Origin of the sequence: Anaerocolumna sp. (genome assembly GCF_032079385.1) — a bacterium.
GTDB lineage: Bacteria > Bacillota > Clostridia > Lachnospirales > Lachnospiraceae > Anaerocolumna.
Genome location: NZ_DAMAUC010000002.1, coordinates 193170 through 358140 on the forward strand (window position 1 = coordinate 193170; position 164971 = coordinate 358140).

Here is a 164971-nt window from a genome sequence, read left to right on the forward strand (position 1 = left end):
CTAATAATACTTTCCTTATAATTGTGAAGGTTCCGGCACCCATACTTTCTGCTGCCTCAATAACTCCCTTATCCACTTCTTGTATAGAGGATTCCACTAATCTTGCTATAAATGGAGCTGCCGCAATAACCAGAGGTACAATAGTTGCTGTGGAACCATAACTTTTTCCTACTAGAAATTTGGTAAATGGAATTAAAACAATTAATAAAATTAAAAATGGTACACTTCTTATAACGTTGGCGACAAAATCCAAAAGTTTATATACGAATTTATTTGGCTTTATACCCTGCTTATCGGTTACAGCTAATACAATTCCCATAGGAAGGCCAATTACATAACCCATAAAGGTAGATACCAAGGTCATATACAAAGTATCAGCAATACCTTCTAAAAGCATATTTATTATTTCTTTAGTCCACATAATCTGATACCTCCTCTACTGCAAGACCTCTGCCCTTTAAATACGCAATCATTCTGCTTGCTGTATCTTCATCCTCCGGAAGTCCTAATATCATCTCTCCTCTGGCAATTCCGCCTATGTTCTTTGTGTCTGCCTTTAAAATATTAACCGGGGCTTTATGTTCCAAAACCATATTGGCAATCACTGGTTCAAAGGAAGAATTCTCGCTAAATACGATTCTGACACAACGCTTGGTTTTCATCAGTTTAATCGTTGTATCTTTATAAGGATTCGCCAGTTCATTGGAAATATTCTCATCACCATGAAGAATCAGGTCTTTTGCCGCTTTCGTCTTGGGACTTGTAAATATATCAATCACTTTACCTGTTTCAGCCAGAGTTCCATTACTAATAATCGCAACATGACTGCAAATTTCCCGAACTACGGCCATTTCATGGGTAATAATTACGATAGTTATTCCATAAGTCTCATTAATGTTCTTTAATAACTCCAGTATGGATTTTGTGGTCTGAGGATCTAATGCACTGGTAGCTTCATCACAAAGTAATATCTTGGGATTATTCGCCAATGCCCTTGCTATAGCAACCCTTTGCTTTTGTCCTCCTGATAGCTGGGATGGATAAGCACTTGCTTTTTCCTCCATTCCTACTATCTTAAGTAACTCCAGAGCTCTGTCTCTTGCTTCTTTTTTATTAACACCTGCAATGAATAACGGAAAGCAAATATTATCCAGTACACTTTTTTGCATAAGTAAATTAAAATGTTGAAATATCATTGATATTTCCATACGCTTATTTCTAAGTTCTTTTGCTTTTAATTTGGATAAATCTTTTCCATCCACCGATACGGTACCGCCGGTTGGTTTTTCCAAAAAGTTTAAACATCTTACCAGTGTACTTTTTCCGGCTCCCGACATTCCGATAATTCCAAATATTTCTCCCCTATGAATGGATAAATTAATGTCTTTTAGTGCTTCTACTTTGTTGTTCTTATCTTGAAAAGTCTTTGTCAAATTTCTGACTTCAATGATTCCTTCCATTTCACACCTTCTCTTATCTAATAATTATTGTGAATCTCATTTCCAATTCAACTACGTTGAATATCCTCTCTGGCTTCCCGGAAACATTACAAACAACTTCCTGGGTTTCTAATATGTTCTCAGCGTGCTCACCTTGTTACAAATAAATTCACGCAAGAATTGCTTTGCCTTTGCACAAATAAAAAGACAGATACTGTTATGCACCTGTCTTTTATATTTACTAAATATAATTAACAATATAATCAGGTATCATAACAAGCACAGCAAGAAACCATATACATGCTTCCGCACATATGGCCACAGCACATCATCATATTCATATTACTGGATTTGCTAATTTCGTATCTCATGCTTGCTTTCTCCTTACTTTATTCCGATAATGAAATCTGCCATACATATTAAGGCAGAATTACCTATCTGTTTCATTTTTAAAAGCGAATATTTTATATTAAATAATAATTTCGCTTACCAGTTAATTGAATTTAGTATATATCAATTCTATTTATAAGTAAAATATGAAAAAAGTATGGTTTGATATAGTTTAAAGCTATACCAAACCATCATTTTTAATATTTTCTCTTAATCTGCTTACAAAGATTTCTCCAAGTCTGCTGCGAACTGTATTCTTGTGAGTAATCATTCCTACCCGTATTGTTTCATCCACATCAAGAGGCAAAGATATAATATCCTTACCGTTTAATTCCTCACTGATAACACCTGTAGATATAGTATAACCATTTAAACCAATAAGCAGGTTAAATAAGGTTGCTCTGTCATTTACCATGATGGACTTTTTGTGCTCCAATGTACTTAATATCTCCTCGGTAAAATAAAAGGAATTATTTACTCCCTGGTCATAACGAAGAACCGGCAGATCTTCTAACTCTTCCAACTTAATGCCTTTTCCACCATTATACTCTGGATTCCCATTATATTTTTTTACCAGAGGATTTTTGGAACTTACAAATATATGTGGTTGAACAGAAAAAAGCAATTCAAAGTCCAACTCATTCTCTTTTAATAATTTAGTAATTACTTTTTCATTAAAATTACTTAGATATAGAATACCTATTTCGCTTTTTAACATCTTCACATCTTCAATGATTTCATAAGTTCTGGTTTCTCGAATAGCAAAGTCATACTCTTCCATTCCGAAATGCATGATTAAATCTACAAAAGCTTTTACCGCAAACGAATAATGCTGGGTAGATATACTGAATTTTTGCCTATGATGTTTACCAGCCACATATTTTTGTTCCAGTAATTCCATTTGTTCTATTACTTGTCGGGCATATCCAAGGAATTCTGTCCCTTCCACGGATAATTGAATTCCCCTGTTTGTTCTGATAAATATAAGTATTCCAAGCTCTTTTTCCAGTTCCATAATAGAATTAGAGAGACTTGGTTGAGAAATAAATAACCGCTTGGCTGCTTCACTCATAGAACCCATTTCCGAAACTTCTATTACATATCGTAATTGTTGTAATGTCATTTCTTCACCTCCCTTCATTTGTCCTGTTGACATTATAACAGAACATAATAGAAATAAAAATATAAACATATGCATAGCACAAAATTTGTAATAGATTAGCCTTCAGCTAAAGTATATCCATTGCCTTCTTAATATTTTCTTAATCCTTAATTAAGAATTAGTGAAGTACATTGACAAAATATAAGGGAGGTTATAAGATACATGTACTTCAAGGAAGATATAAAGCAAGTTTGCGAAAGAAAAGGAAGATATAAATGGACGATAAATATAGTAAGGAACGAAAGAAAAAGAGAAATCAGCGAAAACATAACAGAAAAATACTAACCCTATTGCTTGGATTTTTAATAATAATTATTAGTTCTTTATTCATTCATGATTTATTTCTTGAAAAGAAATCCGGCTTGAGTTATGCATCCCAATCTCCTACAAACTGGCAGCTGATTCTTGCAAATCCATGGAATACATTGCCTGAAAATTTTACTGTAGAAACAAAATCCTTTACGAATGGTCATTCTGTTGATAAACGAATTTTTAATGATTTGGAGAGGATGCTGGAGGATGCTGAAAAAGAAGGATTATCTCCTATTATCTGTTCTTCTTATCGATCACTGGAAAAGCAAAAAACGCTGTTTGAAAACAAAATTGGTAAATATTTAAACAATGGCCTTTCTAATGAAGATGCAGCAGTAGAAGCTGCTAAATGGATTGCTGTACCCGGAACCAGTGAACATCAAACAGGATTAGCCGTTGATATTGTTGCCAAAAGTTATCAAATGCTGGATAAAGAACAGGAAAATACACCTGAGCAAAAATGGCTGATGGAAAATTCCTATAAATATGGCTTTATATTGCGTTATCCTGAAAATAAAAGTGATATTACAGGAATAAGTTATGAACCTTGGCATTACCGTTATGTTGGCAAAGAAGCGGCAAAAGAAATATATGAGAATGGAATTTGCCTTGAAGAGTATTTAGAATAAATCTTATGATTTATAGAAAATTTGTGTTCTATAAAAATACGGAAACATGCATTTAACATAAGTAATTCATTTACATATTGAAGCTTTTATCTACAAAATATAATAATAAGGTGAATCTCATTAAAATCTAAAACTTAGCTAAGGAAATATCAAGGGTTATATATTATGATGGATATAATCACAATATGTAACCCTAATAAAAGCCTCACATAAATACAAAACTTATTATATGAAACACAAGGTAAAGTAATATTTTATTTAAACATTTAAATTCTCAGTCAACTCACCATAGGTTGTCTAATTTAAAGTATATATCACCATCGTATGTTAGAACAAAATATAAATATTTGATTTGATTTCTACAATGAAGTTTCCTCCCTATTACTTTACAATAATGTTAGCATTTCATTTCTAATTTCCTCAAGGGAAATTCAAAATATAAATCTTTAATCTCTATCTTATAGTGGAAAAAGATATTCTAATGTGTCATACTTTATAGCATTTTCAAGGAGTACCGTAAAATCCTCAGAATCTAGTAATAAATAATCCAGTAGCAGGGCATTTGAAAAAGAACCATGTTTCACTATCTGTTTTGTTATCATTTGAATGGCACTATTAATACTTTCTCTGGATTTCAGATTAAAAAAAGACTTTATAATTTCCAAATCATCTGCCTCAATTTTCAGCATTCCTATTGGTTTTTCAACTATCACACATGCAATTGCATTTCTTAAAACCTGGCTGCATACATTGTCAAAAAATAATTCCTCGTAATCAGGCATCATTCGATGAAGCAATGCCATAATTGCTTCATCTGGAAAGGCATTTAAAAATTGCCATTCTAATTTTATGCTATACAAATATTGATATATTGCATCTACCCCACATAGATTACCTAATGGTTTTATAGTAGGATAATCTAAGGTTAAGATATGATCTTGAGGCTTAAATACAGGGTCATACCATAGAAAGAAATTTGGTATACCATTAATTATGGTATCATAGTAATTTCTGCAATTGTAAGAGTGAAACTCTTTAATTATTTCTTCATAAAGTTCCTTACTTTTCATCACCTTTTTATAAACATGTCGCAAGCCTTGCTCATATAATTTTTTTGTATTTACAGTTTCATCTGTATATTCCCTATCTTCTTCCGGAATCTTATTATATTCCTCCAAACAGTAAATAACTGAATCCATTAACATTCTAGCATTTTCATAAGTAATAGAGCTGCTTTCCATACTTGTATATTTTTTTGCTAAATCCGAAACAATTGAAAGCAGATCTCCCATTTCATAATTTTTTATATCCGTTAAATTATTCCTCATATCCATACCTAATTTTCCTTGCTAATTTTTCAAGACAGGTTTCTTCCAAATACTCAATAGATCCTTGACAGTCTCCGTCAAAATGCTCTTTCATAAATTCCATTAATTCATCATCTGTTAACACATCCAGCGTATCATTTTTGTATTCATAAAATATTTCCTGCAAGGCCTCCAGTGTAGGTACATAATTATCCTGATAAATATAAGGAGAATCACAAAAAGTAACAATTAATTTTGGCAATATTCCTTCACCAAATTCTACACGTTCCTGTTCTCTTAAATTGCTGATTCTGCTTTTAAGAAGTTGTAATGCATCCTGTTCTGTAAGTCTAACTCCGAACTTTTCTGTTGAAGAATTACATAACATTACTTTATCCAGTTCTTCTTTTTGTTTTTGTATAACAATCATTTCAAAGAAATCCTTCTCCATTAAAATCATTCCTTTCAAATAAGATTAAATGATTATACAAAAAAACTAATTTTATTACAAGTATTGAAATTTTCCCCATTTTGTGGTAATATATAAGTGTAAATTAAAAAACTTTACGCAATAATATTTTTGCATAAAGTTTTTTTAATTAACTTAAATAAAAAATAAAAAGATGGTTGAAACCTTTATTTAAGGTTTTCAACCATCTTAACTTTCTTATTTAATGTCACTTTGCATAATCTGTTACACGAGATTCTCTGATTACATTTACTTTAATTTGACCTGGATATTCTAATTCGGCCTCAATCTGTTTTGATACATCACGTGCAAGTAAAACCATGTCTGCATCAGTAACCTGTTCCGGTACAACCATGATACGAACTTCTCTACCTGCCTGTATTGCGAATGACTTATCTACCCCTTTAAAGCTATTCGTAATATCTTCTAACTGTTTCAGTCTGTTAGTATATGTTTCTAATGTTTCTCTTCTAGCGCCAGGTCTTGCTGCTGAAATAGTATCTGCAGCTTGTACTATGCATGAAATCAATGAGGTAGGTTCCACATCGCCATGATGTGACTCTACTGCATTAATAACAATAGGAGTTTCCTTGTACTTCCTGCATAGCTCAACACCTATCTGAATATGTGAGCCTTCCATTTCGTGGTCAACAGACTTTCCAATATCATGCAATAAACCGGCTCTCTTAGCCATTCTAACATCGACACCAATTTCTGCGGCTAGTAAGCCGGATAATTGTGCCACTTCAATAGAGTGTTTTAATGCATTTTGTCCGTAACTTGTTCTGAATTTCATCTTACCAAGTAAGCGAACAAGTTCTGGATGAATTCCGTGAACACCTACTTCAAGGGTTGCTGCTTCACCTTCTTCACGAATCATGACTTCAACTTCTTTTTGCGCTTTTTCAACCATTTCTTCAATTCTTGCAGGATGGATTCTACCATCTACAATTAATTTTTCAAGTGCAATTCTTGCAACTTCTCTTCTGATTGGATCAAAACCTGATAAGATAACAGCTTCCGGAGTGTCATCGATAATCAAATCTACACCGGTTAGAGTTTCTAAAGTACGTATATTACGTCCTTCTCTACCAATAATTCTGCCTTTCATCTCATCGTTAGGAAGTTGAACAACGGATATGGTTGTCTCTGCCACATGATCTGCTGCGCATCTCTGAATTGCAGTAACAACATATTCCTTTGCTTTTTTGTCAGCTTCTTCTTTCGCTTTGTTTTCAAGTTCTTTTACTAACATCGCCGTTTCATGTTTCACTTCGTCTTCAACAGTTTTCAAAAGATATTCTTTTGCTTGATCGGAGGTAAGTCCAGAAATTTTTTCTAACTCCTGCAATTGCCTGCTGTGCATTTCTTCTGCTTCTGCTCTTACTTTATCGAGCTCAGTTTCTTTTGCAGTGAGCTTAGCCTCTTTCTTTTCCAGTGCTTCCGTCTTCTTATCTAAGGTTTCTTCTTTTGTAAGAACACGTTTTTCGTAACGCTGTAATTCTGCTCGTCTTTCCTTAGTTTCCTTCTCAAGCTCATTCTTAGTCTTTAAAGACTCTTCCTTTGCTTCAAGTAAGGCTTCTCTCTTCTTAGTTTCAGCTGTTTTTAAAGCTTCATCTATGATTTCCCTTGCTTTTTCTTCTGCGGAACCTACCTTAGCCTCTACGACTTTTACACGATAGGATATTGCAATTTTCCAAACAAGAGGAGCAATTATTACCAAGGTAACTAAAATAGCTATCACTATTTTGAGTTCTTCTGGCACAGGAGCACCTCCTTATTTAATTTTCATTGTACGAATATACAACATATAAATTTTATACTTTTTTTAGTAATATGTCAAGTATAGTAACTAATATTTTATGCATTATGTCACTATTTCACGAATATTAATGTGCTTTTTAATAAATTTTTTAAAATTATACTTCACATTGTTATCTTATTACAAATACATTGAAAGTAAATTGGCAATATTGTATCTTTAATCCACTAATTCTCCTAAATAATAAAAACCTTTACATTCTGTTAATTTCACATCGACCAATTTTCCAATCAATTCTTTACATCCTGGAAAATGAACCAATACATTGTTGCTTAATCTTCCTGTTAATAAAGATGAATCTTGGTTGTTTATTTCTTCCACTAATGCAGTTTGCACAGATCCTTCGTGCCTCTTTGTTAAATCTGCTGAAATATCCTGTACTTCTTTTAATAAGCGATTAAATCTTTCCTTTGCAACTTCTTCCTCAACTTGTGTTTCCATAACAGCTGCCGGTGTTCCCGTACGTTTTGAATAAAGGAAAGTATAGGCACTGTCGTATCTCACTTTTCTAATCACATCTAAAGTATCTAAGAAATCTTCTTCTGTTTCTCCAGGGAATCCAATAATTATATCTGTAGTTAAAGATATGTTTGGCATAGCAGTTTTTATTCTATCTACCAAATCTAAATATTGTTCTTTTGTATATTTTCGGTTCATTGCCTTTAATAATTTGGTACTTCCTGACTGTACAGGCAAATGCAGATGGTTACAGATTTTCTTCGAATTCTTCATTACTTCAATTAAGGAGTCTGACAGATCCTTTGGATGGGAAGTCATAAAACGAATCCTTTCCAAACCATCTATTTTTTCTATTTCTAATAATAACTCTGCAAATGTCATCGGTTTTTCTAAAGTTTTTCCATAAGAGTTAACATTTTGGCCTAGTAACATAATTTCAACTACGCCATCTGCCACCATATCTTTAATTTCTTTGATGATATCCTCTGGATTACGGCTTCTCTCTCTACCTCTAACATAAGGCACAATACAGTAGCTGCAGAAATTGTTGCAGCCATACATAATATTTACGCCGGCTTTGAATTTGTATTTTCTCTCACTTGGAAGGTCTTCCACTATTTGATCGGTTCCCTGCCATATATCAATAATCATTCGCTTAGACTGTAGTCTGTTATATAGGAGTTCTGCCAATTTGAAGATATTATGGGTACCAAATATGATATCTACAAATCGGTAGCTTTTTCTTATCTTTTCAACTACCACATCTTCCTGCATCATGCATCCGCACAATGCAATGAGCATGTTCGGGTTTTTCTTCTTAAGGCTGTTTAAAAACCCAAGCCTTCCATATACTCTGGTATTGGCATTCTCACGAACCGTGCAGGTGTTATAGATTACAAAATCTGCTTCTTCCGTATCTGTTTCCACATAACCGATTTCCTCTAATATACCAGCTAGTTTTTCAGAGTCCTTTGCGTTCATCTGACAGCCAAAAGTTTGGGTAATAAAGGTAAGGGGTCTGCCTAATTCTTCGGATTTTTGCTTTACCCATTCCTTTAGTTTCTCCATAAAATAATATTGTCTTTCAGGTTCATTAATTGGTGCTTCTCCCGTTGTACTTATTTTATTTAAATCATTGCTAATTGTATTCATAATATAATCTCAACTTTCGTTAAACTAAATTTCTTAAATATCATATAAATTATATAGTATTAATAATAATATTTCAATATTAATGTAAATGGCCAGTGACAAAGAAGTATCATATATTGTTTATTATAAATTTTTATTATTTGCAATTCCAATTGTGATTATAGAAAAAACTGTAAGTTTCAACAAAAACATACACCAAATTCAACAACTTGAGGCACTAGTGATATTTTATGGTATGATTGATATAACACATATTGGAAATTAAATAAACTTTACTAACAGAAATAGAGCTATGAAAGGATGTGATACCAATGATAATTTAAAAGGTTGCGACTGTTCTCGTAATTGGAATGTTATATGTCGACAAATACACTCAAGGCGTTTGTGTAAAATCCATTTACTCCGCAAAAAAGTAACCAACTTAATATGCTTATAAAATTAACATTCTAGGAGGGAAACAATTATGAAGCGAATTATCAGTGTTTTTTTAACTATGGCGATGTTCTTATCAATTTTTGCGGCAACTCCAGTGATGGCTGCAGAAAAAACAATTGATTATGGTGATCCAATTGAAGTGTTTTATTATGATGATGAGGATGGAAATCATGTAACAGAAAGAATTTATTTTAAGCCGGATACTGGAAGCGAAGGCATTACACCTCTAGCAAGTTCAGGCTCAGGTTGGGTTAAGAATGAAAAAGAGTTAACATGGGACAATGGTTTAAGCAGATCAACATTTTATTATGCAGAAGGATATTTTACATGGGGTAATGGAGATGTCAGTGTTAGTAGCCCAAGAGGTGGATGGGATTATATACCGTCAAATGCAACTACTTCTAATGTCAGCACAACTTCTGATGTAGGCCGATATGGAGGAATATTTAATAAATATGCTTATGTTACATTTTCTTTTACCGTTACTAATGTTATTGGTTTAAGCAGAGATTGCTCAGTAACAATTCGTATTAGTGAAAGCGGTAATCAAATTTAATCTGTAGGATTATTGTAATTAGCTAAAGATAGAATTATACAATAAGTGATATGTTAGGCTTTCTATGATAGTATACTATCATAGAAAGCCTACTATTATAATTTCTAAAAAAGTTAAATCCATATGGAATAACATATGCTAGAATTATAACAAGATAAATTGTATAAAAGAAAGGTACTACACATGATAACAATTCAAAAGCTTACAAAAATATATAAAATTGGTGATTCCACCGTAACAGCGTTAGATAATGTTAATCTTGAAATAAAAAAGGGCGAATTTCTTGCAATAATGGGACCATCAGGTTCTGGAAAATCAACATTGCTTCATATGATGGCAGGAGTAGACATTCCCACTTCGGGAAATGTATTTATTGAAGGAAAAAACATTAATAAGTTACAGCCATCAGAACAAGCAATATTTAGACGCAGACATATTGGTATGATTTATCAATCATTTAATTTGATACCCACTTTGACTGTTGAGGAAAATATAATTTTGCCTTTAATGCTTGATGGTAAAAAAATAGATAGAGCAATGCTTATTTCCTTGCTAGAATTGCTTGGCCTATCAGACCGTAGAAAACATCTTCCAAATCAATTATCCGGCGGACAGCAACAGCGTGTGGCCGTAGGACGTGGGCTAATGTCAAAACCTTCCTTAATATTAGCGGATGAGCCAACAGGAAATTTGGATAGTGAAAATACTGAGGAAGTTTTAGCCTTATTAAAAGCAGCAAATGAAAATTATGATCAAACAATTATTATGGTATCCCATGATGAAAATGTCAGCAGTATCGCAAAGCGCCGAATATTTATGAAGGATGGACGTATAACGTTAGATAAGGTGATGCAACTATGAAGATTTTATTTAAATCTACTATCCGCCATATTAAGAAACATTTTATTCAGACTTTACTGACATTTTTTATGACTATTTTAATGATTGCAGTATTATCAGCAATATTCAATTTTGCCGCCAGCTTTCAAGATGTATTGCGACGTTGGTCCATTGACACATATGGAACGTATCACTATAAATTTGCTGCTGAAGATTCAAATAAACTTAAAGATATAGAAGAAGGTTTCAAAAAGGACTCTTGGTTTTCAGAAGTTTTTCTTGACACAGTGGATAATAAAGCAGTACTTTTTGTAACTGTAGATAAACCCGGATTATTTACCACAAAAATTATGAAAGAAAAATTAAGTGCATATTCCCTTGATTCTATCCATCAGGATCATAACTGGGAGCTTTTAGTATCATACGGAGATTTATATAAACAAAATGGTATGTATTCATTTTTGCTGATATTTATGATTCTTATGACAATTATAACGCTGGCATCTGTTTTAACCTTGGGAGCAGTATTAAAAATATCTGCACAACAAAGGGAACGGGATTTTGCACTCCTCTCAAGTATTGGAGCAAGTGGTACTCAAATAAGCGGAATGATTTTATTTGAAAGTATGCTATATATTTTTATAGCCATGCCTTTCGGCTTATTATTTGGTATTTATCTGTTGAATCTATCCAGGAGTAAATTAGATGATATGCTGAAAGGATTGGAAAAGTTTCCTCCAGTAGAGATAGTGATATCCATTCCATTTATGATTGCTATAATAATTGTTTCTATTGCAATTATTTTGATATCCGCTTATTCACCAGCTAAAAAAGCGGCCAAGATTAGGCCAATAGAGGCAATACGGCAAAATCAGCAAATATATATATCCAAAAAGGAACAGGAACATGAGACTGGTGGAGATTCTGTCCTTTCTAATTTTGCACCAAAAATTATATCAAAATTTTTTCATATAGAAGGACAGCTGGCCTATAAAACCCATAGACGCTTTAAACGCCAATATTATCCGGTCCTGGTGGCATTATCTGTGAATATTGCTTTATCCATGGTACTGTCCAGCTTCAGTCATTATACAAATGATGTGATATCTATGACTTATAGCGGAATGGACTACAATATTGATATTCAGCTTTCCTGTGACGATAATAAACTTCTTGGACAAACAGTAGATGAGCTTATGCAGATTTCAGATAATCAGCTGCGTTTAATCCGCCAAACTGCATTTGAACTGAGAAATCCCCTGCCATTATCCGAAACAGGATATCGTTCCGGATTATTTCAGGGATCTGGAAGACAACCGGATGTTGTTCTTTTAAGCGTTGATGACGATACCCTTTATTCAATATGTCATAACGAAGGTATCGATATTCGAACCTTAAAGGGAAATACAGGTATTTTTATTAATGACCAGCGTACATGGAGATATGATGGAATGCAGGAAAAAGGAAAACTGTTTCATCTGGAAGCAGGTGACATACTTCCTGTCTATTCTACTCATGTTTCTGGCTCAGAATTAAGCTACTCCGATGATGATGCTATGGAAATAAAGATAGCTGCTGCTATAGATTATTCTCCGGAATATACTAAGGTGGACGCACCAACCAGTCTTGCTATCTTAGTGTCTGAAGATACTTTTTTATCATTAGAGCCGTACCGTCCATTTGCGGAAAGAGTTCCAGGAACCCATAATATTATTTTACGGGGAATGGTTGATGAAGCAGGTGAATTGGAAAGATCGATATCCACTTACCTGGATAATCATACACAGGTGTACGGAAAGATTTATAATTATGATGAACAAATCAGAGAGGAACAGGCAAGCATCGCAGGTATCCGGTATTTATTGGCCGGATTAGTTATAATTCTATCATTTATTTGTTTGTTTAGCAATTTTATCGTCACATGGACCATAAATCGTGCACGTATTAAAGAATTTGCAATTTTCTCCTCAGTAGGTATGACACCGGAATCCATTAGGAAAATGAAAGGGGTAGAAAGTTTGTTGAATTCAATCAGAGCATTGATTCTCGGAACTTTAATGGGTATCATCTGCTCCCTATTAATTCAAAAAGTATATTTAACCGAATATAGTGTTTCCTGGGCATTTCCCTGGTCTGGGCTATTTATAGGGATATTGATTCTTATTTTTGTTTCAGTATTGTCAGAATGTATTATCAATATATTAATGAAGAAAGTAAGTATTGTTGAAAGTATTCGTATAAATGAGATGTAAATAAGGTGTTATTAATGTATAATAATGGTATGTAAGAACAATATCTAGCAAAAATGATACCCCAATGTAGAAAACAAGCTAAATATAAATTATGTACATACGAATTTAATGCTCATTTGTATTTAAAACTAAAAGTAAGTGAGGAAGGTTAATCATGAAGAAAACATTCTTACTCATAGCTTTAACACTAGCTTTAAGTATCTTATGCTCATCCTGTTATTATAAGACTAAGGATTCTTCCAAATTATCTGGGGAATCTGATATAAATTTGGATGAAAGCAATTCAATTCAAAAAGCAAGAGAATTCATGTTAGATTGGCAAATTAAAAAAATATACCAGGAACACAGTTTATCATACGATGAAAAAGAGCTTACTTTACCAATCTCAACCTCACAAGCTGAAACTTATATATCTCAAAAAGGACTTTTATTAAGTAATAATGATATTTATAAAGAAAAATGGGGATTTGACTTTTCTATTCCTGAGTCTAAAGAAGAAACCGCACTATTAGATGATTTACACGAATATCTCTCCTATTGGATGTTAATGAGGGAAAATATGAGAGTTTTGCATACGGAAAAAGATAATGATGATTACTACAGTATGGTTTTAACCCTTGGTTACGACTTTGGTGATGGTATATACTTAGTACGGTATACTATGCTAAATGAAAAAATACAAATTCTTAATGCTTCCGATGCTCCTCAAATTCTTTCATTACAAAATGTATATTTGGGAGTAGTAGAAAAAAATAGCCCTATTTGTTTTGGATTTGTAAAAAAGTTAAAATACGATCTTATAGAAGATAAATGGATGAATTCAGATATTTGTAAAATTAAGCTTCTCACAACAGCAGAGGACTATGATATTCAAGTTGAAAGTCCAAACCCTTTTATTGCTTTTTTATCAAAGGGACCTCAAGTTATAGGATACAAAGCCGTGAATTCTCAAGGTGATGTTGTTGAGGAAAAAGAACTAACGGAATTAGATTTTTCAAATCCTTTAGAAAAGTAAATGTGTTTACTACTAATAGAAGCTGAGGCTGTTGCAAAATAGAATGGACTACCAGATATTGGGGTCAAACTGATTTTACAATTCATATCTGATATGAAACATCCATTTTTACAATTGAATTTTTGCCCGAATGGCTTTCTTATTAGAAAAAGTCCGAGACTTACATCTTGGACTTTTTCTACTATATTGTAGCAGTATTTTTAACTATTCTCTTGGTATGGAATGACATATAAAGAGATGCCTTAAAGTATATATTGTTCAAATTACCGTATATAACGTTGTTTTAACCCAACCGCTATTCCCGTATTTGTCCATTTCCAAATATAATGTATTTTGTAGTGGTAAGTGCTAAAAGCCCCATTGGGCCTCTGGCATGAAGTTTTTGTGTACTGATCCCGATTTCTGCTCCAAAGCCAAACTCTCCACCATCCGTAAAACGAGTGGAAGCATTAACATAAACAGCTGCCGCATCTATTTCATTATGGAATTTCATTGCATGATTATAGTCGTTGGTAATAATGGATTCGGAATGCTTTGTATTATAGTAATTAATATGTTCAATTGCTTCTTCTATGGAATCTACGACTTTTAAAGAAATAATTTTATCCAGGTATTCCATGCCGTAATCTTCTTCTGTTGCCGGCTCTATTTTATCACAGATTGCTTTTGCTCTTTCATCCCCGCGAATAACAACTTGTTTGGCATTCAGCCGTTCATACAATAATGGAATGAATTTATCCGCGATTTTACTGTGAACAACTAAGGATTCACAAGCGTTACATACCCCAAGTCTTTGTGTTTTAGCATTATCAATAATGTTTAAAGCCATATCAAACTCTGCGTATTCATCTACATAAACATGACAATTACCAGTTCCGGTTTCAATCACAGGCACGGTACTATTTTCAACCACACTACGGATTAACCCCGCACCACCCCTTGGTATTAAAACATCAATATATTTATTTAAACGCATCATTTCCGTTGCTACTTCTCTATCCGTATTCTCAATCAGCTGAATAGCATCTTCTGAAATACCTGCTTCTCCCAGAGCTTTACGGATAATAGTTACAATAGCTATATTAGTATGAATAGCATCGCTTCCGCCTCTTAATATAACCGCATTGCCGGTCTTAAAACACAATCCAAAGGCATCCGCGGTTACATTTGGCCTTGACTCATAAATAATCCCTACAACACCCAGAGGAACTCTTTTTTCTCCGATCATAAGCCCATTTGGCCTTTGTTTCATGGAAATTACTTCACCCACCGGATCAGCTAAACCAATGATATCCAGAAGCCCCTTAGACATGGCTTCTATCCTTTCGGTATTTAATGACAAACGATCGATTAAAGATTCTTTCATACCATTTTCTTTTGCATTTCTAATATCTGTTTCATTTTCTCTCAAAATATAATCTTTGTTTTTCGTAAGAGCTTCTGCCACTAATTTTAGACCTTCGTTTTTTCTGATCTGGCCTAATACATTTAATGCGGTAGCTGCCTTTCTTGCTCTGATTCCAATGTCCTCTAAATACTTCATCATGTACATCCTCCTCTCTAAAAATGCCTTCCTGAATAATTTTAATAATTTCCATATGTGAAAGTAACCAATCCAATATAACAGTCAACTGTTCTAAACTAATAAATATTCTATTCTAAGCAGTAAGAATTCTATTTTAGTAACTATTAAATTATTCTATTATAGTTGTTGGTGTAATGATACGATCCACCTTTTTATCATATTCCTCCGCCGGAAGATTCTCATATATCTGAAAATCAAAAGCCAACGCTATTTTTCTAATTGGTTTATCCGTATACTTTGTAAAAAACTTATCGTAATAGCCTTTTCCATATCCTATGCGATTTCTATGCCTGTCAAAAGCCAATCCAGGAACTATGCAAAGACTTTCTTCCGTACCAGATGGAATTGCTTCCTCTCCTGAAAAAGGCTCTAGTATTCCAAGTGTACCAGGTTCTAATTCTCCTAAGGATTTGATATAGAAAAACTTCATTTCCTGATCTACAATCTTTGGTACAGCCACTTTCTTACTTTGTTCTAATGCGGTAAGAATAATATGTGTAGTAATTATTTCCTGATTAAAGGAAACATAGCAGAACAACTGACTGCAATCTTTAAACCAGGAACTATCCAATAATATACTTGTTATTTTGTTACTGTCCTCTTGAATCGTAGCTCTTGATAATGTAATTTTTGCTTCTTTTATATGGGCTCTTAATTCTTTTTTATTCATTTTAACCTTAATTCCGGCATTCAGCCTTTTAATATTAATAGCAGCGCTTCTATTGTTTATTTTTCTTTGATAATTCCGTTACAGAACCATCCGGATTTAATAAGGATATATTATTCAATGTACCTCTTAAATTCTTTCTAACGGCTTGAATATATTCACTTCTTAAATTAGCCTGTTCTTTCTTTTCTTCTGCTGTCAGGCCTTCATTTTGAGACTTTTTATACAGTTCATTAATTCTTGCTAATTTTGAATCTTCCATTTATATAACTATACTCCTTTCAATTTTTGGAGCCCTGTGCTCTTTTATTCTTTATTGTATTGTTTTGTTTTGATGTAATCCATTAAAACAAAATCTTTATTCTTATGTGCCTTAAATAAAGTCCCCACATTATTTCCTTCCATAACATCATTAATGATTGAAACATCTTCTCCATTGGCAATAACCATATCCGCTCCGGAATCAGTGGCAATTTTGGCAGCTGCTATTTTTGTTGCCATTCCTCCGGTTCCCACAGATGTAGCAGTATCTTTTGCCATTTCATTTAAACCATTATCAATTACTTCAACAAAATCAATGAATTCTGCATCTTTATTCTTATGAGGATCGTCAGTATATAACCCATCTATGTCAGATAGTAAAATCAGCAAATCACCATGAACCAATGCGGTAACAATTGCGGAAAGGGTGTCATTATCGCCAAATTCAATTTCATCCGTTGAAACAGTATCATTCTCATTTACGATAGGTATTACCCCTAGTTTTAATAGTTCTTCAAAGGTGTTGCGTGCATTCTTTCTGCTAATGTTATTAATCATAGTATCCTTAGTCATAAGAATCTGAGCAGGTACCTGATTATATTCTGCAAATAACTTCTGATACACCATCATAAGACGTGCCTGGCCTACTGCTGCACAGGCCTGTTTTACAGCTTTTGCTTTTGGTTTTTCCTTTAATCCTATGGTTTCCCTGCCAACTGCTATGGCACCGGAGGATACCAGGATTACTTCTTTTCCCTGGTTTCTTAAATCCGTTAATACTCTGACCAGTTTTTCAATCTTCATCAGATTAATACTTCCTGTAGCCGGATGGGTTAATGAAGAAGAACCAATCTTTACTACAATCCTTTTCTTGTCTTTTAGAGCTAATCGGCTGTTTATCATTCTTTATACCTATTGTATATCACAACTGGTTACAGATGTGATACTGCCACAAATAAATAGATTGAAAGAAACACTTTGCGGCAGCCTTTCCATATCTTTATTTTCTTTCAATCTTCCAAACCTGATTCCCGTTACGTCATCTAAATAATGGACGAAAAGTTTCAGTATGAAATTTCAATGGATTCATTTTAGTTATCTATATCGCGAAGCAATTGCCTCATATACCTTTATGCCATCTATAGCTGCGGAAGTAATTCCACCTGCATAACCTGCCCCCTCTCCACAGGGATAAATTCCTGATATATTGGATTCAAATTGATCATTTCGAACAATTCGAATAGGTGAAGAAGTTCTGGACTCCACACCTGCAAGTATTGCTTCTTCGTCAGCAAATCCTGGTATCTTTTTATCAAATGCCTGAACACCTTCAATCAGGGTATCCGTAATATAATCCGGAAGGCATTCTCTTAGATTTGCAAATGTATACCGGCCCTTTATAATCGGCTTAATATGGCCTATTGTAACACTCTCTTGATTTCGGCACAAGTCTCCAAATAATTGAACCGGTATTACTCCCTTACCTATTTTATATGCTGCCCTCTCTAATATTCTTTGATATTCTACGCCGGATAGAGCTTCCGGAATATCATTGACTTTCGGAAAATCCTCTGGAGTAACGGTAACAATCAATGCACTATTTGCATTTTCTTCATCCCTGGCGTGATTGCTCATACCATTTACAACAAGACCTCCTTGTTCGGAGGAGGAATTAACAACAAAACCTCCCGGACACATACAAAAAGAATAGACACCTCTGCCAGAGCCTGCCTGATGACTTAATTTATAATCTGCCGCAGGTAATTTTTCGTATAAATCGCCATATTGATTGTGACTGATTAATTTTTGAGGATGCTGAATACGCACACCTACTGCAAATGATTTTTGTATCATGTCCAATCCCTTTTTGTATATTAATTCAAAAGTATCTCTTGCACTATGGCCAATGGCTAATACTAAAGTTTTGCAATGTAACACTTCTTTATGATTGAGTTCAACACCAGTTACCTGTCCCTTTTCTATAAATATATCAGTCAGACAGGTTCGAAATCTCACTTCTCCCCCTAATGCAATGATTTCCTTTCGAATACCTTGAACAACATCTTGTAATTTATCTGTTCCTATATGTGGTTTATTCAGATACAAAATTTCTTCCGGAGCCCCATGCTCTGCAAATATCTCAAGAACCTTACGGCCCCTTCCAAACTGGTCTTTGACTAAAGTATTTAATTTACCGTCGGAAAAAGTGCCTGCTCCCCCTTCTCCAAACTGAACATTAGAATTCTTATCTAACTCATTGGTTTTCCAAAAATCCTCCACAGCCTTCACACGGCATGATATTTCGTCTCCCCGCTCTATGATAATCGGAGCATAACCTTCTCTTGCTAACATCAATCCGCAGAACAATCCAGCGGGCCCAAAACCTGCAATTACAGGTCTGTATTTCAATTTTTCATTGCCGGTAGGTTTATAATTATACTTTTGTCTTTCACCTATTGTTATATTATTATTATGAAGTTTTTTAACTATTCTAACTTCATCCTTTACTTCCACTTCCACACTATATACATAATTGGTATTATGGATGGAGGATTCATTTTTCTTTCTGGCATCAATGGATTTCTTTACAATTGAAAAATGAATAATATCTGCTTCCTGTACTTTCAATTGTTTCACTATCTGTTTCTTTAAATCTTCCATTGTATGATCTATCTTTAATTTTAACTGGGTTATTTGGATCATAAATAAACCACGCTCCTTTCAAAGTCTAGTGATACATCCCCCCTATACTATAAGCTCATTCCTGCAACTGCTCCGGTAGACCAAGCCCATTGAAGATTATAGCCTCCACAGGTACCGTCCACATCAACAAGTTCACCGGTAAGGTAAAGTCCTTTCACTAGTTTCGATTCCATAGTAGTTGGTGTAATCTCTGCAGTATTCACCCCGCCTGCACTTACCTGTGCCTGCTCAAAAGAATTCGTCTCAGAAATAGGAATCTTCCATTCTTTTATCTGATTCACTAAATCTGTGATGTATTTCTTATTTACTTTTTCGCAAAATAAATCAGGTTCTATTCCAGCTTCCTTTAACATGACAAAAACTAATTTATTATTAAATAATCCTACCATAGATTCTTCTGCTGTTCTCTTGGGATTGATTTTCATTCTTTCCGTAATTAGATCAAATGTTTCTTTCCAATTAAGGGATGGTAAGAAATCTATCTTTAAAGTAACTTTCTTACTTTCATTTATTGCTTTTGCTGCAAATCTGCTTAATTGAAAGATAGGTATGCCGGATACCCCATAATTAGCTATGAGCAGTTCCCCCTTCTCTTCTGCCGCAAATCTATCATTTACAAATAACTGAATATAAACTTCTGTTCTGACACCTGCTAAAGTTTTAAAATACTTTTCTTTTGACTTTAACTGCACCAAAGCCGGCAGTGGTTTTACAAGCTTATGTCCCAATTCTTTTGCTAACAGATACCCGCTTCCGTCAGAACCATGATTAGGTGACGCACAGCCTCCTGCTGCCAGAATCACCTTATCCGCTGTAAAATCACCCTTATTGGTATTAAGTTTAAATGTATTATTAACCTTTTGGATGTGCTCTACATGTACATCCAAAGAAATATTTACTTTTAATCTCTTTAATTCCATCTCCAAAACCTGAACTACAGAAGCCGCCTGTTCAGAATTAGGATAGACATACCCGTCTCTTTCTTTTGGATATATACCTAATTGACGGAAAAAATCTATAGTTTCATGAACACCAAAAACAGATAGAACTTTCATAGGAAAGGTACTGTCATTACTCCTATAACACTCCGGTAACTGAACTAAGTTGGTATAATTACACTTTCCATTACCGGTGGCTAATATCTTTTTACCAATTTTATCTTTATGCTCTATAATAGTGACCTTATGCCCTCCTCTTGCAGCAAAAATCCCTGCCGCCAAGCCTGATGCACCGCCGCCAACAATTAACACATTACTCATAGAGGAACTCCTCTCAAACAAGCTATTTTTTCATTACTCTATATTTTAACCGCACCCACTTATTATTTCAAGTATAATTATAAAGTGATTATTTATCCTGTCATATACGATTCTGTAGCAAATACATATTAAACTTGCCAAGAAATGAAAAACCATGCTGATTATCTTTAAATATTTTGATAAGGAATGCATTTTAGAGAAAAATATATTTAATACGGATAATAAATCTATTTGCAGTTTCCAAGTTTTGTATTATAATAAAATTAACTATTGTTCTAATAATAGACCAGGAGGTGAATTCATGATAACGGATCCGGTTAAGATTAAATCAGCTTTAAGTAATATAGATGCTGAACTTATTATTAATTTGCTCCACAATAATAATATTACCTGTTTTAAAAAGAGCAGAGGTTCAGGCGGATATATGAATATTTATATGGGATATTCCGTATATGGAGAAGATATTTATGTAGATAAAAGCGATTATGAAAAAGCAAACCAATTATTAAATGAAATAGCCGATGCTAAAGAACTTATACCGGAAGAGCAGGATAATGACATTGCTCCCGTGCCCTTCTACAAAAACCCAAAAATAATTGCAAGAATTTTATTAATTACAATGCTTGGAGGAATGCTATTAACGGTTATATTGAATATTATATATTAAACGCTACTATGATGCATAGAGTAAAAGGAGGAAAATATGATCAATGTTAGCATCGGACTAATCTGTTTAGGAATGTCTATCTTTATTTTGTTTTTTTCACCTAAAGAAAGTTATAAAAATAATGCATTAGGATATAAATCCCCACAATTAAACACTCACAAAAACATCTGGTTCTGGACAAATAAATGCTTTGGTCTTCTAGCTTTACCTGGCTCCATTCTGTATTTATTAATCTCCATAATTTTAGTATTAACCGGGCATGTAGAATTCTCAACAGCAATGAACAGATATTTATTAATATACATTGGATCATCTATAATCATAACAGAGATATATGGGCTCACCAAAAAGATAAATGATAAAAAGAATGTTCACCGTTAAATGAACAAAAATTAGGAATGTTACAATTACTAAATAAATTGTAACATTCCTTTAAATTTCATCAGCAAACCCTACTTTTTTATTTCAGCTGGAGTAATTCTCCAATATGGAATACAACTCTTCTTCATCTTTTACAAATATACCTTCTTCCAGTTTTAATTGCTCATATTGAGTTAAATGATCAACTGTAACTTCTGTATATTCATATATTGTTTTTTGATCACCATAATAAACAACAATTTTGCCGTTTTGAGATTTTAGAAAGAACTGATTCTCCACCAAATCTTTATTATATGTTTTTCGTAATGTGACCTTTTTTCCGGAGAAAGTTAATAGTTCAAAGGATGTTAATCCATTTCTAAACTCATCAAAATTTAAGTCGTTCATATAATTATGAAGATATTCAATAACTTGCATACGAGTTAATCCAACTAAGTAACTTGGTACTTTTAATTCTTCTTCCGCCATATCACCGGTAGTAATATCATAGGTTTGTAATACATATTGGGTGCTTGGTAATATAATGGCTTCATCAACCGTATCAACGGTCATTGTACTTTCTTCCGGCTCCTGACTGTTTGTAGTGTTTGCAGCATTAGAATTGTTCATATTCACAGTACTGTTATTGGTTTGTCCATTATTAACATTTTGTGCTGTATTTGTAGAAGTACCTTCTTTATCAATTTGCAGAAACCCGTTTTGTTCTAAAGATAGTATTAAGTCTTTATTTCGTTCTACTGCATTTTCATTAAATTTCCTCAGGGCATTCTGATAACTTAAAAAATAACACACCGAGAACATGACTGCCAAAGAAAAAAAACTAATGAAATACACAAATGCCTTCTTGATTTTCACAAAAATCACTCCTTTGCATTAAGTATTCACTAGTTTTCCCATAATATACAAAACTGATATGAAATAATTACAGCAAATGAAATTTATTTGCATACCGGATAATGGTTCTTCCCATAGGCATTTCATAAAGTTCCTCTTCTGTAACTGTTTTTGTAACTAATATAAGTATACCATAACTTAATATAGCAATTAAAATTGCAGCTATCGTACTAATAAAATTGCTCTTTAATAAACTATGTAAACCGAAATAACTAAAGTAAGCAATAGCTCCCATAATAACTGCACAAACTCCTGGCATAACAAAAGTTTTTATAACTTCTTGCTTATAGTTTAAATATCGTTTTACTGCAAACCAGTTTAATATGCAAACCATTAGTCCAAAAACAACAGTTCCAATTACAAGACTATATATGCCCAAATTAAATACCTGTAATAAGACATATACCAAAATTGCATGGAGCACTAAAGATATCCCGGAATGAATGACCGGAATATTCATTTTGTTGATTCCTTGTAATACTGCACTGGAGATAGTAGACAAAGACAGAAAGACCACTGCTATAGCTCCTATATATAATAAATTAGCAGGCAGACTGCGGCTGTCATGAAATAGTAATTGCAGAATTGGAGATGCCAATACTCCTAAGCCAACTGCGGAAGGCATGGCAATAAGCATGTTGATTTTAATAACCGAATGAACCTTGTCCTTTATTTCCAAGTTATTTCCCATTACTTTTGCAGATGCAATTCCGGGTACTATAGTAGCCGCTAAAGCAGATGCAATAGAAACCGGCACATTAATTAACATATTATATTTACGTCCATATATTCCAAGCAATGCACTTCTTTCCTCCCCAATCAGCCCCTTGCTTGCCATTACATGTCCAAATATAGCATTGTCTATGACAGAACTTAAATGATATACTGTTTGACTTAAAATAACAGGTATTAACGTAATAAATAGAACTGAAAATATATCAGAATACCCCTCTGTATATCCAACTTTATCTTTCCTTAATTGTTTATCAAGAATAGGTTTATATAAAGCAAAAACCAAAGCTAAAAACACTAAGGCTATGCATGCGCCAAAAAAGGTTCCTAAAGTTCCCCCTGCTGCGCCATATGCTGCAATATCATCAGATGCACTATGGGATTTCATTAAATAGTAAGCAGCAATTAAACTTACTATGGCATTAACGATTTGTTCAAGTATCTGTGAAATTGCAGTTGGTATCATGGTATTCTTTCCCTGAAAAAAGCCCCTTAAAACACCCATTATCGCAAATACAAATATAGTAGGTGCCAATACCCTAAGGGGCATAGCACTCCTTATTTCATCATATATAACAGTAGCCAGAAAACCAGAGCCAAAATATATAACTAGAGAAGTAATGGTTCCCACTACAAATGCAAAACCCATCGCGCACAAGAATACCCGATAGGAATTGCGATATTCCTTTTTGCCACTTCGCTGTGAAACCAGTTTTGATACTGCTAATGGTAAACTATAAGAGGATATAATTAATGCAATATTATAGATATCGAAGGCATTTTTATAGTACCCCATCCCCTCGTCTCCTATCATATTGGTTAAAGGTATACCATATAGCAGACCAATTAACCGGACTAATATAGAGGAGACCGCTAAAATACTCCCTTGTACCAAAAAACTATTCTTCTTACCCATGATTCCTCCAATAGTAAATTACATTTCTTTTGTATATTTCTAAGTATTTTATCAAAATGTACAATAATTGATGTTTCATTAATTATTGAAAGCTTGTCTTGAAATCCTATAATAGACTTCCTGTATCATCCTAATTCATTATTTCTTTAATGTATTATATTCCAACTATATTATTCCATCACCACTTCACCGGTTTTACTGGTTCTGTCATTGGGGAACACAGCGATATAAGTTTTACCGGGATTTATAGTTAATTTTTTACCGGAAGCATCTAAATACTGTAATGACCGATCTGCTTCCTTCATAGTCCAAGTAATTTCTACCGCTTTTCCATTGGTAATATAATACCCCTTGCCACTGGAATTCTCAATGTCCATGGTTTGATAGTCATTCTTATCAATATCCCATTCCTTTACAAACTGAACAATGATATTTTTAAAAGTTAATTGTTTACCTGTATTATAGTCTGTATGTTCCTTGTCAAATTGAAAACGTTTATATACTTTATCTTTACTGTCGTAAGTAAAATAAGGAGAGTTATAATTAGAAAATGGTATGGTTATTTTCTCTGCATTCATACTGCTGCTTAAATCCGTATCTTTTTCAAAGAACTGAAAATTACCTTCAAACCCATTTTTATAATTTCTTTCATATCCTTTTATTTCAACACCTTTTAAAATTTTATCCTTACTGGTAAATGCATTGTGAGGTGCTTTAATAGATTTATCACGGTAATATACTGTATTACCAACGCCAGTCAGCCCATCCAAATCATTGATTCCTAATTTATTCATTTTCTTCTTGGCATAAGTTGTTTCACCAAAGTGAAGATATATAGCATCAAAAGCATCCGCAAAATTTACATAATAATGTCTTGCACTACGCACGGAGCCGATTCTTTCTTCATTCAGATTCTGTTCTTCAAATATTCCCATAAGTCTGGTGATACCGCCTTCTACAATTGCTTCGTATAAAACAGAAGCCTCTGATATACCACTTTGAGGAGAAGCCAATTTCAAATTGTTAAACATAAGGGCATAAGGCCTTTTATCACCATATTCCTTGGGAATCCATAAACCTGTTAATTTACTTTTCACTTCATTATCATGATTTTCCGGTTCTTCAGTTGGAGTAGGCGTTAAAGTTGCTGTAGGAGTAGGTGTCACTTGATTTAAATCTTCTGCGGGCCCTTTCTTCTTACAAGCAATTAAAAAACAAGCTGTTATAGTTAATAATAATAGTAAAATTCTCTTTTTCATATAATGTAAATTCCTTTCAAATACGTTTATTCTGATGTTCATTTATTATAAAATATCTTTCTCTTTTTATTATTACCTATAAATCTTAAGTTCTTCCAGTACTTGTCTTTGTTTTTCTTCCATTACGTTTCTTTCCACTTCTTCCATATGATCATACCCAAATAAATGCAGCATGCTGTGTGCTGTTAAGAATGCAAGTTCTCTTTCTTCAGAATGCCCGTATTCCGAAGCCTGCTCCATTACCTTTTCAACAGAAATGATAATGTCTCCAAGTAATAATTCTCCTGTTTCGGGATTAAACGAATCATTATCTTCGTCCTCTAGTATAGAAAAATCACCTGGGGTTTCATATTCTATCATAGGAAAAGACAGCACATCCGTAGGAGCATCTATATTCCGGTATTCTTTATTAATATCACAAATTTCTTTATTATCCGTCAGTATTACGTTTAATTCAATATCATATGGACACTCTTCTAAATCAAGTGCCTTATCCACTACTTTGGGTATAATGGATTCATAATCAAGTTGTAATTTGATTTCTGTTTCGTATTCTAAATTTAAGGTCATGGTGCCATCCTTCCATTCTTATTACTCTCTAGTAAAATTATTTTCACATAATATGTTTCTATACGTATATCATTTGTTTTCTTAAAATGATATCATAGCAAATTAAATTTGTTCTTACAAAAGTGATTCGTACGCATTAGATTATCTCTTAATAAATGCTTCATACGAATTTACAATTACCCCTCATTAAGTGATTCATACGAATTTACAATTATCTCTTATAAGGCTATTCCATATGTAAATAAAAATTCTTTAACACATTATATTCTTTAACAGAAAGACCTGATTGGTCCAGGCTTCCTTTGGCTAAACGCATCTGAAATACGTTATTCACAATTTTCCCATAAGAAATTGTCTCGCCTTGTTGTGACTGTTCCGCTATTTTCTTATTCATTTGTATTATGTACTCTTTCATTGACATAATGCTTATGGTAAGCATTACTATAGCCGCCTCCGGAGATTGAGGCTTTTCATAATTCATATTATGCTGGCGGATAATATCTGAAATAGCTTGTGGAAGGTGATAGGCTTCTGCAAGTTTTATTCCCTCTTCAACATACTGCTTTCCTTCTAATCTTCCTATTTGATGATAATAACCTCCAGCTTTTGCAATAGCCTCATTAGCATGAATGGTCTTTGCTGCAACGGCAGATATTTCGCCAATCTGAATTGATTGGTTATATATTTTATCAGAATAGTCCTTTAATTTATCTAACAAGGGAAAATCTAACTGCAAGACTTCCTCCAATGTATGATTTCCATCCTCGTCTGTTAATTGAACCGCTTTATTCAATAAACCCTCGTCCAGTAAATCTATATTAGGGATCTCCAATGTAGCAGCAATTTCATCCAAATTTCCTTTATCTTTCTCCTCTGTCCATTTCTCATAAATATAATGAACTCCATAAGTAATTCCGATTACTCCTGCGCTTGACAATAAGGATAAGACTGCATCTATATTCATAGTATCCCATAACATAAAATTATTCATAATTAACAGCAAAGTAACCTGAATGGAAAGAACGATTATCATGGTAATGCTCAGGGTATTCACTTTTTTCATAGAATCCGACAAAAGGCACATTAAAGTTCCCACAATTAATAAATACACTAAAATTTCAATGCTTATTTGACCTATAAAGCCTGCAAAGAAGGTTACATTATACGTAAATATCAATCCTAAATGCATATCAAATAAAGCAGCGATAATAATCCCGCCAACCATCCAAAGATGTATTTCGTCGTTATTTCTAGTTAACATGGCAATGAGAAAGGAAATAAAATAACAGGCTATAATAAAGTTTCTAAAATAAGGAAGTCCATCTAATTTCAGATTGAAACTATGAACATAAAAAGCCGTTATGGATAGTAGTACTAAGATCAGGATGCATAGCTTTAGAATATCAATAGGGGTTGTCCCTTCCAAATATCCCAAAGCAACCATCATAATAGCCGACAAAAGTCCCAAAATAACCCACATGGTTTTCATGGATAGTCCAATTTTTGATAATATATTTCTCACATTCGTTCCTCCGTGCTTATCAATGGTACCTTACAATTTTCTTCCTTTGTTTTTTTTATCCCTTGGTTTTGGACTTCTGATTTTATAATTTTTAAAAGACTTTCCTTCTACCTTGCCGTTATCCGGATTTTTTGCCATTCCTCTGCTCAGCCTTGTTTCATAATTTTCATATGCCATTACAATTTTTTGTACCAGAGGATGTCTTACAACGTCCTGACCGGTTAAGAAAGAGAAGCCAATATCGTCAATTTTACTTAATACCTTTATAGCTACGTCAAGACCCGATTGTGCTCCAGAAGGTAAGTCCTTCTGTGATAAATCGCCGGTAACCACCACTTTAGAACCAAATCCGATACGTGTTAAAAACATCTTCATCTGGGCAGGTGTGGTATTTTGAGCTTCATCTAATATAATAAATGCATTGTCTAAAGTTCTGCCTCGCATGTATGCAAGAGGAGCCACTTCAATCAGGCCCTTTTCCGTATTTTTTAAATATCCTTCCGCTCCCATAATCTGATATAGTGCATCATATAACGGCCTTAAATAGGGATCTACCTTACTTTGTAAATCCCCAGGTAAAAACCCTAATTTCTCACCTGCTTCAATAGCAGGTCTGGTTAAGATAATCTTACTTACTTCGTCGTTCTTAAATGCGGTTATGGCCATTGCCATAGCAAGATAAGTCTTACCTGTTCCGGCGGGACCAACACCAAAAGTAATCATCTTCTTACGAATTTGATCTACATAAGATTTTTGTCCTAATGTTTTTGGTTTAATTGGTTTTCCGGATATGGTATGGCAGATTAAATCCTGATCTATTTCTACAATGGCCGCTTCTTTATCTTCAACGCTTAACGCCAATGCATAGTTTACATTTTGTTCTGTTATGGCATTACCTCTTCTTGAGAGTTCCACCAGCTGACTGAATATATTTTTGGCTTTGTTTGCATTATCTCCTTCGCCAATTACTTTTACTTCACCATTTCTTGCAATTACAGTTACATTTAGTGCTTTCTCTATTATTTTTACATATTCATCGAATTGACCGAATATATTTTTCTCGTGTTCTGCAGGTATGTCAATTTTGATTTCCAGTAGACTCATCGCTTTCTATACTCCTCCACTCACTGTCGTCGATTGTTTTGTAATCTTTGATTGATTCTTCTACAATAATTTTGCCCTTTGCAGTACAATAATTATTCTTAACAGATAGTTCAACTTTGTTTTCAAGTATAACAACACCCTGTTTCATTAAATCTCCAAGATATCTTTCTAATCTGTTTTTCCCAAGTTCCAATGCTTCTTCTTTTGTATATATTTTAGATACTTCAACATATTCTCTGTAATTCATTTTTAAATAGCTTAAGGGAAGATAAAAATTGTCTGACAAATGCAACGTAGATTCGTTTACAATTATATCATACTTACCATACATAATTCTAGGATTATATAAATTAAATTTCTTAAGAAAAAATGATAGTCCATATCCGGATTTTATTTTACCAGTATACTGTTTTTGTGTGTATTTTAGTGAAAAGGTATCTTCATAATCATAATATGATTTTCCTTCCATATCAGCATCTGCAATAACCGCTCTTTTCGTTAGTAGTATGTCATTATCACCGATAATATTTACCACACCGGATACTAATATATCACCTTTTTTTACAACTGAACCAACCTCCACCATAGGAGTTCCAGTTCTCGTAACAATTTTGGTAATGATAGCATCCTTTGAAGCAACAATATGGCAAGGTTCTGTGGCCGTTACAGCCGGAGCCGGCATATTGGTTTCCGTTATTTTTATTATTAACCTGGTTCCTTTAATTTCTGCAGATACCCAGCCAATATCACGATAGGTACCCCGAATCAGCTCCTCAATTTCCTGACAATCCACATTCTTTTTCTGTATTCCCATATACACTTCATTCTTTTTCAAAAATTTGATCATAGCTTCTTCGGTGTAAGAATGCCCACCTAATATACTGATGTCCCAAATAAATAAAGAAAGCACATAAAGAATAAAACAAAAAAGAAGGATTCCCAATAAAAATCCCTTTCTGTTTTTATATTGTTGGACTAGAAAAGGTAATCCTTGTCTTCTTTTTATTAAGGGTATCGTACCTGTTTTTCGAGCGACGGGCTTTAATTTTTTATAATCTTTGATCATAATATAGCATTCATAATCTCCATCAACATTTTGCAGGTTCCATAGAAATATGCCCCGGTTACTGCAAAGATTAATAAAACGTTCAGGAGATTGCCCTTTTAGTCTTATAAGCAGGTAACCTCGAATCCAGCGAAATAGCTTAACAAGCATGCTTAAGCCTCCATTTTTCTGAGTATTATGGCCGTTGCAAATCTTTTCCTGTAACAAAATCAATACTGAATATCATACCTATAATTTTCATTTCATCGTTGGTAAAATACTCTATATTTAGATTTTTACCTTCAATATTTATTCTTCCGATTTTTGTTAATATACGGATTGATTTGCTGTTATATTCCAAAATGCCTTTATAATTTTCTATATATAATTCATTTCTTCCGATTGCCGTAACAATCGGTGCTCCTGCTAACATATCCGAAGGCAGACGCAGCTGATTGGAAAGGCTTTCAAGATAGGTAATTCTCTCCGCCTTTTCTTGTTTTTTGGCTTTATTTATAGAATCATATAATTCTTTATGATTTTTTTCCTTATTTTTTTTATGACTAGACTTGAACTTTTTCATCCATACCTCTTTGCACAAATCCTGTACTATTATAGAATATATGGTGTTATGGCATGTCATATTCGTAATTTTTATAAGGACACCAAAAACAAAGGAGAATCCCTTTTGCAGTCCTCCAATAAGGATGTTTACGAAAATCATAATTGTTTCGCGTACAGCCGAACGATACCGATGAATTGTAAATAATCTTTATTGGAGGATTTGCTTTATGGCAAAGTTTGAATTTGAATATACAGAGATTAACGGGCTATTGTATCCCAACTTCGAAATTGGCGGCAAAGCCGAGCTTGATAATTTAGGGAAGTATGGACGACTCCGCTTAAATTACCTTCACGAACAAAAGCCAGGAATGTACAGGGAAATGCTTCTGACTGGCAAACTGGCAGAGCATTGTACTACCATTGATAAGGCTGCGTTCGAATTGGCAGAACGGATCAGAGCCGACTTTCTGAAAGTTCATCCTATGCCGGAGGAGAATACACTGGAGCGTATCCAAATTTCTACACAATCTCAAATGATAGCGGATGAGATGGTTATTGCTGAGTTGATATGTGTATAAGATCATTAAGCGCTCACAGGTTTGACCCTGTGGGCGCTTGGTCGTTACGCTTACAACTTTTCTTCTTTGATGGCAATTTTGCAGAAAGTTCAAACCCCTTAAAAATGTACACGCTTGAATTTTTCGATATCTCGAAATATAATAGAATAAAAAACTATTTAAGGTGGTGTTAAAGTGGAGTATTTAACAGTTAAAGAAGCCGGGGAAAAATGGGGTATTACTGCTCACATGGTAAGTTACTATTGTTCTGCGGGGCGAATACCCAGAGCGATAAAGAAAGGAAATCTATGGCTTATCCCTTTGGATGCAGATAAGCCAGAAGATGGGCGCATAAAGCGAAAGGAGGAGGATTGCATTGAATAATAAAATTTTGGTAATTGATGATGACAAAGAACTTTGTACCTTGATACAAAAATATGCAGGACAGGAAAACCTACATACTGATGTTGCTTATACAGGCACAGACGGATTAAAAAAGGCTGGTGAAAATACCTATCAGCTAATCGTTATAGACGTTATGCTGCCTGAATTGGATGGCTTTAGTTTGCTCTCTGAAATTCGTAAAGCAAGCATGGTTCCTATCTTAATGCTTACCGCTAAAAGTGGAGAACAGGACAAAGTGAAAGGCTTGCGTATTGGTGCAGATGATTATTTGACTAAGCCTTTCAGTATCAATGAATTAACTGCCAGAATAATTTCTCTTGTGCGCCGTTATACGACCTTGAACCCGTCCATAGTTTCACCACTACCGACAATTACCCTTAAAAATATGACGATAGATACGGAAAACCGAATTGTATCTATCAATGAGATACCTGTTGAACTGACCGGAAAAGAGTTTGATTTGCTTTTCTTTTTTGCATCTAACCCCGGACGGATATTTACAAAGAGGCAGGTTTATACGAATGTTTGGGAAGATGATTATGCTTTTGATGATAACAATATCATGTCTTTTATAAGCAAGTTGCGGAAAAAGATTGAGCCAAATGCAAATAACCCTTTTTATATACAAACGGTTCGGGGCGTTGGATATCGTTTTAATAAGGAGGCTTCCCTATGAACATAGTGCATTTGCTGATTGGAGTGATTGCGGCACTTGTTTTTATTGTCTGTTTGCTCATTGCTAAGATTTTCTATGAAAAAAAGAAATTAGACGATATTGTTTCAGTCTTAGAGGATATAGAACAAGGGAACCTGAATCGGCGGGTTCTCACTTTTGATAATGATATGACTTCAAATATCTGTTATAAAATCAACTCTATTGTATCAAATTGCAAAGAGCAGTTAATGCAAAATACCAATATCGAACAAGCCAACAGACAGATTATGACCAGCTTATCCCATGATGTAAAAACACCTCTTACCTCTTTAATCGGATATTTGGATGCTATCCAAAGTGGTGTAGTCTTAGGGGAAGAAAAGGAAAGTTACGTTGGGATTGCTTGGCGTAAGGCGTATGATCTGAAAGAATATGTGGATACGCTGTTTGAGTGGTTCAAACTAAATTCTAATGAACGGCAATTTGATTTTAAGCTCGTTGATATAAACGAACTGACAAGGAATATTGTCATTGAATGGATACCTCAATTTGAAAAAAGCGGTATTGCCTACGAAATCTCTATTGATGATGAAGAATTATATTTATCACTTGATATCAGTGCCTATACCCGGATTATAAGCAATTTGATACATAATGCCATTCTGCATAGCGGTGGAACTGTAATTGAAATTCGCATTGTAAAGGATAAAAATGAGGCAATTATATCTATTATTGATAATGGAAAAGGCATCCCCACAAGTAGTCTCCCTTATATTTTTGACAGGCTTTATAAATATGACGAAGCACGCAATACGAAAGGCAGCGGCTTAGGACTATCAATCGTACAAGAGCTTGTAAAAGCCCATAAGGGAAAGATAGCTGTTGAAAGTGTTCCATTGATTAACACTGCTTTTCATGTGTATCTCCCTTTTAATGATTAAAACAAGAAAAACGCAAGGTTGCAGTAAGGTTTTGGCAAGGTTCGTGCTTTAGAATAATAGGAAAAGGAGGTTAGCAAATGAGTGGTTATGCAATTCAGACAAAGCAGCTCACAAAACGATATGACAAGCAAATAGCAGTCAACAAAGTCAATCTACATGTGAGTGCAGGAAAAATTTACGGCTTATTGGGTAGAAACGGTGCGGGAAAAACAACAATTATGAAAATGCTTATGGGGCTTACAGAGAAAACATCTGGAGAAATAGTTATTTTCGATAAAATGTTCCGTAAGGGCGAAAGGGATATCTATTCCCGGATTGGATGTATGATTGAAGCCCCTGCCTTTTACCCCAATCTTACCGGAACTGAGAATTTACGAGTCATGGCGAAATTACGAGGTGTTACAAGGAAAGACGCAATAAAAAAGGCATTAGGGACTACGGGACTTCCCTTTAATGATAATAAAACCTTTTCACAGTATTCCCTTGGAATGAAACAACGTCTTGCCATTGCCAATGCTATTATGCATGAACCGGAATTGCTGTTCCTTGATGAACCTACCAATGGACTTGATGCAATCGGCATTGCTGAAATGCGGAAACTGATAAAAGAAATGAGCACAATACAAGGAAAAACCATTCTGATTTCCAGTCATATTTTGTCTGAAATTGCACTGCTTGCAGATGATATTGGAGTTATTCATCATGGTACTCTTTTAGAAGAATCCAGCTTTTCAGACTTAGAAAAGAAAAATCGAAAATACCTTCTGTTTCAGGTATCACAAATAGCGAAAGCAAGCAACATATTGGAACAAAAATTTGGATTAACCAATTATTCAGTTGAAGATAATCAGTATATCCGCATTTATTCCTTTGATGTGGATATAGCTGAAATAAATAGGGTCTTTGCGCTCAACGACATTGCAGTATCAGGTATCCAAACCAGAACCGATAGTTTAGAAGATTATTTCAAGAAAATAACAGGGGGTGCGGGCATTGCATAATTTGTTTATTGCAGAAATCATCAAGCTGAAACGGAAAAAAATTCTTGCGCTCATTGTTGCCGCTTTTGTAATTGATGTGGTTATTATCTTGACGACAATAAATGACGGTATGCCCCAACCACAATTTTTGGGGTTGTACCGCAGGGCGTTCACAACGATATCTTCTGTTCTTCATCCGCTAATCATAAGCCTTATTGGTATTTATATTGTAAGTGATGAGTACAAGAATGATACCATTAACCACATTGTTACCGCACCTGTCCCACCAGCAAAATTTGTATTTGCAAAAATAATGATTTTGCAAGCTTTAACATTATTATTAACTATTGCAGTAGCAATTATATTTGGCATTTGCTTCATTCTATTTGGTGAGGGCAATTCAATAAAATTGTTAGAAAACGTAATCCTCCATCTGTTTGTGAACAGCATTACTTTTACTCTTGCCTTTTTGCCAATCTTATTGATTGTCATAATATTTAGAAGTAACATAATTATTCCCATTGTTTCGCTTCTCGTATTTTCGGGAGTTATTATTCTAAAAAATTCAGGAACGATTAGCGTTACATCAAACTCTATAAGCGAATGGGTTTTGAATTATCTTCACCCTTTAGGAAATGCATCCATGATAGATAGCGCATTAACATACCGTTTCGTCCCAAATCCGGAAGTGTATGGGATTATTTCGCCGGATATTAACTGGGCTGTATCATTGGCTTGCTTTCTTGGTGTCCTATTACTAAGCGTTGGTTTCAGTATTGTGATATTAAATAGACAAAATCATTAGTGTTTATTATGGTACAAAAAACATTTCAAGATTGGAGAGATAGAGTGAGAAGATATAGAACAATAACAAATCTTCTTCTATGTACAGGTTGCTTGCTTGTGATTGGAGCTATCGGGTTTATATTCTATGCTTTGGGGCATCCAGAAGGTTCATTTCCTTGGGGATTAGAACTTACTTATCTGTTATACATGGCATATATAGTGGTTACTGTTCTTACTTTTTTATTCGCTCGTTTTTTATGGAAGAAGCGTGAAAAGAAATAGGTTTTTTTAATACTATAACATTCATATGGATATTACCCGCCAATAAATATATTTTGTGGGCAGAATTTGTATGCACAAGAAATATACCAATTCAGCAGACCACATTTAAGGTTTTGACATTCACGCCCCAGCTTGACAAACCTCACCGGACCTGTTACCATAAATTTACGGCAGAGAAGGCCGTACCAAAAGAAGAATAACGAATAGAAGCAAAGCCTGATAAAATCGACGCCTGCCGTGTCGGTTCTGTCAGGCTTTATATTTTCCCCCGAAAGGAGGTGCAAAATGAAACCCTATACCACCGTTCAACTCAATGTGAAGGTAACCGATACCACCGCTGATTCAATAAAGCGGCTGGCCGCCTTCAACCAGATCACCGTTGCCGAGCAGCTCCGCCGCTTTATCGAGGAGGGGCTGTCCGTCAACAGCAACGCCCAGCATATCGACCTGATTGCCAGCATCATCCGTCAGGAACTGATGGCGATTTACCACCCGGCTGACATTCAGCGTTTGGTGGCCAGGCAACTGGAGGAAACATTGAAAAGATTCGAGAACACCCAGCGTAAAAGCGGCAAGGCATCCGCTGCCGGATACTTCCTGCTGCTCAAGGTGCTGATGTACCTGACAGGACAACTCAGCGTGGAAGACTTTACCCGTATGGCGGAGCAGGCAGGACAAATGGGCGTGGAATTTATGAAGCAGAGCAACCAGACCATCAACGATATTTTGCGGGACGGCAACTATGCCTGCGGCACGGCAAGCAGTAACCTGTAAACCATGAAATCGAAAGAAGCGCCCATAGGGACTTAAAATATACCAAACAATTTAATCCTGTTTTGAAGGGAGGGGGCACATGAAAAGCCTTGGACAATCGAACATCACGATTACCGAAGGCGACAAAGAGAAGCGTAAATTTGAAATCGGCGGGGCGATTTACCTTGTGACTGCACACTACAAGGAGCAGAGCGAAATGACCGCTGCGGACAAGGTAGCCCGTTTAATTGAAAAAGAGATAGAAACGGCATAGAGAGTCAATTTTGTCTGGACGCGCAGAGCGATTCCGGGTAAAATGGATTCATACAATTTATTCGGAATCGTTTTGGCTGTAAGGAAGAAAGGAGTAAAAACATTGTTACAGCAAAACGAGAAAGTCACGGCTCTCTACTGCCGTTTAAGTCAGGAGGATGAGCTTGCGGGCGAGTCCGGCAGTATCCAGCACCAAAAGCAGATATTGAGGGAATACGCAGAAAAGAACGGCTTTCCCAACCCAAAGGTATGGGCGGACGATGGATATTCAGGTGTTAGCTTTGACCGCCCCGGCTACAGTGAAATGATGGCGGAGGTGGAAGCCGGGAACGTATCCACCATCATCGTCAAGGATCATTCAAGGCTTGGCAGAAACCGCCTTGTCATGGGCTATCTCATCGAGGAAAAGTTCCCTGACTACGGAGTGCGGTATATTGCCATCAATGATTCTGTGGACACGGACAAGGGGGTGGACGAAAGTCTTGCCATCCGTGACCTGTTCAACGAGTGGCACGCCAGAGATACCAGCAAGAAAATCAAGGCGGTGAAGATGGCGGCGGCAAAGCGTGGGGTGGTACACCGATATTCAGAAGGTGACACCTGAAATCGTGCGGGAGTTTATTGAGAAGATCGTGGTGCATGAACGTTCCGAACGCTGGAAGAAGAAAAACTATACCCAACAGGTTGATGTCTATTTCAACTTTGTGGGCAAGGTTTAAGACAAGAGAAAAGCCGTAGGACTTGATATCCTACGGCAAATCTTAAAAACTGAAAACATCCTTATTGACACGGGGCTTTAACGATTCTCCTTTTATGCACTGTATTTATATTTCTTAAAATTCTATTCCAAAACGAAATCAAACCCCTAAACCATTCTCTTGAATGACCTAAGGGTTTAAAAGTTTACTTTTGTAGACTTTATTCTTATTTGAATTTACGTTTACGAGCAGCCTCAGACTTTTTCTTACGTCTTACGCTTGGCTTTTCATAATGCTCTCTTTTACGGATTTCTTGCTGAATGCCTGCCTTTGCACAGTTTCTCTTGAATCGACGTAGAGCACTATCTAAAGTCTCATTATCTTTTACAATAACATTTGACATAGTCTCACACCTAACCTCCCTCCAGTTGTGTATTGTGCCTATACAACTGTTTGGGTATAATTTGAATAGCACTATTAAGATTATATTATTGGTTATCCTTTTTGTCAATAGCTTTTTCCATTTTTGTATATTATGAATGTATTACATTTGCAACGATTGTTACTATATATTATTATGATAAGAAATAAAGCCAAAAATTATACTTATATTTAAATAATTTTTCAAAAAGGTATTGACTTCAACCTTTATTTAATTTGTCCTTCTAATATGGAACTAGCCTTTGCTATTAATTCATCAACACCGTTAGGATTTTTTCCGCCTGCCTGTGCCATGTTCGGACGGCCACCACCACCGCCACCAACTAATACAGCAAGTTCTTTAATTAAATTTCCAGCATGAGCGCCTTTCTTCATTGCTTCGTCGGTAGCCATAGTAATTAAATTTACTTTACCCTCCATAACAGAAACAAGTACAATAACGCCTTCACCCATCTTATCCTTGAGTTGATCCCCCAGATTACGTAATCCGTTCATGTCTACATCAGGAACTTTAGCTGCTAATAATTTCACGCCTTTCACTTCCATTACCTGATCCATAACATCGCCTAAAGCATCTTTTGCTAATTTATTCTTTAGCTTCTCATTCTCTGCTTGAAGAGCTTTAATTTCTTCATGTAAAGTCTCGATTTTTTTAGAAAGCATAGCAGGTTCTGCTTTGGCAACTTTTGCAGCTTGATTTAGTTCTTCTTCAATCTCTTTATAATAAGCGAATACACCTTTTCCGGTTAAAGCTTCAATTCTTCTAACGCCTGCTGCCACACCAGTTTCGGAAAGTATCTTAAATACAGTAATACTTGAAGTGTTGCTTACATGTGTCCCACCGCAAAGTTCCTTACTAAAATCACCCATGGTTACTACACGGACATTATCGCTGTATTTCTCACCAAATAAAGCCATAGCACCTGTTTTCTTAGCTTCCTCCATGGACATAATCTCAGTACGAACCGTTAAACCGGCCGCAATCTCTTCATTAACGACTGTTTCTACTTTCTCAATCTCCTCTTTGGTTAATGCCGAGAAATGTGTAAAGTCAAAACGCAGTCTATCACCGGATACATAAGATCCAGCCTGTTCTACATGAGAACCTAATACAACTCTAAGGGCTTTTTGTAAAAGATGAGTAGCGCTGTGGTTCTTTCCAGTTGATAATCTGTTATCCATATCAATTGCTAAATCAACGGGTTCCGCAACTTTAAATATTCCTTTTGTTACTTTACCCACATGTCCAATTTTACCGCCTTGTAATTTAATAACATCTTCTACTTCAAATTCTGCATCAGCGGTTGTAATAGCCCCAATATCTGCAACCTGTCCACCGCTGGTTGCATAGAAAGGAGTCTCCTCAACTATTATTGTGCCACTTTGACCTGCAATCAACTCATTAACAATATCATTTTCTGTAGTTAAAGCAGTAATTTTAGATGTATGTTTGAACTTATCATATCCAACAAAAGCACTGGTTAAACTTGGATCTAACTGCTGGTAAACCGTTTCATCAGCACCCATATAATTAGTTACGGCACGTGCACTTCTTGCAGTTTCTCTCTGTACGTTCATGGCTTCTTTAAAGCCTTCTTCATCAATGGCAAAGCCCTTCTCTTCCAGAATTTCTTTGGTCAGGTCAATTGGGAAGCCATAAGTGTCGTATAATTTAAACGCATCTTCACCGGATAAAGTTTTTTGACCTGTTTTCACCAGGTTTTCTTCTAATTCTGAAAGTATACTTAAGCCCTGATCGATTGTTTTATAGAAATTGTCTTCCTCTATAGTTAATAGTTTAAGAATATAATCTTTCTTCTCTTCTAATTCCGGATATCCATCTTTAGAGTTTTCAATAACCGTTGTACTTAAGGTAGCTAAGAAACGGTCTTTAATTCCAAGAAGACGTCCATGACGAGCCGCTCTTCTAAGTAATCTGCGAAGAACATAACCTCTTCCTTCATTGGAAGGAATAATTCCGTCTGAAATCATAAATGTAACCGAACGTATATGGTCAGTTATTAAACGTATGGATACATCAACTTTAGGATCTTGCTTGTAAGTAACTCCTGCAACCTGGCATACTCTTTCACGAAGGGCTTTAATGGTATCTACATCAAATATTGAATCAACATCCTGAACTATAACAGCAAGTCTTTCCAGCCCCATACCGGTATCAATATTTTTCTGAGATAATTCTGTATAGTTACCATTTCCATCATTCTCAAACTGTGTAAATACATTATTCCAAACTTCTATATAACGATCACATTCGCAGCCCACGGTACAATCTGGTTTTCCACAACCATATTTTTCACCGCGGTCATAATAGATTTCTGAACATGGTCCGCAAGGTCCTGCACCATGTTCCCAGAAGTTATCAGCCTTACCAAAACGGAAGATTTTTTCTGCCGGAACACCAATTTCTTTATTCCATATATCAAATGCCTCATCATCATCTACGTATATAGAAGGATATATTCTATCAACTTCTAATCCAACTACTTCCGTTAAAAACTCCCATGACCAAGCAATTGCTTCATGCTTAAAATAATCACCAAAGGAAAAATTACCAAGCATTTCAAAAAAAGTACCGTGTCTCGCCGTCTTACCAACATTCTCTATATCACCGGTACGTATACATTTTTGACAAGTAGTAACTCTTTTTCTTGGGGGAATTTCTTGTCCTGTAAAGTATGGTTTTAAGGGTGCCATACCGGAATTAATTAATAATAAACTCTTGTCATTTTGTGGAACAAGAGAAAAACTGTTTAATTTTAAATGCTCTTTACTTTCAAAGAAATCTAAGAACATTTTCCTAAGTTCATTTACTCCATATAATTTCACTATGTTTGCCTCCTACGCACATCAATGTTTTCTCTCTTGTTTCTTCTATAATAAGAGAGTTCACTAGTAACTCATTATAAATATTATTTAAATATTTGTCAATAAAATTGCAATAGGCATAGAATAAAGTAATGTTAATCTCATATATTTAATAACAAGTATTAAAATGGGGGGAGTAACTTGGATTTAGAATGTAGAGAAAGAATATATAGTGAAGACTATTTTGATTTACTAATAGAATATGGAAGATATATAGGTGAACTACAGGCTAATCCAAATTTATGTTACACCATAATTAATATCACCCATGCCGCTGTATATTACCCGATTGCCGAATTACCAAGTAATTTTCTTCAAATATATGGTTATGGCGCTATTCCTTCTTGTTTTGGACTTTTAGACATGCCAAGCTTAGAAGCCTCCGGTGTTAGAAGAGTACGTAATATTCCTACATTAGATTTAAGAGGCCAGGGTGTTTTAGTCGGCATTATCGATACCGGAATCGATTATACTCATAGTGCTTTTGTAAATGCTGATGGAACCTCAAAGATTATCTCTATCTGGGACCAAACTATCATCACTGATAATACACCGGAAGGTTTTTTTTATGGGACAGAATATACCCGAGAGCAAATTAATGAAGCTTTAGCCAGTGAAAATCCCTTATCTATTGTTCCAAGTGTTGATGAAGATGGTCACGGAACCTTCCTGTCAGGTATTGTGGTAGGTAATCCGGATGAGGCCAATAATTTCAGTGGAGTTGTTCCTGAATCGGAGTTAGTTGTTGTTAAATTAAAGCCTGCAAAAAACAATCTGAAAGAATTCTTTTCAATTCCTCCGGAAGCCCATTGTTATCAAGAAACGGATATTTTACTTGGATTGAAATATTTAAGTGGAATCGCAGAAAGCTTGCGCAGACCAATGTCTATTGTAATTGGACTTGGAACTTCTCAGGGAGCACACGACGAACGAGGTGCTTTAAGCAGTTCTGTATCAAGGGTAGCCGATCACGGAGGGATATCAGTAAGTATTGCCGCTGGAAATGAAGGAACCTCCAGATTACACTACTTAGGTACTATACCCGACAACGAGGACTATGATACCGTAGAGCTGCGGGTCGGAGCAAACGAATACGGATTTTCAATGGAGCTTTGGGGTGATGCTCCAAATACTTATTCTTTAGATATTTTATCACCTTCCGGAGAATATATCCCCCGAATTCCTGCCAGATTCGGTGAATCAAGAGAAATTCGTTTCATTTTTGAAGAAACAGTTATTTTGATAGATTACCAACTGGTAGAAGCCCAAACAGGTGATGAACTTATTTTATTAAGATTTAGGAGACCTGCCGAAGGAATTTGGCGATTTCGAGTCTATGCCTCAGGTCCGCTGGAAAAACGTTTTCATATATGGATGCCTTTGCACGATTTTTTAACCAGTGATACCTATTTTCCAGAAGCAAATCCTGAATACACACTGACTTCTCCGGGTAATTCTGTAGTACCTATCGTAGTTACGGCATATAATATTGTCAATCAGAGCTTGTTCTTACAGGCGAGCAGAGGTTATACAAGAACCAACGTCATAAATCCCAATTTTGCATCACCGGGAGTTAATTTAATTGGTCCTGCACTAAACAATCAATATACGACCTTTTCGGGAACCAGCGTTGCCGCTGCTCATACAGCCGGTATCGCTGCTATGCTGTTGGAATGGGGCGTAGTACGCAGAAACCATATACTTATGGATAGCGTAGATATCAAAAATCTATTGATACGCGGTGCAAGGAGAGACCCTAATATTGTCTATCCCAATCGTGAATGGGGTTATGGAATATTGGACATTTATAATACTTTCCTTAATCTAAGAGGGGATGTTTAGGTAACCATAATTATATTTTCAAATGTGAATATGTATTTTTATTTTTCAGTTTTTAATTATATTTCAATATTTTATTTTGATTAATTTTATCCGAATTTTATTATTTTACGATAATTATATCGCTTCCTTGACTTTTTTCTAATAACATATATAATTATAGTTAAGTTTTTATTTTTTACTAGGAAAGTGCCAATAAATTTTCTGTTTTATATGGCCTTTAATAGTAAAAATTATTTACAATTAAGGAGGTTAATAATTATGCAAGAAACACCGATAATGGAAGTAGAAACAAGATCTGAAATTAAGAAAGGTAAGAATAAACAGTTAAGAAATAGCGGGTTTATCCCTGGTATTATATCCGGTAAAGGTATGGAGTCCATACCGGTTGCCGTTAAAAAAGATGAATTTAGACAATGTTTAAACAAATTCGGAAGAAACGCCATTATAAAACTGAATAGTTCAGATGGTAAAGAATATAATGTTATGGTAAAGGGATTTCAAACTTCCCCGTTGTATTACGAGATTATTCATATAGATTTTCAGCAAGTTTCTCTTTCCGAAGAAATAAAAGCTCAAGTACCTATTAAAATTACGGGTCAGGAATTAATAGAAGCAAAAAGATTGATATTAAACAGACAATTAGACGTTGTTTTAGTAACTGGATTACCTCAGGATATTCCTGACGATATAGAAGTTGACGTATCTAATCTTGCTTCAGGCAGTACAATCAAATTAAGTGATCTTACGTTACCTAAAGGATTAACCATAGCCAGCGGAACTGATCAACTGCTGCTCTCAATTAATGATGCCCGAGTACAGGAACCGGAAGAAACTGAAGAAGAGGAAGCTTAAGTTCTATAAGTATAAATTAGTTTGGATGTATCCTTTCATCCCTATACTGCAATAAGTTGAATAATGAAAACAATAAAAGGCTGTTACAAATCAATTTGTCATTGAATAAACATCATTCTCCAGGTAATTCGAGATTGTTAAAATCAAAATGACAATATGGTAACAGCCTTTTTTATTATTTATAATATAATTTTATGCGTATCAAATTAATATTTTGCACTATTTCTATGGAATAATCGTGAATTTTTTAGTAAAACAAATTTTAATTTTTATCTAGTAAAACATTTCATTTTAACATATAATTGTACTTGAGTAGATTGATGTACTACCAAATAGTATGAAAGGGTTGAATAAAATTTGAATATAAAGGAATTAGCCAAAATTGCTGGTGTTTCCCCTGCTACAGTCTCTCTTGTATTAAACAACAAAAAAGGTGTTGGCGAAGAAACTCGAAGACATGTGAATGCGGTTCTTGAGGAATATAATTATGCCATCCCTAAAAGGACCAAAAGTACACCTAAGAATATATTATTTATAAAATATATAGAACAGGATTTAATGAATGAAGAAAATTTCGAATTTACTGCAACTGTTTTGGATTCCATCGAAAACGATTGCCGAAACTTTGGATATAGCCTGAGTATTTTAACTTCAGAAAATTGTCTGGAAGAAACATTACAAAGTATTGATTTTACTTTATACCAGGGATTGATTCTTTTAGGTACAGAACTGGATTTTCATACATATCCGTTGCTAGATAAAATCCCCATCCCTTATATAGTAATTGATAATAAAATGCCCCATATGGAATGTAATTGTATCGCACTAAATAATAACGAAATGGTTTATAAAGCTCTATATCATCTTGCCAATTTAGGTCATAAAACAATTGCATATTTTAGAAGTAATAAAATTACTCCAAATTCCGAAGAGCGTAAGAATTGTTTTTTAGCAGCATGCGAAAAATGTAATTTAACTTATGAACCGGTGAATGAATTATTATTAACCCCTACTTTACTGGGAGCGTATCAAAGTATGAAAGAATATTTAGAGCACTCTACTTCACTACCAAGTTGTGCCTTTGCAGACAGTGATGCTATTGCTATTGGAGCAATGAAAGCCTTAAAAGAATATAATTATAAAATACCCGAAGATATTTCTATAATTGGATTCGATGATATACCCTTTTCTGCAATAAACTCTCCTACTCTCACTACTATTGCTGTTCCTAAAAAATTAATTGGTTCTATGGCTTTGAGACAACTTCATACTACCATTGAAGATCCAACTTTTCAAAACATTAAAATTTTTGTAGGCGGAACAATTGTTGTTCGTGAAAGTACGAAAGAATGGACAGGAATAAATAATTATGAAAAAATAGATTAAATTCCCCGCATTCAGTGGTATGAAGCGGGGAATTATTTATATAGGTTTAAATATTGGGCCAAGTAAGATAAACAGTTTTCTACATGAGGGAGTTTATTAACATTTAGTTAAGTAATTCACTTAATTTTATTAAAATACCGCTGTAATATAAGTAATTAAATTGTTTTTTAATGTTTCAGAAATGAATTCTTTGTGATTATTTCTTATAATGTTTAGCTAACATTTAGTTATTTTTTAGGCTGTTTTTAATTCTTATTTATTAAACTATCATCATTATACTACTAACAAATTGTATATGTCAACTATTTTCTACCTTTTTTCATGATTTTCTTTTAAAAAATAAATATTTCTTAGAATTAGTTTTAAATTTGACAACATTTTTGAAAAACGTTTAGTTTTTATTCTTAAAATCATTTATTAATCATTTACTAAACTTATTATAAGAATATTATCTCTCTATTTTTTTCTTGAAATTTGATGTCTCTGGGGTTGTAATGTTATTTCAGATATAACCGCCCCTTCTCTTTGATTTAATATCATATCAACAGTTTCAGCCACCTCGTTTGCCAAAAGATAAGTATCTTCCTTCTCACCTTGATAAAAATCAGCATTCCGGTAAAAATTCGATTTAGTCATATCTGGATGAATCACTACTACTTTTACTCCATATTTTCTAACTTCATCAAATAAGCTTTGAGAAAAACTAGTAAGCCCCGCTTTCGTCGCACCATAAGCGCATCCATGGGCATTAGACTTTTTAGCAGTAATAGAAGAAATATTTATAATGAAACCCGAATTCTTTTTTAAATCTCGTAGTAATATCTGGGACAGAATCATAGGTACTTCCAGATTAACAACAACCATCTCCTGAATCTTTTTTGTGCTTTGTTCTTCATGAGGCCCAAAATAACCAACACCAGCATTATTCACTAAAATATGAACTTCCTCTTCCTTACGAATTTGTTGAATTATATTGCACAAATCAGAGATATTTCTCACATCACAATTAATCGGAATAAAATGTTCTGCCTGATAATTTGTTCCTGAAAAATCTCTACCAAGACCGAAAACTTTATATTCATTTTTGACCAGAACCTTACTGATTTCCAAACCTATTCCGGAGGAGGCTCCGGTAATAATAGCTGCTTTCATTTTATAATATGCTCCTTTCAAAGTCTGTAAGCTTGATGCATAGTACAAATTGCTGGCAAAATTCTTTTAACCTTCCAGACATAATGCCGTTTTAAGGCGCTTAAATAGTATATGAAACTATCTTTCCTTCACGCTTCCCATAGGAATATTTTATCTTCCGGAATAAACCTGCTTATCTTCTCATAAGCAAAAACTATCATTTCTTTTGATAGTTTTTTACCATACTGGAAAACTCCATTCTCATTTTCAAAAGGATATTGGATAATCTGAGAATCCGGCCTTTGTTTCCTCATTTGCTTCATATAATCATGAGAAACACGAAAAGCTCCAATACTAGCATCTTTTATTTTATCTCCAGAAATTGCAGAGAATGTCGTTTCTATCATGTCAGAATATAAATTTCTCCAATCTTCTATATATAACATAGGATCAAAACACAACCTTACAGGAAACCCTTTTTGTATTGCTTCCTGAATGCAGCTTAACCGTTGGTTTAAAGATGGTGTATTATGTTCAAAGCGTTCTGCTATCCCTTGGGGAGATAGTGTCCATGCAAATATTATGTTTTCATTGGGAACCAGTCTGTTAAGTGGAGAATGATTAGCACTTTTGGTTCTTATTTCAATCGTTAGGCCGGAATGTTTTAAAGCAAATTCCGACCATTCTTTCACATATCCCAAAATATTTTCCATTGCCAATAAATCTGTATCATAAGAAACACATAAATAAACCGGATGTTTTTTCAATAACAGCTCCACTTCTTTAAAAATATCTTCCAGGTTCACAAATATAACCTGATTGGCTGATGGATACATTCCCTGCAGATAACAGTACTCACAATCGTATACACAGTTCATTACCGAGGAGGAGTAATAAAAGTGCTTATTTCCAAAGTCCTGACATACTGGTGCTCCCTCATATAAAAGCTTCTTCTGTTTTTGAGCCAAAATCAGACTTGGACTTTGTTTTTGCAGCATATAATTTTGATGACTCCTACAAAAAACATCTTTATAATGGTTAATTTCTACCAATGTGGAATTAGGAAAATGAGAAAGTACTCTTTGTGTAATCGGATGATTATAAGCCGTTTTCTCTATATAAATGTGGGAATAATGCGAATTATATAAGTTTTGACTTAAGTTCTTCAAAATATATCTTCCCTTCTGTTTTCGTTTTACAGGGCATATCAGAATTATCCATATATTGATTTATTCTGTCACACAAGCTTCCATGAATAAGCTTATGGTAACGTAATATTTGCCGCAGCTGATATTCCATAGATACGGAACATTGTAAATTGGTAACAACTTTGCTTATGCACTCCTCTTCTTCCGGCAAAAAAGAAACCGGATTAACCAAATAATTTCTATGGATCTGATCTACCCAGGATGTTATCTTCTCTATATTCCCTTCCATTAATCCCGTGACTTTTTCAGGTGTTATCTTCTCTCCTGTACCATAATCAGATACAACTTTTAAGAAAATCAGCTGATGGGGTTGAAAAAAGATACTTGCTCCTTGATAAACCCCTGCTGCTTCCATATCTATGAGAAACTCATTATCCCCACCTGCTTTTTCCTCTACATTTTCTTTTTTATCATTTATAATGTTAGGGCTGCTGACAATACCACTTTCTAAAAAAGAATGAGCAAAAAGCATATCCGGATAATAACTTCTTCCAGTTACCTGTTCTATAATTTTATTACATAGAAATAAATTTCCCAAGGAAATATCCTTTTTCTTCGCCGCACAAATTCCTATGTTAATAAAAACATCAGATGGCTCAGGAATATGTTTCGAACATAGATAGGTCACTCCAATTGCTGCATTAATACTTCCTGTTTTAGTAATGATTAATATGATCGTGTCATTTCGAAATATTTGAAATTTACTTTCTGTCATATCCTTTTTTAAATTATAGTGCTGTATAAAGGGTTGTGCCTCACAATATAATGCAGTTGAAATATATATCATATCTTTAGCCTTCTTTATTGTTATAATGATATATATTATGGTTTAAATCAATTAGGATGTCAATGGGCTTATCTATAAAGGCTTTAATATGCAATAATAAATAATAAGATATTGCCATCGCGTTTTATATAAGATAAAATAGACTAAATAAACAAATTAAGAGTTAACAAATACTTAAAAAGGTGGTTAAATTATGAGCGATGAATTGTTTTTAACAGAACTAATGACTAAGATACACTTTCCCCAAGAAGCCCAAGAAGTATATCTGGCACTGCAACAACGAATATTACATAATCCCCAGCACAATAATAGCATGAAGTCTGCTGTTCAATTGTTTATGCATACTTCTTCCGAAAAAGCATTTGAAGAAATTGATAAGCTTTCTGCTGAACTAAAAGAACATTCCTATACAGTGTCTATGTTACTTTTACTATTATGTGCCAAACCTTTAAAAGAGAAATACATAGAAAATGAATTACCTGAGGATATTTATTGGGATTCCATAAAAGATCTTGGATATAAATTAAAGGAATGCTACCATATATACGGTATATGGGGCACCTTTGTTCGTGACTGGTTTCCAGGTTTTTACCAAATGTCACGTTTTGCATTAGGCCGTTTGCAATATGAATATGCTTCCTTTTCCTTTGATACAGTTACCATAAACGGTACAACCATAAAATCCGGTGATAAAGTTCTTATGATACATATTCCCTCCAGTGGATCCTTTACAAAAGAGGAACGGTTAGAATCTTATCATATGGCTAAAAAATTTTATGGCAAGGAATTTGACAATCAACCAATACCAGTAGTTTGCGATTCCTGGCTTCTTTATCCTTCATATAAAGAGGTTTTTCCCAAACACTCCAACATCCGCAGTTTCATAGATGATTTTTCTTATATATATGAAAAATCGGAAGAAGAATTCCATGATGCATGGAGAATATTTGGCACTGATTATAAAAAGCCACCAAAAGACTGGCCCCAGACCACCTCTTTACAGAAAGCATTTGCAGAATACATTATAAATGGCGGTAAGGCCGGAACCGGTTATGGTATATTTATTTTATAATCTCTACTAAAGGAGATAAATAATGGAATAGTTATATACTCAGGAGAGCAAAAATGGAAGATGCTAAAAAATGCAAATATTGTCAAAATGAAATTGATAAAAAGGCAAAGGTATGCCCAAGCTGCAATCGCAAACAAGAAGGTAAGACAAAATTCATTATTATTGGTATTATTCTGATACTCTTGGTCCTGATAGGTGTATTAGGTAAAAAGAAGGCTAAAGACAGCACAGATCTTGCAAATCAAATAACTAACAAACAAAGCAGCGGTGATAATAAAGAATCGGATTCTGCTAAAAATACAGGCAGCGAAAAAGGCGAAGCCAAAACTTCCTCAGATCCTACTGTCGAACCAGCAAAAGAATCTAAGTCAGAGCCTGGAGAAGAATCAGTAAAAATATATAATGACGGTATCTATAGAGTTGGTACAAAGATTCCTGCTGGAGAATATGTAGTTTTTGCTGCTGATGATGTTCTAAATGGTTACATGGAAATAGCATCTTCCAGCAGAGGAACCTTAGAAGATGCAATTGCAAATTCAGCTTTTACCTATAATACAATTGTAACTGTTAATGATGGAAATTACTTAATCCTTGACGGAGCGTATGCTATATCCATTGACGAAGCCAAAGAATTAGATCTCACCAGAGAAGGTATGTTTAAAGTAGGAGTACATCTAAAAGCCGGGGAATATAAATTTGAATGCACAAATGAATCTACTGCTTATGTTCAGGTAAGAAGCGACAGTTCACATGATTTTGATTCTATTCTAACAATTGAAAGTTTTGAAGATGAAAAGTATATTACGGTAGAAGATGGACAATATTTGGATGTCTTCGGTTGCCATATAGTCCAATAAATCAACTTAATAATCCCCTGCACATATTTAATAGTGTGCAGGGGATTATTAAGTTTCCAAGTTATTATGTAGCTAAAATTAAAGAGAAAAAGGTGGTATAACCCTTATAATAGATAAAAGTTAAAACGTTGAAAAACTTATAACTTCTCTAACAAAAACCACGTTTGCAGAATTTTAAATACGCAATAACTTCTGTAATAACTCCCAGTAAAATTAGCACTACAAAATAAATAAAAGCAAATAAGACGGAATCTTCTTTTGTAAAAATATCATACAATTGAAAACCAGCAACCAAAGAACCCTTTTGAAAAATAGCTTTTGAAATAAAGCTGAAAATAAAAGGAACTGTTAAGACAATCATTCCGCATAAAATTGTCAGCGTCTGCTTTTTAAGTATTTGAGACAGGAGATTCATAATACTTGTCATTACAAAAGCCGTAAGTAGCTGAAGCGTAAGAAGAATTATGATAAACTGGGTCATATTTAAATTAATATTAAATCCACCATACTGCTGAATACTCTGGATTGGTGCTTTCCAATCTGTAAGTTTATATCTATATATTAACGTAATATAAAAAGGAAGATACAAAATGACCATTAGGAGAAAGGAAGTTGCATAAGCTATCATACTTTTAAAGAAAAACAGACGTCCTCTGCCGTTTCTTGTACTTCTGATAATATTTATCATACCTTTGTTATATTCACAGCAGAAAATATTTCCCAGGCTTAAAATCAATAAAACCGAATAGATTAATCCTGTCAGTAGATCTCTCGCTGAATTATTAAACAAGTAGTCCGAAGAAATAGTACTTATAAAATGACCCCGAATTCCTTGTTCCTCTTCCAGCTTTACCAGATATTCGTATTGCTTTTTAGCCGGCTGGAACCCTATAATCTGCTGCGCAAATTCGGACAGTTTCATGGATTCTACCTCATAATCATCTTTACTGATTTGATGATTTTTCATTTGCTCAGCTAATTTTTGCGCTTGGTTTGGTATATTATCAAATCGCTGCTGTTCGTTTTCCATCCATGTATTTTTTTCATCCGTAATCTCTCCTTCCAGTTGCATTGCATAGTAATGATAGAGTATCTGTTTAGAGTCAAAATACATCTCTTTTAAATTCAGATTGCTAAATCCAATGATCAAAGCCAGTATAAACAGAAAAAGGATTTTGTTGGATAAAAGGTTTTTATATATTTCTTGAGTTAAAAGATTCGCAGAACCTTTTTTTAATTCAATTTTCTTTTTTTTCTTAAAAAAACTTAGGTCTAAGTACATGTATTGATTTAAATTCTTTGTAAAGCTGAGCAAATAGAGAATTAAACATATTACCCCGGCAATTATCATTGTAGCAATTGTTGTTACTCCCCTTGAAACGGGATATCCAAAGATGTTAAGGTTGGTGTAATTGGCAATAAGATTGTAGCTGTCCAAAAAAGCAAATATATTCAGATATTTTAATACATTAATATAGGAAGAAGGATAAATAAATTGGTAAAACAGGAAACTGAATGTTAGTACAATACCAATACATACATAAGTTGTTTTGGTATTGGAAATGGTGATGAAAAACAAACCTGAAATAACAGCAAAAAGTATCAGGCTCAATAGTTTGAGAATAAAAAAGAAGGTAAAATACTCGTATAAAGTCATTGGCGTTTGAGCATCCCGAAAAATGCCCATAGACTGAATCAATCTCCCTGGGTCCCCAAATCCAAACATGTTTTCTGCTACACAAAAATTAACGCTATAGAATAAAATTGCACATACTAAAGTTACAGATATCAGGGTCACAATTTTGGATAAAGCCAGTGCAAGTCTTCCTTCTTTTGTTGATCTAACCAAATTTAACATTCCGCTTTCCCTTTCCTCCGAAAAGAGAAAAACACCGCTTAAAATAATAAGTGTTATAAGAAAATAATCTGTTAGCTTAAAAGTGGAAACAGCAAGCACACCTTCTGCCTGACCTAAAGACAGCGATATCCCTTTTAAGTCCTTAAAATCAGATATGGTTTTTATAATATTTCTGTAAGCAAAGGTATTATCCTTATTGAAGACGGATATACTTTGCATACTCTCGGCTTTTTCTTCCATGGAATTAATAAATTCCGGATAGGAAATTATATATTGAAGCTGTTTTATTAAAAAGTGGTTTGCTACATTTATTGATTGAAGCATATCTGCGTTATTAAGATACCCTTCATAACGTGTTATCAGCTCATCATAAGAAATAGGCTTAGGCAGGGCATCTAAACCATATTGAACATCGTTTCTGATGATTGCCTCATCAATTCCCTTTTCTCTTTGTCCCGCTATTATACTAACCAGAGAAAGGTGACTGCTTTGAATCATAAGTTCATTAAGAGCCTGCTGTGGGTCCATCTTGGAATATTTAGACTGAAGTTCTGCGTATTCCTTGGTATTTTTATATAATACATCTGTTTGTTCGTTATAAAACAAAAACCAGTTAAGAGCAAATAAAATTATGGCTATAAATAGTAATACTTTTTTCTGGTATAGCTTATAGAATTCATACTTAATCAGTTTCATGTCATTCACCTTTGTTTTCGTGAAATAAATAGAGGTATATATCTTCAAGTGTGGTAGGAGCACTAACCCCTCTAAATTCGGCTGGGCAGATATCAGAAACCACCTTTACACAGATTTCGCCGCTTTTTTCGCCTACAATATTACTTACCAGATAGTTTTGTTGTATTTCTGATAAGCTTTCCGGCTTAACATGGAGCTGCCAGACCTTATCACTATATTGCTCCATAACTTCAGCGGGAGTTCCCTGCAAAAGTAACCTGCCTTCCTTGATAAATATTAATTCTTTAGCAATATATTCAACGTCCGAAACAACATGAGTAGCCAGAATCACGACTTTATCAAGAGAAATCTCACTTATAAAATTACGAATCCGGACACGTTCCTTAGGATCAAGCCCTGCCGTCGGCTCATCAAGGATTAAGACTTTGGGATCGTTAAGTAATGCCTGAGCAATTAAAATACGCTGCTTCATACCTCCAGAAAAGCTTCCCAGCTTTTTATTCCCATCATCTTTTAAGTTTACAAGGTCTAAAACATATTCGATTCGTTCCTTCGCTCTTTCTTTGGGCAGCCCTCTTAGTGCCGCAAAATACCATAAAAAGCGCTTTGCTGTAAAGTCTTCATATAAACCCTGTTGTTGGGGCATATAACCTAAAATATCCCTAAAATTCTTGCCCATTGTCAATATATCTGTTCCATTTAAAGTAATGCTTCCCCCGTCAGCCTTAAGGTTATCTGTAATGATATTCATTAATGTACTTTTCCCAGCCCCATTTGGCCCTAACAAACCATAAACTCCGGGAGTAAGGTTAAGAGAAAAGGAGTCAAGTGCTTTCCTTCCACCTTTTTTATAGGTTTTTGAAACATTATTTATTGTTAATTCCATTTTTCCCCTCGCTTTAGTGCTTAATAATTATTCCAGGAGTCATTTTCTCCTTATCAATTTCAAAAAATAATTTAAAATTTATTAATCCACTTTCAAAATCTTTTTTCTCTGCATAATATATTTGATACATGGTATCCGTTGTATTTTCAAGGAAAAGATGTTCTTTGCTTCCAGGAATAAGCTGGGAAAGTTTTGAATAATTACCGGTTTTTGCAGAAGCCAGAACTTTGCCGTTTTTATCGGTTACATTAAGACACTGCTCCTCTTTAGGCTTAGAAAAATCCGACCACTTTAAATCATCTAAATATATGTATTTTCCATCCGTATATATCTTGTCATAAGGCTCTGTCTCAAAGCTTTCTTTCCCATCCGTTCCATCAAGTGCAAACTGCAAGTCCTCTGTGTTAAGAACTTCCCCTGTTTCCTTATCTAGTGTCGTATAAGAAAAAAGAATTCTATCATTTAGGAAAGCAAAGTTACCTGGAAATGTATCTCCCTTTTCTTTAAACATACAGGAAGTTTTTCTTGTTTCAATATCATATCGCATTATCCTCGTTGTTACTATCTTGGTATTATGGGCGTATTCCATAAAGTATAGATTCTGACCATAGCAGATAATATCCTGAATATTTCCACCTGGAAGTTCTCCTTCGTATATTGTGACAGGTTTTTGGGAGGAGGATTTATTTAAATCATATACATTAATTCCATAGACCGGCGTTCCGTCACTTTTATACACTGTAGATGTCACATAGACTTTGCCCCGATGAATTGCCATTGATCTGGGAGGATATTTAAATTTAACAACCGTTTTTCTCTTTGTCCCATCCTTTGAAAGTTTATTAAGTATAGCAGTACGGGCACCTAGTCCTTCTAGTATTTCATCTAATACATAGACATTACCATCAAAATAAGTTACGCCACCATCACCGTAAAAGAATGCATTACAATAAATCATTTTTTCCGGGTCCGTTTCATTCTCATGTAGACAATTGGGTTTATTGCAGAGAATTACTGGTTTCATTGTTGATTTATCTGCATAATAGAGGTAAAATCCACTTAAGAAGTAGTATCCCTCTTTGCTTTCCGCTATGGTTTGAAAAGAAGCATCTTTCATGTATGTATATTGAAAATCCTGTTCTTTAATATATGTGTTAGCAGAATTATAGGACCTTGAGCATGCCGTTAAAGTTAATGCAGCCAAAAGTATCATAAAATACACGGCTATTTTTTTTTGCATCGTAATACCCCCCTGAACTTTAATATTCAGCAGTATTCCCCTGAACAGACGAATAGGTTGTTGCTGTTGCTGAGCTGTTGTTCATGGAAAAGCTTCCATATTTATCCTATCACGGTATGTGTTAAAATGCAATAGTATTACAGCTAATGATTAAGTCCTGTATTTGAATTATTAATAGATTTAGAGGATTTATCAGACTTAAAAGTTGAATTACAAGTTAGCGAAACTTATTCAAGTATTGTATATAGTTCACTGAATAAATCATAACACTCTTTTGAAATATTCAAAATTAAAAATGTAAGGCAAAAATCAAAGATAGTATAATGAATTATAATATAAAATCATAGAAACTTAGAAAAAACTTAGAAAAATTCATATTCTCAAAAAAACAAGCCACTTCAGAGGATTTTCTAATCACTCTAAAGTGGCTTATGTATAAGATTTCATAACTATATTAATATTAGCAGCTCGTACGAGAATTGAACTCGTGATTCCGCCTTGAGAGGGCGGCGTCTTAACCACTTGACCAACGAGCCTTGTGACAACGAATATTCTACTACATTAAAGCTAAGATTGCAAGCATTATTTGATGAATTTTTTAAACTTTTTTAAATAATTCATCAAATATGTGCAATAAACCTTTTCCGATTTGCTATTACTTGCAATCAAGCTCTCTAATGTTATTACTATTTCAAAAAGTCCATCAAAGATATCTGATTGGATATTGGTAAATCTCCCATCAATCCCAAGTCCGCCATCAAATCTACAACTGTAGAACTTACTTTACATCTGCTCCTAAAATCATCTCTGGATAGAAAAGGTCCATCATTCACAGCCTCAACTACTGCGTCTGCAGCCTTATCTCCCAATCCATCAATGGTACTTAAAGAAGGCATCAGCCTCTTCTCATCGACGATTTGAAAATGGTGTGCTTTGGCTGTATATATGTCAATTGGCATGAAGTCAAATCCTCTCGCATACATTTCCTGAACAACTCTCATGTCCTTTAATACATCTTGTTCTTTCTTCGTCAGCTCATTGCTTCGTCTCTTATAATCTGCCATGTAGTATTCTAACCGCTCCCTTCCCAAGCACATTAGTTCATAGTTAAAAGCAGAGGCACGAATACTAAAATACGCCGCATAATATGCCAATGGATAATATACCTTAAAGTAGGCGATACGAAAGGCCATCATAACATAAGCAGCCGCATGTGCTTTCGGGAACATGTATTTAATGCGTTTACAGGACCAAATGTACCAATCAGGGACATCATTAGCTAACATTTCCTCTTCCATTTCAGGAGTCAGACCTTTACCTTTACGAACACTTTCCATTATTTTAAAGGAATGTCCACTGTCCACACCTTTATTGATTAAATAGGTCATAATATCATCACGGGTACAGATAGCCGTTGAAAGAGTACATTTTCCCTCTGATATTAACGTTTGAGCGTTGTTTAACCATACGTCGGTACCATGGGACAGACCAGATATTCTAACCAAATCTGAGAAAGTTTTCGGTTTTGTATCCCGAAGCATCTGCATAACGAAGTCAGTTCCAAATTCCGGTACACCAAGGCAGCCCAGGTCACATCCACCAATGTCTTCCGGTCTAATTCCCAAAGCACTTAGGTTATCAAATAAAGATAATACTTTTTTTTCATCCAATCGGATTGTTTTAGCATCCACTCCTGTTAAGTCCTCTAACATACGAATCATGGTAGGATCATCATGCCCAAGAATATCAAGCTTTAATAAATTATGATCAATAGAGTGGTAATCAAAATGAGTGGTTATGGTTTTAGTGGTCATATCATTAGCAGGCCTTTGAACCGGTGTAAAAGAATATATTTTTTCACCATGAGGTAAAACAATAATTCCACCGGGATGCTGTCCTGTAGTTCTACGAATACCAACACAGCCGGAGGCAATTCTATCTATCTCCGCTCTTCTTTTATGAGTTCCCCGCTCTTCATTATACTTAAGTACATATCCGTAAGCCGTTTTATCCGCCAAAGTACCAATGGTTCCGGCTCTAAAAGTATGTCCTTCCCCAAAAATAACTTCGGTATAATCATGAGCTTTACTCTGATATTCACCAGAGAAATTAAGGTCGATATCTGGTTCTTTATCTCCATTAAATCCAAGGAAAGTTTCAAATGGTATATCATGTCCATCTTTACTTAAAGATTGTCCGCAGACTGGGCAGCTTTTATCTGGCATATCACATCCGGAACTTCCCGCATATTCTCTTACTTCCTCTGATTCAAAATCAGAATAAAAGCAATTAGTGCAATAATAATGGGCTGCCAGAGGATTTACCTCAGTGATTCCAGCCATGGTTGCAACAAAAGAGGATCCAACGGAACCTCTGGAACCTACCAGATAACCATCTTCATTGGACTTCCATACGAGTTTTTGTGCAATAATGTACATTACGGCAAATCCATTACTTATAATGGACTGCAATTCATGCTCCAGACGTTGTTCTACTTGTTTCGGCAGGTTAGGTCCATACATTGAATGCGCTTTGTTATAACAGATTTCACGTAATGATTTATCCGAATCTTCAATTACCGGTGGACATTTATCTGGACGTACCGGAGAAATTTTTTCAATCATATCGGCAATTGTATTGGTATTGGTAATTACTACTTCAAGTGCCTTTTCCTTGCCCAAATAAGTAAATTCCTCCAACATCTCCTCCGTTGTTCTAAAATATAAAGGAGCTTGATTATCGGCGTCCTTAAATCCCTTTCCAGCTAATATAATACGACGATACACTTCGTCTTCCGGATCCATAAAATGAACGTCACAAGTTGCAACTACAGGCTTGTTGAATTCTTCACCAAGACTTACAATCTTACGATTTATATCCATTAGTTCTTCTCTGGAATTAATATTGATTTTATCACTATGAAGCATAAATTCATTATTACCCAGTGGCTGTATCTCCAAGTAATCATAGAAATTTACCAGCCTTGTAATTTCTTCCGGTGGCTGTTCTCTAAGCAGCGCCTGATACAATTCACCGGCTTCACAGGCAGTACCAATCAGTAAACCCTCTCTGTTTTCTAAAAATAAACTTTTTGGAATACGGGGTCTTTTACTGTAATATTCAATATGTGACTGTGAAATTAATTTGTATAAGTTAACTCTTCCTATGTCATTTTGCGCTAAGATTATTGCATGATATGTAGGCATTTTCTTTATAGCATCCGCTGATAATTTTCCAAGCTTATTAATTTCATTGATATACTGCACACCTTGTTCTCTTAACTTAGCGACAAACTTTACAAATATTTCTGCAGTTGCTCCCGCATCATCCACTGCACGGTGATGGTTTTCCAAAGAAATGTCCAAAGCCTTTGCAACTACATTTAACTTGTATCTATTCAATTCTGGCAATAAAATTCTGGCGAGTCCAACGGTATCAATAACCGTATAGTCAGTTTTGATTCCCAGTTCTTCTGATTTCTTCGTGATAAAACTTACATCAAAGGAAGCGTTATGAGCAACTAGTGCACTACCCTTGCAAAATTCAAGAAACTGCGGAAGAATGATATCTATGGTCGGATAATCCATAACCATTTCATCATTAATGCCTGTCAAATCTATAATCTCATAAGGAATGGGAACTTCAGGATTAATAAAAGTACTGAATTGGTCCACAATTTTACCTTCCACTACTTTTACCGCACCAATTTCTATAATTTTATCTTTTACCGGTCCAAATCCTGTTGTTTCAATATCAAATACAACATAAGAATCGTCTAAACTCTGACCTTTTTCATTGACTACCACTTCTTTTAAGTCATCCACCAAATAAGCTTCCACACCATAGATGACTTTAAATTCTTTCAGTCTGTCCCATTCTGATTCTGGATAATCCTTTTTACTTAGTGCATGATTGGCTTCTGGAAAAGACTGGACTACACCATGATCTGTAATTGCCACAGCTTTATGTCCCCAGGCAAATGCTCTCTTAACCAAATCCTTAACATCCACAACCGCATCCATGTCACTCATCATAGTATGGGCATGCAATTCCACACGTTTTTCCACACTGGTGTCCTGTCTTGTAGTTGTAAAGTCAGAAATAGTTTTAATACCTACAATAGAACCAAGGGCAATCTCACGGTCATATTTATCCAGCAAAGCCATCCCTTTTAATTTAATAAATTTTCCCCGCTTGACAGCAGTTAATAATTCCGGTGCTTCTTCTGTCTTTACAAATATTTTTCCCTGTATAGAATCAGTAAAATCTGTTATGGAGAATATGATAATCGTTTTTTCATTTCTTAATTCCCTTGACTCAACATTAATAATTTTACCTCGAATTACTACTTCACCAATTTCATCTTGTATTTCGGAAATAGGTATTGAATCACCTTCGAAACTTTTGCCATATATAATATCCGGATCATTTACTGCCTTTTTGTAACTGGTTCTGCCTTTATCATAAACATTTTTGTTTTGAAAATCTGATTTATTGGAACGATTCTTAGCTATATCCTCATTCTTTTTTGATTCACGGTATTTCACTTGATTGGAATTTTCTTTAGATACGGCAAGTTCAGCATTATATCCATTTTCTTTTTCCATCAATTCTCTGGCATAGGCATCCGCTGCCGCATCATCTGCTTTTGCCTGTTCACCTTTTGAATCTTCTTTTCCTGATTGCTTTTTAAGATTTTGAACATATTCATACTGGTATTCGTCTGTTTCTTCTTCCTTTACCGGTTCGTAATATTCAAAACGCACACGTATATCAGTATGAAAACGTTCTTTATACAGAGATGTCAAATAGGATGTAATATCTCCAGAGACTTTTTTTACTAAAAAATTATCTTCACAACGAAAAATCAGATTATTATCTTCAAATCTTATCTCCGATAATTCAAAAATATTATATTCTAATATACTTCTTTCACGAACTTCCTCCAAGAGACTATCCTTATACACGTTAAATAAATTCTCCGGTGTGTATTGTGCGGACAATAGATAACTTTCATGTAAAACTACCATATTAGAGGTAGAAGAAAACAGCTGCTTTTGCAGCTGATATTCCATTTTCTTTATAATATTTCTTCTAATGATCCGATCACTTTCCATGTATATTCTTATTTCTGATTTGGATTTTGATATAGCAACCCTCTCTACCTTAACTTCTTTAAAAACATCCTCTAAATTCTTTGGTAGATTGGATAGTTGATCAAAAACCTCAAAAAAAAGCATACTCATGTCCCCGCCTCATTTCTAAAACTAATTCTATCTGTTAATGTAATAATTTTGTTTATCTAAAAGAGATTCTTTGCACAAATTCGATAAAGCTAAATCCGCGCAAAGAATATATGTTTCAAAGGAACAATATTTACAAACACCGTTACTTTTCTATTTAGAATTTTTTTCTGCCTGCATATTTAATAATTCTTCACGAAGTACAGATAATAACTGGCTTTCCGGAACTTTTCGAATAATTTGGCCTTTTTTTATTAAAAGACCTTCTCCTTTTCCGCCAGCAATACCAATATCAGCCTCTTTTGCTTCACCGGGACCATTTACTGCACATCCCATAACCGCAACTTTAACATCCAGATCAATATCCTGAATCATGTTTTCCACTTGTCCGGCTAAACTTATAAGGTCAATCTGTGTTCTTCCACAGGTAGGACAAGAAACTAACTCTACTCCGCCTTTACGTAAACCAAGGGTTTTTAAGATTAGTTTTGCAGATTTTACTTCTTCTACCGGGTTGCCTGTTAAGGATACACGGATTGTATTACCAATTCCCTGATAAAGGATTATCCCAAGTCCCACTGCTGATTTAATATTACCGGATAAAACCGTTCCTGATTCTGTTATTCCCACATGTAGTGGATAATTGCATTGTTTTGCTATCAGTTCATGAGCTTTCACACACATGGATACATCTGAGGATTTAATACTAATAACCAGATTGTCATAGCCTAAATCTTCGATGATATGAACCTTATCCAATGCGCTTTCCACAATTCCTTCCGCTGTCACTCCATGATATCTCTCCAGAAAGTTTTTTTCCAAAGAACCACTGTTTACACCTACACGTATGGGAATATTTCTTTCCTTCGCCACATCTACTACTGCTTTTACTCTATCTGCAGACCCAATATTACCGGGATTGATTCGAATCTTATCTGCACCACGCTCTATAGCAGCAATAGCCAGGCGGTAATCAAAATGAATATCCGCGACTAACGGAATATGAATCTGCCGCTTTATCTCCGTGAAGGCTTCTGCCGCTTCCTTTGTTGGAACAGCACAGCGGATAATATCACAACCTGCTGCCTCCAGTTCAAGAATCTGTGCCACGGTAGCTTTCACATCTTCCGTCTTTGTATTTGTCATGGATTGAATTAAAATAGGATTTTTTCCACCTATTGCTTTATTACCAATATGAATAACTTTTGTTTCATCTCTCATAGTTTTCCTTCTATATTAAAATATTCTTCCTAAGTCATTAAATAGTACAAATACCATTAAAATTAATAAGGCGACCAGTCCGATCATATGGACAAAACCTTCTTTTTCCTGATTAATCGGTTTTCCACGTAATACTTCCAAAAATAAAAATACCAATCTACCTCCATCTAAGGCTGGAATAGGTAATAAGTTCATAACACCTAAATTAGCACTTAGGAGTATGCCAATGTTGGCCATACTTAAAAATACAGTAAGAATACCCTCACTTTTAGTGGCTTTGTAAGTCTCGCCGATAAAATCAACAATACCAACTGGACCAGCTAAATCTTCCGCACCTACCTTGCCGCGTATTAACTGTCCCAAACCTTCAATTGTGGAAGTAATCCAGAATTTCACTTCCGCAGCACCGTATCGAAGAATACCCAGCACTCCTGTTTTTTCTCTATAACGGTTAACCGATATGCCTATGTTATAACTATTAGCTGCTAATTCCGGTTTGGCAGAGGCAGTATAGGACTTTCCACCTCTTTCATAAGTTATGGCAATTTCCTCAGAAGTCAAAGGGTTTTCAAAGAAATATTGAGATAGCTTAACTCCGGTTGCAATTTCCACTCCATTAACACTGGTAATTACATCCCCAGTTTTTAGACCTGCTTTTGCCAAAGGCATATTTTCATATACATCGGAAATCTCTGCTGCAGTTGAATTTGGAGTATATCCGAATCCAAGCATATAATTATTTCTAGGAGCTATAACAGCCTCTCCCTTTTTCCCATCCCTTTTATATTTTACAGTTATATCTTTACCCGTTAGTGGATGAAACTCTAAATATGTGTCTACTTCTCTTGCTAAATTAATATGTTTACCGCCAAATTCTGTTATTACATCTCCAACCATAAGTCCAGCCTGCTCCGCTGGAGAATCCTTTGTAACATACTGAATCGAAGCCGGATCATAACCAATAATGCTTACAATAACCACAGACAAAATAAATGCTAAAATAAAGTTAAATAAAGGACCTGCAAATATTACAGAAATCCTTGCCCAAACCGGCTTATTATTAAAGGCTCTGTGATCATCTGCTATTTCATCTTCACCTAGCATAATACAAGAACCACCTATTGGTAGTAATTTAATGGAATACACTGTATTAGTCTTGCATTCTTCCATAGTATCATAATCATGTTGTGATAAAAATAATTTTGGACGATAACCTGCAGACATACGAACAAAGCTTATAATCCTTGGTCCCATTCCCAGTGAGAATTCTTTTACATATATCCCATTGGCTTTTGCCAGGGAAAAGTGTCCTAATTCATGTATAATAATAATAACGCTAAATATTAGTATTGGTAAAATTATATTCATTCTGACCTCCTTAAAGGTTTATAACAGATTTTTCAATGGCTTCCCATTATCTTTTGTCAGTTCATTTATAAAATCATATGTTTCATTTTCAATATTCAGAATTTGACCAACAGATGGATTCTCTACTTTTTTATGATTTTTAACAGCAGCCCCGATTATATCTGCAATATCCAGATATTTAATTTCTCGGTTTAAGAACTTAGCTACTGCTAATTCATTGGCAGCATTATAAACCGTTGGTACGCTTCCACCTTCTCTCGCTGCTTCATAAGCCAATTTAAGTCCGATAAAGGTCTTAAAATCAGGCTCTTCAAAAGTTAACTGACCTAATTTAAAGAAGTCGATTCTCTCTCCTTTTAATACTCTTCTTTCCGGATAATATAAAGCATACTGAATAGGGAGTTTCATATCCGGGGTTCCAAGCTGAGCTATAATACCCCCATCTATGAATTCCACTGCCGAATGTATAACACTTTGAGGTTGTATAACTACCTGTATTTTATCCAAAGGAGCATCAAATAACCATTTTGCCTCCATTACTTCCAAACCTTTATTAACCAATGTAGAAGAATCAATGGTAATTTTACGTCCCATAGACCAGTTTGGATGTTTTAGAGCATCTTCAACCTGAATACATTCCAGGTCTTTTCGTTTTTTGCCTCGGAAAGGGCCGCCGGAAGCAGTTAGTATAATCCTGCTGACTTCATTCTCTCCTTCACCGTGAAGTGCTTGAAAGATGGCAGAGTGTTCACTGTCAACAGGAAAAAGCTTCACCCCATATTCTTTCGCCAAGGGAGTAATTATATGACCTGCTGTAACTAATGTTTCTTTGTTGGCAAGAGCAATATCTTTACGTGCTTTAATTGCCTCTATGGTGGGCAGAATACCTATCATACCTACTACTGCAGTTACTACTATATCTGCCTGCTTTTCTGTGGCACAGTCAATTAAACCTTCCAAACCGGTAACAACAGAAACAGATAAATCCTTTACCCGCAGTGCCAATTCTTTTCCTTTTTGCTCATCCCATACGCAAACTATAGCAGGATGAAATTCTCTTATTTGTTTTTCTAATAAATCTATATTATGGCCTGCAGATAATGCAGTAACCTTAATATCCGTATTATTTCTTACTACTTCCAGTGTCTGTGTTCCAATAGAACCCGTTGACCCAAGGATGGATATACTTTTCATAACATTCCTCAATTCTAATACGAGTATTTTAAATTAATATGAACAAACGCTGAAGCTGATAATAATAATCAGCTAATCCATACCTTTAACTTATACCTGTTTTATAATATTTTTGCAAGTGAATATACAATGGGTGCAACAAATATTATACTATCAAATCGGTCTAATATTCCACCATGACCGGGGATTAATTTACCATAGTCTTTAATATCATGATTTCTTTTTATTGCAGAAGCTGCTAAGTCTCCTATTTGTGAAATTATGCTGGAAGCACCGCATATAATTGCAAATGCAAACTGCGGGTTCGTAATCCCTGTTATTTGATTTTTAATAATTGTTCCATATAAAATTCCCAATAAAGCTGCTCCTATTACACCGCCAATGCAGCCCTCCAAAGATTTTTTAGGACTTAATTTAGGCAAAATTTTATGTTTACCGATTAACATTCCGGTACAATATGCACTGGTATCCGATCCCCATGCACCAATAAAAATCAGCCACACTAAATAAGCTCCATCTTCTATAACTCTTACCTTATATAAATAGCTAAGCATAACTCCCACATAAAACAAGCCTAAGAAAACAATTGAAACTTGTTCGCTGCTGTATTTTGGAAAGGTAAATACGTAGATTAATAACAAAATAAGCAAAAAAGCAATAAATAACACCATGTTATACTGCTCATATTGATATAGTATTAAAAAATCCAGAGCTATACATGCAAGATAACCTATAATACCTAATAAGGATTTATTTATTTTAATGGTACGGTATAATTCCATCATGCCAATGAGGGAAATTGCTAAAACAGTTCCGAATAAAACATTTCCTCCCAACACAATGGTAGTTATAGTAATTAACATTAAAATAACGGAACTCCGAAGCCTTATCCAAAACATCCACTTATCCTCCTATTATATTTTGCCGAACCTTCTATCTCTACTATTATAGTATTCCATAGCTTTCATTAATTCCTTTTTATTAAAGTCCGGCCATAAAATATCTGTAAAATAAAATTCTGTATAAGCTAATTGCCATAATAAAAAGTTAGACAAGCGCTGTTCGCCGCTTGTACGTATAAGTAAGTCCGGATCCGGAATTCCTTTGGTATCTAAATAATTAGTAAAAAGTGTTTCATCTATATCTTCTAAGTTAATCTTTCCAGTTTTTACATCTATGGCAAGATTCTTGATTCCACGAATCATTTCGTCCCTGCTGCCATAATTTAAAGCCACTTGAAAGTTTAAGCCTGTATTCTTTGCCGATACTTCTTCTAATTCTCTGATTCTATTTTGCATTTCTTCATCTAATCTTGATATATCACCAATAATTCGAACTTTCATGTTGTTTTTACTACTTGTTTTTAAACAGTCTTTTAAATAACTACCTAATAATTTCATTAATGCATCTACTTCTTCTTTTGGTCTGTTCCAATTTTCAGTAGAAAATGCATAAACAGTTAAATACTTTATTCCAATATTGTATGCCTCTTCCGCAATTCTTTCCACATTTTTACTTCCTGCGGAATGTCCATAATTCCGGGGCATTCTTTTTTGTTTTGCCCAACGGCCATTACCATCTAATACAATTGCTACATGCTCCGGTATCCTCATACCGTCCTGATTTATAATATCTCCCATGGAGACCTCCAAAATATTTATTCAAGCGAATATTCCCACTTGCCAGTTGGAAAGCGTTGTCTGTAGATCAAATTTTTCCAACTGGTAATTCTAATCCTCTTTTAAGAAGCAAAGACTTACCTGATGAGATTAAACTAAGACGCATTTTGACATAACTGAGGGGCTGCTGCCTCTCAGCACAGGCAAAACACGTCCTAATCTCTTTTATATTTATACTGTTAGGATTTCCTTTGATTTGTCTTCGGTTAGTTTATCAATATCAGCTATGTGCTTATCTGTAAACTTTTGAACCTGTTCTTCTAATTGCTTCATTTCATCTTCTGATATTTCGCTGTTTTTATTTAGCTTCTTGATAGTATCATTTGCATCTCTTCTAATATTACGAACAGCAACTCTGGCATTTTCTGCTCTTTTCTTAATATCCTTAACCAGTTCTTTTCTTCTTTCTTCTGTTAACTCCGGGAACACTAAACGAATTACTTTACCGTCGTTACTAGGTGTTAAACCAAGGTCAGAAACAATAATTGCTTTCTCAATATCTTTGATTAGCTTGCTTTCCCAAGGCTGGATCTGAATAATTCTTGCTTCAGGAACGGAAATATTAGCAACGGATTGAATTGGAGATGGTGTTCCATAATAATCTACCCTTAATTTATCAAGCAAGTGGGGATTTGCCCTTCCTGCCCGAATGGTAGAATACTCCTCCTTTAAGCTTTCTAAAGATTTCTTCATTTTGCTTTCGTAAATTTCAATTCTTGAATCCATAATATTCGCCTCCTATATATTATACTATTACTTTAGTTCCATTAAATTTGCTGCCGACAGCATTTACAATACTGTTTTCTTCTTCTAATGCAAATACCAGCATTGGCATTTTATTCTCCAAACATAAAACAGTGGCAGATAAATCCATTACTGCCAGTTTACGGTCTAATGCTTCCTGCATACTAATTTCATCAAACTTTTTAGCGTCCTTATTCTTTCTTGGATCACTATCATAAACTCCATCTACTGCCTTTGCCATTAGAATAATATCTGCATCTAATTCAACTGCCCGAAGCACTACTCCAGTATCAGTTGAGAAATAAGGATGACCGGTACCGCCAGCCAGGAATACAACCTTTCCTTTCTTAAAATACTTATTAGCTCTATCTTTCGAAAATAGTTTGGTCATACTTCCACATTCAAATGGAGTGAGAATCTGTGTATTCATTCCTACATATCGAAATATTTCAGATACATAAATACAGTTCATAACAGTGGCCAGCATACCAATCTGATCTGCTTTTGTCCGATCAATGGTTTCACTGGTTCTTCCTCTCCAGAAGTTTCCTCCGCCAATTACAATTCCGACCTCTACACCACTGTCTACCAGTTGTTTCACCTGATTTGCAACTTTAATGCAAGTTGCCTCATCAAAACCGGTTTTCTTGTCCCCTGCAAGAGCCTCTCCACTTAATTTAAGTAATACTCTCTTATACCTGTTCATCTTTATAACTATGCTCCTTTCGCAGGAAGAAAAATTCAACCTGCTCTTATAAACTATTCAAATATATTTTCTATATCAACTGATGCATAAGGCAATGAACAGAAACCGTCAATAATGGCTCCATTATTAATTTGTATGGATTGTGCCTTAATATTGCCCTTAACAACAGCCGAAGAATCAATGATAACGGGTCCGTTAATATCAATTTCACCTTTTATTGCTCCGGCAATAACACCGGAAGAAGCTGTAACGTCTCCTATAATTACAGTTCCAAGTCCAATTTTAACACTACCCTCACTGCTAATGCTGCCTTCTAAGCGTTTTGCACCTACAAATACTTCGCGAGCCATACAGTTACCGGATACTGTACCATAAATAGAAAGTTTCCCCAAACATTCCACATCGCCTCTTATGGTACCCATGACATCTAAAGAACCATCTGCATTAATACTACCGTTAATTACAGTTCCCTTTGTAATTACTGTTATTTCATCGGTACCCTCTGCATCATTCATTCCACTTGATTCATCCATGGCTGCTTCTTCTGGTATTGGTTCAGGCTGTATATCGTTTTGTACTTCCAACATGTCAGATTCCGGAGTCTCCTCCAAGTCATTTAAGCTTTCTAAAGCCTCGCTTTCTTCATCCGCCGTCAGAATGGCATCCAGAATATCCATATCCACATTATCATCAAAATTACTTACTAAATCGTCAGATGCTGCTGCTTCCTCTCCTACTACTAAAGTATCCTCCCCTTGTTCAGGTTCTTCGTCTAAAGTATTAACCACTTGATTGTCGTCAAACATCTCTTCCGGCATTAATTCATTTACCGCCTGTGATAAATCCTCCTTAAAATCTTTAAAAAAACCCATAATTTTTCCTCCTGTGTTAATTGTATTTTAACTTTTTTACTATATTTTATTTCATGGATTTTACTTTACTTGTCTAATTGGAGTTACATCATCTGTTAACGGTAAGATATTGACGTCTTGTTCTGTTAAAGTCTTAAGAATGGATTCTAAGGATTTTATCGTATTCTCTTTTGTATCTGTATCGTGCATCAGAACAATAGATCTATTATGTATTTTGACACCCTCCATTACGCTCCTATAGAGTTCCTCTGGGGAATAATCTATTCCCGTAGCATCACCATTAACCACATTCCAGTCAAAATAGATAATCGACTTTTCCTTTAAAAACCGGATCAGCTCCTGAATATCTACCTTGCTCACCGAGTTCCCGCTTCCCCCTGGAAATCTATATAAAGAAGGAATGTATCCAGTAGTATCATATAACAAATCACTAAGCTTTGTAAAGTCTTTCTCAAAATCTTCCAAAGAATTATATATCTCATCATAAACATGGGAATAAGAATGCATTCCCAAAGAATGTCCTTCGTCTATAATTCTTTTATACATCTCCCTGGAATGCTTGTCTGTTTTACCGATAACAAAAAAAGTAGCCTTTACATTATATGTATCTAGCATATCTAAAATATCTGCAGTATACTTGCTAGGTCCATCATCAAAGGTTAAATAAACTGTTTTCGAGCTATCAAATATATAGCCTTCTTTTGATAAATTTAAATCTTCTTTTTCTGTCTTCTTCTCAGTAATTGGATCATTTTCTAATGACTCTTCACTTTTTCTCTCTGATTCGTTAGAAAGATCCTCCGACTCTGATAAATTGGTATTGAGAACCTGTTTTTCAGAATTCTCTATATCCGGCTTCTTTGTTTCCGTATTAACAGCTTCATTCTCTTTATTGGCATTGACTATTTGACTTTCCTTATTTTTATCTAATGTATTATCTTTACCGATAGAATTATTATATTTCACAACAGCTGCATGTGCAACACTTTCATGATTTTTTTCAAATAACTTACCATAGGTTGCTCCGTAACGTTCTATCATTAACATATCAACTTGCTTTTGAAGTGATTGTATTTTAAAAAACATTATAATACATAGAATAGTAGGGAGAATTAAGAAGACTATTATTAATACAATAATCGTAATTTTTATTTGCTTCACACGATTATGTCTGGAAACTAAAGCTTCTTTATCAGCAGCGGGTTTATCCTGCTCCAAGCCATCAGCTCCTCTCATGGTACTCTTCAAATTATTTTATCACATTTCGATAATAAAGAACATATTATTTATGAAAAAATTAATAAAAAACCGTAGTAACTATGTACTACGGTTTGTCATTTTCATCTTCTTTTCCCAGTGGAGTAAACCGATGATTTGCCGAGGATCTTGAAATATCACCACTTACATACTTTCGTTTATTCTTCACCCCGTATTTGCTTGCATTATTAATATTGACGTAACTACTATCATTAAAACTTACAAATTCTGTTCTGGATTCTTTTTTATTTGTATCCTTATCGTTGTTTGTATGGGCATAATTACCTTCCATGGAATGACCTCCTATTAAAATATTTCAAACACCCCTTAAAGATATATTAACTTTAGGGGGTGTTATACTCATCTATTAATATCTTTAGTTCTTGTTATTCAACTGCTTACCTTATCCTACCCTTGACTGGCCCAGTCTGCCGGATAGGTTACATAGATGAACCTTGCATAATTTTGAACCGAAAACTTAATGGAAGATCCCTTTGGTATTAATATTAATTCACCGGCATTGGCCGTCACTGACTTTCCATTGATTACAATATTTAAAGTACCTTCAATCACATAATCGATTTCATCGTAATTTAAAGTCCAATCAAATGTGGTTTCTTTCATCTCCATAATGCCACAACCAAGTCTTGGACTCTCTTCCAGCGAAAATAAATCCTTTGTATAGACAACGTCCCCTGGTTTACCAGTGTTCATCAGATCCTTGTCAGATACCTGAATGGTTGGGACTTTGACAGAAATGATACCTTCTTTCAGCTTATTTCTAGATAAATCTGTGGTACCATTGCTTAGCTTCTCCATTACAATTTCACGAATCATGGCCTCAATTTCCATACGATTTACTTCCATGGGCTTATTCCTTTCATTCTATCTTATCAATTGAATTAAAAAATGTTTTTTCAAAAGGTTTTAGAAGTTTATTCTAACCGGTATATCTATTTTACATCCTCATGTTTCAATGTCTTATTTGCAATGAAGATTGCTACAAACAAAGCAGTAATACCGGCAACTAATTTACCAATAATCATGGGTACAATCATTGTGGAATTAAATCCGGCGGTAAATCCAAGATGATCACCAAATACAAAGGCTGCAGAAACTGCGAAAGCTACGTTTAAAATTTTGCCACGGTTATCCATATCCTTCATCATGCCAAACATAGGGATACTATTTGCAAGGGAAGCTACCAAACCTGCTGCCGCAACATCATTCATTCCAAGTAATTTACCAAGTGCCATTAATGGCTTACGAAATACTTTTGTAATAACTAACACCAATGGAAACGCACCAGCAAGAATGATACTTATATCAGCAACAATTTTAAAACCTTCACTAATTGGGGCCATACCTTCTATTAGTACAATACCAGTTAGCTGTTCTACGATACCTACCGCTAAGCCAAAGGTAATAACTGCAACCACAAATTTACCGAAGATTGTAAACCCTTTAATCATTCCATCTTGAAATTTCCATAGGCCCAGAGCGATTAAGATAGCTATAATAATAATAGGAATCAAATTAAGTATTACCATCATTATAGGGAAGCCTGCAACTAAACCACCAACAAAGGAACCAATGGGAATTGTTATCACACCTGCTAAAACACCTGTTGCTAAATATCTTCTGTCCTCATCACGTATAATTCCAAGGCCTACTGGAATGGTAAATACAATTGTAGGTCCAAGCATGGAACCAACAATTAAACCTCCAAACATTCCCGCCTCTTTCGTTTCTGCAAGTGCCTCTGCAAGCGGCGCACCACCCATATCACATGCTAATATTGTTCCTGCGAACATTGCCGGGTCAGCGCCTAAAAAGCCAAATACTGGAACAATAACCGGCTTCAAAATATTTGCCAATACAGGTGCAAGAGCGATAATACCAACCATTGAAATTGCTAAGGATCCAATAGCAAGAATACCTTCTTCGAATTTTTCTCCAAGACCGAATTTATTACCAATAATTCGATCGATTGCACCAAGTACCGCAAATACGACCATGATATAAACAATAATCTCATTTACACTCATGAAAACACCTCCTTATCGCTTTAATAAATTCTCCAGGATATCTCTGTTCGGAGACGGTATAATTGCTATATTTTCTTGCTCACTTTCACTTAAAAGCTGTTTGCATCCAGATATCCCATGCTCAATACTGCTTACCGAACCTGTTACGGCAAATACCATTTTACCGCCAATGGTAAAAGCAAGATATACTCGAATTATTTTAACATCTGCTGATTTTAATACAATATCTAAAGCTTTAATTCCGGTACAAACCATCTTAGTCTCTACAATGCCAACTGCATCTAATTTCTCTATAGGTTCATACTTTCCCCGTATTCCTTCAATAATTGCTGGTGATACTGCATGTACTTTGAAACTGCCGAATAAAGTTTTGCCTCCAATACTGACTCCATAATCAATTGCAGTATCTACTTCACCTTCATTCCCGGACACAATGATAAGAAACTTGCCCGGACAAATTGTTCTAAAATATATAATTTCTACTTCAGCCTTTTTCACTATGGCATCTGCTACATACATTCCTCGGCTGATACTGATAAACTCTAGTGCACCGATACTTTTATTCATACTCTTCTACCACCACAGAATCTACAATACCAACGATTGCCGCATCTATTGGGGAACCGGAAGCCGATAATGCATATCTTGCTGAGCTTCCCCGTACTATAAGTACCTGATCTCCTGCACCTGCACCTACTATATCCGCGGCAACTACCAATTCCTTACTTGGCTTCTCATAAGAATCCACTAGCCGTACTACCAGTAGTTTATTACCATTTAATTTTTCGTTTTTTTTGGTAGCCCAAACGCTCCCTATTACCTTGCCAAGTTCCAATTGCCTGCGCCTCCATCACATTTTAATAAACCGCATATGATGTGCTCTTGCATAATCGAGAGCACTGGGTGTTATGATACTATTCTTTTCAATGCTTATCGCTGCTTGTGATTTTATATTTAAATTCATTAAGTCTTTTTCTAAAATCAGCTTTTTCCTAAGCTCTACCGGTTCTTCACTTCTATCAAAGGTTGCTGTTGTAAAAGAAATAGTCCCTTTACCATCGCCCTGCTGTTTTCGTTGTACTGTTTGTTTTACTTGTTTTTCACTAAGTGAAAATGCACTTTCTGAAGTAAAGATAATACCGTATTGTTTTAAACAATCCTCATACTCTAACAGTCTGCGGTAAAATGTTTTATTTGCCGTTTCCTTGAAGGAACGGTATTCCAGCCCTTCCTCAAGTACAAAAATTTTTTTTCCAAGTAAAAGGGCGTAGCGTATTGCTTCTTCTAAATAACCATCACCACATAAGATTGCCAGATTCACCAATTGTTTCACAGTTACAGATGTAATCAAAATTGCTTCCGCAGAAGAAACCATTTTATGAAGTTCATCTGTCTTATCACTACCCCCATCTGGGATTAACAAATTATATTCTTTTGTTATCGACTCCGAAAGTGGATACATTCCGTCCGATAATACTAACAGCGTCTTTTTGTGTATGCAAGTTTTTTCATATGACCACAAACGATGAAGAACTTCTTTCGTAACTTCTTCAATAATATCTTCGTACATATACTCAACTCTTTTCTTATTGTGAAGATATAAATCTACGTTATTAGTCCTAAAGAACATAGCAGGTATCCTATTTATGCAATAATCAAACCCTTGGAGCCTTTAGTGAGACCGCAAGCATTTGCCTCATCATAATCAATGTGCATCGCCGTACTGAAGTTCTTATCAACTCGTATATCCACATCTTCTAAAATCAAAGGGCGTTCTCCAAATACCTTAACTTTAACCGATTCACCATTGGATACATGAAAACGTTTAGCATCTTCCGGTGTCATGTGAATATGACGCTTTGCAACTATAAGTCCTTCCTTTGCCTCTATTGTTACTCCATTTTTAGGATTTGTTATTTTAATTCCGGGCGTTCCTTTAATATCACCACTAAGCCTTACCGGAACCTTAATTCCAAGGGTCAGCGCATCTGTTAACGACACTTCAACCTGAGACTTACTTCTCTCAGGACCTAATACTACAACATTATGAATAGCATTTTTAGGACCCGTAATGGTAACTCTTTCTTCACAAGCAAACTGTCCGGGCTGAGATAAATCTTTAACAGGAGTAAGCTGATAATCATATCCGAAAAGTGTGTTAATATCTTCTCTGCTTAAGTGAACATGTCTGCCGGAGGCTTCTGTTAGGATAAATAGCTGTTCTTTCAGTTCCTTTAATACTGCATCAACGATTGCATCTATATTAATGTTTGTTTCTGCTAACATACTTCCTACTTTCTATGATTCGTTATATTTTCCTGTAAGATATTTAAACATCATAATCCAAAAGAAAGAGGACAAACGATTAAATGCTCTTATAATATCCTCTCTGGTTACCGTTCCATCTTCTGCTTTAAACGCTTTAAATGCTACTATTTCTGTCTTTCTTGCAAGGGTTCTTAATTTATTTAGATGGGCAGCCATCTCACCCTGCTGATAGGTAGGAAGAAAATGTCTCATTCCAAAATATTGACTTGGATGATAGGATTGTTCCCTTAAATCTTTTTCATTCAAACCTCCGAGAGTAAAATCGCCCACTTCTTCTCCCTTGACTTCACATTGCAGCAGCCTGCGTATAAAGCGTATCACTTCTTCTAACTCTTTGGTTAGCTTGGGCATTTGTAAACGTTCAGAGACCGTCTGTGCAATTATGATTTCCGATTCCAGATAATCAATTGCACCCCGAAGAATAATCCGTCTGTGATCTTTAAATACTAGATAATTTCCCCTAAGATGTGTCATATGCTCTGGTTTATAATCCAGATGAACACCAAATACTGTATCGAATCCCGATGTTGCTTCTAAAGAATGTTTTTTATTCGTCGGCTCTGTTTTATCTTCTGATACTATAGATTTACCATGGCTTATGGAATCGGAACCATGATTATTATCTCTTCCTGTAAGTGTAATGTTCTTCTCTAATAGATGGGCTCTGGCAGAAGGGGTTAATATGGTGTCTTTTCCCATATGAAATTCGCCCTTTTCCTTTAAAAGACCATCACTTATCATCTTTCGAATATCTTGTTCTGTTATTAATGCCATTCCTAACCTCACTATAATCTAATCTGCCTGGTATATCGGGGCTGTTGCAAAATGAATGTTTCAAATATAATTGTAATATCCTGCCTATTTTCTATATCCGCATTTTTATTCTATCTTGCAGCAGCCTCATAAGGCATATCATGAAAGAAGTTTCTATTCCTTCTGTTATCTGAGTTAACAGCTATGCCTGTGTATGGCTATGAGGAAGAATTGCATCCACCTCAGTATGAGGTCTTGGAATTACATGTACAGATATTAATTCACCCACACGTTCTGCTGCAGCAGCGCCGGCATCAGTTGCAGCCTTCACTGCACCAACATCACCTCGTACCATAACAGTAACCAAACCTCCACCTACCTGTTCCTTACCGATTAAAGCTACATTGGCAGCCTTTACCATTGAATCTGCTGCTTCGATTGCACCAACTAAACCTTTTGTTTCAATCATACCAAGTGCATTTGTATTAGACATATTCATTTCCTCCTAATATTCATAGAAAAAGTTACTTATACTAAAATGCATTAAGAAATTATTACATTTCTAACGAAGATTAGTATTACTACTATTATTCTACATTTTATTGTTTATATTAGCTGTTTCATAATTCTTTTTACTATTTCCTCTACCAGTTCTGTATTAACATTACAGTATGCACTGCTACTGGATGATTTGGTATCACCTAGGAAATTATCTGCTTTATTTTTTATATCTTCCAATTCTTTTACACCAAATGCTACACGTTTTATATTAATTAAATCCATTGGACCAATATTATTGGAAGAAGAACTTCCTCCAACCGCACCGCAGCCAAGTGTCAGTGCTGGGAAAAGATTCGTAGCTGCTCCAATACCGCCAAGAGAACCCATTGTGTTAACTAAGATTCTGGAAGCAGGAGCCCGCAAGGCAAAACGTTTAATTAATTCTTCATTAGTACAATGCATGGAGAAGGTATGTCCCATTCCCTCAAAGCTTAATATCTCTACTACTTTATCCATTACGTCTTCAACGGTTTCCTCCACAAAGAAGGCTAAGATTGGTGCTAATTTTTCTCTGGAATAGGGAGCATCATCACCCACTTTGGATTCTTTTGCAATTAAAACTCTTGCAGTGGCTGGCACACCTGTTAAACCGGCAAGTTTGCTTATCTGAGCTACAGATTTTCCAACAATTTGCGGATTCATTGTTCCATTGGCCCTAAGAATAAAACGTGCCAGCTTTTTAGTTTCCTCTTCATTGAGGAAAAAGCCGCCTTGTGAAGCTAATTCTTCCCTTACGGTCTGCTCCATACAACGTTCCACTATAACAGATTGTTCAGACGCGCAAATTGTACCATTATCAAATGTTTTAGAATCCATGATGTGTTTTACAGCTAACTTAACATTTGCTGTTTTATCGATAAAGGCCGGGCCGTTACCTGCTCCAACTCCAATAGCAGGTGTTCCTGAGGAATAGGCAGCTTTCACCATTGCATAGCCTCCGGTTGCTAAGATAAGCTTTGTATTCGGATGTTTCATTAGTTCGTTGGTAGCCTGAAGGGTCGGAATGGTAATGCTGGATATTGCACCTTTCGGACATCCTGCTGCTTCTGCTGCTTCACTGACAATTTTAACTGTTTCCAGAATGCAATTCTTTGCACCGGGATGTGGTGAAAATACAATACAGTTACCCCCTTTAATTGCAATTAGGGTTTTATACATAATGGTAGAAGTTGGATTTGTAGAAGGGATAATACCAGCCACTATACCTACCGGTATTCCAATTTCCATTGTTTTTTTCTCTTTATCTTCACAAAGAATTCCAATTGTTTTTTGATCCTTAATTGCTTCATAAATTCCCATGGAACCAAAAACATTTTTCGTTACTTTATCTTGCCAGATACCAAATCCAGTTTCTTCATTTGCCATTTTTGCAAGGCGCTCAGCATTTTGCAATGCTGCTTCTGCGATTGCTTTTACGATACGATCAATTTTTTCCTGATTGAAGGTTGCCAGTATCTTATGGGCTTCCTTTGCTTTTTTTAAAAGCATACGGACTTCTTGTATTGACATTAAATCTTTCTCTAGTAATTCCATCCGCCGTCTCCTTCTTATCTACGATTTTGCTGTGCTATAATAAGCTGAATTAATTCTTCCTTCTTAGCACTCTTATGAGATTCTGTTAATTCCACACCCTGGCTTTGTAAGATTGCCCGAAGAGTATCATTGCTCTTTTTCCTTAATTCAGTGGTTGTATAAGTCTTTATTGGTTCTGTTTTCAGGGTATTTACTTCCCCATTATCAGTATCTTTATAGCTTTTTATAGTTTCTTTCTCTTTCGTCATTGTATTAGATTCTGTATTTTCAGCACTGATAGTATGAAACCCTACATTCTCAGTTTCGTTTTCTCTGTTCCCGCTATCAAATTTTTGCATCGTGGGTGCAGAGTCCTTTGAAACCACAGTGGGCAAGCCATCCTTATCTTCTTTTTCAGTGCCATCTTCCTGAGAATTTGAGAATTCCGAATTAACACTTTGACTTAACGGTATTACTGGTTTATTCTTGGGTTGAAATAGTTTTATACCTTTTATTAGTACTTTCCCCTCAAGGCTTTCATCTACATAAGGTATGACATGTTTAGCCCGAAGTGTACCAACCCTCTCAGCTGCTGCTGCGCCTGCATCCACAGCAGCGGTAACTGCTCCCACATCTCCAGTGATTTCTACAGTCAGGATTCCCGAACTTACTTTTTCTATAGCCAATAAAGCAACATTGGCTGCTTTAAGTGCAGAATCCGCTGCTTCAATTGCGGGAGGCAAACCGATTACTTCAATCATTCCTAACGCTTGCATCTTATTGATATTCCTTTGGTCTATCCGCTATACTTCTTACTGCTTCTGCAAATGCATTACAGGCTGCATAGCAGGCAGATTGTGAACCTGTTAATAATCCTCCGCCAAAGTTTGTTTCACTTGGAGGTCCATAAAACTCGCATAGCCTGACATCTGCTGCTTTCATAGCTGCATCAAGAGCATAAACTGATTCCAGAGGCGGGGCAATCAAATAAGCAAGGGCTTCTCCCTCTTTGACACCTGCAATCTTTGATAGATAAGATCCGGTTCTCGAAACGGTATGAGCATAATAAACAATGGAATCATCATCATTGGCACTAATAAAGTAAGCATCATTCTCCATAAATGTGATACAAGCATTTAGTCCGCTTCGAACCTCAGCCGGACTTGGACCCGCAAGAATACCGATTACCTCTCCGGCAAGCTTTGTATTTGCATTTGCAGCACCTGCATAAAATGACCTTGCATAAACGACTTCAACATCCGCAGCTTTTGTTGCCTCATCCAAACCAGTGTAGGTTACATCATCACTATCTGCTGTAATAATCCCAAGACTCTTATGGCGTTCTCCAAGAGAAAGCTTTTCCGCCAAATCCGGACTCACATTAGAGATTATCCGAACCGCTAAAATATTTGGGTGTAATTTATCATTTTTCATAATAACCTCGATTCTGGTGCTTTAGCGCCTTAGGATAACCTCGGTTCTGGCACTTTAGCACCATTTAATAATGGTAGCAATCTTTTGCTTTTTATTTTAAACTTTATTTAATTCAATACCGGATACTTTCTTATCCAACATCTTTTTAATCAACTCTGCAGCATGAGCACCAGCCTCAACGGGTGTGGTACCTCCCCGGTGAATGTTAGAAATAACGGTTCTTTTCGATTCCGGAATTCCATGTTTTGGTTTGTAGCAAATATAAGCAGACATGGATTCTGCCGTTACTAATCCCGGACGTTCTCCAACTAGCATACATATTACGTCTGCATCGGTAGCCTGACCAACATCATCCATTGCACCAACTCTGGCGTATTTGATAAAAAGACTTGGAGGCACATTAATCTGATACATGCTAAGGCCTTGCTTCATTGCAGGTATCATATCCTCTACATTTGCTTCAATGGCAGAAGAGGATAGACCATCACCCACGATAATAAGAACTTTCGGATTTTGTCCGCATGTTTTCCTAATGATTTCCAGCTCTTCTTTGCCAAATCTACGCCCCAGATCCGGTCTTGTAATATACTCATCTTTGTCTTTACAAAGTGTTTTAACAAAAATGAAGTTGTTTTTCTTTATAAATTCCTCAGATACATCGGAGAATACAGCGTCTTGTGCTGCCGCATGATCTGCTCTTACACGGAGCATACTCATAGTTTTATAACGTGCTCCGGCTCTTCCCACACCTAATCTTGCAGGAGTTTTACTTTTCATATGAAGATATTCTTCTTTATTTTTAGCATGATCCAGTAAAAACCAAGATTTTAAATCTATTTTAGTTATATCCGGTAAGCATTCTGAAGATACTGCAGTCGCTGTTGCTGTTGTTGTTGCTGTTGTTGCCTGGCCGGCAGGGATTTGATTTGTTGTATTCTTTACCTGATTACCGCCGCCATTTATCATTTGCTCTACCATCTGCTCTACCATTTTTCTAATATTTTGTTCATCCATATATCCACGCTCCTTTCAGCCTTCCATACATAATGTCTCTTTGGGTCTCCCCACTTCTTCCTTGCTAGAATAAGACAGAAGCATCACCAGCTAATTCCGTCAGTTTACCTTTTTCATCAATAAATCCCATTCGAATCATCCATTCATGGAATGGTTTGATGGCAGTTAAACCAAACATTTCACGAAGTGCGGCAGTTTCATGATAACCTGTGGTTTGATAGTTAAGCATAACATCATCCCCATGAGGTATACCCATAAAATAATTACAGCCTGCAGTTGTTAACAACACGGAAAGGTCTTCAATGGTATTTTGATCTGCTTTCATATGGTTGGTATAACATGCATCACATCCCATGGAGATACCGGTTAATTTACCCATAAAGTGATCCTCAAGACCGGCACGATTTACTTGACGGCCGTCATATAGATATTCCGGTCCAATAAATCCCACAACTGTATTTACAATAAAAGGGTTAAAATGTTTTGCAAAACCATAACAACGAGCTTCCATTGTAACCTGGTCTACTCCATGATGTGCTTCTGAGGATAGTTCTGAGCCCTGACCGGTTTCAAAATACATCACATTAGGGCCTTCTGCAGTTCCTTCCGTTAAAGCAAGTTGTCTTGCCTCCTCTAAGGTGGATGCATTAAAACCAAAAGCTTCATTTCCTTTTTCTGATCCTGCAATGGATTGGAAGATTAAGTCCGATGGAGCGCCCTTTCTTATTGCATCCATTTGGGTGGTAACATGAGCAAGAACACAAGTCTGGGTTGGAATCTTGAATTTTTGTTTTATGTCTTCAAATCGTTTAAGTATTCGAACTACACTTTCTGTGGAATCATCTACCGGATTTAAACCTAAAAGAGCGTCACCTGCACCATAGGTCAGTCCTTCCAACAAAGAAGCCATAATACCATCTGGATCATCCGTTGGGTGGTTTGGCTGCAGACGGCAGCTAAGTGTACCCGGTTCTCCAATCGTAGTATTACAATGTGCTGTAATACGAATTTTCCTTGCACCATATACCAGGTCCATATTTGACATTAATTTAGCAACAGCTGCCACTATCTCAGAAGTGATTCCACGACTAATTCTTCGAATATCAGCCCCTGTTGTGTTTTCGTCTAAAATCCATTCACGAAATTCTGCAACTGTCCAGTTCTTAATTTCGTTATAGATTTTTTCGTTTACATCATCTTGAATGATTCTGGTCACCTCATCAATTTCATAAGGTACTGCCGGATTATTGCGAAGCTGTTCTAATGTTATATTGGCAAGTACAATCTTTGCCGCCACACGTTCCTCGGCGGATTCAGCAGCAACTCCGGCAAGGGTATCACCCGATTTTTCCTCATTTGCCTTTGCCATGACATCCATAAGGGACTTAAACTGATAGGTATGTCCTAACAATTGTGCTTTTAAAATCATTGTCTGCTCCTATCTGCGTGTTGACATTTTCAGAACTAACTGATTATTTCACATACACGCGTTTCATATAGTGATTTCAACATACTTTATTTTTGAAGCTATTGCCGGAAACAAACGGCAAATCACTTCCTATTGAAAAATTATTTTCCAACTTATTTGCATTTAGGATTATCCAAAATACAGCTAATTATTTATTAAATACCAAAGTTTTTACAACCACTGGCAGTACGGTACCTTCTGCTACCGGTTTTCCGATATCAATATAATCCCCGTTTTCAACATGAATGCTATCCAGACATACAACATCCTTCTTATATTCAAGCATTCGATACATGGTTTGTCCTAACACTTTCGCCATATCATTTTCTACTAAAATAATGAAAGGAAGTTCCTGTTCCATTAATTCCATCATTCCGGCCAGAAGACCTTTCGCATATTCTGAAACTTGTATAAAGGAAGGAGTCTTGTTTCCCTCAAAAGCAATAGCAACTTTCTGAAGCTTGCCATCCAGCTTAAACCAATTCAGTTTCATTTTGATTGCTTGTTCCATATTTTCAGCTGATTCTTCCTCTTCTTTTGTTAACTTTAGAATCGGTAAGTTTTTAAGTGGAAAGGTATCTTTGGTATAGGTAATAGTACTACCGCTCACTTCCAGTGTTTGAGTTCCTGCGCCAACTACGGTAGCCCGGATTGTTTCAACACTTTTAAGCACCTTAAGTTCTTTGCACAAGGGAGATGCTTTTATAGCTTGTCCTAGTAAGATACCTATATCACCATATGCAAAATCATCTGTTACCTTTTCCTCACCATAAATGTAATCTGCAACACCACCGGAAAACGTAATACTTGTGATTGGACAACTATTTTTAATGGTTTCATCACAGGTAAACTTAGTTACCTGCTCTCCCTCTTTGTGGGTAATAAATAATGAAAATTCTTCGTTCATTGGCCTGATTCCAACGCTCTGCATTAAAGCATAGACCATGGCATCCAGTATAGGCTGTATATTTTCTTTCGTCGCTATGGTGCCCACCCCTAAGGATAGCTTCATTCGTTGAATTAACTCCTTCATCTTCTCTGACAGATAAGTGATTTGTCCTGAGTCTTTATCTATTTTAATTAGACGTCCACCCACATCAAGACATCCGGTATCTTTAACTTCCCCATGGTCAAACAAAGCAAGGTTACTGGTTCCTCCGCCAATATCAATATTTACGACACCGGTACGACCTTCTTTAGAATATACATGAGCTCCAGCACCCTTTCCTGCAATAATACTTTCCAGATCAGGTCCGGCTGTTGCTACTACAAAGTCACCTGCGAAACCACTTAGGGTTTCTAAAACTTCTTTTGCATTCTCCTTTCTGGCTGTCTCACCAGTAATAATTACTGCTCCCGTATTAATATCAGCTTTATCAATTCCGGCATTTTTGTATTCACTTTCAATTATTTCTCTAACCTTTGTTCCATCTATTTCAGTTGGTGAGCGCAGGGGTGTAAAATATATCTCACTTCGATATATAATTTCTTTGCCAACAATCACAACCTTGGGAACAGAGAAATTGGAGGCAATATTTTCAATCATTAACTTCGAAAAAACCAGCTGTGTTGTACTGGTCCCGATATCAATACCTACACTTAACAGTTCTTCTCTCATACCTACTCCATCTTCTTATATCTTATATATTTTCCACCATATAATAGGCGGCTTATAATAGAAACGGCTAGTATTTAGTCATCAATTCGTTCATGTATATAACGAAACAATTCTTCCACTCCTATTTCTTCTACTGTATCTACCTGAAAGACTTTTTGCGCACCCGCTTGTCTTAGCTCCATTTCCACTCTTTTTATATCCTCCTGGGAATCAGCTAGAGTAATTTTAGTTACAATTCCAATGATTTCTTTTGCAAAGGTACCTGCGAATGCCGGCGGTATATAATTATCCCTAACCGTGGGATCACCGAGAATAGCTATTAATTTTGCATCCACCGCTGTCATAATAAGTGCCCGGTAGTAATTACGATTCTCCATATATTCTCCGGGAGTATCGATTGCATTGTTATAAAACTCTACTGATTGTGTCTTTTTATACTTCAATTCCAGTGCATCCAGCTTCTGACATAGTGTTGTTTTACCGCTTCCGGTTCTGCCCATAAATATAATTTTTCCTCCACTACCCATGTTAACCTCATCCTTGTAGATACTTTCTGTAAAAGATTCTAAAATCTAACCATATATCTATTAGTTACGTCCTTGTAATTGCCGCCGGAGTAAATAAAAGTTGTCCTGAAAGTACAGAAACCACATCTCGAATGGCTGATTCAACAGAACTAACATCTCCAACAATCACAAGTGCTCCGCTGAAACGGTCAATAAATCCAAGCCTTACATTGGAGGCTTTGGTCGCCACATCTGCAGCAATAATAGAACCTTCACTGGGTGTTATTGTCATGATGCCAATTGCATTAATCTCCTCAGAAGCCAGTCCTAGTTTTTGATAAATTTCTTCGTCCGGATTTGCAATAATATGGGCAAGTGTAATCTGTTTACCAGGTACAAACTCCTGAACGATTCTTTGCTTTTCATCGATTTGTATGATAAGTCCTCACCACCGTTTCCTGTTTAAGAAATCTTATGAATAATTTCAGAAACATCTGAAATACTGGCAACACGGGGATTGGTTAAGATACAAGAATCCTTTAGCGCACCTTCTGCAATCCCTTTCTTCTCTTTTAAAATATCTTCTGTACTTATCTTACATTCGGTTAGTTTGGTGGGCATTTTCATCCGTTGCATCAATCTGGTAATTTCACTGATTAAATTTTTCACACTTAATCGGACTGTGCTGCCAGAAACACCGATGAGTTTTGCTATCTTTGCATATTTCATAGCTGCTTCTGAATAATCTTTTGGGGTATAACCGGTAATGTTGCTGTTAAATTCAACTACATGGGGAAGCAAGATAGCATTGGTTCTTCCATGAGGTACATGAAGTTTTCCGCCAATATTATGGGCAATAGCATGATTTAAACCAAGAGAAGCAAGATTAAAAGATATTCCCGCTAAACAAGATGCATTATGCATTCTTTCTTTTGCTTCCATATCTTGCGAACTTTCATAAGACCGCAAGAGATATTGAAACACCAGGGCAACCGCTTTTTCTACTAAAGCATCGGAAAAATCAGTAGCTTTCGTGGAAACATAAGCTTCAAGTGCATGAGTCAATACATCCATACCAGTATCAGCCACAATAGGCGGAGGAACTGTTTTCACAAGTTCCGGCTCCAGTAATGCTATATCAGGAATTAAAACATCTGATACTAATGGGTACTTGATTCCTTTTTCTTTGTCAGTAATTACTGCAAAAGAGGTTACTTCGGATCCGGTTCCACTTGTTGTTGGAATCGCAATGAATTGCATTCTATCAAGCTTTCCAATCTCTCTTGAAAAATGCATAATTGCTTTTGCTGTGTCTATTGCGGAACCACCACCTACTGCCACCACTGCATCAGGCTGATAAGCAATGACTTCACCTACCCCTTTCACCACTAATTCCATAGGCGGGTCCGGTACAATGTCACTAAATATCTGAAATGACCCTTCCGCTAAATACTTGGTGATGGAATCAATCATTCCGGACTTCACCATATATGGGTCGGTTACAATAAAAATTTTCTTTTGCACCAGGTTCTGCAGATATTGCAAAGATTCCCGGCCAAATATGACTTTTGTTTTTAATTCGAATGTGTTCATTTGTCATCACCTTTTTTAAGTTTCGTAGTTACCTAAATATAGTATGTATTTTTTGGATTACTATACTTCATGGAAAAAGTTTTTGGTAAAAAGATTTAATAATAAGCTTTTGAAAATTCGCTGAAATAAAAATGTCATTCTAAGTAAGAAAATTTTTCTTCCTCTTAGAATGACTAAAATTTAATTAGTTTTCGTAACAGTAATCAGAAACTTCTTATTGCAGGTGTTTTTCCCGTTTCTTTATTTGCATTCTTTTAGCATCTGCAATATAATAAATTCATAAGGCTGGCTATTGGTACAACCAAAATAAATTGGGAGGAATTTTTATATGGAATTTCAAAAAATCAGTTCCCCTTCTCTTAGGGACCTTTTTACTGAGCAGCTGGTACACATGATTCTTTCCGGGAAATTAAAGATTGGTGAAAAACTTCCCACAGAACGTCAGCTTGCTGAAGCAATGCAGGTAAGCCGTTCTGTTGTAAATAACGGTATTTCTGATTTGGAAAAAATGGGATTTTTAATTGTTAAACCACGAAGCGGCACCTATGTAGCAGATTATCGCCGTAAAGGAACAATTGATACTCTTCTTACAATTATGAAATACAATGGCGGACGTATTAGAAACGAAGAAATACGTTCTATTTTCGAGGTTAGAATTGCTTTGGATACATTAGCTGCCCAGCTTTGTATTAGTCGAATAAGTGATGAAGAAATACAGCTTCTTTTGGAAAAAATCAAACAGATTCAGAATGCAAAAACTGTTTCAGAAGCAACACAGGCTGCTTTTGAATTTCAGCATGAATTCGCATTATCATCAAAAAACACTCTGATACCCTTAATATTTCAATCTTTTAAGGCCCCGATTTTTACTATGTGGGAACGCTTTTGTAACCTGTATGGTATTCAAGCACTTTACGAAAGTAATTACAGGATGTGGACCTATATTCGTGACCGGGATACCAAAGGTGCAATTGCATGGATTCACTCTTCTTTAAATGAATGTATTAGTGGAAACAGACAAATATACTATGAGTAATCAATTTATTGCACAAAAAAAGGTAAACCGTAACCTTTTTATAGTTGCAAAAAAGTTTGTAATTTTTTGCGACTATTATTTAGGATACAGTTTACCTTTTTGCTTAACATTAATCTTCAACTTAATAAAGAAACGGCAGCAATATCATCGTCGTATTTTTCTTCAATAGTTTTTACACTGAAACAATTAAAGTCTCATCATTCTTATTACTTTATCCAATCCACTTTTTCTTTATTTTTCTGCTCTTGCCATTGCAATTTTAAAATCACGCTGGTCAGTAAATATCTCATTTTTATATGGATTTTTCTTTTGTTCTATTGCACGCTTAAAGATCACCGCCAGTACAATTATATTTGCTGCAAGAGCGATAACTGCCATGACACCCTGCATTGTTGGATTTGCCGCAGCCGGTCTAATTGCCGCATCCATGAATCCATCTGCGTATAAGCTTGGAAGTGTGGTAAATCTGCTTGCATCCTGGAACATTGGAAATACCTGTGCAAACATACACCATAAAGCAAGTGTATTAGCACGGTTCTGAATCCAGCCTCCCTTATTCCACAATGCATTTGCAAAGGTAGGTGCTAACAATAATGCAAGGCCGCAATACCATGCATGTGTTGGAAGGTTATTGTAGGTATATACAAAATTCCATAAATCATATGCAATAATAAAGCACCATGTCATATCCGGCCAAAGCATATCATCCCGTTTCTTTGAGGAATAAATTCCCCACCAGCCTGTCATACATAAAATATTTATGAGACCTGAAATGCCATTCAGCCAGTTCCACCATCCGCCATAAAGCCATACATTTTCAGAAGACAGCCACCAGCGGTCACCGTACTCTGCCATGGCCATAGCTCCACGAATGCCGGATTCAAAATCACTTGCTACCGCAATTAGAATATTAATTGCAACAATTAAAAATGGAAATACTTTAAACCATTCCGTTTTTCCAATACCCCATTTATACTTAAGCATCATAAAACCGATACAACCTGCTGTGGCAGCATAAAGTTTTGCATAATGGAACCAGCTGTTCATGTATTTATATGTAGCATTGTTCAAAGCCCACCCTGAACCATTGGCTGCTCCTATATAAACTGCAATAAAGTATGCCGTTAAAGCGGCAGGTACAATCAGAAAACAGAAAATTCCACCTTTTTTAGTTCGCCGTGCAAGTTCGTTTGTTAATACAAGCCCTGCAAAAACAAGTGCCCACCCTAACAACTGCCATCCGGCATTTTCTCCATAAATTTGAAAAAACATAACTTTCCCTCCTCACTCTATCAACATGCTTCGATTTCTTTAATATTAAATTCATTTCCTACAACAAGGTATGTATTGGCACCTGAACAAAAGGGACATGCCTTTCCATACTGTACTGTACCATATGTCTTGCCGCAATCCTCACAAATCGTAACTGCCGGAATCTGTTCGATAATTAATTTTGAGCCTCTTAACAGTTCTGATTTATCAGCCGCCCATCTCCAGCAGTCATACAGGTAGGAATCTACAACACCGGATACTTCCCCTATCTCCAAAGTAACATTAGATACGGTCTGCAACAGGTTCTCTTTTCCAACTTTCTCAAGACTATCAATAATGTGAAATACTATTCCCAGTTCATGCATAATTTTATTTATCCTTCTTACTGAACTTAATTTTCATTTGCCGCTTCAGCATATATGGTAAAATGGCCTTCATCTTATCTTCCGATTTCCACATACGGCTGCAGTCCGGATGTTCACGGTAAAGATGTATTGCATCAAACTCACACTTCGTTGTACATACACCACAGCCGATACATTTATTTTCATCTACAATAGAAGCGCCGCATCCAAGGCATCTGGCTGTTTCAATCTTTACCTGCTCCTCCGTGAATGTTTTATGTGCATCCCGGAAAGATTTACGATGGTCAATACTTTCAGCTCTGTCTGGTATCTGTCTTGCTGAATTGTCATAGCTTTCAAGCTTTATATTATCCTTGTCAAATTCGATAAACTTACGACGGTTACGTCCAATCAGAAGACTGCTGTTTGGCTGCACAAACCGGTGAATAGACACTGCGCCTTCTTTTCCTGCAGCAATGGCATCAATCGCAAATTGGGGGCCTGTATATACATCTCCTCCTGTGAAAATATCTGGCTCTGCTGTCTGATAGGTAACTCCATCTGCCACAGCACCATTTCCTCTTCCAAGTTCCACCTTCGTTCCGGCAAGCAGATCACCCCATATAATACTTTGACCTATACTCAGAAAAACTCTCTCACATGGAACTGTAACGGTTTCTTCTTCCTTATATTTAGGAGCAAAGCGTCCTTCTTCATTGAATACAGAGACACATTTCTTAAATACAATACCTGTAACTTTACCATTCTCTGTCAGAATTTCTTTTGGTCCCCATCCGCAATTGATTGCAATACCTTCCTCTTCTGCCTCAAATATTTCTTCAGCGGAAGCAGGCATAATATCACGGCTTTCCAGACAATACATAGAAACTTCGGATGCACCGCAGCGGCTGCTCACGCGCGCCACATCAATTGCCACATTACCGCCGCCAACTACGACAGTTCTTCCCTGTACCGGATAAGACTCATCTTCACTGGCTATGCGAAGGAAATCTACAGCAGTCATTACACCCTCTGCATCTTCACCTGGAATACCGGCCATTCTTCCGCCCTGACATCCAATGGCAATATAAAATGCCTTATATCCCTGTTTACGCAGTTCATCTAAAGTAATATCTTTTCCAACTTCAATGCCGCATTTGATCTCTACCCCCATCTGGCGTATTACATCAATTTCAGCATCCACAACGTCCTTTTCCAGTTTATAAGATGGAATTCCATAAACTAACATACCGCCTGGTTTTTTGTTTTTCTCAAATACCGTTGGCTTATAACCTTTCTCTGCCAAGTAAAATGCACAGCTAAGTCCCGCAGGACCAGCACCAATAATAGCAATTTTCTCTGTAAAAGGTCCTCTGTTAGAGGGTTGTACAACCGGTGGTATATAACGCGTCTTAGCATCAAGATCCTGTTTTGCTATAAATTTCTTCACTTCATCAATGGCAACAGCCTGATCTACCCTACCGCGGGTACATGCATCTTCACAGCGTCTGTTGCAAATATGTCCGCATACCGCCGGAAATGGATTTTCTTTTTTAATCAACGCAAGAGCTTCTTTATATTTCCCCTGTGCTGCTTTTTTCAAATAACCCTGAACTGCAATATGTGCCGGGCATGCTGTTTTACAGGGAGCTGTACCTGTATCATAACAATTGATACGGTTATTATCCCTATAATCCTCATCCCATTTTTCAGGTCCCCATTTTACCTTATCAGGCAATTCCTGCTTTGGATATGTAATCGGTCCATCATTGGTACAAAGTTTCTGTCCAAGTTTTAATGCTCCCGCCGGGCAGTATTCTACACACCGTCCACAGGCAACACAATCTTCCGTTCTTACTCTTGCTACATATGCAGACCGTGACATATTCGGTGTATTAAAAAGCTGGGAGGTTCGAAGGGCATAACATACATTCACATTACAGTTACAGATGGCAAAGATTTTATCCTTTCCATCAATATTGGTAATCTGATGCACAAATCCATTATCTTCTGCACGTTTCATAATTTCCAGTGCTTCTTCCCTTGTAATATAGCGTCCGCCCTTATCTGTCTCTACTACATAATCTGCCATATCTCCTACAGCAATACACCAGTCCCCCGGATCATCTGCACATCCTTCACCTAGTGTGCGGCGTGACAAACGACAGGAGCATGGACTTGCTGCATATTTTCCATCATATTTATCCATCCAGTGGGAAATATGTTCCACATCTACGGATTGATTTTCCATCTCAATGGCTTTCTCTACCGGAATAACGTGCATACCAATACCTGCCCCTCCCGGTGGTACCATAGGGGTAACTTTTTCAAGGGGAAGTCTTGACATTCGTTCAAAAAAATGTGCAAGTTCAGGATGTTCCTCAAGCCGTTTCTCATTCATATTTGTAAATTCAGCACTTCCCGGAACGAACATGGGCAAAACATACTGTTTTTCACGAGCAGGATTTTCCCAGTTATACTCAATTACACCAAGTATGCTCATATCATGTAAAAGTTTTTCCAGTTCTTTTTCCTCTTTCCCGGTAGCTGCAAGCAGTTGTTTGAAAGTCATAGGTTTACGCACTTTCATCTTCAATGCTACTTCTGCCATTTCATCGGTAACAACGCCTGCAAGTCCCCAGTACTCCGGGTCATCTACCGTTACCTTATGGCCAATACGATCTGTAATTTTCTGCCCCAGTTTTAAGATTAATTCTCTTTGCTCTGCCATTTTCTCACTCCTTTCCATCCTTTATGACTTCCATTCTTTCACTTCCTGTTCCAGCCACTTTATCCATTCCTCTATTCCCTCACCTGTTCGGGCACAGATTGGAATAATTTTTGCATTTGGATTTCGCATCCGTACATTTTTTATACATGCCTCCATATCAAAATCAAAATACGGAAGTACGTCAATTTTGTTAATTAAAACAACATCACAAATAGAAAACATCAACGGATATTTCAGCGGTTTATCATGACCCTCAGGAACACTTAAAATCATTGCGTTCTTAACGGCTCCTGTATCAAATTCTGCCGGACAGACAAGATTCCCCACATTCTCAAGAATCGCAAGATCAACATCTCCAGTCTCCAATCCTTCCAAACCCTGAGCTGTCATATCTGCATCCAAATGACACATTCCACCAGTATGTAATTGGATTGCTTTTACACCCAGTTTTGAAATCGTCTGTGCATCTACATCTGAATCAATATCTGCTTCCATTACACCTATGCGCAGTTTATCTTTTAACTCTTCAATCGTTCTTGTTAATGTAGTAGTTTTTCCTGAACCCGGTGAAGACATCAGATTTAGTAAAAATACTTTTTTCTCTTTCAATTCTTTTCTTAGGTCATCTGCTCTCTTATCATTATCGGCAAAAACACTCTGTTTGATTTCTAAAATCCTGAACTCTCCCATACCATTCATCCTCCTTTTATTGGCCGTACCAACAATTGTTAATTTATTGTCATAATAGCATATTGCACAATTACTGTCAACTGAAAGTAATTATTTTGGTTATTTATCAGCGTTTTTTTCGTGTTTATACTTCTTTTTATTGTTTTTACCTTTAATGCTCTGTGGTATAACCAGTTCCAGATTTTATTTGTTATTTTCTTGACAAAGAGATATATCTATGGTACTTTTAACTTAATAAGGGTTCTGGATTTTATATAATCTCTCAGAATCTTGAAAGATTATATCAAGTTTGCTGAAGAAGTTAACAAGCATTTTAATAAAAAGTGGGGATTTTATAAAACCAAATCTGAGAGCTCATAAAAACAGGTTTTAAAATATCAAAAGATTAAATTTCTTAAAGGAGGAAAATATTATGGGATGTTTTATAGCACCAGTTACAGAAGCGGTTATTGTAACAGCAATTAAACATAACTGTAGAAAGAAAGAAGAAAAGATTTCTAAGTCCAGCAAAAGGTCAGACGATTTAGAAAATAAAGAGAAAGTAACTTTTAGTAAAAAACTTGGCTGGCTGAACACTATGCTTTGGGGAGGCTCTTTTCTATTGGCAATTGAACATATTTGGCACGGAGAAGTTGTTCCATGGTTTCCATTTTTAACTGCAATGATGAATCCTGCCGATATTCCAGAAATGCTGATGGAAATTGCAACCGTAGGAACTTCAATGGTAATTGTGGTAACTTCAATATGGCTCCTGATCGTTTTAGCCTATAATATAATCGAAAAGAAAGCAGATGCACTGCTTCTTTCTGAGAAGAATGCAGAGGAGGTATAACTATGTGTCTTATAATTACTTCTTTCGCAGCTGTAATCACAACAATAATCTGGTATTTTCATCCGGGGCTGGGAAAGAATACAAAGCTTGGAATGTTAGCACTTATGTACTGGGGCGCTTCATTAATGTGGACAGTTGATGGATTCTTCTCTGTTGCTGAAGGGGAAGGATTTTTAGATCTTAGTTTAAACGATGCCCTTCTTGGAATTGTTATTGTACTTTGCGGCCTGATTGTATGGATTATTACTCTGTTTCTTAGTAACCCACAAAGAATTATATCTGGGATACAACATACAAAACAATAAAATTCAGAATTCGTTTTAATTCTTCATACTCATTTTTATATATGTTGCACGTACATTTCCACTACTATTTTATAAAAGGGGTTAAGATAGACCATAGCACCGTCCATCCTAACCTCCTTATTTATATTACTTAAAAAAGAATTTTCTTTTGCGAATGAGCATATAAACTCACTTATAGTTGTTTTATAATAGATAAGGTTTTATAATTATCTGGTCTGGAAAGTATGAATCAGATCATTCAGATCCATTGCCATTTCGCTTAGCTTAGATATATTATTGGTAATTTCATTGACAGTCACAGCCTGTTCCTCAGAGCAAGAAGAAATTTCTTCTATAGAAGAGGAATTTTCTTCTGCCGTCTGAGAAATATGATTTAACATATCCAAAATATTATCTTTTTTCTGGTCTGTCTCATAATTATGTTCTGTAATTCTTTTAATATCTTCTAATAAATTCTGCAATTCAATTGAAATTGTGTCAAAAATACCTTCTGTGGCCAGGACTGTATGATTCATATTATCCACCCCCATACGGTTCTTTTTCACAAAATCTACTGCTGTTATGGACTGTTTCAGCATTTCATCTACTTTCTTCCGGATATCTTCTGTCGCTTTTGCGGTTTCAGTGGCCAAGGCACGTACTTCTTCGGCAACTACAGCAAATCCCTTTCCTGTTTCACCTGCCCGGGCGGCTTCAATGTTGGCATTTAATGCCAGGAGATTGGTTTGCTCTGCCACACCTGCAATAATATTTACAATCTCACCTATTTTCTGGGAGTGTTTATAGATTTCATTGATTACCTGTTCCATCTCCATTGAATTGGTATTATTTTGGATACTTGCTTCCTTTAGCTCTTTTACCGAATATAGTCCATCTTCTTTTAACTCTATGGTCTTTTTGGCTGCATGTTCGATCTTAGCACTTGCATCTGCTGTTTCTCTAATATCTTCACCTAACAATGTGACTTCTTCCACACTATTCAAAGTACTTCGGGATTGTTCCTCCCCAAATTCCGCCATCTGGTATATGGATTTTGATACTTCCTCTGTCATTTTAGCAACCTGATCTGACGAGCCTTTTAACTCCATGGAAAACTGATTTAGGTTATTACTATTGGTACTCATTAATTTCATAATGTGATTTAATTTATCAATAAGCAGATTTACGGAATCTCCCAGCAATTCCGTCTCATCCCGGGTTTTAATATTGACTTTATCTACTGTTAAATCTCCGGTTGATACCCTATGCAAAATACCTGAAATAATCTTGATTGGTTTTGTTATCTTTCTTGTAATCAATATGCTTACGCCTAATGCTATAATTAGGACAATGGACAACACCAGAAGATTATAATTTAGCATTATCGTCGAGCCTCTTAACAAATCAGCATCATATATTACTGCCGTAACCACCCAGTCCCACTGAGGGAAATATTGAGTATATACTGTTTGATTCCCAGTATTTTCGCTTACTTTTCTATCTAAGCTGTAATGTAAAGTTCCTCCTCCCTCTTTTGCTTTCTGAATCATATCCTGTATGATAAATCTTCCGTCTTCTGATTTTAATTCGAAAATATTATCCTTTAGAAATGGATGGTATATTACATCTCCATTAGAATTGACTATAAAGAAATGTCCGTCTTTTCCTAGATTCAAGGCATGGTACTTTAACTTAGAATTAGTCGTAGCACCAGATGTGGTATCTGTTTCACTTTCTGTGGCACCGGATATAGAATCTAATTCATTCCCATGCAGCTGGCCGATTGAGACTAAAGAAGCTTCTTTTGCTTCCTCCTCTGTCATCCGTTGGTCTTCTCCTATAGTATATCCATAATTTTTATTGATTTCTAATAAAGAGGTTTCTATTACATTTGTTAAAATGATCTGATTGGAACGGGATAATTCTTGTTTTGCAATCCTATAATTAATAAATGAAATACTTGATAATGCAACAATAATAATTAATGATATAAAGAAACAAATTTTTTGATTAATACTTATCTTTATGTCTCTCAACTAGCGTTTCCTCCTTTGTTGGTACTTTGTCCCTTTTATGGTGTCTCAGAATATATTCTTTACTTTAAGGTAAGCAAAATCATAATCCAGAACATTTATACCGTCTTACATACGTTTTTCTTTTGTTTTACTATGCTATCTTACTTCATTCTAGAAAATTTAGCAATAAGTCAAGAGAATTTTTATAGATAACTATTCCTTTTAAAATAAAACTAATATGATATATTGATACTAAGCATAAAAAAACGCCAGAAAACACACCCTTAAACTAATGGAACCTATTCTTCGTATTCATTTTTGAAAACTATAATAAAAAATCCGTTGTCTATTATGCTAATGCATAGTATAATATAATTATAATTTTACTATAATAAATACATTATTATACTACGAATGGAGTTGACAATTATGTCCACTATTATAAAACCATCTGCAACAATACGACAAAATTACAATGAAATTGCAGACCTCTGCAAAACAACTGGTGAGCCTGTCTACCTAACTAAAAACGGTGAGGGAGATTTAGTCGTAATGGATATAGAATCATTTGACCAGAGAACAAAACGGCTGGAACTCAGAGAAAAGCTTCTTGAAATTGCAGAACAACGGAGCCATGGAGTACAGGGTATCCCTGCTAAAGAAATTAGTTCAAAATTACGCGAGAGAATACAGGAGAAAAAAAATGGAATACCAGGTTGAAGCCAGCGCATCGGTTAACTATATTTTGATGCATTATTCAGATTTATGTTATGATGACAATGGTCCTGACTGTGCGCTTCGCTTACTGGATGCTTTCGACGAAGCAATTGATGCCCTGACTAATAATCCAGTTAGAGGATGCCGCTTGGCAGACATTCCTTCCAAATATAGAGCAGCTCCATTTTGGGAACATCTGTGGCTAGTGTATTTGGTAGATGGTCATACCGTTTATGCTGATTTGATAATTGACGACCGGCAAAACTACGGTAAGATATTTATGCGATAACAGCCTAAGGCAGCTACTCAACTGTGCTTAAAGCAATCAATTGGTTCTTTAAATCTGCTATGTAATCGTCTTTGTGTGTCGATTGATCCATGATAGTTTTACATACTCTATTTGTTTTTATAAGTAAGCAACCCAATCAATATTATTATATAACCAATGTATAATCCATAAGAATAAATAAACATATTTTTGTATATTGCAGAGGTTATTTCAAATATTCCTCCAAAAAGCATTAATGCGAAACCAAATATTATTATTTTTGTATTTTTATTCAAAGCCAATCCCCATTTCGTCTTCATTGTTTAGTCAAACTATACTGCAAATCATTTAGAGACAAGTATTAGATTAATTAGTAAAGTTCCATCTTATCAGTAAAATAAGCGGATAAATATAGACCATACTATAAGAGCTGTTTTAACGCTCTGGAAAACCAACGTCGTTTAGGCTTTGGTCTTTTATTCGGCAAGGATTGTACTACTTTCTCACATGTATTTTACACTCATGTAATTAATAATAAATAAGACTGGCACGAGGTTTATTTGTCATGCCCCAAAATATAGAATTATAGTTCAAACATAAAAATAGCTCATAGCCCTGTATTGGAGCGTAATTACAAGCAATCACACCCCAATACTTGACATAGAGCCGAAGAAAAAACCGTAACCCTAAAAGATAAGGCTACGGTTTTTTTACTTTAAATATTCTAACACTCTCGTGTAATCATATAAATGTTATTACTGGCCCATCTGTTTTGCAACTTCAGCTGCGAAATCTTCTTCTTTCTTTTCGATTCCTTCGCCAGTTTCAAAACGAACGAAACTCTTAACTGCGATCTTTGATCCAAGCTCTTTAGAAGCTTCATCAAGATATTTTTGAACAGTTAAATTTCCATCTTTTACATATAATTGATCTAATAGGCACATTTCTTTTAATTCTTTCTTTAAACGTCCATCGATCATTTTTTCAATGATATTCTCTGGTTTTCCGGAGTTTTCATTTAAAGTTTGAGCCTTAATGATTTCTCTTTCATGAGCCATGAAATCAGCTGGTATTTCAGCTTCATTCACATACTTCGGATTAAGAGCAGCTACCTGCATAGCTATATTTTTTGCTACTTCTTTTGCTGCATCATTACATACGTCAGAATCCATTTCAACTAATACGCCAATTCTTCCGCCGCCATGAATATAAGCTTCAACAAAGCCGTTTTCAGCAACAACTTTTTTGAATCTTCTAATGTTCATGTTCTCACCAATAACAGCAATTTGAGAAGATAATTCCTCTTTAACAGTTTTGGCCGGTTCAAGTGCCCATGGTTCTGCTAAAAATGCATCGATATCTGCTGCAGATGTTGTTTTCACCTGTTCAGCTACAGCTGCTACATAATCTTTGAATTTGTCATTCTTTGCAACGAAGTCTGTTTCACTGTTAACTTCAACGATTGCTGCAATTTTTCCATCTTCAGTTACTGTAGCGTAACTAATACCTTCAGCTGCGATTCTTCCAGCTTTCTTTTCAGCTGCTGCAAGTCCTTTTTCTCTTAAGAACTCAACTGCTTTGTCCATATCACCTTCTGTTTCGGCAAGTGCTTTTTTACAATCCATCATGCCTGCGCCAGTCATTTCTCTTAAATCTTTTACCATTGCTGCTGTAATAGCCATGTTAAAATACCTCCATTTAATTGATTGTGAATTGATTATGCTTCTACTGTTTCTTCTACTGCTTCTTCAGCTGCATCAGTGCTGTCAGTTAATTGAACTCCTTGATTTGCTTCAATAACAGCATCTGCCATTTTAGCTACAATAAGTTTAACGGCTCTGATAGCGTCATCATTACCAGGGATTACATAATCTAATTCTTCCGGATCACAGTTAGTATCTGCAATACCAATTAATGGAATACCTAATACGTGAGCTTCTTGTATACAGATTCTTTCTTTCTTAGGATCTACTACAAAGATAGCATCTGGTATTTTTTTCATATCTTTAATACCGCCAAGGTTCTTTTCAAGTTTTTCCCATTCTTTCTTAAGCTCAATAACTTCTTTCTTAGGAAGAACATCAAAAGTACCATCTTGGGACATAGTTTCGATTTGTTTTAATCTGTTAATTCTGCTTTGGATGGTTTTGAAGTTTGTTAACATACCACCTAACCATCTTTCATTTACATAGTACATTCCGCAACGTTCAGCTTCTGATTTTACAGAATCCTGAGCTTGTTTCTTAGTACCAACGAATAAAATTGTACCACCGTCTGCTACGATGTCTTTGATTGCATAGTAAGCTTCATCTACTTTACCTACAGATTTTTGTAAGTCGATAATGTAGATACCATTTCTTTCTGTGAAGATGTAAGGAGCCATTTTAGGGTTCCATCTTCTTGTTTGGTGTCCGAAATGTACACCTGCTTCAAGTAATTGTTTCATTGAAATAACGCTCATAATTTACCTCCATTTGGTTAATTTCTTCCGTATGCCTCATTTTCTCGACTAACCTAAAAGGCACCGAGTCGAAAATCAACATACGTGTATTTTGACTTAGCAATTATAACACATGTTCTTCCAGATAGCAAGGACTTTCTTTGTATTACACAAAAAAAGACAAGCAAACTCCACTTATCTGAGTACACTTGCCTTTTTTATTAAAAATACTTTTTATTTCCCCATAGATTACTTTTTTTTAAATCCACATATTCATTATAAGCCCGTTCTAATATCTGCTTTTCATTAGAAAATTTAAGCATATGATATGCTTCATGAAATTTGTAATATCCAGAGTCCATAAAGTATTCTTCCCGTTGTGGTTTGCTGTAATAGCTATCAGACATCATTAGATACCAATGAACATCCTTTATTACTGTATTCTGCGGCGTACTGAATGTATATTGACTTTTACCAATATATTTTATAATGGACGCATCCGCACCTGTTTCCTCTTTTACTTCACGGATGGCGGTCTCCTTATATTCTTCTCCTTCTTCCACAGTCCCCTTAGGTAGAACCCAGCCTTCATACTTATTCTTATAGTTCTTATACAGTAGTAAAATCTTTCCTCTGAAAATAACTACACCTCCACAGCTCGTTGCCTCAATCATCGCAATTCCTCCTGTATTGTGGTGTGTCGACTTATCTAACAATCATTATATTTCATTTTTCATAAAAGTTCAACTAAAATTTATGCATTTCGCACAAACCCTATAATAAGAACCTAACTTACTTATTAAAATAAGCATTAAATATCTTAGATGCAATAGGGACAGCATACCGACTTCCTGTGCCTGAACTTTCCACTATTATACTTACAACAATTTCAGGCTTTTCCGCTGGTGCAAAGCCTACAAACCAGGAATGTGCCGGCTTCCCTTCCTGATGTTCCGCAGAGCCGGTTTTTCCTGCTGCCGTATATTTCTTACCGCTTAAGGAACTTGCCGTTCCTGTTTTAACCGTTTCCGCCATGTACTCGGTTAATATTTGTGCCTCTTCCGGTGCCATAAGTGTTTTGTAAATTTCGGGCATATATTTCTTTACTACCGTGCCATTCACATTTTCAACATAATCAACTGTATAGGGTCTCATAAGCACCCCACCATTTGCTATAGCAGATGTAATTAAAGCGCTATGAAGGGGTGTTATTTGTGTCTTTCCCTGACCAATTGCCGTTTGGGGCATCTCATTAATGTTGGAGGAGCCTGAAATCACAAATCGACTTGGATTATAAGGTAAATTAGTAGGCAGGTTGGAATTAAATAAAAATGTATCGCAAAGTTCACGAAAAGCTTTCATATTAATTTGGGAACCCATATTTGCAAAGGAAGTATTGCAAGATTCCGAAAATGATTTCTTAATATCAACCTCTCCATGCTTTTCATTACCATAACAGTGAATTTTAACGCTATTAAAAACTGCCTCTCCAGTGCAATTATACTTATAATCTTTATAATTGGGGTTTTCTCTCATATACTGCAATATGGTTAATATTTTAAATATGGAACCTGGCGGATACAACCCCTGAGTTGCCCGATTTATCAAAGCAGAATTATTCTCTTTGTCTTCCACTAATTTCTCCCAATTATAAGTAATTTCATTGGGATCATAATCGGGCTTTGAAACCATAGCAAGGATTTTTCCGGAAGAAGGCTCCATTACTACAATGGCTCCTTTATAATTACCAAGGGCATCATAAGCAACTTCCTGTAGTTTCGTATCCAATGTCGTTATTACATTATCCCCTGCATTCTTTTCACCGGATAATTCATTGAATACTTTAACAAACGCATTATCATTAGAAGTTAACAAATGAAAATTTTCTATGGATTCAATACCGGTTTTTCCTTTCGAGAACCGTCCAACCACATGGGAATATAGATTTCTGTAAGGATAAAGCCTTGTTTCATTTCCTTTTTCATCTACAACGGTTTCTGCTAATGTTACTCCATCTGCAGATAAGATTTTTCCTCTTACTACATGCTCTGCCAGAAGATCCTGACGCTTGTTATAGGGGTTGTTAATTACCTCACTGCTTCTTGCAATCATAAAATATGAAAAATATCCGATTACTAATATAAATAATCCCACAAATACATAAGTAATATGAATAATTTCTCTATTCTTTCCATCTTTCTTATCTCCGGCATTCCCTTTGACTTTAGCCTTATCTTCCGGGTAAGCTTCGGTATAACTTTGATTTCCCATATTTTCTTCGGAATTTTTTTTATGAAAAGGATTCAATTTATGATTTTTGGGATTTTTTAGTTTTTCTTCTCTTCTTTTCAATTTTCTCATTCCTATCTTGATTCATTATAAATAACCCTTGTATGATACTAAACATAATAACACTACTTAATATAGAACTTCCTCCATAACTAACTAAAGGTAATGTAACTCCTGTAGACGGAATAAATTTAGTTACACCGCCAATTGCTAAAAACACCTGAAACAGATACAGAGCACTTAATCCTAACGCCAATAATTTATAAAATAACTCCTGTATTTTCATCGCTATGGTAACAAACATAAGAAAGCAGCTTATACAAATTAAAATCAGTAATATTGCAAAGAATCCACCCATCTCTTCCGAAATGGCCGAAAAAATAAAATCACTGTCTACAACCGGTATGCTGGTTGGAAGTCCCTGATACAATCCCATACCAAACCAGCCGCCTGTTCCTATGGCAAACAAGGATTGTGATACCTGATATCCTTCATTATCAATTAATTTCCATGGATCTCTCCAAGCCATTACACGAACACGAACGTGATTAAACATATGGTAGGCCAGGTAAGAGGCAACACATCCTGCCGAAAGTCCGGCAAAAAAGTATAAGGGCTGTGAAGTGGCAATATACAGCATAATCAAATAGGTCACAAAGAATATTAAGGCTCCACCCAAATCTTTTTCCAGTACTAATATCAAAACATGCGCCGCTGCCAGTACTGTAACTGCTGCTACATATTTAAAATCCTTTCGTTTCGATAGTACGGAAGCTATGCAAAAAACAAAAATGATTTTTACAAATTCAGAAGGCTGAAAAGTAAATCCTTTAATAGATATCCAGTTGGTTGCTCCATAATTGGAAACTCCAAAAAGTAAAACTGATAACAAAGTTGCAATTCCCAATGCTCCATATACCCATCCAAAATCTTCTAACTTCTTTATTTTCTCTATAATAATCGGAATAACGATAGAAAAAACAATTGAAAAAGTTGCAATGGCAAATTGTTTAATCGCCTTGTCAAAATGCAAACGTGTAAGCATTACATAGCCAATCGTTAATAACAACATCATATGATTTAATAAAAACTTAGAAATGTTACTGTAAATCCAAGGATAGATTGCAAAGATTACGGTCATTGCTATCAATTGTGCAACATATAGTCCTGCAACTTTTAAACTTTCGGTTCTTAAAAATATAATCAAATAACATACAAAATGAAACAGATATATGATATGTTTCATCTTCCGATAAATTCTATCCTTTTTATCCCTGTCGGTCAAACTAAACACGCGAAAAGCATAATAGGTATAAAAAGCAATAAACACAATATTCAGATATTTCGATATTTGAGTGAATATATTGATCAAGCTAGCTCCGCCTCACTTTATTCTATACCTCTTTTAAAATGTCCTCGGGTATAATTTTCTATTTCTTCAACATTATTATTATGATATACGTATTTTTGAATAAAGGAATGAATCACCTTATCGGTTTCCTTTGGTGTTTCGAAAGTAAAATTCAGTCGAATATTTTTAGGTTCTGTATTAAGTACCTGATCTTTATAAGTTAATAAAGATAGGCATTGGCTATTGTAAATGGTATTATAACATTCTCTGCAATGTCTCTTTACCTGGAAGTCCTTATCAAAACGGTCGATTAATTCGATCTTGTCCGTACCTGTTAAACAACAAGGTTCATCACTGGTTTTATTATAATTCTTATTATTACCACCAGAAGAAGTCTTTGCAAGACATTGCGCAGAAACCATTAATGGTATTCTACCATATACAATTATATCAGAGTAAATTCCGGTTAATTCCTTTAATTCGGAATAATTCAACTCAACAGGAGCCGTTAATTTAACAATGCCTAAATCTCTCCAAAAAGCTGCCGCCTGTCGATTCATTACGTATAGATTATAATCTGCAATAATATCTTTTCCTGAATGACTTACATCCAGTACAGAATGAATAAAATCGTACTCCTCTAAGTTTCGCAAAATATACCCATCTATAGTATTATCTTCCAATATGTTTTTATTCTGCTTATATAATTCATAGGTTGTTTTTCGAAAAATATGCGGAAGTATAATATAGCACTTTTTATTACTATCCTTTATCATTTGGGTTAACTTTAGCAGCTCAGAAAATGGTACTATATCACTATCCAAATATACAGCGGTCACTTCTGGATAACTGCAAGCTACAGATAGCTGATTTTTATCAAAAACAGATACGCTGATGCCTGTTTTATCTTCTCCGTTGATTTTACTGTCTTTTAAACTTTCCATTATTTTTTTGTCTGCTAATAAATTAAAATTATTATTTTCTGTCGTTCTCTTATATTGCCCTGCTATGGTTTCAGACAAAGCCTGGATCCCCTCACGTCTTAATTCGTTTAATTTTTGTACCGGTATAAAAGGATTTCCTTTAATATGAATTTGAAGTTCTTCAAAAACATAAGAAGTCTCCTTAGTTTTCATAATTTGCTTACGAATCTTATCCTCGGTCATGGGTTGATTCATTGCTGCTTCTACTATGTCACCATTAACCCTGACACAAATATCCTTGTATTTTAACTCTATTACAATAGGTTCTCCGGTGTCAATGATTACTTTTCCAGTAATAGGTACTTTCACTTCTTCTTTTAAATAATTATCACCCAGCTGATCCAATAAATAATTATTCTTTGTCCGGTAGACTAAAAATCCAGGTTTAACTGGTGAACCTTTTCCTAAATTAACGGAATATATGTTACCGGTCTTTTCGCCGTTTTTCACAGTAAATTCATACAATTTTTCCTCCTCACGTATTTCTAAAATATCCTGAGGATTAATATCTTGAATAAGCTGTATCTGCGCTTTACCACCATTAATGCTCTTTACTTTTCCAACATGAACACCGCTATGGTTAGGGCGGCTTAAGGAAATCATATTTCGTCCATTTTTATTTACAAAGTATCCTTGTGAAAAGCCACCACGATTATACAAATCCTGCAAGATCAGTATATCTTCACTTAATTCTCCTTTATGATCCTGCATATATCTTTCATATTTTTCTTTACCTAATTCCAGATATCTGTCCACATATTTGCGATACATATAAGTAACACCGGCAGCATATTCCGGACGCTTCATTCTTCCTTCAATCTTAAAGGAATCAATGCCTGCTTCTATTAGATCCGGTATCATATCTATAGTACTGATATCTTTTGGACTAAGTACATATTTATCTTTATCTGAATTAAGTACCTTATTGTCACCTTTTAACTGATATGGCATTCTGCATGGTTGGGCACATCTTCCTCTGTTGCCGCTTCTGCCTCCAAACATACTGCTCATTAAACATTGGCCGGAATAGCAATAGCAAAGTGCTCCATGGACAAAAGTTTCAATTTCTAAGTCCGTACCCTTACGAATATTTTTAATTTCTTCCAGCCCTAATTCTCTGCTGGTGACCAGCCTTGTTAATCCCATCTGTTTTAACACGTTGGCACCCTCTTCCATAGTAAGAGTCATCTGAGTACTTCCGTGTATATCCAAATCCGGAAAATGCTCATGTATAAAATGCAAAACACCAGTATCTTGTACAATCACCGCGTCGATTCCCTGCTCATAATATTTTACTAAATAATCATACAATTCATTCTCTAATTCTTTGCTCTTTAGCAGGGTATTCACAGTTAAATATATTTTGGTATCGTGTATATGAGCATAATCTATGGCCTGAAGCATAAGGTCTTCGGTTAAGTTATCTGCATAAGCCCTCGCACCAAATTTAGCTCCACCTATATATACCGCATCGCAGGATGCATTAATTGCAGCTTTTAAACTATCTATAGAACCAGCCGGAGCCAGTATTTCAATTTTTCTCATAAATTACACCCTTCCAAACCTGATGCCGCTTTGCGACATTTCAAATAATAGACGAAGAAGTTCAACATGAGAATTTCAATGGATTCTCGTGTTGGAGTTCTTCAGAATGGAAGATATGGTCTTCCATTTGTGAAGACTTTACTTCACACTATGCCTTTTCGTATTTATAAAAATCCGCCTAGCAAGACATACTACGGTCTTCTATGCGGATTTGATGTTACGAACGATTTTTATCTGTTAATTCCGTTTCTAAACGGATGATTTTCTTTTGCGCTTCGTTAAGCTCTTCTTTTAAACTTTGCACTTCTTTTTCTTTTTCTTCCAATTTCGTTTGAATGGAAATTAATTCATGTTTCAAATTAAAAATTTCTTTACTGCTATCTTCATTCTCAGTTTCCAAGTCTTTAATCTGATTACGTATCTTAAAATAATCATCCGCTATATTAATTTCTAATAAAATACTCTTCATTTCAGAATCCATCATCTTATAAAAATCTTTTTTCTTAAACTCTGAGTATTTGTTGTTAATATAGGATGCAATCTTATGCAAATACTCTTCACTTTCATATCCCAGCAAATTGTATCGCTTATTATTAATAATTACTTCAATATCATTCATCTTATTCATAATGGACTCCCGCAGCTTTCCCGGGTACCCCCTCTCAGAGTTATTATAAGAAATACAGGATCAGACAACTTTAATAACATATATTATAAACCAAGTTTTTATCTTATACAAGCTTTTCTTGTTGTAAACCAAAATGCTTGTAAGCCACGTCTGAAACTACTCTGCCTCTTGGAGTCCGAAGAATCAGACCGGTTTGTACCAGATAAGGTTCATACACTTCTTCAATGGTTCCGGAATCTTCTCCAATGGTAGTTGCAATGGTATCTATACCAACAGGTCCTCCGTCAAATTTATTAATCATAGTAAATAAAATTTCACGATCCGTATTATCAAGGCCTAACTTGTCTACTTCCAATAAGTCCAAGGCAAAATCAGCGATTTCTTTTGTAATCACACCATCATATTTTACTTGTGCAAAATCTCTGACTCTTTTTAATAAACGGTTTGCCAGACGAGGGGTTCCTCTGGATCTTCTTGCAAGCTCCAAAGCACCGTCTTCCTCTATTTTTACCTGGAATACATCAGACGAACGGCAAATAATTTCTTTTAATTCTTCTACCGTATAGAATTCCAATCGGTTTACTACACCGAATCGATCTCTTAAAGGCGGTGTTAACATACCTGCTCTTGTAGTTGCTCCAACTAAAGTAAACTTAGGTAAATCCAGACGAATGGATTTTGCAGAAGAACCTTTGCCAATAACTATGTCAATTGCATAGTCCTCCATAGCTGGATATAGCAATTCTTCTACCTGTCTGTTGAGCCGGTGAATTTCATCCACAAAAAGCACATCACCTTCTTGCAGATTGTTTAAAATAGCCGCCATCTCTCCTGGCTTTTCTATAGCAGGTCCTGAAGTAACCTTCATGTTTACTTCCATCTCATTGGCGATGATGCCCGCCAATGTGGTCTTGCCAAGACCGGGTGGTCCATAAAATAACACATGGTCCAAAGATTCCATTCTTTGTTTTGCAGCTTCAATATATACCTTTAAATTCTCCTTAGCTTTTTTCTGACCGATATAGTCATCCAGCTTCTGGGGTCTTAAGGTATTATCTACTTTTTTATCTTCATCAGTTAAATCTGTTGTAATAATTCTTTTTCCCATTCTTACAGCACCTTTATATTAAAAATTTTAAGCTCTTCTTCAGGATATCTTCTGAAGTCATATCTTCTGTAATATCTATATTTCTAACCACTTTGGCAGCATCTGTTTTGGAATAGCCAAGAACCACCAAAGCCTGAATGGCCTCGTGACGAATATCCGCAATTGATGAACCAGTGCCTGTCCCTCTTTCTTGTTCATTTATTTGATTCATTAATTTTTGTTCAAAGGCGTCTTCTAACTTAATTTTATCCTTTAACTCAATAATCATCTTACTTGCGGTTTTATTCCCGATGCCTGGAGCCTTAGCAATGGTCTTAGCATCATCGGATAATATTGCAAATCGTAAATCATCGGGAGTAATTGCAGATAAAATACCAAGAGCCCCTTTGGGACCGATTCCGCTGACTGTGATTAATAGTTTAAACATATTCAGGTCATCTTCCGTTATAAAGCCAAACAATCCAATTACATCTTCACGAACATGCATATATGTATATATCTTAACATCATTTCCTATTCTCGGCAAATCTTCTAAGGAGGATAAAGGCATCTTTATTTCATAGCCGATATTACCTGTTTCTAAAATAACGCCTTCTTCCCATACCTTTACAAGTTCACCTTTTATATATGAAATCATATAATCTGCTCCTATGTACATCCAGTTATATTGAAAGGCACAGCAATATGCCTATGCCTTTTTTAATATAACTAAGTTTATTTTATATCCATTATACCGATAAAGCTTAAAATAATCAAGGTGTTTAAAAACAAACGTTTGCCTTATGCTACATTAAAGTGGAAAAAAGGTTTAAAAAAGGCTGGTACATTTTTAGCTGCCAAGGCCTGTTTTTCCAATCTATATAAGTTATTTCCTGACTTTCCGTTATGGTCTTCAAAAAATCCTCTTTGATTACTTGAATCACATCTTTATTACACATCCATAGCCCACATTCGTAATGAAGGTAAAAACTGCGGTAATCCATATTAATGGTTCCAATAATCCCGCAATCTTCATTAATAATTGTTTTTGCATGAATAAATCCCGGTGTATATTCGTAAATCTTTACTCCACCTTCTAACAATCTTCCATAATTATAATTAGTTAAAACCTTTACATGTTTTTTATCCGGAATATAAGGTGTTATAATTCTTACATCAACACCGCTTTTTGCAGCAGTAACAAGTGCCTGCCTCATATCATCCTCAATAATCAGATATGGTGTAGTAATATAAATGAACTTTTTCGCATAGGTTATAATCTGTTTATAAATATTTTCAATAGGGTTATTAGGATGGTTAGCAGGACCATCTGCAACTACATGGCAATACACATCGTTTTTCTTAAATACTTTGTTGGGACGGTAAATGTTATAATCAACTATCTGACTGGGATTGCAGATTTCCCACATTTGCAGAAAGGTGACGGTTAATCCCCAAACTGCATCTCCCTCCACACGTACTGCATTGTCTTTCCATGTACCAAATCGATGAACCAGGTTTACATATTCATCAGCTAGGTTCATTCCACCGGTATAACCAATATTTCCATCAACAACAATTATCTTTTGATGGCTTCTATAGTTCATATATAATTTGTCTGTATATTTATGGATAGGATTAAATACACCGATTTGAAAACCTTCTGCCTCTAAATTTCTTCTGAAATTCTTTGGTGTTCTTAATGTAGCACCAAAGTCATCATACATAAACTTAACTTCAACACCTTCTTTAATTTTATCCAGCAGCAGTTCGTGAATCTTTCTCCAAAGAACCCCTTCTGCAATAATAAAGAAGTTAATTAAAACAAATCTTTCTGCATTTCGAATGTCTTTAAAAATTGCCTCAAAGACATCTTCTCCCATAGGATAGTAGTTAATATGATTATTTTTAAACAGCGGAAAGTGCTGGGACTCCAGGTATCTTGACATCCTGCTCTTGGTAGGATATTTCTTTTCATACTCTTGTGCCAGTTCCGGGTCATAATGATAATACTGATACCCGTGGTTTATTTTTGCCAGAACTTTTTTCTCAATTTTCTTTTTTGATCCGGTCTTTCCCCACAAGGCATACATAATATGTCCAGTTATTGGCAGAATTAAAACAATACAAATCCAGCCCAGCTTAAAGGAAGGACTTCTATTATCATTTACCAATCCAATCGTAATAAATATACTACCTATTTCAATTATCATATAGATATAAATAGTTGATTCACTAAGCCAATATGTAAGCAAAAGAATCAAAGCAAATTGAATCAGTACTAATAATCCCACTAATATAAATCGCAATGCACCACTAAAATAACTTTTTGATGTACCTATCAAATCATCACTTAGTATATTGCTCACAATATCACCCCTTTTAATTCTTTCTATCTTTTGTGATTTTTCTCTTAATTCTTTCAAAACATCTTCCCTCTTAAATTCTTAAACTTACTCAATAAAAGCCTTTACGTTTTCTCTGTTCTTCAATCATTTTCCCTTTATTTTCTTTCAGGTGTTTTTCTACAAAATTCATCCCACTAAAAATAAATCTCACTTCTATCTTACCATATTTATGTAATATTATATACTGCTATTCTCTACAATTTTATATTTATTACATATGAAATTTTGGATGCCAACTCCTCAGACAAACAATGACATTTATTTTAATATATGATATATTAAAAACGTAATGAAGAAGAATGCTTGCTTGTATTCTTCTGAGTGGAGTGCCCAGATCATGAACACGCTTTTTGTTCATGATATATTAAAAACGTAATGAAGAAGAATGCTTGCTTGTATTCTTCTGAATGGAGTGCCCAGATCATGAACACGCTTTTTGTTCACGATATATTAAAAACGTAATGAAGAAGAAGGCACGCTTGCTTGTATTCTTCTGAGTGGAGTGCCCAGATCATGAACAGCCTTTTTGTTCATGATATAACAAAAACGTAATGAAGAAAAAACAAGCTTGCTTGTATTTTTCTGAGTGGAGTGCCCAGATCATGAACAGCCTTTTTGTTCATGATATAACAAAAACGTAATGAAGAAAAGCAAGCTTGCTTGTATTTTTTAAGTGGAGTACAATATCAGGAACAAGCTTTTGCCCCATGATAACCTAAATTATAACGAATCATACTATAAAAACAATTATTTATAATAATATTAAGGTAAACTTAATATTAAGGTAAGCTAATAATAAGAAAGTTTATATTTTTTTAAGTCGAGGTAATCAAAATGTTAAACATACATACTACATTAGATAATAATTTACTCTACCCTATACAAAATCCATATAATATGGAAGATATCCTGTTTTTTGATATAGAAACAACAGGACTGTCTGCAAAAACCTCTTTTCTTTACTTAATAGGCTGTGTATATTTTGAAAATGGTACCTGGCAGATGATTCAATGGTTTGCCGATGATATGAACCAGGAAGCTGCAATTCTTCATGAGTTTTTTGAAAAATTAAAGCATTATAAACGTTTGGTCCATTATAACGGAAATGGTTTTGATATTCCATTTATACTGAATAAATGCAAACAACATAATATGGATAACCCTTTTACTCTTATAGACAGTTTTGATATTTATAAAAAACTAATTCCTTATAAAAAAATACTTCCTCTTGATAACCTAAAGCTAAAAACAGTAGAAGTCTTCCTTGGTTTAGCAAGAGAGGATACCTATTCGGGCGCAGATTTAATTCAGATTTATGCCAATTATCTTGGAAGCAGCCGTTATGAAAAGCTACACAAAAGTAATTCTCCAAAAGAGATAGATAACATATCTCCTAATTCTTGTTCTAAGGAAATACCTTCTTCCAAAGATTTGCTTGGAATACTTCTATTACATAATGCAGAAGACCTTAAGGGTTTATTATCTATATCCAGTATATTATGCTATATTGATATTTTTGATAGTGATCTATATAAGGATATATTCCAACATGTATGCATTGATATAACTGATTCACAGGAGATTTGGAATGCAGAAATCATTTCAAATACAGAATCTGAAATCTGCTTTTTAGAACTACGGGTAACTATTCCCTTTAAAGTACCGAAATCTGTTCATTGGGAAAACACACTAACTGCTTCTATAGATGGTACCTATGATAATATGTCTATACAATTTATTGTGGCTTCTAATAATGTTACCCTAAAAATACCTGTTTTTAAAGGCGAACTTAAATATTTTTTTAATAATTACAAGGATTATTATTATTTACCAAAAGAAGATATGGCAATTCATAAAAGCGTTGCTCAATTTGTTGATAAAGAATATCGGGTACAAGCCAAAGCAAATACTTGTTACAGCAAAAAAGCAGGTATTTTTATTCCGGCTTTTGGTGAACTTTCCAAGGAGCAGTTTAAAGCGGAGTATCAAGATTATGTGAGCTTCATAGAATTAGATTTGTCAGACCTAAAGGATTCTACTCTATTATATGAATATTTTACAGACTGTATCAATTATATTTGTCATTCCAAAGAAAATAAATCAAAACTTACCTATTAAATACAAACTTCTTTTCCTCTCATAGTTAAGGAATGCATATTTCTATTCTGTAAGCAGATACTATTAGTGATAGGAGATAATAAAATAATCACCTATACACTCATAATTTTCACAAAGGAAAGGAATCGGTGCAGTATGGGAAAAAGTAAGAATACAAAAAATAGAACAACTCAAAACAGTACCAAAAACTCTGCAAAAGATACTACAAAAAATACATCAAATGTAAAAAATATAATACCGGACGAGCAGGAACGCCGTGATGGCCCTGGCGGGGAATAGTAATAGTTGAAAAATTCCTAAACTCATAAAAAACAAATGATATAAATTAGGATATTCTAAAAGGGCGGATTAATTTCCGCCCTTTTGGTTAAAAATTGAAGATGCTATTCTTTACTTTTTATCAATTCATTCATAGACATTTGAAGTGTTCTCCCCTCCTGCAATATACTGCCTCAACATACATTACGATTGTAGAAAACCTGTAAGCAATTGAAATTATTGTTTTACTTTGAGATAGTTTATCAATCGCCATTGAAATATTACTTTCACTTTCATTATCCAGAAATATACATTAAAAACTTTCCAGGACATGGCAAGCCACAAAATGTCCCTTTTCAGTTTCTTTTAATTTAGGTGTAACAATTCCGCATTTTGCAGTTGCATATTTACACCTGCTCATAAAGCGACAACCTGGTCCACAATTAATTGGGCTTCCAACTTCTCCCTCTAAGGGCAACACAGTTTTATTTCTCTCCAATTTAGGATTGGGAATTGGAATAGCAGAAAGCAATGCTTTTGTATAAAAGTGAGTTGGATGTTTATAGAGTTCATTACTTGGCGCAAATTCAACCAATTGCCCCATATACATAACTCCAACACGATCAGATATATGTTTTACCATAGATAAATCATGTGCGATGAATAAATAAGTTAATCCCAATTGTTCCTGAAGACGAACAAGCAAGTTAACAACTTGCGCTTGAATAGATACATCCAATGCAGAAATTGGTTCATCACATACGATAAACTTAGGATCAACCGCTAAAGCCCTTGCAATACCAATTCTTTGTCTCTGTCCTCCTGAAAATTCATGGGGGAAGCGATTTGCATATTCTTTATTCAAGCCAACCATAGCAAGTAATTCCTGTATTCTGTCAGTCCCTCCCGGTATATGATGATTAATCATTCCTTCCGCGATTATATCTCCAACTGTCATACGGGGGTTTAATGAAGCATATGGATCCTGAAAAATCATTTGGGCATTTTTCTTGAATTCAATTATCTCTTTTTTATCTTTTAGCTGACTAATATCTTTTCCTTGAAACTCAATTTTTCCTTCTGTAGCAGGATATAAACCTAAAATAGTTCTTCCGCAGGTTGTTTTTCCACATCCCGATTCTCCAACCAATCCAACAGTTTCACCTGGGTATATTTCAAAGGATACATCGTCTACAGCTTTCAGCACACCTTTTTTTCGCATATTAAAATACTTTTTCAGATGCTCTATTTTTACTAAAGGTTCCCTTGAATTCATTCCTTAATCACGCTCCTTACATTATCAAATCCATATACTTCTTTTGCTGTTTCATCATGTAACCAGCACATAGCCCTATGGCTTTTTGAAATTTGAGTATATTGGGGCTCATATCTATTGCAGACTTCCATACAATATTGACATCTTGATGCAAACCCGCAGCCTTTTGGAGGAGCGATCAAATCGGGAGGGGTTCCTGGGATAACATGGAGCTCTGCTTTGTTTTCAAATTCTAAATTAGGAACTGCATTTAATAATGCATAGGTGTATGGATGCTGGGGATTTTCAAAAATTTCTTCTGCTGAGCCTTCTTCTACAATTTTACCAGCATACATTACCGCAACTCTGTCTGCCATTCCCGCAACAACTCCCAAATCATGGGTAATCATTATAATAGACGAGTTGTTTACATGTTGAATTTCTTTTAATAATTTAATAATCTGGGCCTGTATAGTAACATCCAGAGCAGTGGTAGGTTCATCCGCAATCATTAGCTGAGGATTGCAGGCCAAGGCTATCGCTATCATTACCCTTTGTCTCATACCTCCTGAAAATTCATGAGGATATTGTTGAATTCTATCTTCCGGGTTAGGAATATTTACTTTCTTTAATAATTCTATGGTTCTTTCCTGAGCCTCTTTTTTACTTACTTTTTGATGCTTGATGATTCCTTCCCGAATCTGATTTCCAATCTTCATAGTGGGATTTAATGATGTCATAGGATCCTGAAAAATCATTCCCGCATCTTTTCCCCTATAATCTTGCCATTGCTTATTTGTATATTTCAGAATATTGATTCCCTTATATTTAATTTCACTATCCTTTTTTACTTCACCTTGAGGAGAAGCAACTAGTCCCATTATTGCTTTGGAAGTAACTGTTTTTCCACATCCTGACTCTCCAACAATAGCAAGGGTTTCTCCTTCATTCACATAAAAAGTAACTCCACGTACTGCTTGAACCTCACCAGCATATGTATGGAAGGAAACTTTTAGATTGTTAACTTCTAATAAATGACTCATACTTGAACTCCTTTTATTTCTTATTGGCGAAGTTTCGGATCAAAAGCATCACGAAGTCCATCTCCTAACAAATTAAACGCCAACATAGTTAATGATATTGCTGCTGCCGGAAAAAGCAATTCATGGGGATAATATGACATCTGTTGCTGGCCTAGAGCAGCCATTGCACCCCAACTTGTGTTAGGCGGCTGAATTCCCATACCAATAAAGCTAAGAAATGCTTCCGAAAATATAAAACCTGGAATTGTAAAAGTGGTATTTACAATTATAATACTTAGTATATTAGGTAGCAGATGTTTTGAAATTATTTTATAAATTGGAGTACCCAGTGCCTTTGCCGCCAGAATATACTCACACTCCATTAAATTAAGCACCTGCCCTCTTACTAATCGTGCCAGGCCGGTCCAACTTGTTATGCATAACGCAATAATCAATGAAACCATACCTTTTCCCAATACAATACTGACTAAAATTACAACTACCATATAAGGAATACCAACAAGCACTTCAACAATTCTCATCATGACATCATCAATGACGCCGCCAAAATATCCGCTAATTCCCCCATATATTACACCTACTACCAGAGATATTACAGCACCGATTAATCCAATGGAAAGGGATACCCTTCCTCCAACCCATATTCTGGCAAATATGTCTCTGCCAAGGTCATCTAAGCCAAAAATATGATGCACTGTTGAACCTTGATTTGTATAGGCAAGATTCTGTTCGTCATAGGAATGAGGATATATATAAGGAGCAAAGATACACATTAATATTACAAAAATTAAAAACCCCATGCTAATCATGGCAACCTTATTCTGCTTTAATCGTCTCCATGCATCCTGCCAATAGGATATGCTTGGTCTGGCCACTTTTTCTGACTGCTGTTCATTTACACCGACACGTGCAAACATTTCTTTCGTTAGTACAATATTTTGATTATCCATATTTATAACTATACTCCTTTCAATGTCTGGAGACTTTGTGGGTAGCACAAATCTCCGGTTGAAAGAATTTCAACACGAAATTACTTCAACCTTCTCCCCCCCTATTTTATCAGACTCTTTCTAATTCTCGGATCTACCAAAGCATATAGGATATCCATTATACCGATTGAAAAGATAAAAATAGCGGAAAAAATTATTGTGGTTGCCATTATCATGGGATAATCGCGTCCATTTACACTATCTACATAGTACCGGCCAAGACCCGGTATGGAGAAAATTCTTTCGATAACGAAGGAACCCGTTACAATTCCTGCAATCTGAGGAGCTACAATAGAAATAATTGGTGTAATACTATTTCTAAGTACATGTCTTCGGATAATCTCTCCATTTGAAAGTCCCTTGGATTTAGCAGTTAATATATAATCATTGTTCAAAACATCCAGTACGGAAGATCGCATAAATCGGGAATAGGTTGCTATACCACCTATTGCTGCTGACAAAGTAGGTAATGCAGTAACCCGCAAAGAATCTGCCAGTCCCATACCATCTGTAACCCAACCCACTATGGGGAAAAATGTTCCCCCCAGACTTTTTTGCAATAATGCGGCAAATACAAAACTTGGTATAGACACTCCAAATATTGCTATGAAAATGGCAATGAAATCAATCCACGAATTTCTATGAAATGCCGCAATAATACCAATCAGTAAGCCTAAAACCAAACCTACCCCTACTGCCTGTAAGCCTAAACGAATGGAGGCAGGAAGACGGCTTCCAATTACTTCATTCGCTGTCAAACCAGGTGTTGTATAAGATTCTCCTAACTCTCCATGTGTAATGTTTTTTAAATAGTGTAAATATCTTTCTCCAATTGGTTTATCCAATCCCCATTTAGCTTCCAGATTCTTTGCCACAGCTTCCGGAAGAACTTTTGTGCCGGACTGCATGGGATCACCAGGAATTAAATTCATTAAGAAAAAGGTGGCTGTTATAATTATCCATAGCGTAACAATCATATATCCAAACTTTTTTAATATGTATTTAAGCATAACTAATCTCCTTATAAGAATACGAGACAGAGGAGATTTCCCTCCTCCGCCTCGTCTCTTTCTTATTCAAAATATGCTGTTTTTAACTCAATTTCAGGTCCGCCGGATCCATTGAAACTATATTCCGTTAATGATTTATCAACAAGATTACGTTTAAAGCTGTAGGTAAGCGGTGCAATTCCTGCTTCTTCAGCTATTAGTATTTTTTCTGCTTCTGCAATTTTCTCTTGTCTTATTTTCATGTCCGGTTCAGATTTACATGCATTTACCAACTCATCATACCTGCTATTAGAGAAAAGAGCCGGGTTATTACCATCCCCTGTTAAATAGCATTGCATAAATGTCATAGGATCATTATAATCTGCGCCCCAACCTGTATTACAGATTTGATACAGACCTTTTGATACTTGATTATTAAAGGTTGCATTATCGGCCGCAGTATCAATTTTAACCGTCACACCTAATATAGATTGCCATTGATTTTGGAAAAATTCCGCTTTTACTTTTGTGTCATTATTGGCATTGCTTTGAAGGAAGGTTACTGTAATTTGTTCACCAGCTTTTCCGATTTCTTTTAAACCTTCTTCAAATAAGGTCTTGGGATCTTCTTTGCATTCTAACAACGGATCAGTTACTTCTTCTCTATATTTAGTCTCCCCGTTATTAATGGAATATGGAACTAAACCATAACCTGGTTTGTCTTTTTTCAATACATTATCTACAAAAACTTCTCTATCAATAGCAAGTGAAAATGCCTTTCTTATTTTAGCATTTGTAAAGATTCCATTCGGATCTTGGTTGTTAAATGCAATATAAGAAGAACCTGGATTTGCGTTTTCAATAAGTGAAATTTCTCCTGTATCAATTTTACTTTTTACTTTCTGATAGTACTCCGCATTAATACCGGTTAAAATATCAATATTGCCTTGCTCAAGCATCTGCTGTCTTGTATTTTCCTCTTGTGCAAGAAGAAAATTAACAGTATCCAACTTAACATTGGCTGCGTCCCAATAATGTGGATTTTTCTTTAATACAATTTGAGATCCTCTTGTCCAACTATCGATTACAAATGGGCCGGAATAAACCATATTCTCAGCATTGGAACCGTATGTTACATTACTTTCGCCAGTTGTTTTATTTTCAGGAATCGGTGTAAGATTAGAGCAATTTGCCATTAGTAGAAAATATGGCAGCGGTTCATTTAATCTAATTTCTAAAGTCCTCTCATCAAGTGCCTTTATTCCAACTTCTTCTTTGCTTCCGGTACCAGTGTTATATGCTTCTGCACCTTCTATACAATAAAAAGTACCGGCATTATGGCTGCCCACCTCAGGATCAAAAGTTCTTAACATACAGTTCACATAGTCTTGAGCTTTAACAGCAGTTCCATCAGAATATTGATTGTCTCTTAGATTAAAAGTCCATATTAATCCATCATCTGAAACATCCCATGTTTCTGCGCCTGCAGGTGTAATTTTTCCATCCTGCATACGAATAAGTGTCTCTTGAACCTCCAATACAATTTGGTTCTTTTGTCCGTCATCTGCACGACTAGGATCTAAAATGTCCGGATCAGTGGTCATTGGAAGATTCACAGTTGCTTTATTATTACCTGTTGTTTCCACACTTCCACCACTTACCCCATTCTTACCGCTATTACCCTTGCTTCCACATGCTGCTAAACCAAGCGACATAGCACAAATCAGTGCACAAGCGGCAATTCTTTTCAAATACATAATTTTTCTCATAGCTTTTCCTTCCCTTCTTGTTTACTTTATTATTTCTTCTGTCACAATGTTTAAAGGCATCTCAACAAATTCTATAAGCAGTTGAATACATGCCTCAACATCAGCCAGATTAATAATACTATTTGGTGAATGTCCATATCTTGTTGGTATAGATATACCAAGTACCTTAACTCCTGCATTAGACTTTGTAATTGCCCCTGCATCAGTTCCCCCTGCCGGAAGAGCATCCAGCTGATAATTTATGTTATTATTTTTTGCACAATCAATTAAATCCTGGGTTAATGCCTCATCGCATATTACGCTTGCATCGTTTACTTTAATTGCCGCGCCTCCACCTAATACCGGATTTCCAAATTCATCTCCGGGAATATCGAATGCACCTGTAATATCTATGGCTATCCCTAAGTCAGGTTGAATTCCTTCTGCAGAAGTGGTAGAACCAAACAACCCGACCTCTTCTTGTACTGTAAACACAAAATATACATCATGATATGGTGTTTTCATTCTCTTCATAGTCTCTATTTGAATGAAACATGCACTGCGATCATCAAAAGCTTTAGACATTACATTATTACCAAGGAGTTTTGTATATTCTCCCAGAAACATGGCACAATCCCCTACTTGAATATATTGTTCTGCCTCTGCTTTATCTTTTGCTCCAATATCGATGTATAATTTATTCATCTCATTTGGTTCAACTTTTTGAATCTTCTCTTTACATGCAACACAGCCTGTCACACCATTGGCAAATTGAACCCGATTCATAAAAGATATATAAGGAGAAACTCCCCCTACATTTTTTACTAGTAACAGTCCATTTTCCATTATTTTTACAACACAAAGTCCTATTTCATCCATATGTGCTGCCGTCATTATTTTCTTTTTATTAATTCCATTACCTTTTTTAAGTGCAATCAAATTCCCCATTGCATCCTTCTTAATTTCGTCTGCATAATCGACAATTTGATCAATTATGTAATTGGCAACTCTTTTTTCTCTTCCACTGACTCCCCAAATTTTTGTCAATTCTTCCAGCATATTTCTTCTCCTTCTCTAAATAGTATTTATTTCTTAAAATTAATTCGAAATGTTTTAATTTCATATGGTTCGAACCATACTTCAAACTCATTATTTTTAATGGCAAGAGTGTTCAAATCATTTTCTAGTAAATCACATTCTTTTGCGGATAGAATACTCCATGAAGCCGAAATCTTTGCTTCCACTCTGTGATTTTGATTTTCATACATTCTTAAAATCCACCCATTACCGTCTTCTGCTTTTTTTATCATCTCTATAAAACAATTCTTTTGATTGCAAGAGATCAGGCTGAAACTATTCGGCAAGAATTCTTGTATTCCTTTTTCCTTTATCACTACAATGGATGGCACATTAAGGTTATATGCCATCTCAATGGTACTGGCATCTTGCCATCTGCCGTTATGAGGATAAATGGAATAGGTAAAATCGTGTTCTTCTATATCCGCATTTTCATTTGGATAGATTCCTGATTTAATTAATGTTAAAGACATTTCTCCATCTTTAATACTATGACCGTATTTACAATCATTCAAAAGGCTGATTCCCAGTCCATTTTCAGACATATCTGCCCACTTATGTCCGCAGGTTTCAAACTTCGCAGTATCCCAGCTATTATTATTCGTAGTCTCTCGTTCAACATTTCCGTATTGTATTTCATAAGTAGCCCTATTTGTATTCACACTTACTGGAAAATTCACTTTTAACAACATGCTCTGCAGCTTCCAATCCACATGATTTATAAAATCAATTCTAGGTATATCCTGATATAGGCAAACTTTTTGTGTAACAACCGAATCCATGAATCCATATGAAGTTTCTAACACTGTTCTAACCGGTCCTGCTTCAATGACTTTTGTTTCAGAAATCCAATTACTTTCATATTTCTTCTTTTTATAGTAAATATCTATATCCCAGTTATCCCAATTCATAGGTCTGTCTTCATAAATATTCAAGACATTTCCTAAACGATTTTCCTTAATAAATTCTTTTTTAGCTTCTTTTTCAAAAAGAGACTCCAGCTGCATCTCATGGTTGAATCTGGCATAATAATAGCTGTTATCAAATTCATAGTTCCATTCCAGAAATTCCTGCTTCGGTTTTTCTCCTCTTATTATTTGAAAAGTTTTAAAGCCTAAAGGGGGCAGCTGTTTTGCAAAGAAAATCAACTTATTCTCCGAAATATATTGAACCTTGTATGTATTACCTTCCAAATCCCTAATCTCAGCAACGGTATATTTTCCATTGGTATCAATTTCCACTATGTCATCTTTCCAGTAGCCCAAGGTGTTAATAACCACAATAGAATCTAGCGGTGCTTTCACATGCTCTGCAAGCTTTTTGCTGATTTTTTGTATACAATAGGTACCGTCCTTTAAAATCTCTTCATATTCCTTATTTGATTGGATATAAACTTCTTCAATTGCACTTCCCGGAATAATATCATGAAACTGATTTAATAATATGGTATCCCAGCCTTTATCTATTGTTTCATAGGGATATTCTTCTCCAATTAAAGAACTCAGACAGCCTAAGGTTTCTAACTGTTCATACAAGATTTCACTTTTACGATTGTACCTCTTTGTTTTTCCCATGGATGTATAAGTTCCTCTGTGATACTCAAAATACAATTCACCATCCCATGTAGGCATATCTTTATTAGTCGCAATCTTTTCATAAGTACGATCAAGAAAATCCTGTTCAAATTCTAAATCCACCTTTGGAATGCCAGGCAACCCATATTTTAGTCTCCTTGCACTTTCCAGCATCTCTTTGGTTGGACCTCCGCCTCCGTCACCATAACCGTAGAGCATCATGGTATCCTCCGTTAAATCTTTGTTCTGAAAACGTTCAAAGGTTCCAAGTACCATATTAGGATTGATAATTCCTGTATAGGTTGTTGTATTTTTGGTATCTGAAAAAGAAATATTTTCTCCCAGAGTTCTGTCATAATTACAAGTTGTGGGCATAAATACAAAAACTTTGCTGCCATCAATTCCTTTCCACAGAAATGTATCATTGGGCAACTGATTATACTGGTTCCAGGCAATCTTCGTTGTCATAAAATAGGAAATACCAGTTTTTTTCAATATCTGTGGGATTGCAGCGGAATATCCAAATACATCAGGGAGCCATAAGGATTTACTTTCCTTACCGAATTCCTCCGTGAAAAACTGATGTCCTTTCATTACCTGCCTTACCAAAGATTCGCCATTTGGCAGATTACAGTCAGCCTCCAGCCACATAGCACCATCCACTTCCCACCTGCCTTCCGCTATTCTGTTTTTAATTCTTTCATACATCTCTGGTTCCTGTTCTTTTACAAACTTGTACAGGATAGGCTGGCTGGACATAAACTTATAATCCGGATATTGTTCCATAAGCTTGAGTACCGTTGAGAAGCTTCGTAATACTTTTTCTCTGGTCTGCTCTACAGTCCATAACCATGCTACATCAATGTGGGTATGTCCAATTGCACTTACTTTTGGAATATCTTTTAATTCCTTTGTGTAGAACTTTTCTTCAAGTAATACGCTGGCTTCTATAAGAGATTCATAAAATTGTTCTGAATAAGCCTTTCTTAAATCAATCATGTCAGCTACCAGTCCAAGTATCTGAAGAATTTTACGTGCATCATCTTTTTTGTTTTTCCACAGTACTCTTGCGGCCTGTACTGGAATCATAAAATCATAATAGAATTTGTTAATTATGTCATCCAGCACTACAAGCTCTGTGTGTAGTATTAAATCACCTTTTACTGATCCACTATAAGCATACAAAGCTACTTCATATCTCTTATCCAGAATTGCATGATCTGTAATAGTAATCTCTCTATGATTAACATCTACTCCTTGCACAATTTCTCCATCCAGATAAAAAAGCATCTGGGGATTTGTTGCATCCCATTGCCCCTCACGCCCTGTGGTTATACGAAATTCTACATGCTTACCAACCATGGAATTTGGAATTTGAAAACTTGTTCGAAACCATCTATGACAGTCCGTGTCTTTCCAAGGTGTATCAATTTCATAATCCTGCCAATCACTGGTATCACAGGTTGCTCCATTGTTTATTTTCCCTTCATGCATTTTATATTTACTTATCACTTTTGATTCCGGATAACGGAGTTTGTTAATATCTTTAACTAGCCTTTCCATTCGCTCCAATTCAAATTGAATACTCATATTAGCCTCCTGTTCACTGTATGTATAACATCGCCTATCAGCTATATGCTATAGTATAGGTTCTGTTCAAAATAAAAGCAGTTTTATACTGCTTTACTTTTGTTGCTGAATAGTTTGATACATCATTCCAAGAATGTGCTCATTAATTTCTAATGCTCTTTTAACATCTCGTTCACATATAGCCTTATACAGCTCTTCATGCAACGGGATTGTATCTGTGAACGGTTCTTTCATATTTAATGGAAAATCCCATAACTTATCCATAGAACGGCTAAGAGATAAAATAAGCCGATGCATTACTCTATTATGTGAAGCTTCATATATCATGTAATGAAATTTTTTATCCTCCACATTTTGTTTTTCACCACGGTGATATTTATCCATCAGGACTTTAACAACTTCCCCCAGACTTTCAAGCTCTTTGTCAGTAATATTTTTCACTACAAGTTTAATTATTTCTTTTTCTAATATTCTACGTGCTTCCATTACCTCTAATAAGGATTCTTTTTCTTCTAGAAAATTAAGCTGAGACATCAATACATTCTCGTCATTGTGTTTAACATAAACACCCTTACCATTTTTCACTTCTAAAACATCTTTTGCCTCAAGAGTTTTTATGGCTTCCCTTAGCGATGTTCTGCTAACACCCATCATCTCCATAAGCTCTGATTGTGATGGAAGTTTGTCCCCTGTCTCTAGGTTTTCATCATGAATATATTCCTGAATATATTTAATTATTTCTGATTGTAACGGTGTACGGTTAATTCTTTGTCGCATTATATTATACTCTCCATCATTTTATTACTTCTATATGCTATCATATAGGTGTAATTTTGTCAATTAATATTATTTTTTCTGTGATAAACTATAGAAAAGTTCTATATAGAAATGCTATTCATTAAGCTTTCTGATTATAAATTATACAAATTACTTAATTATAGATGAAAACTCTTGGATTATATATAATAAAAATATATTTATTATCAATCAAAATATTTGGATTAGTAGGATTAAAATTTAGGTTCTATGATATACGTTGGAAATATGATTATTGATAAACGTTATATCGAAAAAAAATCAAGGATCTGATTTCTCAAACCCTTGATTTTATTTAATTTTTAATAATTAATCCTGTGGAATTATTTCTTTCTTGTTGTAAGAACCACAAGCCTTGCAAACTCTATGTGGTACCATTAATGCTCCACATTTGCTGCACTTTACTAAATTAGGTGCTGACATTTTCCAGTTTGCTCTACGGCTGTCTCTTCTAGCTTTTGAAGATTTATTCTTTGGACAGATAGCTCCCATGATTACACCTCCTTAAAATTCTTGAATATATCTCGGATTACTGACATTCTGGGATCCGGATCAGGTTCGCTGCAATTGCAGGTACTCTTATTCAGATTCGTCCCACAAGTTTTACATAAACCTTTACAGTCCTTATCACACAGAACCTTCATGGGAAAGTCTATAAGTATTTCACCATAGACTAATAAATCTACATCCAGATTATATTCATCGATATAATTTGTTTCATCTAAATCCTTAATTCGGTCTTCTGACCTATGATTTAAATCTAAATCTTTAAATATCTTTAGTTCAAACAAGGTTTCTACGTCTTCAAGGCATCTATTGCACGGAATTAATAAAGATATTTTTGCTTCGCCTTCAATCCTGACTTTACGTTCACCCATATGAGTTATGATAAGATCAACATTGGATTTTTTAGCAATGGGATAGCAAGTCCCTTCCAAGCAAAAGCTTTCTAATTCGATGGGAGCTTGAATATGTTCGACTTTGCCGTTAACAGATGTAATATCTGATAAATTAATAAGCATAACAATCTCCTATCTTTTAAAAATTCGCACTGTTTACATTATAGACAGGTGCCCATGATTTGTCAATAATAAATTTGTATTTCAACATAATTTTAAGCCTTTATTTAAATCAAAAATGTTAACAATATTTTTAACATACGAATTATAATTGTCATTCTAAACATAATTCAACTTCGTTAAATGCTCAGAATGACAATTATTTTTAATTTATACAATGTATTTTTAAAAAATTAGATTAATGCAACTGTTTCTCTGGCTATTGCTAATTCTTCGTTTGTAGGGATTACACAAACTTTAACTTTAGAATCTTCTGTTGAAACAATAGTTTCTTTTCCTCTTACACTGTTCTTATCCTGATCAATATTGATTCCAAGGTATCCGAGATAAGAAGATACATTTGCTCTTACATTTTTGTCATTTTCGCCCAATCCAGCTGTGAATGCGATAGCATCTACACCATTCATAGCAGCAACATAAGACCCAATATATCTTGCAACGCGATAAGAGAATACTTCAACAGCAAGTTTTGCTCTCTCATTTCCTTCTTCCGCAGCATTCTCTAAATCTCTAAAGTCACTGGATACACCTGATAAGCCTAATACACCGGATTTCTTATTCAGTATATTCATTACTTCTTCGATAGATTTATTTTCTTTATTTGCAATAAACTCCATAATAGCAGGATCAATGCTACCGCTTCTTGTTCCCATAATAAGACCTTCTAACGGAGTAAGTCCCATACTGGTATCAACGGATTTACCATTTAATACAGCTGTAACGCTGGCACCATTTCCCAAATGGCAAACAATCACTTTAGAGTTGTCTTTATCTAAGCCTGCCATGTCAATTGCTCTGGAAGCAACATAGCTATGACTTGTACCATGGAAACCATATCTTCTTACTTTGTATTTTTCATAATATTCATATGGAAGACCGTAAAGATATGCTTTTGCAGGCATTGTCTGGTGGAAAGCGGTATCAAATACTGCTACCATAGGTACATTTGGCATAAGGCTCTTACAAGCATTAATACCAATTAGATTAGCAGGGTTGTGTAAAGGTGCTAAATCATTACATTCTTCAATTCCTTTTATTACTTCGTCAGTAATAACTGTAGAAGTTGCGAATTTTTCTCCTCCATGAACTACTCTGTGGCCTACTGCACCAATTTCATCCAAAGATTTGATTACACCATGGTTTTTATCGATAAGAGCTTCCAACACTAATTTAATTGCTGTTTCATGAGTATCCATTGTAGCATTTATAACAACTTTTTCTCCTCCTGCAGGAGTGTGATTTAAACGGCCGTCAATACCTATTCTTTCACATAAACCTACAGCTAAAGCCTTTTCTGATTCGGAATCGATTAACTGGTATTTCAATGATGAACTACCGCAGTTAATAACTAAAACTTTCATTATTGCACCCATTGCATATCACAAGTTTGCTTGCGATACTGCCACAAATAAATAGTTCGAAAGAATTTAGTTGTGGCATCCTTTCGTATTAATATTTTCTTTCAAACTTTTCTTATTCATCGAAGCGGATATTCACCTGTCTACAGGCAAATCCACTTCTCTGACGAGGATAAATTATTTATTATCCATTGCACTGGCTTGTACTGCTGTAATAGCAATTACACCAACGATATCATCCGCACTGCATCCTCTGGATAAATCATTAACTGGTTTTGCAATACCTTGAGTCATTGGACCGTATGCTTCTGCTTTTGCTAATCTTTGAACCAACTTGTATCCAATATTACCTGCATCTAAGTCAGGGAATACAAGAACATTAGCTTTACCTGCAACAGAGCTTTCCGGAGCTTTGGCAGAACCTACGCTTGGAATAATGGAAGCATCCGCTTGTAATTCACCATCAATCTTAATATCAGGATAAGATTCTTTTGCGATTCTTGTAGCTTCTACTACTTTGTCAACGTCAGCATGTTTTGCACTTCCCTTTGTAGAATGAGAAAGCATAGACACTATGGGTTCATCACCGATAAGAGCCTTGAAACTCTTTGCGGAACTTTCTGCAATTGCTGCTAATTCTTCAGAATTTGGATTTTGATTTAAACCACAATCAGAGAATACAAATGTTCCATTATGACCGTATTCACAATTTGGAACAACCATAATAAAGAAAGAAGAAACTAATTTTGTTCCCGGAGCCGTTTTTAGAATCTGAAGAGATGGTCTTAGTACATTTGCAGTTGAATTGACTGCACCTGCAACCATACCGTCTGCATCCCCAGCTTTAACCATTGTAACACCAAATGTTAAATAATCTTTTGTTAAAGTTTCTCTAGCCAATTCAGGTGTCATACCTTTATTTTTCCTAATTTCAACAAGAAGATTAATGTAAGAATCCAATTTGTCTGTTGATTCAGGATCTACAAATTCAGCACCTGATAAATCAAAGCCTTCTGCTGTCTTTTTAATATTTTCTTCGTTGCCTAAAAGAACCACTTTAGCAACACCTTCCGCTAAAATTCTGGAAGCGGCTTCTAAAGTTCTTTTATCTGTTGTTTCAGGAAGAACGATAGTTTTCATGTTTTGCTTCGCTCTTGCCTTAATGTCTTCAATAAATCCCACTTTGAGTAAACTCCTTTCGTATTTCATAATCTAATTTTTTTATAATATTTTCCACACAGTAAAATCTCACAACTTTTATTATAGTCCAAAAAATTCTCCCAGACAAGTAAATAAATATTTTTTTAGCACATTTTATGTCGAATGAGGTTTTAATACCCCTAAATCACCTATTAGTATATTCAAATATCTTATATTAATTCTAAAAATTGGTTATAAAGGCTTTCATACTTTTCATTCATAGCTGCATATTTTTGCAATGGCTCCTCACAATCTCTTTCCACATTTTCCATAAGTGTATCATAAAATTCTTTTACACAATCAACTACTTCCCTGCTAATCATACCTTTATCCGCTTCTTTTATTAAAATAGAAAGAATCTTGTCCTTATTAAAGGAGGTTTTATAACTCCGCACGCCATATAAGGCACTTATGATATCTGCAACTGCCAGAATACGTTGGGGCAGCGTTAATTGATCAGCTGTCAGTCCTTTATGATAACCGGAACCATCTAATTTCTCATGATGACGGACAGCAATTTGTACAATTTCTTCATCTATATAATCTTTTAGAATTATTTCACTGACAGCAACATGATCTTTCATAATTTTCATCTCTTCTGCCGTTAATCCCCTGGGTGCCTCCAAAATATTTAATGGAGTTGATATTTTACCAATATCATGGAGTAAAGCTCCGTAATGAAGATTATATGTATCTTTAGCATTTAATCCTATCAATTTTCCTAATTGATCCGCGACACTTACTGTTGTAATGGTATGTCTAACCGTATGCTCGCTTCGAAAATCAATGGAATAGATTAACATCTGCAAAAATTCTTCTTTTTCTTTGGAAGTAAACACAGCTTTTTCTAAAAATTGATTCAATTCTTCCTGATAACTGTTATCTTCTAATCTTTCCAAAATATGATACTTTTGTTGTGCATTATTAAATAAATCAAGTGCATGTCCGGAATATTGAATATCTCTTAACCGATAAAACTTCTCTGGAACAATATCCCTTGAGGATATTTTATTCACATCAATTCTATCGGCAAGATTTAGGTAGCTGGAAATTACTTCATGCTTGCTATGAAATTTTGTCAATTTATTATAATCGATATGATGGAATAAAATTGTCTCTGCAAAATCATTTAATGGTGTTAAATACTTAAAAAATAAATATCCATAAATAGAGTGCTCCCAGATGTTTCTCGTTTCAAACTTAATCATATTGTCAATTTCATCTGTTTTATACGCACCGATGTCATGAAATAAGGCAGAAATAGTATAATCTAACATTTCCTGCTGTGAGTACTTATTTTCATATTCCATCATTTTATAAATGATATACCCCACTCTCTCTCCGTGATTAATGAGTCTTTCATCAATTAAATTTAAAGCTCTTTTCAGAATATTAATAACATCCCTGCTTTTTATTACGTTCATAACTTTTCTCCTTAGTAAAAAATATCTGTCAAGTATTAGGTTGTGAAAAAAGACTTTCTCTTGTAAAATAACTTCAAATAGAATATATTGAAGATACTATATCGAAAGTCAAAAGGAGCAATCATGAAAGTTGTAGGTTTAATAACAGAATACAATCCCTTTCATAATGGCCATAAATATCATATGGAGGAAGCAAAAAGAATTACCGGAGCCGACCACGTAGTTGTAGTGATGAGTGGTAATTTTGTTCAACGGGGTACTCCGGCTATCATGAATAAGTACAGCCGCGCTAAAATGGCTCTGTCCTGTGGAGCTGACGTTGTTTTTGAACTGCCTGTCTGCTATTCCACCGGCAGTGCAGAATATTTCTCACTGGGGGCTGTATCCTTATTGAATCAACTGGGTATCATCGATGAAATTTGTTTTGGAAGTGAATGCGGTAATGTTCACGAACTAACCTCTATAGCTAGAATATTAGCAGAAGAACCACTTGAATACAAGACTCTATTAGGCACATTTTTGAAAAAAGGGCATACTTTTCCATTAGCAAGAACCTATGCATTAAAGACTCTGTTACCGGATATAGAGGAGGCGGTTTTATCATCTCCCAATAACATCCTTGGCATAGAATATATAAAAGCCCTGATTCAATTAAATAGTTCCATAAAACCAGTAACCATAACAAGGAAACATGCGGGATACCATGAAGAAGAATTAGATATATTGTCTCAAAACAGTACAAGCCCTGCTGCTGATAGTAAGAATGACGCCATTAGTTCAGCCACTGCCATTCGTAAATCCATCCTGAATAGTACCTCAGTAACCGCCTTAGAACCTCACCTTCCTGAGGAAGTTTTAAGCATACTAGAAGAAGAATACGGTAAAACCTTCCCTATATACGAAGACGATTATACCTTATTATTACAATATAAATTGATGACGGAAACAAAAGAATCCCTTTCCGGGTATTTGGACGTATCAAAGGATTTAGCAAATCGAATTAAGAATACAAATATATTACCATTGGCATATTCCCAATTGGCACAAGAAATTAAGACCAAACAACTAACTCTGACTCGCGTAAACAGGGCTTTTATCCATATATTATTAAATATAACCACAGCCAATATGGAAGAGTATAAAAGGGAAGGTTACACCCAATATGCCCGTATACTTGGACTAAAAAAGACCTCCTCACACCTGCTTAGACAAATCCAAGACAAAGCCCAAATACCCATCATAACCAAAGTAGGCGATGCCTCAAAAAGCCTAAACCAGACAGGTCTTAAAATGCTTCATGAAGATATCTTTGCTGCAAATTTATACAATCAGATAATCTACCATAAGTATAACATCTTAATAAAAGATGAGTATACACATGGAATTATATTAATTTAATTATAAGGCTGTGAAATGAAATCAATAGCAAATTATATAACCATATCAAGGATACTACTTGTATTGCAATCAAGTAAATTCCAAGTAAATAGAAAAGTATATTTTCAAAGTAAATCATTTTATTATGTAAATTAAATCTAATAATTCTTCACGAATTTAGCTTACTGAATTCGTGAAGAATCATTTATACTAAGAATTTCTAAGATTCTATCCCAATAGTTCTTCCATTTCATCTAAAAGTTTACCAAACAAAGCCAAAGCATCATTAACTGGTTCTTTCTTACTCATATCAACTCCAGCTTTCTTTAGTAGTTCAATTGGATAATCAGAACTTCCACCGCTTAAAAACTTGTTAATGTAATCCTCTACAGCCGGCTCACCTTCTTTAAGAATCTTTCTGGAGAGTGCAATTGCAGCAGAATAACCGGTAGCATATTGATATACATAAAAAGGTTTATAAAAATGAGGAATTCTTGCCCATTCTATATCGATTTCCGGATCAATGACGATATCCTCACCAAAGTATTTTACATTTAAGTCATGGTAAATCTTACATAGATTCTCTGCCGTTAAAGATTCTCCGTCTAAATACATCTGATGGGTAATCATTTCAAATTCTGCAAACATGGTTTGTCTAAATAAAGTGGACTTAAATTGCTCTAAGAAATAATTTATTAAATATGCTCTTTCCTTCTTGTTCTTTGTATTACTAAGCAGATATTCCATTAATAATGCTTCGTTACAAGTAGAAGCAACTTCAGCAACAAAAATTTTGTATCCTGCATAGCGAATAGGAAGAGCTTCATCAGAATGATAGCTGTGAATTGCATGCCCCATTTCATGAGCAAGGGTAAAAACATTCTTTAAGCTGCCCTGATAATTTAACAACACATAAGGATGGGTTCCATATGCCCCCCAGGAATAGGCACCACTTCTCTTGCCTTCATTTTCATAAATATCAATCCAACCATTGTTATAACCTTCTTTTAAGATGGTACGGTATCTATCTCCCAATGGCTCCAAACCTTTATATACCATATCCTTTGCATCTTCAAAGTTTATTTCCATATCTACATCTTTTACTATAGGGGTATAAAGATCATACATATGAAGTTCCTCCAGCCCCAATGACTTTTTACGTAAAGACACATATCGGTGCATAAGAGGAAGATTTTCATGTACTGCATTGATTAAATTGGTATATACTTCTGACGGAATATTACTGTTATCTAATGCCATTGCTAATGAAGATTGATATTTTCTTGCTTTGGCAAGGAAGGCTTCATTTTTTACGTTAGCACTATAAGTGGCCGCTAATGTATTTTTAAACTTCATATAAGAAGATTGAATTCCATTAAAAGCATCTTTTCTAACTCTCCGGTTAGCACTCTCCATGAAAGTAACGTAACGGCCATGAGTGATTGCAACCTTTTCGCCATTCTCGTCCTCTATTTCAGGGAATTTCATATCTGCATTATGGAACATATTGAATATGATACTTGGAGCCTCTGCCATAGCTCCTGTATCAGCCAGCAAGCCCTCCATCTCTGCTGATAATACATGTGGTTTATGTCTAAGAATTTCTTTTATCGTAAATTCATATAGCTGCAACTCTTTATTAGAAGCAAGATATTGATAAATGGTATCTTCTGAAATCGCCAAAATCTCCGGTACAGCAAAGGAAAAGGCACTGTTTAACATAACTTCCAAAATACTTGCCTGGTTGGAAAAATCCTGATAGGTACTATTGGAAGTATCTTCATGATATTTTTGGTTGGCATACACATAAACACGTTCAAAATGTCCTGCAATTTCATCCTCAAGTTTATAAAATTCTAAAAGAGTATCTGCTGACTCCGATAATCTTCCCTGATAATCACTTACCTTGGAAATCAACTTCTTCGTTAACTGGTATTCCTCTTTCCACTCCTCATCTGTTTGAAACAAGTCACTAATAGCCCATTTGAATTGTTCTGGTACTTCTTCTCGCTTTAATTGTTTTTTATTGTCCATTGTTATACCTATTGCATATCACATCATTTCACATGACATCCTTGCCTTTCGATGTGATACTGCCACATAAAATCGGTTGAAAGAATTCATTTGTGGCAACCTTTCCTTTAATATTTTCTTTCAACTTACTTCATTATGGAAGTATTATAATTTCAGATATTCGCAATTCGCTTACGCTATTTGCTCATAACCTCATTGCCACTATGCGGCATTTCAGCAGGAACCCAAACTCCTGCTAAAACAGGAAAGTCCTCTTTCCTGATGAAGTTAAATTGTGTCATTCCTTACATTATACACCATGAGATTTTTGTTCTCAAGAAATAATCCATGTTTTCTGCATATATTGGACAGTAGCCAAATAAATTATAGTAATGATTTTCTTGGAGAAAATGATGCGACATTTATCCCACACTCAATATATGAAAAAAGAAAAGGGAAAGAAAGGACTATCAAAAGTAGGTATTGTCCTTTTCTTAGTTCTTATTCTAATCTTTCCCTCCGACGCTTATATAGGCGCAAAAAGAGGATTGCTTTTATGGTTTAATACGGTATTACCAACTTTACTTCCTTTTATTATTATGTCCAATCTTATTATTCGATTACAAATAACAAAGCCTCTTAGTAAACTTCTTTATCCTTTTTTTCATTTTATCTTTCGCGTAAGTAAAGGAGGCTGCTATCCCATTCTAATAGGTTTTCTTTCCGGAATACCTGTTGGTGCTAAATCCGTTGGTGATTTATATAGCAATGGCAGCTTAGAGGAAGAAGAAGCCCAATACCTGTTAAGTTTTTGTAATAATTCAAGCCCAATGTTTATTATGGGCTATATTGCAATCGCACAATTAAAAATGAAGGAGCTTCGGGGACCTTTACTATTTATTATTTACATATCCGGTATTATTGCCGCTTTTCTTTATTTTAGAATACTGGGATTATATAAAAGAAAAAAAGTATATACAGCCGAATATATATTAGAGGATCCCGAACCAAAATTTAGCTTTGCGGTTTTAGATTCTGCAATTATGGATGGTTTTGAAGTAATAACAAAAGTAGGCGGATATATAATACTATTTTCCATTCCTGCTCAAATCATCACAACTTTAGGTTCACCAAATAATCCGGCTAGGCTCCTTAGTATTGGACTTCTTGAAATTACAACTGGAATTAACCAAATTAGCATGTCCTCATTGGATTTAACTATAAAAATAGTCTTAATTACTATAATTACTTCTTTAGGCGGCCTGTCTGGCTTGGCACAAACAAAAAGTGTAATAAGTAATACAAGACTATCTTTTGGCACATATTTTAAGGTTAAATTAATTCATGCAGTGATTGCATTCCTGATGGCCTCTTTTTATGTAAGAATATTATTATAAATCTTGAAGGAAAGTATTTTCATCAAATTCAAAATCTTCCCCTTCCCGCTCCGGTTCCTGCGGCTCAGAGGGCTCATTTACTTGCTGAGGTACTTCGTATTCCTGACCTCTTAATTCTTTTTTATTATTAATTACAATTTCAAGGTTTCCTTGTAAAGAAAGGATTAGACTCTCATATTTTGATTTTGAGCTTTCATATGTATGGGCTAAGATACGTTCCACATTGGACAGCATATCCTCAGTATACACCAGGGCACTTGAACGAATTTGGTTAGCATCATTATTAGCATCCGCAATAATTTTATTTGCTTCTGCTGCTGCTTTGCTAACCATTTCATTTGCCTCATAATAAGCCTGCTGCATAATCTCATGTTCATTGATTAAAGTATGTGCTTTTTCATCAGCCTGTGCTAAAATAGCTGCTGCCTTTTCTTCCGCATCTGCAATAATGGCATCTCTATTTGCAATAATTTTTTGGTAACGCTTAATTTCATCCGGAGTTCTAAGTCTTAATTCGTCCAATAAATCATACAATTCATCTTTAGGAACAATTACCTTTGTGGTAGAAAGCGGCTGCATTCTGCAGCTTTCAATGAATTCATATATATCTTCAATTAATTGTTCTATTCTGCTTACACCCATGCTAATCTCTCCTTAATTTCTTATATTTATCTTGAATTGCTTGTACAACACAGGTTGGCACAAATTGTTCAACATTTCCACCATAACTTGCAATTTCTCTAACTGTACTGGAAGAAAGATAAGAATATTGAACACTTGTTGTTAAGAATACCGTGTCGACATCTGGATTTAGTTTATGATTTGTCTGAGCAAGCTGTAATTCAAATTCAAAGTCAGTAACTACTCTTAATCCTCTGAATATAACAGATGCACCTTTTTCTCTTGCATAATCCACCAACAGTCCATCATAGGATTCAATTATTACATTAGGAATGTCTTTGGTTACTTCCCTTAATAATTCAACCCGCTCTTCTGTATTAAATAAAGGTACCTTGTTACTATTTTTTAGCACTCCAATTATTAAAGTATCTACTAATTGGGATGATCTTAAAATAATATCAAGATGTCCAAATGTAACCGGATCAAAACTACCCGGATAAATACCAATTCTCATGTTTACACCCATTGCATATCACATCTGCTTTCAGATGTAATAGTCTGTTTTACAGATGTAATGCTGCCACAAATAAATAAGTTGAAAGAATCACTTTGTGGCATTCTTTCTATAATTTATTTTCTTTCAACCTTCTCTTTTGTAAATTTAATTTAATTCGATTTATGCTTTCATTAATTTTCTATTCTTTCAATTCGATAAAAATATGCTTATTGGATTTATATTTCTTTTCCTTATATATTTTAAACTTTGTATTCTCAAGATAATCAAATTCAGTTTCTAATGAGGCTTCTACAATAATAAGGGTATTGTAATAAATAATATTAGAAAATTGTAATGCCTCCAATACCTGTTTTTCCAACTGACAATTATAAGGCGGATCCATGAATATAACATCAAAAACTCTGCCTTGAATTTCTAAAGTCCTTATGGCAGATAATACATCTAGAGCTAATACAACACCATTCTCATTTAATGTGGTCAACCGTAGATTATCTTTAATGCATGCCACAGAAGCCTTGTTATTTTCAACAAAAACAGCTGATTTTGCACCTCTGCTTAATGCCTCTATACCTATAGCACCACTTCCACTGAATAAATCGAGGAAATCACAATCAGCTAATTGCATATTAATCATATTAAATAAAGTTTCTTTTATTCGATCCGTTGTGGGTCGGGTATCTAATCCTTCTATTGTCTTTAATTTTAATCTTTTCGCTTTACCAGCTATCACTCTCATCTTACTACCCCTCTCATATACAATCCAAATCAACCAATTATCTTATCGAGGCGAAACAACAGAAAGTATTGAAATATCTATTATTATTGTATATTATATAAAATTTTTGTCAACTTTTTTTTAAGAAAACGCCTTGTTCACCCCATTCATTCTACTCTATAATTATTTGCTTTTCAATAAGTACCTGCTTTATATAGGTAATGTTTCCTATATTCATTAACAGGGATTACACTAAAAAAGACCGCTCCGGAAATTAATCCCAAGCAGCCTCTTTTTTAATAGTTTTTATTTACTTCAGTTGTTTAATTTTATTTTTTGTTTTTAATTATCATGCTTTTCTAATTTAAAAATTCTTTATTATTGTCCAGCCATTCTCTTTTGCTGTTCAGCGATCATCTTTTTAACCATCATACCACCAACACTACCGTTTTGGTAAGAAGTTAAGTCACCATTGTAACCCTGTTTTAAAGGAACGCCGATTTCATTAGCTACTTCATATTTAAAGCGGTTCATTGCTTCTTTTGCTTCAGGAACTGTAACTCTGTTTCTACTTGCCATAATAAACTCCTCCATTTTCATATTTCCAACATTGCTACCTATAGTAGCGGTTAAAAATAATTCTTTGTTGTTGTTTGTTACGCTATTATTATATGTACTATTCAATAAAATACACTGGTACTTTTTTGAAACTTCTTATTAAAATGATTGTTTTTTTAAAATTTCTAAGAATAATACCAGTAAAAGCATCTACTAAAACATATTATTTTATACTTAATAATACATCCGGAAACAAATTATCCCATAAATTTTATATTTTTTCATAATTTCAACAAAAATTAAATTTTATAAAAATTTTAATTATAAGTAATTCAAAAAAATATTCACCAACGCAGATAGTATATACTCATTCATACCGTCCAAAGGGAACATATACCTCATTATTTAACGAACATCCAATCACAAATTTTTTAATTGTAATTGCTTTATTTATATAATATATTTATTCATAACATATTATCCAATACACAGCTTTGCCCTCAAAACCTATTCCAGAAGTTCCACACTACCTAAGCGGGCAAAGCGTCCTTATTCAAATTATTTACCCCTTAGGTTCAATTTGAATGATATAAGTATTACTTATATTCTCTGAACCTGTATATACAATCCTACCTAATTTTTTTAGTAAATCATTATTCAGAGAAATATATTTGACCCGTTCCAATTTTCCAACATAAATATACTCAATTTCGTATTCATCAATTAAAGTTTGAACCAATTCCCGATCTGTAGAAGTGTATATTGTTTCTATATCTGCTGCGCGCCTATTCACAATATCCGTATCACCTCTCCATAACCATTCATGAACATACCAGCCAAGCACTGTTGGTAAACCGGTAAATACAGATACTCTGCCATAATCAGTATAGCTGTCACCGTGAGCCTCCAGGATTACAGGTGTTCCTTTTATATTCTCATTCAACCATTTGATGGCCTTATAATCCTCTTGATTATCGGGGGTATTAAGGAATTCAGCAGCATCCAAACCTTTATAATCCTTAAAACTTTTATCCTTAATATACCAGGCCTTTACAGAAACAACCGGATACCACAAAGTAGTTAAGAACAAGAAAAGGGTTATATTAGCAAAGGTCTTTTGCCAATAAAAATGATGCATTTTTTTAAATTTCACAAAAATATAACCACTGCATATACCAAACATAATAAACGCCTGATATGTCAGCTTAAACATAGTATTGGCTCTTTTATAGTCTCCCGAATAAATATCTCTAATATAAATAACTTCTGGCATTATTACCAAACCAATTGCACACAGCCCTAATACTAAAATATATAAATCAGAAGTAGACAGACTATTTAAGAAGCGGAATAATATAAATCTAGGTTTATCATCTCTGAACTTATATTCTACACTGCCAGCTAATTCATATAAAAGGCCAATAATTAGTGTTACCGGCAATCCCCAAAGAATAAGCAGCTGATGCATGGGTGTATGGGCTTCTGCTAACATTATCTCTGTTGAAATCTGGTCAAATGTTAATGTAAATGGCAGAGAAATAAGTTCAGCTATGGCAATAATAAAGATACCCTGTAATGCCGTAATCCATAAAGCCTTTAAGCGAAATTCGTAGATTACTCCATTAAAAAATAAAATCACTCCTCCTGCAACTACATAATAGATTGGAAAATCCCAAAAGTTTGTAGTATGGAATAAACCAATAAAAAATCCTATCATAATAATAAAGGGATTGAAAATCTCCTGTTTTATTTGAAACCCTTGTTTCTCCCGGTTATCTAACTTTCTTTTTTGATGTAATAACCATGCAAATAAAATTCCAAGCAGTGTTAATACAAAAATTATATTGATTACATGAGCATGAAGATCCCCTAATACAAATGAATATCCAGGGAACTCATGAATAGTCTTATCAGTTGTCTCCGGGTTATAACCAATATATCTTGTGGAGTTAGGGAACCAATAATCCGCATAATCTCCTTTAATACCCAATATGGTTCTTATAGTTGGAACAACCCAATAAAAAAGAGTAAAATGCAGATTTCCTGCCAAAGAAACTCCTGCTCCGGATAAAATGCCAGCAATTCTTGGAACCCACTTGTGCTTTAAGTATTTTTCTCCAAAACGGTTTTTTGTAATATTAAACACCAAGGAATAAGGCAGCACAAAGGAAAGGGCCGCCAGCATAGTTAACATTAAGTTATACCCAACATTCACCGTGTTTAAGGACAATTTTGTTAAAAAAGCAGACATATATTGTCCAACATAATAATAATTTATGGTACTTCCGGAAAACCATAAGTCTTTGGGAGGCATATAGTCTCCCCGCATCATAGCCGCCATAAAACCATAATCCATAAATTTTTCCGTACCATGAGCTTCCGGTCTAAAGCCTCTTATATATACCCAGAGTAAAAATAAGAATAAAAAAAGAACCTCTTCTGCCATCATTGGAAATACATATTTCGAATCCATAAGAGACATCTTTTCTTCTTTTTTACTTTTTAAATAAATGATACCGTTAAAAATTAAGCAAGCCGTTAAAACAACATAACAAGAAACTTCGGTAAACTTTAATATTTTAAGAGAAGATAGCAGCCACATCAGATAGCCGCTGGAAGCAATCCCAATCACTTTGGAAAACAGGTAACCACCATCATGAAAGGAAGAAAATATTTTTCTTGTTAATGGCAAAAACAAAACTCCCAGTACAAGCACTGAAAGCCACCATCTTAAAAATGGAAAAAAATCTGATTTTAGAAAAACTCCTCCAGCAATCAGTAATAAGATAGTAAGTATATAAAGTATAATATTTTTTAACTTAAACATGTAATAAACTCCCATCTGATTATGTTACAATAATAGATAGCTTCTATTGTAAACACTATCTTCCAGTTTATTTTTATGTAGAAACTAAATATTATTTGCTAATATTTTATTAATTCTTAAAAAGTCTTTTAGGGCTTGTCTCCCTATTTTAATAATTTTATTAATATTAATGGAATTTACTCCGCCTTGTCTTTGTCGGAATGTAACCGGCAGATACTTAACCGGCAGTTTTTTCTTCGCATATATAACGGATACCAGAACATTGGATAAATTATAATCTTGAGGAATCAATTTCATGTTCTTAGAAAGGATCTGGGCTTTCATTAAACGAAAAGGTGTATTAGCATCTTTAATAGTCACACCAAAACATAGCTTTAAAACTATTTTTAAAACCTTTGTAACTACAATTCTTGAGAAGCCATCCTGACGGTCTTTTCTATGTCCAATCACCATGTCATATTGCTCTCTTATATTCCAAAATTTCCAAAACTCCTGCGGGACAGTCTGCCCGTCAGAATCAGTTTGAAAGATATAATCCGCCCCGGCATCTATGGCATAGCGATAACCGTATAAAACAGTTGCTCCATGACCCCCATTGGGCTTTGTAACAGGTTCAAAAGCAGCTCTTGTTTCAGCCGCTTTTTTCATTATAGTATAGGTAGAATCTTTACTTCCGTCGTCGATAATTACTAATTTACTGCCATTACCTATTCTCTCTACAATCGGATACCAATCCTCTATAACGGAATTGATATTTTCATCTTCATTGTAAGCAGGAATAACAATATATAGTTTATCCATTAATACCTCCTTCAAAGAGATTAAGGGCACTTCGAACCACCGCATCCATATTATAATAACGGTATTCAGCCAGCCTTCCCAGGAAAAGTACCTTCTTCTCCTTCATCATATCCTCCTGATATAATGAAAACTTTTCTTTCCACTCTTTTGTAGGGAAAGGATAATAAGGCTCTCCTTCATCACAAGGGAATTCCTTCAAAATGGTAGTTTTCTTATGCTCCTGATAAGTTAATTTCTTAAATTCCGTAATCCTAGTGTAGTCATAATCATTTGGATAATTGACTACCGGTGCCGGTTGGTAATCTTCTTTGTCATGAGTTTCGAATACAAAGTTGATACTACGGTATGCTAATTTGCCATACTTATAATCATAAAAATAATCTGTAGGGCCGGTATAAATTAATTTCTCATATTCTATGTCATCAATGACTTCTTTATAATCCGTATTCAGAAGTAGTTTGATATTTTTATTTTGAATCATATTTTCACACATTTTTGTGTACCCATACTTTGGCATTCCCTGATATCTATCACTAAAATATCTGGTGTCTCTATTAGTACGGATTGGGATTCTGGAAATGATAGAGGTATCTATTTCACCAGGATCAATTCCCCACTGCTTCTTCGTATAATTTTCAAAAAATTTCTCGTAAATATCTTGTCCAACTTTACTTAAAGCCACATCTTTACTGGTTTTAATTTCATCTATAGAAATCGCTTTCTTTTTTAAAAACTCTTCTACTTCTTCACAGGATAAGTTTAAATTATATAGTTTATTAATGGTTTCTACGGTAATTGGCATAGGAATCAAATTACCATCCACCTGAGTCAATACACGGTGCCAAAAATCATTCCAAGGTGTAAACTGGCTTAAATAATCATATACCCCTTTATCATTTGTATGGAATATATGAGGTCCATAATTATGAATTAAAACTCCATCCTCATTATAAGAATCATATATATTACCGCCTATATGACCTCTTTTTTCAATTACTAAAACTTTTTCATTGCAAACATCAGCAATCCTTTCAGCAATGGTTAATCCGGCAAGCCCCGCTCCTACTACCACATAATTATATCTCATAATTCTATCAGGTTAATTATAGCAGCTTACCATTATAAAATATTTCTGAATAGTAAAAATACTATAAATACCTATCTCCTTCCTTGAATTCCTTATATTCTGAATGTAAAGCACATTCTTAATTTTAACACTCCACTAGTAATCTATAAGTAATCTACATTATGTTATATTAAATCAGCTGGGTGAAGAATCTCACATTTTATTATGCTTTCTTCCCCTTTCAAGTTACAATAACATAATTATATGAATATAGTATATAATATTTTACCAATTATGGAAAGGTGTTTTCCTTAATTTTAAAATCAATCCATTCTTAAGATTAATATATATATATCATTATATGCATATCATTTTTCATCCTTTGAAAATCTTTTTTGGAACCCTTCCAATATACATTACTTTCAGTTTTATAATGTTCCCATATCATAATTTATAATTCTATCAGCCAAACTTGGGTTTGATTCCAATAATTGTTCCACTTCCTGCTGTGTTAAACTCTTTGCAGCTTCATTGGCTTTTAATAGCACTTCTGAATCATTATAAATATCTCCCAGTTTAAATTCCATATCACCGCTTTGTCTAATTCCAAACATATCCCCGGGACCTCTTAATTTTAAGTCTTCTCCTGCAATATAAAAACCATCATTGGAATGATTTAATATCTCCAAACGTTCCCTGGTTTCCTTTCCATTATTACCGCTCACTAAGATACAATAGGACTGATATTTTCCCCTGCCTACTCTTCCTCTTAACTGATGAAGCTGGGCAAGCCCAAACCGTTCTGCATTTTCAATCATCATCACTGTAGCATTGGGTACATTAACCCCAACCTCCACTACTGTAGTAGAAACCAAAACTTTTATTTCTCCAGCTGCAAACCGTTCCATAATGCCATTTTTTTCTTTGGGTTTCATCTTTCCGTGGAGGTATTCTACCAAAATATCAGAAGGCAGCCCTTCCTTTAATTTCTCGGTATATTCAATAACGTTTTCTGCTTCTATAACTTCGCTTTCTTCTACCATCGGGCATATGACATAGGCTTGTCTGCCTGCTGCCACTTCTTTTGCTATAAATTTATAAGCGGTATTACGATAACCTGTATCAACCACACAATTTTTAATTGGCAGCCTGTTAGCCGGCAATTCATCCACGACGGATATATCCAGATCACCATACAGAATAATGGCCAAAGTCCTGGGAATTGGTGTCGCACTCATAACCAGTACATGAGGATGGGTTCCTTTACCGGATAAAGCTTCCCTCTGCCTTACGCCAAACCGGTGCTGTTCGTCTGTAATGGCAAGAGCAAGATTATCATACTCCACTTTCTCCTGTATTAATGCATGAGTACCCACTATAATATCTGTTTCATGGTTTTTAATTTTCTCATAGGCTTTTCTTTTTTCTGCTGCTGTCATAGAACCAACTAGCAGAATAATTTTTACACCGTACTCTGCAAATAAACCGGTCAACGATTCATAATGCTGCTTAGCCAGTACTTCCGTTGGCACCATTAAGCTTCCCTGATATCCGTTTAGAGCCGTCATAAGCAAAGCAAGTGCGGCTAAAATAGTCTTTCCGGAACCAACATCACCTTGAATTAATCGATTCATAGTAGAGGGACCGGTAATATCTGTTTTTATTTCTTTCCAGACTTTAATCTGAGCTTTCGTTAAGGCATATGGCAGTTCTTTTATAAAGCTTTCACATTCTCTTTTTCCTTTTATAATATATTCATTATTCCAAGCTGTCTTTTTTTCCTTTAGTGCTTGTAAAGCCAATGTAAATTGAAAGAATTCATCAAATACAAGCCTGGTCTTTGCTGCTTTCATAGCTTCTAAACTTTTTGGAAAATGAATATCCTTCATAGCAGTTTTATAACTGCTTAAGTTATATTCCTTTATTATCCTCTTTGGTAAATAGTCGCTGGATAAGTCTGCTTCATTAAGGATATTCTTCACAGCCTTCCCTATGGTATTGCTGGTAATACCGGCTGTAAGCTCATAGATAGGCTGCAGTACATTCATCTTATTTAAGTACTCTTCTCTAGTATATATTTTGGGCTGATCCATTACCAAAACACCGTTTTTACGTACAACTTTCCCCCGGAATAAAAAATGGTATCCCATACGAAGTTTATTCCGTAAAAAAGGCATATTAAACCAGGTCAAATGGACGGAACCGGATGAATCCTGCACCCGGCAGCTAAGAATCTTCAAGTTCCTTACCTGTTTTGACTGAACAGAAGATACTACAGAAGCTTCCAAAGTAGCAACATTTCCTTCACTGATGTTGCTGATTGGAATAGGCACCTCGAACATATCATAAGTTCTAGGGAAATGATGAATCATATCATCAACTGTTAAAATGCCCATTTTATTCAAATCTTTTTCTGTTTTCTCGCCAATACCCTTTATTGCTATAACAGGATCTGTTAATTTCATAAATATCCTCCTGTATGAAATATTTAAATATTATATAATTGAATAATTCCCATTCATTTCATAGTATAACATTGTATTATGGAAAAATCTAATCTAATTTAGATTATGTCCTATTCCATAATAATCATTAAAAAAATAGAGTACAATTCATATTGAATCATACTCTATTAAAAAGTCGTATATTATCGTATTAAATTAATTTATCGTATTACTCTACAGAAAGTACATAGTAATAAATCGGCTGTCCGCCATAATTTAATTCTATATCCAAATCAGGGAACTCTTTAGAAACCATATCGGACAATTCATTTGCACTGTCTTCCGATACTTCTTCCCCATAATAGATGCTAATTAATTCAGATTCATCATCTACCAGATTCTTAATTAATTCAAAAGTAGTCTCTAGTACATCTGAACCTACGGACAAAATCGTCTTGTCATCAAGACCCATTATATTGCCTTGCTTAATTTCTTTGCCATCAATATTGGTATCACGAACTGCATAGGTGATCTGGCCGCTTTTTACCTTCTGCATTTCTTCCATCATATGGCTCTTATTATCTTCTACTGATTTATCATAAACATAGTTAATTATTGCTGTGATTCCCTGGGGTACTGTTTTAGATGGAATTACAACAATTTGTTTATCTTCCGTTAAAGTTTTTGCTTGTTCTGCTGCAAGAATTATATTGCTATTGTTAGGGAATATGAATATGGTATCTGCATTTACATGATCAATAGCATTTAACATATCCTCTGTACTTGGGTTCATAGTCTGACCGCCGGAGATAATATAGTCAACACCAAGGCCTTTGAATATTTCATTAATTCCCTCACCAATGGATACAGAAATAAAACCAACTTCTTTTCTAGGTGCAGTTTTTGTTTCCTTTGCTTCTTTTGCCTTTTTCTCTTCCGCTTCCTTCGCTGCCATTTTGGCTGCATCTTTGATTAGTCTTTCATTGTGTTCTTCTCTCATGTTATCTATTTTAATTCTAGATAAAGAACCATAGGTTAACGCACGTTGAAGAGCCAATCCAGGATCATTCGTATGTACATGAACCTTTACTAACTCATCATCTGCTACAACCACAAGAGAATCACCGATAGATTCTAAATATCCTTTAAAGTCCATCTCTGTATTTATATCAAATTCTTTTTCTAAATTTATAATGAATTCGGTACAATACCCAAATTTAATATCCGTAGTCAATATATTTTCTGAATTAATTTTAATATCACTTGTCTTTGCAGGTGCCGAAGAAATACTATCAAAATCTACTTCTTTTCCTAGTAAAGCATCATAAGCACCTTTCATAATTTCAAGCAATCCCTGTCCACCGGAATCCACAACTCCGGCTTCTTTTAGTACTGGTAATAATTCTGGTGTATGTGCTAATACTTCTTCCATATATTTAATTACTTCAGAACCAAAGTATACTAAATCATCCGTTTCTGTTACCAGTAAAGCAGCTTTTTCAGCTCCACCTCTTGCAACAGTAAGAATCGTACCCTCTTTTGGCTTCATAACTGCTTTATACGCAGTTTCCACTGCTTTTTGGAATGCATTCGCCATAATGGTTACGTTAATTTCTTTATAATCTCTAATTTCTTTGGTAAATCCTCGAAACAACTGAGACAGAATAACTCCTGAGTTACCTCTGGCTCCCCGGAGAGATCCGCTGGATATTGCTTTTGCCAATCCCTCGATTGTAGGATCCTCCATCTGGCTTACTTCTTTAGCAGCAGACAAAATCGTCAATGTCATATTGGTACCAGTGTCCCCATCAGGCACTGGAAATACATTCAATTCATTAATGTATTCTTTCTTGCTTTCAATGCTTTTTGCTCCTGCCAGAAACATCTTTTTTAGAGTGAAAGCATCTATTGTCTTTATAACCACAAGTTTGTTCCTCCTTAAATATCATTCACTTTAGTCAATGACTCTTACGCCTTCGACGAAAATATTTATTTTAACTACTTCCATGCCTGTAAATTCTTCAACCTTGTACTTTACATTACTGATAAGGTTTTCGGCAACAGCAGATATACTTACACCATAAGAAACAATGATATGCAGATCAATGATTATTTTATTGTTCTCTACTGTAATATTAACGCCATGACTTAAGTTATCACGTTTTAGGAGTTTAACAAGACCATCCTTCATGTTAACAGATGCCATTCCAACAACACCAAAACATTCAACCGCTGATGAACCAGCATATTTCGCCAATACATCATTATCAATTAACACTTCACCGATTTGTGTATTCATGTGCCCTTTCATAGGAACCCTCCAATTCTCTTATTCATATCTATTCCTGTGCTTATTTGCACAAATACTAATTATAGATGACTTATTTTACTATACAGTAGTATTATAACCTTTTTTTAGATAAAATGGAATACCATTTTTTTAATCTGCACTTTTCTATTATTTTATGCCTATTTTGTCTCAATGTGATATAAACAAATATTCCTTTGCATATATATAAACATCAGCCCTGTTATCGCCATTTGGCAAAGGAGAGAATTCATTTATGAAAAGAATGATTGGATTTATACTATTTTGGATAGCTGTCGGCATGACAATTATGCTATTTATCACCAATGGCATACTGGCAGTATGTATTATTATCTTGTTTTTAATTCTAGGTTATAATTTATTTACTTGCTGACGACTGTTTATAACTCCCTTTTTTACTAAGTAAAAAAGGGTGCCATAACTGACACCCCTTCCTAATAATGCTTATTATTATGCACGTTCAACTTTACCAGATCTTAAACAAGATGTACAAACATACATTTTCTTTGCGCCACCGTTAACTAGAACTTTAACTGATTTTACATTAGCTTTCCACATCTTATTAGATCTTCTATGAGAATGACTCACAGCTATTCCAAAGTGAGCACCTTTTTCACAAATTGCACATTTAGCCATTTGAAGCACCTCCCTAGGTTTCTAATTAGTCCTACGACCTACAAACAAATCTATTCTAGCAGAATACATGAAATAATGCAAGTTAAAATTTTAATTTTATAACATCTTTGTATATGATTTCTTATTAATCTTCACCATAGGTCTGGGAATCTAATATATCATCCACCTTGTCAGAAACATCCTGCTCTTTATCTTTTCCTTTGGAGAATTTATTTACGAAATCAGGTACCATGTCCAAAATCTTTGTAAGACTATCCTGATTCTTCACATTCACAAGTTTAGTGGTGCCATCTTGAATTACTAATACTGCACTTGGTGTTATTTTTCCTCCCATACCACCACCTGCATTATTCTTCCCTGCATCCTTAGCAAATGCTCCTGCACCTACACCAAAACTAACATCCACTAATGGAAGAATGATGGTGCCGTCTTGGAATGTTACAGCGTCCCCTACTACTGTTTTTGTTGTAAGGAAACTATCCATACCCTTAAATAAAGATTCTACTGTTGCATTAAAATTACTGTCTGCCATTATAATTCCTCCTTAAATGCTTTAAAGTTTTCAATCATTTTTCTAAATTCCTTGTTAAAAATTAGTTTAATACATATTATTAGTAAAGTAAACAATCTTATTCGACCCTTACAAAATATGGAGCCTTCTAAAATTGCAGTTTCAAAATTAGGTACAATATGTGCATTCTCTCCATAATAGCCATAAAATACAGCAAGACCACCCAGCAGCTGCCCGGTAGAACAGGGATCTCCGGTACCAAATTCCCCGTCAATTTTAAGCTTTTGGGGACGGATATGCTTAAAAATCTTTTTTAAACTAAGAAAGATATATTTAATACCTTTTTTATTAACTTCATTCTTAAGAAATGCTCTGATTTTATGCAATTTCCCCAGAATTTCGACTATAATATAATACACTTTTTTAAGAGAATTCTTTATTTTTGTAAATAACTTAATTATCTTTTTAGGGATTTTTAGCAACTTTCGCAAGAAAGCTTTTATCTTACTAAAGAGACCTTTATTATTTCCGTTGTCTTTATGATAATCTGACGAATCCTCTTCTGTTTCTTTTGTCTCATCTATAGACTCGGCTTTTTCTTTTTTATATGTCTTCGCTTCGGCATTATCAATTGGTTCCTCAATGAACTCCTCTTTAGCTTTTTCTATTATCGCATCTTTTGCCTTATCGATTGTCTCTTGAATATATTCCGGATTCACTTTACCGATGATATTATCCGCTGCTTCTTCTGCTAATCCATTCTCTTCTGTGTCCTTGCTTGTCCCAACTCTATCTTCAATCTCTTTATTCTCTTTTCTGCTTTGCTCCTTTCCATTTCCCTCTTTTCTCTTTTTATTTTTTACTTTCTTTTTCTTCTCTTTTTTTACTTTCTTTTTACTATTATAATTCTGACTATCATAAAATAATTTACCAAAAATTCTTACTCTTATAATAAATTTATTGGATTCATAAGTAAATCTTAAGTAAATTAGACGAAGAAGCCAGCTGGCCTTCCCCTCCAATTTTATTTCATCTCTCTTTTCTCCATACAATTGATAACGTATCGGAACCAAAAGCACTATAAGAACCAATAATAGTAGTATTCCTAAAATAGAGGCAAGAATTATGACCAATATTTTTAATATAAGTAATATTAAGTTCACCATATTTACTGGGTTTTCTCCTCCTTCTTCCTACTACAGTTATCCATCGCATACTTATGTCTCTTTAAAATATTCTCTAACCTGAAAACCGCCGGTTTCTCTATATATTTCTTCCAGCATGTCCTTTACCAACTCAAAAGCTTCCTTTTTTGATAGCGCGATACCCAAAATTTGTATTTCTTTCCTGCTATAATACGGAAATAAAAATTCATTGGCATTCATTATATCAAAAAGGTTCTCCGGATTAGAAGCAAAGGTAATACAATATACTTCAAGCAATAAATTCTTTTTTTCTATATTTTTTATTATTTTAGCTTTTTTCTTCGGAGTTATATTCTCACTTAAGAATAAGTTTTTTGCCCATTTAATCATGGTAAGCTCCCATCTGTATAACTTATGGACTTTTAACGTGCCTGTCCCGTTTATAAATTTATAATTAATAATCTGTCAGATTTCTATGAATAGTCCACATCCACTTTATTCCATTATACCACATATTACAATTAAAAATACAGAATTAATTCTCATATAGTGACTTAATTAATTGAACGGAGGCTATTTTCTCAGCCAAATCATGACATTGGTCAAGAGATTGCCTGATATATTCTTCTATTTCGCCATAACTTTGAAAAAATACAGGTATTTTATTTAAAGTATTAGCCATTACAGCACGATTGGCAACCTGTGACCGTTCTTTAAAAGCCTTAGTCAGCCCGGAAATCAACTCCTCTTTTACTTGATCCAGATATTTCTCATCTGCTACATTGCTGATTTCACTTTGATTTAAATCGACAAATAAACTGCTGCCCAGCAATTTTCGCGCAATGTCTGCAATATTAAATATGGGACGAAGCATCAGGCTGTTAGTTAACTCAGTATAATTGGATTTGATATCTATAAAAATTGGTTCCAGTAAGGAAATTTCCTGAAAGTAACCTTCCTGCATTCCTTCTGAGAATTGAAATCTTTCCTCCAGCTCTTCTGGCAGCGGTTCTTTTTTATCCGCTTCAAAGTAACGGTTAATTTCTCCTACCATGGATAAACTGTCAAATGAAGCAGATTCATTTTCATTCATATCCCCATAAGGCCTTGCTAGGATGATTACATATAAATAATTTACAATTTCCTGCAATCCATAATAGAAATTTACCATACTGCTTATAAATCTGACACCAAGTTCCAGACAATTGGATAAATCAATATATTCCCGTTCCGTAAGATTCTTATAATCACCCTTCTCTAAATCATTCTTTAACCGGGAAAGTTCCGGGAAAACCCGTTCCATTCCCTCTGTGCGATAAATAGCTCCACTGGTCTGCAGCATATACATATAAGTGTCCAAAGATGAACGTTCCCCACCTTTATATAAAGAAATGCTATTACCTAACAATTCAAAATATTTTGCCTTAGTCATTCGAACCGGCAATTGTCCAACAACCTCTTTGATTCGCTCATTGATGATTATATTATCTTTTGTTTCAAAAATAAAAGCGAGAACTTCTGCTGTAAATGCCTCGTTGTTAACATCCTCCATATCGTTCTTAAACCTATATTCAACACGATTAAGCACATATTCATAAATCTGTAAAAAGTCTGTGTAACCAGTAAGAATATTCATTCTATCAATAATCGTATTTCGTACTTTATCCAGGCGCTTAACACTGTCTTCCAGACCTTCTCCTGAGAATTTCCCCATTATAGAGTCTTTTATAATTTCATTAACCTCATTTAACAGCTCTTCCTCATCAGATCTGTATTTATAACTTACTTTATTGTATTGTTTCCCCTGATCATTTCTATCAGACGAAGCATTATCTTCTAAATCTGCGGAAAAAGAGTTCTCTTCCCTGTAATTTTCATAAAAATTATAATAACTCATTGCTAATTTTAATTTTGCATCTTTATCATATAAAGAAATCAGCCGGTTAAGAACCCAGGGCAGATTTCTTTCTAAATTCTCACCTGCAAGAATTTCTCTGCTAATCTTTTTTATACTATCACTCATTATAACTCCTCCAATAAGAATTTTGAATCTTATTTACAAACCAATTTATTATAAGCAGAACCCCTCCCATTACCAAAAGGCTCCAAAACGCAGTAATCGGTACATAATCTATGGTACTGCGAAAAACTATATCTGTAATCCCTTCAACCAGCCACCGGTTAGGGAGAAGCAGGGTAATGGCAGGCAATTTGCTTTGAATCAAACCCTCCAGCATGGAAAGAAAACTAAACACTCCTAAAAGCAAAATCGATACAGTACCAAGGATTTGATACCTGCTGACTTTTTTACTTATCTTTCCCAGGACTATAAACCACATTCCCATTATAACAGCATATAAGAATAAAAGCACAAACATAATGATTCTTTTTTGTAAAGTTAAGTTATCTATAAAGCTGCCCAAAATTAATGTGATTCCAACAGTAAATGCACTTAAGACAGTGATTAACGCTAAAATATAGCTTAAGTCAAGATAAATGGGCCTTAGTAGAGTTATCTTTATCTTTTTGTCCAGTCCCTGTTCTTTCTCTGCTACTGCCCCTGCTGTCATATACATAGCCACAAAGCTGATAAGCATTCCCAAAATCCCAAAAATAACCTGATAGTATATGACGGAATTACCCAAGGAATTCACAGTACCTTCCTGGCTTTCTAAATCAATTAAATTAATATCAAAGGCAAAATCAAAATCAGAGGCTTTAGATAATTTGTTAATGTAATCCAGATATTCTTGACCAGTAAACCAATTATATTGAATATCACCATTTGTAATTTCTCCATTACCCAAAGACGGCTTTTTTAAAGCTTCATATTCTTTCAAACCTTTTGCCCGTGAAATAGGATAAATCATTGGCCCTGCAAATATATCAGATAGCACCTTAGCACTTGGATTGCCTTCCAGATATTTCATCATCACAAGTTTTGTAATGGTTCCCTTATTAATGGATTCCTCAAAACCTTCTTTTATTATAAAGATTCCACTTATTTCTTCATTTAATAATAGCTGGTTCAGCGCTTTCTCTCCCTCTTCATATACGTAGAAAGCCGGTACCTTTTTTATTTGCTCTACCAGGACTTTTGAAGTTTCAGACTGGTCTAAGTCCATAATGCCAACAGGTACATTACTTCTTTCTTCCGCTCCAAATGATAACGAGCTCATTAACAATAAAAATAAGACAAAGGAGCATAAAATCACAAAACAATTCAGTTTATCTGCCAGAATTAATTTTAGCCGGAAGAAATATAATCTAATCATCCAAGCGTACCTCCTCCCGGTTATAAAAGGCAATACTCAATAAAATGAATATAACCGAACATATACCTATTCCTATTAAAAACTTGCCATATATACTATTTACAATTCCTTTTTGTATAAGAAGACAGACTTTCTCAATCCAATAGTTTGGTGTCAATTTAGCCATCTCCTTCAAAACCTCCGGCAGGTATTGAATTGGGATAATTCCACCCCCAATAATGCTAAATAAAAAGTACATTAGATTTCCCGCAATCATATAGTTTTGTACATTTCGGAAGATACTGCTTAAAAATATTGCCAAAGATATATAAAATAAAACCGTTAAGAAAATAATCGATATAAGCTTCAAAGGTAATGTATTCCCTGTAACCGAATAAGCAATCAGATAAGTGGTTCCTGCCGTTAGAATAAGAAGAAGGGCAGAAAACAGAACCTTTTCCAATACAATTACATAAGTACTTAGTCCAATGGTATGCAGGCGGGAAAATGTACCCAGGTTTTTTTCCTTCATCATCTGATAGCCAACATAAAGTGCACCATAACTAATTGCCATAACCAAAAACGCATAAAAATAATAGTCTCTAACAGAGGTACTTGGGTAATCAGAAATCTCCTGATAATGGAAAAAGGCTTCCTTCCCTAAAGCAGTGAAAATTAAATCCAAGGAGATTTCATAATTCTTTTTATAGATTAACTCCTGATCCATCCCCGTTAAAGACATCACTTCATATAATCCCACACAATTAATTTCTACTGCGCTTATGTATGTTTCATAACTTTCTAACAAGTTCTTAATTAAGACGGCCTTTACAGGATCTTTGGAATTAATAAGCACTTTTACAGGCTGATGCTCCAAAACCATTAGATTATTTGCAAAGTTTTCAGGAATCTCCAAATAGACATCAAACTGTGCCTGCTGAAATTGTTTCAGAAGTTTTTCACGGTCGCCTTCAACCACATTTATGTAGGAAGAAAAACTTTCGCTTTCTTTAAAATATTCAATTAGTAATTTGGAATAAGGGGAATTATCAGAATTTGTAAGAGCAAATTGAATCTTAGAAACAGGATTGGTTTCCTGAGGTTTCTTCGCATTATAATTAGTGCTTATTATAAATATAATAAGCACCAATAAAATCATCCATATTATTTTTTTATTGCTTACCAGCTCTTTATAATCTTTTCTCAGCAGATTCAACATGATTATAATCTTGCTCCTTAAAGTCGGAGATTTGTATTGACACAAATCTTATAACTGAAATAATTTTATTCTTTCAGCTTTCCTACATAATGTTGCAAAGCAACATTTCAAATAATCAAAAAGAAGTTCAACATGAGAATTCCCATGACTTCTCATGTTGGTGTTCTTCAGAATGAAAGACATGATCTTTCACTTGTGAAGATGCTTTTCCTTTAAACTTTACCATGTTCTTTGCATAAAAGAGTTTGTTTTGCAAATACTTGTTATAGATATATTATTAAACCGTAACCACCTTAATTATATTAGTTATACCTGCTTTACCTGCTGGAACACCTGCTGTCAATATGAGTGTATCACCTTTTTCGGCATAGTTACTATCAGCCACCGCTTTTACTGCTTCCTCTAATAAGTGGTCCGTAGAGTTTACTTCCTGAGTCTTTAGCGGAGTAACACCCCAATAAATCTGCATCTTCCTAAGTGTTCTATCAAGAGGTGACAAGCCAATAATATAGGATTCCGGTCTAAACTTAGATACAATTCTGGCTGTATATCCAGAAAAACTGGAAGCAATAATAAGGCTTGCTTTAATACTCATTGCAGTTGCAACCGCGGAATAACAAATTGCACTGGATATGCTTTTGGATCTTTGGTCTTTATTGTTCTTTAGAATATTGGTGTAATCCAAATGAGATTCTGTTTCTTTTGCGATCTTAACCATCATTCCAAGTGCTTCTACCGGATATTTTCCAGCTGCTGTTTCACCGGATAACATAATAGCATCGGTACCGTCATAAATGGCATTAGCAACATCAGTAGCCTCTGCTCTGGTTGGTCTTGGATTACGAATCATAGAATCCAACATCTGTGTTGCTGTAATAACTGGTTTAAAAGCATCATTACATTTTTGAATAATTGTCTTTTGGATATATGGTACAACTTCAGAAGGAACTTCTACACCAAGGTCGCCTCTGGCTACCATGATTCCATCCGCTTCTTCGATGATTTCATCAATATTCTCAAGACCTTCTGCATTCTCAATCTTAGCAATAATCGCTACGTCAGAATTACAGTCCTCTAATATTTTTCTAATTTCACGAATAGCTTCTGCATTTCTGACGAAAGAAGCTGCAATAAAATCTACCCCTTGATTAATTCCAAATATAATGTCTTCTCTATCTTTCTCAGTAATTGGTGGCAATTTTAATTTTGCATTTGGTAAATTAACACCTTTTCTTTCACCAAGTTCACCGCCTGCAATAACTTCACAGATTACATCTGCGTCTGTAATTTTTGTTACTTTTAATTCAATCAGTCCGTCATCAATTAAAATCTGACTTCCTACCTGTACATCCCCTGGCAGATCAGTATAAGTTACACCTACACGATGTTCATCCCCAATAATATCTTCTGTTGTTAAAATAAACTCTTGTCCCTTTACTAATAATACCTTTTCATTATCTTTTAAAGTTAAAGTACGAATTTCAGGTCCCTTTGTATCTAATAATATAGCGATAGGAAGGTTTAATTCCTCTCTCACTTTTTTTATTGCGTTAATTCTTTTTAAATGATTTTCATGTACATCATGAGAAAAATTAAGTCTTGCTATGTCCATTCCATTTAAAGCTAATTCTCTGATCATTTCCTCATTTGCTGATGCTGGTCCCAATGTACAGACGATTTTCGTCTTCTTATTCATTTCTATTTCCTCCTGATGAAACTATAAATTTTGTCTTATGTAACCAGGTTTCCGTTACATATATTTATAAAATTCGAACGTGTAATACATTCTCCTTTTTATTTAAGCCAAACCTCTTAGTAAAAGCGGATATCCCATTTGCCTTCCGGCAAGTTTATCCCCCCTTACGCCATTTTACTCATAACCTCTTTGCCACTATGAGGCATTTCAGCAGGAGTTTGAATTCCTGCTGCCGACAAGTCCTCTTCCCAGATGTGGTTAAATGCCTGTCCTATTATTGATTATCTTATGGCTTCTTTACATGTTCGTGAGTAAAAAGATGATCCATACAATATTCATAGTTTCCCTCGCACTTTGAGCAAAAACGGAATTCCAGATTTTCATCATCCAGTTCCGTACGGCCGCAAACCGCACATTTGTGCCTTGTTATGGTTTTTCTGCCGTGAAAGTCTACAACATTTCCTGTATTTTTAGCACTTTTTACTTTCCGTTTGAATTCTGCCTTACGCTTAAATTCTCCCGGCGATACCTTTCTATAATTTCTTGATGAAAAGAAAAAGATCAAGAAATTTAACATGCATACTATAATTGCAATACTTATATAATATTCACCAGCTCTAAAACTAGTAAATATAGAATTTAATGTAACAGCTCCATAAAGAATACCTAAGTACTTCACCTTTATAGGTATAATGTAAAACAGCAAAAATTGCACATTAGGGAATAAAGCAGCAAATGCTAAAAATAAAGAGTTATTTAAATAGGTAATACCAATATTTACACTATCCCCTGTTATAAGATATATAATAACTATAGCTAATATGTTGAATAAAATCCCTGAGAAATAGTACAGATTAAACCGGAATGCTCCCCAGGCGTTCTCAAGAGCTGTACCTATGGCATAATACATGTATAAGGCAATGGCTAAAAATAATATATTATCGCCTGGTGGTAATATAATAAAAGTTACCAGTCTCCATATTTGCCCATGCAATACTTTCTCTACATCCAACGCTAAAAATTTAAAATAAAACATGGGATCTATTGTCCGTAGAAAAAAACCAAGTGCATATAATATAACTATATAGAGCATTAAATTATGAATTGCATATTTTCCAAACTTTCGATTCAGTTTGTTTATCAAATTCAATCTTTATCACTTCTTTCAATCTTTTTTAGAATAAATCTTTCTTTCTGAAGATAAGTGCAGCAATTGCAGCTATTAAGAAAGCACATGCGGTAACGATGAAGAAACCATGATTAGCCTCGCTGAACGGAATACCTCTTACATTCATACCAAAAAAACTGGATATCATATTGGGTATGGCCATTACAATGGTTACGGTTGTCAAGAATTTCATAACAATATTTAAATTATTGGATATTACCGAAGCAAAAGCATCCATTGTACCGCTTAGTATGCCGCTGTATATATTCGCCATTTCAATAGCCTGCTTATTTTCAATGATGACATCTTCCAGCAGTGCTGTATCCTCAGCATACTGTTTAATGCTATCAATCTTTAACATCTTTTCTAACACAACTTCATTGGAACGAAGAGAAGTGGTAAAATAAACTAAGCTCTTTTCCAATTCCAGCAGTTCAATTAATTCACTGTTTTTCGTAGATATATGCAGTTTATGTTCAACTTCCAGACTTTTACGATCTATAATTCTTAAATATTGTAAGAATACCGTGGCATTCTTATATAATATCTGCAGAATAAACCGGGTCTTCTTATAGGTATAGAAATCTCTGACACGGCCATCCATAAAACCTTTTAATACTTTAGATTCTTCCAGGCAGATAGTAATAATTACATGCTCCCCTACGATAATACCTAAGGGAATAGTCACATACCTGTCCTTATTATTTCTTTCTTCTATGGTTGGAATATCTACTAAAATTAATGTATAATCATCCTCTACTTCAATTCTGGATCGTTCTTCTTCATCCAAAGGTGCTCGCAGATGATCAATATCTATATTATATTTCTCAGATATCTGTAATAGTTCCGTTGCAGATGGACTGGTCATTGCAATCCAGCAGCCATCCTCGATTTTGTCAATTTGGTGGATTCCATCTTCTAGTGTTTTAAATATTTCAATCATGATATATGCTCCTTCTACTGTTGTGCAGCATTTGGAAGAAGTCATATTATTCACCCTGGGAAAACATGGACTAATCTATCTATGCTGCATAGCGCAGTTCAATATACTATTTTTAGACCGTCGGTACGTACTCCCGGGCACCGTTTCCATTCGTCTCCACTTCCTTTCGTAATTAACATCCTACTTACCCACTTTAATTTTATCTTCTTAATTATATGTTCTACGCGCCCCTTTGTCAAATAAAAAACAGTTTGAAAAATCCCTAATAATTCTAATAGAAACAAAACAATTTCCGTCTATTTCAATATTTCCAAATTTAATTAATCTATTCTAATATGTAAAAACCTCTATATATTACAAACGCAAAAATGTCATTCTGAGCAAAATACAGCCTAAATGTATTTCACAAAAAATCTATGATAATCGACAAAAAATACATTTTCAATTAGATTCTTCGTGTTGCTCAAAATGACCTTATGATATGTTTACTGATACTAATTTTTCCCTTAATAATGCCATGCTCCCACATCGAAAAATTCATCTCATATCTGCCCAGAATCAACTTACATATCTTCTCCATAAGAGGGTACATATATAGTGGAACCCGGCAGCAACATAATTTCATTGGGATTATTGTTATTTAATACATCATTTAACTCAATACCTGACTCATACAAAATACTTCCTAAGCTATCCCCTTCTTGTACCACATATGGCATAATACCAATTGGACCATTGGATCTCATATCAGGAATACAAATTTCATCCCCTGTATTCAGATTGTAAATGTCCGCATAAGGATTGGCACGTAAAATAAGTTGCAGAGGTATATTGTATCTTCTGCTGATACTATATAATGTATCTCCCTGTTCAATCATGTACATAAAACAATTAAATCCGTCCTGATTCATATAAACCAACTTTCCCAGAGCAAAAAATTGATCAATCTTTTACCCTTAATTATATAAATTCACTACATTATATTCCAAATACTATAGAATGGTGACACCTCTTGTAAAATTCATGCTTTACGATTATTTCATGGATTTTACAGAATTTTAATTTTGCTTAAGATTATTTCTGTTGAACTTCCAACCTAAGTAGCGTATAATAAAATATCGATTACATTTCATTCCATGCACATTGAAATATGACATACAGACTAATTTTCATTTAACTTATTACTGCCAATAGGTAATATTTTACATAATCGGTAGTCGGAAAAAGTCAGACATGCACAGGATATCCTTTTGGATAGTAATATAATAGTACTATTTCATCTCGATTATTATATGGCATTCTATATATAGTAATCTTTATATATATTAAATTATGTTACTTACAGTCTATAAACTACACTAGTAACATAGTAAAGTTATAGGAGGTAGCCTATACAGGCGAAAGTTATGATAAAAAATAAATTAAACACACTCGGCATAGATATCGGCTCAACAACAGTAAAAGTCGTTATATTAAATGAAAATAATGATATTCTATTTTCACAATATGAACGTCATTATGCTAATATTCAGGAAACCTTAGCTCAGTTATTAAGAAACGGGCATACAGCCCTAGGTGATATGGAAATAGCGCCAATGATTACAGGTTCCGGCGGTCTTTCCATCAGTAAATATCTTGGAATACCATTTATTCAGGAAGTAGTTGCAGTATCTTCTTCTTTACAGGATTATGCTCCTCAAACAGATGTTGCCATTGAACTTGGCGGAGAAGATGCCAAAATTATTTATTTTACCAATGGTATTGATCAAAGAATGAATGGTATCTGTGCCGGCGGTACAGGATCCTTTATAGACCAAATGGCAACTTTGTTAAAAACAGATGCGGAAGGTCTGAATGAATATGCCAAAGAATATAAATCCATCTACCCCATTGCTGCAAGATGCGGGGTATTTGCAAAATCTGACGTACAGCCATTAATTAATGAAGGAGCGACAAAACCGGATCTGGCTGCTTCTATCTTCCAGGCTGTAGTAAGCCAAACAATCAGTGGTTTGGCTTGTGGTAAACCAATTAAAGGAAACGTGGCTTTTTTAGGAGGCCCCTTGCATTTCCTAACTGAATTAAAGCAAGCCTTTATTCGAACTTTGCATTTAACACCGGAGCAGACCATTGCTCCCGAGCATTCCCACCTATTTGCAGCAATGGGTGCTGCAATGAACAGCAAATACGAAGGGATTACCACTTTTGATGAATTAGTAAGTAAATTGACTGCAGGCATCCAGATGAAATCGGAAGTATCCCGCTTAGCTCCTTTATTTAGAGGCGAAAAAGATTATCAGGAATTCCAGGCAAGACATTCTCTTCATTCCGTTAAAAAAGGTGATTTACAAACTTATGAAGGTGACTGTTTCCTTGGTATTGACGCGGGATCTACTACAACAAAAGTTGCTTTGGTTGGAGAAGATGGTTCTTTACTTTATTCCTTCTACAGCAGCAACAATGGAAGCCCGCTAAAAACAGCAATTAAATCTATTAAAGAAATATATACCCTATTACCTGACAGTGCCCGTATTGTACGTTCTTGCTCTACCGGCTATGGTGAAGCATTGATTAAAGCTGCCCTTATGTTAGATGAAGGTGAAGTAGAAACGGTAGCCCACTACTACGCTGCCTCCTTCTTTAATCCAAAGGTAGACTGTATCCTTGATATCGGCGGTCAGGATATGAAGTGTATTAAAATAAAAAATAATTCCGTAGACAGTGTTCAGCTAAATGAAGCTTGTTCCTCCGGATGCGGATCCTTTATAGAAACCTTTGCAAAATCCCTGAATTACGAAGTGGCTGATTTTGCACAGGTAGCTTTATTTGCAGAGAATCCAATTGATCTTGGTTCAAGATGTACTGTATTTATGAATTCCAACGTAAAACAGGCGCAAAAGGAAGGTGCCAGCGTTGCGGATATTTCCGCCGGCCTGGCCTATTCGGTAATCAAGAATGCAATCTTTAAAGTAATCAAAATAACTGATCCAAAAGATTTAGGCGAAAATATCGTAGCACAGGGTGGTACTTTCTACAACGATGCCGTGCTGCGTAGTTTTGAATTATTATCTGGATGTACGGTTATAAGACCTGATATAGCAGGTATTATGGGTGCTTTCGGTGCTGCTTTGATTGCCAGAGAACATTATAATGGAGAAGAAACTACCACTCTTTCAATTGAGAAAATCAATGCATTAAAAGTGGAATCTTCCATGGCAAGGTGCAAAGGGTGTACCAACAATTGCCAGCTTACCATTAACCGTTTCACCGGTGGCAGACAATTTATCTCTGGAAACCGCTGTGAACGTGGTATAGGAAAAGAAAAGAATAAAGATAATATTCCAAACTTATTTGAATATAAACTAAAGAGACTCTTCTCTTATGAGCCATTAGAAGACGATAAGGCATTCCGTGGTACGGTAGGAATTCCAAGAGTCTTAAATCAATATGAAAATTATCCATTCTGGTTTACTTTCTTTACGGAAATGGGATACAAGGTTGTACTATCACCGGAATCCACCCGTAAGATTTATGAATTAGGAATTGAGTCCATTCCAAGTGAATCCGAATGTTACCCTGCTAAATTAGTACATGGACATATTATGTGGTTAATTAAACAAAATATAGACTTCATCTTTTATCCAAGTGTTCCATATGAGAGATGTGAAGTAGAAGGTGCCAATAACCACTATAACTGCCCTATTGTTGCTTCTTACAGTGAAAATATTAAGAACAACGTAGAAGAATTAAGCAGTCATAACATTCGTTTTGAGAATCCATTTCTTTCCTTTGAAAGTGAAGAAATCATTGGAAAACGCTTGGTCAAAATAATGAAAGAATTAACTGATACCTCCGATAATGAAGTCAAAGCTGCTGTACATAAAGCTTGGCTGGAGATGGAAGCCGAGAGAGAAGACATACGAAAAAAAGGGGAAGAAACCCTGGAATACTTAAAGCAAACAGGAAAGCGGGGTATCGTTTTAGCCGGACGTCCTTATCATGTGGATCCTGAGATTCATCACGGTATACCGGAATTAATCACTTCCTATGGTGTGGCAGTATTAACAGAAGACAGTATTTCCCACTTAGGCAAGATCGACAGACCTTTGGTGGTAGTTGACCAGTGGATGTACCATTCCAGACTATATGCTGCTGCTTCCTACGTAAAGACCATGCCAAACCTGGAATTAATTCAGCTAAATTCCTTTGGCTGCGGACTGGATGCAGTTACTACAGATATGGTAAATGACATACTGTCTAAATCAGGTAAAATATATACTGTTTTAAAAATTGACGAAGTAAATAACCTGGGTGCCGCAAGAATACGTATTCGTTCTCTTCTATCTGCAATCAGGGATAGAGACCATAAACATGTGGCCAAAGCAAAGATTGTATCCAATGCTTTTAACAGAGTTATATTTACAGAACAAATGCGTAAAGAATATACACTTATAGCACCTCAAATGTCACCAATACATTTTGACCTTCTTCAACCTGCCTTACGAGCACATGGTTATAATGTTGACGTATTAGAAAATGACAATCATAATGCAGTAGATGTAGGTTTAAAATACGTAAATAATGATGCCTGCTATCCATCTTTAATGGTAGTAGGTCAGATTATGGAGGCTCTTTTATCCGGAAAGTATGATTTAAATAAAGTTGGTGTTTTAATCACCCAGACCGGCGGTGGCTGCCGTGCAACCAACTATATCAACTTCATTCGCAGGGCCTTAGAAAAAGCAGGTATGTCACAAATACCGGTTATCTCCTTAAGCGCCCAGGGACTCGAAAAGAATCCGGGACTTAAAATAACTCCAAAGATGCTTGTTAGTGTGGTTCAGGCTATGGTATATGGTGATGTATTTATGCGGGTACTGTATCGTACACGGCCTTATGAATTGGAATATGGCTCTGCAAATGCCCTCCATGAGAAATGGAGAGATATCTGTAAAGTATCTGTTGCCAATGGCAAATGGAGTGAGTTTAAACGTAATATAAGGGGTATTGTACAGGACTTTGATACTCTTCCTCTTAAGGATATTAAGAAACCACGAGTAGGAGTTGTAGGAGAAATACTTGTTAAATTCTTACCTGCCGCTAATAATTATTTAGTTGAATTATTAGAAGCAGAAGGTGCAGAAGCGGTTGTTCCTGATTTACTGGATTTCTTCATGTACTCTTTCTACAATGCAAACTTTAAAGCAGAATATCTGGGCTTTAAAAAGTCTGCTGCAACTATAAATAATATTCTCATTAAGGTATTAGAATACTGTAGAAAAGAAGCAAGAATCGCCCTAGAAAAAAGCAGCCGTTTTGAACCTCCTGTAAAAATTCAAAAACTGGCCGAATATGCTTCTCCTATTGTTTCTATAGGAAATCAAACAGGTGAAGGTTGGTTTTTAACTGGTGAAATGGTTGAGTTGATCCATTCCGGCGTTAATAATATTGTTTGTACACAGCCTTTTGCTTGTCTGCCAAACCATATTGTTGGTAAGGGTGTTATCAAAGAACTTCGTTTAAGACATCCTGAATCCAATATTGTAGCCGTGGATTATGATCCCGGTGCCAGCGAAGTTAACCAGCTTAACCGTATCAAGCTTATGTTGGCTAATGCTGTTAAGAATTTAGAGAAAGCAGATAATGTGAAATAATAATGCATATGAATTATTAATATAGACTCCCGGAGGACTTTACTTCCGGGAGTTTTATCTATCATGAGAAATCAAAGGATATGCTGGTCATTGCTACAATTAATGCTATCATGAAATCTCCTATCTATAAAATCCTTATGTTTCATATATCTGTTTCTATTGCAAGGCATATCTGTTAATTATTATATTATTTGACATTCCTAAGATGCGATTATTATATTTATTAGATTTCATAATAGCATGTTCATATATTAAATTCCATGGTGACTTACATATATATTATTTTACTATCTTAACAAATTTCTTTTTCCCTATTTTTATTACATCGCCGCAGGCCAATACCAGATCTAAATCCGGTTCTTCAGCTTTCTCTTCATTTATTTGAACTCCACCTTGTCTTAGAATTCTTCTGAATTCACTTCCGCTTTGAATGTGTTTTTCTTTCACTAAAAGGGGAATGATATCTTTTAATAAGTCCTTATTATCCTCCAAAACTAATTCCGGAATGATTTCTGGTATAGATTTTTTAGTGAATGCTGCTTCATAATACTTAATAGCCTCTTCAACCTCATTGGTAGTATGGTATAAAGCAGTAATCTCCTTAGCTAATTGGAATTTTACATCCTTTGGATTTTTACCTTCTGATAATTCTTTTTTGATAACTTCAATTTCGTCAGGATGTACGTCTGTGGCTAATTCATAGTATTTAATAATTAAATTATCAGGAACCTCCATTACCTTTTTAAACATTACATGAGCAGGCTCATAAATACCGATATAATTACCTAAGCTTTTACTCATCTTCTCTACTCCATCCAGACCTTCAAGGATTGGCATCAATAAAGCTACCTGTTCTTCCTGATTCATAATCTTTTGCAGGGTTCTTCCCATAAGGATATTAAATGTCTGATCCGTGCCACCTAATTCAATATCAGCTTTTAATTCTATGGAATCATAAGCCTGCATTAGAGGGTAAAAGAATTCATGAATTCCAATTGGAACATTATTAGTATATCTATTATGGAAATCATCCCTTTCCAGCATTCGTGCAACTGTTGTAGTGGCAGCCAGTTTTAAAATGGAATCAAATTTTAGTTCACCCAACCATTCACTATTAAAGCGAACCATTGTCTTTTGGGGATCCAGTATTTTAAAGATTTGTTGTTTGTAAGTTTCTGCATTTTCTTCTACTTCTTTTTGTGATAATGCCTTCCTACCCTGGGACTTACCTGTTGGATCTCCAATCTTTCCAGTAAAATCACCGATAACAATTACTATCTGATGTCCTAAATCCTGCATTTGCTTCATTTTTCTTAATACTACAGCGTGCCCCACATGAATGTCCGGTGCACTCGGGTCCAATCCAAGTTTAACTATTAGCGGCTTGTCTTCTCTTATTGATTTCTCAAGCTTTTTCTTTAGGTCTTCCTCACTGACCATTCTCTCTACGCCTTTGGTAATGATTTTAAATTGTTCTTCTACTGATTTCTTCATAATAACCTCGATTCCGGCGTTTTAGCGCCTTACACATTTTTTATTTTTAATAAATGCCATTTATAAGAATCAAAAATGCCGAAGAATTACTTAGATTTTTCAAGTTAAATAAACTGTTTCTACACAATTAACCAGATTTAAAAGCTTAGTATTTGACTAATAAAAAAAGCTCCCATCCTTCATTATCAAAAGGACGAGAGCATAATCTCGTGTTACCACCTTAAGTTTATAGACAACTCACATTGTCTACCTCTTCAAGTACTCCATACATAATGGGTAATACTCTAGCACTATAACGTGTGCGGGAATCCGTCACAGCCTACTTAATATTTCTTGTTCGGTGTGAAGCTCAAAGATGTATTCATATTCAGCCTGCCATGCACCTCTCATCAACCGGTTGCTTTCTGTCTGGATTACTAAATATTACTTATTCTTATCATAGCTTTTATCATCTTATATTTGATTTATATAATATAAATCTTGGCGATTATTAAATTAATAGGTATTATAACGGTATAAATGATAATTGTCAAGTGTTTATTGAAAATATGTTATGTAATTTAAATATTCTCAATCTGCCAATCAATGGGCTCTATTCCGTGGGATTTTAAGAAATCATTTGTTTGACTAAATGGTTTACTTCCATAAAAGCCTCTAAATACAGACAGTGGGCTGGGATGTGGAGCTTCCAAAATTAGATGTTTCGGATTATTCAACATCTTTTTCTTTGCTTGAGCAGGTCTGCCCCAAAGCAAAAATACAATTGGGCGATCTTGTTCATTTACAGCCTCAATCACAGAATCGGTAAACTGTTCCCATCCTCTTCCCTGATGTGAATTGGCTTGATGAGCTCTTACTGTAAGTACCGTATTTAGCATTAACACCCCTTGCTTTGCCCATTTTTCAAGGTATCCATTGTTTGGAACATAACAACCTAAATCATCCTGTAGTTCTTTATAGATATTTACCAGGGAAGGTGGAATGTCTACTTCCGGTTTTACAGAAAAGCATAAGCCATGGGCCTGATTATCATTATGATAGGGATCTTGTCCCAATATTACTACTTTTACTTCTTTTAACGGAGTAAAATGAAAGGCATTAAAAATATCATCTGCTTTTGGAAAAATCAGATATTTACTGTATTCCGATTTTACAAAATTATAAAGTTCCGCATAATATTCCTTATGAAATTCCTTACCTATGGCAGTTAGCCAATCATTTGTAATTGCACTCATTTTTATATCTCTCCTATTGCTTTTATATTCATTACTATACAAAAAAGTTTTATCAATCAGTTCAAGTGTATATACTGCAAAATATTGCAATAATTCGTGTCTATTGATAGCCTCTTGCCTGATTGCATCGCAGAATCTACCAATCAACTATAACGATTGAACTTCCTTTAAAACTATATTCTAACACTAATACCTTTATCTAATAAATATTTCTTTAAATCCATGATTCCCATTTCTTTATAATGAAATAATGATGCCGCTAGTACTGCATCTGCTTTCCCTTTGGTTAAAGCATCATAAAAATGCTCTCTATTTCCTGCCCCTCCTGATGCGATAACAGGAATGGATACATTTTCAGAAATGATGCGGGTAAGTTCTAAATCATAACCATCTTTAGTACCATCCCTATCCATACTGGTGAGCAATATTTCTCCGGCACCAAGTTGATTTGCTTTTATAGCCCATTCTACAGCATCAATGCCTGTATCTGCTCTACCGCCCTCCTTATAGATATTCCAACCGGAACCATCCTTACGGCGTTTGGCATCTATTGCTAGAACCACACATTGGCTTCCAAATTTATCTGCGGCTTCTGAAATCAAAGCAGGGTTTAATATAGCTGCCGTATTAACCGCTACCTTATCAGCACCTTCTCTTAATATTAGTTTAAAATCTTCTACTGTGCGTATACCCCCGCCTACGGTAAATGGAATAAATATCGTTTCAGCCACTCTGCGTACCATATCTATTTTAATGGTTCTTGCATCCGATGATGCGGTAATGTCTAAGAAAACCAATTCATCTGCTCCAGCTTTGTCATATGCAGCCCCAATCTCTACCGGATCTCCGGCATCTCTTAAATTAACGAAATTAACGCCTTTTACAACACGTCCATTGTGAACATCCAGACAAGGTATAATCCTTTTTGTAAACATACTTTATCCTCCTACAGTTCTGCAAAGTTTTTTAATATCTTTAATCCAATATCTCCACTTTTCTCAGGATGAAATTGACACCCAAAGATATTGTCCTTTTCCACGGAAGCATGAATTAAAGTACTATAATTTGTAGTTGCAGCCACCTCGTCACTATTATCTGCTTTCAAATAATAGGAATGCACAAAATAAACATAGGATTGATTTTCAATACCTTTAAATAATTTGGCACCTGATTTTATATCAAGAGAATTCCATCCCATATGAGGAATCTTTAGGCCCTCACAATCCGGAATTCGAAGTATTCTCCCTTTTAATAGTCCCAAACCTTTAATGCCTTCTGATTCATCACTACTTTCATAAAGTAATTGAAGTCCCAGACAAATGCCTAATAATGGTTTTTTCTGATTTACAACCTCTTGGATTACATCTACAAGACCAAAACTATGAAGTTTTTCCATAGCATCCCCAAATGCACCTACACCTGGTAATATAACTTTATCAGCCCCTAAGATTTTTTCTCTGTCCCTTGTAATAGTCACCGCTTCTCCTAAGTAAATCAAAGCTTTCTCCACACTTTTTAAATTACCCGCATCATAATCAATAACTGCAATCATCCTGTTAAGTCCTTTCTTAATAACCACTACTATTCACATGCTAATTTATTTTACTCATTAAGGGTAATAATGCAAATAAAGAATAACGAAATATTCGTTATTCTTTATGTTACTCTACTATAGAATTTCCTGCAACAATTAATTTGCGTTCTCAGTAACTACCTCTAAAATATGTTGGTTATATTCTTCCAAATCACCGATAGAAACAATTGCTAATGCTTCTTTTTCCTTAATATTGTATTTATTATCCAACTCGACAAGTATTTGTGACCTTAAATCATCCATGTCTTTTTCTATTCCAAGTGAGATTGCTGTATCTATATTTTCTTCGTATTTTGACAGACCTTTTAGTAAAGAATCCAAAGCTTCCGGCTGTTTATTTAAACCAGTATAGTTATAGTAAGAATTAAGCTGCTTGTTAACATACATTACAGTCATAATCTTATTATAAAGTTCCTTATCACCAGACTTTACTTTATATCCATATATTTCATAATAAGCATCCGTATATCTTTGTCTTTCAAAGTCCATTTCCGCTTTTCTTATATTAATGGAATATGTATATAAATTAACTCCCACTATAATAAAGGTTGCCGCAATGCCACAGAAGATTAATGCAAAGGATGTTCCTGCTTTACTAATCTTTCCTGTATCTTCTTCCTCCATTGCCTCTTTTACAATAGGATCTTTCTTTTTAGCCTCTGCTTTTTTCTTAGCATTTTCTTTCTTGGCAGTTTCTTTCTTAGCCTTAGCTTCCTTCTTATCTTTTAATTTTTTCTCTTTTGCAGCTTTTTTACTATCTTGTCCTTTTTCCTGGTCAGTATTATCTTTACTAGCTGCAGCTGCTTTGCTCTTTGATTTATCTGTTTTCTTTTTCTTGCTTTTCTTAGCTTTTTCTTTTTGCTTTGGCTCTTCTTGCCCTGCCTCTGAACCCTTCGTTGCTTTTTTACCGAATACCTTTTCCCGTTTTTTCTTCTTTACATCTTCACGATTTTCTGATTGACTTAATGAAATATCCTCTAAATCTACGTCGGTTTCCTGATCGTTTAATGAATAAATAGCACTTAAAGAATCAGAAAATATTTCGCCCAAATGCTCCGGATTCTTATCTGCTTCAGACGGAACCGTATCCTTATCACCCAAACTATCCATGGATAAAATGTCATTCAATAACTCATTGTTACTTTCTATATTACCTGCTTTTTGATCTTGAGCTACTGAGGTACTTATCTCATTTTGGGAAGTTTCACTTTCAGGTGATTTTTCTGCATCTCCAGAGATATTTTTTAAAGGTTCCGGATTCCAATTATCCTCATTTTCTTCTAATGCGAAAACATCCTCCTGGCTGTTTTCATTAACCGATTCCTCAAGACCGGTAATCATACCTAATAAAGTAACCAAATCATCATCTGCCTCATTCATGGAACCAAAATCAGATTCTGGTAAACTATTACTATCTTCTTCATAAGAAGCCTCCTGAAAGTCCGGTGTGTTACCTTCTTCTTCGTTATCTTCATCAAAATTATCGTGAAGGCTTAAAATTCCATTATCAAAATCATTCTCTGTATTAACAGCCTCATTCATATCGCTTTCTTCTTCCAAAGCCAATATATCTTGCTCTTCTTCTATTAATGCAAGAATATCTTCTGCATTATCATTTAATTGTTCTTGTTCTTCCGAAGTATGCTTTATATTTTCCAAGTTAATCTCTTCCTGTTCGTTATTTTCTATTTCAAATTTATCTTTTGCAGTATCTTTTTTTACAAATGTCTTTTTTTTAACATGTTGGCTCGTATTTGGTTGATTCACCATACTTTTTAACAAACCATCAAGATATGATTCACTGGAATAATCCTGTTTCTCTTTCATACAATTCTCGCAATATTCTGATTCCCCCTGAAATTCTGAACCACATATTTTACATTTAGCCACAAATCCACCACCTATTAATTCTTAATCGTCTAAATTTTACCATATTGTATATAAACTTGCAAGATATACCAACATAATACATGCTTCTTTTTTCTTTTCATAATAAGAATGTAAAATAATAAATATCCAATTAATGAAGAATAAGCCTGTCAATGGCTTCTACCAATGTGCCTATTTCTGGTTTCGTTAATTGGGCATCTGCCCCCAGCAACTCCCCTTTTCGTTTCATATCTTCATTAATTAAAGATGAAAAAATTATTACGGGCAGATGTTTAAGGGCATCATCAGTTTTAATTAATTTAGTAAGATGATGGCCGTCCATTTGCGGCATTTCAATATCAGATATAACACACTTTATACTTCTATCAATACTATTATCTTCTTTAAATTTTAATAATTTGTCCCATGCTTCCTGTCCATTGGCTGTATTAATTATGTTTGTATAGCCAGCCTTTGTCAGGCAATCAACAATAAGAGTATTAAGCAAAGGAGAATCTTCTGCAATGAGAATTGGAGAGTCATTTCTCTTTCTTACACCCAAATGATCTACATCTGATACCTTTAAGCCAGTTTCCGGATTAATATCTGATATTATTTTTTCGAAATCAAGAATAATAATTAATTTTTTATCCATTTTGATTATGCCTGTAGCTATTGCATTCTTACCGGTACTAATCGTTTCGTCCGGTTTACTAATATCTTGCCATGATACTCTATGTATACCAACAACACTATGTACATGAAATGCAACATTTAATTTGTTAAAATTTGTTATAACAAACATGTCAGAGGCTTTGTTATCTGATTCGGGTAAATTCATGCATTTAGCCAAATTAATAATGGAAATAACCATATCTCTAGGCATAAAAATTCCTTCAATAAATGGATGAGCATTGGGAACAGAAGTAGGCTTTTGATAAGGTAAGATTTCTCTTATCTTAGCAACATTAATTCCGTAATAGTTTTCTCCTACTTTAAATTCTAATATTTCAAGCTCGTTGGTTCCACTTTCTAATAAAATACCAGTATCCATATTTATATCCTCCGTTATGTTTCATTTATCTAATGGTTTTAAATTAACTATATTATTTTCATTGTTCTTTTAATGTTTCTATACCTGTTTAAAGTATTTTAACGAACTATTTTATTCTTACTTTACAAAGATTCCAAATTTTCTTTTTTAGCTCTCTTTTTGTATATCGACATTTTACTTAATTGACATTATAGTACATTTTCCAACATATTTCAAATCTATTCTTTATTTCTAGCAAAAAATAGTAATAGGACAGTTTTCTCTTATCCATCACAAAGTATCTTTCTTGACAAAACAAAAAAACCTGTAGTATCAAAACTGATTAACCACAGGTTCTATTTTTATATTCATTGTTTTTACTAAACATTGTATTATCCGCTTCTATGAACAATTCTTTAGGTCAAGCCCTCGACCTATTAGTATTAGTCAGCTGCATG

General features: G+C 35.0%; 146 protein-coding genes, 1 tRNA gene, 2 pseudogenes and 1 other annotated feature. Of the genes and pseudogenes, 34 read left to right on the forward strand and 115 right to left on the reverse strand.

Annotated features, from left to right (window positions below; genetic code table 11):
- The 3 genes and pseudogenes from RT261_RS02560 to RT261_RS02570 form a co-directional block, all read right to left on the reverse strand.
- Nucleotides 1-421, reverse strand: a pseudogene (locus RT261_RS02560) (methionine ABC transporter permease); the annotation flags it as partial.
- Nucleotides 411-1460: a methionine ABC transporter ATP-binding protein gene (locus RT261_RS02565; RefSeq protein ID WP_313128976.1), complete on the reverse strand. Its 1050-nt coding sequence runs from the start codon at nt 1458-1460 to the stop codon at nt 411-413. The gene RT261_RS02565 and the pseudogene RT261_RS02560, both read right to left, overlap by 11 nt.
- Before the next feature lie 547 nt (nt 1461-2007).
- Nucleotides 2008-2952 (reverse strand): LysR family transcriptional regulator, encoded by a 945-nt coding sequence (locus RT261_RS02570; RefSeq protein WP_313128978.1) that lies wholly within the window; start codon nt 2950-2952, stop codon nt 2008-2010.
- A gap of 254 nt (nt 2953-3206) precedes the next feature.
- Here RT261_RS02570 and RT261_RS02575 point away from each other — a divergent pair, with 254 nt between their 5' ends.
- Nucleotides 3207-3932 (forward strand): M15 family metallopeptidase, encoded by a 726-nt coding sequence (locus tag RT261_RS02575; RefSeq protein ID WP_313128980.1) that lies wholly within the window; start codon nt 3207-3209, stop codon nt 3930-3932.
- Nucleotides 3933-4390: 458 nt separating this feature from the next.
- On the opposite strand, the gene RT261_RS02580 is transcribed toward RT261_RS02575, so the two are convergent.
- The 4 genes from RT261_RS02580 to miaB all read right to left on the reverse strand — a co-directional run bounded on the left by RT261_RS02580 (nt 4391) and on the right by miaB (nt 9141).
- Nucleotides 4391-5266, reverse strand: a complete 876-nt coding sequence (locus RT261_RS02580) for a DUF6179 domain-containing protein (protein WP_313128982.1) — start codon at nt 5264-5266, stop codon at nt 4391-4393.
- Nucleotides 5250-5690: a DUF6323 family protein gene (locus tag RT261_RS02585; RefSeq protein ID WP_313128984.1), complete on the reverse strand. Its 441-nt coding sequence runs from the start codon at nt 5688-5690 to the stop codon at nt 5250-5252. Before RT261_RS02585 ends, RT261_RS02580 begins: the two co-directional genes overlap by 17 nt.
- Before the next feature lie 226 nt (nt 5691-5916).
- Entirely contained in the window at nt 5917-7431 is a 1515-nt protein-coding gene (gene rny, locus RT261_RS02590; RefSeq protein ID WP_442871758.1) for a ribonuclease Y, read from the reverse strand.
- A 258-nt stretch (nt 7432-7689) separates the two neighbouring features.
- Complete coding sequence (miaB, locus tag RT261_RS02595; RefSeq protein WP_313128989.1) at nt 7690-9141, reverse strand: tRNA (N6-isopentenyl adenosine(37)-C2)-methylthiotransferase MiaB; 1452 nt, start codon at nt 9139-9141, stop codon at nt 7690-7692.
- 463 nt (nt 9142-9604) lie between these two features.
- Here miaB and RT261_RS02600 point away from each other — a divergent pair, with 463 nt between their 5' ends.
- The 4 genes from RT261_RS02600 to RT261_RS02615 all read left to right on the forward strand — a co-directional run bounded on the left by RT261_RS02600 (nt 9605) and on the right by RT261_RS02615 (nt 14239).
- A complete protein-coding gene (locus RT261_RS02600) occupies nt 9605-10132 on the forward strand; it encodes a hypothetical protein (RefSeq protein ID WP_313128991.1) in 528 nt (175 codons plus the stop codon).
- A gap of 183 nt (nt 10133-10315) precedes the next feature.
- On the forward strand, nt 10316-10993 hold the full coding sequence (locus RT261_RS02605; protein WP_313128994.1) for an ABC transporter ATP-binding protein: 678 nt from the start codon (nt 10316-10318) through the stop codon (nt 10991-10993).
- Complete coding sequence (locus tag RT261_RS02610; protein ID WP_313128996.1) at nt 10990-13224, forward strand: ABC transporter permease; 2235 nt, start codon at nt 10990-10992, stop codon at nt 13222-13224. The genes RT261_RS02605 and RT261_RS02610 overlap by 4 nt, the downstream gene beginning before the upstream one ends.
- A gap of 154 nt (nt 13225-13378) precedes the next feature.
- Nucleotides 13379-14239, forward strand: a complete 861-nt coding sequence (locus tag RT261_RS02615; RefSeq protein WP_313128999.1) for a hypothetical protein — start codon at nt 13379-13381, stop codon at nt 14237-14239.
- 295 nt (nt 14240-14534) lie between these two features.
- Here the strand turns inward: RT261_RS02615 and RT261_RS02620 are convergent, their stop codons facing one another.
- From RT261_RS02620 to RT261_RS02645, 6 genes are all read right to left on the reverse strand, one after another.
- Nucleotides 14535-15782 carry a glutamate-5-semialdehyde dehydrogenase gene (locus tag RT261_RS02620; RefSeq protein ID WP_313129311.1) on the reverse strand — a complete coding sequence of 416 codons (1248 nt, stop codon included), beginning with the start codon at nt 15780-15782 and terminating at the stop codon, nt 14535-14537.
- Nucleotides 15783-15933: 151 nt separating this feature from the next.
- Complete coding sequence (locus tag RT261_RS02625) at nt 15934-16494, reverse strand: 5-formyltetrahydrofolate cyclo-ligase (protein WP_313129001.1); 561 nt, start codon at nt 16492-16494, stop codon at nt 15934-15936.
- A gap of 49 nt (nt 16495-16543) precedes the next feature.
- Entirely contained in the window at nt 16544-16753 is a 210-nt protein-coding gene (locus RT261_RS02630; protein ID WP_313129003.1) for a DUF896 domain-containing protein, read from the reverse strand.
- 44 nt (nt 16754-16797) lie between these two features.
- Nucleotides 16798-17655 (reverse strand): glutamate 5-kinase, encoded by an 858-nt coding sequence (gene proB / locus RT261_RS02635; RefSeq protein ID WP_313129005.1) that lies wholly within the window; start codon nt 17653-17655, stop codon nt 16798-16800.
- 192 nt (nt 17656-17847) lie between these two features.
- Nucleotides 17848-19455: an NAD(P)/FAD-dependent oxidoreductase gene (locus tag RT261_RS02640; protein WP_313129008.1), complete on the reverse strand. Its 1608-nt coding sequence runs from the start codon at nt 19453-19455 to the stop codon at nt 17848-17850.
- A gap of 47 nt (nt 19456-19502) precedes the next feature.
- Nucleotides 19503-20714 (reverse strand): NAD(P)/FAD-dependent oxidoreductase, encoded by a 1212-nt coding sequence (locus RT261_RS02645; RefSeq protein ID WP_313129009.1) that lies wholly within the window; start codon nt 20712-20714, stop codon nt 19503-19505.
- Between the two features lie 301 nt (nt 20715-21015).
- Here RT261_RS02645 and RT261_RS02650 point away from each other — a divergent pair, with 301 nt between their 5' ends.
- Nucleotides 21016-21381, forward strand: a complete 366-nt coding sequence (locus RT261_RS02650) for a putative signal transducing protein (RefSeq protein ID WP_313129012.1) — start codon at nt 21016-21018, stop codon at nt 21379-21381.
- 36 nt (nt 21382-21417) lie between these two features.
- A complete protein-coding gene (locus RT261_RS02655) occupies nt 21418-21762 on the forward strand; it encodes a hypothetical protein (protein WP_313129014.1) in 345 nt (114 codons plus the stop codon).
- 84 nt (nt 21763-21846) lie between these two features.
- Here RT261_RS02655 and RT261_RS02660 read toward each other — a convergent pair whose 3' ends face one another.
- From RT261_RS02660 to RT261_RS02695, 8 genes are all read right to left on the reverse strand, one after another.
- Nucleotides 21847-22617 carry a BofC C-terminal domain-containing protein gene (locus RT261_RS02660; protein ID WP_313129016.1) on the reverse strand — a complete coding sequence of 257 codons (771 nt, stop codon included), beginning with the start codon at nt 22615-22617 and terminating at the stop codon, nt 21847-21849.
- Nucleotides 22618-22684: 67 nt separating this feature from the next.
- A complete protein-coding gene (locus RT261_RS02665) occupies nt 22685-24304 on the reverse strand; it encodes a putative polysaccharide biosynthesis protein (RefSeq protein ID WP_313129018.1) in 1620 nt (539 codons plus the stop codon).
- Between the two features lie 170 nt (nt 24305-24474).
- Entirely contained in the window at nt 24475-25563 is a 1089-nt protein-coding gene (locus RT261_RS02670; RefSeq protein WP_313129021.1) for a DUF3048 domain-containing protein, read from the reverse strand.
- Between the two features lie 72 nt (nt 25564-25635).
- Entirely contained in the window at nt 25636-26133 is a 498-nt protein-coding gene (gene ybeY / locus RT261_RS02675; protein ID WP_313129023.1) for an rRNA maturation RNase YbeY, read from the reverse strand.
- 226 nt (nt 26134-26359) lie between these two features.
- On the reverse strand, nt 26360-27655 hold the full coding sequence (locus RT261_RS02680; protein ID WP_313129025.1) for an HDIG domain-containing metalloprotein: 1296 nt from the start codon (nt 27653-27655) through the stop codon (nt 26360-26362).
- Nucleotides 27656-27685: 30 nt separating this feature from the next.
- Nucleotides 27686-28759 (reverse strand): PhoH family protein, encoded by a 1074-nt coding sequence (locus tag RT261_RS02685; protein ID WP_313129027.1) that lies wholly within the window; start codon nt 28757-28759, stop codon nt 27686-27688.
- Nucleotides 28734-29975: a sporulation protein YqfD gene (gene yqfD, locus RT261_RS02690; protein WP_313129030.1), complete on the reverse strand. Its 1242-nt coding sequence runs from the start codon at nt 29973-29975 to the stop codon at nt 28734-28736. Before yqfD ends, RT261_RS02685 begins: the two co-directional genes overlap by 26 nt.
- A gap of 25 nt (nt 29976-30000) precedes the next feature.
- A complete protein-coding gene (locus tag RT261_RS02695) occupies nt 30001-30387 on the reverse strand; it encodes a YabP/YqfC family sporulation protein (RefSeq protein ID WP_313129032.1) in 387 nt (128 codons plus the stop codon).
- A 208-nt stretch (nt 30388-30595) separates the two neighbouring features.
- Here RT261_RS02695 and RT261_RS02700 point away from each other — a divergent pair, with 208 nt between their 5' ends.
- The 11 genes and pseudogenes from RT261_RS02700 (at nt 30596) to RT261_RS21100 (ending at nt 36719) form a co-directional block, all read left to right on the forward strand.
- The gene (locus RT261_RS02700; RefSeq protein WP_313129034.1) at nt 30596-30946 is read left to right on the forward strand and encodes a TnpV protein; all 351 of its coding nucleotides are present in this window, start codon (nt 30596-30598) and stop codon (nt 30944-30946) included.
- 174 nt (nt 30947-31120) lie between these two features.
- A complete protein-coding gene (locus tag RT261_RS02705) occupies nt 31121-31309 on the forward strand; it encodes a helix-turn-helix domain-containing protein (protein ID WP_313129036.1) in 189 nt (62 codons plus the stop codon).
- Nucleotides 31302-32006 carry a response regulator transcription factor gene (locus tag RT261_RS02710; RefSeq protein WP_313129039.1) on the forward strand — a complete coding sequence of 235 codons (705 nt, stop codon included), beginning with the start codon at nt 31302-31304 and terminating at the stop codon, nt 32004-32006. Before RT261_RS02705 ends, RT261_RS02710 begins: the two co-directional genes overlap by 8 nt.
- The gene (locus RT261_RS02715) at nt 32003-32926 is read left to right on the forward strand and encodes a sensor histidine kinase (protein ID WP_313129040.1); all 924 of its coding nucleotides are present in this window, start codon (nt 32003-32005) and stop codon (nt 32924-32926) included. Before RT261_RS02710 ends, RT261_RS02715 begins: the two co-directional genes overlap by 4 nt.
- Before the next feature lie 77 nt (nt 32927-33003).
- The gene (locus RT261_RS02720) at nt 33004-33927 is read left to right on the forward strand and encodes an ABC transporter ATP-binding protein (RefSeq protein ID WP_313129042.1); all 924 of its coding nucleotides are present in this window, start codon (nt 33004-33006) and stop codon (nt 33925-33927) included.
- The gene (locus tag RT261_RS02725) at nt 33920-34711 is read left to right on the forward strand and encodes an ABC transporter permease (RefSeq protein ID WP_313129044.1); all 792 of its coding nucleotides are present in this window, start codon (nt 33920-33922) and stop codon (nt 34709-34711) included. The genes RT261_RS02720 and RT261_RS02725 overlap by 8 nt, the downstream gene beginning before the upstream one ends.
- Nucleotides 34712-34755: 44 nt before the next feature.
- Nucleotides 34756-34974, forward strand: a complete 219-nt coding sequence (locus RT261_RS02730; RefSeq protein WP_313129047.1) for a hypothetical protein — start codon at nt 34756-34758, stop codon at nt 34972-34974.
- 285 nt (nt 34975-35259) lie between these two features.
- Complete coding sequence (locus RT261_RS02735) at nt 35260-35748, forward strand: hypothetical protein (protein WP_313129050.1); 489 nt, start codon at nt 35260-35262, stop codon at nt 35746-35748.
- A gap of 79 nt (nt 35749-35827) precedes the next feature.
- A complete protein-coding gene (locus RT261_RS02740) occupies nt 35828-36001 on the forward strand; it encodes a hypothetical protein (RefSeq protein ID WP_313129052.1) in 174 nt (57 codons plus the stop codon).
- Between the two features lie 42 nt (nt 36002-36043).
- Nucleotides 36044-36571, forward strand: a pseudogene (locus RT261_RS02745) (recombinase family protein); the annotation flags it as partial.
- Between the two features lie 37 nt (nt 36572-36608).
- Complete coding sequence (locus RT261_RS21100; protein WP_313129314.1) at nt 36609-36719, forward strand: DUF4368 domain-containing protein; 111 nt, start codon at nt 36609-36611, stop codon at nt 36717-36719.
- A 205-nt stretch (nt 36720-36924) separates the two neighbouring features.
- Here RT261_RS21100 and rpsU read toward each other — a convergent pair whose 3' ends face one another.
- Together rpsU and alaS are read right to left on the reverse strand one after the other, a co-directional pair.
- Nucleotides 36925-37101 (reverse strand): 30S ribosomal protein S21, encoded by a 177-nt coding sequence (gene rpsU / locus RT261_RS02755; RefSeq protein ID WP_033166800.1) that lies wholly within the window; start codon nt 37099-37101, stop codon nt 36925-36927.
- A gap of 245 nt (nt 37102-37346) precedes the next feature.
- Nucleotides 37347-39986, reverse strand: a complete 2640-nt coding sequence (alaS, locus tag RT261_RS02760) for an alanine--tRNA ligase (RefSeq protein ID WP_313129055.1) — start codon at nt 39984-39986, stop codon at nt 37347-37349.
- Nucleotides 39987-40166: 180 nt separating this feature from the next.
- Here alaS and RT261_RS02765 point away from each other — a divergent pair, with 180 nt between their 5' ends.
- The 3 genes from RT261_RS02765 to RT261_RS02775 all read left to right on the forward strand — a co-directional run bounded on the left by RT261_RS02765 (nt 40167) and on the right by RT261_RS02775 (nt 44105).
- A complete protein-coding gene (locus RT261_RS02765; RefSeq protein ID WP_313129058.1) occupies nt 40167-41867 on the forward strand; it encodes a S8 family peptidase in 1701 nt (566 codons plus the stop codon).
- 258 nt (nt 41868-42125) lie between these two features.
- A complete protein-coding gene (locus RT261_RS02770) occupies nt 42126-42719 on the forward strand; it encodes a 50S ribosomal protein L25 (RefSeq protein WP_313129061.1) in 594 nt (197 codons plus the stop codon).
- A 357-nt stretch (nt 42720-43076) separates the two neighbouring features.
- Nucleotides 43077-44105 (forward strand): LacI family DNA-binding transcriptional regulator, encoded by a 1029-nt coding sequence (locus RT261_RS02775; protein ID WP_313129064.1) that lies wholly within the window; start codon nt 43077-43079, stop codon nt 44103-44105.
- 456 nt (nt 44106-44561) lie between these two features.
- Here RT261_RS02775 and RT261_RS02780 read toward each other — a convergent pair whose 3' ends face one another.
- The 3 genes from RT261_RS02780 to RT261_RS02790 form a co-directional block, all read right to left on the reverse strand.
- The gene (locus RT261_RS02780) at nt 44562-45257 is read right to left on the reverse strand and encodes an SDR family oxidoreductase (RefSeq protein WP_313129066.1); all 696 of its coding nucleotides are present in this window, start codon (nt 45255-45257) and stop codon (nt 44562-44564) included.
- Nucleotides 45258-45385: 128 nt separating this feature from the next.
- Nucleotides 45386-46405: a radical SAM protein gene (locus tag RT261_RS02785; RefSeq protein ID WP_442871757.1), complete on the reverse strand. Its 1020-nt coding sequence runs from the start codon at nt 46403-46405 to the stop codon at nt 45386-45388.
- Nucleotides 46377-47231, reverse strand: a complete 855-nt coding sequence (locus RT261_RS02790; RefSeq protein ID WP_313129072.1) for a 5'-methylthioadenosine/S-adenosylhomocysteine nucleosidase family protein — start codon at nt 47229-47231, stop codon at nt 46377-46379. Before RT261_RS02790 ends, RT261_RS02785 begins: the two co-directional genes overlap by 29 nt.
- 193 nt (nt 47232-47424) lie before the next feature.
- Between RT261_RS02790 and RT261_RS02795 the strand changes: the two genes are divergently transcribed.
- Nucleotides 47425-48303, forward strand: a complete 879-nt coding sequence (locus RT261_RS02795; protein WP_313129074.1) for an acyltransferase domain-containing protein — start codon at nt 47425-47427, stop codon at nt 48301-48303.
- A gap of 53 nt (nt 48304-48356) precedes the next feature.
- The gene (locus RT261_RS02800) at nt 48357-49160 is read left to right on the forward strand and encodes a hypothetical protein (protein ID WP_313129077.1); all 804 of its coding nucleotides are present in this window, start codon (nt 48357-48359) and stop codon (nt 49158-49160) included.
- Nucleotides 49161-49308: 148 nt separating this feature from the next.
- On the opposite strand, the gene RT261_RS02805 is transcribed toward RT261_RS02800, so the two are convergent.
- From RT261_RS02805 to RT261_RS02960, 32 genes are all read right to left on the reverse strand, one after another.
- A complete protein-coding gene (locus RT261_RS02805; RefSeq protein ID WP_313129080.1) occupies nt 49309-51714 on the reverse strand; it encodes an ABC transporter permease subunit in 2406 nt (801 codons plus the stop codon).
- Between the two features lies 1 nt (nt 51715).
- Nucleotides 51716-52600 carry an ABC transporter ATP-binding protein gene (locus RT261_RS02810; protein ID WP_313129082.1) on the reverse strand — a complete coding sequence of 295 codons (885 nt, stop codon included), beginning with the start codon at nt 52598-52600 and terminating at the stop codon, nt 51716-51718.
- A 13-nt stretch (nt 52601-52613) separates the two neighbouring features.
- The gene (locus RT261_RS02815; protein WP_313129084.1) at nt 52614-53840 is read right to left on the reverse strand and encodes a hypothetical protein; all 1227 of its coding nucleotides are present in this window, start codon (nt 53838-53840) and stop codon (nt 52614-52616) included.
- Between the two features lie 464 nt (nt 53841-54304).
- Nucleotides 54305-54376, reverse strand: a tRNA-Glu gene (locus RT261_RS02820).
- A 150-nt stretch (nt 54377-54526) separates the two neighbouring features.
- Nucleotides 54527-59086, reverse strand: a complete 4560-nt coding sequence (locus RT261_RS02825; RefSeq protein WP_313129087.1) for a PolC-type DNA polymerase III — start codon at nt 59084-59086, stop codon at nt 54527-54529.
- 150 nt (nt 59087-59236) lie between these two features.
- Nucleotides 59237-60304 (reverse strand): flavodoxin-dependent (E)-4-hydroxy-3-methylbut-2-enyl-diphosphate synthase, encoded by a 1068-nt coding sequence (ispG, locus tag RT261_RS02830; protein WP_313129088.1) that lies wholly within the window; start codon nt 60302-60304, stop codon nt 59237-59239.
- A 15-nt stretch (nt 60305-60319) separates the two neighbouring features.
- Entirely contained in the window at nt 60320-61672 is a 1353-nt protein-coding gene (gene rseP, locus RT261_RS02835; RefSeq protein WP_313129091.1) for an RIP metalloprotease RseP, read from the reverse strand.
- A gap of 18 nt (nt 61673-61690) precedes the next feature.
- Nucleotides 61691-62866 carry a 1-deoxy-D-xylulose-5-phosphate reductoisomerase gene (locus RT261_RS02840; protein WP_313129093.1) on the reverse strand — a complete coding sequence of 392 codons (1176 nt, stop codon included), beginning with the start codon at nt 62864-62866 and terminating at the stop codon, nt 61691-61693.
- A gap of 101 nt (nt 62867-62967) precedes the next feature.
- Nucleotides 62968-63765, reverse strand: a complete 798-nt coding sequence (locus tag RT261_RS02845; RefSeq protein ID WP_313129096.1) for a phosphatidate cytidylyltransferase — start codon at nt 63763-63765, stop codon at nt 62968-62970.
- A 15-nt stretch (nt 63766-63780) separates the two neighbouring features.
- On the reverse strand, nt 63781-64479 hold the full coding sequence (locus tag RT261_RS02850; RefSeq protein WP_313129317.1) for an isoprenyl transferase: 699 nt from the start codon (nt 64477-64479) through the stop codon (nt 63781-63783).
- A 237-nt stretch (nt 64480-64716) separates the two neighbouring features.
- Nucleotides 64717-65271 carry a ribosome recycling factor gene (gene frr, locus RT261_RS02855; RefSeq protein WP_313129100.1) on the reverse strand — a complete coding sequence of 185 codons (555 nt, stop codon included), beginning with the start codon at nt 65269-65271 and terminating at the stop codon, nt 64717-64719.
- Between the two features lie 19 nt (nt 65272-65290).
- On the reverse strand, nt 65291-65995 hold the full coding sequence (pyrH, locus tag RT261_RS02860; RefSeq protein WP_313129103.1) for a UMP kinase: 705 nt from the start codon (nt 65993-65995) through the stop codon (nt 65291-65293).
- Between the two features lie 53 nt (nt 65996-66048).
- Complete coding sequence (locus RT261_RS02865; protein ID WP_313129106.1) at nt 66049-66867, reverse strand: bactofilin family protein; 819 nt, start codon at nt 66865-66867, stop codon at nt 66049-66051.
- Between the two features lie 60 nt (nt 66868-66927).
- On the reverse strand, nt 66928-68103 hold the full coding sequence (locus tag RT261_RS02870; protein WP_313129109.1) for a polysaccharide deacetylase family protein: 1176 nt from the start codon (nt 68101-68103) through the stop codon (nt 66928-66930).
- An 88-nt stretch (nt 68104-68191) separates the two neighbouring features.
- Complete coding sequence (locus tag RT261_RS02875) at nt 68192-68416, reverse strand: hypothetical protein (RefSeq protein WP_313129112.1); 225 nt, start codon at nt 68414-68416, stop codon at nt 68192-68194.
- 116 nt (nt 68417-68532) lie between these two features.
- A complete protein-coding gene (locus RT261_RS02880) occupies nt 68533-68991 on the reverse strand; it encodes a cupin domain-containing protein (RefSeq protein ID WP_313129114.1) in 459 nt (152 codons plus the stop codon).
- An 86-nt stretch (nt 68992-69077) separates the two neighbouring features.
- Nucleotides 69078-70172: an ethanolamine utilization protein EutH gene (eutH, locus tag RT261_RS02885; protein ID WP_313129117.1), complete on the reverse strand. Its 1095-nt coding sequence runs from the start codon at nt 70170-70172 to the stop codon at nt 69078-69080.
- Nucleotides 70173-70184: 12 nt separating this feature from the next.
- Entirely contained in the window at nt 70185-70739 is a 555-nt protein-coding gene (locus RT261_RS02890; protein WP_313129120.1) for a BMC domain-containing protein, read from the reverse strand.
- Nucleotides 70732-71007: a EutN/CcmL family microcompartment protein gene (locus tag RT261_RS02895; RefSeq protein ID WP_313129122.1), complete on the reverse strand. Its 276-nt coding sequence runs from the start codon at nt 71005-71007 to the stop codon at nt 70732-70734. The genes RT261_RS02890 and RT261_RS02895 overlap by 8 nt, the downstream gene beginning before the upstream one ends.
- A gap of 15 nt (nt 71008-71022) precedes the next feature.
- The gene (locus RT261_RS02900) at nt 71023-71742 is read right to left on the reverse strand and encodes a hypothetical protein (RefSeq protein WP_313129125.1); all 720 of its coding nucleotides are present in this window, start codon (nt 71740-71742) and stop codon (nt 71023-71025) included.
- Nucleotides 71743-71816: 74 nt separating this feature from the next.
- Nucleotides 71817-72458, reverse strand: coding sequence for an ethanolamine utilization phosphate acetyltransferase EutD (gene eutD, locus RT261_RS02905; protein ID WP_313129128.1), 642 nt, complete (start codon nt 72456-72458; stop codon nt 71817-71819).
- 12 nt (nt 72459-72470) lie between these two features.
- The gene (locus RT261_RS02910) at nt 72471-73274 is read right to left on the reverse strand and encodes a cobalamin adenosyltransferase (protein ID WP_313129129.1); all 804 of its coding nucleotides are present in this window, start codon (nt 73272-73274) and stop codon (nt 72471-72473) included.
- A 181-nt stretch (nt 73275-73455) separates the two neighbouring features.
- Nucleotides 73456-73746: a BMC domain-containing protein gene (locus RT261_RS02915; RefSeq protein ID WP_313129131.1), complete on the reverse strand. Its 291-nt coding sequence runs from the start codon at nt 73744-73746 to the stop codon at nt 73456-73458.
- 113 nt (nt 73747-73859) lie between these two features.
- Complete coding sequence (locus tag RT261_RS02920) at nt 73860-75347, reverse strand: acetaldehyde dehydrogenase (acetylating) (RefSeq protein WP_313129133.1); 1488 nt, start codon at nt 75345-75347, stop codon at nt 73860-73862.
- Nucleotides 75348-75361: 14 nt separating this feature from the next.
- Complete coding sequence (locus RT261_RS02925) at nt 75362-76102, reverse strand: BMC domain-containing protein (RefSeq protein ID WP_313129136.1); 741 nt, start codon at nt 76100-76102, stop codon at nt 75362-75364.
- 1 nt (nt 76103) lies between these two features.
- Nucleotides 76104-76760, reverse strand: a complete 657-nt coding sequence (eutL, locus tag RT261_RS02930; protein ID WP_313129138.1) for an ethanolamine utilization microcompartment protein EutL — start codon at nt 76758-76760, stop codon at nt 76104-76106.
- 96 nt (nt 76761-76856) lie between these two features.
- A complete protein-coding gene (gene eutC / locus RT261_RS02935) occupies nt 76857-77774 on the reverse strand; it encodes an ethanolamine ammonia-lyase subunit EutC (RefSeq protein ID WP_313129140.1) in 918 nt (305 codons plus the stop codon).
- Between the two features lie 64 nt (nt 77775-77838).
- Complete coding sequence (locus RT261_RS02940; RefSeq protein ID WP_313129142.1) at nt 77839-79203, reverse strand: ethanolamine ammonia-lyase subunit EutB; 1365 nt, start codon at nt 79201-79203, stop codon at nt 77839-77841.
- Nucleotides 79204-79390: 187 nt separating this feature from the next.
- On the reverse strand, nt 79391-80860 hold the full coding sequence (eutA, locus tag RT261_RS02945; protein WP_313129144.1) for an ethanolamine ammonia-lyase reactivating factor EutA: 1470 nt from the start codon (nt 80858-80860) through the stop codon (nt 79391-79393).
- A gap of 74 nt (nt 80861-80934) precedes the next feature.
- Nucleotides 80935-81387 (reverse strand): EutP/PduV family microcompartment system protein, encoded by a 453-nt coding sequence (locus RT261_RS02950; RefSeq protein ID WP_313129147.1) that lies wholly within the window; start codon nt 81385-81387, stop codon nt 80935-80937.
- 64 nt (nt 81388-81451) lie between these two features.
- Nucleotides 81452-81805 (reverse strand): BMC domain-containing protein, encoded by a 354-nt coding sequence (locus RT261_RS02955; RefSeq protein WP_331665379.1) that lies wholly within the window; start codon nt 81803-81805, stop codon nt 81452-81454.
- 23 nt (nt 81806-81828) lie between these two features.
- Nucleotides 81829-82959 (reverse strand): 1-propanol dehydrogenase PduQ, encoded by a 1131-nt coding sequence (locus tag RT261_RS02960; RefSeq protein ID WP_313129149.1) that lies wholly within the window; start codon nt 82957-82959, stop codon nt 81829-81831.
- Between the two features lie 328 nt (nt 82960-83287).
- Here RT261_RS02960 and RT261_RS02965 point away from each other — a divergent pair, with 328 nt between their 5' ends.
- Nucleotides 83288-83995, forward strand: a complete 708-nt coding sequence (locus RT261_RS02965; protein WP_313129151.1) for a FadR/GntR family transcriptional regulator — start codon at nt 83288-83290, stop codon at nt 83993-83995.
- Nucleotides 83996-84226: 231 nt separating this feature from the next.
- Here the strand turns inward: RT261_RS02965 and RT261_RS02970 are convergent, their stop codons facing one another.
- From RT261_RS02970 to hypB, 4 genes are read right to left on the reverse strand one after another with little or no spacing between them, the layout of a single operon-like run.
- Entirely contained in the window at nt 84227-85267 is a 1041-nt protein-coding gene (locus RT261_RS02970; RefSeq protein WP_313129155.1) for a DUF5692 family protein, read from the reverse strand.
- Between the two features lie 20 nt (nt 85268-85287).
- Nucleotides 85288-85632 (reverse strand): hydrogenase maturation nickel metallochaperone HypA, encoded by a 345-nt coding sequence (locus RT261_RS02975; RefSeq protein ID WP_313129158.1) that lies wholly within the window; start codon nt 85630-85632, stop codon nt 85288-85290.
- Between the two features lie 4 nt (nt 85633-85636).
- Nucleotides 85637-88342: an FAD-dependent oxidoreductase gene (locus RT261_RS02980; RefSeq protein WP_313129160.1), complete on the reverse strand. Its 2706-nt coding sequence runs from the start codon at nt 88340-88342 to the stop codon at nt 85637-85639.
- Nucleotides 88343-88363: 21 nt separating this feature from the next.
- A complete protein-coding gene (hypB, locus tag RT261_RS02985; RefSeq protein ID WP_313129162.1) occupies nt 88364-89032 on the reverse strand; it encodes a hydrogenase nickel incorporation protein HypB in 669 nt (222 codons plus the stop codon).
- A gap of 412 nt (nt 89033-89444) precedes the next feature.
- Between hypB and RT261_RS02990 the strand changes: the two genes are divergently transcribed.
- On the forward strand, nt 89445-89864 hold the full coding sequence (locus tag RT261_RS02990; RefSeq protein ID WP_313129163.1) for a hypothetical protein: 420 nt from the start codon (nt 89445-89447) through the stop codon (nt 89862-89864).
- A gap of 2 nt (nt 89865-89866) precedes the next feature.
- Nucleotides 89867-90169 carry a hypothetical protein gene (locus tag RT261_RS02995; protein ID WP_313129165.1) on the forward strand — a complete coding sequence of 101 codons (303 nt, stop codon included), beginning with the start codon at nt 89867-89869 and terminating at the stop codon, nt 90167-90169.
- A gap of 206 nt (nt 90170-90375) precedes the next feature.
- Here RT261_RS02995 and RT261_RS03000 read toward each other — a convergent pair whose 3' ends face one another.
- The gene (locus RT261_RS03000; RefSeq protein WP_313129166.1) at nt 90376-92184 is read right to left on the reverse strand and encodes a methyl-accepting chemotaxis protein; all 1809 of its coding nucleotides are present in this window, start codon (nt 92182-92184) and stop codon (nt 90376-90378) included.
- Between the two features lie 408 nt (nt 92185-92592).
- On the opposite strand from RT261_RS03000, the gene RT261_RS03005 reads away from it, so the two are divergent.
- Nucleotides 92593-92883: a type II toxin-antitoxin system Phd/YefM family antitoxin gene (locus RT261_RS03005; RefSeq protein WP_313129168.1), complete on the forward strand. Its 291-nt coding sequence runs from the start codon at nt 92593-92595 to the stop codon at nt 92881-92883.
- Nucleotides 92867-93169, forward strand: coding sequence for a type II toxin-antitoxin system RelE/ParE family toxin (locus RT261_RS03010; protein ID WP_313129169.1), 303 nt, complete (start codon nt 92867-92869; stop codon nt 93167-93169). The genes RT261_RS03005 and RT261_RS03010 overlap by 17 nt, the downstream gene beginning before the upstream one ends.
- Nucleotides 93170-93276: 107 nt before the next feature.
- Here the strand turns inward: RT261_RS03010 and RT261_RS03015 are convergent, their stop codons facing one another.
- The 11 genes from RT261_RS03015 to cls all read right to left on the reverse strand — a co-directional run bounded on the left by RT261_RS03015 (nt 93277) and on the right by cls (nt 105897).
- Nucleotides 93277-93444: a hypothetical protein gene (locus RT261_RS03015; RefSeq protein ID WP_313129171.1), complete on the reverse strand. Its 168-nt coding sequence runs from the start codon at nt 93442-93444 to the stop codon at nt 93277-93279.
- Nucleotides 93445-93903: 459 nt separating this feature from the next.
- On the reverse strand, nt 93904-94830 hold the full coding sequence (gene tsf / locus RT261_RS03020; RefSeq protein ID WP_313129172.1) for a translation elongation factor Ts: 927 nt from the start codon (nt 94828-94830) through the stop codon (nt 93904-93906).
- Between the two features lie 35 nt (nt 94831-94865).
- Nucleotides 94866-95609, reverse strand: a complete 744-nt coding sequence (gene rpsB / locus RT261_RS03025; RefSeq protein ID WP_313129173.1) for a 30S ribosomal protein S2 — start codon at nt 95607-95609, stop codon at nt 94866-94868.
- 200 nt (nt 95610-95809) lie between these two features.
- Nucleotides 95810-96262 carry an NUDIX hydrolase gene (locus RT261_RS03030; protein WP_091689362.1) on the reverse strand — a complete coding sequence of 151 codons (453 nt, stop codon included), beginning with the start codon at nt 96260-96262 and terminating at the stop codon, nt 95810-95812.
- A gap of 118 nt (nt 96263-96380) precedes the next feature.
- On the reverse strand, nt 96381-97949 hold the full coding sequence (locus RT261_RS03035) for a peptidoglycan D,D-transpeptidase FtsI family protein (protein WP_313129174.1): 1569 nt from the start codon (nt 97947-97949) through the stop codon (nt 96381-96383).
- On the reverse strand, nt 97897-99123 hold the full coding sequence (locus RT261_RS03040; RefSeq protein ID WP_313129175.1) for an FtsW/RodA/SpoVE family cell cycle protein: 1227 nt from the start codon (nt 99121-99123) through the stop codon (nt 97897-97899). The genes RT261_RS03035 and RT261_RS03040 overlap by 53 nt, the downstream gene beginning before the upstream one ends.
- Nucleotides 99124-99266: 143 nt before the next feature.
- Nucleotides 99267-101756, reverse strand: a complete 2490-nt coding sequence (locus RT261_RS03045) for a U32 family peptidase (RefSeq protein WP_313129177.1) — start codon at nt 101754-101756, stop codon at nt 99267-99269.
- A gap of 217 nt (nt 101757-101973) precedes the next feature.
- On the reverse strand, nt 101974-102384 hold the full coding sequence (gene zapA, locus RT261_RS03050) for a cell division protein ZapA (protein WP_313129180.1): 411 nt from the start codon (nt 102382-102384) through the stop codon (nt 101974-101976).
- A gap of 103 nt (nt 102385-102487) precedes the next feature.
- On the reverse strand, nt 102488-103492 hold the full coding sequence (gene ruvB / locus RT261_RS03055; protein WP_313129182.1) for a Holliday junction branch migration DNA helicase RuvB: 1005 nt from the start codon (nt 103490-103492) through the stop codon (nt 102488-102490).
- A gap of 13 nt (nt 103493-103505) precedes the next feature.
- A complete protein-coding gene (gene ruvA, locus RT261_RS03060; protein WP_313129185.1) occupies nt 103506-104129 on the reverse strand; it encodes a Holliday junction branch migration protein RuvA in 624 nt (207 codons plus the stop codon).
- A gap of 148 nt (nt 104130-104277) precedes the next feature.
- Nucleotides 104278-105897 (reverse strand): cardiolipin synthase, encoded by a 1620-nt coding sequence (cls, locus tag RT261_RS03065; RefSeq protein ID WP_313129188.1) that lies wholly within the window; start codon nt 105895-105897, stop codon nt 104278-104280.
- 816 nt (nt 105898-106713) lie between these two features.
- Between cls and RT261_RS03070 the strand changes: the two genes are divergently transcribed.
- Together RT261_RS03070 and RT261_RS03075 are read left to right on the forward strand one after the other, a co-directional pair.
- A complete protein-coding gene (locus tag RT261_RS03070; protein ID WP_313129190.1) occupies nt 106714-107997 on the forward strand; it encodes a ribonuclease H-like domain-containing protein in 1284 nt (427 codons plus the stop codon).
- A gap of 135 nt (nt 107998-108132) precedes the next feature.
- On the forward strand, nt 108133-108276 hold the full coding sequence (locus tag RT261_RS03075; RefSeq protein ID WP_313129192.1) for a hypothetical protein: 144 nt from the start codon (nt 108133-108135) through the stop codon (nt 108274-108276).
- A gap of 292 nt (nt 108277-108568) precedes the next feature.
- Here RT261_RS03075 and RT261_RS03080 read toward each other — a convergent pair whose 3' ends face one another.
- The 13 genes from RT261_RS03080 to RT261_RS03140 all read right to left on the reverse strand — a co-directional run bounded on the left by RT261_RS03080 (nt 108569) and on the right by RT261_RS03140 (nt 124397).
- The gene (locus RT261_RS03080) at nt 108569-109531 is read right to left on the reverse strand and encodes an ABC transporter ATP-binding protein (RefSeq protein ID WP_313129196.1); all 963 of its coding nucleotides are present in this window, start codon (nt 109529-109531) and stop codon (nt 108569-108571) included.
- The gene (locus tag RT261_RS03085) at nt 109528-110553 is read right to left on the reverse strand and encodes an ABC transporter ATP-binding protein (protein ID WP_313129198.1); all 1026 of its coding nucleotides are present in this window, start codon (nt 110551-110553) and stop codon (nt 109528-109530) included. Before RT261_RS03085 ends, RT261_RS03080 begins: the two co-directional genes overlap by 4 nt.
- A gap of 20 nt (nt 110554-110573) precedes the next feature.
- Complete coding sequence (locus tag RT261_RS03090; protein ID WP_313129201.1) at nt 110574-111503, reverse strand: ABC transporter permease; 930 nt, start codon at nt 111501-111503, stop codon at nt 110574-110576.
- A gap of 101 nt (nt 111504-111604) precedes the next feature.
- Nucleotides 111605-112552: an ABC transporter permease gene (locus RT261_RS03095; protein WP_313129204.1), complete on the reverse strand. Its 948-nt coding sequence runs from the start codon at nt 112550-112552 to the stop codon at nt 111605-111607.
- Between the two features lie 62 nt (nt 112553-112614).
- The gene (locus RT261_RS03100; RefSeq protein ID WP_313129205.1) at nt 112615-114300 is read right to left on the reverse strand and encodes a peptide ABC transporter substrate-binding protein; all 1686 of its coding nucleotides are present in this window, start codon (nt 114298-114300) and stop codon (nt 112615-112617) included.
- Nucleotides 114301-114321: 21 nt separating this feature from the next.
- Nucleotides 114322-115338 (reverse strand): M42 family metallopeptidase, encoded by a 1017-nt coding sequence (locus RT261_RS03105; protein WP_313129208.1) that lies wholly within the window; start codon nt 115336-115338, stop codon nt 114322-114324.
- 26 nt (nt 115339-115364) lie between these two features.
- Nucleotides 115365-118520, reverse strand: coding sequence for an alpha-mannosidase (locus RT261_RS03110; RefSeq protein ID WP_313129210.1), 3156 nt, complete (start codon nt 118518-118520; stop codon nt 115365-115367).
- Between the two features lie 93 nt (nt 118521-118613).
- Nucleotides 118614-119297, reverse strand: coding sequence for a FadR/GntR family transcriptional regulator (locus RT261_RS03115; RefSeq protein WP_313129212.1), 684 nt, complete (start codon nt 119295-119297; stop codon nt 118614-118616).
- 348 nt (nt 119298-119645) lie between these two features.
- A complete protein-coding gene (rpmF, locus tag RT261_RS03120; protein ID WP_091687525.1) occupies nt 119646-119828 on the reverse strand; it encodes a 50S ribosomal protein L32 in 183 nt (60 codons plus the stop codon).
- Nucleotides 119829-119830: 2 nt separating this feature from the next.
- Nucleotides 119831-120358, reverse strand: a complete 528-nt coding sequence (locus RT261_RS03125; protein WP_313129219.1) for a YceD family protein — start codon at nt 120356-120358, stop codon at nt 119831-119833.
- A 230-nt stretch (nt 120359-120588) separates the two neighbouring features.
- The gene (locus tag RT261_RS03130; RefSeq protein ID WP_313129322.1) at nt 120589-121776 is read right to left on the reverse strand and encodes an acetate/propionate family kinase; all 1188 of its coding nucleotides are present in this window, start codon (nt 121774-121776) and stop codon (nt 120589-120591) included.
- A gap of 174 nt (nt 121777-121950) precedes the next feature.
- Nucleotides 121951-122955, reverse strand: a complete 1005-nt coding sequence (gene pta, locus RT261_RS03135) for a phosphate acetyltransferase (RefSeq protein ID WP_313129221.1) — start codon at nt 122953-122955, stop codon at nt 121951-121953.
- A gap of 188 nt (nt 122956-123143) precedes the next feature.
- Entirely contained in the window at nt 123144-124397 is a 1254-nt protein-coding gene (locus tag RT261_RS03140) for an HD-GYP domain-containing protein (RefSeq protein WP_313129223.1), read from the reverse strand.
- A gap of 123 nt (nt 124398-124520) precedes the next feature.
- Here RT261_RS03140 and RT261_RS03145 point away from each other — a divergent pair, with 123 nt between their 5' ends.
- Nucleotides 124521-125795, forward strand: coding sequence for a nucleotidyltransferase (locus tag RT261_RS03145; protein WP_313129225.1), 1275 nt, complete (start codon nt 124521-124523; stop codon nt 125793-125795).
- 207 nt (nt 125796-126002) lie between these two features.
- On the opposite strand, the gene pepF is transcribed toward RT261_RS03145, so the two are convergent.
- Nucleotides 126003-127808 carry an oligoendopeptidase F gene (gene pepF / locus RT261_RS03150; protein WP_313129227.1) on the reverse strand — a complete coding sequence of 602 codons (1806 nt, stop codon included), beginning with the start codon at nt 127806-127808 and terminating at the stop codon, nt 126003-126005.
- A 419-nt stretch (nt 127809-128227) separates the two neighbouring features.
- Here pepF and RT261_RS03155 point away from each other — a divergent pair, with 419 nt between their 5' ends.
- Nucleotides 128228-129184: a transporter gene (locus tag RT261_RS03155; protein WP_313129229.1), complete on the forward strand. Its 957-nt coding sequence runs from the start codon at nt 128228-128230 to the stop codon at nt 129182-129184.
- On the opposite strand, the gene RT261_RS03160 is transcribed toward RT261_RS03155, so the two are convergent.
- From RT261_RS03160 to RT261_RS03205, 10 genes are all read right to left on the reverse strand, one after another.
- Nucleotides 129179-129826: an ATPase gene (locus RT261_RS03160; protein ID WP_313129231.1), complete on the reverse strand. Its 648-nt coding sequence runs from the start codon at nt 129824-129826 to the stop codon at nt 129179-129181. The two genes, RT261_RS03155 and RT261_RS03160, sit on opposite strands and share 6 nt — an antisense overlap.
- Nucleotide 129827: 1 nt before the next feature.
- Entirely contained in the window at nt 129828-130331 is a 504-nt protein-coding gene (coaD, locus tag RT261_RS03165; RefSeq protein ID WP_331665374.1) for a pantetheine-phosphate adenylyltransferase, read from the reverse strand.
- 169 nt (nt 130332-130500) lie between these two features.
- On the reverse strand, nt 130501-131058 hold the full coding sequence (rsmD, locus tag RT261_RS03170; RefSeq protein WP_313129233.1) for a 16S rRNA (guanine(966)-N(2))-methyltransferase RsmD: 558 nt from the start codon (nt 131056-131058) through the stop codon (nt 130501-130503).
- A gap of 357 nt (nt 131059-131415) precedes the next feature.
- Nucleotides 131416-131616 carry an alpha/beta-type small acid-soluble spore protein gene (locus tag RT261_RS03175; protein ID WP_313129235.1) on the reverse strand — a complete coding sequence of 67 codons (201 nt, stop codon included), beginning with the start codon at nt 131614-131616 and terminating at the stop codon, nt 131416-131418.
- A gap of 541 nt (nt 131617-132157) precedes the next feature.
- Nucleotides 132158-134422, reverse strand: a complete 2265-nt coding sequence (locus RT261_RS03180; protein ID WP_313129239.1) for a DUF2298 domain-containing protein — start codon at nt 134420-134422, stop codon at nt 132158-132160.
- An 84-nt stretch (nt 134423-134506) separates the two neighbouring features.
- On the reverse strand, nt 134507-135223 hold the full coding sequence (locus RT261_RS03185; protein WP_313129241.1) for a glycosyltransferase family 2 protein: 717 nt from the start codon (nt 135221-135223) through the stop codon (nt 134507-134509).
- On the reverse strand, nt 135216-136310 hold the full coding sequence (gene glf / locus RT261_RS03190) for a UDP-galactopyranose mutase (RefSeq protein ID WP_313129243.1): 1095 nt from the start codon (nt 136308-136310) through the stop codon (nt 135216-135218). The genes RT261_RS03185 and glf overlap by 8 nt, the downstream gene beginning before the upstream one ends.
- A 407-nt stretch (nt 136311-136717) precedes the next feature.
- On the reverse strand, nt 136718-138754 hold the full coding sequence (recG, locus tag RT261_RS03195) for an ATP-dependent DNA helicase RecG (RefSeq protein ID WP_313129245.1): 2037 nt from the start codon (nt 138752-138754) through the stop codon (nt 136718-136720).
- Between the two features lie 208 nt (nt 138755-138962).
- A complete protein-coding gene (locus RT261_RS03200; protein WP_313129247.1) occupies nt 138963-140657 on the reverse strand; it encodes a DAK2 domain-containing protein in 1695 nt (564 codons plus the stop codon).
- Between the two features lie 30 nt (nt 140658-140687).
- Nucleotides 140688-141044 carry an Asp23/Gls24 family envelope stress response protein gene (locus tag RT261_RS03205; RefSeq protein ID WP_313129249.1) on the reverse strand — a complete coding sequence of 119 codons (357 nt, stop codon included), beginning with the start codon at nt 141042-141044 and terminating at the stop codon, nt 140688-140690.
- Between the two features lie 253 nt (nt 141045-141297).
- Here RT261_RS03205 and RT261_RS03210 point away from each other — a divergent pair, with 253 nt between their 5' ends.
- Complete coding sequence (locus RT261_RS03210) at nt 141298-141435, forward strand: hypothetical protein (protein ID WP_313129251.1); 138 nt, start codon at nt 141298-141300, stop codon at nt 141433-141435.
- A 77-nt stretch (nt 141436-141512) separates the two neighbouring features.
- Here the strand turns inward: RT261_RS03210 and rpmB are convergent, their stop codons facing one another.
- The 11 genes from rpmB to RT261_RS03265 all read right to left on the reverse strand — a co-directional run bounded on the left by rpmB (nt 141513) and on the right by RT261_RS03265 (nt 152512).
- Nucleotides 141513-141698 (reverse strand): 50S ribosomal protein L28, encoded by a 186-nt coding sequence (gene rpmB, locus RT261_RS03215; RefSeq protein ID WP_313129253.1) that lies wholly within the window; start codon nt 141696-141698, stop codon nt 141513-141515.
- Nucleotides 141699-141822: 124 nt separating this feature from the next.
- Complete coding sequence (locus RT261_RS03220; RefSeq protein WP_313129255.1) at nt 141823-142230, reverse strand: GerW family sporulation protein; 408 nt, start codon at nt 142228-142230, stop codon at nt 141823-141825.
- A complete protein-coding gene (locus RT261_RS03225; protein ID WP_313129257.1) occupies nt 142230-143375 on the reverse strand; it encodes a DUF2953 domain-containing protein in 1146 nt (381 codons plus the stop codon). The genes RT261_RS03220 and RT261_RS03225 overlap by 1 nt, the downstream gene beginning before the upstream one ends.
- Nucleotides 143376-143426: 51 nt before the next feature.
- Entirely contained in the window at nt 143427-143744 is a 318-nt protein-coding gene (locus RT261_RS03230) for a hypothetical protein (RefSeq protein WP_313129259.1), read from the reverse strand.
- A 145-nt stretch (nt 143745-143889) separates the two neighbouring features.
- Nucleotides 143890-145377 carry a hypothetical protein gene (locus RT261_RS03235; protein ID WP_313129261.1) on the reverse strand — a complete coding sequence of 496 codons (1488 nt, stop codon included), beginning with the start codon at nt 145375-145377 and terminating at the stop codon, nt 143890-143892.
- The gene (locus RT261_RS03240; protein WP_313129264.1) at nt 145370-146629 is read right to left on the reverse strand and encodes an ABC transporter permease; all 1260 of its coding nucleotides are present in this window, start codon (nt 146627-146629) and stop codon (nt 145370-145372) included. The genes RT261_RS03235 and RT261_RS03240 overlap by 8 nt, the downstream gene beginning before the upstream one ends.
- Nucleotides 146622-147827, reverse strand: coding sequence for an ABC transporter permease (locus tag RT261_RS03245; RefSeq protein WP_313129267.1), 1206 nt, complete (start codon nt 147825-147827; stop codon nt 146622-146624). The genes RT261_RS03240 and RT261_RS03245 overlap by 8 nt, the downstream gene beginning before the upstream one ends.
- 277 nt (nt 147828-148104) lie before the next feature.
- The gene (gene pyk / locus RT261_RS03250) at nt 148105-149523 is read right to left on the reverse strand and encodes a pyruvate kinase (protein WP_313129269.1); all 1419 of its coding nucleotides are present in this window, start codon (nt 149521-149523) and stop codon (nt 148105-148107) included.
- A gap of 286 nt (nt 149524-149809) precedes the next feature.
- Nucleotides 149810-150673 carry a rhomboid family intramembrane serine protease gene (locus RT261_RS03255; RefSeq protein ID WP_313129272.1) on the reverse strand — a complete coding sequence of 288 codons (864 nt, stop codon included), beginning with the start codon at nt 150671-150673 and terminating at the stop codon, nt 149810-149812.
- 25 nt (nt 150674-150698) lie between these two features.
- On the reverse strand, nt 150699-151634 hold the full coding sequence (locus RT261_RS03260) for a magnesium transporter CorA family protein (RefSeq protein WP_313129275.1): 936 nt from the start codon (nt 151632-151634) through the stop codon (nt 150699-150701).
- A 563-nt stretch (nt 151635-152197) separates the two neighbouring features.
- Nucleotides 152198-152512 (reverse strand): LysM peptidoglycan-binding domain-containing protein, encoded by a 315-nt coding sequence (locus RT261_RS03265; RefSeq protein ID WP_313129278.1) that lies wholly within the window; start codon nt 152510-152512, stop codon nt 152198-152200.
- A gap of 528 nt (nt 152513-153040) precedes the next feature.
- Between RT261_RS03265 and RT261_RS03270 the strand changes: the two genes are divergently transcribed.
- Complete coding sequence (locus RT261_RS03270; protein WP_313129281.1) at nt 153041-157288, forward strand: acyl-CoA dehydratase activase-related protein; 4248 nt, start codon at nt 153041-153043, stop codon at nt 157286-157288.
- Between the two features lie 279 nt (nt 157289-157567).
- Here RT261_RS03270 and tyrS read toward each other — a convergent pair whose 3' ends face one another.
- The 6 genes from tyrS to RT261_RS03300 form a co-directional block, all read right to left on the reverse strand.
- The gene (tyrS, locus tag RT261_RS03275; protein WP_313129283.1) at nt 157568-158782 is read right to left on the reverse strand and encodes a tyrosine--tRNA ligase; all 1215 of its coding nucleotides are present in this window, start codon (nt 158780-158782) and stop codon (nt 157568-157570) included.
- A gap of 186 nt (nt 158783-158968) precedes the next feature.
- Nucleotides 158969-159231: a binding site (T-box leader), on the reverse strand.
- 111 nt (nt 159232-159342) lie between these two features.
- Nucleotides 159343-160017 (reverse strand): uracil-DNA glycosylase, encoded by a 675-nt coding sequence (locus RT261_RS03280; protein WP_313129286.1) that lies wholly within the window; start codon nt 160015-160017, stop codon nt 159343-159345.
- A 173-nt stretch (nt 160018-160190) separates the two neighbouring features.
- Complete coding sequence (hisF, locus tag RT261_RS03285; protein ID WP_313129289.1) at nt 160191-160952, reverse strand: imidazole glycerol phosphate synthase subunit HisF; 762 nt, start codon at nt 160950-160952, stop codon at nt 160191-160193.
- A gap of 11 nt (nt 160953-160963) precedes the next feature.
- Nucleotides 160964-161569, reverse strand: coding sequence for an imidazole glycerol phosphate synthase subunit HisH (hisH, locus tag RT261_RS03290; RefSeq protein WP_313129328.1), 606 nt, complete (start codon nt 161567-161569; stop codon nt 160964-160966).
- Nucleotides 161570-161707: 138 nt separating this feature from the next.
- Nucleotides 161708-163501, reverse strand: a complete 1794-nt coding sequence (locus RT261_RS03295) for a hypothetical protein (protein ID WP_313129291.1) — start codon at nt 163499-163501, stop codon at nt 161708-161710.
- Nucleotides 163502-163631: 130 nt separating this feature from the next.
- Nucleotides 163632-164534, reverse strand: a complete 903-nt coding sequence (locus RT261_RS03300) for a chemotaxis protein (protein ID WP_313129294.1) — start codon at nt 164532-164534, stop codon at nt 163632-163634.
- Nucleotides 164535-164971 lie beyond the last annotated feature (437 nt).

Excerpts from the sequence above, each read along its gene's own strand:
- RT261_RS02565 (WP_313128976.1), bottom strand. The coding sequence starts at position 1,460 with ATGGAAGGAATCATTGAAGTCAGAAATTTGACAAAGACTTTTCAAGAT.
- RT261_RS02570 (WP_313128978.1), bottom strand. The coding sequence starts at position 2,952 with ATGACATTACAACAATTACGATATGTAATAGAAGTTTCGGAAATGGGT.
- RT261_RS02575 (WP_313128980.1), top strand. The coding sequence starts at position 3,207 with ATGGACGATAAATATAGTAAGGAACGAAAGAAAAAGAGAAATCAGCGA.
- RT261_RS02580 (WP_313128982.1), bottom strand. The coding sequence starts at position 5,266 with ATGGATATGAGGAATAATTTAACGGATATAAAAAATTATGAAATGGGA.
- RT261_RS02585 (WP_313128984.1), bottom strand. The coding sequence starts at position 5,690 with ATGGAGAAGGATTTCTTTGAAATGATTGTTATACAAAAACAAAAAGAA.
- miaB (WP_313128989.1), bottom strand. The coding sequence starts at position 9,141 with ATGAATACAATTAGCAATGATTTAAATAAAATAAGTACAACGGGAGAA.
- RT261_RS02600 (WP_313128991.1), top strand. The coding sequence starts at position 9,605 with ATGAAGCGAATTATCAGTGTTTTTTTAACTATGGCGATGTTCTTATCA.
- RT261_RS02605 (WP_313128994.1), top strand. The coding sequence starts at position 10,316 with ATGATAACAATTCAAAAGCTTACAAAAATATATAAAATTGGTGATTCC.
- RT261_RS02610 (WP_313128996.1), top strand. The coding sequence starts at position 10,990 with ATGAAGATTTTATTTAAATCTACTATCCGCCATATTAAGAAACATTTT.
- RT261_RS02615 (WP_313128999.1), top strand. The coding sequence starts at position 13,379 with ATGAAGAAAACATTCTTACTCATAGCTTTAACACTAGCTTTAAGTATC.
- RT261_RS02620 (WP_313129311.1), bottom strand. The coding sequence starts at position 15,782 with ATGAAGTATTTAGAGGACATTGGAATCAGAGCAAGAAAGGCAGCTACC.
- RT261_RS02625 (WP_313129001.1), bottom strand. The coding sequence starts at position 16,494 with ATGAATAAAAAAGAATTAAGAGCCCATATAAAAGAAGCAAAAATTACA.
- RT261_RS02630 (WP_313129003.1), bottom strand. The coding sequence starts at position 16,753 with ATGGAAGATTCAAAATTAGCAAGAATTAATGAACTGTATAAAAAGTCT.
- proB (WP_313129005.1), bottom strand. The coding sequence starts at position 17,655 with ATGATAAACAGCCGATTAGCTCTAAAAGACAAGAAAAGGATTGTAGTA.
- RT261_RS02640 (WP_313129008.1), bottom strand. The coding sequence starts at position 19,455 with ATGATCCAAATAACCCAGTTAAAATTAAAGATAGATCATACAATGGAA.
- RT261_RS02645 (WP_313129009.1), bottom strand. The coding sequence starts at position 20,714 with ATGAGTAATGTGTTAATTGTTGGCGGCGGTGCATCAGGCTTGGCGGCA.
- RT261_RS02650 (WP_313129012.1), top strand. The coding sequence starts at position 21,016 with ATGATAACGGATCCGGTTAAGATTAAATCAGCTTTAAGTAATATAGAT.
- RT261_RS02655 (WP_313129014.1), top strand. The coding sequence starts at position 21,418 with ATGATCAATGTTAGCATCGGACTAATCTGTTTAGGAATGTCTATCTTT.
- RT261_RS02665 (WP_313129018.1), bottom strand. The coding sequence starts at position 24,304 with ATGGGTAAGAAGAATAGTTTTTTGGTACAAGGGAGTATTTTAGCGGTC.
- RT261_RS02670 (WP_313129021.1), bottom strand. The coding sequence starts at position 25,563 with ATGAAAAAGAGAATTTTACTATTATTATTAACTATAACAGCTTGTTTT.
- ybeY (WP_313129023.1), bottom strand. The coding sequence starts at position 26,133 with ATGACCTTAAATTTAGAATACGAAACAGAAATCAAATTACAACTTGAT.
- RT261_RS02685 (WP_313129027.1), bottom strand. The coding sequence starts at position 28,759 with ATGAGTCTACTGGAAATCAAAATTGACATACCTGCAGAACACGAGAAA.
- yqfD (WP_313129030.1), bottom strand. The coding sequence starts at position 29,975 with ATGCTTGTTAAGCTATTTCGCTGGATTCGAGGTTACCTGCTTATAAGA.
- RT261_RS02695 (WP_313129032.1), bottom strand. The coding sequence starts at position 30,387 with ATGAAAAAGTTCAAGTCTAGTCATAAAAAAAATAAGGAAAAAAATCAT.
- RT261_RS02700 (WP_313129034.1), top strand. The coding sequence starts at position 30,596 with ATGGCAAAGTTTGAATTTGAATATACAGAGATTAACGGGCTATTGTAT.
- RT261_RS02715 (WP_313129040.1), top strand. The coding sequence starts at position 32,003 with ATGAACATAGTGCATTTGCTGATTGGAGTGATTGCGGCACTTGTTTTT.
- RT261_RS02720 (WP_313129042.1), top strand. The coding sequence starts at position 33,004 with ATGAGTGGTTATGCAATTCAGACAAAGCAGCTCACAAAACGATATGAC.
- RT261_RS02735 (WP_313129050.1), top strand. The coding sequence starts at position 35,260 with ATGAAACCCTATACCACCGTTCAACTCAATGTGAAGGTAACCGATACC.
- RT261_RS02740 (WP_313129052.1), top strand. The coding sequence starts at position 35,828 with ATGAAAAGCCTTGGACAATCGAACATCACGATTACCGAAGGCGACAAA.
- rpsU (WP_033166800.1), bottom strand. The coding sequence starts at position 37,101 with ATGTCAAATGTTATTGTAAAAGATAATGAGACTTTAGATAGTGCTCTA.
- RT261_RS02770 (WP_313129061.1), top strand. The coding sequence starts at position 42,126 with ATGCAAGAAACACCGATAATGGAAGTAGAAACAAGATCTGAAATTAAG.
- RT261_RS02780 (WP_313129066.1), bottom strand. The coding sequence starts at position 45,257 with ATGAAAGCAGCTATTATTACCGGAGCCTCCTCCGGAATAGGTTTGGAA.
- RT261_RS02790 (WP_313129072.1), bottom strand. The coding sequence starts at position 47,231 with ATGATATATATTTCAACTGCATTATATTGTGAGGCACAACCCTTTATA.
- RT261_RS02795 (WP_313129074.1), top strand. The coding sequence starts at position 47,425 with ATGAGCGATGAATTGTTTTTAACAGAACTAATGACTAAGATACACTTT.
- RT261_RS02800 (WP_313129077.1), top strand. The coding sequence starts at position 48,357 with ATGGAAGATGCTAAAAAATGCAAATATTGTCAAAATGAAATTGATAAA.
- RT261_RS02805 (WP_313129080.1), bottom strand. The coding sequence starts at position 51,714 with ATGAAACTGATTAAGTATGAATTCTATAAGCTATACCAGAAAAAAGTA.
- RT261_RS02810 (WP_313129082.1), bottom strand. The coding sequence starts at position 52,600 with ATGGAATTAACAATAAATAATGTTTCAAAAACCTATAAAAAAGGTGGA.
- RT261_RS02815 (WP_313129084.1), bottom strand. The coding sequence starts at position 53,840 with ATGCAAAAAAAAATAGCCGTGTATTTTATGATACTTTTGGCTGCATTA.
- RT261_RS02825 (WP_313129087.1), bottom strand. The coding sequence starts at position 59,086 with ATGAGTATGCTTTTTTTTGAGGTTTTTGATCAACTATCCAATCTACCA.
- ispG (WP_313129088.1), bottom strand. The coding sequence starts at position 60,304 with ATGAGAGATGAAACAAAAGTTATTCATATTGGTAATAAAGCAATAGGT.
- rseP (WP_313129091.1), bottom strand. The coding sequence starts at position 61,672 with ATGAATATAATTTTACCAATACTAATATTTAGCGTTATTATTATTATA.
- RT261_RS02840 (WP_313129093.1), bottom strand. The coding sequence starts at position 62,866 with ATGAAAAGTATATCCATCCTTGGGTCAACGGGTTCTATTGGAACACAG.
- RT261_RS02845 (WP_313129096.1), bottom strand. The coding sequence starts at position 63,765 with ATGTTTTGGATAAGGCTTCGGAGTTCCGTTATTTTAATGTTAATTACT.
- RT261_RS02850 (WP_313129317.1), bottom strand. The coding sequence starts at position 64,479 with ATGAGGATACCGGAGCATGTAGCAATTGTATTAGATGGTAATGGCCGT.
- frr (WP_313129100.1), bottom strand. The coding sequence starts at position 65,271 with ATGGATTCAAGAATTGAAATTTACGAAAGCAAAATGAAGAAATCTTTA.
- pyrH (WP_313129103.1), bottom strand. The coding sequence starts at position 65,995 with ATGAACAGGTATAAGAGAGTATTACTTAAATTAAGTGGAGAGGCTCTT.
- RT261_RS02865 (WP_313129106.1), bottom strand. The coding sequence starts at position 66,867 with ATGGGTTTTTTTAAAGATTTTAAGGAGGATTTATCACAGGCGGTAAAT.
- RT261_RS02870 (WP_313129109.1), bottom strand. The coding sequence starts at position 68,103 with ATGAGAGGAGCTGATGGCTTGGAGCAGGATAAACCCGCTGCTGATAAA.
- RT261_RS02875 (WP_313129112.1), bottom strand. The coding sequence starts at position 68,416 with ATGGAAGGTAATTATGCCCATACAAACAACGATAAGGATACAAATAAA.
- RT261_RS02880 (WP_313129114.1), bottom strand. The coding sequence starts at position 68,991 with ATGGAAGTAAATCGTATGGAAATTGAGGCCATGATTCGTGAAATTGTA.
- eutH (WP_313129117.1), bottom strand. The coding sequence starts at position 70,172 with ATGAGTGTAAATGAGATTATTGTTTATATCATGGTCGTATTTGCGGTA.
- RT261_RS02890 (WP_313129120.1), bottom strand. The coding sequence starts at position 70,739 with ATGAATAAAAGTATCGGTGCACTAGAGTTTATCAGTATCAGCCGAGGA.
- RT261_RS02900 (WP_313129125.1), bottom strand. The coding sequence starts at position 71,742 with ATGTACGAAGATATTATTGAAGAAGTTACGAAAGAAGTTCTTCATCGT.
- eutD (WP_313129128.1), bottom strand. The coding sequence starts at position 72,458 with ATGTTAGCAGAAACAAACATTAATATAGATGCAATCGTTGATGCAGTA.
- RT261_RS02910 (WP_313129129.1), bottom strand. The coding sequence starts at position 73,274 with ATGGCATTAATAACAGAACAAGATATTCGAAAGATGATAAGTGATGGT.
- RT261_RS02915 (WP_313129131.1), bottom strand. The coding sequence starts at position 73,746 with ATGTCTAATACAAATGCACTTGGTATGATTGAAACAAAAGGTTTAGTT.
- RT261_RS02920 (WP_313129133.1), bottom strand. The coding sequence starts at position 75,347 with ATGGAATTACTAGAGAAAGATTTAATGTCAATACAAGAAGTCCGTATG.
- RT261_RS02925 (WP_313129136.1), bottom strand. The coding sequence starts at position 76,102 with ATGCAAGCGTTAGGAATGATTGAAGTAATCGGTTTGCCTCCCGCAATT.
- eutL (WP_313129138.1), bottom strand. The coding sequence starts at position 76,760 with ATGAAAAATGATAAATTACACCCAAATATTTTAGCGGTTCGGATAATC.
- eutC (WP_313129140.1), bottom strand. The coding sequence starts at position 77,774 with ATGGATGAACAAAATATTAGAAAAATGGTAGAGCAGATGGTAGAGCAA.
- RT261_RS02940 (WP_313129142.1), bottom strand. The coding sequence starts at position 79,203 with ATGATTTTAAAAGCACAATTGTTAGGACATACCTATCAGTTTAAGTCC.
- eutA (WP_313129144.1), bottom strand. The coding sequence starts at position 80,860 with ATGAGAGAAGAACTGTTAAGTGTAGGTATTGATATCGGGACCAGTACA.
- RT261_RS02950 (WP_313129147.1), bottom strand. The coding sequence starts at position 81,387 with ATGGGTAGTGGAGGAAAAATTATATTTATGGGCAGAACCGGAAGCGGT.
- RT261_RS02960 (WP_313129149.1), bottom strand. The coding sequence starts at position 82,959 with ATGAACACATTCGAATTAAAAACAAAAGTCATATTTGGCCGGGAATCT.
- RT261_RS02965 (WP_313129151.1), top strand. The coding sequence starts at position 83,288 with ATGGAATTTCAAAAAATCAGTTCCCCTTCTCTTAGGGACCTTTTTACT.
- RT261_RS02970 (WP_313129155.1), bottom strand. The coding sequence starts at position 85,267 with ATGTTTTTTCAAATTTATGGAGAAAATGCCGGATGGCAGTTGTTAGGG.
- RT261_RS02975 (WP_313129158.1), bottom strand. The coding sequence starts at position 85,632 with ATGCATGAACTGGGAATAGTATTTCACATTATTGATAGTCTTGAGAAA.
- RT261_RS02980 (WP_313129160.1), bottom strand. The coding sequence starts at position 88,342 with ATGGCAGAGCAAAGAGAATTAATCTTAAAACTGGGGCAGAAAATTACA.
- hypB (WP_313129162.1), bottom strand. The coding sequence starts at position 89,032 with ATGGGAGAGTTCAGGATTTTAGAAATCAAACAGAGTGTTTTTGCCGAT.
- RT261_RS02990 (WP_313129163.1), top strand. The coding sequence starts at position 89,445 with ATGGGATGTTTTATAGCACCAGTTACAGAAGCGGTTATTGTAACAGCA.
- RT261_RS02995 (WP_313129165.1), top strand. The coding sequence starts at position 89,867 with ATGTGTCTTATAATTACTTCTTTCGCAGCTGTAATCACAACAATAATC.
- RT261_RS03005 (WP_313129168.1), top strand. The coding sequence starts at position 92,593 with ATGTCCACTATTATAAAACCATCTGCAACAATACGACAAAATTACAAT.
- RT261_RS03010 (WP_313129169.1), top strand. The coding sequence starts at position 92,867 with ATGGAATACCAGGTTGAAGCCAGCGCATCGGTTAACTATATTTTGATG.
- tsf (WP_313129172.1), bottom strand. The coding sequence starts at position 94,830 with ATGGCTATTACAGCAGCAATGGTAAAAGATTTAAGAGAAATGACTGGC.
- rpsB (WP_313129173.1), bottom strand. The coding sequence starts at position 95,609 with ATGAGCGTTATTTCAATGAAACAATTACTTGAAGCAGGTGTACATTTC.
- RT261_RS03030 (WP_091689362.1), bottom strand. The coding sequence starts at position 96,262 with ATGATTGAGGCAACGAGCTGTGGAGGTGTAGTTATTTTCAGAGGAAAG.
- RT261_RS03035 (WP_313129174.1), bottom strand. The coding sequence starts at position 97,949 with ATGAGAAAATTGAAAAGAAGAGAAGAAAAACTAAAAAATCCCAAAAAT.
- RT261_RS03040 (WP_313129175.1), bottom strand. The coding sequence starts at position 99,123 with ATGAAACATATCATATATCTGTTTCATTTTGTATGTTATTTGATTATA.
- RT261_RS03045 (WP_313129177.1), bottom strand. The coding sequence starts at position 101,756 with ATGAGAAAAATTGAAATACTGGCTCCGGCTGGTTCTATAGATAGTTTA.
- zapA (WP_313129180.1), bottom strand. The coding sequence starts at position 102,384 with ATGAATAAGATGAATGATATTGAAGTAATTATTAATAATAAGCGATAC.
- ruvB (WP_313129182.1), bottom strand. The coding sequence starts at position 103,492 with ATGGGAAAAAGAATTATTACAACAGATTTAACTGATGAAGATAAAAAA.
- ruvA (WP_313129185.1), bottom strand. The coding sequence starts at position 104,129 with ATGATTTCATATATAAAAGGTGAACTTGTAAAGGTATGGGAAGAAGGC.
- RT261_RS03070 (WP_313129190.1), top strand. The coding sequence starts at position 106,714 with ATGTTAAACATACATACTACATTAGATAATAATTTACTCTACCCTATA.
- RT261_RS03075 (WP_313129192.1), top strand. The coding sequence starts at position 108,133 with ATGGGAAAAAGTAAGAATACAAAAAATAGAACAACTCAAAACAGTACC.
- RT261_RS03080 (WP_313129196.1), bottom strand. The coding sequence starts at position 109,531 with ATGAATTCAAGGGAACCTTTAGTAAAAATAGAGCATCTGAAAAAGTAT.
- RT261_RS03085 (WP_313129198.1), bottom strand. The coding sequence starts at position 110,553 with ATGAGTCATTTATTAGAAGTTAACAATCTAAAAGTTTCCTTCCATACA.
- RT261_RS03090 (WP_313129201.1), bottom strand. The coding sequence starts at position 111,503 with ATGGATAATCAAAATATTGTACTAACGAAAGAAATGTTTGCACGTGTC.
- RT261_RS03095 (WP_313129204.1), bottom strand. The coding sequence starts at position 112,552 with ATGCTTAAATACATATTAAAAAAGTTTGGATATATGATTGTTACGCTA.
- RT261_RS03100 (WP_313129205.1), bottom strand. The coding sequence starts at position 114,300 with ATGAGAAAAATTATGTATTTGAAAAGAATTGCCGCTTGTGCACTGATT.
- RT261_RS03105 (WP_313129208.1), bottom strand. The coding sequence starts at position 115,338 with ATGCTGGAAGAATTGACAAAAATTTGGGGAGTCAGTGGAAGAGAAAAA.
- RT261_RS03110 (WP_313129210.1), bottom strand. The coding sequence starts at position 118,520 with ATGAGTATTCAATTTGAATTGGAGCGAATGGAAAGGCTAGTTAAAGAT.
- RT261_RS03115 (WP_313129212.1), bottom strand. The coding sequence starts at position 119,297 with ATGCGACAAAGAATTAACCGTACACCGTTACAATCAGAAATAATTAAA.
- rpmF (WP_091687525.1), bottom strand. The coding sequence starts at position 119,828 with ATGGGAGCTATCTGTCCAAAGAATAAATCTTCAAAAGCTAGAAGAGAC.
- RT261_RS03125 (WP_313129219.1), bottom strand. The coding sequence starts at position 120,358 with ATGCTTATTAATTTATCAGATATTACATCTGTTAACGGCAAAGTCGAA.
- RT261_RS03130 (WP_313129322.1), bottom strand. The coding sequence starts at position 121,776 with ATGAAAGTTTTAGTTATTAACTGCGGTAGTTCATCATTGAAATACCAG.
- RT261_RS03140 (WP_313129223.1), bottom strand. The coding sequence starts at position 124,397 with ATGAACGTAATAAAAAGCAGGGATGTTATTAATATTCTGAAAAGAGCT.
- RT261_RS03145 (WP_313129225.1), top strand. The coding sequence starts at position 124,521 with ATGAAAGTTGTAGGTTTAATAACAGAATACAATCCCTTTCATAATGGC.
- pepF (WP_313129227.1), bottom strand. The coding sequence starts at position 127,808 with ATGGACAATAAAAAACAATTAAAGCGAGAAGAAGTACCAGAACAATTC.
- RT261_RS03155 (WP_313129229.1), top strand. The coding sequence starts at position 128,228 with ATGAAAAAAGAAAAGGGAAAGAAAGGACTATCAAAAGTAGGTATTGTC.
- RT261_RS03160 (WP_313129231.1), bottom strand. The coding sequence starts at position 129,826 with ATGGGTGTAAGCAGAATAGAACAATTAATTGAAGATATATATGAATTC.
- coaD (WP_331665374.1), bottom strand. The coding sequence starts at position 130,331 with ATGGGTGTAAACATGAGAATTGGTATTTATCCGGGTAGTTTTGATCCG.
- rsmD (WP_313129233.1), bottom strand. The coding sequence starts at position 131,058 with ATGAGAGTGATAGCTGGTAAAGCGAAAAGATTAAAATTAAAGACAATA.
- RT261_RS03175 (WP_313129235.1), bottom strand. The coding sequence starts at position 131,616 with ATGGCAAGTAGAAACAGAGTTACAGTTCCTGAAGCAAAAGAAGCAATG.
- RT261_RS03180 (WP_313129239.1), bottom strand. The coding sequence starts at position 134,422 with ATGTTTAAGTTAAAAAATATTATACTTTATATACTTACTATCTTATTA.
- RT261_RS03185 (WP_313129241.1), bottom strand. The coding sequence starts at position 135,223 with ATGGATAAACTATATATTGTTATTCCTGCTTACAATGAAGATGAAAAT.
- glf (WP_313129243.1), bottom strand. The coding sequence starts at position 136,310 with ATGAGATATAATTATGTGGTAGTAGGAGCGGGGCTTGCCGGATTAACC.
- recG (WP_313129245.1), bottom strand. The coding sequence starts at position 138,754 with ATGAAATTAACAGATCCTGTTATAGCAATAAAGGGTATTGGCGAGAAA.
- RT261_RS03205 (WP_313129249.1), bottom strand. The coding sequence starts at position 141,044 with ATGAAAGGGCACATGAATACACAAATCGGTGAAGTGTTAATTGATAAT.
- RT261_RS03210 (WP_313129251.1), top strand. The coding sequence starts at position 141,298 with ATGAAAAGAATGATTGGATTTATACTATTTTGGATAGCTGTCGGCATG.
- rpmB (WP_313129253.1), bottom strand. The coding sequence starts at position 141,698 with ATGGCTAAATGTGCAATTTGTGAAAAAGGTGCTCACTTTGGAATAGCT.
- RT261_RS03220 (WP_313129255.1), bottom strand. The coding sequence starts at position 142,230 with ATGGCAGACAGTAATTTTAATGCAACAGTAGAATCTTTATTTAAGGGT.
- RT261_RS03225 (WP_313129257.1), bottom strand. The coding sequence starts at position 143,375 with ATGGTGAACTTAATATTACTTATATTAAAAATATTGGTCATAATTCTT.
- RT261_RS03230 (WP_313129259.1), bottom strand. The coding sequence starts at position 143,744 with ATGATTAAATGGGCAAAAAACTTATTCTTAAGTGAGAATATAACTCCG.
- RT261_RS03235 (WP_313129261.1), bottom strand. The coding sequence starts at position 145,377 with ATGAGTGATAGTATAAAAAAGATTAGCAGAGAAATTCTTGCAGGTGAG.
- RT261_RS03240 (WP_313129264.1), bottom strand. The coding sequence starts at position 146,629 with ATGATTAGATTATATTTCTTCCGGCTAAAATTAATTCTGGCAGATAAA.
- RT261_RS03245 (WP_313129267.1), bottom strand. The coding sequence starts at position 147,827 with ATGTTGAATCTGCTGAGAAAAGATTATAAAGAGCTGGTAAGCAATAAA.
- pyk (WP_313129269.1), bottom strand. The coding sequence starts at position 149,523 with ATGAATAAGAAGACGAAAATCGTCTGTACATTGGGACCAGCATCAGCA.
- RT261_RS03260 (WP_313129275.1), bottom strand. The coding sequence starts at position 151,634 with ATGATTGAAATATTTAAAACACTAGAAGATGGAATCCACCAAATTGAC.
- RT261_RS03265 (WP_313129278.1), bottom strand. The coding sequence starts at position 152,512 with ATGATTGAACAGGGAGATACATTATATAGTATCAGCAGAAGATACAAT.
- RT261_RS03270 (WP_313129281.1), top strand. The coding sequence starts at position 153,041 with ATGATAAAAAATAAATTAAACACACTCGGCATAGATATCGGCTCAACA.
- tyrS (WP_313129283.1), bottom strand. The coding sequence starts at position 158,782 with ATGAAGAAATCAGTAGAAGAACAATTTAAAATCATTACCAAAGGCGTA.
- RT261_RS03280 (WP_313129286.1), bottom strand. The coding sequence starts at position 160,017 with ATGAGTGCAATTACAAATGATTGGCTAACTGCCATAGGTAAGGAATTT.
- hisF (WP_313129289.1), bottom strand. The coding sequence starts at position 160,952 with ATGTTTACAAAAAGGATTATACCTTGTCTGGATGTTCACAATGGACGT.
- hisH (WP_313129328.1), bottom strand. The coding sequence starts at position 161,569 with ATGATTGCAGTTATTGATTATGATGCGGGTAATTTAAAAAGTGTGGAG.
- RT261_RS03300 (WP_313129294.1), bottom strand. The coding sequence starts at position 164,534 with ATGGATACTGGTATTTTATTAGAAAGTGGAACCAACGAGCTTGAAATA.